At 60.3% G+C, this 223571-nt stretch carries 216 protein-coding genes, 1 other RNA gene, 1 pseudogene and 1 riboswitch (2 of these 219 only partly in view); of the genes and pseudogenes, 119 read left to right on the plus strand and 99 right to left on the minus strand.

Features of this window, described 5'->3' with window-relative positions:
- A protein-coding gene (locus AC1DQM_RS10370; protein ID WP_477746130.1) for an AlgP family protein crosses the window boundary here: on the plus strand, positions 1-75 show its 3' portion. Its footprint begins 1101 nt before the window's first position; only the last 75 of its 1176 coding nucleotides appear in the window; the start codon falls outside the window, past its left edge; the stop codon is at positions 73-75.
- Here AC1DQM_RS10370 and AC1DQM_RS10375 read toward each other — a convergent pair.
- Positions 72-536 carry a TIGR02444 family protein gene (locus tag AC1DQM_RS10375; protein ID WP_477746131.1) on the minus strand — a complete coding sequence of 155 codons (465 nt, stop codon included), beginning with the start codon at positions 534-536 and terminating at the stop codon, positions 72-74. The two genes, AC1DQM_RS10370 and AC1DQM_RS10375, sit on opposite strands and share 4 nt — an antisense overlap.
- Before the next feature lie 50 nt (positions 537-586).
- Here AC1DQM_RS10375 and AC1DQM_RS10380 point away from each other — a divergent pair, with 50 nt between their 5' ends.
- The 3 genes from AC1DQM_RS10380 to AC1DQM_RS10390 all read left to right on the plus strand — a co-directional run bounded on the left by AC1DQM_RS10380 (position 587) and on the right by AC1DQM_RS10390 (position 3837).
- Positions 587-2497, plus strand: a complete 1911-nt coding sequence (locus AC1DQM_RS10380; protein ID WP_064621055.1) for an ATP-binding cassette domain-containing protein — start codon at positions 587-589, stop codon at positions 2495-2497.
- Positions 2497-3087 carry a mechanosensitive ion channel family protein gene (locus AC1DQM_RS10385; RefSeq protein ID WP_019650132.1) on the plus strand — a complete coding sequence of 197 codons (591 nt, stop codon included), beginning with the start codon at positions 2497-2499 and terminating at the stop codon, positions 3085-3087. Before AC1DQM_RS10380 ends, AC1DQM_RS10385 begins: the two co-directional genes overlap by 1 nt.
- 117 nt (positions 3088-3204) lie before the next feature.
- On the plus strand, positions 3205-3837 hold the full coding sequence (locus AC1DQM_RS10390; RefSeq protein WP_018927553.1) for a LysE family transporter: 633 nt from the start codon (positions 3205-3207) through the stop codon (positions 3835-3837).
- Between the two features lie 70 nt (positions 3838-3907).
- Here the strand turns inward: AC1DQM_RS10390 and AC1DQM_RS10395 are convergent, their stop codons facing one another.
- The 5 genes from AC1DQM_RS10395 to AC1DQM_RS10415 form a co-directional block, all read right to left on the minus strand.
- Positions 3908-4651 (minus strand): penicillin-binding protein activator LpoB, encoded by a 744-nt coding sequence (locus AC1DQM_RS10395; protein ID WP_477746132.1) that lies wholly within the window; start codon positions 4649-4651, stop codon positions 3908-3910.
- A gap of 3 nt (positions 4652-4654) precedes the next feature.
- Positions 4655-5242 (minus strand): penicillin-binding protein activator LpoB, encoded by a 588-nt coding sequence (gene lpoB, locus AC1DQM_RS10400; RefSeq protein ID WP_007941608.1) that lies wholly within the window; start codon positions 5240-5242, stop codon positions 4655-4657.
- Positions 5243-5280: 38 nt separating this feature from the next.
- Positions 5281-5652 (minus strand): YcfL family putative periplasmic lipoprotein, encoded by a 372-nt coding sequence (locus tag AC1DQM_RS10405; RefSeq protein WP_018927555.1) that lies wholly within the window; start codon positions 5650-5652, stop codon positions 5281-5283.
- A gap of 15 nt (positions 5653-5667) precedes the next feature.
- Positions 5668-7062 carry a COG3014 family protein gene (locus AC1DQM_RS10410; protein ID WP_086944362.1) on the minus strand — a complete coding sequence of 465 codons (1395 nt, stop codon included), beginning with the start codon at positions 7060-7062 and terminating at the stop codon, positions 5668-5670.
- A gap of 207 nt (positions 7063-7269) precedes the next feature.
- A complete protein-coding gene (locus AC1DQM_RS10415) occupies positions 7270-8667 on the minus strand; it encodes a COG3014 family protein (RefSeq protein ID WP_064621051.1) in 1398 nt (465 codons plus the stop codon).
- 153 nt (positions 8668-8820) lie between these two features.
- Here AC1DQM_RS10415 and AC1DQM_RS10420 point away from each other — a divergent pair, with 153 nt between their 5' ends.
- The gene (locus tag AC1DQM_RS10420; protein ID WP_477746133.1) at positions 8821-10719 is read left to right on the plus strand and encodes an FTR1 family protein; all 1899 of its coding nucleotides are present in this window, start codon (positions 8821-8823) and stop codon (positions 10717-10719) included.
- Between the two features lie 106 nt (positions 10720-10825).
- Positions 10826-11281, plus strand: a complete 456-nt coding sequence (locus AC1DQM_RS10425; RefSeq protein ID WP_064621049.1) for a YaiI/YqxD family protein — start codon at positions 10826-10828, stop codon at positions 11279-11281.
- Between the two features lie 49 nt (positions 11282-11330).
- On the opposite strand, the gene elbB is transcribed toward AC1DQM_RS10425, so the two are convergent.
- Entirely contained in the window at positions 11331-11999 is a 669-nt protein-coding gene (gene elbB, locus AC1DQM_RS10430; RefSeq protein ID WP_064621048.1) for an isoprenoid biosynthesis glyoxalase ElbB, read from the minus strand.
- A 114-nt stretch (positions 12000-12113) separates the two neighbouring features.
- On the opposite strand from elbB, the gene AC1DQM_RS10435 reads away from it, so the two are divergent.
- Positions 12114-13349: a sterol desaturase family protein gene (locus AC1DQM_RS10435; protein ID WP_477746134.1), complete on the plus strand. Its 1236-nt coding sequence runs from the start codon at positions 12114-12116 to the stop codon at positions 13347-13349.
- Here AC1DQM_RS10435 and AC1DQM_RS10440 read toward each other — a convergent pair.
- Complete coding sequence (locus AC1DQM_RS10440; RefSeq protein WP_064621046.1) at positions 13330-13962, minus strand: DedA family protein; 633 nt, start codon at positions 13960-13962, stop codon at positions 13330-13332. The genes AC1DQM_RS10435 and AC1DQM_RS10440 overlap by 20 nt on opposite strands.
- 208 nt (positions 13963-14170) lie before the next feature.
- Between AC1DQM_RS10440 and hemB the strand changes: the two genes are divergently transcribed.
- Together hemB and ppk1 are read left to right on the plus strand one after the other, a co-directional pair.
- Positions 14171-15184, plus strand: coding sequence for a porphobilinogen synthase (gene hemB, locus AC1DQM_RS10445; RefSeq protein ID WP_019580521.1), 1014 nt, complete (start codon positions 14171-14173; stop codon positions 15182-15184).
- A gap of 18 nt (positions 15185-15202) precedes the next feature.
- Positions 15203-17425: a polyphosphate kinase 1 gene (ppk1, locus tag AC1DQM_RS10450; RefSeq protein ID WP_018927564.1), complete on the plus strand. Its 2223-nt coding sequence runs from the start codon at positions 15203-15205 to the stop codon at positions 17423-17425.
- A gap of 181 nt (positions 17426-17606) precedes the next feature.
- Here ppk1 and ppx read toward each other — a convergent pair whose 3' ends face one another.
- The 5 genes from ppx to AC1DQM_RS10475 all read right to left on the minus strand — a co-directional run bounded on the left by ppx (position 17607) and on the right by AC1DQM_RS10475 (position 22195).
- A complete protein-coding gene (gene ppx / locus AC1DQM_RS10455) occupies positions 17607-19109 on the minus strand; it encodes an exopolyphosphatase (protein WP_258612826.1) in 1503 nt (500 codons plus the stop codon).
- Positions 19110-19335: 226 nt separating this feature from the next.
- Positions 19336-20073, minus strand: coding sequence for an amino acid ABC transporter ATP-binding protein (locus tag AC1DQM_RS10460; protein WP_018927566.1), 738 nt, complete (start codon positions 20071-20073; stop codon positions 19336-19338).
- Positions 20060-20710: an amino acid ABC transporter permease gene (locus tag AC1DQM_RS10465; protein WP_007899375.1), complete on the minus strand. Its 651-nt coding sequence runs from the start codon at positions 20708-20710 to the stop codon at positions 20060-20062. Before AC1DQM_RS10465 ends, AC1DQM_RS10460 begins: the two co-directional genes overlap by 14 nt.
- Positions 20707-21387, minus strand: a complete 681-nt coding sequence (locus AC1DQM_RS10470; protein ID WP_019580523.1) for an amino acid ABC transporter permease — start codon at positions 21385-21387, stop codon at positions 20707-20709. Before AC1DQM_RS10470 ends, AC1DQM_RS10465 begins: the two co-directional genes overlap by 4 nt.
- A 22-nt stretch (positions 21388-21409) precedes the next feature.
- A complete protein-coding gene (locus AC1DQM_RS10475; RefSeq protein WP_028939126.1) occupies positions 21410-22195 on the minus strand; it encodes a transporter substrate-binding domain-containing protein in 786 nt (261 codons plus the stop codon).
- A gap of 257 nt (positions 22196-22452) precedes the next feature.
- On the opposite strand from AC1DQM_RS10475, the gene AC1DQM_RS10480 reads away from it, so the two are divergent.
- From AC1DQM_RS10480 to AC1DQM_RS10500, 5 genes are all read left to right on the plus strand, one after another.
- A complete protein-coding gene (locus AC1DQM_RS10480) occupies positions 22453-23160 on the plus strand; it encodes a FadR/GntR family transcriptional regulator (RefSeq protein ID WP_018927569.1) in 708 nt (235 codons plus the stop codon).
- Between the two features lie 120 nt (positions 23161-23280).
- The gene (gene trxA / locus AC1DQM_RS10485; RefSeq protein ID WP_003206727.1) at positions 23281-23610 is read left to right on the plus strand and encodes a thioredoxin TrxA; all 330 of its coding nucleotides are present in this window, start codon (positions 23281-23283) and stop codon (positions 23608-23610) included.
- A gap of 247 nt (positions 23611-23857) precedes the next feature.
- Positions 23858-25117, plus strand: a complete 1260-nt coding sequence (gene rho / locus AC1DQM_RS10490) for a transcription termination factor Rho (protein ID WP_007899384.1) — start codon at positions 23858-23860, stop codon at positions 25115-25117.
- Between the two features lie 138 nt (positions 25118-25255).
- Entirely contained in the window at positions 25256-26722 is a 1467-nt protein-coding gene (ubiD, locus tag AC1DQM_RS10495; RefSeq protein WP_477746135.1) for a 4-hydroxy-3-polyprenylbenzoate decarboxylase, read from the plus strand.
- Positions 26722-27690 carry a CDP-6-deoxy-delta-3,4-glucoseen reductase gene (locus tag AC1DQM_RS10500; RefSeq protein WP_018927572.1) on the plus strand — a complete coding sequence of 323 codons (969 nt, stop codon included), beginning with the start codon at positions 26722-26724 and terminating at the stop codon, positions 27688-27690. Before ubiD ends, AC1DQM_RS10500 begins: the two co-directional genes overlap by 1 nt.
- Positions 27691-27704: 14 nt before the next feature.
- Here AC1DQM_RS10500 and AC1DQM_RS10505 read toward each other — a convergent pair whose 3' ends face one another.
- Positions 27705-28148 (minus strand): hypothetical protein, encoded by a 444-nt coding sequence (locus AC1DQM_RS10505; RefSeq protein ID WP_019580529.1) that lies wholly within the window; start codon positions 28146-28148, stop codon positions 27705-27707.
- A gap of 385 nt (positions 28149-28533) precedes the next feature.
- Here AC1DQM_RS10505 and AC1DQM_RS10510 point away from each other — a divergent pair, with 385 nt between their 5' ends.
- Positions 28534-29202, plus strand: coding sequence for a gamma-glutamylcyclotransferase (locus AC1DQM_RS10510; protein WP_477746136.1), 669 nt, complete (start codon positions 28534-28536; stop codon positions 29200-29202).
- Here AC1DQM_RS10510 and glpT read toward each other — a convergent pair.
- Together glpT and AC1DQM_RS10520 are read right to left on the minus strand one after the other, a co-directional pair.
- Entirely contained in the window at positions 29178-30527 is a 1350-nt protein-coding gene (gene glpT / locus AC1DQM_RS10515) for a glycerol-3-phosphate transporter (protein ID WP_018927575.1), read from the minus strand. The two genes, AC1DQM_RS10510 and glpT, sit on opposite strands and share 25 nt — an antisense overlap.
- 203 nt (positions 30528-30730) lie before the next feature.
- Entirely contained in the window at positions 30731-31708 is a 978-nt protein-coding gene (locus AC1DQM_RS10520; RefSeq protein ID WP_018927576.1) for an NADPH:quinone oxidoreductase family protein, read from the minus strand.
- Between the two features lie 150 nt (positions 31709-31858).
- Here AC1DQM_RS10520 and AC1DQM_RS10525 point away from each other — a divergent pair, with 150 nt between their 5' ends.
- Positions 31859-32266 carry a flagellar basal body-associated protein FliL gene (locus AC1DQM_RS10525; RefSeq protein WP_477746137.1) on the plus strand — a complete coding sequence of 136 codons (408 nt, stop codon included), beginning with the start codon at positions 31859-31861 and terminating at the stop codon, positions 32264-32266.
- A 60-nt stretch (positions 32267-32326) separates the two neighbouring features.
- Here AC1DQM_RS10525 and AC1DQM_RS10530 read toward each other — a convergent pair whose 3' ends face one another.
- From AC1DQM_RS10530 to AC1DQM_RS10545, 4 genes are all read right to left on the minus strand, one after another.
- Positions 32327-33445, minus strand: coding sequence for an ABC transporter permease (locus AC1DQM_RS10530; protein WP_018927578.1), 1119 nt, complete (start codon positions 33443-33445; stop codon positions 32327-32329).
- Positions 33445-36168 (minus strand): ribosome-associated ATPase/putative transporter RbbA, encoded by a 2724-nt coding sequence (rbbA, locus tag AC1DQM_RS10535; protein WP_477746138.1) that lies wholly within the window; start codon positions 36166-36168, stop codon positions 33445-33447. Before rbbA ends, AC1DQM_RS10530 begins: the two co-directional genes overlap by 1 nt.
- Positions 36165-37130, minus strand: coding sequence for an HlyD family secretion protein (locus AC1DQM_RS10540; protein ID WP_477746139.1), 966 nt, complete (start codon positions 37128-37130; stop codon positions 36165-36167). Before AC1DQM_RS10540 ends, rbbA begins: the two co-directional genes overlap by 4 nt.
- Positions 37131-37259: 129 nt before the next feature.
- A complete protein-coding gene (locus tag AC1DQM_RS10545) occupies positions 37260-37709 on the minus strand; it encodes an EVE domain-containing protein (RefSeq protein WP_064621039.1) in 450 nt (149 codons plus the stop codon).
- Between the two features lie 200 nt (positions 37710-37909).
- On the opposite strand from AC1DQM_RS10545, the gene AC1DQM_RS10550 reads away from it, so the two are divergent.
- Complete coding sequence (locus tag AC1DQM_RS10550) at positions 37910-38059, plus strand: hypothetical protein (RefSeq protein WP_018927582.1); 150 nt, start codon at positions 37910-37912, stop codon at positions 38057-38059.
- A gap of 35 nt (positions 38060-38094) precedes the next feature.
- Here AC1DQM_RS10550 and AC1DQM_RS10555 read toward each other — a convergent pair whose 3' ends face one another.
- The 4 genes from AC1DQM_RS10555 to AC1DQM_RS10570 form a co-directional block, all read right to left on the minus strand.
- Positions 38095-38700, minus strand: coding sequence for a 5-formyltetrahydrofolate cyclo-ligase (locus AC1DQM_RS10555; RefSeq protein ID WP_477746140.1), 606 nt, complete (start codon positions 38698-38700; stop codon positions 38095-38097).
- A gap of 87 nt (positions 38701-38787) precedes the next feature.
- Positions 38788-38966, minus strand: a non-coding RNA gene (gene ssrS, locus AC1DQM_RS10560) — 6S RNA.
- A gap of 30 nt (positions 38967-38996) precedes the next feature.
- The gene (locus AC1DQM_RS10565) at positions 38997-39314 is read right to left on the minus strand and encodes a cell division protein ZapA (protein ID WP_018927584.1); all 318 of its coding nucleotides are present in this window, start codon (positions 39312-39314) and stop codon (positions 38997-38999) included.
- Positions 39311-39520: a TIGR02449 family protein gene (locus tag AC1DQM_RS10570; RefSeq protein ID WP_007940359.1), complete on the minus strand. Its 210-nt coding sequence runs from the start codon at positions 39518-39520 to the stop codon at positions 39311-39313. Before AC1DQM_RS10570 ends, AC1DQM_RS10565 begins: the two co-directional genes overlap by 4 nt.
- Before the next feature lie 125 nt (positions 39521-39645).
- Here AC1DQM_RS10570 and AC1DQM_RS10575 point away from each other — a divergent pair, with 125 nt between their 5' ends.
- From AC1DQM_RS10575 to gcvH, 8 genes are all read left to right on the plus strand, one after another.
- Positions 39646-40200, plus strand: coding sequence for a YecA/YgfB family protein (locus AC1DQM_RS10575; protein WP_007940361.1), 555 nt, complete (start codon positions 39646-39648; stop codon positions 40198-40200).
- Positions 40201-40227: 27 nt separating this feature from the next.
- A complete protein-coding gene (gene pepP / locus AC1DQM_RS10580; protein WP_477746141.1) occupies positions 40228-41562 on the plus strand; it encodes a Xaa-Pro aminopeptidase in 1335 nt (444 codons plus the stop codon).
- A complete protein-coding gene (gene ubiH / locus AC1DQM_RS10585) occupies positions 41559-42746 on the plus strand; it encodes a 2-octaprenyl-6-methoxyphenyl hydroxylase (RefSeq protein ID WP_477746142.1) in 1188 nt (395 codons plus the stop codon). Before pepP ends, ubiH begins: the two co-directional genes overlap by 4 nt.
- Before the next feature lie 115 nt (positions 42747-42861).
- Complete coding sequence (locus AC1DQM_RS10590) at positions 42862-44079, plus strand: 2-octaprenyl-3-methyl-6-methoxy-1,4-benzoquinol hydroxylase (RefSeq protein ID WP_173861167.1); 1218 nt, start codon at positions 42862-42864, stop codon at positions 44077-44079.
- Positions 44080-44210: 131 nt separating this feature from the next.
- A complete protein-coding gene (locus AC1DQM_RS10595; RefSeq protein ID WP_096479394.1) occupies positions 44211-45215 on the plus strand; it encodes an extracellular solute-binding protein in 1005 nt (334 codons plus the stop codon).
- 140 nt (positions 45216-45355) lie between these two features.
- A complete protein-coding gene (locus AC1DQM_RS10600) occupies positions 45356-46972 on the plus strand; it encodes an ABC transporter permease (protein WP_477746143.1) in 1617 nt (538 codons plus the stop codon).
- A gap of 156 nt (positions 46973-47128) precedes the next feature.
- Complete coding sequence (gene gcvT / locus AC1DQM_RS10605; RefSeq protein WP_413697668.1) at positions 47129-48211, plus strand: glycine cleavage system aminomethyltransferase GcvT; 1083 nt, start codon at positions 47129-47131, stop codon at positions 48209-48211.
- Positions 48212-48261: 50 nt separating this feature from the next.
- Entirely contained in the window at positions 48262-48645 is a 384-nt protein-coding gene (gcvH, locus tag AC1DQM_RS10610) for a glycine cleavage system protein GcvH (RefSeq protein WP_138866476.1), read from the plus strand.
- Between the two features lie 47 nt (positions 48646-48692).
- Here gcvH and AC1DQM_RS10615 read toward each other — a convergent pair whose 3' ends face one another.
- The gene (locus tag AC1DQM_RS10615; RefSeq protein WP_477746144.1) at positions 48693-49832 is read right to left on the minus strand and encodes a DegT/DnrJ/EryC1/StrS family aminotransferase; all 1140 of its coding nucleotides are present in this window, start codon (positions 49830-49832) and stop codon (positions 48693-48695) included.
- 153 nt (positions 49833-49985) lie between these two features.
- Here AC1DQM_RS10615 and gcvP point away from each other — a divergent pair, with 153 nt between their 5' ends.
- A complete protein-coding gene (gcvP, locus tag AC1DQM_RS10620; protein WP_477746145.1) occupies positions 49986-52859 on the plus strand; it encodes an aminomethyl-transferring glycine dehydrogenase in 2874 nt (957 codons plus the stop codon).
- A 76-nt stretch (positions 52860-52935) separates the two neighbouring features.
- Here the strand turns inward: gcvP and AC1DQM_RS10625 are convergent, their stop codons facing one another.
- The 5 genes from AC1DQM_RS10625 to AC1DQM_RS10645 form a co-directional block, all read right to left on the minus strand.
- Positions 52936-53256, minus strand: coding sequence for a DUF2388 domain-containing protein (locus AC1DQM_RS10625; protein WP_018927594.1), 321 nt, complete (start codon positions 53254-53256; stop codon positions 52936-52938).
- Positions 53257-53324: 68 nt separating this feature from the next.
- Positions 53325-53762 (minus strand): NfeD family protein, encoded by a 438-nt coding sequence (locus AC1DQM_RS10630; protein WP_477746146.1) that lies wholly within the window; start codon positions 53760-53762, stop codon positions 53325-53327.
- 11 nt (positions 53763-53773) lie between these two features.
- Positions 53774-54688 (minus strand): SPFH domain-containing protein, encoded by a 915-nt coding sequence (locus tag AC1DQM_RS10635; protein WP_007940374.1) that lies wholly within the window; start codon positions 54686-54688, stop codon positions 53774-53776.
- Positions 54689-54787: 99 nt separating this feature from the next.
- Positions 54788-56572, minus strand: coding sequence for a type IV pilus assembly ATPase TfpB (gene tfpB, locus AC1DQM_RS10640; RefSeq protein WP_028939117.1), 1785 nt, complete (start codon positions 56570-56572; stop codon positions 54788-54790).
- A gap of 103 nt (positions 56573-56675) precedes the next feature.
- Complete coding sequence (locus AC1DQM_RS10645) at positions 56676-57014, minus strand: hypothetical protein (RefSeq protein WP_477746147.1); 339 nt, start codon at positions 57012-57014, stop codon at positions 56676-56678.
- 126 nt (positions 57015-57140) lie between these two features.
- On the opposite strand from AC1DQM_RS10645, the gene AC1DQM_RS10650 reads away from it, so the two are divergent.
- Positions 57141-57611 carry an Lrp/AsnC family transcriptional regulator gene (locus tag AC1DQM_RS10650; RefSeq protein ID WP_018927598.1) on the plus strand — a complete coding sequence of 157 codons (471 nt, stop codon included), beginning with the start codon at positions 57141-57143 and terminating at the stop codon, positions 57609-57611.
- 120 nt (positions 57612-57731) lie between these two features.
- Here the strand turns inward: AC1DQM_RS10650 and AC1DQM_RS10655 are convergent, their stop codons facing one another.
- Positions 57732-59099, minus strand: coding sequence for a CYTH domain-containing protein (locus tag AC1DQM_RS10655; protein WP_138866473.1), 1368 nt, complete (start codon positions 59097-59099; stop codon positions 57732-57734).
- 177 nt (positions 59100-59276) lie between these two features.
- Here AC1DQM_RS10655 and argE point away from each other — a divergent pair, with 177 nt between their 5' ends.
- Positions 59277-60434: an acetylornithine deacetylase gene (gene argE, locus AC1DQM_RS10660; RefSeq protein WP_064621029.1), complete on the plus strand. Its 1158-nt coding sequence runs from the start codon at positions 59277-59279 to the stop codon at positions 60432-60434.
- Between the two features lie 135 nt (positions 60435-60569).
- On the plus strand, positions 60570-61868 hold the full coding sequence (gene argA, locus AC1DQM_RS10665; protein ID WP_019580550.1) for an amino-acid N-acetyltransferase: 1299 nt from the start codon (positions 60570-60572) through the stop codon (positions 61866-61868).
- 275 nt (positions 61869-62143) lie between these two features.
- Here the strand turns inward: argA and AC1DQM_RS10670 are convergent, their stop codons facing one another.
- Positions 62144-62449, minus strand: a complete 306-nt coding sequence (locus tag AC1DQM_RS10670; protein ID WP_477746148.1) for a hypothetical protein — start codon at positions 62447-62449, stop codon at positions 62144-62146.
- Between the two features lie 188 nt (positions 62450-62637).
- Here AC1DQM_RS10670 and AC1DQM_RS10675 point away from each other — a divergent pair, with 188 nt between their 5' ends.
- The 9 genes from AC1DQM_RS10675 (at position 62638) to AC1DQM_RS10715 (ending at position 71606) form a co-directional block, all read left to right on the plus strand.
- Positions 62638-63978 (plus strand): OprD family outer membrane porin, encoded by a 1341-nt coding sequence (locus AC1DQM_RS10675; RefSeq protein WP_477746149.1) that lies wholly within the window; start codon positions 62638-62640, stop codon positions 63976-63978.
- 396 nt (positions 63979-64374) lie between these two features.
- Complete coding sequence (locus AC1DQM_RS10680) at positions 64375-65757, plus strand: OprD family porin (protein ID WP_064621027.1); 1383 nt, start codon at positions 64375-64377, stop codon at positions 65755-65757.
- 291 nt (positions 65758-66048) lie between these two features.
- Positions 66049-66687: a peroxiredoxin gene (locus AC1DQM_RS10685; RefSeq protein WP_018928623.1), complete on the plus strand. Its 639-nt coding sequence runs from the start codon at positions 66049-66051 to the stop codon at positions 66685-66687.
- Between the two features lie 239 nt (positions 66688-66926).
- Positions 66927-67520, plus strand: coding sequence for an NADPH-dependent FMN reductase (ssuE, locus tag AC1DQM_RS10690; protein ID WP_018928624.1), 594 nt, complete (start codon positions 66927-66929; stop codon positions 67518-67520).
- A 101-nt stretch (positions 67521-67621) separates the two neighbouring features.
- On the plus strand, positions 67622-68587 hold the full coding sequence (locus tag AC1DQM_RS10695) for a sulfonate ABC transporter substrate-binding protein (protein WP_138866471.1): 966 nt from the start codon (positions 67622-67624) through the stop codon (positions 68585-68587).
- Positions 68588-68612: 25 nt separating this feature from the next.
- A complete protein-coding gene (ssuD, locus tag AC1DQM_RS10700; protein WP_018928626.1) occupies positions 68613-69761 on the plus strand; it encodes an FMNH2-dependent alkanesulfonate monooxygenase in 1149 nt (382 codons plus the stop codon).
- Between the two features lie 9 nt (positions 69762-69770).
- On the plus strand, positions 69771-70553 hold the full coding sequence (gene ssuC, locus AC1DQM_RS10705; RefSeq protein WP_428635441.1) for an aliphatic sulfonate ABC transporter permease SsuC: 783 nt from the start codon (positions 69771-69773) through the stop codon (positions 70551-70553).
- A complete protein-coding gene (gene ssuB / locus AC1DQM_RS10710; RefSeq protein ID WP_138866470.1) occupies positions 70550-71356 on the plus strand; it encodes an aliphatic sulfonates ABC transporter ATP-binding protein in 807 nt (268 codons plus the stop codon). Before ssuC ends, ssuB begins: the two co-directional genes overlap by 4 nt.
- Positions 71357-71390: 34 nt before the next feature.
- The gene (locus AC1DQM_RS10715; RefSeq protein ID WP_003229256.1) at positions 71391-71606 is read left to right on the plus strand and encodes a TOBE domain-containing protein; all 216 of its coding nucleotides are present in this window, start codon (positions 71391-71393) and stop codon (positions 71604-71606) included.
- A gap of 95 nt (positions 71607-71701) precedes the next feature.
- Here AC1DQM_RS10715 and AC1DQM_RS10720 read toward each other — a convergent pair whose 3' ends face one another.
- Together AC1DQM_RS10720 and AC1DQM_RS10725 are read right to left on the minus strand one after the other, a co-directional pair.
- A complete protein-coding gene (locus AC1DQM_RS10720) occupies positions 71702-72337 on the minus strand; it encodes a TetR/AcrR family transcriptional regulator (protein WP_064621024.1) in 636 nt (211 codons plus the stop codon).
- A 259-nt stretch (positions 72338-72596) separates the two neighbouring features.
- The gene (locus AC1DQM_RS10725; protein WP_018928630.1) at positions 72597-73973 is read right to left on the minus strand and encodes a glutamine synthetase family protein; all 1377 of its coding nucleotides are present in this window, start codon (positions 73971-73973) and stop codon (positions 72597-72599) included.
- A gap of 278 nt (positions 73974-74251) precedes the next feature.
- Between AC1DQM_RS10725 and AC1DQM_RS10730 the strand changes: the two genes are divergently transcribed.
- The 8 genes from AC1DQM_RS10730 (at position 74252) to AC1DQM_RS10765 (ending at position 83483) form a co-directional block, all read left to right on the plus strand.
- A complete protein-coding gene (locus AC1DQM_RS10730) occupies positions 74252-75028 on the plus strand; it encodes a gamma-glutamyl-gamma-aminobutyrate hydrolase family protein (protein WP_064621023.1) in 777 nt (258 codons plus the stop codon).
- 38 nt (positions 75029-75066) lie between these two features.
- Entirely contained in the window at positions 75067-76425 is a 1359-nt protein-coding gene (locus AC1DQM_RS10735) for a glutamine synthetase family protein (RefSeq protein ID WP_138866469.1), read from the plus strand.
- A gap of 72 nt (positions 76426-76497) precedes the next feature.
- Positions 76498-77862: an aspartate aminotransferase family protein gene (locus tag AC1DQM_RS10740; RefSeq protein WP_018928633.1), complete on the plus strand. Its 1365-nt coding sequence runs from the start codon at positions 76498-76500 to the stop codon at positions 77860-77862.
- Positions 77863-78044: 182 nt separating this feature from the next.
- Positions 78045-79139: a polyamine ABC transporter substrate-binding protein gene (locus AC1DQM_RS10745; RefSeq protein WP_018928634.1), complete on the plus strand. Its 1095-nt coding sequence runs from the start codon at positions 78045-78047 to the stop codon at positions 79137-79139.
- A gap of 238 nt (positions 79140-79377) precedes the next feature.
- Positions 79378-80475: a polyamine ABC transporter substrate-binding protein gene (locus AC1DQM_RS10750; protein WP_477746150.1), complete on the plus strand. Its 1098-nt coding sequence runs from the start codon at positions 79378-79380 to the stop codon at positions 80473-80475.
- Between the two features lie 61 nt (positions 80476-80536).
- A complete protein-coding gene (locus AC1DQM_RS10755; protein ID WP_018928636.1) occupies positions 80537-81679 on the plus strand; it encodes an ABC transporter ATP-binding protein in 1143 nt (380 codons plus the stop codon).
- Positions 81676-82596, plus strand: coding sequence for an ABC transporter permease subunit (locus AC1DQM_RS10760; RefSeq protein ID WP_018928637.1), 921 nt, complete (start codon positions 81676-81678; stop codon positions 82594-82596). The genes AC1DQM_RS10755 and AC1DQM_RS10760 overlap by 4 nt, the downstream gene beginning before the upstream one ends.
- On the plus strand, positions 82593-83483 hold the full coding sequence (locus AC1DQM_RS10765) for an ABC transporter permease subunit (protein ID WP_018928638.1): 891 nt from the start codon (positions 82593-82595) through the stop codon (positions 83481-83483). Before AC1DQM_RS10760 ends, AC1DQM_RS10765 begins: the two co-directional genes overlap by 4 nt.
- Positions 83484-83625: 142 nt before the next feature.
- Here the strand turns inward: AC1DQM_RS10765 and AC1DQM_RS10770 are convergent, their stop codons facing one another.
- Entirely contained in the window at positions 83626-86028 is a 2403-nt protein-coding gene (locus AC1DQM_RS10770; protein WP_477746151.1) for a penicillin acylase family protein, read from the minus strand.
- A gap of 104 nt (positions 86029-86132) precedes the next feature.
- Entirely contained in the window at positions 86133-86711 is a 579-nt protein-coding gene (locus AC1DQM_RS10775) for a DUF6436 domain-containing protein (protein WP_064621018.1), read from the minus strand.
- 97 nt (positions 86712-86808) lie between these two features.
- Here AC1DQM_RS10775 and bipL point away from each other — a divergent pair, with 97 nt between their 5' ends.
- The gene (gene bipL, locus AC1DQM_RS10780) at positions 86809-87756 is read left to right on the plus strand and encodes a phospholipase BipL (protein ID WP_477746152.1); all 948 of its coding nucleotides are present in this window, start codon (positions 86809-86811) and stop codon (positions 87754-87756) included.
- A 42-nt stretch (positions 87757-87798) separates the two neighbouring features.
- Here bipL and AC1DQM_RS10785 read toward each other — a convergent pair whose 3' ends face one another.
- Positions 87799-88551, minus strand: a complete 753-nt coding sequence (locus AC1DQM_RS10785; protein ID WP_018928642.1) for a DUF2059 domain-containing protein — start codon at positions 88549-88551, stop codon at positions 87799-87801.
- Between the two features lie 133 nt (positions 88552-88684).
- Between AC1DQM_RS10785 and AC1DQM_RS10790 the strand changes: the two genes are divergently transcribed.
- Both AC1DQM_RS10790 and AC1DQM_RS10795 read left to right on the plus strand, forming a co-directional pair.
- Positions 88685-89317 (plus strand): 2OG-Fe(II) oxygenase, encoded by a 633-nt coding sequence (locus AC1DQM_RS10790; protein ID WP_018928643.1) that lies wholly within the window; start codon positions 88685-88687, stop codon positions 89315-89317.
- A 2-nt stretch (positions 89318-89319) separates the two neighbouring features.
- Positions 89320-89805 carry a 2-thiouracil desulfurase family protein gene (locus AC1DQM_RS10795; RefSeq protein ID WP_018928644.1) on the plus strand — a complete coding sequence of 162 codons (486 nt, stop codon included), beginning with the start codon at positions 89320-89322 and terminating at the stop codon, positions 89803-89805.
- A gap of 29 nt (positions 89806-89834) precedes the next feature.
- Here the strand turns inward: AC1DQM_RS10795 and AC1DQM_RS10800 are convergent, their stop codons facing one another.
- Positions 89835-90419, minus strand: a complete 585-nt coding sequence (locus AC1DQM_RS10800) for a transporter substrate-binding domain-containing protein (RefSeq protein ID WP_064621014.1) — start codon at positions 90417-90419, stop codon at positions 89835-89837.
- Between the two features lie 140 nt (positions 90420-90559).
- On the opposite strand from AC1DQM_RS10800, the gene AC1DQM_RS10805 reads away from it, so the two are divergent.
- Complete coding sequence (locus tag AC1DQM_RS10805; protein ID WP_064621012.1) at positions 90560-90985, plus strand: DUF4399 domain-containing protein; 426 nt, start codon at positions 90560-90562, stop codon at positions 90983-90985.
- Positions 90986-91062: 77 nt separating this feature from the next.
- Here AC1DQM_RS10805 and serA read toward each other — a convergent pair whose 3' ends face one another.
- Positions 91063-92292, minus strand: a complete 1230-nt coding sequence (gene serA, locus AC1DQM_RS10810) for a phosphoglycerate dehydrogenase (RefSeq protein ID WP_018928647.1) — start codon at positions 92290-92292, stop codon at positions 91063-91065.
- A 204-nt stretch (positions 92293-92496) separates the two neighbouring features.
- Here serA and AC1DQM_RS10815 point away from each other — a divergent pair, with 204 nt between their 5' ends.
- The 4 genes from AC1DQM_RS10815 (at position 92497) to AC1DQM_RS10830 (ending at position 96690) form a co-directional block, all read left to right on the plus strand.
- Positions 92497-93891 carry an FAD-binding oxidoreductase gene (locus tag AC1DQM_RS10815; RefSeq protein WP_018928648.1) on the plus strand — a complete coding sequence of 465 codons (1395 nt, stop codon included), beginning with the start codon at positions 92497-92499 and terminating at the stop codon, positions 93889-93891.
- Positions 93892-93914: 23 nt separating this feature from the next.
- Positions 93915-94580, plus strand: coding sequence for a fumarylacetoacetate hydrolase family protein (locus tag AC1DQM_RS10820; RefSeq protein ID WP_477746153.1), 666 nt, complete (start codon positions 93915-93917; stop codon positions 94578-94580).
- A gap of 181 nt (positions 94581-94761) precedes the next feature.
- Positions 94762-95697 carry an SdiA-regulated domain-containing protein gene (locus AC1DQM_RS10825; protein WP_018928650.1) on the plus strand — a complete coding sequence of 312 codons (936 nt, stop codon included), beginning with the start codon at positions 94762-94764 and terminating at the stop codon, positions 95695-95697.
- An 87-nt stretch (positions 95698-95784) separates the two neighbouring features.
- Positions 95785-96690 carry an SdiA-regulated domain-containing protein gene (locus tag AC1DQM_RS10830; protein WP_477746154.1) on the plus strand — a complete coding sequence of 302 codons (906 nt, stop codon included), beginning with the start codon at positions 95785-95787 and terminating at the stop codon, positions 96688-96690.
- Positions 96691-96752: 62 nt separating this feature from the next.
- Here AC1DQM_RS10830 and rpiA read toward each other — a convergent pair whose 3' ends face one another.
- Positions 96753-97424 carry a ribose-5-phosphate isomerase RpiA gene (gene rpiA, locus AC1DQM_RS10835; protein WP_018928652.1) on the minus strand — a complete coding sequence of 224 codons (672 nt, stop codon included), beginning with the start codon at positions 97422-97424 and terminating at the stop codon, positions 96753-96755.
- 311 nt (positions 97425-97735) lie between these two features.
- Between rpiA and ilvA the strand changes: the two genes are divergently transcribed.
- Both ilvA and AC1DQM_RS10845 read left to right on the plus strand, forming a co-directional pair.
- Positions 97736-99250, plus strand: coding sequence for a threonine ammonia-lyase, biosynthetic (gene ilvA / locus AC1DQM_RS10840; protein ID WP_028939103.1), 1515 nt, complete (start codon positions 97736-97738; stop codon positions 99248-99250).
- Between the two features lie 39 nt (positions 99251-99289).
- Positions 99290-99718 (plus strand): DUF2269 domain-containing protein, encoded by a 429-nt coding sequence (locus tag AC1DQM_RS10845; protein ID WP_018928654.1) that lies wholly within the window; start codon positions 99290-99292, stop codon positions 99716-99718.
- A 117-nt stretch (positions 99719-99835) separates the two neighbouring features.
- Here AC1DQM_RS10845 and AC1DQM_RS10850 read toward each other — a convergent pair whose 3' ends face one another.
- Positions 99836-100492 (minus strand): histidinol-phosphatase, encoded by a 657-nt coding sequence (locus AC1DQM_RS10850; RefSeq protein WP_477746155.1) that lies wholly within the window; start codon positions 100490-100492, stop codon positions 99836-99838.
- 143 nt (positions 100493-100635) lie between these two features.
- Here AC1DQM_RS10850 and AC1DQM_RS10855 point away from each other — a divergent pair, with 143 nt between their 5' ends.
- Both AC1DQM_RS10855 and ptsP read left to right on the plus strand, forming a co-directional pair.
- The gene (locus AC1DQM_RS10855) at positions 100636-101115 is read left to right on the plus strand and encodes an RNA pyrophosphohydrolase (protein ID WP_007897732.1); all 480 of its coding nucleotides are present in this window, start codon (positions 100636-100638) and stop codon (positions 101113-101115) included.
- 22 nt (positions 101116-101137) lie between these two features.
- Positions 101138-103417, plus strand: coding sequence for a phosphoenolpyruvate--protein phosphotransferase (gene ptsP, locus AC1DQM_RS10860; protein WP_018928656.1), 2280 nt, complete (start codon positions 101138-101140; stop codon positions 103415-103417).
- Between the two features lie 161 nt (positions 103418-103578).
- Here ptsP and AC1DQM_RS10865 read toward each other — a convergent pair whose 3' ends face one another.
- Positions 103579-104325: an NRDE family protein gene (locus AC1DQM_RS10865; protein ID WP_477746156.1), complete on the minus strand. Its 747-nt coding sequence runs from the start codon at positions 104323-104325 to the stop codon at positions 103579-103581.
- 134 nt (positions 104326-104459) lie between these two features.
- Here AC1DQM_RS10865 and AC1DQM_RS10870 point away from each other — a divergent pair, with 134 nt between their 5' ends.
- From AC1DQM_RS10870 to AC1DQM_RS10880, 3 genes are all read left to right on the plus strand, one after another.
- Positions 104460-105242: a sulfite exporter TauE/SafE family protein gene (locus AC1DQM_RS10870; protein ID WP_105340765.1), complete on the plus strand. Its 783-nt coding sequence runs from the start codon at positions 104460-104462 to the stop codon at positions 105240-105242.
- 83 nt (positions 105243-105325) lie between these two features.
- On the plus strand, positions 105326-106138 hold the full coding sequence (lgt, locus tag AC1DQM_RS10875; protein ID WP_064621002.1) for a prolipoprotein diacylglyceryl transferase: 813 nt from the start codon (positions 105326-105328) through the stop codon (positions 106136-106138).
- 64 nt (positions 106139-106202) lie between these two features.
- A complete protein-coding gene (locus AC1DQM_RS10880) occupies positions 106203-107174 on the plus strand; it encodes a thymidylate synthase (RefSeq protein ID WP_064621000.1) in 972 nt (323 codons plus the stop codon).
- 63 nt (positions 107175-107237) lie between these two features.
- On the opposite strand, the gene cadR is transcribed toward AC1DQM_RS10880, so the two are convergent.
- Positions 107238-107687 (minus strand): Cd(II)/Pb(II)-responsive transcriptional regulator, encoded by a 450-nt coding sequence (gene cadR / locus AC1DQM_RS10885; protein ID WP_007897786.1) that lies wholly within the window; start codon positions 107685-107687, stop codon positions 107238-107240.
- 84 nt (positions 107688-107771) lie between these two features.
- Here cadR and AC1DQM_RS10890 point away from each other — a divergent pair, with 84 nt between their 5' ends.
- The 8 genes from AC1DQM_RS10890 to AC1DQM_RS10925 all read left to right on the plus strand — a co-directional run bounded on the left by AC1DQM_RS10890 (position 107772) and on the right by AC1DQM_RS10925 (position 117392).
- Positions 107772-110075, plus strand: coding sequence for a heavy metal translocating P-type ATPase (locus tag AC1DQM_RS10890; RefSeq protein ID WP_477746157.1), 2304 nt, complete (start codon positions 107772-107774; stop codon positions 110073-110075).
- A 16-nt stretch (positions 110076-110091) separates the two neighbouring features.
- Positions 110092-110955, plus strand: coding sequence for a LysR family transcriptional regulator (locus AC1DQM_RS10895; protein WP_477746158.1), 864 nt, complete (start codon positions 110092-110094; stop codon positions 110953-110955).
- Positions 110956-111182: 227 nt separating this feature from the next.
- Positions 111183-112259 (plus strand): putative 2-aminoethylphosphonate ABC transporter ATP-binding protein, encoded by a 1077-nt coding sequence (locus tag AC1DQM_RS10900; RefSeq protein ID WP_477746159.1) that lies wholly within the window; start codon positions 111183-111185, stop codon positions 112257-112259.
- Positions 112259-113983 (plus strand): putative 2-aminoethylphosphonate ABC transporter permease subunit, encoded by a 1725-nt coding sequence (locus AC1DQM_RS10905; protein WP_018928664.1) that lies wholly within the window; start codon positions 112259-112261, stop codon positions 113981-113983. Before AC1DQM_RS10900 ends, AC1DQM_RS10905 begins: the two co-directional genes overlap by 1 nt.
- A gap of 32 nt (positions 113984-114015) precedes the next feature.
- A complete protein-coding gene (locus AC1DQM_RS10910; RefSeq protein ID WP_086944388.1) occupies positions 114016-115041 on the plus strand; it encodes a putative 2-aminoethylphosphonate ABC transporter substrate-binding protein in 1026 nt (341 codons plus the stop codon).
- Between the two features lie 140 nt (positions 115042-115181).
- Positions 115182-116315 carry a TIGR03364 family FAD-dependent oxidoreductase gene (locus tag AC1DQM_RS10915; protein ID WP_477746160.1) on the plus strand — a complete coding sequence of 378 codons (1134 nt, stop codon included), beginning with the start codon at positions 115182-115184 and terminating at the stop codon, positions 116313-116315.
- Positions 116315-116881 (plus strand): phosphonate degradation HD-domain oxygenase, encoded by a 567-nt coding sequence (locus AC1DQM_RS10920; RefSeq protein WP_477746161.1) that lies wholly within the window; start codon positions 116315-116317, stop codon positions 116879-116881. The genes AC1DQM_RS10915 and AC1DQM_RS10920 overlap by 1 nt, the downstream gene beginning before the upstream one ends.
- A gap of 85 nt (positions 116882-116966) precedes the next feature.
- Positions 116967-117392, plus strand: coding sequence for a hypothetical protein (locus AC1DQM_RS10925; RefSeq protein WP_477746162.1), 426 nt, complete (start codon positions 116967-116969; stop codon positions 117390-117392).
- 10 nt (positions 117393-117402) lie between these two features.
- Here the strand turns inward: AC1DQM_RS10925 and AC1DQM_RS10930 are convergent, their stop codons facing one another.
- Positions 117403-118779, minus strand: coding sequence for a GTPase/DUF3482 domain-containing protein (locus AC1DQM_RS10930; RefSeq protein WP_477746163.1), 1377 nt, complete (start codon positions 118777-118779; stop codon positions 117403-117405).
- Complete coding sequence (locus AC1DQM_RS10935; RefSeq protein ID WP_477746164.1) at positions 118772-120151, minus strand: DUF2868 domain-containing protein; 1380 nt, start codon at positions 120149-120151, stop codon at positions 118772-118774. The genes AC1DQM_RS10930 and AC1DQM_RS10935 overlap by 8 nt, the downstream gene beginning before the upstream one ends.
- An 85-nt stretch (positions 120152-120236) precedes the next feature.
- On the opposite strand from AC1DQM_RS10935, the gene AC1DQM_RS10940 reads away from it, so the two are divergent.
- The gene (locus tag AC1DQM_RS10940) at positions 120237-120749 is read left to right on the plus strand and encodes a dihydrofolate reductase (protein WP_064620984.1); all 513 of its coding nucleotides are present in this window, start codon (positions 120237-120239) and stop codon (positions 120747-120749) included.
- A 44-nt stretch (positions 120750-120793) separates the two neighbouring features.
- Here the strand turns inward: AC1DQM_RS10940 and AC1DQM_RS10945 are convergent, their stop codons facing one another.
- Positions 120794-122185, minus strand: a complete 1392-nt coding sequence (locus AC1DQM_RS10945; RefSeq protein ID WP_192350804.1) for an L-cystine transporter — start codon at positions 122183-122185, stop codon at positions 120794-120796.
- A 238-nt stretch (positions 122186-122423) separates the two neighbouring features.
- Here AC1DQM_RS10945 and AC1DQM_RS10950 point away from each other — a divergent pair, with 238 nt between their 5' ends.
- Positions 122424-123491 (plus strand): HAD family hydrolase, encoded by a 1068-nt coding sequence (locus tag AC1DQM_RS10950; RefSeq protein ID WP_018928673.1) that lies wholly within the window; start codon positions 122424-122426, stop codon positions 123489-123491.
- Positions 123492-123582: 91 nt separating this feature from the next.
- On the opposite strand, the gene ilvD is transcribed toward AC1DQM_RS10950, so the two are convergent.
- From ilvD to AC1DQM_RS10975, 5 genes are all read right to left on the minus strand, one after another.
- Positions 123583-125424, minus strand: coding sequence for a dihydroxy-acid dehydratase (gene ilvD / locus AC1DQM_RS10955; RefSeq protein ID WP_018928674.1), 1842 nt, complete (start codon positions 125422-125424; stop codon positions 123583-123585).
- 257 nt (positions 125425-125681) lie between these two features.
- Entirely contained in the window at positions 125682-126902 is a 1221-nt protein-coding gene (locus AC1DQM_RS10960; protein WP_477746165.1) for a multidrug effflux MFS transporter, read from the minus strand.
- Positions 126895-127872 (minus strand): diiron oxygenase, encoded by a 978-nt coding sequence (locus AC1DQM_RS10965; RefSeq protein WP_086944396.1) that lies wholly within the window; start codon positions 127870-127872, stop codon positions 126895-126897. Before AC1DQM_RS10965 ends, AC1DQM_RS10960 begins: the two co-directional genes overlap by 8 nt.
- Positions 127869-128948 (minus strand): SagB family peptide dehydrogenase, encoded by a 1080-nt coding sequence (locus AC1DQM_RS10970; RefSeq protein WP_026331822.1) that lies wholly within the window; start codon positions 128946-128948, stop codon positions 127869-127871. Before AC1DQM_RS10970 ends, AC1DQM_RS10965 begins: the two co-directional genes overlap by 4 nt.
- A gap of 440 nt (positions 128949-129388) precedes the next feature.
- Complete coding sequence (locus AC1DQM_RS10975; protein WP_017341306.1) at positions 129389-130585, minus strand: class I SAM-dependent rRNA methyltransferase; 1197 nt, start codon at positions 130583-130585, stop codon at positions 129389-129391.
- A gap of 232 nt (positions 130586-130817) precedes the next feature.
- Between AC1DQM_RS10975 and AC1DQM_RS10980 the strand changes: the two genes are divergently transcribed.
- From AC1DQM_RS10980 to AC1DQM_RS10990, 3 genes are read left to right on the plus strand one after another with little or no spacing between them, the layout of a single operon-like run.
- Positions 130818-131630, plus strand: a complete 813-nt coding sequence (locus AC1DQM_RS10980) for an HDOD domain-containing protein (RefSeq protein ID WP_177343118.1) — start codon at positions 130818-130820, stop codon at positions 131628-131630.
- Positions 131631-131660: 30 nt separating this feature from the next.
- Complete coding sequence (mutM, locus tag AC1DQM_RS10985) at positions 131661-132473, plus strand: bifunctional DNA-formamidopyrimidine glycosylase/DNA-(apurinic or apyrimidinic site) lyase (protein ID WP_018928680.1); 813 nt, start codon at positions 131661-131663, stop codon at positions 132471-132473.
- 54 nt (positions 132474-132527) lie between these two features.
- On the plus strand, positions 132528-132851 hold the full coding sequence (locus AC1DQM_RS10990) for a hypothetical protein (RefSeq protein WP_064620976.1): 324 nt from the start codon (positions 132528-132530) through the stop codon (positions 132849-132851).
- Between the two features lie 57 nt (positions 132852-132908).
- On the opposite strand, the gene AC1DQM_RS10995 is transcribed toward AC1DQM_RS10990, so the two are convergent.
- The 5 genes from AC1DQM_RS10995 to AC1DQM_RS11015 form a co-directional block, all read right to left on the minus strand.
- A complete protein-coding gene (locus AC1DQM_RS10995) occupies positions 132909-133160 on the minus strand; it encodes a YfhL family 4Fe-4S dicluster ferredoxin (protein WP_003195146.1) in 252 nt (83 codons plus the stop codon).
- 123 nt (positions 133161-133283) lie between these two features.
- Positions 133284-133763, minus strand: coding sequence for a pantetheine-phosphate adenylyltransferase (gene coaD / locus AC1DQM_RS11000; RefSeq protein ID WP_007939322.1), 480 nt, complete (start codon positions 133761-133763; stop codon positions 133284-133286).
- A gap of 115 nt (positions 133764-133878) precedes the next feature.
- Positions 133879-135474, minus strand: a complete 1596-nt coding sequence (locus tag AC1DQM_RS11005) for a GMC family oxidoreductase (protein ID WP_477746166.1) — start codon at positions 135472-135474, stop codon at positions 133879-133881.
- Positions 135475-135547: 73 nt separating this feature from the next.
- Positions 135548-136093 (minus strand): twin-arginine translocation pathway signal protein, encoded by a 546-nt coding sequence (locus AC1DQM_RS11010; RefSeq protein WP_477746167.1) that lies wholly within the window; start codon positions 136091-136093, stop codon positions 135548-135550.
- Between the two features lie 28 nt (positions 136094-136121).
- Complete coding sequence (locus AC1DQM_RS11015) at positions 136122-137552, minus strand: coniferyl aldehyde dehydrogenase (RefSeq protein ID WP_477746168.1); 1431 nt, start codon at positions 137550-137552, stop codon at positions 136122-136124.
- Positions 137553-137698: 146 nt separating this feature from the next.
- On the opposite strand from AC1DQM_RS11015, the gene AC1DQM_RS11020 reads away from it, so the two are divergent.
- Entirely contained in the window at positions 137699-138370 is a 672-nt protein-coding gene (locus AC1DQM_RS11020) for a TetR/AcrR family transcriptional regulator (RefSeq protein ID WP_018928685.1), read from the plus strand.
- Between the two features lie 33 nt (positions 138371-138403).
- The gene (locus AC1DQM_RS11025) at positions 138404-139258 is read left to right on the plus strand and encodes a sulfurtransferase (protein WP_086944402.1); all 855 of its coding nucleotides are present in this window, start codon (positions 138404-138406) and stop codon (positions 139256-139258) included.
- A 54-nt stretch (positions 139259-139312) separates the two neighbouring features.
- Here the strand turns inward: AC1DQM_RS11025 and AC1DQM_RS11030 are convergent, their stop codons facing one another.
- From AC1DQM_RS11030 to AC1DQM_RS11050, 5 genes are all read right to left on the minus strand, one after another.
- Positions 139313-140149 (minus strand): AraC family transcriptional regulator, encoded by an 837-nt coding sequence (locus tag AC1DQM_RS11030; RefSeq protein WP_064620962.1) that lies wholly within the window; start codon positions 140147-140149, stop codon positions 139313-139315.
- A gap of 3 nt (positions 140150-140152) precedes the next feature.
- A complete protein-coding gene (locus tag AC1DQM_RS11035) occupies positions 140153-141163 on the minus strand; it encodes a hydrolase (RefSeq protein ID WP_018928688.1) in 1011 nt (336 codons plus the stop codon).
- A gap of 73 nt (positions 141164-141236) precedes the next feature.
- A complete protein-coding gene (rsmD, locus tag AC1DQM_RS11040) occupies positions 141237-141848 on the minus strand; it encodes a 16S rRNA (guanine(966)-N(2))-methyltransferase RsmD (RefSeq protein WP_018928689.1) in 612 nt (203 codons plus the stop codon).
- Positions 141848-143338, minus strand: coding sequence for a M16 family metallopeptidase (locus tag AC1DQM_RS11045; protein WP_477746169.1), 1491 nt, complete (start codon positions 143336-143338; stop codon positions 141848-141850). Before AC1DQM_RS11045 ends, rsmD begins: the two co-directional genes overlap by 1 nt.
- On the minus strand, positions 143331-144686 hold the full coding sequence (locus tag AC1DQM_RS11050; RefSeq protein ID WP_018928691.1) for a M16 family metallopeptidase: 1356 nt from the start codon (positions 144684-144686) through the stop codon (positions 143331-143333). The genes AC1DQM_RS11045 and AC1DQM_RS11050 overlap by 8 nt, the downstream gene beginning before the upstream one ends.
- A gap of 345 nt (positions 144687-145031) precedes the next feature.
- Here AC1DQM_RS11050 and ftsY point away from each other — a divergent pair, with 345 nt between their 5' ends.
- The 4 genes from ftsY (at position 145032) to rpoH (ending at position 149211) form a co-directional block, all read left to right on the plus strand.
- Complete coding sequence (gene ftsY / locus AC1DQM_RS11055; RefSeq protein WP_477746170.1) at positions 145032-146552, plus strand: signal recognition particle-docking protein FtsY; 1521 nt, start codon at positions 145032-145034, stop codon at positions 146550-146552.
- Entirely contained in the window at positions 146549-147220 is a 672-nt protein-coding gene (gene ftsE, locus AC1DQM_RS11060) for a cell division ATP-binding protein FtsE (protein WP_018928694.1), read from the plus strand. Before ftsY ends, ftsE begins: the two co-directional genes overlap by 4 nt.
- Positions 147217-148242 carry a permease-like cell division protein FtsX gene (gene ftsX / locus AC1DQM_RS11065; RefSeq protein WP_018928695.1) on the plus strand — a complete coding sequence of 342 codons (1026 nt, stop codon included), beginning with the start codon at positions 147217-147219 and terminating at the stop codon, positions 148240-148242. The genes ftsE and ftsX overlap by 4 nt, the downstream gene beginning before the upstream one ends.
- Positions 148243-148356: 114 nt before the next feature.
- A complete protein-coding gene (gene rpoH / locus AC1DQM_RS11070; RefSeq protein WP_477746171.1) occupies positions 148357-149211 on the plus strand; it encodes an RNA polymerase sigma factor RpoH in 855 nt (284 codons plus the stop codon).
- A 99-nt stretch (positions 149212-149310) separates the two neighbouring features.
- On the opposite strand, the gene mtgA is transcribed toward rpoH, so the two are convergent.
- The gene (mtgA, locus tag AC1DQM_RS11075) at positions 149311-150033 is read right to left on the minus strand and encodes a monofunctional biosynthetic peptidoglycan transglycosylase (protein WP_111452979.1); all 723 of its coding nucleotides are present in this window, start codon (positions 150031-150033) and stop codon (positions 149311-149313) included.
- 74 nt (positions 150034-150107) lie between these two features.
- On the opposite strand from mtgA, the gene AC1DQM_RS11080 reads away from it, so the two are divergent.
- The 4 genes from AC1DQM_RS11080 (at position 150108) to trmB (ending at position 152363) form a co-directional block, all read left to right on the plus strand.
- Positions 150108-150479 (plus strand): DUF423 domain-containing protein, encoded by a 372-nt coding sequence (locus AC1DQM_RS11080; RefSeq protein WP_111452978.1) that lies wholly within the window; start codon positions 150108-150110, stop codon positions 150477-150479.
- A 90-nt stretch (positions 150480-150569) separates the two neighbouring features.
- Positions 150570-150770: a sulfur carrier protein ThiS gene (gene thiS / locus AC1DQM_RS11085; RefSeq protein ID WP_007897898.1), complete on the plus strand. Its 201-nt coding sequence runs from the start codon at positions 150570-150572 to the stop codon at positions 150768-150770.
- 63 nt (positions 150771-150833) lie between these two features.
- Entirely contained in the window at positions 150834-151628 is a 795-nt protein-coding gene (locus AC1DQM_RS11090; RefSeq protein WP_007939343.1) for a thiazole synthase, read from the plus strand.
- A 9-nt stretch (positions 151629-151637) separates the two neighbouring features.
- Positions 151638-152363, plus strand: coding sequence for a tRNA (guanosine(46)-N7)-methyltransferase TrmB (trmB, locus tag AC1DQM_RS11095; protein ID WP_105340803.1), 726 nt, complete (start codon positions 151638-151640; stop codon positions 152361-152363).
- Positions 152364-152493: 130 nt separating this feature from the next.
- On the opposite strand, the gene AC1DQM_RS11100 is transcribed toward trmB, so the two are convergent.
- From AC1DQM_RS11100 to AC1DQM_RS11145, 10 genes are all read right to left on the minus strand, one after another.
- Positions 152494-152817, minus strand: a complete 324-nt coding sequence (locus AC1DQM_RS11100; protein ID WP_018928699.1) for a DUF3392 domain-containing protein — start codon at positions 152815-152817, stop codon at positions 152494-152496.
- A gap of 9 nt (positions 152818-152826) precedes the next feature.
- Positions 152827-154029, minus strand: coding sequence for a radical SAM family heme chaperone HemW (hemW, locus tag AC1DQM_RS11105; protein WP_258612793.1), 1203 nt, complete (start codon positions 154027-154029; stop codon positions 152827-152829).
- A complete protein-coding gene (gene rdgB, locus AC1DQM_RS11110; protein ID WP_007939349.1) occupies positions 154026-154622 on the minus strand; it encodes an RdgB/HAM1 family non-canonical purine NTP pyrophosphatase in 597 nt (198 codons plus the stop codon). Before rdgB ends, hemW begins: the two co-directional genes overlap by 4 nt.
- On the minus strand, positions 154619-155053 hold the full coding sequence (locus AC1DQM_RS11115; protein ID WP_018928701.1) for a DUF4426 domain-containing protein: 435 nt from the start codon (positions 155051-155053) through the stop codon (positions 154619-154621). Before AC1DQM_RS11115 ends, rdgB begins: the two co-directional genes overlap by 4 nt.
- 26 nt (positions 155054-155079) lie before the next feature.
- Entirely contained in the window at positions 155080-155700 is a 621-nt protein-coding gene (gene metW, locus AC1DQM_RS11120; protein ID WP_007939351.1) for a methionine biosynthesis protein MetW, read from the minus strand.
- A gap of 7 nt (positions 155701-155707) precedes the next feature.
- On the minus strand, positions 155708-156847 hold the full coding sequence (gene metX, locus AC1DQM_RS11125; protein WP_018928702.1) for a homoserine O-succinyltransferase MetX: 1140 nt from the start codon (positions 156845-156847) through the stop codon (positions 155708-155710).
- Positions 156848-156943: 96 nt separating this feature from the next.
- Positions 156944-157237, minus strand: a complete 294-nt coding sequence (locus tag AC1DQM_RS11130) for a DUF167 domain-containing protein (protein WP_477746172.1) — start codon at positions 157235-157237, stop codon at positions 156944-156946.
- Between the two features lie 4 nt (positions 157238-157241).
- Entirely contained in the window at positions 157242-157832 is a 591-nt protein-coding gene (locus tag AC1DQM_RS11135; protein WP_019580613.1) for a YggT family protein, read from the minus strand.
- Positions 157833-157842: 10 nt separating this feature from the next.
- Complete coding sequence (gene proC / locus AC1DQM_RS11140) at positions 157843-158661, minus strand: pyrroline-5-carboxylate reductase (RefSeq protein WP_477746173.1); 819 nt, start codon at positions 158659-158661, stop codon at positions 157843-157845.
- A 34-nt stretch (positions 158662-158695) separates the two neighbouring features.
- Positions 158696-159382, minus strand: coding sequence for a YggS family pyridoxal phosphate-dependent enzyme (locus tag AC1DQM_RS11145; RefSeq protein ID WP_018928706.1), 687 nt, complete (start codon positions 159380-159382; stop codon positions 158696-158698).
- Positions 159383-159438: 56 nt separating this feature from the next.
- Between AC1DQM_RS11145 and AC1DQM_RS11150 the strand changes: the two genes are divergently transcribed.
- The gene (locus AC1DQM_RS11150) at positions 159439-160473 is read left to right on the plus strand and encodes a type IV pilus twitching motility protein PilT (RefSeq protein WP_018928707.1); all 1035 of its coding nucleotides are present in this window, start codon (positions 159439-159441) and stop codon (positions 160471-160473) included.
- A 155-nt stretch (positions 160474-160628) separates the two neighbouring features.
- On the opposite strand, the gene AC1DQM_RS11155 is transcribed toward AC1DQM_RS11150, so the two are convergent.
- A complete protein-coding gene (locus AC1DQM_RS11155) occupies positions 160629-161249 on the minus strand; it encodes a C40 family peptidase (protein WP_477746174.1) in 621 nt (206 codons plus the stop codon).
- A gap of 250 nt (positions 161250-161499) precedes the next feature.
- Between AC1DQM_RS11155 and AC1DQM_RS11160 the strand changes: the two genes are divergently transcribed.
- Entirely contained in the window at positions 161500-161931 is a 432-nt protein-coding gene (locus AC1DQM_RS11160) for an NINE protein (RefSeq protein ID WP_019580618.1), read from the plus strand.
- A gap of 37 nt (positions 161932-161968) precedes the next feature.
- On the opposite strand, the gene AC1DQM_RS11165 is transcribed toward AC1DQM_RS11160, so the two are convergent.
- From AC1DQM_RS11165 to gshB, 7 genes are all read right to left on the minus strand, one after another.
- Entirely contained in the window at positions 161969-163240 is a 1272-nt protein-coding gene (locus AC1DQM_RS11165) for a dihydroorotase (RefSeq protein WP_018928710.1), read from the minus strand.
- Complete coding sequence (locus AC1DQM_RS11170) at positions 163237-164241, minus strand: aspartate carbamoyltransferase catalytic subunit (protein WP_007939362.1); 1005 nt, start codon at positions 164239-164241, stop codon at positions 163237-163239. Before AC1DQM_RS11170 ends, AC1DQM_RS11165 begins: the two co-directional genes overlap by 4 nt.
- A gap of 27 nt (positions 164242-164268) precedes the next feature.
- On the minus strand, positions 164269-164772 hold the full coding sequence (gene pyrR / locus AC1DQM_RS11175) for a bifunctional pyr operon transcriptional regulator/uracil phosphoribosyltransferase PyrR (protein ID WP_018928711.1): 504 nt from the start codon (positions 164770-164772) through the stop codon (positions 164269-164271).
- A 99-nt stretch (positions 164773-164871) separates the two neighbouring features.
- Entirely contained in the window at positions 164872-165318 is a 447-nt protein-coding gene (gene ruvX / locus AC1DQM_RS11180) for a Holliday junction resolvase RuvX (protein ID WP_018928712.1), read from the minus strand.
- On the minus strand, positions 165318-165890 hold the full coding sequence (locus tag AC1DQM_RS11185) for a YqgE/AlgH family protein (protein WP_019650230.1): 573 nt from the start codon (positions 165888-165890) through the stop codon (positions 165318-165320). The genes ruvX and AC1DQM_RS11185 overlap by 1 nt, the downstream gene beginning before the upstream one ends.
- 127 nt (positions 165891-166017) lie before the next feature.
- Positions 166018-166917: an energy transducer TonB gene (locus AC1DQM_RS11190; RefSeq protein ID WP_477746175.1), complete on the minus strand. Its 900-nt coding sequence runs from the start codon at positions 166915-166917 to the stop codon at positions 166018-166020.
- A 77-nt stretch (positions 166918-166994) separates the two neighbouring features.
- Complete coding sequence (gshB, locus tag AC1DQM_RS11195) at positions 166995-167948, minus strand: glutathione synthase (RefSeq protein WP_018928715.1); 954 nt, start codon at positions 167946-167948, stop codon at positions 166995-166997.
- Between the two features lie 222 nt (positions 167949-168170).
- Between gshB and pilG the strand changes: the two genes are divergently transcribed.
- The 6 genes from pilG to AC1DQM_RS11225 are packed head-to-tail and all read left to right on the plus strand — an operon-like array spanning position 168171 to position 178049.
- The gene (gene pilG / locus AC1DQM_RS11200) at positions 168171-168575 is read left to right on the plus strand and encodes a twitching motility response regulator PilG (RefSeq protein WP_007897954.1); all 405 of its coding nucleotides are present in this window, start codon (positions 168171-168173) and stop codon (positions 168573-168575) included.
- 57 nt (positions 168576-168632) lie between these two features.
- Positions 168633-168998: a twitching motility response regulator PilH gene (gene pilH, locus AC1DQM_RS11205; RefSeq protein WP_007897961.1), complete on the plus strand. Its 366-nt coding sequence runs from the start codon at positions 168633-168635 to the stop codon at positions 168996-168998.
- A gap of 10 nt (positions 168999-169008) precedes the next feature.
- On the plus strand, positions 169009-169563 hold the full coding sequence (locus AC1DQM_RS11210) for a chemotaxis protein CheW (protein WP_018928716.1): 555 nt from the start codon (positions 169009-169011) through the stop codon (positions 169561-169563).
- 40 nt (positions 169564-169603) lie between these two features.
- Entirely contained in the window at positions 169604-171661 is a 2058-nt protein-coding gene (locus AC1DQM_RS11215; RefSeq protein WP_018928717.1) for a methyl-accepting chemotaxis protein, read from the plus strand.
- Between the two features lie 36 nt (positions 171662-171697).
- Entirely contained in the window at positions 171698-177601 is a 5904-nt protein-coding gene (locus AC1DQM_RS11220; RefSeq protein ID WP_477746176.1) for an Hpt domain-containing protein, read from the plus strand.
- A complete protein-coding gene (locus AC1DQM_RS11225) occupies positions 177594-178049 on the plus strand; it encodes a chemotaxis protein CheW (protein ID WP_138866440.1) in 456 nt (151 codons plus the stop codon). Before AC1DQM_RS11220 ends, AC1DQM_RS11225 begins: the two co-directional genes overlap by 8 nt.
- Positions 178050-178203: 154 nt before the next feature.
- Here the strand turns inward: AC1DQM_RS11225 and AC1DQM_RS11230 are convergent, their stop codons facing one another.
- Positions 178204-178581, minus strand: coding sequence for a DUF6124 family protein (locus tag AC1DQM_RS11230; RefSeq protein ID WP_477746177.1), 378 nt, complete (start codon positions 178579-178581; stop codon positions 178204-178206).
- A 589-nt stretch (positions 178582-179170) separates the two neighbouring features.
- Between AC1DQM_RS11230 and AC1DQM_RS11235 the strand changes: the two genes are divergently transcribed.
- From AC1DQM_RS11235 to madM, 11 genes and pseudogenes are all read left to right on the plus strand, one after another.
- The gene (locus AC1DQM_RS11235; protein WP_477746178.1) at positions 179171-179800 is read left to right on the plus strand and encodes a nucleotidyltransferase domain-containing protein; all 630 of its coding nucleotides are present in this window, start codon (positions 179171-179173) and stop codon (positions 179798-179800) included.
- Positions 179763-180193, plus strand: a pseudogene (locus AC1DQM_RS11240) (hypothetical protein); the annotation flags it as partial. The gene AC1DQM_RS11235 and the pseudogene AC1DQM_RS11240, both read left to right, overlap by 38 nt.
- Before the next feature lie 252 nt (positions 180194-180445).
- Positions 180446-182116, plus strand: a complete 1671-nt coding sequence (mdcA, locus tag AC1DQM_RS11245; RefSeq protein WP_019580630.1) for a malonate decarboxylase subunit alpha — start codon at positions 180446-180448, stop codon at positions 182114-182116.
- On the plus strand, positions 182116-182991 hold the full coding sequence (locus AC1DQM_RS11250) for a triphosphoribosyl-dephospho-CoA synthase (protein WP_477746179.1): 876 nt from the start codon (positions 182116-182118) through the stop codon (positions 182989-182991). Before mdcA ends, AC1DQM_RS11250 begins: the two co-directional genes overlap by 1 nt.
- Complete coding sequence (locus AC1DQM_RS11255; protein WP_007941972.1) at positions 182991-183290, plus strand: malonate decarboxylase subunit delta; 300 nt, start codon at positions 182991-182993, stop codon at positions 183288-183290. The genes AC1DQM_RS11250 and AC1DQM_RS11255 overlap by 1 nt, the downstream gene beginning before the upstream one ends.
- On the plus strand, positions 183283-184134 hold the full coding sequence (locus tag AC1DQM_RS11260) for a biotin-independent malonate decarboxylase subunit beta (RefSeq protein WP_477746180.1): 852 nt from the start codon (positions 183283-183285) through the stop codon (positions 184132-184134). The genes AC1DQM_RS11255 and AC1DQM_RS11260 overlap by 8 nt, the downstream gene beginning before the upstream one ends.
- Entirely contained in the window at positions 184131-184934 is an 804-nt protein-coding gene (mdcE, locus tag AC1DQM_RS11265) for a biotin-independent malonate decarboxylase subunit gamma (protein ID WP_477746181.1), read from the plus strand. Before AC1DQM_RS11260 ends, mdcE begins: the two co-directional genes overlap by 4 nt.
- Positions 184928-185548: a malonate decarboxylase holo-ACP synthase gene (locus tag AC1DQM_RS11270; RefSeq protein WP_477746182.1), complete on the plus strand. Its 621-nt coding sequence runs from the start codon at positions 184928-184930 to the stop codon at positions 185546-185548. The genes mdcE and AC1DQM_RS11270 overlap by 7 nt, the downstream gene beginning before the upstream one ends.
- Positions 185545-186456 carry a malonate decarboxylase subunit epsilon gene (gene mdcH, locus AC1DQM_RS11275; protein ID WP_477746183.1) on the plus strand — a complete coding sequence of 304 codons (912 nt, stop codon included), beginning with the start codon at positions 185545-185547 and terminating at the stop codon, positions 186454-186456. Before AC1DQM_RS11270 ends, mdcH begins: the two co-directional genes overlap by 4 nt.
- Positions 186457-186522: 66 nt before the next feature.
- The gene (madL, locus tag AC1DQM_RS11280; protein WP_018928727.1) at positions 186523-186939 is read left to right on the plus strand and encodes a malonate transporter subunit MadL; all 417 of its coding nucleotides are present in this window, start codon (positions 186523-186525) and stop codon (positions 186937-186939) included.
- Position 186940: 1 nt separating this feature from the next.
- A complete protein-coding gene (gene madM / locus AC1DQM_RS11285) occupies positions 186941-187705 on the plus strand; it encodes a malonate transporter subunit MadM (protein ID WP_018928728.1) in 765 nt (254 codons plus the stop codon).
- A gap of 153 nt (positions 187706-187858) precedes the next feature.
- Here the strand turns inward: madM and AC1DQM_RS11290 are convergent, their stop codons facing one another.
- Positions 187859-188773, minus strand: a complete 915-nt coding sequence (locus AC1DQM_RS11290; protein ID WP_477746184.1) for a LysR family transcriptional regulator — start codon at positions 188771-188773, stop codon at positions 187859-187861.
- 158 nt (positions 188774-188931) lie between these two features.
- Between AC1DQM_RS11290 and trhA the strand changes: the two genes are divergently transcribed.
- A complete protein-coding gene (trhA, locus tag AC1DQM_RS11295; RefSeq protein ID WP_018928730.1) occupies positions 188932-189549 on the plus strand; it encodes a PAQR family membrane homeostasis protein TrhA in 618 nt (205 codons plus the stop codon).
- 158 nt (positions 189550-189707) lie between these two features.
- On the opposite strand, the gene AC1DQM_RS11300 is transcribed toward trhA, so the two are convergent.
- Together AC1DQM_RS11300 and AC1DQM_RS11305 are read right to left on the minus strand one after the other, a co-directional pair.
- Positions 189708-190427: a 16S rRNA (uracil(1498)-N(3))-methyltransferase gene (locus tag AC1DQM_RS11300; RefSeq protein WP_018928731.1), complete on the minus strand. Its 720-nt coding sequence runs from the start codon at positions 190425-190427 to the stop codon at positions 189708-189710.
- A gap of 210 nt (positions 190428-190637) precedes the next feature.
- Positions 190638-192044 (minus strand): adenosylmethionine--8-amino-7-oxononanoate transaminase, encoded by a 1407-nt coding sequence (locus tag AC1DQM_RS11305; protein WP_018928732.1) that lies wholly within the window; start codon positions 192042-192044, stop codon positions 190638-190640.
- 222 nt (positions 192045-192266) lie between these two features.
- Here AC1DQM_RS11305 and AC1DQM_RS11310 point away from each other — a divergent pair, with 222 nt between their 5' ends.
- Positions 192267-194135 (plus strand): flavin monoamine oxidase family protein, encoded by a 1869-nt coding sequence (locus AC1DQM_RS11310; RefSeq protein WP_477746185.1) that lies wholly within the window; start codon positions 192267-192269, stop codon positions 194133-194135.
- A gap of 87 nt (positions 194136-194222) precedes the next feature.
- On the opposite strand, the gene AC1DQM_RS11315 is transcribed toward AC1DQM_RS11310, so the two are convergent.
- A complete protein-coding gene (locus AC1DQM_RS11315; RefSeq protein WP_477746186.1) occupies positions 194223-195071 on the minus strand; it encodes a YncE family protein in 849 nt (282 codons plus the stop codon).
- 363 nt (positions 195072-195434) lie between these two features.
- Here AC1DQM_RS11315 and AC1DQM_RS11320 point away from each other — a divergent pair, with 363 nt between their 5' ends.
- Entirely contained in the window at positions 195435-195986 is a 552-nt protein-coding gene (locus AC1DQM_RS11320) for a cytochrome b (RefSeq protein ID WP_018928735.1), read from the plus strand.
- Positions 195987-196018: 32 nt separating this feature from the next.
- Positions 196019-196612, plus strand: coding sequence for a YceI family protein (locus AC1DQM_RS11325; RefSeq protein WP_018928736.1), 594 nt, complete (start codon positions 196019-196021; stop codon positions 196610-196612).
- Positions 196613-196754: 142 nt separating this feature from the next.
- Here AC1DQM_RS11325 and AC1DQM_RS11330 read toward each other — a convergent pair whose 3' ends face one another.
- The 4 genes from AC1DQM_RS11330 to ahcY all read right to left on the minus strand — a co-directional run bounded on the left by AC1DQM_RS11330 (position 196755) and on the right by ahcY (position 202200).
- Positions 196755-198611, minus strand: a complete 1857-nt coding sequence (locus AC1DQM_RS11330; RefSeq protein ID WP_018928737.1) for an RNA helicase RhlE2 — start codon at positions 198609-198611, stop codon at positions 196755-196757.
- 222 nt (positions 198612-198833) lie between these two features.
- The gene (locus AC1DQM_RS11335; protein ID WP_477746187.1) at positions 198834-199649 is read right to left on the minus strand and encodes a substrate-binding periplasmic protein; all 816 of its coding nucleotides are present in this window, start codon (positions 199647-199649) and stop codon (positions 198834-198836) included.
- Between the two features lie 168 nt (positions 199650-199817).
- Positions 199818-200663: a methylenetetrahydrofolate reductase [NAD(P)H] gene (metF, locus tag AC1DQM_RS11340; protein WP_086944417.1), complete on the minus strand. Its 846-nt coding sequence runs from the start codon at positions 200661-200663 to the stop codon at positions 199818-199820.
- A 127-nt stretch (positions 200664-200790) separates the two neighbouring features.
- Complete coding sequence (gene ahcY / locus AC1DQM_RS11345; protein WP_018928740.1) at positions 200791-202200, minus strand: adenosylhomocysteinase; 1410 nt, start codon at positions 202198-202200, stop codon at positions 200791-200793.
- A gap of 23 nt (positions 202201-202223) precedes the next feature.
- A riboswitch (S-adenosyl-L-homocysteine riboswitch) is annotated at positions 202224-202322 on the minus strand.
- A gap of 198 nt (positions 202323-202520) precedes the next feature.
- Between ahcY and AC1DQM_RS11350 the strand changes: the two genes are divergently transcribed.
- Positions 202521-202925, plus strand: a complete 405-nt coding sequence (locus AC1DQM_RS11350; RefSeq protein WP_018928741.1) for an acyl-CoA thioesterase — start codon at positions 202521-202523, stop codon at positions 202923-202925.
- A 245-nt stretch (positions 202926-203170) separates the two neighbouring features.
- On the plus strand, positions 203171-204058 hold the full coding sequence (locus tag AC1DQM_RS11355) for a formate/nitrite transporter family protein (RefSeq protein ID WP_477746188.1): 888 nt from the start codon (positions 203171-203173) through the stop codon (positions 204056-204058).
- 6 nt (positions 204059-204064) lie between these two features.
- On the opposite strand, the gene AC1DQM_RS11360 is transcribed toward AC1DQM_RS11355, so the two are convergent.
- Complete coding sequence (locus AC1DQM_RS11360; RefSeq protein WP_477746189.1) at positions 204065-205234, minus strand: MFS transporter; 1170 nt, start codon at positions 205232-205234, stop codon at positions 204065-204067.
- A gap of 210 nt (positions 205235-205444) precedes the next feature.
- Here AC1DQM_RS11360 and AC1DQM_RS11365 point away from each other — a divergent pair, with 210 nt between their 5' ends.
- Positions 205445-206278 (plus strand): EamA family transporter, encoded by an 834-nt coding sequence (locus AC1DQM_RS11365; protein ID WP_018928744.1) that lies wholly within the window; start codon positions 205445-205447, stop codon positions 206276-206278.
- 50 nt (positions 206279-206328) lie between these two features.
- Positions 206329-206715, plus strand: a complete 387-nt coding sequence (locus AC1DQM_RS11370; protein ID WP_018928745.1) for an MAPEG family protein — start codon at positions 206329-206331, stop codon at positions 206713-206715.
- Positions 206716-206831: 116 nt separating this feature from the next.
- On the opposite strand, the gene mltA is transcribed toward AC1DQM_RS11370, so the two are convergent.
- Positions 206832-208004, minus strand: a complete 1173-nt coding sequence (mltA, locus tag AC1DQM_RS11375; RefSeq protein WP_086944419.1) for a murein transglycosylase A — start codon at positions 208002-208004, stop codon at positions 206832-206834.
- A 128-nt stretch (positions 208005-208132) separates the two neighbouring features.
- On the opposite strand from mltA, the gene AC1DQM_RS11380 reads away from it, so the two are divergent.
- The gene (locus AC1DQM_RS11380) at positions 208133-208582 is read left to right on the plus strand and encodes a c-type cytochrome (RefSeq protein WP_026286618.1); all 450 of its coding nucleotides are present in this window, start codon (positions 208133-208135) and stop codon (positions 208580-208582) included.
- Positions 208583-208602: 20 nt separating this feature from the next.
- Here the strand turns inward: AC1DQM_RS11380 and AC1DQM_RS11385 are convergent, their stop codons facing one another.
- From AC1DQM_RS11385 to AC1DQM_RS11400, 4 genes are all read right to left on the minus strand, one after another.
- Positions 208603-208998, minus strand: coding sequence for a DUF1090 domain-containing protein (locus tag AC1DQM_RS11385; RefSeq protein ID WP_018928748.1), 396 nt, complete (start codon positions 208996-208998; stop codon positions 208603-208605).
- A gap of 91 nt (positions 208999-209089) precedes the next feature.
- Positions 209090-210769, minus strand: coding sequence for an NAD-dependent DNA ligase LigB (gene ligB, locus AC1DQM_RS11390; protein WP_477746190.1), 1680 nt, complete (start codon positions 210767-210769; stop codon positions 209090-209092).
- 157 nt (positions 210770-210926) lie between these two features.
- Complete coding sequence (metK, locus tag AC1DQM_RS11395; protein ID WP_007937912.1) at positions 210927-212117, minus strand: methionine adenosyltransferase; 1191 nt, start codon at positions 212115-212117, stop codon at positions 210927-210929.
- Positions 212118-212135: 18 nt separating this feature from the next.
- Entirely contained in the window at positions 212136-213131 is a 996-nt protein-coding gene (locus AC1DQM_RS11400; RefSeq protein WP_111452956.1) for an ArsR/SmtB family transcription factor, read from the minus strand.
- 273 nt (positions 213132-213404) lie between these two features.
- On the opposite strand from AC1DQM_RS11400, the gene tkt reads away from it, so the two are divergent.
- From tkt to fba, 6 genes are all read left to right on the plus strand, one after another.
- The gene (tkt, locus tag AC1DQM_RS11405; protein WP_477746191.1) at positions 213405-215402 is read left to right on the plus strand and encodes a transketolase; all 1998 of its coding nucleotides are present in this window, start codon (positions 213405-213407) and stop codon (positions 215400-215402) included.
- Between the two features lie 163 nt (positions 215403-215565).
- On the plus strand, positions 215566-216633 hold the full coding sequence (gene epd / locus AC1DQM_RS11410; protein WP_477746192.1) for an erythrose-4-phosphate dehydrogenase: 1068 nt from the start codon (positions 215566-215568) through the stop codon (positions 216631-216633).
- 17 nt (positions 216634-216650) lie between these two features.
- Positions 216651-217814, plus strand: a complete 1164-nt coding sequence (locus AC1DQM_RS11415) for a phosphoglycerate kinase (protein ID WP_007937921.1) — start codon at positions 216651-216653, stop codon at positions 217812-217814.
- Positions 217815-217848: 34 nt separating this feature from the next.
- The gene (locus AC1DQM_RS11420) at positions 217849-218070 is read left to right on the plus strand and encodes a hypothetical protein (protein WP_064620894.1); all 222 of its coding nucleotides are present in this window, start codon (positions 217849-217851) and stop codon (positions 218068-218070) included.
- 56 nt (positions 218071-218126) lie between these two features.
- Positions 218127-218459 (plus strand): MliC family protein, encoded by a 333-nt coding sequence (locus AC1DQM_RS11425; RefSeq protein WP_019650258.1) that lies wholly within the window; start codon positions 218127-218129, stop codon positions 218457-218459.
- Between the two features lie 306 nt (positions 218460-218765).
- Positions 218766-219830 carry a class II fructose-bisphosphate aldolase gene (gene fba / locus AC1DQM_RS11430; protein ID WP_064620888.1) on the plus strand — a complete coding sequence of 355 codons (1065 nt, stop codon included), beginning with the start codon at positions 218766-218768 and terminating at the stop codon, positions 219828-219830.
- A gap of 79 nt (positions 219831-219909) precedes the next feature.
- Here fba and AC1DQM_RS11435 read toward each other — a convergent pair whose 3' ends face one another.
- The 4 genes from AC1DQM_RS11435 to AC1DQM_RS11450 all read right to left on the minus strand — a co-directional run bounded on the left by AC1DQM_RS11435 (position 219910) and on the right by AC1DQM_RS11450 (position 223146).
- Entirely contained in the window at positions 219910-221109 is a 1200-nt protein-coding gene (locus AC1DQM_RS11435; RefSeq protein WP_477746193.1) for a type II toxin-antitoxin system HipA family toxin, read from the minus strand.
- The gene (locus tag AC1DQM_RS11440; protein WP_064620880.1) at positions 221106-221357 is read right to left on the minus strand and encodes a helix-turn-helix domain-containing protein; all 252 of its coding nucleotides are present in this window, start codon (positions 221355-221357) and stop codon (positions 221106-221108) included. Before AC1DQM_RS11440 ends, AC1DQM_RS11435 begins: the two co-directional genes overlap by 4 nt.
- A 203-nt stretch (positions 221358-221560) precedes the next feature.
- Positions 221561-221923 carry a DUF6124 family protein gene (locus tag AC1DQM_RS11445; protein WP_019650259.1) on the minus strand — a complete coding sequence of 121 codons (363 nt, stop codon included), beginning with the start codon at positions 221921-221923 and terminating at the stop codon, positions 221561-221563.
- A gap of 554 nt (positions 221924-222477) precedes the next feature.
- Positions 222478-223146, minus strand: coding sequence for a polysaccharide lyase family 7 protein (locus AC1DQM_RS11450; RefSeq protein ID WP_477746194.1), 669 nt, complete (start codon positions 223144-223146; stop codon positions 222478-222480).
- Between the two features lie 320 nt (positions 223147-223466).
- Between AC1DQM_RS11450 and AC1DQM_RS11455 the strand changes: the two genes are divergently transcribed.
- Positions 223467-223571, plus strand: partial view of a putative bifunctional diguanylate cyclase/phosphodiesterase gene (locus AC1DQM_RS11455; protein WP_477746195.1) — the 5' end (the start) only. 2019 nt of this gene lie beyond the right edge of the window; the window shows 105 of its 2124 coding nt (coding positions 1-105); the start codon lies at positions 223467-223469; its stop codon lies beyond the right edge, outside the window.

Genomic DNA, 223571 nt, shown 5'->3' on the forward strand with positions numbered 1-223571 from the left:
GCCACTACCTCGACAGCTTCGCCTGCGCCAGCGGCATCGTCGAGCACCAGCACTACCCCAACCAGCGCTTCCTAAGTGCCGGTTACCGCGACGCGCAGCTGATGCAGCGCGTCGCGGCTCAGGTTGGCGGCGCCTGCTGCCATACCTTCCAGCCAGGCCGTTGGATCGGTCGCTCCACACTGCGGCCAACTCTGCGCCAAACGCTCCAGTCGCAGCAACAAATGCCTTTCGGCTTCCATCTCCAGTGTCTTCACTTTTTCGCGCAAATCATCCAGACCGGCATCCTCGCTGGCAGCGGCTTTCCATTGCTGGCGCAAGGTGCGTAACGGTTGCACGACATCCACGTCCCAAGGCCCGGCTACATCGCGTAGCAGCTGCAAGCGTTGTTCGTTGCAGGCGACTCCACGTTGCCCCAGCCACAATCCACAGAGCAGCAGGCACACATTCACACCCGCTGCCTGCAATTGCAGGCAGGCGTGTTCAACGCCGGGACGGGCGTAAGTGTCGAGGGAAAAGCTCCACAGGTCAGAGGACATAGTGCTACTCGCGCCAGTTGCGAGCGAAGCTGGTAGACTCCGCCGCCATTATGATTCGACTTCAGAACCTGACTTTACAGCGTGGCCCGCAACGTCTGCTAGAAGACGCCGAGCTGACCCTGCACGCCGGCCACAAAGCCGGCCTCATCGGTGCCAACGGCGCCGGCAAATCGAGCCTGTTCGCCTTGCTTCGGGGCGAACTGCACCCGGACTCGGGTGACTGCTTCCTGCCGGCCGACTGGCGCATCGCCCACATGCGCCAGGAGGTCGACACCCTCGAGCGCCTGGCGGTCGACTACGTGCTCGATGGCGACCTGCGCCTGCGTCAGGTGCAACGCGACCTGGCGGCGGCCGAAGCGGCCCATGACGGTGCCGCTCAGGCCCGCCTGCACTCGGAGCTCGACAGCGCCGATGGGTACACCGCCGATGCCCGGGCTCGCAAGCTATTGGCGGGCCTTGGGTTCACCAACGAGCAAATGGACCGGCAAGTAGGAGATTTCTCCGGTGGCTGGCGGATGCGTCTGAATCTGGCGCAGGCTTTGATGTGCCCCTCGGACCTGTTGCTGCTCGACGAACCGACCAACCACTTGGACCTCGACGCCATCATCTGGCTCGAAGAGTGGCTCAAAAGCTACCCTGGCACTTTATTGCTGATTTCCCACGACCGGGACTTCCTCGATGCCGTGGTCGATCACGTAGCTCACGTCGATCAACGCAAGATCACCCTGTATCGCGGCGGTTACACCGCGTTTGAACGGGCCCGTGCCGAACGTCTGGCACAGCAACAGCAGGCGTACGAGAAGCAACAGGCGCAACGTGCGCACATGGAAAGCTACATTGCCCGCTTCAAGGCCCAGGCCACCAAGGCCCGTCAGGCCCAGAGCCGGATCAAGGCGCTGGAGCGGATGGAAGAGCTGTCCGCCGCGCACGTCGATTCGCCGTTCGATTTCGTCTTTCGCGAATCGCAGAAAATCTCCAGCCCGCTGATCGATCTATCGGACGCTCGCTTGGGTTATGGCGAAAAAACCGTGCTGGAGAAGGTCAAGCTGCAACTGACCCCTGGCGCGCGGATCGGTTTGCTCGGCCCCAACGGTGCCGGTAAATCGACCCTGATCAAGAACCTCTCCGGTGAGCTCGAGCCATTGGCGGGCCGACTGACCCGGGGCGAGAACACCGTGGTCGGTTACTTCGCCCAGCATCAACTGGATTCCCTCGATTCCAAGGCCAGCCCGTTGCTGCACTTGCAGCGCCTGGCGCCAACCGAACGTGAGCAGACCCTGCGTGACTTCCTCGGTGGTTTCGACTTCCGGGGTGCACGTATCGATGAGCCGGTGTTGAATTTCTCCGGTGGCGAAAAGGCGCGACTGGCCCTGGCGCTGATCGCCTGGGGCCGACCGAACCTGTTGCTGCTCGACGAACCGACCAACCACCTGGACCTGGAAATGCGCCTGGCGCTGACCATGGCGTTGCAGGAATTCAGTGGCGCGGTTCTGGTGGTCTCCCACGATCGTCATTTGCTTAAAAGCACCACCGACAATTTCTATCTGGTGGCAGACGGCAAGGTCGAGGAGTTCGACGGCGACCTGGAAGACTACACCCGTTGGCTGGTGGAGTACCGTCAGCGCAACGTGCCGGTCAGCAATACCCCGGTCAACCCGGACAAGACCGACAAGAAAGCCCAGCGCCAGGCCGCCGCCGCGTTGCGTCAGCAACTGGCACCGCACAAGCGCGAGGCCGACAAGCTCGAAGCCGAGTTGGGCAAGCTGCACGAGAAACTGGCGAAGATCGACGCCAGCCTCGGCGACAGCGATATTTACGAGCCGGCACGCAAGAACGAATTGCGTGATCTGCTGGCCGAGCAGGCCCGGCTGAAGGTGCGTGAAGCCGAGCTGGAAGAAGCCTGGATGGAAGCGCTCGAATTGCTCGAAAGCATGCAGGCGGAGCTGGAGGCGCTGTCTTGATGGAGGCCTTCAAGCTGCCGTTGCCGGCGATGTGGGTCGAGCCGCTCTGGCTGGTCGTGCAAATCCTGCTGATCCTGCTGGCCGGCTATGTCGCTCAGCGCGTCGTCGCTAAAGGCCTGACTCGCCTGGGCGAGCGTTACCCGTTCCCGCCGCAGTTCTTGATGCCGCTGCGCGGTGGTTTGCGTTGGCTGATCATGGGTAGCGCGCTGATCTTCGTGCTGGAGCGTCTTGGGGTGTCGGCCACGGTGCTCTGGACCGCGTTGTCCGGCTTCGTGGCGGTGGCTGCCGTGGCGTTTTTCGCCATGTGGAGCGTGCTGTCCAATCTGTTGTGCGCGATCCTGATCTTCACCGTCGGACCATTCCGAATCGGCGATGTGGTCGAGTTGGTGGACACCACCGACAAGCCGGGCGTCAAGGGTCGGGTGGTGGCGATTAATCTGCTCTACACCACGCTGATCGAAGCCGAAGAGCTCGGTACCGGCAGTGCCATGGTGCAAGTGCCCAACAGCCTGTTCTTCCAGCGCTCGGTTCGACGCTGGCGCGGTACTGATGTATTTCCTTCAAACGGGTTCGAAAAGCAGGCTCGATAGGACGCTACCGCCGTCAACGCTGGTCGGCAGTCACTCTGTCCTGCAAAAAATCGGTAGTCATTGATCGTAAGGCGCATTAGCTTAGACGTTTGTCACGAGTCTGAGTCGAGGTGTGCAATGCTGCTTCAAACATGGCTGGCATTTTTTGCCGCCTGCTGGGTGATCAGTCTTTCCCCCGGTGCCGGCGCCATTGCGTCGATGTCCAGCGGCCTGCGCTACGGTTTCTGGCGCGGTTACTGGAACGCCCTGGGTCTGCAACTGGGCCTGGCGTTGCAAATTGCGATTGTCGCTGCCGGTGTCGGTGCGATCCTCGCGGCCTCCGCCACTGCCTTTTATGCGATCAAATGGTTCGGCGTGGCTTACCTGGTCTACCTCGCGGTCAAGCAATGGCGCGCGCTGCCCAATGAGATGAGCGACGACGCTGCCATTCGGCAGATCGGCAAGCCGATGGCGCTGGTGTTCCGCGGTTTTCTAGTGAACGTCAGCAACCCCAAGGCTTTGGTGTTCATGCTCGCGGTGCTGCCGCAATTCATCGATCCCCATGCGCCGCTAGTGGCCCAGTACCTGATCCTCGGCGTGACCATGATCTGTGTCGACCTGATCGTCATGGCCGGCTACACCGGGCTGGCGGCCAAGGTCCTGCGTTTGTTGCGCACGCCCAGGCAGCAGAAACGCATGAACCGCACTTTTGCCGGGCTGTTCATCGGCGCGGCGGCATTCATGGCGACTTTGCGCAAAGCAGCGACATAAAGCTTCAGGCACAAAAAAGGCGACCTATTGAGGTCGCCTTTTTCATTACTACAGAGTAGCCAGTCTGAGATCAGTGCAGAATCACCGGCGCCGTATCTCGCGGCAGGTTATTACGCAGCGGTGCCTGCCCCGGCTGCTCGTAACCGCCACCACCGAGCTGTTGGCTCAGTTGTGAAGCCACGTCTTCACCCAACGCCTTGGACACGTCACGCACCACCCGTGGGCGGTTCAGGGAAACCCGGATGTCCCGGCCATTCACCAGTTTGGTGTCCTGACCTTCGCCCATCGCCGTGAAGGCCGAGGTGATCTCGAAGGTCTTGGTGTTGATCAGGCTGAAGTCCGCCACCAGCGTCAACGCCAGCACCGCCGAGTAACTGTCGGTGTTGGCCAGCTCATTCATGTCGCGGGTGAAGTCGATGTCTGACACGGTGCCGAACAGCACATAGTCGGCACCCTTGAAGCTACCGGCCTTGATGCGCTTGATCACGTCATACACGTCGCCTTTGGACGATGCCGTGTAAGGCGTGCCCTGCACCAGCTGGAACATGCCGGTGCGCAGGATCTCGCCCTTGATGTCGCCGGTGAATTTGCGCAACTCGCCTTGCTCGATGTAGCTGCTGGTGGCTTCGTACTCTTCGTAACTGGATGAACCACTGGCGCCGTAATAGCTCTGGCTATGGTTACTCTGTGCCGAAACAGTGTGGACGTATTGCTCCACGCGCTCCTGGTACGCCAGATCCGCTACTGCAACTTTCGGGGCCGCTTGCACGCTGAATGCGCAAGCCAGGGCCATCATGCCAATCCATGTGCGCATCGATTAACGCTCCGTGGTTTTGCGGATCTCTTTTTCGTCCATCCACTCGGCCAGACCGCTTTCAACGTCGATCAATTGCAGGCTGAATTTGTAGAAGACGTCCTTGTAGTCGCTGCTGCGCTTGACGATCGAGCTGATCGAACCTTCAAGACGGTATTGGGCGGCAATCATGTTGCCGGTCTTGGCCACGGTGCTCTTCTTGTACAGGCCGCTCTGGTTTTGCAGCTTGAGCTGGTCGACCTGGCTCTGCATTGCGGTGTTGTCGCTGGCGAAACGGGCGACGCCGGACTTCATCAGCTGGGTCTTGATGCTGGTAGTGATTTCGCGGGTATCGATGTACTCGCTGGTCTTGTTCTTCACGTCGTAGACCTGAACCACCGGACGGCCTTGCAGGATGCCGGACTGTGCCAGGGAGCGGGTCATGGATTCGGCGATCATCTGCAGGTCGGTGGAGCCGAACTCGTTGGTCACGGTTTCAACCGCTTTGGTGTCGCCGTAGCTGATGTTTTTGCTGCCCAGCGTCGGTGAAGTGTTGGCGCAACCGCTGGCCAGGAGGGCGATGACGGCGATGAACGAAAAGCGTGCAAACATGGGAATGCTCTCTAGAACTGAACGAATAGGTGTCGGGCTTAAGGCGTTTTGATTTCGAGACGGAAATCCACGGCTTTGGCGGTTGGCGCAATGGCCTGGATGAAACTGGTCTGCTCGCCGTACATCATCTGGCTTTTCCAGGTTTCCTCTTCGGCAACCGGGAAGCCTTCAGGGCCGAGCCAGGCAAAGCGGTAGTAGAAGGTCTTGTTGTTGTAGCTGGTGTTGCTCAGCTGTGCGTTGACGGTCATGAAGCCGTTTTCCCGCGCCACGCGCATGGCGCCGACCACGATGTTCTTGAGCTTGCCCATGGCCACGACCTTGCTGGCAGCGCTGCCTGGCTCCGGTGGTGGCGGGGTGGCGCAGCCGGCCAGCAAGGCCAGGGCGACGACAGTGATGAGTTTGAAGCGCATGCAAAGACTCCGTTCTTAAGGTTGTTTGAGGCTGGCCACGGTGGTCGGGTTGGCGCTCGGGATCACATGAGCGGCCTGGCCGCTGGCGAATACCTGATTGCCCACGGCGCGCAGGCTGATGACCTGATAGCGCTGATCCACAGTGATCTTGACCACCGAACCGCCCACGGCGCTCGGCAGGGTGACTTGGTGCTCGCCTTTCTTCAAGCGTAGACGCACGACTTGAGTGGTGTCTGGCAGGGTACGCCATGTACGGGTATCGGCACCTTCGAGCACCGCTGAAGAGATCCCGACCGCAAGACCCGCCAGTGGGTTGGTTTCGTTGATCTTCTTCTGAGCCACGCCTTTGGTCACGGCACGGACGGTGGTGCGCAGGATGATGCCCGGCATGTCATCACGCAGCGCGCGGCGGGACATGGCGGTGGTGCTGTTGAGTTGCGTCAGGTTCACCTGCTGACCGTCTACGCCGATCTGGGCGAAGGGAGCGGTCGAGGTGTCCGGCTTGATGACCGGGAACGACAGCGGTGTGATCACCACCTGGTTGCTGATCGGCAATGGCAACGGAATGCGGATCGAGTCGCGGGACGGCGCCAGGCCGCTTTGCACGACGATCAGGATGTCGCTGTCCTCGTCCTTGGCGGGTTTGTCGAGATTCACCAGCGCCTGTTCCAGCAGCGGGGTGTTCGGGCGCAATTCGGCGGCCTTGCGATAGCCCGGTGCAGCCAGGTCTTTCTCGCCCAGGGCTTCATAGACGAAACCGGCCAGGTAATGGCTGAACGCACTCTGGTAGCTGTTTTTCAGGCTGACCACTTCTGGCGCGTCGAGGCTGGCCACCGGATAACCCTGGAGATCCTTGTACTGGGTTTTGACGCCTTCCTTCTCGGCCTGCTCTTCGCTCTTGAGGTATTCCTTGTCGCGCAGGTCGGCGATCACCGCTTCACGTTCGTGAGTTTTCTTGATCGCGGTGCGCGCGCCGTCGAAGTCGTTCACCGCCAGCAGGTTGAGGGCCATCTGCGTGGTCAGCATGACTTTCTCGTAGTCGTAGCCTTCGTAGCGACGGACTTTGTCATTGACCAGGAAGCTGCCGAACTGAGCCAGGTACTTTTCGGTGTCGAGCTTGACCGAGTCTTCCCACTTGCCCACCACCTGATCGGCGCTGCTCCAGGCATTCTGGCTGCCGGACAAGTCGCCCTTGGCGCGCAGCAGTTCACCCTTCTCGAAGTAATAGAGCAGGTCTTTGTCGGCGCCGGTGTTGTTCTTTTCCAACAAGGTCAAGGCGCCGTCGACGTTGCCGGCAGCCAGTTGCTGGTTGGTTTGTGCCAGTTCGGAATCGTAGTTGCGAAAAGCCGAACAGCCGGAGAGCAAGGTGACAGCGCTGAGCGCGATCGAGGTAAGGGCGCGAGAGGCCATAGGGGGTACTTCTTCCCTGAGTATAAGCAGCCGCGCGTGCTGGTCGGGCTGTTGGGACCCATCGGCAGGGAGACTGGCGCCCTGCCAATTCCTCATAAAAAGAGGAGCTTAAATGCCGTATCGCGATAACGACGGCGCGGCATTATAAACAGGGATGCTGGCTATGTAATGGCTTTTTAATTGTGTGTTTTCACAACGTGCCATTACTTATTTCTGGCCTGATACCGGCGCTGGCGAGGTTTGCACATAAGTCTTTCCGACGACGAATGCCACGGTGTTTATTGTGCGCAGGTTGATGACTTGAAAGTCGCGGTCGATGCGCAGGGTTACCGGCGGGGTGCCGGGCGCGTTCGGCGCGCTGAACAGGTGTTCACCTTTTTTCAGCCGCAGACGCGCGACCAGGGTTTTGTCCGGCAAGGTACGCCATGTGCGGGTGTCGGCCTCCTCGAATGGGTCTTCGCGCGTGACCACCAGCGATGCTTTGGCCGGGTTGCGTTGGTTTTCCTCAGCCTGGCCGATAGCCGCCATGTTGGCGCGGAACATGGCCCGCGAGATGATGGCGGGCATGTCATCACGCAAGGTGCGCAAGGCCATGTCGGTGACGCTGTTGAGTGCGGTCAGCGGCCGTTTTCGACCATCGACGATGATGTGGTCGAATGCTGGCGTGATGGTGTCCGGGATCATCACCGGGAAAGAAATCGGGGCAACGATCACCAGGTTTTCGTTGAGCCGTACCGGAATCGGCACGCGCACCGAGCTGCGTGCCGGTGCCAGGCCGCTTTGGACAATGATTAACACATCACTTTCATCGGCTTTTGCCGGCGGTTTGTCGAGATTGCGCAACGCCTGCTCGAGAAACGGCAGGTTCGGGCGCAATTCAATTGCCTGGCGATAGCCCGGCGCGGCGAGATCGCGTTCGCCGAGGGCTTCATAGGTGAAGCCAGCCAGGTAATGACTGAAGGCACTCTGATAGCCGTTTTTCAATTCGATGACGGCTGGCGCATCGAGGGTGGTCACCGGGTAGCCTTGCAGATCCTTGTAACGCACCGAAATGCCCTGGGCCTTGGCCTGCTCTTCGAGCTCTTCGTATTGCCGCTCGCGCTGGCGGGCAATCAGTGCTTCGCGTTCGTGGGTTTTCTTGATGTCGGCGCGGGCGCCGTCGAAGTCATTCGCAGCCAATTGGTTGAGAGCCATTTGCGTGGTCAGCATGACTTTTTCGTAATCGTAACCTTCGTAGCGACGCAGTTTGTCGTTGACCAGCATGGTGCCCATTTCATTGCCAAACCGTGTGAGCAGTTTCATGGCCCCGGAGGGCACCGCTTCTTCGCGCTGGAATACCATCTGGTCAGCGCTGCGCCAGGCTTTCTGGCTCTCCGGCAGCGCATTGGCGACACTAAGGATGGCGCCTTTCTCGAAGTAATAGAGCAGATCCTTGTCTTCCCAGGGATTGTGCAGCTCCACTAGGTCCAACGCACCCTGGAGGTTGCCCACCAATAGTTGGTCATTGGTCTGTTGCATCTCCTGATCATAATTTCGGTACGCGGCACAGCCACTCAGTTGTAGGGCGAAACTCAGCAGCAAAGAGAACAACAGGCAGGAGCGCATGGACGATGATTCTTCCCTGATCGGATACCGCGAGGAGATAGCAGTTTGCCGCCCAATGTACACGCCGTTATGCGGGAAATACCAACAAAGCTTGAGCGAAACTCATTGGAAGTGAACAATGTGTTACTTCGTATTTCCATTTGAGATTTATTCATGACTGGCTCCTCTCGTTTTCTGGCGTGGCTCGTGCTGCCGATGATCGCGTTCTGCAGCTTCAATGCGCTGGCCGAAACCGCGGAGGGTGCGCCCAAGGCCTTGCATTTGCTCGATTACATTGCCGCCGATTACCCGACGGCGGTCGAGGGAGGCAAGGTTATTGATGAGGCTGAGTATCTCGAACAGCAGACATTCCTGGGGGAGCTGCAAGGGTTGATCGCCGATTTGCCGGCCAAACCCCAGCGTGCCGAACTGGAGCAGGGCGTCAACGGTCTGCGCACCGCGATCGCCGCTCGCAAGGCCGGCGCGGACGTCACCCGTCAGGCGCGGCAACTGGGGGCAAAACTGGCGGTGACCTATGAAGTCAGCCAGGCTCCGGTCATTACCCCGGACCCGACCCGCGGCGCGCCGCTGTATGCCCAGCAATGCTCGGTGTGCCATGGCGATACGGGCATCGGTGACGGCCCGGCAGGTGTCGGCATGACGCCACCGCCGACCAATCTGCGCGATGCCGCGCGACTGGACCGTCTGAGCCTCTACGCGCTTTACAACACGCTGGGTATGGGCGTCGAAGGTACTGACATGCCGGCCTTCGCCGATCAGCTGGATGATCGTCAGCGTTGGGACCTGGCGACCTACATCGCCGGCTTCAGCGCCGATCCGGCCGCGGCAAAATCCGAAAAAACCTATAACATCGCCGACCTGGCGCGTCAGACGCCAGCCGAAGTGCAGGCCGTCGAAGGTCCGCAAGCGGCCGCGACCTTCCGCGCGCAACGAGCGCAACCGCCGCAGGTCAAGCGTGGCCCGGGGCAATTGCTTGAATACACGGCGGCCACGCTGGACAAGAGTATCGCCGCCTATCGCGCTGGCGAGCACGATCAGGCCTACGACCTGTCGGTGGCGGCGTACCTGGAAGGCTTCGAACTGGTTGAAAGCTCTCTGGACAACGTCGACGCCAACGTACGCAAAGACACTGAAAAGTCCCTGATGGCTTACCGTCAGTCGTTGCAGGACGGCTTGCCAGTGGCCCAGGTCGAGCAACGTCTGGAAGTGGCCAAGGCCAAGCTGAAAGAATCCGCTGGCCTGCTCGGTAGCGACGGCTTGAGCTGGTCGCTGAGCTACATTTCCGGTCTGTTGATTCTGTTGCGAGAAGGTCTGGAAGCCATTCTGGTGCTCGCGGCGGTCCTCGCGTTCCTGCGCAATACCGGCCAGCAATCGGCGGTGCGCAGCGTCAACATCGGTTGGGGCCTGGCGCTGTTGGCCGGGCTGGCGACCTGGGCGGTGGCGGCGTATGTGATTGACGTCAGCGGGGCCCAGCGTGAGCTGCTGGAAGGGGCCACTGCGCTGTTTGCCAGTGTCATGGTGCTCTGGCTCGGTGTATGGATGCACGACCGTCGCCACGCAGCGGCCTGGCAGGATTACATCAAGAGCAGCCTGGTGAGCGGCGGTGGGCGTTTCGGGTTTGCGATCCTGGCGTTCTTCTCGGTGTATCGCGAACTGTTCGAAGTGATCCTGTTTTACGAAACCTTGTGGTTGCAGGCGGGGCCTGCGGGGCATAACGCCGTAATGGCTGGCGGCGCGACGGCGCTGGTTATGCTGGTCGGTCTGGCCTGGGTGATTCTGCGCGGCTCGGCAAAGCTGCCGCTGGCACTGTTCTTCGGCATCAATGCCGGATTGCTGTGCGCGTTGTCGGTGGTGTTTGCCGGCCATGGCGTGAAGGCGTTGCAGGAAGCCGGGGTCTTCGGCACGCGGCCGGTACCGTTCTTTGACTTCGACTGGTTGGGGATCCACGCTGACGCGTATTCGCTGAGTGCCCAGGCTGTGGCGATCATTGCGATCATCGTGCTGTACAGTCGCAGCCGGATGGCCGAGAAGCGGCAGTTGCCGGCTTCTTAAAAGCATTCGCTGCGCTCATATTCGCGGGCAAGCCCGCTCCCACAGGTTCAGCGCTAACCTTATGGGAGCGGGCTTGCCCGCGATGCTTTTCAATAGAGGAAATCCAATGCGCGTATGGATCGATGCCGACGCCTGCCCTCGGGCAGCCAAGGATCTAGTGGTGAAGTTCGCCCTCAAGCGCCAGTTCGAAGTGGTACTGGTGGCCGGTCAGCCGCAGATCAAGCCGGGCCTTGCGCTGGTGAAACTGATCGTGGTGCCCAGCGGCCCGGATGCCGCCGACGATTACCTGGTGGAACACGCGGTGCCGGGGGAGTTGGTGATTTGCAGCGATGTGCCGCTGGCGGATCGGCTGGTGAAGAACGGCGTTGCGGCGCTGGATCCGCGGGGTAAGGAGTTCGATGCGCAGAACATGGGCGATCGACTCGCGGTGCGTAACCTGTTCACCGACTTGCGCGAGCAGGGGCAGATGAGCGGCGGCCCGGCGCCGTTCGGCGAGCGCGAGAAACAGGCGTTCGCCAATGCGCTGGACCGGATATTGACCCGGTTGTCGCGTAAAGCTTGAGCAAGACGGTAATGATCGTTCCCACGCGGAGTGGGAACAATCACGAGTGTTACTCGTCGTTTTCGTGGGTCAGTTCCAGTACGCGGTCGACCAATTTGTTGATGCCGGAAGCGGCTTCGCTGATCGATTGCGCGAGCATGTACGCCGGCGTGCTCACCAGCTTGCGCGCCTTGTCTTCGACAATGTCGGTCACTGCGCACTCGGCGTGGGTGGCGCCCATCTTGTTCATCGCGGCGGCGGTATCGGCATCGTTGCCGATGGTGCAGGTCACGCCCGGGCCGTAGATTTTTGCCGCCAGGGCCGGCGAGATGCAGATCAGCCCCACCGGTTTGCCAGCCTCGGCGAACGCTTCGGTCAAGGCGAGGACGTCAGGTTGAACGCTGCAGCCGGCACCTTCGACGGCAAAGTTCGACAGGTTCTTGGCCGCCCCGAAACCGCCGGGAACGATCAGCGCGTCGAAGTCTTCGACGTCCGCTTCACGGATATCCTTGATGTTGCCCCGGGCGATACGCGCCGATTCCACCAGCACGTTGCGCGATTCGGGCATTTCTTCGCCAGTCAGGTGGTTGATCACATGCAACTGCGCGATGTTGGGGGCGAAGCACTGCACCTGGGCACCGCGCTGGTCCAGCCGCAGCAGGGTGATCACGCTTTCGTGGATCTCGGCGCCGTCGTACACGCCACAGCCGGAAAGGATCACTGCAATTTTTTTGCTCATGGGCTTTTCTCCAGATTCATGGCGTTAAATGTCCACTAATTTGTCACTCGTTGCCATAGGGTTAATTCGCGGCTACACCTAATCTCTGCTGAACGATTCCGATCAGGTCGCGTCATGAACTTCATTCTGTATGCGGTGCCGTTTTTCTTTGTGCTGATTGCGGTCGAGTTGTTGGCCGACCGTTGGCGCGGGGTGAGCAATTACCGCGTGGCAGACGCGATCAACAGCCTCAGCACCGGCGTATTGTCGACTACCACGGGCCTGTTGACCAAAGGTGTCGGCCTGGTCACTTATGCCTTCGCCCTGGAACATCTGGCCTTGATCGAGCTGTCGGCCGACAGTGTCTGGGTCTGGGTGTTTGCATTCGTCTTCTACGACTTCTGCTACTACTGGCTGCACCGGATGGGCCATGAGCGCAACATCCTCTGGGCCGCGCATTCGGTGCATCACCAGAGCGAGGACTACAACCTCTCCACGGCCCTGCGCCAGACCAGCACCGGGTTTCTGTTGAGCTGGATTTTCTACCTGCCCCTGGCCGTGCTCGGCGTGCCGCTGCTGGTGTTCGTCAGCGTTGCGGCGTTGAACCTGCTGTACCAGTTCTGGGTGCATACCCGGCATATTCCCAAGCTTGGCTGGTTCGAGTGGTTCTTCGTCACGCCGTCCAATCATCGGGCTCACCATGCACAGAACGCTCGCTACATGGATCGCAACTACGGCGGGGTGTTCATTATTTGGGACCGTCTGTTCGGCTCGTTCCAGGAAGAGGACGATAACGAGCCGGTGATATTCGGCGTGACCACGCCGCTGGCGAGCTGGAATCCGTTGTGGGCGAACGTGCAGTTTTACGCGCAGTTGTGGGATGACGCCCGGCGCGCCGAGCGCTGGTGGGACAAGCTGCGGATCTGGTTCATGCGCACCGGTTGGCGGCCGGCGGACGTGGCGGCCAAATACCCGATGAACAAGCCGGACCTGGCTCAGTTCCGCAAATTCGAGGTGCCGCTGGAGGGACGTCAGCAGTGGTATGTGGCGCTGCAGTTCTGCGTCTACATCGCCTTGGGCAGTTACTTGATGAATTTGGAGCAGAGCCTGCCGACCGCAGCCCTGGTATTGGGTTGGGGCGCCGTGGCGTTGGGGTTGTTCGTGTTGGGCGCAGCCCTGGAGAATCGCCCGCAGGCGTTGAAGCTGGAGCTGTTGCGGCTGGTGTCGAACCTGCCGCTGGTGTGGCTGGCACCGATGGTCGGGCTATGGTCGGGCAGCGCGGTGGGCTGGGTGGTGCTGCTCAGTTACAGCCTGCTCAGCGGCATCGGTCTCTACTGCTGTAGAAACCGCGTCACTCGATGGGCGTCGTAGGTTCGTTGGACTTGGCCTGTTCGGCTTTCAGTGCCTGCTCATCGGCGTAGATCTTTTTCGCCAAGCGGGCATTCTTGAAGCGTCGCCGCAGCCACAGGACAAAGCCCAGGACCAGCAGGGCGCCCAGCACCCACAGCTCGTACTTCTTGACACTGCCCAGCATACCTTCGAGCACCGCGCCGAAGTGATACGCAGCCGCTGCCAGCGCCGCAGCCCAGATGGCCGCGCCAATCCCGTTGAGCAGCAGATAGCGTCCCGGCGGATAGCCCGACAGACCGATCGCCACCGGCATCACGGTGCGCAAACCATAGACAAAACGGAAGCTCAGCACCCAGATGTCCGGGTGCTTGCGGATATGTTCCAGTGCCCGATCGCCCATCAATTGCCAGCGCGGTTTGCGCGCCAGCAATTTGCGCCCGTGCTTGCGCCCCAGGAAGTACCACAGCTGATCGCCGGCATAACTGCCGAAGAACGCCACGACCACCACCAGGTTGATGTCCATGTACCCACGGAACGCGAGGAAGCCTGCGAGTACCAGAATGGTTTCGCCTTCGAAAAACGTGCCGAGGAACAGGGCAAAGTAGCCGAAGTCATGTAGGAATTGTTGGAGCATTGTCTGGGTGCTGGCGAAATGAACGCGCAGCCTAACCCTTCGTGCACATTCATGAAAGTGTCCAAATGTGTCTCGACGTGAACATTTCCTACAAGGACAATGGAATGCGGCTACCTGTCACAGGGGTGCACACAACTGTCATACGTTGGTCATAATGGCCGCTTATAACTGTCACGCTCGCCCGCCAGCGCGGGCTCAGGAGTCTGCCGTGAGCTTTACCCCCGCCAACCGTTTGTTTCCTGCAACCCGCCTGCGTCGCAACCGTCGTGATGATTTTTCGCGTCGTCTGGTCCGTGAAAACGTACTGACCGTCGATGACCTGATCCTGCCGGTATTCGTGCTGGACGGTGAAAACCGTCGCGAAGCAGTGGCATCGATGCCGGGCGTCGAACGCCTGACCATCGATCTGTTGCTGGAAGAGGCTGCCAAATGGGTCGAGCTGGGAATTCCGGCGCTGGCACTGTTCCCGGTGACGCCACCGGAACTCAAGTCACTGGATGCCGCCGAAGCCTGGAACCCCAACGGCATCGCCCAGCGCGCTACCCGCGCTCTGCGTGCGCAGTTCCCGGAGCTGGGTGTGATCACCGACGTCGCCCTGGACCCGTTCACCACTCATGGGCAAGACGGCATCCTCGACGAAGAAGGCTACGTGCAGAACGACATTACCGTCGACGCACTGGTTAAGCAGGCTTTGTCCCACGCCGAAGCCGGCGCTCAAGTGGTGGCTCCGTCAGACATGATGGACGGCCGCATTCAGGCGATCCGCGAAGCGCTGGAGCTGGCGGGGCACGTTAATGTGCGGATCATGGCCTACTCGGCCAAGTACGCCAGTGCCTACTACGGCCCGTTCCGCGATGCGGTGGGTTCGGCGTTGAACCTGGGCAAGGCCAACAAGGCCTCCTATCAGATGGACCCGGCCAACAGCAACGAAGCCCTGCACGAAGTGGCGGCCGACTTGTCAGAAGGCGCAGACATGGTCATGGTCAAGCCAGGCATGCCGTATCTGGATATTCTTTATCGGGTCAAGGAAGCGTTCAAAGTGCCGACCTTTGTGTATCAGGTCAGCGGCGAATACGCCATGCACATGGCGGCGATCCAGAATGGCTGGTTGAGCGAAGGGGTTATCCTCGAATCCCTGACCGCTTTTAAACGTGCAGGCGCAGATGGCATCCTGACTTACTTTGCCGTCCGTGCTGCTCAATTGTTACGAGAGCAAAAATAGCCCTCCCAGGAACATTCGATGAATACCGAAGGACTCACTGAAGTTGCCGTAAAAGACGCTCAACCTGTGGTGGAGCAAATCGCTGAAACTCCGCCGGAGCTGGAGCCCGCTCCACCTGCGGTGGTGGCCGAGCCCGTTGTGGCGGCGCCAGCGATTGCCATTCCCGGTCTGGATGACAGCAGCCTGTACATCCATCGCGAGCTCTCGCAACTGCAGTTCAACATCCGCGTGCTGGAACAGGCGCTGGATGAGTCCTACCCATTGCTGGAGCGGCTGAAGTTTCTGCTGATCTTCTCCAGCAACCTGGACGAGTTCTTCGAGATTCGTGTGGCCGGCCTGAAGAAGCAGATCACCTTCGCCCGTGAACAGGCTGGCGCCGATGGCCTGCAACCGCATCAGGCCCTGGCTCGCATCAGCGAATTGGTGCACGGTCACGTCGACCGCCAATACGCGATTCTCAACGACATTCTGTTACCGGAACTGGAAAAACATCAGGTCCGCTTCATCCGTCGTCGTTACTGGACTACCAAGCTCAAGACTTGGGTCCGCCGTTATTTCCGCGACGAGATCGCGCCGATCATCACCCCGATCGGCCTCGACCCGACGCACCCGTTCCCGTTGCTGGTGAACAAGAGCCTGAACTTCATCGTCGAGCTCGAAGGCATCGACGCCTTCGGTCGCGATTCCGGCCTGGCGATCATCCCGGCGCCGCGTCTGCTGCCGCGGATCATCAAGGTGCCGGAAGAAGTCGGCGGCCCGGGTGACAACTATGTATTCCTGTCGTCGATGATCCACGCGCACGCCGACGACCTGTTCCAGGGCATGAAGGTCAAGGGCTGCTACCAGTTCCGCCTGACCCGGAACGCCGACCTCGCGGTCGATACCGAAGACGTGGAAGACCTGGCCCGCGCCCTGCGCGGCGAGTTGTTCTCCCGTCGCTATGGTGATGCGGTGCGGCTGGAAGTGGCCGACACCTGCCCGAAACACCTGTCCGATTACCTGCTCAAGCAGTTCAACCTGCAGGAGACCGAGCTGTATCAGGTCAATGGTCCGGTCAACCTGACCCGGCTGTTCAGCATCACCGGCCTGGACAGTCATCCGGAGCTGCAATACACGCCGTTCACCCCGCAGATCCCGAAACTGCTGCAGAACAGCGAGAACATTTTCAGCGTGATCAGCAAGCAGGACATCTTGCTTCTGCACCCGTTCGAGTCCTTCACCCCGGTGGTCGACTTGCTGCGTCAGGCGGCCAAGGATCCACACGTGTTGGCGGTTCGCCAGACGTTGTATCGCAGCGGCGCCAACTCGGAGATCGTCGATGCGCTGGTGGATGCGGCGCGTAACGGCAAGGAAGTGACGGCGGTGATCGAATTGCGCGCGCGGTTCGATGAAGAATCCAACCTGCAGCTGGCCAGCCGTCTGCAGGCGGCCGGCGCCGTGGTGATTTACGGCGTGGTCGGCTTCAAGACCCACGCCAAGATGATGCTGATTCTGCGTCGCGAAGCCGGCGAGATTGTTCGCTACGCTCACTTGGGTACCGGCAACTACCACGCGGCCAACGCCCGTCTGTACACCGACTACAGCCTGCTGACCTCCGACGATGCCTTGTGCGAAGACGTCGGCAAACTGTTCAGCCAGTTGATCGGCATGGGTAAAACCCTGCGCATGAAAAAACTGCTGCACGCGCCGTTCACGTTGAAGAAGGGCATGCTCGACATGATTGCCCGGGAGACGCAATTCGCCCTCGACGGCAAACCGGCGCACATCATCGCCAAGTTCAACTCGCTGACCGATCCAAAGGTCATCCGCGCGTTGTACAAGGCCAGCCAGTCCGGGGTACGCATCGATCTGGTGGTGCGCGGCATGTGCTGCCTGCGACCGGGCATCGCCGGGGTATCGCACAACATCCACGTACGTTCGATCATCGGTCGTTTCCTGGAACACACCCGGGTCTTCTACTTCCTCAATGGCGGTGAAGAGCAGATGTTCCTGTCCAGTGCCGACTGGATGGAACGCAACCTCGACAAGCGCGTCGAGACTTGCTTCCCGGTCGAGGGCAAGAAGCTGATTTTGCGGGTCAAGAAAGAGCTGGAGCTTTATCTTACCGACAACACCCACAGCTGGAGCCTGCAGTCGGACGGTCGCTACGTCCGTAATACACCGACCGGCAACCAGAACCCGCGCAGCGCCCAGGCCACCTTGCTGGAGCGTTTGGGCAGCCCGATTCTGGCGGTGCGTTAACGCAAACCTTGAGCGATAAGAAATGGCGATCCATGTGGATCGCCATTTTCATTTCCACCACCGTCCCTTGTAGGAGCTGGCTTGCCAGCGAATGGCTTTCAAGTCATGCATCCATTTCAAGGACGCCTTCGCCAGCAAGCCGGCTCCTACAGGACCGTGTTCGGCGACCATTTTCGGTTTTTTAGCGAACGTTCAGCACGAAGCTGACGCGGGTCAGCCATTCGGCTTCCAGGGCGAAGTCGGCCTGGGTCAACTGGTTGTCATCCAGCCAATGTTCCGGGAATAACACATCCAGGCTGTCGCCGTTGGCGTGCAGCACGACCTGTGGCATTTCCTGGGTGCCACGGATGTGGTGGAACAGAATCGCGAAGCGCAGCAGCACGCACAGGCGAATCAGCTTGATGCCGTCGTCGCCAAAATCGGCAAACCTGTCCTTGGGAATATTGCGACGGTGGCCACGCACCAGTAGCGCGAGCATCAGTTGGTCTTCGCGGGAGAATCCGGCCAGGTCCGAGTGCTCGATCAGATAGGCGCCGTGTTTGTGGTACTGATAGTGCGCGATGTCCAGGCCCACTTCGTGGACCTTGGCCGCCCAGCTCAGCAGTTCGCGCCAGACACCGTCGTCCAGGTCCCAGTCCGCGGCCACTTGATCGAAGGCATGCAGCGCCTTGCGTTCGACCCGCGCGGCTTGCTCCAGGTCGACGTGGTAGCGCTCCATCAGCGAGCTGAGCGTGCGCTCACGGACATCTTCGTGATGATGACGGCCCAGCAGGTCATAGAGCACGCCTTCGCGCAGGGCGCCTTCACAGTGGTCCATGCGTTGCAGTTCGAGGGCATCGAAGATCGCTTCGAGAATCGCCAGCCCGGCGGGAAAGATCGCCCGGCGGTCGGGCTTGATGCCTTCGAAGTCGATTTTCTCGACATCACCGAGCTTGATCAGCTTGCGCTTGAGCCAGGCCAAGCCTTCGGCGTTCACCTCGCCAGTGCCATGTCCGCCGGCCTTCAGTGCCAGGCCAATGGCGCGAATGGTGCCCGAGGAGCCGATGGCTTCATCCCAGGTCAGGCGGTGCAGGGCGTGTTCGATGCTCATGATCTCCAGCCGCGCCGCGGTGTACGCCTGGGCGTAGCGGGCCGGGGTGATCTTGCCGTCCTTGAAATAGCGTTGGGTGTAGCTGACGCAACCCATTTGCAGGCTTTCGCGCAACAATGGCTCGAATCTCTGCCCGATGATGAATTCGGTACTGCCGCCGCCGATGTCGGCCACCAGGCGTTTGCCCGGGGTGTCGGCGAGGGTGTGGGAGACGCCGAGGTAAATCAGGCGCGCTTCTTCACGGCCGGAGATGACTTCTACCGGATGGCCGAGGATTTCTTCAGCCCGATGGATGAACTCTCCGCGGTTACGGGCTTCGCGCAGGGCGTTGGTGCCGACGATCCGCACGGTGCCGGGCGGCATACCGCTGATCAGTTGGGCGAAGCGCTTCAGGCAATCGAGCCCGCGTTGCATTGATTCTTCGCTGAGTTGACGCTCTTCGTCGATGCCGGCGGCCAGCTGAACCTTCTCCCCGAGACGCTCGAGAATCCGGATTTCGCCGTTCTGGGCCTTGGCCACGACCATGTGAAAGCTGTTGGAGCCCAGGTCGATTGCGGCGATCAGGGACAGATTCTTGACTTGGGATAGCGGCATGGTCAGGGGGTCTCGGTCGATAACCTCGACATCCTGCCACGATCAAACGCTCGCGCCAACGCGCAGAGTTGAAAGCCTTGATCCAACCCTGTGGCGAGGGGGCTTGCCCCCGTTCGGCTGCGCAGCAGTCGTAAAACCTGCATGCGCGGTCTATTTGGAGTTGATGTGAAAGGTTTTGGGGCTACTTCGTAGCCCAACGGGGGCAAGCCCCCTCGCCACAGGGGTGTCAGCCCGCCGCCTCCACGGTCCCAATGAAGTTCGCCAGCTCCGCCGTCTGCGGATTGGCAAACAACACCTTCGGATCTCCCACCTCATGCACCTTGCCCTGGTGCATGAACACCAATTTGTCGCCCACCTCCCGGGCAAAACGCATCTCATGGGTGACCATGATCAATGTCATACCTTCCCTGGCCAGTTGCCGGACCACGCTCAACACTTCATTGACCAGTTCCGGGTCCAAGGCCGAGGTGATTTCGTCGCACAGCAAGACTTTCGGCGACATGGCCAGCGCCCGGGCGATCGCCACCCGCTGTTGCTGGCCGCCAGAGAGTCGATCCGGGAAGGCGTCGAATTTCTCGCCCAGCCCGACCCGTTCCAGCATCTGTCGCGCCAGCTCGGTGGCTTTGGCTTTCGGCACTTTCTGCACCACTTGTGGCGCAAGCATGACGTTTTCGCCGACGGTCAGGTGCGGGAACAGGTTGAACTGCTGGAACACCATCCCGACTTTCTGCCGCAGGCTGCGCAGGTCGGCGCGGGCGGCGTCGAGGTATTCGCCGTCGACTTCGATCACGCCGTCATTGATCGATTCCAGACCATTGAGGGTGCGCAGCAAGGTGGACTTGCCCGAGCCGCTGCGACCGATGATCGCCACCACCTGGCCTTCCTCGATACTCAGATCGATGCCTTTGAGTACATGGTGGTCGCCGTAATATTTATGCAGGGCGGAAATTCTAAGCAGAGGCATGCAGTCTCCTTTCCAGGTAGCGCGCACTGAGGGACAAGGGGTAGCAGAGCAGGAAGTAACCGAGGGCGACGAGGCCGTAGACCATGAAGGGTTCGAAGGTCGCGTTGGCGAGCATGCCGCCGGTCTTGGTCAGTTCGGTGAAGCCGATGATCGAGGTGACGGCGGTGCCCTTGACCACTTGCACCGAGAAGCCCACGGTCGGCGCCACGGCGATGCGCAGTGCTTGTGGCAGGATCACGTAACGCAATTGCTCCAGCGGGTTGAGCGCCAGGCTCGATGAGGCTTCCCACTGGCCATTGGGGATCGAGTCGACGCAACCGCGCCAGATCTCCGCCAGGTAGGCGCTGGTGAACAGTGTCAAGGCAATCGCCGCCGCCATCCACGGTGAAATTTCCACACCGGCCAAGGCCACACCGAAGAACACCAGAAACAGCTGCATCAACAGCGGCGTGCCCTGGAACAATTCGATGTAGGTGCGGGCGAAGTGGCTGGGCAGGGATTTCTTAGAAATCCGCATCACCATGATCAGCAAACCGATCAGCCCGCCACCGATAAACGCCACCAGCGACAATGCCAGCGTCCATTGCAGGCCCGTGAGCAGGTTGCGCAGGATGTCCCAGAAGGTGAAATCGCTCATTGGCTGCTCCTTGCACTGCTTTTGGACAGGTAGCGGCGGCCGATCCAGTTCAGCAATTGGCGGATCAGCAGCGCCATGCACAGGTAGAGCAGCGTGGTCAGGGCGTAGGTTTCAAAGGCGCGAAAGTTGCGCGACTGAATGAAGTTGGCGGCGAAACTCAGCTCTTCGGTGGCGATCTGCGAACAGACCGCCGAGCCGAGCATGACGATGATGATCTGGCTGCTCAGGGCCGGCCAGACCTTGCCCAGTGCCGGCAGCAGAACCACGTGGCGGAAGGCTTCGAAACGCGACATTGCCAGGGCGGCTGCGGCTTCCAGTTGCCCGCGGGGGATCGCTTGAATGCCGGCGCGGATGATCTCGGTCGAATAGGCGCCCAGGTTGATCACCATCGCCAGCACCGCCGCCTGCCATTCGGAAATCTGCAGGCCCAGCGACGGCAAACCGAAGAAGATGAAAAACAACTGCACCAGAAAGGGTGTGTTGCGGATCAATTCGACGTAGACCCCGAAAATGCCGGCGAACGGGCGGATGTTCCACGCCCGCACCAGTGCGCCGATGATGCCCAGAGCGACCCCGAACACTGCGCCAACGGCCGTCAGCTCAAGGGTGAACAACGCACCGCGCAGCAGCAGGTCGGTGTTTTCCACCACCGGCAAGAAATCGAACTGATAAGCCATAAGTCGTCTCCCGAGCGAACGATCAGAGATCGGCCGGCAGCGGTTCTTTCAACCAGGTTTGCGAGTTCTTTTCCAGCGCACCGTCAGCCTTGGCGGTGGTGAGGATCTGATTGACCTTGTCCAGCAACGCCGGCTCGTTCTTGTTCACACCGACGTACACCGGCGAGTCCTTGAGCTTCACTTTCAGGGCCGGTACGCGTTTCGGGCTTTTCTCGCTGATGGCCACCATCACCACGTTGCCGCTGGCGATCAGGTCGACCTGGCCCGCGAGGTAGGCGGCGATGGTCGAGTTGTTGTCTTCGAAGCGTTTGATGGTCACGCCTTCCGGGGCGACTTTGGTCAGCTCAATGTCTTCGATGGCGCCACGGGTGACGCTGATGGTTTTGCCCTTGAGATCGTCCAAACCCTTGATGGCGGCGTCTGGCGGACCGAACACGGCGAGGTAGAACGGCGCGTAGGCACGGGAGAAATCGATGACTTTCTCGCGTTCAGGGTTCTTGCCGAGGCTGGAAATCACCAGGTCGACCTTGCCGGTGGTCAGGAACGGGATGCGGTTGGTGCTGTTGACCGGGGTCAGTTCGAGTTTGACCTTGAGTTGGTCGGCCAGCAGTTTGGCGGTGTCGATGTCGAGGCCGCGCGGTTTCATGTCCGGGCCGACCGAACCGAACGGCGGGAAGTCCTGGGGCACGGCGACTTTGAGGGTGCCGCGTTTGACCACATCCTCCAGACCGTCGGCGTGGGCAGGTGCCTGGCTCAGCATCAGGCTGGCAAACAGGGCGGCGAGGAGGGCGCTGTAACGCTGGGTCATGGCAAATCTCCGGATCGGCGGGAAGTGATTTCTGCGGATCGACAGAGCACGGGCCATGCCAAGATTCGGTTTCAGGGGTTGCAGGCCACGGTTTTGCTGGTGTTTCTCGGTCTTACTGGTCTGAACAGTTGGATGGCATTTCGCACCTTGATGGCGCAATCGTGAAAACTCCCGAACCCCCATGGGGCACGACTTGCCGGACGTCGCGAATAGCTTTACAACTAGCCGCTCATTGGCCTGGTTCGTCTGAAGAAACCATGAACTCGATCTCCCGCGCAGTACCTGAAGTGGCGCTGCAAGCCATCCGCAAACTGATCACCGAGCAAGGTTTCGGGCCGGGTGATGCCTTGCCCTCGCAACGGGACCTGGCGGTGCAATTGGGGGTCAGCCGGGCGTCGTTGCGCGAGGCGTTGTCGTCCCTGAGTGCGCTGGGCGTGATCAGCATCCAGCCTGGCAAGGGCGTGTTCGTGCAGTCACCGGTCGATCTGCCCCGGGGCGAGGCGGTGCCGGGCTGGCCATTCGCGGCCCAGGCATCGCCGCTGGACATCTTCCAGTTGCGCTATGCGCTGGAGGGTTTTGCCTCGGGTTTGGCGGCCGTGACCCTGAGCACCGAGGATCTCGATGCCCTGGAAGACAACGTCGCCGCCATGCGTAACGAACTGCGTGCCGCCAACTTCGATGCAGCGGCGCGACTGGACTTCGAGTTTCACCGGCGCATCCTCCTGGCCAGCGGCAATCAGGCGATGCTGAGCATCCTGACAGCCAGCGCCGACATCTTTCTGGAGAGCCAGAAGCTACCGTTCATCCGGGCCGAACGGGCCATGGAAACCTGGCAGGAACACCGTAAAATCCTCCGTGCACTGGCGCGCCGATCGTCCGGCGCCGCACAGAAGGCTATGCAGGAGCATGTGCGCAACGCCGCCCTGCGCACCGGGATTGCCTTCGTCGCTCCCGCCACCTCGTGACTTGAGCTATACCCAAATTCATGGGCCACCATAGCGAGACTCAATCATCTGCGGCTTCCTGAATGGGGGAAGGGCAGCTATGATGGGCCACGTTTTTTTGCTTACAACCTGGAGACTTCCATGAGCAGCGATCTTATCAAACACGTTAGCGACGCTAGCTTCGAGGCCGACGTACTCAAGGCCGAAGGCGCTGTACTGGTCGACTACTGGGCTGAGTGGTGCGGCCCTTGCAAAATGATCGCTCCTGTCCTGGACGAAATTGCCGAGACCTACAAAGGCAAGCTGACCGTTGCCAAACTGAACATCGACGAGAACCAGGAAACCCCGGCCAAGCATGGCGTGCGTGGTATCCCGACGCTGATGCTGTTCAAGAACGGCAACGTCGAAGCCACCAAGGTCGGTGCGCTTTCGAAGTCGCAATTGGCCGCTTTCCTCGACGCCAACATCTAAGCGTTGTTATAAAGCGTCATGAAAAGGCCCCGCATTATGCGGGGCCTTTTCGTTATTGAGGGCTAGACGCTCCGAAACTCAGGTGGTACATTCGGCCCCGCACTGGTTTCTCCACTGCCCCCTGCTAGCCGTCGCCGACGCACTCCTTTTCGAATAAGTACGCGATCCTGTCGCCTTCTCTGCGGCGCGGCCTCATTAAGCCAAAAGCTTAATTTCCCCCCTCCATAAATGATTACGTCATTCCTATATGAATCTGACTGAACTCAAGCAAAAGCCGATTACCGAACTGCTCGAATTGGCCGAACAGATGGGCATAGAAAATATGGCCCGTTCGCGCAAGCAGGACGTGATTTTCTCCCTGCTCAAAAAGCACGCTAAAAGCGGCGAGGAAATCTCCGGTGATGGCGTGCTGGAGATTCTCCAGGACGGCTTCGGCTTCCTGCGCTCCGCTGACGCTTCCTATCTCGCCGGCCCGGACGATATCTACGTCTCGCCGAGCCAGATCCGTCGCTTCAACTTGCGCACCGGTGACACCATCGTTGGCAAGATCCGTCCTCCGAAGGAAGGCGAGCGGTATTTCGCGCTGCTCAAGGTCGACACGATCAACTACGATCGTCCCGAGAACGCGAAAAACAAGATTCTCTTCGAGAACCTGACCCCGCTGTTCCCGACCGTGCGCATGAAGATGGAAGCCGGTAACGGTTCCACCGAAGACTTGACCGGTCGTGTCATCGACCTGTGCGCCCCGATCGGCAAAGGCCAGCGCGGCCTGATCGTTGCTCCGCCGAAAGCCGGTAAAACGATCATGCTGCAGAACATCGCGGCAAACATCGCGCGTAACAATCCTGAAGTTCACCTGATCGTGCTGTTGATCGACGAGCGTCCGGAAGAAGTGACCGAAATGCAGCGCACCGTGCGCGGCGAAGTGGTTGCCTCGACGTTCGACGAGCCGCCAACCCGCCACGTGCAGGTTGCTGAAATGGTGATCGAGAAGGCCAAGCGTCTGGTCGAGCACAAGAAGGACGTGGTGATTCTGCTCGACTCCATCACCCGTCTGGCGCGTGCCTACAACACCGTGATCCCGAGCTCCGGCAAGGTGCTGACCGGTGGTGTCGATGCCCACGCCCTGGAGAAACCGAAACGTTTCTTCGGTGCTGCACGGAACATCGAAGAAGGCGGCTCGTTGACCATTATCGCTACCGCGCTGGTTGAAACCGGTTCGAAGATGGACGAAGTGATCTACGAAGAATTCAAAGGCACCGGCAACATGGAACTGCCTCTGGATCGCAAGATCGCCGAAAAGCGTGTGTTCCCGGCCATCAACATCAACCGCTCCGGTACTCGCCGCGAAGAGTTGCTGACAGCCGACGACGAACTGCAGCGTATGTGGATCCTGCGCAAACTGCTGCACCCGATGGATGAAGTCTCTGCCATCGAGTTCCTGGTCGACAAGCTGAAACAGACCAAGACCAACGACGAGTTCTTCCTGTCGATGAAGCGCAAGTAAATCGAACAGGCCAAAAAGCCGGGGAAACCCGGCTTTTTGCTATCTGATTTTTGATCAACGGCAGTTCGTGGTTCTGAACTGAGGGGTTCGGCGCTAAACTGCCACCCCCGAACGCCACGGCCAAAACGAGGCTCACGCATGCAGTATCGCGACTTGCGCGACTTTATCAGCGGCCTGGAACAGCGCGGCGAACTCAAGCGCATCCAGGTTCCGGTGTCCCCAGTGCTCGAAATGACCGAGGTCTGCGACCGCACATTGCGCGCCAAAGGCCCGGCCCTGCTTTTCGAAAAGCCCACGGGTTATGACATCCCTGTGCTCGGCAATCTGTTCGGTACGCCTGAGCGCGTGGCGCTGGGCATGGGCGCAGAGGCGGTGAGCGAGTTGCGCGAAATCGGCAAGTTGCTGGCGTTCCTCAAGGAACCCGAGCCGCCGAAAGGTTTGAAGGACGCCTGGTCCAAGCTGCCGATCTTTCGCAAGATCATCTCGATGGCGCCGAAAGTCGTCAAAGACGCGGTGTGCCAGGAAGTGGTCATCGAAGGCGACGATGTCGACCTCGCGATGTTGCCGGTGCAGACCTGCTGGCCAGGCGATGTCGGCCCGCTGATCACCTGGGGCCTGACTGTCACCAAAGGTCCGAACAAGGATCGCCAGAACCTCGGCATTTACCGTCAACAGGTGATCGGTCGCAACAAGGTGATCATGCGCTGGTTGAGCCACCGTGGCGGCGCGCTGGATTACCGCGAATGGTGCGAAAAACACCCCGGCCAGCCGTTCCCGGTGTCCGTGGCGCTGGGCGCCGACCCGGCCACCATTCTTGGCGCCGTGACGCCGGTGCCGGACAGCCTCTCCGAATACGCTTTCGCCGGTCTGCTGCGGGGCAATCGCACCGAACTGGTGAAATGCCGCGGCAACGACCTGCAAGTACCGGCCACTGCCGAAATCGTCCTCGAAGGCGTGATCCATCCGGGCGAAATGGCCGATGAAGGTCCGTACGGCGACCACACCGGCTACTACAACGAAGTCGACAGCTTCCCGGTGTTCACCGTCGAGCGCATCACCCATCGGATCAAGCCGATCTACCACAGCACCTACACCGGCCGTCCGCCGGATGAGCCGGCGATTCTCGGTGTGGCGCTGAACGAAGTGTTCGTACCGATCCTGCAGAAGCAATTCCCGGAGATCACTGACTTCTACTTGCCGCCCGAAGGCTGCTCGTACCGCATGGCCATCGTGACCATGAAGAAGTCGTATCCCGGCCACGCCAAGCGGGTAATGCTCGGTGTCTGGTCGTTTTTGCGACAGTTCATGTACACCAAGTTCGTTATCGTCACCGACGACGATATCAACGCACGGGACTGGAACGACGTGATCTGGGCCATTACCACGCGCATGGACCCCAAGCGCGACACGGTGATGATCGATAACACGCCGATCGACTACCTGGACTTCGCCTCGCCGGTCTCCGGCCTGGGTTCGAAGATGGGGCTCGATGCCACGCATAAATGGCCAGGCGAAACCACCCGTGAGTGGGGCCGGGTCATCGTCAAGGATGAAGCCGTTACCCAACGGATCGATGCCATCTGGAATCAGTTAGGAATAGATTGATGCGTGTAACCTTGCAGCCCTCCGGAGCAGTGCTTGAGATTCTGCCCGGCGAGCGGATTCTTGATGGCGCGCGGCGCCTGGGCTATGAATGCCCGCAAAGCTGTCGTAACGGCAATTGCCATGTGTGCGGCGCATTGCTGGTGGAAGGGCGGGTCGAACAGGCTGGCGATGTGCGCGACCATGGCGAGTTCTACACTTGCATTGCAGAGCCGCTGGAAGACTGCATCGTGTTGTGGGATGGCGTGCTCGCGCTGGGAGAACTGCCGGTGCGCAGCGTGTCGTGTCAGGTCATTGAATGCAGGGACGTCGGTGGCGATACCTGGCGCGTGCGTCTGCGTGCGCCAGCGGGCAAGCCGCCGCGCTATCACGCCGGCCAGTACCTGATGATCGAGCGTGAGAGTGGCGAGAAATCCGCTTTTTCCCTGGCCTCTGCACCGCATTCCGGCCGCGACCTCGAAATTCATGTGCTGGCGCGCGAAAGCAGCGCGCTGAGCCTGATCGAACAGCTCCAGCGCAACCCGATGGTGCGGATCGAGATGCCGTTCGGCGACACCCATCTGGCGGAACTGCCGAACGGTCCTCTCGTACTGATTGCTGCCGGTACCGGCATGGGCCAGATTCACAGCCTGATCGAACATTGCCGCGCCACGGGCTTCAAGCATCCGGTGCACCTGTATTGGGGCGTACGTCGTCCCGAAGACTTTTATGAGATCGAACATTGGGATGAATGGCTGAAGCTGCCCAATCTGTTCCTGCATAAAGTCGTCAGCGATCAATGCGGCTGGCAGGGGCGTTGCGGCATGTTGCATGAGGCGGTGTGTGAAGATTTCCCTGATCTGAAAGCACTGCACGTCTATGCCAGCGGCTCTCCAGCCATGGTCTATGGCACGCTCGATGCTTTGGTCGAAGCGGGGATGGATGCCCATCAAATGCGTGCCGATGTATTTGCTTACGCCCCGCGATCGTAGGTGCGTGAACCGTTCTAGAAGCGCACCCCGGTTGTCACCATGGCGGCATTGAAGCCGAGCAACACCAGCTCGGCTGCCAATGGTCCGTAGTGTGCCCCGACTGAAGGAATGATCACCGGCGCGACCCCGAAGTGATTCAGAGGGATCTTGTCCTGAGACTTGCCGCTGTAACCTTGCAACAGACCACCGGTAAGTTTTATGTACACGGGATAGTCAGCGCTCTCGTAGCGTTTGCCCGCATACGCATAATATGAACGCTGGCTGAACGAGTTGCGAAAAGTTGCGCCACCAAACAACCAACCGGACGCTTGCTCGCGCTCAAGACCGATAAGGTCCTGATTGTTATTGTGGTCGGAGTCGGGGGAGAAGTGTCTGGTATAGACGCTGGCCTGCAAATACCAGGAGCCGGTGTCTTTCGCAGAGGTGTCCTCGGCCAGCGAGTGCTGCGCCGTGAGCATTAGAAGTAACCCGTAAATCCATGGTGTTTTCATTGTTCAGGCCTTTGAGGCAGTTTGGTTTGCGTCTTTGGGTGGCCGTTATACGCGACGTAAAGCTGCAATGGGTAGGCGGTAAATCCGAAGGGTTTGTAGGCATTTTCTCCTAGGTGAGCTTTATCCTAGACGCGCCGAATGCTTATGTATATTTCGTTCTGGTATTTAAGAATTCTCTTAAATGATATTAGGGTATATCGCCAAGCCCTCCAGCTTCAGTATTGGATTTTTTATAGGGGGCGCAAGGTCATAGGACGCTTAGTACTTTTCGTTTTAGTATTACTGCTATATGTTCTATGAAGTGAAAGTTGTTTATATTTTGTAATAATTGCTGGGCCAAAATTTTATTGCCATGAGCGCCATTGAATCTGCTTTTTTGAATCTGGCTTACCCTCCGCGGCTCGATCTGGGGCCGCAGCTTACACACGAACAATTGCTCTGCTCGATGCAGTCGACCATGGCGCGCCACAAGGGTGGGCCGGTCTGGTTATTCGCGTATGGTTCGCTGATCTGGCGGCCTGAATGTGCGGCGGTTGAGCGGGTGCGCGGCCGGGTGCATGGCTACCATCGCGGTTTGTACCTGTGGTCCCACGAGCATCGCGGCACGCCGGAAGTGCCGGGGCTGGTATTTGGCCTGGATCGCGGTGGTTCGTGCAGCGGGTTCGCCTATCGTTTGCCCGAAGAGCAACTCGAGGCTTCACTTTATGCACTCTGGCAGCGCGAGATGCCATTCCCTTCCTATCGTCCACACTGGCTCAACTGCCGTCTTGAAAACGGAAACCAGGTTCAGGCATTGGGATTTGTATTGGAGCGGCACCTGCCCAGCTATGCCGGCAACTTGCCGGATCACGTGCTGAGCCAAGTATTCGAGAACGCTTGCGGGCGCTATGGCACTACTCGCGAGTATGTCGAGCAGACCGCCCACGCCCTGCGTAGCCACGCCATGCCAGACCGGAATCTGGAGGCGCGGCTCAAGCGCTGTAAATCAAAGGCAGATCAGGCGAGCGCTTCGCGGCCCTGACTGGCGACGTTTTTGTGGCCCAGGGTGGGTGCCAGGAACGCCATCGCCAGCAGGCAGGCAACGACCAACAGAATGAAGCCGCCATTCCAGCCGAAATAGTCCACGGTGTAGCCCATCATGGCACTGGCCGCGACGGAACCACCCAAGTAACCGAACAGGCCGGTAAAGCCTGCGGCCGTACCCGCGGCCTTCTTCGGCACCAGTTCCAGCGCCTGCAGGCCGACCAGCATCACCGGGCCGTAGATCAGGAAGCCGATGGCGAACAGCGAGATCATGTCGATCATCGGATTGCCCGGTGGATTCAGCCAATACACGATTGTCGCAACGGTCACCAACGCCATGAACACCATGCCGGTCAGGCCACGGTTGCCACGGAAGATCTTGTCCGACATCCAGCCGCACAGCAGCGTGCCGGGAATGCCCGCCCACTCGTACAGGAAGTAAGCCCACGAGGTCTTGTCGAAGTCGAAGTGCTTGACCTCTTTGAGGTAGGTCGGCGCCCAGTCCAGAATGCCGTAGCGCAGCAGGTAGACGAAAACGTTAGCCAGTGCGATGAACCAGAGCATTTTGTTGCGCAGCACGTATTTGACGAAGATGTCCTTGGCGCTGAATTCCTCTTCGTGACTGGCGTCGTAGCCTTCCGGGTAATCGTTTTTGTACTTCTCAATCGGCGGCAGGCCCGTCGACTGCGGAGTATCGCGCATCACGATGAAGGCAAACACGGCGACCAACAGCGCCACGGCAGCCGGTACGTAGAACTTGCTGTGCCAGTCGTTGAACCAGCCCATGCCGAGAATCGCCAGCGGGCCGATCAAGCCACCGCCAACGTTATGCGCGGTGTTCCAGACCGAAACCACGCCGCCACGCTCTTTCTGTGACCACCAATGCACCATGGTTCGCCCGCTCGGCGGCCAGCCCATGCCTTGCGCCCAGCCGTTGATGAACAGCAGGATGAACATCATGGTCACGCTGGAGGTGGCCCAAGGTGCGAAACCGAAAACGAACATCACCGCGGCGGACACCACCAGGCCAAAGGGCAGGAAGTAACGCGGGTTGGAGCGGTCGGACACGATGCCCATCAGAAACTTGGACAGGCCGTAGGCGATTGCAATCGCCGACATCGCCACACCCAGTTGGCCTTTTGTATAGCCTTGGGCGATCAGGTCCGGGAACGCCAGGGTGAAGTTCTTGCGCAGCAGGTAGTAACCGGCATAGCCAATGAAAATCCCGGCGAAGATCTGCCAGCGAAGGCGTCGGTAGGTGCTGTCTATTTTTTCTTCAGGCAATGGAGCCTGATGTGCGGCAGGACGAAAGAAAGCAAACATTCAAGAGCTCCAGATTTCTTGTTTTGACTGCGGATGCGAATGTTACAGTTTCGTTACCGAAAATAGCACCGGTTCGCATCGGCAAAACAGCGGAAATGTTGGAGATTGCATGTTCCTTTATGAACATGTCGCTCAGGTATAAATGAGAGTCGGTACGGGGATGACGGAGCCAGGTCGCAGGCTGCGACCTGGCTTGAAAACGATCAACGAACCTGCACGACCACCTTTCCGACCGCCTTGCGCTGGCCAAGATCGTTGATCGCCTGCGCCGCATTGCTCAGTGGATACACCTGTGACACCAGCGGTTTCAACTTGCCTTCGGCGAACCAGTGAAACAACTGCTGGAAGTTCGCCGCGTTGTCCTGTGGTTGGCGCTGGGCAAACGAGCCCCAGAACACGCCGACCACTGCAGCACCTTTGAGCAGTGCCAGGTTCACTGGCAGTTCGGGGATGCGTCCACTGGCGAAACCGACCACCAGAAGACGACCGTTCCAGGCGATGGCGCGGATGGCCTGGTCGAACAGGTCGCCACCCACCGGGTCGTAGATCACGTCGGCGCCCTGGCCGTCGGTCAGGCGTTTGATTTCGTCCTTGAGGCTGGTTTCGCTGTAGTTGATCAGCTCATCGGCGCCGGCGGCTTTGGCCACCGCGAGTTTTTCCGCACTGCTCGCGGCGGCGATCACCCGGGCGCCCATGGCTTTGCCGATTTCCACGGCGGCGAGGCCGACGCCGCCGGACGCGCCGAGCACCAGCAAGGTTTCGCCGGGTTGCAGGTTGCCTCGTTGCTTGAGGGCGTGCATCGAAGTGCCGTAGGTCATGCTGAAAGCGGCGGCAGTATTGAAGTCCATCGATGGCGGGATCGGCAGCACGTTGTAGCCTGGCACCGCGACCTGCTCGGCGAAACTGCCCCAGCCAGTCAGGGCCATGACCCGGTCACCGACCTTGAGGTGGCTGACCTTTTCCCCCACCGCGCTGACCACGCCAGCTGCTTCGCCACCCGGTGAAAACGGGAAGGGCGGTTTGAACTGGTATTTGCCCTCGATGATCAGCGTGTCCGGGAAATTCACCCCGGCCGCGTGCACGTCCAGCAGGATTTCGTTCTTCTTCGCAACAGGACTGGCGACGTCTTCCAGCACCAGCGATTCGGCAGGGCCGAAGGCTTTGCACAGCACGGCTTTCATCAGGGCTATTCCTTTGGGAGTGATGGCCGATAAGTGTAGGTGTGTGAGTTAACGGGTCAACGAGCATGCCCGACCCTGATAGTCAGCCATAAGCTTGTGCTTGAGCGGCGGGTCGTTATGCTAGGCCGCAAACTGGATAAGGAGCGAATTGTGAAAGCGTGGATCATGTTGATGCTGGCCCTGTCTCTGCCTGTGGCGGCGATGGCCGAAGAAGCCAAAGAAGGTGAAGCCCCGAAGGTCAACTACATCACCCTGAGCCCGCCGTTCGTGGGCAACTATGGGTTGGATGGCACGCCGAAGCTCAAGGTTTACAAGGCCGATGTGGCGCTACGGGTGACTGGTGACGAGGCGACCAAGGCGGTGAAGGCCAATGAGCCGTTGATCCGCAATCAGCTGGTGGCGTTGTTTACCCAGCAGACCACTGAAACCATGAACAACGTCGAAGCCAAGGAAAAGCTGCGTCAGGAAGCCTTGAAGCAGACCCAGCAAGTGATGAACGACGAAACCGGCAAGCCGGTGGTTGAGGATCTGTTGTTCAACAACCTCATTATCCAGTAAGGCTTTTGTTGTCTGGGGCGGCCCCTTCGCGGACTTGCCCGCGAAGGGCGACTCGGCCCTTCAGGACGCCAGGCTCTTGCGAAACCGCAGCAGCGCAATGGTAAAGAACAGCAGGCCGATGGCGCTTAATGCCAGCAAGTCCGGCCAGACCACGCCAATGCCGGCGTCGCGAAACAGTATCGCGGCGCTGAGGCTGACGAAGTGCGTCGATGGCGAGCCCTGCATCACCCATTGCAGCCATTGCGGCATGCTGTCGAGGGGCGTACTGCCCCCGGAAAGCAGCAACATCGGGATAATCACCGGAATTGCCAACAAGCCGAACTGCGGTGTCGAGCGGGCGAGGGTCGCGAGGAATATCCCCAGCGCCGTGCTGGCGAACAGATAAACCGCCGTTACCAGCAAGAAAAAGCTCATGGAGCCAGCCAGCGGCACGCCAAGGGCGCCTTTGACAATGACTTCCAGCGACACCCAGGTGCACAGCACCACCACCAGCATGTTGCTCCAGACTTTCGCCAGCATGATTTCCAGTGCCGTCAGCGGCAGCACCAGCAAATGGTCGAGAGTGCCGTGTTCGCGTTCACGCAGCAGCGCCGTGCCCGTCAGGATGATGGCCAGGATCGTGATGTTGTTGACGATCTGAATCACCGCCAGGAACCAGCCACCCTCCAGATTGGTATTGAACAGCGCTCGTGTTGTCAGCCGCACGGGTGTCTGGCTCGCCGCATCGCCCTGGCCACTGTAGGTCAACAGCTCGCGCTGGAAAATCCGCCCGATATAGCCTGCCCCCATGAACGCCTGGCTCATGGCCGTGGCGTCGACGTTGACCTGCACCGCCGGCTGGTGGCCGCCCAGCAGATCGGCCTGAAAATTGGCTGGAACATTGATCACGAAGGTGTACCGCCCGTTGTCCAGCACCTCGTCCAGCTGACCATAAGGCAGCGGCACCGGTGGTTGAAATTCCGGCGGCCGCAGAATCTGGGCCAGTTGGCGTGACATGGGGCTGTGATCTTCATCGACCATGGCCACACTGGCGTTGTGCACACCGATCACTGAGCCCGCGGCCGGCATGTAGATCGCCACTGTAAAGGCGTAGAACAGGAACAGCAGCAATACACTGTCATGTCGCAGGCTGGTGAGTTCCTTGAGGCCAAGACGCAGGATGTGCGCGAGCTTATGCATCAGACCTCCTGCTTTTTCAGCATGGCCAGGCTGAGCCCGGTGAACCCGAGAAAGAACCCGAACAGCGCCAGGCATTGTGGCCACAACTGCCGGATATCCAGCGCCTTGGTAAAGGTGCCAACAGCGATATCGAGAAAATAGCCTGCCGGAAACAGCATCCCCATGACCGCGGCGGCGCCATCAAGGGACGACCGTGGCACGATCAGACCGGAAAACTGGATGGTCGGCAGACTGGTGATGATCATGGTGCCGAGAATGGCGGCGATCTGGGTTCGGGTGAACGCCGAAATCAACAGGCCCATGCTGGTGGTCGCCAGCACGTAGAGCAATCCGCCGAAGGCCAGGGTCAATGCGCTGCCCTTGAAAGGGACGCCGAACAGCCAGCGGTTCATGGCTGTCAGCACGGCGAGATTGATCAGACTGACGGCCAGATACGGCACCTGTTTACCTAACAGAAACTCCAGGCGGGTCAGCGGTGTGGCGTAGAAGTTGGTGATCGAGCCCAGTTCCTTCTCCCGCACAATGCCCAGCGCAGTCAGCATGGCCGGGATGAACGCCAGGATCAGCGCCATCACTCCAGGGCCGATGGCGTTGACGCTGACGACATCCTGGTTGTAGCGGAAACGGGTTTCCAGTTTGGCTGGCGCTTGCCGGGATGGTGCGGGACTGGACTGATCCGCCAGTTGCTCCAGGTTGGCCTGGTGTACCGCTTCCACATAGTTGCGGCTGGTTTCAGCGCGAAACGGCATACCGCCGTCGAGCCAGGCCGCCACCGTAGGCTGGCGACCGGCGAACAGATCCCGACCGAATCCGGGGGGAATCTCCAGCGCCAGTTTGATTTCCGAGCGTTGCAGTCGTCGATGCAACTGCGCCGGATCGCTTATCGGGGGTTGTTCGTCGAAGTAACGGGAGCCGCGGAAGGCCTCCAGATAAGCCCGGCTTTGCGGGGTCTGGTCCTGGTCGTAGACCGCGAAGGCGAGTTTCTCCACGTCCAGGGAAATGCCATAGCCGAAAATCACCATCATGAGCATCGCCCCGAGCAGCGCGAAGGCCAGGCGTACCCTATCGCGCAGCAGTTCCTTGCCTTCACGGCTCGCCAATGCCCGCAGTCGCCCAAAGCTGAAGCGACGGTCTTTCATCGATGGGGTGGGTGCGAGCGTTGTGTCGATGGGCGTTGGTGGCGTCTCTGTTGCGACCGGGCTCTGGGCCTGTTCCAGACAGGTGACGAACGCGGCCTCAAGTGTCTGGCCGTTGAACTGCTGTTGCAGTGCTGCCGGGGTGTCGCAGGCCAAAACCTTGCCTGCGTGCATCAATGAGATGCGGTCGCAACGCTGGGCTTCGTTCATGAAATGGGTGGACAGGAAGATCGTCACGTCCTGTTCACGGGACAGTTCGATCAGCAGTCGCCAGAAATCGTCCCGCGCCGCCGGGTCGACGCCGGAGGTAGGTTCGTCGAGGATCAGCACTTCCGGGCGATGCAGCACCGCCACCGCCAGGGATAATCGTTGGCGCAGACCCAGCGGCAATGCACCGGACGGCTGATGGGCGACGCTGGCCAGGCTGAAGCGCTGGATCAGTTCGTCGATGCGCTGAGTGCTGTCGGCCTGGGGCAGATCGAACAGTCGCGCATGCAGGTCCAGGTTCTGCCGAACGCTGAGTTCGCCATAGAGCGAGAAGCTCTGAGACATGAAGCCGACGCGCTTGCGGGTGGCCAGATCCTTGGCGTTCACCGGGTTGCCCAGCAGCGTGGCACTGCCTTCGCTGGCCGGGATCAGCCCGGTGAGCACTTTCATGGTGGTGGTTTTGCCGCAACCGTTGGAGCCCAGAAACCCGAAGATCTCGCCGCGGCCGATGGCGAAGCTGACTTTATCCACAGCGGTGAAATCGCCGAAGCGCAGGGTCAGGTCATGGGCTTGGATAGCGATGTCGGCCGTAGCATTGGTTCGGGGAGGGATCACTAGCGGCTGGTTGTCGTGGCCGGTGTCGCCCTGAAAGTGGGTGAAGGCTTCATCGAGCTTGCCGCTGGGGGTTACCGCCGCCAGATCGCGGCTCAAACCGGCGGCGATCAGCTTGCCGTCATCGAGCATCAGGCAATGCTCGAACTGCTCGGCCTCTTCCATGTACGCGGTGGCGACCAGTAGCGTCAGTTGCGGGCGTTGGCGCCGAACATCATCGATCAACTCCCAGAAATGCCGTCGGGACAAAGGGTCGACGCCAGTGGTCGGCTCATCGAGGATCAACAAATCCGGCTCATGGATCAGTGCGCAACAGAGTCCGAGCTTCTGTTTCATTCCGCCCGACAGCTTGCCGGCCGGGCGCTCGGCAAACCGCAGTAGATCGGTGGCCAGCAGCAGGCTGTGCATGCGCTGATCGCTTTCGGCCCTGGACAGCCCGAACAGTGTGGCGAAGAAGTGAATGTTCTCGCGGATCGACAGATCAGGGTACAGGTTGCCGCCCAGGCCTTGAGGCATGAACGCGATGCGCGAGTAGAGGCTGTTGCGGTGGCGCCGGTCCTGGATCGAGCCGCCGAGTACTTCCAGTTGGCCCTCCTGTAGCGTCTTCACGCCGGCGATCAATCCCAGCAGGCTGGATTTGCCGGCGCCATCCGGGCCAATCAACCCACACCGGGTACCAGTGGGCAGACTGAGCGTGATGTCGGTCAGTGCATGCCGTTCGCCATAGCGGTGCTGAAGGCGAGTGGCATGCAGTGCCAGGCCGGTCATTGAAGATTGGCCGGCCAGCCAATGGGAGCGGTGCGCACGTAACCATTGCCGGGCATCCCCGGTTTGGCCTGGGGCACTGCGCTGGGACGGGTCAGGCGTAGCTTGACCCGAAACACCAGTTTCTGACGTTCGTCGCGAGTCTCGACTTCTTTGGGCGTGAACTGCGATTTGGCTGCCACGAAGCTGATTTTTGCCGGCAGTGGTTGGTCGGGCAGGGCGTCCAGCAGGATCCGCGCTTCATCGCCGACCGCCAGGCGTCCGGCGACGGATGCTGCAAGATAGAGATTCATGTATTGATCGTTCGGGTCAATCAGCAGCAACACTCGCCCACCGGCGCCGAGCACTTCTCCGGGTTCGGCCATGCGAAGCTGAATCACCCCGTCGATAGGGGCCCGCAAGCTGCTGTCGTCGATTTCGCTGGTTAACTGAGCCACTTGTGCCTGCGCCGCGCCAATGGCTGCGCCGACGGCGGACACCTGGGCGCGGGCCGCAGTAACAGCTGCGTTGGCGGTGTCGAAGCGTGACTGCTGTTGGTCGATGATCTGGCCGCTGGCGAAACCGCGATTGAACAACGCCTGGGAGCGCTTGAGCTCTTGCTGGGCTAGCAGTTGCTCGCTCTGGCGCAGTTTCACATTGGCCTGGGCCGCGGAAAGATTTTCCCGGGCGCGTATCACTTCGGCTTCAGCCTGGTTGCGCTGTGCTTCGAGGGTACGGGTGTCCATGCGGGCCAACAGTTGCCCCTGGGTTACCTTGTCGCCTTCGTCCACCAGCACTTCAGCCAATCGACCGGGTGTTTTGCTGGCGATCTGCACTTCAGTGGCTTCAAGTCGACCATTGCCGACAGACAACCCTTGGGGCAGTCGGTTAACGGTCGACCGCCAATAACCAAACCCTCCGGCGGCCAGCAATACAGCCCCCAGCAAAAAAACGAAGAAAAGCGAAGAGCGGCTGTGCGTCGACATGTCTGCATCCTGCGTCTATTGCGTCCCAGTCTGACAGGAAAGTGCTAGGGCGACTTGATGTCAGTCAACTGAGGGGTAAGCCTGACCGTTTGGCAAGGTAAGCCAGAGTCACAGGCTGTAGCGCAGTATTTAGCGCAGATTAAGCACCACTGCCCATTGCTCGGCTGTCACCGGCATTACCGACAGGCGCGAGCCTTTCTGCACCAGTGGCATCTCGGCGAGTGCCGTTTGCTGCTTCAGATAATCGAGTTTAAGCACCTTGGAAAACGTCTCGACGTGAGCGACATCGATCGCGCTCCAGGCGTTTTTCTCGGCAGTGGCCTTCGGATCGAAGTAATGACTCTCGGGCTCCAGCGCCGTCGGGTCCGGATACGCCGCCTCGACGATCTTTCCGACCCCGGCAATCCCTGGCTCAGGGCAGCTGGAGTGATAGAAGAAAAACTCGTCGCCGACTGCCATGGCCCGTAAAAAGTTGCGCGCCTGGTAGTTGCGAACCCCGTCCCAGCGCGCTCGCCCAAGCTTCTCCAGGTCTTTGATGGAGAGTTCGTCGGGCTCGGATTTCATCAGCCAATAAGCCATGGTTTTGCTCCTTGCGAGGTAGGTGGGCAAGTGGTCAGGCAATTTTATGACAAACCGACAGTCGGTTGACGCCAGCGTTTGCGTGTCGGTTCACGTTGTCGCAAAATGCCGGCCTTCTTAGCTTGACGCTGCTGCACGGCCTACACCTACAACGGAAACCGCTGCTGTCATCGTGTTGATGTGCCTTTGGGGGGCAGTCGATGAAACGCAAACCGGATTTACTATGGATTTTGGTTATTTTATTCGGCCTTGGTGTCGTGACCACCGGCTATGCCCAAAGCCTGTGGAACAACAAACCCGATGCTCCCGTCGAGATCGCGCAGCAACAGCCGTCGGCGTTCAAGCGCTGAACCTGTCGCCTGGACGCCGCTGAGATCAGTGGCGTCTAGCCCGCGAAATACCACGCCTTGTCAGTGACCGTGCCCTGCAACGGTACATCCCAGCTCGCCTGAGCCAATCGTTGAACCTTCTGACATTCATGGGCCAGGCCCAGCAGCGTCGGCTTGCGCCAATTCTTGCGACGCGCCAAGTACGCCAGGCTTCGGTCGTAGAAGCCGCCGCCCATCCCCAGGCGTCCGCCGACATCGTCAAACCCCACCAGCGGCAACAACACCAGATCCAGCGCCCAGACCTTGCGTTGCCGGGCGAGGTTGTGCCGTGGTTCGGGAATGCGGAAGCGGTTGGGTTTGAGCTTTTCTCCGGGACGAATCCGCTGGAACACCATTTTGGTTCGCGGCCAGGCGCTGAGTACCGGCAGGTACGTCGCCTTGCCCCGACGTTGCGCGGCACGCATCAACAGGCGCGGGTCGATTTCACCGTCGGTGGGCAGGTACAGGGAGATGTGTTTTGCGCGGCGGAACAGTGGGTGCTGGGCCAATTGCTTATACAGCCCGCGAGCGGCCTCGCGCTGCTGACTGGGGGTCAGTGCGCGGCGGGCCTTGCGCAGCATGCGTCGAAGTTGCGGTCGGGGCAGCAGCGCAGGTTCGGTCATGGATTCAGGCTTCAGAAAGTGCGAGTACTAAAAGCGTACCCGTAAACATGCCGATGCCGGTATGAAAACCGGCATCGGATTGAAATCAGGCTCCCCGGATGAACCGCTGCTGACTTAGCCCTTGAACCCGAAAGTTCAAGGTGGAAGATGCAGTAGGCTTTAAGGCTTTCCGTCTAGCGGACATGCACACCAGCCCAACGTGCAACCTCCAGGGTAGTGCGAATCGGCTCAGGGACGTGGTCAACTGGCAAGCACCCCAGGGAGTGATGCGAGTATAACTCAAGCGGCCTGGCGAATCAGCCCTTGGTGACATCCGGATCGGTCGACAGCGCCAGGTCGACGCGGTCCAGCAGGTCGCGAACCTGTTCGCGGGTCGAACCGCTGGCCTGCACATCCGGACGTTCTTCCTTGTGCAGAAGGTCGTGCGTGATGTTCAGCGCAGCCATCACGGCAATGCGGTCGGCGCCGATGACTTTGCCGCTGCTGCGGATTTCGCGCATCTTGCCGTCCAGGTAACGGGCGGCGCTGATCAAGTTGCTGCGCTCTTCCTGGGGGCAGATGATCGAATATTCTTTGTCGAGGATCTGCACGGTAACGCTATTGCTTGAACTCATGAGTCTTGCTCCAGGGCCTTGAGGCGCGAAATCATCGATTCGACCTTACGCCGGGCGATTTCATTTTTTTCAATGAGGTGCGCGCGTTCCTCGCGCCAGGTCTTTTCTTGAGCTAGTAAGAGTGCGTTTTGACTCTTTAGTTGCTCGACTCGGGTAATCAGCAGCTCGAGTCTGGCCATCAGCGCTTGCAGGTCGGTGTCTTCCATTGTGTCCACGTGTTCGTCTGATGGGAGGTAGCTGGCGGACAGCCTTTAATAGTCTTGGCGAGTCTGTCGATGTAGGATACAAGGCCTTCATTCTAGACATAGCGCCGTCTGGCGCCTAGCTACCCATGCCCATTCAGAATTCTCCGTACCAAGCCTTCGCCACCCTGCTGAGTACCAGCGGCCATCCCGTCTCGCCTGCCGAGTTGCACGGCCTGCTGCTCGGCCGTAGCTGCGCCGGTGCCGGTTTCGATGCCGACAGCTGGCTGGCAGACGCCGCCGAGCTGCTCGAAGGCGAGCCGCAAGACAACGTTCGCAACGCCTTGATCGGCCTGCAAGAGATGGTCAAGGGCGAGCTTACCAGCGACGACATGACCGTTGTTCTGCTGCTGCCGAGCGACGACGCGCCGCTCACCGAGCGCGCAGCCGCGCTGGGCCAGTGGTGCCAGGGCTTCCTCACTGGCTTCGGCCTGACCCGTCGCGAATATGCCCTCAGCGCTGAAGCGACTGAAGTGCTGCAGGATCTGGCCGCCATTTCTCAGGTGCAAGACGCCCTGGAAGAGTCCGACGACGGCGAAAGCGACTACATGGAAGTCATGGAGTACCTGCGCGTCGCACCGTTGCTGCTGTTCACTGAAACCAAGAAAACCGACGAAGCAGCCGCCAAACCGTCGTTGCATTAATCGCGAGCCAGGAAAAGCCATCTGCCCATGATTCATATCCCGAAATCGGAATACAGCCGTCGCCGCAAGGCCCTGATGGCGCAGATGGAACCCAACAGCATCGCCATCCTGCCCGCCGCCGCGGTTGCCATTCGCAACCGTGACGTCGAGCACGTTTACCGTCAGGACAGCGACTTCCAGTACCTCAGCGGCTTTCCCGAGCCTCAGGCCGTTATCGTTTTGATTCCCGGTCGCGAACATGGCGAGTACATCCTGTTCTGCCGTGAACGCAATGCCGAGCGTGAGCTGTGGGACGGCCTGCGCGCCGGCCAGGAAGGCGCGATCCGCGACTTCGGCGCCGACGACGCTTTTCCCATCACCGACATCGACGACATCCTGCCGGGCCTGATCGAAGGCCGCGACCGGGTGTATTCGGCCATGGGCAGCAACCCGGAATTCGATCGACATCTGATGGACTGGATCAACGTGATCCGCTCCAAGGCGAATCTCGGTGCCCAGCCGCCGAACGAATTCGTTGCCCTGGATCATCTGCTGCACGACATGCGCCTGTATAAATCGGCGGCAGAAGTGAAGGTGATGCGCGAAGCCGCGCGGATTTCCGCCCAGGCGCATATCCGGGCGATGCAGGCCAGCCGTGCCGGTTTGCATGAGTTCAGCCTCGAAGCCGAGCTCGATTACGAGTTCCGCAAGGGCGGGGCGAAGATGCCGGCCTATGGTTCGATCGTCGCCGCCGGGCGCAACAGCTGCATCCTGCATTACCAGCAGAATGACGCGGTGCTCAAAGATGGCGATCTGGTGCTGATCGACGCCGGTTGCGAGATCGACTGCTATGCCAGCGACATCACCCGCACCTGGCCGGTCAACGGCAAGTATTCACCGGAACAGAAGGCGATCTACGAGCTGGTGCTGGCTTCCCAGGAAGCGGCGTTTGCCGAAATCGCACCGAACAAACACTGGAATCAGGCGCACGAAGCCACGGTTCGAGTCATTACCACGGGCCTTGTGAAGTTGGGCCTGTTGCAGGGCGACGTCGATGAACTGATCGCCAGCGAAGCCTACAAGGCGTTTTACATGCACCGCGCCGGCCACTGGCTGGGCATGGATGTGCATGATGTCGGCGAGTACAAGGTCGGCGGCGAATGGCGCGTGCTGGAAGTCGGCATGGCGCTGACGGTCGAGCCGGGCATCTACATTGCCCCGGACAACCAGAACGTGGCGAAGAAATGGCGCGGCATTGGCGTGCGCATCGAGGACGACGTGGTGGTCACCAAAACCGGTTGTGAAATCCTGACGAACGGCGTGCCGAAAACGGTCGCCGAAATCGAGGCCCTGATGGCCGCCGCACGGACACAAGCGGCATGAGTCGAGTCAATCTGGCAATCATCGGCGGCGGCCTGGTTGGCGCCAGCCTGGCGTTGGCGTTGCAGGCCGGGGCCAAGGCCCGTGGCTGGAAGATCGTGCTGATCGAACCCTTTGCCCCCGGCGATACGTACCAACCGAGCTATGACGCTCGCTCTTCAGCGTTGTCGTTCGGCGCCCGGCAGATTTATCAACGGCTGGGCGTGTGGCAGGAAATTTCCCGCCGCGCCGAGCCGATCAAGCAGATTCATGTCTCCGACCGTGGGCGTTTTTCCACGGCGCGGTTGTCGGCGATGGAAGAGGGCGTTCCAGCACTGGGTTATGTGGTGGAAAACGCCTGGCTCGGCCAATGCCTCTGGCACAGCCTGGACAAGGACGTGATCAGTTGGCGTTGCCCGGCGGAAGTCACCGCCATGGAGCCGCTGACCGACGGCTATCGCCTGACGCTCAACGATGAAACCCTGGTGGAATGCGACCTCGCGGTGTTGGCCGATGGCGGCCGTTCGGGCCTGCGTGAACAGCTGGGGATCGGCATCAAGAAGCGCCCGTACAACCAGAGCGCGCTGATCGCCAACATCACTCCGAGCGAAGCGCACAACGGCATGGCCTTCGAACGCTTCACTGACGACGGCCCAATGGCTTTGTTGCCGCTGCCGGAAAACCGCTGCGCCCTGGTCTGGACCCGTCTGGGCATGGACGCGCAACGGTTGGCGGCCCTTGATGACCGCAGCTTTCTCAACGAGTTGCAGGGCGTGTTCGGTTATCGCCTCGGCACGCTGAAACAGGTTGGCGCCCGCAATTTGTATCCGCTGTCGCTGATCGAAGCCGAGGAGCAAGTCCGCCCACATCTGGCGATCCTCGGCAACGCCGCGCACAGCCTGCACCCGATTGCCGGACAAGGCTTCAACCTGTCCCTGCGCGATGCCCAGGCTTTGGCTGACACCTTATTGAGCAGCGAGACCGCGCTCGGCGACTTTGCGACCTTGCAGGCTTATCGCGAGCGTCAGCGTCTGGACCAGAACCTGACCGTGGGCTTCTCCGATCAGGTCACCCGGTTGTTTGGCAGCACCCAGCCGCTGGTTTCCCTGGGGCGCAACATCGGCCTGCTCGGTCTCGATCTGCTGCCGCCGGCCAAGCGCTGGTTCGCCCGGCAGGCCATGGGCCTGGGTACACGTCCCGATGTTTAAGCGGGCGCACCTGCACATCAATATTCATGACGACGCGAGCACTTCGGTGACGCGCGTCGAGAGAACCCTTTACCTGCGGCTCAAGCCGCAAGAGAGACAGGCCTAAAGCATGGAAATGCGTGCAGATCTGCTGATTGTCGGGGCCGGAATGGTCGGCAGTGCCCTGGCGCTGGCGTTACAAAACAGCGGGCTTGAAGTCCTGCTGCTGGACGGCAGCCCTTTGAGCGTCAAACCCTTCGATGGCCAAGCGCCGTTCGAGCCGCGGGTGAGCGCCCTGTCGGCGGCCAGCCAACGAATACTCGAACGCCTGGGCGTGTGGGACGGCATCGCCAACCGGCGCAGCAGTCCTTACACCGACATGCACGTCTGGGATGGCAGCGGCACCGGGAAGATCCATTTCTCGGCGACCAGCGTACATGCCGACGTACTCGGGCATATCGTCGAGAACCGTGTGGTTCAGGACGCCTTGCTCGACCGGCTGCACGACTGCGACCTCGGGATGCTGGCCAATGCGCGTCTGGAGCAGATGCGCCGTTCCGGTGACGATTGGCTGCTGACCCTGGCCGATGGCCGCACCTTGCGGGCACCGTTGGTGATCGCGGCGGATGGCGCCAACTCGGCGGTGCGGCGCCTGACCGGCGTTGCGACCCGCGAATGGGATTACATGCACCACGCGATCGTCACCAGTGTGCACTGTTCCAAACCGCATCAAATGACCGCGTGGCAGCGTTTCACCGACAACGGCCCGCTGGCGTTTCTACCGCTGGAACGTGACGGTCAGCAGGATTGGTGCTCGATTGTCTGGTCGACCACGCCGAGCGAAGCCGAACGCCTGATGGCGCTGGACGACGAAAGCTTCTGCAAGGAGCTGGAGCGGGCCTTTGAAGGCTGCCTCGGCACGGTGCTCAGCGCCGACCCGCGTCTTTGCGTGCCGCTGCGTCAGCGTCATGCCAAGCGTTACGTGGCAGAAGGTCTGGCGCTGATCGGCGACGCGGCCCACACCATCCATCCGCTGGCCGGACAGGGCGTGAACCTCGGTTTCCTCGATGCCGCAGTGCTGGCCGAAGTGCTGCTGCAAGCGGCCGCGCGCGGTGAGCGATTGGCGGATGTGAAAGTGCTCAGTCGCTATGAGCGTCGGCGCATGCCCCACAACCTGGCGTTGATGGCGGCGATGGAAGGGTTCGAACGGCTGTTCCAGGCCGATCCGTTGCCGGTGCGCTGGTTGCGCAATACCGGATTGAAGATGGTCGACCAGATGCCCGAGGCCAAGGCGTTGTTCGTGCGCGAAGCGCTTGGGTTGATTGGGGATTTGCCGGCGTTGGCCAAGGCCTGAAGCCCACTCGCCACATTGTGATTCATTCGATTGTGCAACATCTGGTAACTCCTCCGCCCAGTGTTCGATTGAGAAGCGAAATGTGAGTCCTTATCATTTGGCCTCACTTCCCATTTCGAGAGACCGCTTCCATGTTGGCACCCAAGCGTCTACTGACCGCACTGGCCCTGACCCTGATAGGCAGCACCGCCGCCCAGGCTGCCGACGCGGTGGTGGTTTACTCCTCGCGTATCGATGAGCTGATCAAACCGGTCTTCGATGCCTACACCCAGAAAACCGGCGTACAGGTGAAGTTCATCACCGACAAGGAAGCGCCGTTGATGCAGCGGATCAAGGCCGAGGGCGAAAACGCCACTGCCGACCTGCTGCTGACCGTCGATGCCGGCAACCTTTGGCAGGCCGAGCAGATGGGCATCCTCCAGCCGTTCACCTCCAAGGTGATCGACGCCAACATCCCGCTGCAATACCGTGCATCCTCCCATGCCTGGACTGGCCTGAGCCTGCGGGCGCGGACCATCGCCTACTCCACCGACCGGGTGAAACCCGGTGAGCTGACCACCTACGAGGCGCTGGCCGATAAACAGTGGGAAGGCCGCCTGTGCCTGCGCACGGCGAAGAAGGTCTACAACCAGTCCCTGACCGCCACCATGATCGAAGTCCATGGCGCCGAGAAAACCGAGAAGATCCTCAAAGGCTGGGTCAACAACCTGTCCACCGACGTGTTCTCCGACGACATCGCCGTGCTGGAAGCGATCAATGCCGGTCAGTGCGATGTCGGCATCGTCAACACTTACTACTATGGCCGTCTGCACAAGCAGAAGCCGGACCTGCCGGTGAAACTGTTCTGGCCGAATCAGGGCGACCGTGGCGTGCACGTCAACCTGTCGGGTATCGGCCTGACCAAACATGCACCGCACCCGGAAGCCGCCAAGGCGCTGGTGGAGTGGATGACCACGCCTGAAGCGCAGAAGATTTTCGCTGACGTGAACCAGGAGTTCCCGGCCAACCCTGCCGTTCAGCCTTCGGCTGAAGTCGCGAGCTGGGGCAAGTTCGTGGCCGATACCTTGCCAGTGGAAATCGCCGGCAAGCGTCAGGCTGAAGCGATTCGGATGATGGATCGGGTCGGATGGAACTGAGTCTGCTGTTTTAAAGATCAAAAGATCGCAGCCTGCGGCAGCTCCTACCGGGTAAATACCATCCCGACGTAGGAGCTCCCGTAGGCTGCGATCTTTTTGCGGTTTGCATACACTTCGTTGATTTACCCGAGAGCTTTTCCTTGGCCCACCCCGCCCAACGCCGCTGGTATCCCCTGGTCTTCGCCATCGCTGCGCTGGTCCTGCTGCCCCTGAGCGTCCTGCTTCTTTCCTGGCAAACCATCGATCAGCAGATCTGGTCCCACCTGTGGGACACGCAGATGCCGCGGCTGCTGGGCAATACCCTCACGCTGGTCGTCGGCGTTGGCATCGGCGTGACGCTGTTGGGCGTCAGCCTCGCCTGGCTCACCAGCCTCTGTGAGTTCCCGGGGCGGCGGTGGCTGGACTGGGCGTTGATGCTGCCGTTCGCGATTCCTGCCTACGTGCTGGCCTTTGTCTTTGTAGGCCTGCTGGATTTCGCCGGGCCGGTGCAAACCCTGTTGCGCGAATGGTTCGGCAGTGGTCTGAGGCTGCCGCGAGTGCGTTCCACCGGTGGCGTGATTCTGGTGCTGGTGCTGGTTTTCTATCCCTACGTTTACCTGTTGGCGCGCACTGCATTTCTGGCTCAGGGCAAAGGCCTGATGGAAGCGGCGCGAGTCCTTGGGCAATCCCCATGGCAGGCGTTCTGGCGAGTGGCGTTGCCCATGGCTCGTCCGGCGATCGGCGCGGGGGTGGCGTTGGCGCTGATGGAAACCCTGGCGGATTTCGGTGCGGTGTCGGTGTTCAACTTCGATACCTTTACTACCGCTATCTACAAGACCTGGTACGGCTTTTTCAGTCTCTCCACCGCCGCGCAACTGGCCAGCCTGCTGCTGTTAGTGGTGATGGTGGTGTTATATGGCGAGCGCCGGGCTCGGGGAGCCAACCGGGCGGGCAACGAACGGCCGCGGGTCAAGGCGTTGTATCACCTGCATGGGGTCAAGGCGCTGGCGGCGATGAGCTGGTGTGGTCTGGTGTTCGCCTGCGCCTTCGTCATTCCCATGCTGCAACTGCTGGTGTGGTTCTGGCAACGCGGGCGCTTTGATCTGGACGAACGTTATGCCGGGTTGATCGTACACACCCTGTACCTGGGCGGCATGGCGGCGTTGATTACTGTCAGCGTCGCGCTGCTGCTGGCGTTTGCCCGTCGATTGGCACCGACCCGGGTGATCCGTTCCGGCATCAGTCTGGCCAACCTCGGCTATGCACTGCCGGGCTCGGTGTTGGCGGTGTCGATCATGCTGGCGTTCAGTTATCTGGATCGCGAACTGGTGATTCCGCTGTCGGGCTGGCTTGGCGGCGCGGGCAAACCGTTGCTGCTGGGCAGTCTGTCGGCGTTGTTGCTGGCCTATCTGGTGCGATTCATCGCCGTGGCTTACGGGCCGCTGGAAAGCAGCCTGGCGCGTATACGGCCCTCTTTGCCCGAAGCAGCACGTAGCCTTGGCGTCAGTGGGCCACGACTGTTTTTCAAAGTGTATCTGCCGCTGCTGCTTCCGGGCACGTTGAGCGCTGCGTTGCTGGTGTTCGTCGACGTGCTCAAGGAAATGCCCGCGACCCTGCTGATGCGCCCGTTCGGCTGGGACACGCTGGCGGTGCGGATCTTTGAAATGACCAGCGAAGGCGAGTGGGCGAGGGCCTCGTTGCCGGCAATGACCCTGGTTCTGGTCGGGCTGTTGCCGGTCATCGGATTAATCAGAAGGTCGGCGCATCGAAACGGCTAGGTGTCAGTCCTACACCTTGCGGCTACAATGCGCGGCATTCGGTGCGGTCCGTCTTTCAGACCGGGTTGCTGAAATCGGCTGAAAGCCTTTATTTCAAGGCATTTCACCCCGTACAGCGGCTGTCCGCACCTTCGCCACGCCCGGAAGGAGAAACCCATGGGACAGCGCACGCCTCTGTATGACCTTCATCTCGCCCTCGGCGCGAAGATGGTCGATTTTGGCGGTTGGGATATGCCTCTGCATTACGGCTCGCAGGTCGAGGAACACCATCAGGTGCGCCGCGATTGCGGGGTTTTCGATGTATCCCATATGACCGTGATCGATGTCGACGGCCCCCAGGCCAAGGCCTGGCTGCAATACTTACTGGCCAACGACGTCGAGCGCCTGCACAGCCCCGGCCGTGCCTTGTACAGCGCCATGCTCAACGAGCACGGCGGTATCGTCGATGACATGATCGTCTATCGCCTCGATGACGGATATCGGCTGGTGGTCAACGCCTCCACCCGCAATCAGGACCTGGCCTGGATGCAGGCTCATCTCGGCGACTTCGATGTGCGGCTCAACGAGCGCTCCGAACTGGCGATGCTGGCCATTCAAGGGCCTCACGCCCGGCACAAGATTGCCGAACTGGTGACCCAGTCCCGCGCTACGTTGATCCAGCAGCTCAAACCTTTCGAAGGTCAGGCCGACGGTGACTGGTTCATCGCCCGCACCGGTTACACCGGTGAGGACGGTCTGGAAATCGTGCTGCCGGCCGATCAGGCGCCGGGGTTTTTCAACGATCTGGTGGGCGCAGGAATTTCCCCGATCGGCCTCGGGGCGCGCGATACCTTGCGGGTCGAAGCCGGCATGAACCTGTACGGTCAGGATATTCATCAAGACGTTTCGCCATTGGCTTCCAACATGGCCTGGAGCATTGCCTGGGAACCGGCCACGCGCCAGTTCCTTGGCCGTACCGCCCTGGAGGCCGAGCAGGCCGCTGGCGTGCAGCACAAACTGGTCGGTCTGGTCCTTGAAGAACGTGGCGTTCTGCGGGCTCATCAGGTGGTTCGCATCGCCGATGTTGGCGAAGGGGAGATCACCAGTGGTAGTTTCTCTCCTACGCTTAGCAAGTCGATTGCACTGGCGCGCGTGCCGGCGGCTACCGCCGACCGCGCTGAAGTGGAAATCCGTGGCAAGTGGTACCCGGTTCGAGTGGTCAAGCCGACCTTCGTACGCCATGGCAAAACCTTGATCTAACCTTTTTTGGCGGTCAATGACTGCCGACATTTTTCTTGAGGACACAGAACATGAGCGAAATTCCTGTCGACCTGCGTTTTGCCGAAAGTCACGAATGGGCCCGTCTAGACCATGATGGCGGCGTGAAAGTGGGTATTTCAGACCATGCTCAGGAAGCCTTGGGTGATGTGGTGTTCGTCGAGCTGCCGGAAATCGGCAAAGTGTTCGCTGCCGGTGAGGCTGCGGGTGTCGTCGAGTCGGTCAAGGCTGCGTCGGATATCTACTCGCCGGTCTCCGGCACAGTCATTGCCGTCAACGAAGAGTTGGCCAACAGCCCGGAACTGGTCAACAGCGCGCCTTATGACAGCTGGTTCTTCAAACTGGAGCCAAGCGATACCTCTGAGCTGGACAAGCTGCTCGACCCGATGGGCTACAAGGCCGCCATCGGCGAGTAATACCCGCTTTGCAGGAGCTGTCTTCGGCAGCTCCTGCAAAGGCCGAATCAAGTCCGCAACACGGCTTTCACCGCAGCCACCGAACGCTCGACATCCGCTTTATCCATGGCCGTGAACATCGGCAGCGAGACGATCAGTCGTCCGACCCGTTCGGCGACCGGGAACATGCCTTCCTTGAACCCGCGTTCGCGGTAAAGACTCAGCAGGTGGATCGGCGGGTAGTGATAGCCGATACCCACTCCCAGTGCCTGCATCTGCTCCATGAAAGTGGCCCGTGCCGGTTTGCCATCCTGGCGTTCCGGGAGCACCAGTTGGAACAAATGCCAATTGCTGTTCTCGAAATCCGCCGGGGGCAGTTGAGCACCGTACTGCGCTTCGAAGTCCTCGCCGAAGCAAGCGAAGTAATGTTTGGCCAGCTCACGACGATGAGCGGTGATCGCTTCGATGTGGGCAAACTGCCCCAGGCCAATGGCTGCCGCGACATCGGTCATGTTGAACTTGCCGCCCAGCACATCAACCTCCAGCCCGTCGAAACCGCTGCGGGTGACGCCCTGCAAGCGGTACTTTTCCGCCAGCCGCGCTTCCTCGGCGTTGTTCAGTACCAGGCAACCGCCTTCTGAACAGGTGACGTTCTTGTTCGCCTGGAAACTGAAGGACACGAAATCGCCAGTCGCACCGATTCGCTGGCCGTTCCAGCTCGAACCCAATGCTTGGGCGGCATCTTCCACCACTCGCAAACCATGCTTTTTTGCAATCGCGTAAAGGCGCGTCATGTCCATGGGCAGTCCCGCGAGAAACACCGGGATGATGGCTTTGGTGCGTGGGGTAATCGCTGCTTCAAGCTGCGTCAGGTCTATATTGCGGGTGACTGGGTCGATGTCGGCAAACACCGGCGTGGCGCCAACTTCCAGAATCACGTTGGCGGTGGCCACCCAGGAAATCGGCGTGGTGATCACTTCATCACCCGGTCCGACGCCGGCAATTCGCAATGCGATCTCCATGGTGCAGGTGCCGGAATTGAACGTACGCACTGGGCGCCCGCCGAAATATTCCGAGAGTTGCGCTTCAAAAGCCTGCACCTTGGGGCCGCTGGTAATCCAGCCCGAGCGCAGCACATCGCCGACAGCGGCAATCGTGGCTTCATCGATGGTGGGTTTGGAGAAGGGCAGGAAAGACAGTTGGCTCATAAATGTGGATACCCGATCAGCGAACGTTTGTAGGCGCCGAGCATAATGATCCGGATTGACCGACAGCGCCACGCCATCCGTGCCGGTATCGACTGCTATGCTGCTTTGACCGAGTTGCATCGACGCTGAGCGCCAGTCATGAGAGAGCCCGTCATGTCCCAGTTGCCGTCCCTGAGCCAGTTACGCGACCCCAATACCTTCCTGCGCCGCCACCTCGGGCCCGATGCCGCCGAGCAGCAGGCGATGCTCGACAGCCTGGGCCTTGGCAGCCGCGTCGAGTTGATCGAGCAGACGGTGCCGCCGGGAATCCGCCTGAACCGACCGCTGGACCTGCCGCCGGCCCTCGATGAGGTAGCCGCACTGGCCAAACTGCGCGGCTACGCCGAACAGAACCAGGTCTGGACCAGCCTGATCGGCATGGGGTATCACGGCACCCTCACGCCAGCCGTCATCCTGCGCAACGTGCTGGAAAATCCCGGTTGGTACACCGCTTACACGCCTTACCAACCGGAGATTGCCCAAGGCCGGCTCGAAGCGCTGTTGAATTTCCAACAGCTGACCATCGACCTGACCGGCCTGGAACTGGCCAACGCCTCGCTGCTGGATGAAGCCACGGCGGCCGCCGAGGCCATGGCGCTGGCCAAGCGTGTCGCCAAGTCCAGAAGCAATCTGTTCTTCGTCGACGAAAACTGTCACCCGCAGACGATTTCCGTGGTGCAGACCCGGGCCGAAGGGTTCGGTTTCGACCTGGTCATCGACGCTGTGGATAACTTGAAGCAGCATCAAGTGTTCGGCGCGTTGCTGCAATATCCCGACACCCATGGCGAAATTCGCGACCTGCGTCCGCTGATCGATCATCTGCATGCCCAGCAAGCCTTGGCCTGCGTCGCCACCGACCTGCTCAGCCTGTTGTTGCTGACTCCGCCGGGAGAGTTGGGCGCCGATGTGGTGTTCGGTTCATCCCAGCGCTTCGGCGTGCCCATGGGGTACGGCGGCCCGCACGCGGCGTTTTTTGCCAGCCGCGACGAGTACAAACGCGCGATTCCCGGGCGGATCATCGGCGTGTCGAAAGATGCTCGCGGCAATGTCGCCCTGCGCATGGCCCTGCAAACCCGCGAGCAACACATTCGCCGGGAGAAGGCCAACTCGAATATCTGCACCGCCCAGGTGCTGCTGGCCAATATCGCCAGTTTCTATGCGGTCTACCATGGCCCGGAAGGGCTCAAAAATATTGCCCAGCGTGTCCATCGGCTGACCTGCATCCTCGCCGCCGGTCTGGAACGCCATGGCGTTACACGTGTGAACCAACAGTTCTTCGACACCCTGACCCTGGAGGTCGGTGGCACTCAGACCGCGATCATCGAAAGTGCCCAAGCGGCGCAGATCAACTTGCGCATTCTCGGTCGCGGGCGGTTGGGCCTGAGCCTCGATGAAACCTGTGACGAAGGCACCGTGGCGAAGCTGTTCGATGTATTTCTCGGTGCCGACCATGGGCTCAACGTCGAGGAACTGGATGCTGAGACCCTGGCGTCCGGCATTCCTGCAGGATTGCAGCGCAGTACGCCTTATCTGCGTCATCCGGTGTTCAACGCCCATCACAGCGAAACCGAAATGCTGCGTTACTTGAAGCAGCTGGAAAACAAAGACCTGGCGCTCAATCAGTCGATGATCCCGCTGGGATCCTGCACCATGAAGCTCAATGCCACCAGCGAGATGATCCCGATCACCTGGCCGCAGTTCGCCAACCTGCACCCGTTCGTGCCGAAAGAGCAGGTGGTGGGTTATTCCTTGATGATCGAGGAACTGGAACGCTGGCTCTGCGCAATCACCGGTTTCGATGCGATCTGCATGCAGCCCAACTCGGGCGCCCAGGGCGAATACGCCGGGTTGCTGGCGATCCGTAAATATCACGAGAGTCGTCATCAGGGCGCGCGGGATATCTGCCTGATCCCGTCTTCGGCCCACGGCACCAACCCGGCCTCGGCGCAAATGGCCGGGATGCGGGTAGTGATCGTCGAGTGCGACGAGGCGGGTAATGTCGATCTGGAAGACCTGAAAGAAAAGGCCATCGAGGCGGGGGACAAACTCGCCTGCCTGATGGCGACTTATCCTTCGACCCATGGGGTCTACGAGGAAGGCATCAGCGAGATCTGTGAAGTTATCCACCGCCATGGCGGTCAGGTATACATGGATGGCGCCAACCTCAACGCGCAAGTCGGGTTGGCGCGGCCGGCAGACATCGGCGCCGACGTGTCGCACATGAACCTGCACAAGACGTTCTGTATTCCCCACGGCGGTGGGGGGCCGGGGATGGGCCCGATTGGTGTCCGGGCGCACTTGGCGCCGTTTGTCGCCAATCACCCGGTGGTGCCGATCGATGGCCCGCTGCCGGGGAATGGTGCGGTAAGCGCAGCCCCTTGGGGCAGTGCAAGCATTCTGCCGATCAGCTGGATGTACATCGCGATGATGGGGCCGCAACTGGCGGATGCGAGTGAGGTGGCGATCCTCGCCGCGAATTACCTGGCGCAGCATTTGTCCGGGGCGTTCCCGGTGCTTTACACCGGGCGCAACGAGCGCGTGGCCCACGAATGTATCCTCGACTTGCGTCCGCTCAAGGTGCTGACCGGGATCAGCGAAGAAGACGTTGCCAAACGCCTGATGGACTACGGCTTCCATGCGCCGACCATGTCATTCCCGGTGCCGGGGACGTTGATGGTCGAACCGACCGAGAGTGAATCGAAGGCGGAACTGGACCGTTTTATCGATGCGATGCTGAGCATTCGCGCGGAAATCAACGAGGTGCAGAACGGCAACTGGCCGGCGGAGGACAACCCGCTGAAGCGTTCGCCGCATACCCTGGCCGACATCACCGGTGTCTGGGAGCGGCCGTACAGCATCGAGCAGGCGGTGACGCCGGATGCACACACCAAGGCCCATAAGTACTGGCCGGTGGTGAACCGTGTGGACAATGTCTACGGCGATCGCAACCTGTTTTGCGCGTGTGTGCCGGTGGATGAATACCGCTGAAGTCACTCGCCCCGACAAATCAGGGGTGAAAAAATGCCGCTCATTTAGAGCGGCATTTTTTGTTCAGCAACGAACCTTACTTCGAGGCGATGGCATTCTTCGCCAGGATGGCGTTCGCCAGTTCCATGTCCGTGGCTTGCAGGCCAGGGTTTTCAGCGCGGACTTTCTGCATGGCGGCTTCCAGATAGGGGCCGCGAATAGCGCCGTCACTGGCGACAAAGCTACCGGCGTCGTCCTGGGCGGCGACGATCAGCTTGTGATCCCTGGAGGTCAGGTAGGACGTACCGGTGGTGGCACCGGAAGTAAGGACGTTACGCAAAAAGCTGTCATCAGCCATCGCCGAACCGACTTGAAGGGACAACACGGCGACGGTAGCGACAGCAAGTTTGAGACGCATAAAAGGTGACTCCACTGGGTTTTAACTGCGGCCTTTGATTGCCAATAACCCAATCGAGTTCCGTGACGTTAGTCGGCCCGCTCCACCAGTAAAATCGCCCCTTGTTGCCCGATCACCCGAACACGGCTGCCGGACGCGGCTTCAGGCCCTCGGGCCATCCACACACCGTCGGCGACCTTGATCTTGCCGCGGCCATCGACAATCGCTTCAGTGACCACGAACACCTTGCCGATCAGCTCTTGCCCTCGCAGGTTCAGGTTCGGCTGATCGCTGGCCCGCACCACACTGCGCTGACGTCTCCACCAGTACAGGGCGGTGAGGATCGAAAAAACGGCAAACAACAGCACCTGCCATTCCCAGGGTAAACCCGGTATCAGGAACTTCAGCACGCCGACGGCGGCGGCTGCCATGCCGATCCACAGCAGATAACCGCCGGCACCGAACACCTCGAGGATCAGCAACAGCGCACCGAGGGCCAGCCAGCTCCAGAACGAGAACAGTTCCATGGGCGGCGACCTCAGCCTTTCTTGCCGTCGAAGGTGGCCTTGACGATTTCGCCGATGCCGCCGACTGCACCAATCATCGAACCGGCTTCGAGCGGCATCAGGATCACTTTGCTGTTGTTGGCCGAGGCCAGTTTGCCCAAGGCATCAATGTACTTCTGTGCGACGAAGTAGTTGACCGCCTGCACGTTACCGCCGGCGATGGCTTCGGACACCACTTTGGTGGCCTGGGCTTCGGCCTGGGCCTGACGTTCCCGGGCCTCGGCTTCGAGGAACGCCGCCTGACGACTGCCCTCGGCTTCGAGAATCTGCGCCTGCTTCTTGCCTTCGGCGGTGAGGATCGCCGAAGCGCGCAAACCTTCGGCTTCCAGAATCTGTGCGCGCTTGATCCGCTCGGCTTTCATCTGGCCGGACATGGCGGCCATCAGGTCGGCGGGAGGGCTGATGTCCTTGATCTCGATCCGGGTGATCTTGATGCCCCACGGCGCCGTGGCTTCGTCGACGGTGCGCAGCAGTTTTTCGTTGATGTTGTCGCGCTGGCTGAGCATCGCGTCCAGCTCCATGGACCCGAGCACGGTGCGGATATTGGTTTGCAGCAAATTGCGCACGGCATGTTCGAGGTTGTTCACCTCGTAGGCGGCCTGGGCAGTATTGACCACCTGGAAGAAGCACACAGCGTCGATCTGCACGGTGGCGTTGTCGGCGGTGATGACTTCCTGGGGCGGAATGTCCAGCACGCTTTCCATCACGTTGATCTTGCGGCCGATGCGGTCCATCACCGGAATGATGATGCTCAGGCCTGGCTTGAGGGTGTTGGTGTAACGGCCGAAGCGTTCGACCGTCCATTCAAACCCTTGGGGCACCACTTTGAAACCCATGAAAAGAATGGCCACGACCAGCGCGACGAAGAGAATCAGTGCAATGCTCATAACGGTCCCTGTCCAGTCTGGATTGAGTTGCGATGACCAGAGTGTAGGGCAAAAGGTTTGGATGCGACTTGGGGGAAGTATCCGAGCGCAATCTGTAACCTATTTCTGCTCACTCTGCGGTGTCACCCGCAACACCTCTTCAATCGTGGTCAACCCCGCCGCCACTTTCTGCGCCCCCGACAACCGCAAACTGCGCATGCCTTCCTTGAACGCCTGACGCCGGACCGCCAGCAAGTCGGTGTCGGGGTTGATCAGCGCTTTGATGCCATCCGTAAGCTGCATGATTTCGTAAACCCCGGCGCGACCGCGATAGCCGGTTTCGCGGCATTCCAGGCAACCGATGGCGCGCTGGGCATTGGTCGGCAGTGGCGCTTGCCAAGGCCGGGTCAGGGTTTGCCAGTCGTCTTCGCCCAACGTCAAGGGGGCCTTGCAGTGAGGGCATAACGTACGCACCAGGCGCTGGGCCATGACCCCGAGCACCGTGGCCTTGATCAGGTAATGCGGCACGCCGAGTTCCAGCAGGCGGCTGATGGCACTCGGGGCATCGTTGGTGTGCAATGTCGACAGCACCAGGTGCCCGGTGAGTGCCGCCTGAATTGCCATCTCGGCGGTTTCGAGGTCGCGGATCTCGCCGATCATGATGATGTCCGGGTCTTGTCGCATCAGCGCGCGCACGCCGGCGGCAAAGGTCAGGTCGATGTTGTGCTGGACCTGCATCTGGTTGAACGCCGGTTCGACCATTTCGATCGGGTCTTCAATGGTGCAGAGGTTGACCTCCGGCGTCGCCAGTTTTTTGAGGGTGGTGTACAGCGTGGTGGTCTTGCCCGAACCGGTTGGCCCGGTCACCAGAATGATGCCATTGGGCTGGCGGATCATGTCTTGCCAGCGGCGCAGGTCCTCGGCGGAAAAACCCAGTTGATCGAAGTCCTTGAGCAGCACTTCCGGGTCGAAGATCCGCATCACCATCTTCTCGCCGAACGCTGTCGGTAATGTCGACAACCGCAGCTCGACTTCGCCGCCGTCCGGGGTCTTGGTCTTGACCCGGCCGTCCTGGGGTTTGCGTTTTTCCGCAACGTTCATCCGCCCCAGGCTTTTCAGGCGGCTGACGATGGCCATGGTCACCTGCGGCGGGAATTGATAGACGTTGTGCAGCACGCCGTCGATGCGAAAGCGCACCGTGCCTTGCTCGCGCCGGGGTTCGATGTGGATATCGCTGGCCCGCTGCTGGAACGCGTATTGGAACAGCCAATCGACGATGTTGACGATGTGTGCATCGTTGGCGTCCGGCTCCTGGTCGCTGGCGCCGAGGTTGAGCAATTGTTCGAAGTTGCCCAGGTTGCTTGTCTTCTGATCGGCGTTGGTGGCGCCGGTGACCGATTTAGCCAGGCGGAAAAACTCCACGCTGAAGCGCTGGATATCCACCGGGTTGGCCACCACGCGCTTGATCGGCAGTTTCAATACGTGGGTCAGGTCGACTTCCCAGCCGCTGACGAAGGGCTGGGCGCTGGCCACGGTGACGGCATCGCGGTCGATGGCCACCGCCAGAATCTTGTGGCGCTGGGCGAAGGCATAGGACATCAGCGGCGTAATGGCGGCGACGTTGATTTTCAGTGGGTCGATGCGCAAGTAAGGCTGGCCGGCCTGCTGGGACAGCCACAGCGTCAGGCTTTCCAGATCGAGGTGTTTACCGGGACGGCTGAGGTCGTCCAGGTGTTGGCTGGCGATGAACTCCAGCGGATGTTGCTGAGCATTGGTGGCATGACGGCGGCGGGCGTTGAGTGCGTGTTCGGCCGAGTCCTGGCTGACAAAGCCCTGGGCGACCAGTTCACGCAGCAAATCGTTAAGGTCCAGCCAGCGGTCCTGAGTGGCAAGTTGAACGGACATGCGGGCTCCTTATGAACAACCGTTCGCAAAGGATAGCTGGGCACCCGCAGACCGTTGGGCCACTACCCGACCAACACGTGTCGGGTTTTTTCAGGGGAGGGGGTCAGCCCACTGCCTGCGCCGGCTCCTGCCACGCCGAATCGGCCGCTTGCAGATTCACCGAGCAGACGCTGATCAGGTTACGCAGCTTTTCCGCGATCACCTGGGCTCGGTGCCAGCTCAGGCCGTCCATGACGATGTCGATCGATAGCAGATCGTCCAGGCGCTGCACGTTGACCTGCTGCGGCGTCAGAAACTGCAAGGCGAACAGATTGAGCGCGCGGCACAGCAGATCCGGCTCGGCCTCGGCCAGCAGTTGGTATTGAACGCGGCAGTGGGTGTTGCTGACGTTCCAGACATCGGCGCGGGCGGGCGCGGTGTTCACGGCTTCGAGGGGCGGCATGGTCAGGCTCCAAAATCATTGGAGGAATTTTTACATTCGGTGTGGGGTATTTCTTATCTATGATTGGGCTTGTTGACGATTTATCGAATAGATCAATTCAAGATCATATTAATTTCAGGTTTTTCTATGCATAGCGAGCTGGATGGCTACGACCGCAAGATTCTCGCGTTGCTGCAAGAGGACGCTTCGCTCTCCAGCGCGCAGATCGCCGAACAGGTGGGACTCTCGCAGTCGCCCTGCTGGCGGCGGATTCAGCGGATGAAGGAGGAGGGGATCATTCGCGGTCAGGTGACGTTGCTTGACCGAAAGAAAATCGGCCTCAACACGCAAATCTTCGCCGAGATCAAACTCAACGCCCACGGGCGCTCGAACTTCACTGAGTTCACCGAAGCGATTCGCGGTTTTCCCGAAGTGCTGGAATGTTATGTGCTGATGGGATCGGTGGATTTCTTGTTGCGGATCGTCACGGCAGACATCGAGGCTTATGAGCGTTTCTTCTTCGAGAAACTGTCGATGGTGCCGGGGATACAGGAGGTCAACTCGATCGTGGCTTTGTCGGAAATCAAATCCACGACGAGTTTGCCGGTGTTACGTTGATTGTTGCGGTAGAGGTTTTTTGTGGCGAGGGGGCTTGCCCCCGTTGGGTCGCGAAGCGGCCCCAAAAGCTTTGCGACTGCTTCGCAGCCGAACGGGGGCAAGCCCCCTCGCCACAGGGTGTTACAGACGCAGCAGGGTCTTCCAGGCACGATTCTGATACACCGCAATCGCCTGCTGCTTACGCGCATCCAGCGACTCATCGGTGATCGGCTCGTTAGCTAGCAGGGCAAGCTGTTTCAGCTCACCGTACAGGCGATCCATTTCCGGGATGTCCAGCACGCTACGGGCGTGGTGCAGCCAGGCCTGGATACGCTCGATGCGCGGCAGTTGTTCGGCCAGGTCTTCCGGCTGTTGCTGGTAACGCTGCAGTTGCAGCGAGTTGGCTTCTTCGCCCAGAAGGCGTGGCAGCCAGCTGCCCAGTTGCGCGGCGCCCTGGCGATTGCCACGGGTGTTGCGATCGGCAGCCCAGGTACGGGCCAGCAACCAGCGCGAAGTGTTCAGCGAGAACAGGCCCCAACGCGGATCTTCCAGCTCTTCGAGGAACTGCTCCGGCGCGGCTTTGCGCACGTCTTCGTCGTCCAGGCCGGCCTGTACCAGCGGGCGCCAGTCTTCCAGCAAGGCATCCAGCGCGACCCGCAGATCGTGAGTCGACTGACGCGGCGCGGCTTGACCGAGGCTACTGATCAGCGCGCGCATTTCAGCGAGGTTTTCGACCCAGTCCTGCAGCAGGCGCCAGTGGCCATTAAAGCGATATTGCTCGGCCAGGCGCTGGCTGCTGCCAAGCAAATGCCAGCACAAGGCGGCGAACGCATCGTCCAGTGGCATTTCGGCGGTGATCTGCGGCGCCGGCAAGCTCAGCGAGTAGCTGTTGGCGTCGAACAGGCGATAACCGCGTTCGGCCTTGCTGATGTCGCATGGCATCAGCGGCAGGGTCGCGGCCAGTTCGGCGGCCAGTTCCAGCAGTGCGGCCGGCTCGCCTTCGCGCAGTTCCAGTTCCAGCTCGCAGATTTCTTCTTTCTGCTTGCCGACCACCACGTGGCCCAGGTCCAGCGCGGCTTCGATGACCACTTTGGTCTTGCCACGGCCCCAGGCGATTTCCGCGCGTTCACGCACGAAATCGGTGGTGAAGATGGCTTTCAGGGTTTTCTTGTCCAGTTCGGCCAACTGCTCGGGCCAGCATTCGCCGTCGAGCTTCTTCACGTCGAGTTTGGCTTTGGGCAGGTGCCAGTCGTACTCGTGACGTTCGGACAGACCGGCGACGCTCTGGCCACGGGTCTTGAGGGTCTGAATCACTTCTTCGCCATCGCGGCGCAGGCGCAGGGCAACCTTGGCGCGGGCCAGGTCGCGCTCGGGCGTGTCGAAGTACTGGTTCATCAACTCACGGCGTTCCCAGCCACTTTTGTTGCGTTTCTTCAGTAACGGGTGCTCGCGCAGGGCGGCGAGGGTTTCGCGGCTGACGCGGAGTTTGATTTCGGTTTCTTTCTGCATGGCCGGAAAATCCAGGATCGGGAGCGCAGCCGGGGAAATGTGTGGCTGCCAAGGTCGTGCAGTGTACAGGACTCAAGGGTTGTAGGGTCTGTTGACGCTTGGTGACGGCCGCGACGGTTTATTCCTGTCGCCGGATGGCTCTATGATGGACTTCAATTCGGGAGTTGGGAGTCAGCGATGCCTTTGCCGTCCATGAAAGATCAGTTCGCTGCGCTGATCGCCGCGCCGTCCGTCAGCTGTACCCAACCGAATCTGGATCAAACCAATCGGCCGGTCATCGACTTGTTGGCGACATGGCTCGGGGAGCTGGGTTTTGCCTGCGACATCCAGCAGGTCAGCCCCGGCAAGTTCAACCTGCTGGCCAGTTTCGGTTCCGGTCCCGGCGGCCTGGTGCTGGCCGGTCATAGCGATACGGTGCCGTACGACGCGGCGTTGTGGCAGACCGACCCGCTGAAACTGACGGAAGTGGACGGCCGTTGGGTCGGCCTGGGCAGTTGCGACATGAAGGGCTTTTTTGCCCTGGCCATCGAAGCCGTCAAACCCTTGCTCGACCAACCATTCAAGCAACCCTTGCTGATTCTTGCGACCTGCGATGAAGAAAGCTCGATGTCGGGTGCGCGTGCCTTGGCCGAAGCCGGGCGACCACTAGGTCGTGCGGCGGTGATTGGCGAGCCGACGGGGTTGAAACCGATCCGTCTGCACAAAGGCGTGATGATGGAGCGCATCGATATCCTCGGTCAGAGCGGTCACTCCTCGGACCCGAGCCTGGGCCATAGCGCCCTTGAAGCCATGCACGATGCCATCGGCGAACTGCGCGGCTTGCGTCTGGCGTGGCAGCGGGAATTTCGTAATCCGCAGTTCAGTGTGCCGCAGCCGACGATGAATTTCGGCTGCATTCACGGTGGCGATAACCCCAACCGCATCTGCGGCCAGTGCTCGCTGGAATTTGACTTGCGTCCGCTGCCGGGCATGGACCCCAGTGCCCTGCGCGCGGCGATTTTGCAGAAGCTCAACCCTATTGCCGCACGGCACCAGGTGAAGATCGATTACGCGCCATTGTTCCCCGAAGTGCCGCCATTCGAGCAGGCCGAAGACTCGGAATTGGTGAGGGTCGCCGAAAAGCTCACCGGCCATCGCGCCGAAGCAGTGGCGTTCGGCACAGAAGCGCCTTATCTTCAGCGCCTTGGCTGTGAAACACTGGTCTTGGGCCCCGGCGATATCGCCTGCGCCCACCAACCGGGGGAATACCTCGAAATGTCACGTTTGCAGCCTACCGTGCATCTATTACGTCAACTGATCGAACATTACTGCCTGACGCCGGCGTCGCTCGTATAAATTGCCAGTGTCACTACCCGTACTTATGAGGAGAGCGCGCGTGTCGCCAAGCCTGTTCCGACGATAACCATCAGCCCGCTGTGCGTTTACTGCGTTACTCTTTTTTCGGCTGCTATTTATTACAGGCCCAGGTTCATGCCCGAATACGTCAATTGGCTTCGTCACGCTTCGCCTTACATCAACGCCCACCGCGATTGCACCTTCGTCGTCATGCTGCCCGGCGACGGTGTGGAGCACCCGAACTTCGGCAATATCGTCCACGACCTGGTGCTGCTGCACAGCCTGGGCGTGCGACTGGTGCTGGTTCACGGTTCGCGTCCGCAAATTGAAACCCGCCTCGCTGCTCGCGGCCTGACCCCGCACTACCACCACGGCATGCGCATCACCGATGCGGCGACGCTGGAGTGCGTGATCGATGCGGTCGGCCAACTGCGCATTGCCATCGAAGCGCGGTTGTCCATGGACATGGCCTCGTCGCCGATGCAGGGCTCGCGCCTGCGGGTGGCCAGCGGCAATCTGGTCACTGCGCGGCCGATCGGCGTGCTCGAAGGTGTCGATTATCACCACACCGGCGAAGTGCGCCGGGTCGACCGCAAGGGCATCAATCGCCTGCTGGACGAACGCTCCATCGTGCTGTTGTCGCCGTTGGGTTACTCGCCGACCGGCGAAATCTTCAACCTCGCCTGCGAAGACGTCGCGACCCGCGCGGCCATCGACCTGGGCGCAGACAAGTTGCTGCTGTTCGGCGCCGAGCTCGGTCTGCTGGATGAACAGGGTCGTCTGGTTCGCGAGTTGCGTCCGCAACAAGTGCCGGCACACCTGCAACGCCTGGGCAGCAACTATCAGGCCGAGCTGCTGGATGCGGCCGCTGAGGCATGTCGGGGCGGTGTGGCGCGCAGTCATATCGTCAGCTACGCCGAAGACGGCGCGCTGCTGACCGAACTGTTCACCCGTGACGGTGGCGGTACGCTGGTGGCCCAGGAGCAATTCGAGGTGGTGCGCGAGGCGGCCATCGAGGACGTCGGCGGTTTGCTGGACTTGATCAGCCCGCTGGAAGAGCAGGGCATTCTGGTACGCCGTTCCCGCGAGGTGCTGGAGCGTGAGATCGAGCAGTTCAGTGTGGTCGAGCGTGAAGGCATGATTATCGCCTGCGCGGCGCTGTATCAGATTGCCGATTCGGATGCGGGGGAGCTGGCGTGCCTGGCGGTGAACCCGGAATACCGCCATGGTGGTCGCGGTGATGAATTGCTGGAGCGCATCGAAACCCGCGCCCGGGCTCAGGGCCTGAAAACCCTGTTCGTGCTCACCACCCGGACCGCCCACTGGTTCCGTGAGCGAGGTTTCGTGCCGAGCAGCGTCGATCGCCTGCCGTCGGCGCGGGCGTCGCTGTACAACTATCAGCGTAATTCGAAGATCTTCGAAAAAGCCCTCTGACTGAGTGGCTGTGATCGTTCCCACGCTCCGCGTGGGAATGCAACCCGGGACGCTCCGCGTTCCATCGAGAGCCGAACGCAGAGCGTCCGAAGAGGCATTCCCACGCAGAGCGTGGGAACGATCATCACTCAGTGACGTATTTGGCGCTGACATACGGCGAATAATCCGGCAGCACCGTTTCTACCCTCCCTTGCTCCCGCAAGAACTTCGCCATCTCTCCAATCGTCTTCGTCGTGCCGCCAACGCACCGCGGTCTGCTGCGCGGCGCTGACCACTTACGAACCGCGATTGAAACGACGCCAATCGACTTTATGGCCTATGGTTTCTCGAATCGCCGTCGGCTCGAAGGCCTGCGGTGGGGGGGGGACGCCGGTTTGATAGCCGAACGCGAGCGTCGTCGCCTGAGTGGAAAGAGAAAATATTAGCGATACACAAACTGTAACAAATTGACTAGATAGTGCGCGTTTAGCCATGATGGCGTCGCCTTTTCGATAGGGATTGACGCGTACGGGATGTGCCAAAGCCAATGGGAATAAAAAAAAGGCTGGTAAATACCCTTTAGGAATTAGCTTTTGGGCCAATGCCGTTATATCCGGTTCGATGAGCCGCCGGCAGGGACTCAATATTCGACGTTAGACCTTGGTCGTAGACATACATGGTTACGATTGACTTGGCAGTCACGGTCTGGCGCTAATCGCGCATCTGTGGATCCAGGGCTCTCGACCCAAGACCAAAGAACACAAAAATTAGAAAACGAGAGGAGCGAAACATGAATAAGTCCACCTTAGCCCTGGCTGTGGCCGTGGGGGTTTTGGCGCAGCAGGCAGGCGCAGCGGGTTTCCTGGAAGATAGCAAGGCTTCCGTCAGTTCCCGGACCATGTATTACGACGCCGATGTCCGTGAAGGCGACAATAGAGCTGCAAACCGTCAGCGAGAAACCGCTGAGGGTCTCAAGTTCGATTACCTGTCCGGGTTCACCCAGGGTACCGTTGGTTTCGGTATCGACGCCCAGGCACTGGTCGGCATCCATCTGGATGGCGGCAGGGGACATCACCCGCTCGGTAACAGCAACTCCTTCTTCCCGAGCGACGGCGACAGGTCCGCCGACGAGTGGAGTCGTCTGGATGGCAACGTCAAGGCGCGCTTCTCGAAGACCGAGGCCCACTTGGGTGGCGCTTTGGCACCTAACTTGCCGATCCTGATCGCGAACGACAGCCGTGTGCTGCCGCAGACCTTTGATGGTGGCACCATCACCTCGAAGGAAATTGACAATGTGACCTTCAACTTGGGTCAACTGGAGCACGCGTCGGGTCGCGCCTCCTCCAACAGAACTGGCCTGGCAGTGGCTGGCGGTACTCAGGACAGCAACCAGTTCCGTTACGCCGGTGCTGACTGGAAAGTCACCAAAGACCTCACGCTGCAGTACTACTACGCGAACCTGGAAGACTACTACAAGCAGAACTTCCTCGGCCTGGTGCACGTCTACCCGATCGCCCCGAACCAGTCGTTCAAGACTGATATTCGTTATTTCGACAGCAGCTCCGATGGCAAGAACGGCGACGTCGGCTACCGCTTCAACAACAACAATGGCTACGCCAAGAATCCAGGCGAGGTCGATAACAAGACCTGGAGCGCGACGTTCACCTACACCCTGGGTGGCAGCGCGTTCCTGCTTGGTCATCAGCGTGTCAGCGATGACGGCGGCTTTGTCTTCTTGAACCAGGGCAGCCTGATCGATAGCAAAGGTCGTCAAGAAGGTGCCGGTGGCGCCAGCTTCTATTCGTTCACCGACGCCACCGTGGGCAGCTTCATCCGTGCCGGTGAAAACACCACGTACGGTCAGTACTCCTATGACTTCGCCTCACTGGGCGTGCCAGGTTTGAAAGCTTCGATTGCTTACCTCGATGGCCGAGACATCAAGGCAACCAACGGCGTGGGTAAAGACCTGAATGAGCACGAGACCGACGCGCGTGTGGACTACGTGATTCAAACGGGCCCACTCAAAGGGTTTGGCACGACTCTGCGTCACGGTACTTACAGCGGTAATACCAGCACCGCTGACCAAGACCAGACCCGTCTGATCTTCAACTACACCTACAGCTTCCTGTAATAACCCTCAAAAAAAAGCCTCGCCTGTTGGCGAGGTTTTTTTTGGTGTGTTTTTTTATATTCCAAAAAAATAGCTTAAGTTGATTATTTATTCTTTTTTGTTTTTTACCCAAGTCTATAAAATGAATCCATCAGGTACTCATTGGCAGCGACACGAGTATCGGATTCAGCACCCCCCGATTTTGAAGATCAAGGAATTGGTTCATGAGCCGATACCTTATGTCCCGGCATGGATATATATGCCTAAATGGCATTAAAAAATACTGCAATAAATCTTTTGGTTTGTCATGTCGGCAAAAACAAGGGGGCTGACCACCCGGCGCTCATTGCGCATCTTTGGATCCGGGCACTCGACCAGGACCAGGAACCCAGAATTAGAAATGAGAGGAGCGAAACAATGAACAAGTCCACCTTGGCCCTGGCTGTGGCCGTAGGGGTTTTGGCGCAGCAGGCAGGCGCCGCCGGTTTCATCGAAGACAGCAAGGCTACATTGGGGCTGCGTAACTTCTACATCAACACCGATAACCGCGATTCCGACGCGGGTACCGCCAAGGTCAAGGCCAACGGCGTTCAAAGCAAGAACGAAGAATGGGGCCAAGGTTTCGATCTGCGCTTCACTTCCGGCTACACCCAAGGCACTGTCGGCTTCGGTATCGATGCCATCGGCCTGTTGGGCGTGCGTCTGGACACCGGTGGCGGTACTAACGGCGCCACTTCGACTTCTTACGGCGGCACTGTTTTCCCAAGTGAGTCCAACGGCAAAGCGGTTGATAACTTCTCCAGCCTGGGCCTGACTGCCAAAGCCAAGATTTCCCAAACCGAATTGAAGTTGGGTACCCTGCAGCCAAAACTGCCGGTGATCGTGACCAACGACGGTCGTCTGCTGCCGCAAACCTTCCAGGGCGGTCAGATCACCTCGAACGAAATCAAAGACCTGACACTGGTCGGCGGTCAGATCGAGCACGCCAAGGGGCGTAACTCCAGCAACAACGAAGAGTTGTCGATCGCTGGTGCCAACGCTCACACTGCTGCCGGTCGTGACAGCAACAAGTTCATCTATGGCGGTGGCGACTACAAAATCACCAAGGACCTGACCGCCCAGTACTACTACGGCAACCTGGAAGATTTCTACAAGCAGCACTTCCTGGGTCTGGTTCACAACTGGTCGATTGGTCCAGGTGTACTGAAGTCTGACTTCCGTTACTTCAACAGCCGTAACGATGGCGCCAACGGCCATGACTCTGCCTATTTCACTACAGGTGACTACGGAACCGGCATTACCAAAGGTAAAGTCGACAATAACCTGTATAGCGGTCTTTTCCTGTACTCGGTTGCCGGTCACACCTTCGGCGGCGGTTACCAGGTCAGCAATGGTAATAGCGACTTCCCTTGGCTGAACCAGGGTGATGGCTCGTCGGCTTACCTGACTACCGACAGCCAGATCGCCAAGTTTGCCCGTGCTGGCGAACGTACCTGGCAAGCTCGCTACGCGTTCGATTTTGCCAAAGTCGGCGTCCCAGGCCTGACTGCGGGCATGGTTTATCTGCGTGGCGATAACATCGACACAACCGGTAAAGTGGGGGCAGCTCAGACTAGCGTCAACGCAACTGGCCGTTCCGAGTGGGAACGCGACCTGACCCTGGCGTACGTAGTACAAGAAGGCCCGTTGAAAAACCTGGGCCTCACCTGGAAAAACGCTATGTGGCGCAACGACATCCCAGGTCAGCGCGACCAGGACGAAAACCGTCTGATCGTCAGCTACTCGATCCCGCTGTTGTAATAGCGCTCGCATAACCGACGAAAAAAAGCCCCGCCCGGCATCACGCCGGGCGGGGCTTTTGTGTTTTCAAGGCGGGCTCACCCCCGTAAACCCTCCTTGAAGTTCCCTTTTTGCAACAACTCAAGGCCTTCTCGAACCTTGGGATCGATGTTCGTCTCGATGGCGGATCAGGTCCAGTGAACAGATCTTTAATATTTCTTTATGATCTAAATAAATTGATATTTATTCTTTTTAATTAAGTTGGAACGCAGGCACAGTTGAGCTCAACAAGCACTCACCAGGAGCAGCACCATGAGCCTCAGACTTGGCGATATCGCCCCCGATTTCGAACAGGATTCCAGCGCCGGCACCCTCCGTTTCCACGAATGGCTGGGCGATAGCTGGGGCGTGCTGTTTTCCCATCCGGCAGACTTTACGCCGGTGTGCACCACCGAGCTGGGCTTCACCGCCAGGCTCAAGGATGAATTCGCCCAGCGCGGCGTCAAAGCCATTGCCCTGTCCGTGGACCCGGTGGATTCGCATCACAAGTGGATCGAGGACATCAACGAAACCCAGAACGCCATCGTCAATTTCCCGATCCTCGCCGATGCGGACCGCAAAGTGTCCGACCTGTACGACCTGATCCATCCGAATGCCAACGACACCTTGACCGTGCGCTCGTTGTTCGTGATCGATCCGAACAAGAAGATCCGGCTGACCATCACTTACCCGGCGAGTACCGGCCGTAACTTCAATGAGATTCTGCGGGTAATCGATTCGCTGCAGCTCACCGACAACTACAAGGTGGCCACACCGGCCAATTGGCAGGACGGTGATGAGGTGGTGATCGTGCCGTCGCTCAAGGACGAAGATGAAATCCAGCGACGTTTTCCCAAGGGTTATCGCGCGGTGAAACCGTACCTGCGCCTGACGCCGCAGCCGAATCGTTAACGTCAAAAGATCGCTCCCACGCAGAGCGTGGGAACGATCATGTCTACCAAGGCAGGGGATTTTCAGGCCGTTTCGACGGCCTGTTTTTTTGTCCGGAAAAAGACAAACAGCATATTCACTTAAGATATAACCAAATGAATAAATATGATTTATGGATATATAAATCACCTGTTAAGGTCATTCCATCGACGCGAGATCGCAAGCTGCGAATCGCCAACACCGCTCAAGGAATTGTCTGAATGCTGGTCGTCTCACTCGGTGGCAGCCCCAGCCCACGCTCCCGTTCCGGGGTGTTGCTGGAGCGCTCCAAACGCTGGTTGCAAGAGCAAGGTGTGGAAGTGGTGAGTTACCAGGTACGGGACTTCCCGGCTGAAGATTTACTGCATGCCCGCTTTGACAGCCCGAAGGTGATCGATCTGTTGCAACAGATTGATAACGCCGACGGCCTGCTCATCGCCACACCGGTTTACAAAGCGTCGTTCTCCGGCGCGTTGAAAACCGTACTGGATTTGCTGCCCGAACGCGCCCTGGCCCACAAAGTGGTTCTGCCAATGGCGACCGGCGGTAGCATCGCCCATATGCTGGCGGTGGATTACGCGCTCAAGCCAGTGCTGTCGGCGTTGAAGGCCCAGGAAATGCTCCACGGGATTTTCGCCGTAGACAGTCAGATCGCTTACGGCGAAGGCAGCGCCCAGGCGCAGTTGGCTCCCGAGCTTGCACAACGACTGAATGAATCGCTGGAGCTGTTCTACAGCGCCATGGCTCGCCGGCCCAAGCCGCTCGATCCGAACCTGTTGAACGAACGTTTGTTGAGTGCTCGCTGGAGCATTTAAGCCAGCCCTCAAGCAACATCTGAATTTGAAGTACTCACCTTACTGGCCCGCCAACGGGCAAGCAGGTGCAGCCAAAACCCAACTGCAAAAAGGAGAGCGCCATGCGCCCTGTCATTTTGCGTCGTGGTCTGGTCGCTCTGTTTGCTGCGGCTGTGTCCTTCGGCGTCATTACTCAAGCCCAAGCCGAGACTTTGCGAATCGGCTATCAGAAATACGGCACCCTGGTGCTGCTCAAAGCCAAAGGCACTTTGGAAAAACGCCTCGCCGCCCAAGGTGTGGACGTGCAATGGACGGAGTTCCCCGGCGGCCCGCAACTGCTTGAAGGCCTGAACGTCGGCTCCATCGACTTCGGCGTCACCGGCGAAACGCCTCCGGTTTTCGCTCAGGCCGCGGGCGCCGATCTGCTCTACGTCGCTTATGAACCGCCAGCGCCCCACAGCGAAGCGATCCTGGTGCCGAAGGGCTCGCCGATCAAATCGGTGCAGGAACTCAAGGGCAAGAAAGTCGTGCTCAACAAAGGCTCGAACGTGCACTACCTGCTGGTGCGTGCGCTGGAAGACGCCGGCCTCAAATACACCGATATCCAGACCGTGTTCCTGCCGCCCGCCGATGCCCGCGCCGCATTCGAGCGCGGCAGCGTCGATGCCTGGGTGATCTGGGACCCGTACCAGGCTGCCGCCGAACAGCAACTGCAAGCGCGCACCTTGCGCGATGGCAAAGGCATCGTCGACAACCATCAGTTCTATCTGGCGACCAAGCCTTATGCGCAGAAAAATCCTGAAGTGATCAAAACCCTGGTGGAAGAAGTGCGCGCGGTCGGTGAATGGTCCCGGGCCAATCCCGAGGACGTAACCCGACAGGTTTCGCCACTGCTCGGCCTGCCGGCGGACATCACCCTGACTTCGGTGAAGCGCCAGGGCTACGGCGCGCTGTTCCTGACCCCTGAGGTGGTCGCCGCCCAACAGAAAATCGCCGACAGCTTCTACCAGCTCAAGCTGATTCCCAAGCCCTTGAGTATCAAGGACGTGATCTGGACGCCACCGGCAGCCGTCGCCAAAGCGCCGTAATTCGATTCCCCAAGGAGACCACTCCATGAGCCTCAATATCTTCTGGTTCCTGCCTACCCACGGCGACGGCCATTACCTTGGTACCGCCGAAGGCGCTCGCGCCGTCGACCACGGTTACTTGCAACAAGTCGCGCAAGCGGCGGATCGTCTGGGTTTCGGCGGGGTGCTGATTCCCACCGGTCGCTCCTGCGAAGATTCGTGGCTGGTGGCCGCCTCGCTGATCCCGGTGACCCAGCGGTTGAAATTCCTCGTCGCCCTGCGCCCCGGGATCATTTCCCCGACGGTGGCGGCGCGTCAGGCCGCGACCCTGGATCGTCTGTCCGGCGGTCGTGCGCTGTTCAACCTGGTCACCGGTGGTGATCCGGAAGAACTGGCCGGCGACGGTCTGTTCCTCAGTCACGAAGAGCGCTATCAGGCCTCGGTGGAATTCACCCGCATCTGGCGCCGGGTACTGGAAGGCGAAACCGTCGATTACGACGGTCAGCACATCAGCGTGAAGGGCGCCAAGTTACTCTATCCGCCGATCCAGCAACCGCGTCCGCCGCTGTATTTCGGCGGCTCTTCGGAAGCGGCGCAGGATCTGGCGGCGGAGCAGGTCGAAATGGTCCTGACCTGGGGTGAGCCACCGGCCGCCGTTGCCGAGAAAATCGCACAGGTTCGCGCCAAAGCCGCGAAGCTCGGACGCACCGTGCGCTTCGGTATTCGCCTGCATGTAATCGTTCGCGAAACCAACGCCGAGGCGTGGCAAGCGGCGGATCGACTGATCTCTCATCTGGACGATGACACCATTGCCCGCGCCCAGGCTTCTCTGGCGCGTTTCGATTCGGTCGGCCAGCAACGCATGGCCGCTTTGCATGGCGGCAGTCGCGACAACCTGGAAGTCAGTCCCAACCTCTGGGCCGGTGTCGGTCTGGTGCGCGGCGGGGCCGGTACGGCGCTGGTCGGCGATGGTCCGACCGTGGCCGCTCGGGTGAAGGAATACGCCGATCTGGGCATCGATACGTTCATCTTCTCCGGTTATCCACACCTGGAAGAATCCTATCGGGTGGCCGAGTTGCTGTTCCCGCACCTGGACATCGAGCGCCCGGAACTGCCGAAAAGCGCCGGTTACGTCAGCCCGTTCGGCGAGATGGTGGCCAACGACATTCTTCCCAAAGCCGCGTCCCAGAGCTGAGGCGTGGCCATGAAGAAAACTATCCACAGCCTCGCACCCTGGGTGTTGCCGATTCTGTTGCTGGCGGTATGGCAGTTGTCGGTGTCGGCGGGCTGGTTGTCGACGCGGATTCTGCCGGCACCGATCGCGGTGATCGAAGCCGGTGTGAGCCTGTTCCGCAGCGGTGAAATCTGGACTCACCTGGCTATCAGCGGCTGGCGCGCGGCACTCGGGTTCGCCATCGGCGGCGGCATTGGCCTGGCGCTGGGCTTTATCACCGGCCTGTCGAAGTGGGGCGAGCGCCTACTCGACAGTTCGGTGCAGATGATCCGCAACATACCGCACCTGGCGCTGATCCCGCTGGTGATCCTGTGGTTCGGCATCGATGAGTCGGCGAAGATTTTCCTGGTGGCGTTGGGCACGTTGTTCCCGATCTACCTCAACACGTACCACGGCATCCGCAACGTCGATCCGGCGCTGGTGGAAATGTCCCGCAGTTATGGCCTGTCCGGTTTCAGCCTGTTCCGTCAGGTGATCCTGCCGGGTGCGCTGCCTTCGATTCTGGTCGGCGTGCGTTTTGCCCTGGGCTTCATGTGGCTGACCCTGATCGTCGCCGAAACCATCTCTGCCAACGCCGGCATCGGTTACCTGGCAATGAATGCCCGGGAGTTCTTGCAGACCGACGTAGTGGTGCTGGCGATTCTTTTGTATGCCGTGCTCGGCAAACTCGCTGATCTCGCGGCCCGTGGACTTGAACGCGTGTGGCTGCGCTGGCATCCGGCCTATCAGGTTGCCAAGGGAGGTGCCGCATGACGGCTCAACAACCTCCACGCCTGCTGCGCGGAATCCCGCTGGCAGTGCGCAAGCTGCAAAAGACCTTCGGTTCGCGGCAAGTGCTGCGTGAAATCGACCTGCACATTCCTGCCGGGCAGTTTGTGGCGGTGGTCGGGCGCAGCGGTTGTGGCAAAAGCACCTTGTTGCGCTTGCTCGCCGGTCTCGACAAACCTACGGCTGGCGAGTTGTTTGCTGGCTCCGCGCCGCTGAGTGATGCCCGGGGAGACACCCGGCTGATGTTTCAGGAAGCGCGGTTGCTGCCGTGGAAGAAGGTCATCGACAACGTCGGGCTCGGGCTCAAGGGCAACTGGCGGCCGCAAGCACTGGAAGCGTTGGAGTCGGTCGGCCTGGCGGATCGCGCCCACGAATGGCCGGCGGCGCTGTCCGGTGGCCAGAAGCAACGCGTAGCCCTGGCCCGCGCGCTGATCCATCAACCGCGCCTGCTGTTGCTCGACGAACCGCTGGGGGCACTGGATGCCCTGACCCGTATTGAAATGCAGCAACTGATTGAACGGCTCTGGCAGAAGCACGGTTTCACCGTGTTGCTGGTGACCCACGACGTCAGTGAGGCGGTGGCGATTGCCGATCGGGTGATTCTGATTGAAGAGGGCGAAGTCGGCCTCGACCTGGCAGTGGAATTGCCGCGCCCTCGGGTTCGCGGCTCCCATCGGCTGGCGGCGCTGGAAACCGAAGTGCTCAACCGCGTGCTGTCGGTACCCGGCCAACCGCCGGAACCGGAACCTGTTTCACCATTGCCCACGCAATTGCGCTGGGCTCAATAACGTAAAAACTCATCCAACGACAGGAATCAACATCATGACTATCAAAGCCATCAACGTTCGTAACCAGTTCAAAGGCTCGATCAAGGAAATCGTGCTCGGCGACGTCCTCTCGGAAATCGACGTGCAGACTGCCTCCGGCATCGTCACTTCGGTGATTACCACTCGTTCGGTGAAAGAGCTGGAACTGGTGGTCGGCAGCGAAGTGATCGCGTTTGTGAAATCCACCGAGGTGTCGATCGCCAAGTTGTAAGTGCGTGCGCCAACAACAACCCCGGAGGGTGTGAGCCCTTCGGGGTTTTTTATGCGTGCAGTGGTAGTGGTGGTGTATTCGAAGGCCGCGATCTTTTAAAGCGCTACGCGCTTGGGCAGGTACGGCGGCAAATACAGCCCGAGGTAGGCATCAAACACCCGCATCCCTTCTTCAGCCATGCGCGGCGTGATCTGCCCATGTTGCTGCACCGAGCGCGCATACACTCGATCTCCCAGCTCCATGGCCAGGGCAAACACATCGACATCTGTCGGCAGCTTTGGCAGCTCGAAGTGATGGTCGAACAGTTTGTGCATCAGGTCGCCGAGTTCGATGTCGTGCTGGCGGTCAGCCTGGGTGACTTCGGTCAGGCCGTGCTGGGCGAGGATGAGTTGGCGGGCAGCGGCGTCTTCGTCGTAGATGTCGAGCATGCGTTGCTCCACCAGTCGCGACAGATCGCGCCAGCCGTTGAGGGCGTGGTGGTCGATGGGCGCTTGCAGGCAAGCACGGAACGCGGCGTGGACGTCGGCGGTCAGGGCTTCGAGCAGGGCCGGCACGCTGGCGAAAAAGTGGTAGACGGAGGAGGGCGGGATCTCTGCGCGTTCAGCGACGCTGTAGATCGACAGACTGGCCACGCCCTCGGCGGCCAGCAGCGTGCGGGCGGCATCGAGTATCGAGTCGATCCGGGCCTGGCTGCGTGCGCGGGGTTTGCGTGGGGTGGCGAGTCGGGTCATTGAAGTCTCCTGCAGGGCAGCAGGCATTGTACGCAGAGCACAGAGATGATCCATACCCCGTGGTGAGGGGGCTTGCCCCCGTTGGAGTGCAGCAGTCCCCAATCCAGCTAACGCGGTATCCCTGATACAACGAGATTGCCCCCGTTGGGCTGCTACGCAGCCCAACGGGGGCAAGCCCCCTCGCCACAATGTTTAGTGGTTGGCCATAAAAAAACGCCGCAGGCGGTAAGGCCGGCGGCGTTGTTTTTACGGCAACCGTTTACACGGTATGCAGGTACCAGTTGTATTCGAGGTCGGAGATGGAGTGTTCGAACTCCTCCAGCTCGCTCTCTTTACAGGCGACGAAGATATCGATGTATTTCGGATCGATGTACTTGGCCATGACTTCGCTGTCGTCCAGCTCGCGCAGTGCATCGCGCAGGTTGTTCGGCAGGCTTTGCTCGTTCTGCTCGTAGCTGTTGCCTTCCACGGGCGCGCCCGGCTCGATCTTGTTGACCAGGCCGTGGTGCACGCCGGCCAGGACCGAGGCCATCAGCAGGTACGGGTTGGCATCGGCGCCAGCCACACGGTGTTCAATGCGCACGGCATCGGAGGAGCCGGTCGGTACGCGAATCGCCACGGTGCGGTTGTCCAGGCCCCAGCACGGCGAGTTCGGCACGTAGAACTGCGCGCCGAAACGACGGTAGGAGTTGACGTTCGGGCAGAGGAAAGCCATCTGCGCCGGCAGGGTCTCGAGCACACCGCCGATCGCGTGACGCAGTGCGGCGTTCTGCTCGGGATCCTCGCTGGCAAAAATGTTTTTGCCATCTTTATCAAGAATCGAGATGTGGACGTGCAGACCATTACCCGCCTGGCCTGGATAAGGCTTGGCCATGAAGGTGGTGTCCATCTCATGGTCGTAGGCGATGTTTTTGATCAGACGCTTGAGCAGCACCGCGTAGTCGCAGGCCTTTATAGGGTCGGCCACGTGGTGCAGGTTCACTTCGAACTGCGCCGGGGCGCTTTCCTTGACGATCGCGTCGGCAGGGATGCCTTGCTCTTTCGCACCTTCCAGAATGTCCTGGAGGCAGTCGACATATTCATCCAGATCGTCGATCAGGTAGACCTGGGTCGAGTGCGGACGTTTGCCGGAGATCGGCGAGCGTGGCGGTTGCGGGCGACCGTTCACGTTTTCCTGGTCGATCAGGTAGAACTCCAGTTCGAACGCGGCGCAGATGGTCAGGCCCATCTCATCGAACTTGGTCACCACTTGACGCAGGACTTCGCGCGGGTCGGCGAAGAAAGGTTCACCTTCGAGTTCGTGCATGGTCATCAGCAGTTGCGCAGTCGGGCGCTTCTGCCAGGGCTCATTGCACAGGGTGTCGGGGATTGGATAGCAGATTCGGTCAGCATCGCCGATGTCCAGGCCCAGGCCGGTGCTTTCCACCGTCGAGCCATTGATATCCAGAGCAAATAGAGAGGCCGGCAGGTTGATGCCTTTCTCGTAAACCTTGTGGAGGCTGGTGCGTTCGATGCGCTTGCCGCGCACCACACCATTCATATCCGCAATCAGAAGGTCAACGTACAGAACCTCAGGATGTTCCTTAAGGAACGCGTTCGCTTCGTTAAGCTGAACGGCACGCGGGGGTACCGACATGATGCAACACCTTTGTTGTTAAAAATATCAATCATTGATCTTTTCAGATTCCAGTCAACCCGAACGGCATGCCGAAGTCAAGCGAGGCCTTTTTTGCCCTAAAAAAGCGCTCGCAAGGCTTTTTTGAGGCACTTTGGGGCGTATTTTTGTCTTCTGACGTCTTGGCTCCCGCGGGCTTGAGCGGGCCGTGTTGTATTTTTTACGGGGGTGTTGTGTAAAAAAATGAACAAGGCTAAGCTCGATTCAAACCCATAACAGCAATAATACCGGGGTGCTTCATGTCTCGCCTGCCGTTAATCGGCGTCACCGCCTGCTCAAAGCAGATCGGTCTGCATGCTTATCACATCAGTGGCGACAAATACGTACGCGCCGTGGCTTCAGCTGCCAAAGGCCTGCCGTTGATTCTTCCATCCCTGGCAGATCGACTGGCGCCGTCCGATATTCTGGACGCTCTGGACGGCATTCTTTTTACAGGCTCTCCTTCTAATATAGAACCGTTTCACTACAACGGCCCGGCCAGCGCGCCGGGTACTGCTCATGATTCTGCACGCGATGCCACCACTCTCCCGCTGATCCGCGCCGCTGTCGAGGCTGGCGTTCCCGTGCTCGGTATCTGCCGCGGCTTCCAGGAAATGAATGTGGCATTCGGTGGCAGCCTGCATCAGAAGGTCCACGAGGCCGGTCCCTTCATGGACCACCGTGAAGACGACAGCCTGCCGCTCGAAGGGCAGTACGCCCCCAGTCACCCGGTGCACGTCCAGCCGGGTGGTGTACTTGCGGGGCTGGGCCTGGCGAGCGACATTCAAGTCAACTCGATTCATGGTCAGGGCGTCGAGCGGCTGGCGCCGGGCCTTCGTGTGGAAGCTGTGGCGCCCGATGGGCTGATCGAAGCGGTCTCTGTGATCGAAGGCAAAGCTTTTGCTTTAGGCGTGCAATGGCATCCCGAATGGCAGGTAAGCTTGAATCCTGACTACCTTGCGATTTTCCAGGCATTTGGCGATGCCTGCCGCAAGCGCGCATTACAACGCGACGCCGATGCGTCAAACAACGCCTGACTTATAAAAGTCAGGAAACTCAAGCCTAAGAGGCATTTATGAGTAACAACCTCGACCAGCTCACCGATTGGTTGAAAGACCACAAGATCACAGAAGTCGAATGCATGATTGGCGACCTGACCGGCATCACCCGGGGCAAGATCTCGCCGACCAATAAGTTCATCGCCGAAAAAGGCATGCGCCTGCCCGAAAGCGTTCTGTTACAGACCGTGACCGGCGACTATGTCGAAGACGACATCTATTACGAGCTGCTCGACCCGGCCGACATCGACATGGTCTGCCGCCCCGACCAGAACGCCGTGTTCCTGGTGCCCTGGGCCATCGAACCCACCGCCATCGTGATCCACGACACCTACGACAAGCAGGGCAACCCGATCGAGCTGTCGCCGCGCAACGTGCTCAAGAAGGTACTGAAACTCTACGCCGACCACGGCTGGCAGCCGATCGTGGCGCCGGAAATGGAGTTCTACCTCACTAAGCGCAGCGATGACCCGGACTACCCGTTGCAACCGCCGATTGGCCGTTCCGGTCGTCCGGAAACCGGTCGCCAGTCGTTCTCCATTGAAGCGGCGAACGAATTCGACCCGTTGTTCGAAGACGTCTACGACTGGTGCGAATTGCAGGAGCTGGACCTCGACACGTTGATCCACGAGGACGGCACTGCGCAGATGGAAATCAACTTCCGTCACGGCGATGCCCTGTCCCTGGCCGACCAGATTCTGGTGTTCAAACGCACCATGCGAGAAGCCGCACTCAAGCACAACGTGGCGGCGACCTTCATGGCCAAGCCCATGACTGGCGAGCCGGGCAGTGCCATGCATTTGCACCAGAGCATCATCGACATCGAGACCGGCAAAAACGTCTTCTCCAATGAAGACGGGACCATGAGCCAGCTGTTCCTCCATCACATCGGCGGTTTGCAGAAATTCATCCCTGAGTTGCTGCCGCTGTTCGCGCCCAACGTCAATTCGTTCCGCCGCTTCCTGCCGGATACCTCGGCACCGGTGAACGTGGAGTGGGGCGAAGAGAACCGCACCGTGGGCCTGCGGGTTCCGGATGCCGGGCCGCAGAACCGTCGGGTGGAAAACCGTCTGCCGGGTGCCGACGCCAACCCTTACCTGGCCATCGCCGCCAGCCTGTTGTGCGGCCTGATCGGGATGCTCGAAGGGCATAACCCGAGTGCCCCGGTGGTGGGGCGTGGTTACGAGCGGCGCAATCTGCGCCTGCCGTTAACCATCGAAGACGCGCTGGATCGTATGGAAAACAGCAAGACCATCGAAAAGTATCTGAGCAAGAAATTCATCACAGGCTACGTCGCGGTCAAGCGGGCCGAGCATGAAAACTTCAAGCGCGTGATCAGTTCGTGGGAGCGGGAGTTCCTGCTCTTCGCCGTCTGATGCGCCGGGAGCGACAAGGGGCGTGATTGCCCTCTGACGTCGCGCCGTCACTGCAATCCAAGGAGAATTCGCATGACCAGCAACAACCCGCAAACCCGTGCATGGCAAACCCTGAGCAATGATCACCACCTGGCCCCGTTCAGCGACTTCAAGCAGCTGAAAGAGAAAGGCCCGCGGATCATCACCAATGCCAAGGGTGTTTACCTCTGGGACAGCGAAGGCAACAAGATCCTCGACGGCATGGCCGGTCTGTGGTGCGTCGCGATCGGCTATGGTCGCGATGAACTGGCCGATGCCGCCGCCAAGCAAATGCGCGAACTGCCTTATTACAACCTGTTCTTCCAGACCGCTCACCCGCCGGTGCTGGAGCTGGCCAAGGTCATCGCTGAAATCGCGCCTGAAGGCATGAATCATGTGTTCTTCACCGGTTCCGGTTCTGAAGGCAACGACACCATGCTGCGGATGGTTCGCCACTACTGGGCGATCAAGGGCCAGCCGAAGAAGAAAGTCATCATCAGTCGCAAGAACGGCTATCACGGCTCCACCGTGGCCGGCGCGAGCCTGGGTGGCATGACGTACATGCACGAACAGGGCGATTTGCCGATCCCGGGCATCGTCCACATCGCCCAACCGTATTGGTTCGGTGAAGGCGGTGACATGACGCCACAAGAGTTCGGTATCTGGGCGGCCAATCAGCTGGAAGAGAAGATTCTGGAAATCGGCGTCGACAACGTCGGTGCCTTTATTGCCGAGCCGATCCAGGGCGCCGGCGGCGTGATCATTCCGCCAGACAGCTACTGGCCGCGCATCAAGGAAATCCTCGCCAAGTACGACATCCTGTTCGTGGCCGACGAGGTGATCTGCGGTTTCGGTCGTACCGGTGAGTGGTTCGGTACCGATTTCTACGACCTCAAGCCCCACATGATGACCATCGCCAAAGGTCTGACGTCCGGCTACATCCCGATGGGTGGCCTGATCGTGCATGACGATGTGGTCGAGGTGCTCAACGAAGGTGGTGATTTCAACCACGGTTTCACCTATTCCGGGCACCCGGTGGCCGCGGCGGTGGCGCTGGAAAACATCCGCATCCTGCGCGATGAGAAAATTGTCGAGCATGTGCGGGCAGAAACGGCACCTTATTTGCAAAAGCGTCTACGGGAACTGAACGATCACCCGTTGGTGGGGGAAGTGCGTGGGGTCGGTCTGTTGGGGGCTATCGAGCTGGTTCAGGACAAGGCCACTCGCAAACGTTACGAAGGCAAGGGCGTCGGCATGATCTGCCGGCAGTTCTGCTTCGACAACGGCCTGATCATGCGCGCCGTTGGCGACACCATGATCATTGCTCCGCCACTGGTGATTACACCGGCTGAAATCGACGAGTTGGTGACCAAGGCGCGCAAGTGCCTGGACCTGACCCTGAGTGCGTTGCAGGGCTAAGTGCTAGGCTCTGAGCGAGGTGCATTGTCTGCACTTCGCTCAGTGCAAACAAAGGATGGGGCTTTCCTTGAAAGCCTGCCTTGGATCTTGCCAGACTAACGGTTGTTCGGATGCCCTGTAACAGGCCGCTGAGCACGTGGTTAAAAAGAAAAACTGGAGCATTACCCATGAAGGCATTAGGTATGAAGATAACTGGCAAGACCCTCCTCGCCATGTCCCTGATGGGCGTGATGGCGGGCGCCGTTCAGGCCGACGATAAAGTGCTGCACGTGTACAACTGGTCCGATTACATCGCACCGGACACCATCGCGAACTTCGAAAAAGAGTCCGGGATCAAGGTGGTGTACGACGTATTCGACAGCAACGAAACCCTGGAAGCCAAGTTGCTGGCAGGCAAGTCCGGTTACGACGTTGTCGTACCGTCGAACAACTTCCTCGCCAAGCAAATCAAGGCCGGTGTTTACCGGGAGCTGGACAAGTCCAAGCTGTCCAACTACGGCAACCTGAACAAATCACTGCTTAAAGCGGTTTCCGTCAGTGACCCGGACAACAAACACGCCTTCCCTTACATGTGGGGCTCGATCGGGATCGGTTACAACCCCGAGAAAGTCAAGGCAGCACTGGGCGTCGACACGATCGATTCCTGGGACACCCTGCTCAAGCCTGAAAACATTGCCAAGCTCAAGGGCTGCGGTGTGAGCTTCCTGGATTCGCCTACCGAAATGCTGCCGGTCGCCCTGCATTACCTGGGTCTGCCAACCGACAGCCAGAAGAAAGAAGACATCAAGAAAGCCGAGGAGCTGTTCCTCAAGATTCGTCCTTCGATCACCTACTTCCACTCCTCGAAGTACATCTCGGACCTGGCCAACGGCAACATCTGCGTAGCCGTCGGCTATTCGGGTGACGTCCAGCAAGCCAAGTCCCGTGCTGCCGAAGCCGGTGACAAGGTGAAAGTCAGCTACGCCATTCCAAAAGAAGGCGCTGGCAGCTTCTACGACATGGTCGCAATCCCCAAGGATGCGGAAAACGTCGAGGGGGCCTACAAGTTCATGAACTACCTGCTGCAACCGAAAGTAATGGCTGACATCACCAACGCTGTGCGTTTCCCTAACGGTAATGCTGAAGCCACCCAGTATGTGAGCAAGGACATCACTTCGGATCCGGGCATCTATCCGACTCCTGAAGTACAGGCCAAGCTGTATGCGATCGCTGATTTGCCAGCCGCAACCCAGCGTGAACTGACCCGCAGCTGGACCAAGATCAAATCCGGTAAATAAGTAATAAACCCTGTAGCAGCTGCCGAAGGCTGCGTTGAGGTCCGAAGGACCTCCGCTTTTCGACAGCACAACTGCTTCGCAGTTGAACGCAGCCTGCGGCCGCTGCTACAGGATCTTCATAAAGTTTGCTGGAACGGTTTTTCGAGGGTAAGTTGCGCGCCGGTTTTGTTGTCAGGCAGCCATGGCTGTCATGTAGCGCGGGGCAACTTGGGCCCAACTAATTTTAGAGGACCTCCACTTGCCTGTTTTTTCTTTGTTGCGCAATGCCCTGCTGGTCGGCGCCGGGCTGACGCTTGCCGTCAGTGCCCAGGCCACCGGCACGGTGCATATTTATAACTGGTCGGACTACATTGGTGAGACCACCCTGGCCGACTTCCAGAAAGACGCCGGTATCAAGCCGATTTACGACGTATTCGATTCCAACGAAACCCTGGAAGGTAAATTGCTGGCCGGGCGTACCGGTTACGACGTGGTCGTGCCGTCCAACCATTTCCTTGGCAAGCAGATCAAGGCCGGCGCTTTCCAGAAGCTCGACAAGTCTAAGCTAGGCAACTATTCCAACCTCGATCCGGTGTTGCTCAAGCGCCTGGAGCAGAACGATCCGGGTAACCAATATGCCGTGCCATATCTGTGGGGCACCAACGGCATCGGTTACAACGTCGACAAGATCAAGGCTGTGCAGGGGCTCGACAAGATCGATTCCTGGGATGTGGTGTTCGAGCCGCAAAACATCAAGAAGCTGCACAGTTGCGGCGTCGCGTTCCTCGACTCCGCCGATGAAATGATGCCCACGGTCCTTAACTACATGGGCCTGAACGCCAATAGCACCAACCCCGAAGACTACAAAAAGGCCGAGGCTAAATTGCTGGCGGTGCGGCCTTATGTGACGTACTTCCACTCATCCAAATACATCGCGGACCTGGCCAACGGCGATATCTGCGTTGCGATCGGTTTTTCCGGCGACATTTTCCAGGCCAAGGCACGCGCGGCTGAAGCCGGTAAAGGCATGAACATCGCCTACTCGATTCCAAAAGAGGGCGGCGCGCTCTGGTTCGATATGCTGGCGATCCCCAAGGATGCGGCCAACGTCAAGGAAGCCCACGCCTTCATCAACTATTTGCTCAAGCCTGAGGTAATCGCCAAGGTCAGCGATGCCGTGGGCTACGCCAACCCAAACCCTGGGTCGGACAAACTGATGGAACAATCCATACGCACTGACGCGTCGGTTTATCCGCCGCAAGCGGTCCTCGACAAGATGTACGTGTCCATCGAGTTACCGCCGAACATTCAACGTTTGATGACGCGCAGCTGGACCAAGGTCAAGTCGGGCAAATAGCGTCAAACTATCCAGGTTCGCCACATTGAGCGAACTGCAAATTCTGTTGGGAGTTTCGTAAATGGCAGTTGCCTCCGGCGCCTATAAGAAAGCCCTCGAGGGCGACCAATCACCTAAACAGGTGTTGGTCAAAATCGACCGGGTCACCAAAAAGTTCGACGAGACGATTGCCGTGGACGACGTGTCCCTGGAAATCAAGAAAGGCGAAATCTTCGCCTTGCTCGGCGGCTCGGGTTCGGGCAAATCCACCTTGCTGCGGATGCTGGCAGGTTTCGAACGGCCCACGGAGGGGCGCATTTTCCTCGATGGCGTAGACATCACTGACATGCCGCCGTACGAGCGGCCGATCAACATGATGTTCCAGTCCTACGCCTTGTTCCCGCACATGACCGTGGCGCAGAACATCGCTTTCGGCCTCAAGCAGGACAAGATCCCGACGGCCGAGGTCGATGCCCGCGTGGCCGAGATGCTCAAGCTGGTGCAGATGAGCGAGTACGCCAAGCGCAAACCGCATCAGTTGTCCGGTGGTCAGCGTCAGCGCGTGGCCCTGGCGCGTTCGTTGGCCAAGCGGCCGAAGCTGTTGTTGCTCGACGAACCGATGGGCGCGCTGGACAAGAAACTGCGTTCGCAAATGCAGCTGGAACTGGTCGAGATCATCGAACGCGTCGGCGTAACCTGCGTCATGGTGACCCACGACCAGGAAGAGGCCATGACCATGGCCGAGCGCATCGCGATCATGCACCTGGGCTGGATCGCCCAGATCGGCAGCCCGATCGACATCTACGAAACCCCGACCAGCCGACTGGTCTGCGAATTCATCGGCAACGTCAACATCTTCGAAGGTGAAGTGGTGGACGACGCCGAGGGCCATGCACTGATCACCTGCAAGGATCTGGACCGCAACATTTACGTGGGTCACGGCATCAGCACCTCGGTGCAGGACAAGTCCGTTACCTATGCGATCCGTCCGGAAAAACTGCTGGTGACGGCCGAAATGCCGACCTGCGAACACAACTGGTCCAGCGGCAAGGTGCACGACATCGCCTACCTCGGCGGCCATTCGGTGTTCTACGTCGAACTGCCGAGCGGCAAGCTGGTGCAGTCCTTCGTCGCCAACGCCGAGCGCCGTGGCCAGCGCCCGACCTGGGGTGACCAGGTTTACGTGTGGTGGGAAGACGACAGCGGCGTGGTACTTCGCTCATGAACATGCGCAAACTCAAACGCCGGCTCAATCGAATACTTCCCGGTGGCCGTCAGCTGGTCATCGGGGTTCCGTTCATCTGGCTGTTCATGTTCTTCATGCTGCCGTTCTTCATCGTCCTGAAGATCAGCTTCGCTGAAGCCGACGTGGCCATTCCGCCGTACACCGAGATCTACACCTTCGTTGACCAGAAACTGCAGGTGCTGCTCAACCTGGCCAACTACGCGATGCTGGGCGATGACGAGTTGTACATCGCCGCTTACCTAGGCTCGCTGAAGATGGCGCTGTTCAGCACCATCCTCTGTCTGCTGATCGGCTACCCGATGGCCTATGGCATTGCCACCGCCCGCAAAGAGCTGCAAACGGTGCTGGTGCTGCTGATCATGATGCCGACCTGGACCGCGATCCTGATCCGCGTGTACGCGTGGATGGGCATCCTCAGCAACAACGGGCTGCTCAATGGTTTTCTGATGAGCATGGGCTGGATCGACGAGCCGTTGCAGATCCTCAATACCAACCTGGCGGTTTATATCGGGGTTGTTTACTCCTATCTGCCGTTCATGATCCTGCCGCTCTACGCCAACCTGGTGAAACACGATCACAGCCTGCTGGAAGCCGCATCGGACCTCGGTTCGAGCAACTTCAACAGCTTCTGGAAGATCACCGTGCCGCTGTCGAAAAACGGCATTATCGCCGGCTGCATGCTGGTGTTCATCCCGGTGGTGGGGGAGTTCGTGATCCCGGAACTGCTCGGTGGTCCGGAAACCCTGATGATCGGTAAAGTGCTCTGGCAAGAGTTCTTCAACAACCGCGACTGGCCGGTGGCGTCTGCCCTGGCGGTGGTGATGCTGGCAATCCTGATTGTGCCGATCATCCTGTTCAACCGCAGTCAGGCCAAGGAAATGGAGGGTAAAGAATGAAGCGCTTCCGTTTCTCGAACCTGATGCTGGTGCTGGGTCTGCTGTTCATCTACGCACCGATGCTGATCCTGGTGATCTACTCGTTCAACGCCTCGAAACTGGTAACGGTGTGGGGCGGCTGGTCGGTGAAGTGGTACGTCGGCCTGCTCGACAACACGCAACTGATGGGCTCAGTGGTGCGCTCGCTGGAAATCGCTTGCTACACGGCGATAGCGGCGGTGGCATTGGGGACGCTGGCGGCGTTCGTGCTGACCCGCATCACCCGCTTCAAGGGCCGCACACTGTTTGGCGGCCTGGTCACCGCACCGCTGGTGATGCCGGAAGTGATCACCGGTCTGTCGCTGTTGCTGCTGTTCGTGGCCATGGCGCAGATGATCGGCTGGCCGCAGGAGCGCGGCATCGTCACCATCTGGATCGCTCACACCACATTCTGTGCAGCCTATGTGGCGGTGGTGGTGTCGGCGCGCTTGCGTGAATTGGATTTGTCCATCGAAGAAGCCGCCATGGACCTCGGTGCGCGGCCATGGAAAGTGTTCTTCCTGATCACCATCCCGATGATCGCGCCGTCACTGGCGGCCGGCGGCATGATGTCGTTTGCCTTGTCGCTGGATGATTTGGTGTTGGCGAGCTTCGTGTCCGGGCCAGGCTCCACGACCCTGCCGATGGAAGTGTTCTCGGCGGTGCGCCTGGGCGTGAAGCCTGAGATCAACGCCGTGGCCAGCCTGATTCTGCTGGCGGTGTCGCTGGTGACCTTCCTGGTCTGGTTCTTCAGCCGTCGCGCCGAAGAAAGCCGCAAACGTGCGATCCAGCAAGCCATCGAGGAAGCCGCTGCCGACTCCTGGAAACAACCGGACGTACGTCGGGCGCAGGCACCGGAAGCGGCTTAAAACTGCTGCCGATCAAAAGATCGCAACCTGCGGCAGCTCCTACAGTGGAATGTGAATCCCGTAAGAGTTGCCGCAGGCTGCGATCTTTTGACTTTATGGCCCAGAGTTTTGCGGCGAAGGCGTCAGCCCGGCCAGAAAAAATCTACCGCGCCGGCAACAGCTTCAAGGTGCTGCGGGTATTGGCCATCACTTCTTCCTCGTTGAAATTCGCCTGGTAATAAACCCCTTCGATATACGCCTCGGCCTGGTCGGCATAATGGCTGTCGAACGGCACGCCGCTCTGGCCCACCGGGTTGATGGTCAGGCTGTGGGCCGGGTCGGCGAAGTCGATCAGCCGCCGGGTCGACGGGCCGTAGGTCACGGGCCACGGCGCCGGGCCGATCTTGGCCGAGAGGTTGTTCGGTACTTCGTGGGTGCCGGGTGCCGCGAATGGGCCAACGTTGAAAATCTGGTCCAGGGGCTTTTGCATCCCCAGCGGATGGCCGTGGGTCAGGGTGTGCGCCTTGCCCCACTGCCATTGCGCGGAATCGGCGCCAAGGGTGGCTTTGAGATGAGCCATGCTCGCTTGCCAGGCCACCTTGACCGTATCGGCGCGGGTTTCCTTGCCGGGGGTGTTGCGGTTGTCCCACCACGGCGAGTCGGCGGAGGCCGCCAGGCGCGGCAGCGCGGCATCGATCACCCGGGTCGGGAGCAGCGTTTCGAAGAAGTCATTGCCCAGTTCATCGCGCAGCGCCGCGTCGGCGAGGTTGAACAGGAACTGGTTGAACAGGGTGGCGCTGATGGAGTCCAGCGGGTAATCGCCGCTCCACTGCGCCAGTTGCTCCACCAGTTTGAGTTCGGCCGGATCGCTCACCACTTCACGCAGTACCGGCAGCAAAGGCGCCAGCAAGCGCGGCCCGTAGGCGGTGGTCGTACCCAGTTGCAGCTTCTGGTTGGCCGCGTTGTCCCACTTCACGTTCTTGTCGCTGAGCTGGCGATTGAGCTGCTGCCCGCGATCGGCGAGGTTGTAGTAGCCGGGAATTTCCATGCCGGTCGGCGACACCGGTTGGAAGTTGGCCGAGACGATGTAGCCCCGCGCCGGGTTCTCTTCCTGCGGGTTGGCACTGAACGGGTAAAAACCTTCCTTGTCCGCCTGAGGGGTGCTGCCGTCGAGGATGAAACCGGGCTTCACCCCGGCCGGACGCTTGGGCAGCAACGCCGAGGCCCACCAGCCGATGTCGCCCTTGGCGTTGGCGTAGACGATGTTCAACCCTGGAGCCTGAACCTTGGCGGCCGCGGCGCGGGCCTTGGCCAGGGTGTCGGCGCGATTGAGCTGGTAGAAGCCGTCGAGGATCGGATTCGGGGTTTCGAGGAACGCCCACCACATGGCAACCGGCGTCTTGCCGGCGGCAGTGCCAAGCGCATCGTTGACGATCGGGCCATGGGGCGACTGGCGCAGCGTCAATGTGACCGGTGACTGGCCTTTCACGGCGATCTGTTGTTCGGTGGTGACCATGTCCACCCACTTGCCGCGATACCAGACCTGGTTCGGGTTGTCCGGGTTGACCTTCTCGGCGATCAGGTCCAGATCGTCGTTCTGGAACATCGTCAGGCTCCAGCCGAAGTCCAGGTTGTGGCCGAGAAATGCAAACGGCACCAGCGCCTGATGGTAGCCATACAGCTCGAAGCCTGGCGCCGACAGGTGCGCCTCGTACCACACTGACGGTACCGAGAAGCGTATGTGCGGATCACCGGCCAGCAGCGGCTTACCGCTTTTGCTGCGGTTGCCGGAAATCACCCAGGCGTTGCTGCCTTCGAATTGCGGCAGGCCGTGGTCGGCCAGCGCCTGTTCGCTCAGGCGGGCGAGGGCGTTCAGATCCTTCCAGTCACTGGCGGCGAGCGTCGGCGCAGGGCTGGCGTGACCTTTGACCAGCACGCCCTTGGGCTGCCAGTCGAGGTCGAAGATGTTCAGGTAATCGGCGCCCAGTTGATCACGCACGTAAGTCAGCAAGGGTTCGGTGCGAAACGCCGCGGCAAAGCTGTAGGCCATGTAGCCGGCGATGCTGATGCTGTCTTCGGCGGTGAAAGGGCGCTTGGGGATTCCCAGCACGTCGAACTCTACTGGCGCGGCGTGGCTGTCCTGATATTGATTGATGCCGTCCAGATAGGCTTGCAGGGCCTTCCACGCCGGCGACTCACGATCCAGCGCGGCCACGTAACTGTCAGCACGTTCGCGGATGCGCAGGCTGCGAAACAGTTTGTCGGTGTCGAGCAGTTTCGGGCCGAGGACTTCGGCCAGCTCACCACGGGCCAGGCGCCGCACGGCTTCCATCTGGAATAGTCGGTCCTGGGCCTGCACGTAGCCGAGGGCGCGGTAGAGGTCGGTTTCGTTTTCGGCGCGGATATGCGGCACGCCGCGCTCGTCGTAGCGCACGGTCACTGAGCCTTGCAGATGCTGCAACGCCACCTGGCCCTGGCGCGTCGGTTGTTTGCTGTACACATACCAGCCGCCCCCGGCGGCGAGCGCGACGATCAGCAAGGCAAGTACGGTCAGGACGCGTTTCATGGTGACTCCTTGTTCTTTCAGGGGTTGCCACCCGTGCGGGCTGCAAACGTGTAGCACAGACCTCCTGTGCCGGGCATCGCGGTCCTGGAAAAGTCAGGAATGCCTTACTTCGCCACCGCGGGCCACGGGCAGTAGCAACCCACCGCCATCGTATGGGTGGCGTTCACCGCCCTGCCTGCGTTCAGCGCCTGCAGGATAGGCTCGATAAAACTGTTGCTCGAATTGCAGGTCAGGCCTTCGCTGTACGGGCCGAAATATGCCAGCTTGCCGTCGCGGTCCCATATCGCCACTGCCGGACTGGCGGGAATCTGTTCGGAGCCAGGCAGGGCAGCGAGGGTTTTCAGGCGGCTCAAGGTGCCGGGCAACTGGCCGTGACTGCCGGGCTTTTGTACCGTATAGAACTCGACGCCCTGCGGTACATATTGCTCAACCAGTTCAGTCAGGTGTTGTTGGTTGCCGACATTGCATGGGCAGGCCGGGTCCCAGAAGTGCACCAGGCGAATGGCGCCGGGGCCGGCGAGTTCGTCGGGCAGGCGCAACGGGTCGCCGGAGAACACGGCGGTGTGCGAACTGAAGGCTCGCAGGTAGCGTCCCTGAAACCAGTCGTAAGCGGCCCACAGCACACTGGCACACACAAGGGCGAGCAGGCTGGCAAGCAGTGTGGTGCGATAGGCCGGGCGCATGGGTTTCAATCCTCGAAGGTCGGCTAGCTTGCCATGCTTGCTGCGACAGATGAATATCGCAGGCCGATAAAGTCCGTTTAGCGCTCTGGAATAGCCCATGTCTGCCACTTTCGACCCCGATCATTTGCGTGCCAGCCTGCGGCCGTTGGCCGAGTGGCGGCCGCTGTCGACGGAGGCCATGGCCTATCAGCGTTTTTACGGGCTGGATTTTCCACAGCGGACCCTGCGCCGTGGCTTGGGGCGTTTCGAGATCGATGGTTATGAAGTGGTCAGCCAGCTCTGGTGGCCCGAGCGGGCGAAGGCGACGCTGTTTCTATTTCACGGCTTCTACGATCACACCGGGCTCTACCGGCATGTGATCGAGTGGGCGCTGGACCAAGGGTTTTCGGTAATCGCCTGCGACCTGCCGGGGCATGGCTTGTCCAGTGGCGAACGGGCGAGTATCAAGGACTTCGCCGAGTACCAGAGCGCCCTGCAAGGCCTGCTGGCCGAGGCGCAGTCGTTGGGACTTCCGCAGCCCTGGCACTTGTGCGGGCAAAGCACCGGCGGGGCGATTGTGATCGACCATGTACTCAATCAAGGTGCGAGCAGCCCGGCCCAGGGGCAAGTGATTCTGCTGTCGCCCTTGGTGCGGCCGCGAGCCTGGGGTTGGTCGCGGCTCAGTTATTACCTGCTCAAGCCGTTTGTCAAAGGCATCGCCCGGCGCTTCAGCGAGAATTCCAACGACCCTGACTTCCTCGCGTTCCTGCAGGCCGATCCGCTGCAACCGCTGCGTCTGCCAACGGCCTGGGTCGGTGCGCTGGGACGGTGGATCAAGCGTATCGAAGCGGCACCGAGCAGCCCGCGGCGGCCGCTGATCGTGCAGGGGCAGGCGGACATGACCGTGGATTGGGAGCACAACCTTGAAGTGCTGCGAGGCAAGTTCGATCGGCCCCAGGTGTTGATGCTGCCTGAGGCGCGGCATCATCTGGCGAATGAGTCGCCGGGGCTGCGGCGGGAGTATTTCGGGTTTTTGACCAAGCGCATGAGTCGGGATCGGCGGTGACATTTCGATAGTCTTCGCGGGCCATTTCACGGACGCCAAAAATTACTGGGTCAGGCTCGACGTACTTTGCCCCACTGCCAACCCTGCCCGAATCGCCGCCAATGCCGCTTGGTAATAAGCCTTGCCTTCAGAGGACTCGGCAAAGGTCGAAAACTCTTCCAGTTCGTCATCCGACAGGTCGCGATAGACATACAGCAGCGTGTTGTTCAGGTCGGCGCCGATCTGCTCCATCAGGCGCTGGCGCTGACCGTTCAACATGCCTTGAGCCTGACCGTTGCCGAGCAAGCCAGGGATCATCGAACTCAGGCTGTCGGCCGCGACGCCTGCGATCGCCAGGCTGACTTCAGCGCCGGCCTCGCGGGCGGGCAGGGCCTGGGCCAGGTGGCCGATGATCAGTTGACGGGTATCGCTGGCCTGCATCTTCGGCAAGCCCTTGGCGTTTTTCGCCAATTGATCGCGACGGGTCGCCAGCAGTTCGGCGGCGACGATTTTCTTGCCCAGGGGCGATTGAAAGAAGGTCAGCGCAGGTTTCGGGTCGGCGAGCTTCTTGCGCAGTTGCGCTTCGGCGCGCTGGTCCATGGCCTTGGGGGCGAACCGTAGATTGCTGTTGTCGACCAGGGCCTGGAACACTGCCGGTGGCAAGCTGTTCTGATAGCGCTGCTGAGCGGCCGAGAGAGCATCGTTGAAATGCGCGCGTTGTTCTGGCCAACCGGCGACCTTGTACAACTGGTCGTGGCCGTCCGCCCAGGCGGGCAAAACGCAGAACATCAACAGTGAGAAAAGCAAGCGACGCATAGGGACTCCTGTCAGCAGGCGACTATTCTCCGTGCGGCATTCGTACTTGTCGAGAATTCGTATCAGGTTGAGTACCTTATCCGACCAATCCTCCGCTGCGTGGCTCTGTCGGATTTGCGGGCACAGGAATACTATGCGCGCCATGCACATACCCTCTGATCATCCACTGCTGTTACGTATCGTCGACGACCTGGCCGAACACGGCTGGTCGCAGCAGAATATTTTCCTGCCCCTGGACCTGACCCGGGCGCTGGCCGCCGAATGTCGTAAACGTGCCGCCGAGGGTGAGCTTGCCCCGGCCGCCGTGGGGCGCGGGGCGTTTTCGGAGATTCGCGAGGGCATTCGCGGCGACCATATCCAGTGGCTCGAACCCGGCCAGGCCGAGTCCTGCGACAGCTACCTGGGGTTGATGGACAGCCTGCGTGAGGCGATGAATCGTGGTTTGTTCCTGGGCCTGGAAGATTTCGAAAGCCATTTCGCCCTGTACCCCCCCGGCGCTTTCTACCTCAAGCATGTCGACCGTTTCCGTGACGACGACCGGCGCATGGTCTCGGCGGTGATCTACCTCAACGACGCCTGGCTGCCCGAGCATGGCGGTCAGTTGCGCATGTACCTGGACGAAGGCGTCGAACACGATGTGGTGCCCACCGGCGGATGCCTGGTGGTGTTCCTGTCGGGCGACGTGCCCCACGAAGTCCTGCCAGCGACCCGAGAACGCCTGTCGTTGACGGGCTGGTTCCGCCGTCGTGGCAACGAGCCGTTCTGATCATGCAAAAAATTCTGGTAAGCCGCTGTTTGCTCGGTCACCGCGTCCGTTACGACGGCGGGGCCAGCGGGCCGTTCGATCTGTTGGAACAGTGGATTGCCGAGGGCCGGGTGGTGCCGTTGTGTCCGGAAGTCGCCGGCGGGTTGCCGACACCCAGGGCTGCGGCGGAAATTCCCGGCGGGCAGGGCGGTGAAGTGCTTGATGGCCTTGCATCGGTCATCACCACCGAGGGCGAGGACGTCAGTGCCGAGTTTCTATCGGGGGCTTCTCAGGCGCTGGAGCTGGTGCAACAGCACGGCATCCGGATTGCCGTGCTCAAGGCCAACAGCCCGTCTTGCGGGAATCTGCTGACCTATGACGGGACGTTCAGTGGAGTGAAGGTCAGCGGTGAGGGCGTGACCGCCGCGCTGCTCAAGCGCCATGGTGTGCAAGTCTTCAGCGAGCTGGAGTTGCCGCAAGCGGCGCAGGCCCTGGCAACCCTGAAGTAACAGCCCGCAGGGTTACTCATTCGCCCGAATCAAGGTTTCGGCGCCACACCCGCATCTGCCCCAAACCACTTTTGCTCCAGCGCCTCCAGCCGGCCATCGGCCTTGATCCGCTGCATTGCATTCTCAAGGCTGGCATGAAACGCCGGATTACCCTTCTGAAACGGAATCGCCAGGCTCACAGGGGTGGCCTTCGGTTTTTGTTCCGTCAGCGACTGCACCAACAGGATTGATCGCGGTTGCTCTTCTTTCTGCGCGATCAATTGTGCGTTGGTATGAATGTAAGGTTCGCTGAAGTCGAAACGATCCTTCAGGTCCGGGGTCAGTGCTATGTGATTGATGGCAACGTCGTATTTGCCGCTTTCGACGCCGGTCATCAGATCGTCGGAATCGGTGACGACGAAGTCAGCCCGTACATCCAGCTCATTGGCCAGCAGTTGACCCAACTCGACCTCGAACCCGGTCAGTTTGCCGTCATCCTTGAAATTGAAGGGCGGTGTATTAGCCTCAAGAGCAATGCGCAATTCGCCGCGGTCGTTTACATCGTCCATCAGTTCGGCATGAGCCAAAGGGCTCAAAAGGGGTAGCAGGCAGATCAGGCCAGGCAAAAAGCGCATGGTCACTCCTTTGAATTCATTTATCTATCGCGACGCGCTGTTCAGGCTCGCTTTGCTATGGTTATTGAGTGCCTTCGACAACGAATGGCCGTTAAGTTGTTCACGGTCGAGCGAATTTTACGGAAAAACTGGAGAAGAGAATGAAAAGCTTTATGTCACGAGCAGCATTGGCTGGTGTGCTGATGGGTGTTTCGGTGCTGGCCGGTGCCGCCACCCCGGCTCCGAAGGGGGCAGAAGTGTTCATCGTATCTCCTGCGGACGGAGCCACGGTCGCGCAAACCTTTACAGTGAATTTCGGCGTCAAGGAAATCGCACTGGCACCAGCGGGCGACACCACCAAAAACACTGGGCACCACCATCTGCTGATCGATGTCGACAAACTACCGGCTGCCGGCGCTCCGATTCCAAACGATGCCAATCACATGCACTTTGGCAAAGCGCAGACTCACGCTGAAATCAAACTGGCACCGGGCAAGCACACCTTGCAGCTCGAGCTGGGCGACAGCGGTCACATGCCGTTCGATCCGCCGATCGTGTCGAAGAAAATCACCGTGAATGTGCAGTGACTTTTCCGCTGCCATGAAAAAGCAGCCGTAAAAAAGGGAGCTCCGAGGAGCTCCCTTTTTTGTCGCTCAAGTCGCGATCAGAACAACACGCGGCAACGAATGGTGCCGTTGATGTGCTGCAGCTTCTCTTGCGCCATTTCCGAGTAATCGGCATCGACGTCGATCACGACGTAGCCGACTTTCTCGTTGGTCTGCAGGAACTGACCGGAAATGTTGATGCCGTTTTCGGCGAAGACCTTGTTGATCTCGCTCATCACACCCGGAATGTTTTCGTGGATGTGCAGCAGACGGTGCTTGCCAGGGTGAGCCGGCAGGGCCACTTCCGGGAAGTTCACGGACGATACCGACGTACCGTTGTCGCTGTACTTGACCAGTTTTTCCGCCACTTCCAGGCCGATGTTGGCCTGCGCTTCAGCGGTAGAACCACCGATGTGCGGGGTCAGGATCACGTTGTCCAGGCCACGCAGCGGGCTTTCGAACTCTTCTTCGTTGGAGCGTGGCTCCACCGGGAATACGTCGATGGCCGCGCCGATCAGGTGCTTGTCCTTGATCGCGTCCGCCAGGGCGTCCAGTTCGACCACGGTGCCGCGCGCGGCGTTGATCAGGATGCCGCCCTTCTTGATGGCGCGGATTTCCTTCTCGCCGATCATCCACTGGGTGGCAGCGGTTTCCGGAACGTGCAGGGTGACGATGTCGGACATGCCCAACAGCTCGTGCAGGTTGCCGACCTGGGTGGCGTTGCCCAATGGCAGCTTGGTCACGGTGTCGTAGAAGTAAACCTGCATGCCCAGGCCTTCCGCCAGGACCGACAGTTGAGTGCCGATCGAGCCGTAACCGACGATACCCAGCTTTTTACCGCGGATTTCGAAGGAGTTGGCTGCGCTTTTGATCCAGCCGCCACGGTGGCAGGAAGCGTTCTTCTCAGGGATGCCGCGCAGCAACAGGATCGCCTCGGCCAGCACCAGCTCGGCAACGGAGCGAGTGTTGGAGTACGGCGCGTTGAATACCGCGATACCGCGTTCGCGAGCCGCGTTGAGGTCGACCTGGTTGGTGCCGATGCAGAAACAGCCGACAGCCACCAGTTTCTTCGCGTGATCGAAGATCTCTTCGGTCAGTTGAGTGCGGGAGCGAATGCCGATGAAGTGAGCATCAGCGATCTTTTCCTTCAGCTGGGCGTCCGGCAGAGAACCTGTGAGGTACTCGATGCTGGTGTAGCCCGCCGCCTTGAGGACGTCGACAGCCGATTGGTGGACGCCTTCGAGAAGAAGGAACTTGATCTTGCTCTTATCGAGAGAAGTCTTGCTCATCTGCGTAAACCTGTGTCCCGGAGAAAAAATGGCAGGGAAGGGAGCAGCCAGAGCTGACCCGGACGGCAGGAAAGCCGTCGCCGCAGAACAGCCTTTGGGCACTATCCTGCGGGGTCGGTATGCTAGCATATGCGACCTGCTAACACTCATTCTGCGACGTGAAGCGTACTCAGGATGACCATGAATTGTTCGAGAGTTCTGTCGATGACCAATCCTGCGCTGATTGATGAGCTGAAGACCCTGGTTGAGCCTGGCAAGGTGCTGACCGACGCCGACTCCCTGAACGCTTACGGCAAGGATTGGACCAAACATTTCGCCCCGGCCCCGACGGCCATTGTGTTCCCCAAGACCATCGAGCAGGTCCAGGCCATTGTCCGTTGGGCCAATGAACACAAGGTTGCGCTGGTGCCGTCCGGCGGTCGTACCGGGCTTTCTGCCGCAGCAGTGGCGGCCAATGGCGAAGTGGTCGTGTCCTTCGACTACATGAACCAGATTCTCGACGTGAACCTCACCGATCGCACCGTTGTTTGTCAGCCGGGCGTGGTTACCGAACAATTACAGAACAAGGCTGAAGAGCACGGTTTGTACTATCCGGTGGACTTCGCTTCGGCAGGTTCCAGCCAGATTGGTGGCAATATCGGCACCAATGCCGGCGGGATCAAGGTAATTCGCTACGGCATGACCCGTAACTGGGTGGCCGGCATGAAAGTCGTCACCGGCAAGGGCGATCTGCTGGAACTGAACAAAGACCTGATCAAGAACGCCACCGGCTACGACCTGCGTCAGCTGTTCATCGGCGCTGAAGGCACCCTGGGTTTTGTCGTCGAAGCCACCATGCGTCTGGACCGTGCGCCGAAAAACCTCACCGCGATGGTGCTCGGTACCGCCGATTTCGATTCGATCATGCCGGTATTGCACGCGTTCCAGAGCAAACTTGACCTGACTGCCTTCGAATTCTTTTCCGACAAAGCCCTGGCCAAGGTCATGGCACGCGGCGATGTGCCGGCGCCATTCGAATCCGACTGCCCGTTCTATGCGCTGCTGGAATTCGAAGCGACCACCGATGAAGTAGCCAACCACGCCCTGGAAACCTTCGAGCACTGCGTCGAGCAGGGCTGGGTGCTGGACGGCGTGATGAGCCAGAGCGAAACCCAGTTGCAGAACCTCTGGAAGCTGCGCGAGTACATCTCCGAAACCATTTCCCACTGGACGCCGTACAAAAACGACATTTCGGTCACTGTGTCGAAAGTCCCGGGGTTCCTGAAGGAAATCGACGCGATCGTCGGCGAACACTACCCGGACTTCGAAATCGTCTGGTTCGGCCACATCGGCGACGGCAACCTGCACTTGAACATCCTCAAGCCGGATAACCTGAGCAAGGATGAGTTCTTCGCCAAGTGCGCCACCGTCAACAAGTGGGTGTTCGAAACCGTTGAGAAGTACAACGGTTCGATTTCCGCCGAACACGGCGTGGGCATGACCAAGCGTGATTACTTGACCTATAGCCGCTCACCGGTTGAGATCGAGTACATGAAAGCCGTCAAGGCGGTGTTCGACCCGAATGGCATCATGAACCCAGGCAAGATTTTCGCTGTTTGAATCAACAAGGCAGGAGTCGGTCAATGAGCTATCAGCACCAGTATGTCGACGGAACGCGTATTCATTTTCCGCTGGGGAAAGTGGTGTGCATCGGCCGCAACTACGCCGAACACGCCAAGGAACTGGACAACCCGGTGCCCACCGAACCACTGCTGTTCATCAAGCCCGGCAGCTGCGTGGTGCCACTGGAAGGCAGCTTCAGCATTCCGACCGAGCGCGGTTCGGTGCATTACGAAGCAGAAATAGCGGTGCTGATCGGCAAGCCATTGTCGACCAAGCCGAGCCGCGAAGAAGTGCTGGATGCCATCTCCGGCTTCGCCCCGGCCCTGGACCTGACCCTGCGCGACAAGCAGGCCGAGCTTAAAGCCAAGGGCCTGCCGTGGGAAATCGCCAAGTGCTTCGACGGTGCGGCGGTGATTGCGCCATTCGTGGCTGGCAGCACGTTTACCGACCTGACCGACATCGGCATCCGCCTGACCATCAATGGCGAAGTCCGCCAGGATGGCAACAGCAAGGACATGCTCAATCCGATCGTGCCGATGATCCAGTACATGGCCGGCTGCTTCTCGCTGCAGGCCGGGGACGTGATCCTCACTGGCACGCCGGTGGGCGTTGGCCCGCTGAATGTCGGTGACGAACTGGTGCTCGAATTGCCGGGTGTCAGCCGCTTTACCAGTAGCGTTCTCTAAAAAGCAAAAGATCGCAGCCTGCCGCAGGCTGCGATCTTTTGATCTTGGCTGCCCACACAGGGCAATCCGGCCATTTCCCGTTTTTTTCACATTTTGTCTGGATAATTCCGGGGCTTATGGCATCTGAGCCTGTCCCAATGTGCTATTACCCATAGCCTGAATTTCTGGAACGCATCCCTGAATGGCCATCGAATCGCTGCCCAAGCTGAAAACTGCCCGCCGCTCGCGCTTTGTCATGCGTTGGTATTTCTGGCTTTTACTGGTGGCGGTCGCCGCTTATGGCCTTGCGTTTGCGATGCATTGGGATGATCGCGGTGTGCTCTGGGTGAAGGAACGCTTCGAAAGCCCTGCCGAACGAAAAGAGAGTGTCTGGCTGCCGGACTATCGGGCGGTGATCGACGCCAAACTGCTGCCGGGCATGGAGAAGGACGAAGCGTCGGACGTGTCTTACGACCCGCAGACCAAAACCCTGTTCTCCGTGATGGGCAAGAACCCGTTCCTGGTCGAGCTGACGTTGCAAGGCGACGTGTTGCGCAAAATGCCGCTGGTGGGGTGGAGCAACCCGGAAGGGGTGACGGTAATGGGCAATGGTTTGCTGGCGATTACCGATGAGCGCGAACACCTGCTCTCGATCGTCAAGGTCGATGCCGATACGCGCGAGCTGAACATCGCCAATTTCCCGAAGTACGATCTCGGTCCCTCGAAAAACCAGAATAAAGGCTTCGAAGCCGTCGTCTGGGATGCCCGTCGCCAGCAACTGCTGCTGGGTGAAGAGCGTCCACCAGCGCTGTTCAGCTGGAAAAGCGATGGCAGCCAGATCCTGAAGGGGGACAAGCAGAAACTCTCCAGCGACGCACTGGATGTCCGTAACCTGTCGGCCCTGGCCATCGATCCGCGCACCGGTCACACCCTGGTGCTGTCCGCCGACTCTCACTTGTTGCTGGAACTGGACGAGAAGGGCGAGCAGGTCAGTTTCATGACCTTGCTCGGAGGGTTCAATGGCCTGAAGAAAACCATTCCCCGTGCCGAAGGCGTCACCATGGACGAAGCGGGCACGCTGTACATGGTGAGCGAGCCGAACCTGTTCTACCGCTTCGAAAAGCAACAGGTTCGGTAGTTGCGGTAGAAGGTCGCGGGCCATTAGGGTTTTAATTCAGGCAGCCGTGGTGTTTCATCCGCCCGTCCTGTTTCCGAGTTTGCCTGAATGCGTCGACTTGTCCGCCCCAAACCCCTGATGCTGATCCTGTCGGTCATTGCCCTGATCGTGTTGGTTGCTGTCGGCCAGTACCAGCGCCTGTTCGAGCGCAGCGGGTTCAATGTGCAGGCGCTATGGCAGCCGATGAATGCCCAGCCCATTGGCCTGGACCAGTATCAGGTGGCGATCGAGGCGCGAGTCATTGACGGTCTGGACGACGATGTTTCCGCGCTGACCTTCGATCCCGTGCGCAAAAACCTGTTCACGGTCACCCACAAAAACGCCGAGCTGATCGAGTTGTCCCTGGAAGGCAAAATCCTGCGGCGTGTGGCGCTGGTCGGATTCGGCGACCCGGAAGCAGTGGAGTTCATTAGCGCTGACACTTACGTGATCACCGATGAGCGTGAGCAACGGCTGATCAAGATTCATCTGCGCAAGGGCACGACGTTCCTCGATGCCGCGGACGCCGAGCAGATGACCCTCGGCGTGCACATGAGCGGCAACAAGGGATTCGAGGGGTTGGCCTATGACTCGGTGGGCAAGCGCTTGTTCGTCGCCAAGGAGCGCGACCCGATGCTGATCTACGAAGTGCAGGGCTTTCCCCATTACAACCCGGAGAAGTCCTACGCGGTGCACGTGGTGAACAATCCCAAGCGCGATGGCGGAATGTTCGTGCGAGACCTGTCGAGCCTGCAATATGACGAGCGCAGCGGCCATTTGCTGGCACTGTCCGATGAGTCGCGGTTGATTCTTGAACTGGATGTGGACGGGCGACCGCTGAGCACGCTGTCACTGAGCAAGGGCCGTCAGGGATTGCACAAGCCGGAAGGCATTGCCATGGATGACGACGGCACCCTGTACCTCGTCAGCGAGCCGAACCTGTTCTATGTCTTCAAAAAACCGTCGCAACCCTGACCAACATCCCAAAACTAAATTGTAGGAGCGAGCAAGCTTCGCTCCTACAAATGGGTGTGGCATCAGGCCTTGAGGGTTTTCACGCCTTCGCTCGTGCCCAACAGCAGCAAGTCCGCCGGGCGCGCCGCGAACAAACCGTTGGTGACCACGCCGACGATGGCGTTGATCTGTGCTTCCAGCTCCACCGGGTTGGTGATCTGCATGTTGTGCACGTCAAGGATGATGTTGCCGTTATCGGTCAGCACGCCTTCACGGTAAACCGGGTCGCCGCCCAGCTTCACCAGTTCGCGGGCCACGTGGCTGCGAGCCATCGGGATCACTTCCACCGGCAATGGGAACGCACCGAGCACCGGCACCAGTTTGCTGGCGTCGGCGATGCAGATGAAGGTCTTGGCCACGGCCGCCACGATCTTCTCGCGGGTCAGGGCTGCACCGCCGCCTTTAATCAGGTGCAGGTGCTCGTCGCTTTCATCGGCGCCGTCGACGTAGAACTCCAGATCGCTGACGGTATTGAGCTCATACACCGGAATCCCGTGGCCCTTGAGGCGCGCGGCGGTGGCTTCGGAACTGGCCACTGCGCCGTCAAACGCGCCTTTGTGCTTGGCCAGGGCGTCGATGAAGCAATTGGCGGTAGAGCCGGTGCCGACCCCGACGATGCTCTTGTCATCGAGTTTCGGGAGGATGAAGTCGACGGCGGCCTGAGCCACTGCCTGTTTGAGTTGATCCTGGGTCATGCGGGCTCCGAGGTGCCGAAGAGGGGGACGAAAGGCCGGCATTATAGGCCTCGCGATAGTGCAGGGGGAAACACTCCTGTGGCGAGGGGGCTTGCCCCCGTTGGAGTGCGCAGCGCTCCCCTGGCATTCTTTCAGACGTACCGCATAAACAGATTTTACGACTGCTTCGCAGCCGAACGGGGGAAAGCCCCCTCGCCACAATGGATCCGCGATGTCTGCAAAGGCTAAAACCTCTTGATTCGTGTGGTCGCCCGCCCGAAAGCCGGGTTAGACTCCTTGGCCCTGCCCAACCCGTTCAGTGATGCTTTCCGATGCTCGAACAGTACGTCAAAAAGATCCTCACCTCGCGCGTTTATGACGTTGCCGTAGAAACCCCATTGCAGACTGCTCGCCAGCTCTCCGAGCGGCTGGGCAACGAGATTTGGCTCAAGCGTGAAGACTTGCAGCCGGTGTTCTCGTTCAAGATTCGCGGCGCTTACAACAAGCTGACGCAACTGAGCGATGAAGAGCGCGCCCGTGGCGTGGTCACCGCTTCGGCGGGCAACCATGCGCAAGGCCTGGCCCTGGCAGCCAAAGTGCTGGGCGTGAAAGCGACCATCGTGATGCCCAAGACCACCCCGGAGATCAAGGTCGAAGGCGTGCGTTCGCGCGGCGGCAAAGTGGTACTGCACGGCGATTCGTTCCCGGAAGCCCTGGCCTACTCGCTGAAACTGGTCGACGAAAAAGGCTACGTCTACATTCACCCCTACGACGATCCCCACACCATTGCCGGGCAGGGCACGGTGGCCATGGAGATTCTGCGCCAGCACCCGGGGCGTCTGGATGCGATCTTCGTTCCGGTGGGCGGTGGCGGATTGATCGCCGGGATTGCGGCGTACGTGAAATACCTGCGTCCGGACATCAAGATCATCGGCGTCGAACCGGATGACTCCAACTGCCTGCAAGCCGCCATGGCGGCCGGTGAGCGCGTGGTGTTGCCGACCGTGGGCCTGTTTGCCGATGGCGTCGCGGTGGCGCAGATCGGCCAGCACACCTTCGATATCTGCAAAGACTACGTTGATGAAGTGATCACCGTCAGCACCGATGAAATCTGTGCGGCGATCAAGGATATCTACGACGATACCCGCTCGATCACTGAACCTGCCGGCGCCTTGGGCGTGGCCGGGATCAAGAAATACGTCGAGCAACGTGGCGTCACCGGCCAGACCTTCGTGGCCATCGATTCCGGCGCCAACGTCAACTTCGACCGCTTGCGACACGTCGCCGAGCGTGCCGAGCTGGGCGAGGGCCGCGAAGCCATCATCGCCGTGACCATCCCCGAGAAACCGGGCAGCTTCAAGGCGTTCTGCGAAGCCATCGGCAAGCGCCAGATCACCGAATTCAACTACCGCTACAACACCGGTAGCGAAGCGCACATCTTTGTCGGCGTGCAGACCCATCCGGAAAACGACCCGCGCAGTGCGCTGCTCGCCAGCCTGACCGAGCAGGGTTTCCCGGTACTCGACCTGACCGACAACGAACTGGCCAAATTGCACATTCGCCATATGGTTGGCGGGCGTGCCGCCCAGGTGGTCGATGAGGTGGTGCTGCGCTTCGAGTTCCCGGAGCGTCCGGGTGCGTTGTTCAACTTCCTCAACAAGCTCGGTGGGCGCTGGAATATTTCGATGTTCCACTACCGCAACCACGGCGCGGCGGATGGCCGTGTGGTCGCGGGCCTGCAAGTGCCCCACGACGAGCGTCATCTGGTACCGGCGGCGCTGGAAGAAATCGGCTACCCGTACTGGGACGAAAGCGACAACCCGGCCTATCAGCTGTTTCTCGGCTGAGCGGCTACGCTGATGGGCAGCCTATAAGGAAATCGAACAATGGAAACGCTAACCGCCCTCAAAGTCGCGCATGGCGTGGCGACGGTGCTGCTGTTGATCAGCGCACTGGGGCTGGCAATCTGGGTCTGGCGCACTCGTCGTAACGGTGATGCGACGGCGCCTGCGCGTACCTTGCAGCGACCGCAGGTGTTCATCTGGCTGTTGATGGGCCTGGCGCTGTTGAGCATGCCGTTTACTGGCTGGTGGATGGTGCATCTGGTGGGCTGGCCGTTGGGGCAGACCTGGTTGCTGGCGTCCAGTGTGCTGTACACCGTGGCGGCGCTGGGCTGGTTCTGGCTGCTGGTGCGGCTCAATCGGCTGCGCAAGGCGCCAGCGGCGGGGAATGGGAAGTTTACGTTGGCGTTGGCGTTGTTCAGTTTTGTCTGCTTGATCGCCATTGCGGGGTTGATGGGGGCCAAGCCGGTATAGCGCGGAATCTGTAGCAGCTGCCGAGGCACGAGACCGCGATGGGCTGCGAAGCGGGCCCAAGGGCGGTCCTGCGGACCGCAACGCAGCCTCGTACCTCGGCAGCTGCTACAGGCTTAATCAGTCGCGCAGACTGATCACCGGCCAACCCCGCTTCTCGGCTTCGGCCCGCAGGTTCGGATCCGGATCGACCGCAATCGGGTTGGTCACTATCTCCAGCAATGCCAAGTCGTTCATCGAGTCGCTGTAGAAATAGCTGTTTTCCAGGCTGTGGCCGGTCTCTTCCAGCCAACGAGTCAACCGGGTCACCTTGCCTTCACGGAAGCACGGGATATCGGTGCTGCGCCCGCTGTACCGGCCGTCGATCATTTCGCATTCGGTGGCGATCAGGGTTTCAACGCCTAAACGCGTGGCAATCGGCCCGGTCACAAAGCGGTTGGTGGCGGTGATGATGACCAGCTTGTCGCCGGCTTCACGGTGTTGGGCCAACAGTTCGAGGCCCTTGGGCAGCACGAGCGGTTCGATGCAGTCGCGCATGTAATCCAGGTGCCATTGATCCAGTGTCGCCATTTCGGTGCGGCCGAGGACTTCCAGGCAGAAGTTCAGGTAGGCGGCCTGATCCAGCTTGCCGGCCAGGTAGTCCTGATAGAACTCGTCGTTGCGTGCCTTGTAGGCGACGGCGTCGAGGAAACCGCGTTCGCACAGATAATCGCCCCAGGCGTGGTCACTGTCGCCGCCCAGAAGCGTGTTGTCCAAGTCGAATAAAGCCAGCCGCATTGCAGTTACTCGCTGAAAAGTCTGTAGAAAGGTCTCCAGAATACGGACTTTTCACAAGAGTGCACATAAGGTAGGTCGGCTCGTTGCTGCTTTCACAACCTTTGTGGAACAATGCGGCGACATGCGTTTGCGAGGTTGTTGCCGTGATCGACCCCGATGGTTTCCGCCCCAATGTCGGGATCATTCTGACGAATGATGCTGGCCAGGTGCTATGGGCTCGCCGAATCAATCAAGATGCCTGGCAGTTTCCACAGGGCGGGATCAACCCCCAGGAGACGCCGGAAGACGCCTTGTACCGCGAGTTGAACGAAGAAGTGGGCCTGGAGCGCGAAGATGTTGAAATTCTCGCCTGCACCCGGGGCTGGTTGCGTTATCGTTTGCCGCAACGTCTGGTCAGAACGCACAGCCAACCGCTGTGCATCGGCCAGAAGCAGAAATGGTTTCTCCTGCGCCTGATCTCCAACGAGCAGCGGGTGCGGATGGATTTGACCGGTAAACCGGAATTCGATGGCTGGCGCTGGGTCAGCTATTGGTATCCGTTGGGCCAGGTGGTGACATTCAAGCGCGAGGTGTATCGACGCGCTCTCAAAGAGCTTGCCCCGCGCCTTTTAGCGCGCGACTGACGACGGAGTTCGACCCCGAGCCATGCTCAATACGCTGCGCAAGATCGTCCAGGAAGTTAACTCCGCCAAGGATCTCAAGGCGGCGTTGGGGATTATTGTGTTGCGCGTCAAAGAGGCCATGGGCAGCCAGGTCTGCTCGGTCTACCTGCTTGATCCAGAGACCAACCGCTTCGTGCTGATGGCCACCGAGGGCTTGAACAAGCGCTCGATCGGCAAAGTCAGCATGGCACCCAACGAAGGTCTGGTCGGCCTGGTCGGCACGCGTGAAGAACCCCTGAACCTCGAAAACGCCGCGGATCACCCGCGCTACCGTTACTTCGCCGAGACCGGTGAAGAGCGCTACGCGTCGTTCCTCGGGGCGCCGATCATTCACCACCGCCGCGTCGTCGGCGTGTTGGTCATTCAACAAAAGGAACGCCGCCAGTTCGATGAGGGTGAAGAAGCCTTCCTCGTGACCATGAGCGCGCAGCTCGCCGGCGTTATCGCCCATGCCGAGGCCACCGGTTCGATCCGTGGCCTGGGCCGTCAGGGCAAAGGTATCCAGGAAGCAAAGTTCGTCGGCGTACCGGGTTCGCCGGGCGCGGCGGTCGGCACCGCAGTCGTCATGCTGCCGCCGGCCGATCTGGATGTGGTGCCGGACAAGACCATCACCGACATCGATGCAGAACTTGGGCTGTTCAAGACGGCCATCGAAGGCGTGCGCGCCGACATGCGTGCCTTGTCCGCCAAGCTGGCAACCCAGCTGCGACCTGAAGAGCGGGCGCTGTTCGACGTCTACTTGATGATGCTCGACGATGCTTCGCTCGGCAGCGAAGTCACCACCGTGATCAAGACCGGTCAGTGGGCCCAGGGCGCGCTGCGTCAGGTGGTTACCGATCACGTCAACCGTTTCGAACTGATGGACGACGCCTACCTGCGTGAGCGGGCCTCGGACGTCAAGGACCTCGGCCGCCGTTTGCTCGCCTACTTGCAGGAAGAGCGGCAGCAGACGCTGGTCTACCCCGACAACACCATTCTGGTCAGCGAAGAACTGACGCCGGCGATGCTCGGCGAGGTGCCGGAAGGCAAGCTGGTGGGCCTGGTGTCGGTACTCGGTTCCGGCAACTCCCACGTTGCGATCCTGGCGCGTGCCATGGGTATTCCGACGGTGATGGGGCTGGTCGACCTGCCGTATTCCAAGGTCGACGGCATCCAGATGATCGTCGACGGCTACCACGGCGAGGTTTACACCAACCCGAGTGACGTGCTGCGCAAGCAGTTCGCCGACGTGGTCGAGGAAGAGAAACAGCTGGCCCTCGGGCTGGATGCATTGCGCGACCTGCCGTGCGTAACGGTCGACGGTCACCGCATGCCGTTGTGGGTCAATACCGGCCTGCTGGCGGACGTGGCACGGGCGCAGAAGCGTGGTGCCGAGGGCGTGGGTCTGTACCGCACCGAAGTGCCGTTCATGATCAACCAGCGTTTCCCGAGCGAAAAGGAACAACTGGCGATCTATCGCGAGCAACTTGCCGCGTTCCATCCACAACCAGTGACCATGCGTAGCCTGGACATTGGCGGTGACAAGGCGCTGTCGTACTTCCCGATCAAGGAAGACAACCCGTTCCTCGGCTGGCGCGGGATTCGCGTGACCCTCGACCACCCGGAAATCTTCCTGGTGCAGACCCGCGCCATGCTCAAGGCCAGCGAAGGCCTGAACAACCTGCGTATTCTGCTGCCGATGATTTCCGGCACCCATGAACTGGAAGAAGCCTTGCACCTGATCCACCGGGCCTGGGGCGAAGTCCGCGACGAAGGCACCGACGTGCCGATGCCGCCGGTTGGCGTGATGATCGAGATTCCGGCAGCGGTGTATCAGACCAAGGAACTGGCGCGGCAGGTGGACTTCCTGTCGGTCGGCTCCAACGACCTGACCCAGTACCTGCTGGCCGTGGACCGAAACAACCCACGGGTGGCCGACCTCTACGACTACCTGCACCCGGCGGTGCTGCAAGCCCTGCAGAGCGTGGTGCGCGATGCGCATGCCGAAGGCAAACCGGTGAGTATCTGCGGCGAAATGGCCGGTGACCCGGCGGCGGCGGTGCTGTTGATGGCAATGGGCTTCGACAGCCTATCGATGAACGCCACCAACTTGCCGAAAGTGAAGTGGATGCTGCGTCAGATCAACCTGAGCAAGGCCAAGGAGTTGCTGGCGGAGCTGATGACCATCGACAACCCGCAAGTTATCCACAGCTCGCTGCAACTGGCGCTGAAAAACCTTGGGTTGGCACGGATGATCAATCCGGCTTCGGTCAAGACCCTCTAGGTCAGCGGCGGCCCTGTGGCGAGGGAGCTTGCTCCCGTTCGGCTGCGAAGCAGTCGTGATCCAGCCGATGCGATCTCTATGAAAGAACGCATCGGCCGGATCGGGAGCGCTTTGCACTCTAGCGGGAGCAAGCTCCCTCGCCACAGTTTATTGCCCGACCTTCAAACCCTGATTTCCACTTCCCCTAGATGCCCCCCATACGGCCCGAAACTCCGCTCGACCATATGCCGCATCCCATTCGCCTGAACAATCAACGCCGTGCTCGCCCGCGTCCCATAAGCCTGGCTCTTGATAAACACGCTCGACAACAACGTCTCGGTGGCTTGCCCCACGCCAGTGTCCGGCAGCTCGGCAAGCGGCGCCGTCTGTGGATCGCAGAGCAAGGCCAATAGCGCCTGCGGCTGCGGGTCGTCCAGCACTTCGCTCAAGGCTGCCTTGGCCTTGAGCACTTTTGGCCACGGCGTATCCAGCCCCGCGTTCGATAACCCATAAATCCCTGGTTCGAGCCTGACCGCCGCGGTTTCCCGAGCGTTGAAGTGCCAGAGCTCTTTGGCATTGCCGGCCAGCAGATTGAACCCGGCATATTCAGCCGAACGTGCGATAACGTCGCTTAAATAGTCTTCAATGGGCGTTTCCCCGCTGAGAAACTGCGCCACCAGTTCGCCTCGCGACTTGGCGGCCGGCGGTTGAAGGGGATTACGGATGTTGGTCAGTGCGGCGAAGCGCCCATTGGCGCCGACACCGAGCCACGTACCGCCGGCCTCGAGGTCACGCCCGGCGTAGACATGCGGGGCGTGCGGCCATTGCGCCAGGGGCAGGCTGGGCCGGGCATAGAATTCGTCGCGGTTGGCCGCCACGATCAGCGGCTGGGCATGACCCGGCCGCCAGGCAAAGACAATCAGGCACATAAGGTGGTCCTTGTGTGTTTTTTGCTCACTCTACGCAGACATCGCTCATCGATCCATCGCCATCCGCAGTGGAGCCCGAGGCCATGCATCCGTTACCATGCCGCTCCTGTTTCGGGATGCTTGGGGATGTGGCCATGGAATTTCTGCTCTATCTGGCGCTGGGCGCCTGTGCGGGCGTGCTGGCCGGGCTGTTTGGGGTAGGCGGCGGGATTATCATCGTCCCGGTGCTGGTGTTCAGCTTCACCTTGCAGGGATTTGATCCGTCGATCCTGACGCATCTTGCAGTCGGCACTTCCCTGGCGACGATCATTTTTACGTCGGTCAATGCGGTTCGCGAACATCATCGCCGTGGCGCCGTGCGTTGGCCGATTTTTGCCTGGATGACCCTCGGCATTCTGATCGGTGCCGGTTTCGGCGCGCTGACCGCCGAAGCGATCTCCGGGCCGAATCTGCAGAAGATCATCGGCGTATTCGCGTTGATCATCGCTGTTCAACTCGCCTTGGACTTCAAACCCAAGGCCAGCCGAACGGTGCCCGGTAAAGTCGGTCTGACCGTGGCCGGCAGTGTGATTGGCTGGGCTTCGGCGATTTTCGGGATCGGCGGCGGCTCGCTGACCGTGCCATTCCTGACCTGGCGCAGCGTACCGATGCAGCAAGCGGTGGCCACTTCGTCGGCCTGTGGCTTGCCCATCGCTTTGGCAAGTGCATTAAGTTTCATGATTCTGGGCTGGCACGATCCACTGTTGCCGGCCCATAGTCTCGGTTTTGTTTATTTGCCGGCGCTGTTGGGCATCGCGCTCACCAGCATGGTCTTCGCCCGCCTCGGTGCACGACTGGCCCACAGGCTGTCGCCACGCTTGCTGAAAAGACTGTTTGCCGCTTTGCTGTTTTGCGTCGGCTTGAACTTCCTGCTCTGACACGTAACGCAATCCTGGCTTAATCCTGGCGTGACAGCGTCGCCCGGGAATTTTGAAGGTTTCAACTCTAACGAGGAGTCGCAATGCTGCCTTACCCGCAGATCGACCCGGTGGCCCTGGCCATCGGTCCGCTGAAAATCCACTGGTACGGCCTGATGTATCTGGTCGGCATCGGCGGCGCGTGGCTGCTGGCGTCCCGTCGGCTGAACCGCTTCGACCCGACCTGGACCAAGGAGAAACTCTCCGACATGGTGTTCTGGATGTCGATGGGCGTCATCGTCGGTGGCCGCTTGGGTTATGTGCTGTTTTATGATCTGAGCGCTTACCTGGCCAACCCGATGTTGATCTTCGAAGTGTGGAAGGGCGGCATGTCGTTCCACGGTGGCTTCATCGGTGTGATGCTCGCAGCGTTGTGGTTTGGTAAAAAGAACAACAAGTCGTTCTTCCAGCTGATGGACTTCGTTGCGCCGATGGTGCCGATCGGTCTGGGTGCCGGGCGCATCGGCAACTTCATCAACGCCGAGTTGTGGGGCAAGCCGACCGACGTGCCGTGGGCGATGATCTTCCCGCCGTTCAGCGACCCGGCGCAGTTGCCGCGTCACCCGTCGCAGCTGTACCAGTTTGCGCTGGAAGGTGTGGCGCTGTTCCTGATCCTCTGGCTGTTCTCGCGCAAGCCACGGCCGACCATGGCGGTGTCCGGGATGTTTGCGCTGTTCTATGGCATTTTCCGTTTCATCGTCGAGTTCGTCCGCGTTCCGGATGCGCAACTGGGCTATCTGGCGTGGAATTGGCTGACTATGGGCCAGGTGTTGTGCGTACCGATGATCGTCGGCGGTCTATTCCTGATCTGGCTAGCTTATCGACGCGCCCCGGCGGCCCCCGCAGCGGCTGTATAAGCAGCTGGCGCAAAAAATTCGAACCCCGGGGCGACGGCTCCGGGTTCAAGGACACAGGTAATTCATGAAGCAATATCTCGATCTGGTCGCCCACGTCATCAAGAACGGCACCAAACAGGCCAACCGCACCGGCGTGAACACCATCAGCTTTCCGGGTGCGATGCTGCGCTTCGATTTGCAGGAAGGTTTCCCGGCGATCACCACCCGCAAGATGGCATTCAAGTCGGCCATCGGCGAGATGTGCGGTTTTCTGCGCGGGGTGAACAACGCCGCTGAATTCCGTGCGCTGGGTTGCAAGGTCTGGGACCAGAACGCCAACGAAAACGCCCAGTGGCTGGCCAACCCGTTCCGTCAGGGCGAAGACGACCTCGGCGAGATCTACGGCGTGCAATGGCGCAAATGGCCGGCGTACAAGCAAATCCCGGTCAGCAACCAGGCCGCCATCGAGCAGACCCTGAGCCAGGGTTATCGGCAGATCGCCGAAGGCGAAGAAGACGGCCAGGCTTATGTGGTGCTGTACAAGGCGATCGACCAGATCCGCCAGTGCGTCGACACCATCATCAAGGACCCGGGCAGCCGACGCATCCTGTTCCACGGCTGGAACGTTGCGCAGCTCGATGAGATGGCCCTGCCGCCGTGCCACTTGCTGTACCAATTCCACCCGAATGTCGAGACCAGGGAAATCTCCCTGACCCTCTACATCCGCTCCAACGACCTGGGCCTGGGCACGCCGTTCAACCTCACCGAAGGCGCTGCGCTGCTGAGCCTGATCGGCCGCCTGACCGGTTACACGCCGCGCTGGTTCACCTATTTCATTGGCGATGCCCACGTCTACGAAAACCACCTGGACATGCTCAACGAACAGCTCAAGCGCGAGCCATTCGCTATGCCGAAGCTGAAGATCTCCGATCGCGTGCCGGAGTTCGCCAAGACCGGTGTGTACCAGCCGGAGTGGCTGGAGCTGATCGAGCCAAGTGATTTCTCGCTCGAAGGCTACGAGCACCACGCGCCGATGACGGCGCCGATGGCGGTTTAAGCCTTAACGCCGACCAAATGAGGGAGCGAGCAAGCCTGCTCCCTCATTGTTTTAGTGGTGTTTTTAGTGGCCATGACTTCTCCCGACATGGGAATGTTCAACCTCCGTCGCGACAACCCCGCCACTCACCTCCAGCCGCTGCAAAATCCCGCACTGATCGATATCCGGCCCTTCGCTGCAGCGTTGGCGCAGGTCGAGCAGTTGTGTCTGCAAGGCCAGCAAGCCGTCGATTCGTGCCTTCACATGATGGATATGCTCGTCAATCAACGCGTTGACGTTTTCGCATTGATCCTGCGGGCTGTCGCGCAGGGCCAGCAGGCTGCGGATTTCCTCCAGGGTCATGTCGAGGGTGCGGCAATTGCGGATGAAGGTAAGGCGTTCGGCGTGGGCCTGGGTGTAGACGCGGTAATTGCCGTCGCTGCGGGCCGGTTCCGGCAGCAGGTTTTCGCGCTCGTAGTAGCGGATGGTTTCTACGGCGCAGTCGGTGAGTTTCGCCAGTTCTCCTATTTTCATCGCGTCAATCTCCAAAAGGGTGCTTGACCCTATAGTGGCTACAGGGTCTTTACTTGGCAACAGGCACCTTCATGGACGCGACCAATGAGCGATTCTCTTCACACCCACAAACCCGAGGCTGATCACGATCACGATCACGATCACGATCACGATCACAGCCACAAGCTGCAGCCTGCGTCCCAGCATGCCCATGGTAGCCATGATCATGGCGGCCACGGCGATTCCTGCTGTTCCTCCAAAGCCGCGGCGCCATCGCTGATCAAGTTGAGCGAGACACCGACCGCCGGCGCGCGGCTGAGCAGCTTCCGCATCGAGGCCATGGACTGCCCGACCGAGCAGACGCTGATCCAGAACAAACTCGGCAAGCTTGCGGGCGTGCAGCAACTGGAGTTCAACCTGATCAACCGGGTGTTGGGCGTGACCCATGACCTGCCAGGCACTGCGCCGATCATCGAGGCGATCAAGTCCCTCGGCATGCACGCCGAGCCGCTGGAGCAAGGCGTCGAAGCGCCAATACCTGTGCCAGAGAAAAAACCTTGGTGGCCATTGGCGCTGTCCGGCGTTGGTGCGTTGGCGGCTGAAGTGATCCACTTCACTAACGCGGCGCCCACTTGGGTGGTGGCGGTGATTGCGCTGATCTCAATCCTCAGTGGCGGCCTGGGTACCTATAAAAAGGGCTGGATCGCCCTGAAAAACCTCAACCTGAACATCAACGCGCTGATGAGCATCGCGGTGACCGGTGCGGTCCTGATCGGCCAGTGGCCGGAAGCGGCGATGGTGATGTTCCTGTTCACCGTCGCCGAGTTGATCGAAGCCAGGTCCCTGGACCGGGCGCGCAACGCCATCGGCGGACTGATGCAGATGGCGCCCGAGCAAGCCACGGTGCAGCAAGCCGACGGCAGTTGGGTCGTACAACCAGTGAAAAGCATCGTACTGGGCGCACGGGTGCGGGTGCGTCCCGGTGAGCGGATCGGTCTGGACGGTGAAGTGTTGTCTGGCAGCTCGACCATCAACCAGGCGCCGATCACCGGTGAAAGCCTGCCGGTCGAAAAAACCATCGGCGACAAAGTGTTCGCCGGCACCATCAACCAGTCCGGTTCACTGGAATACACCGTGACCGCAGCGGCCGATCACTCGACCCTCGCGCGGATCATCCACGCCGTCGAACAGGCCCAGGGCGCGCGGGCGCCGACCCAGCGTTTCGTCGACAGCTTTTCGAAAATCTACACACCGGCGGTGTTCATCCTGGCCCTCGCCGTGGCGGTGATCCCGCCGCTGTTCATGGATGCGCTGTGGTTCGACTGGATCTATCGGGCGCTGGTGTTGCTGGTGGTCGCCTGCCCATGCGCCTTGGTGATTTCCACCCCGGTGACCATCGTCAGCGGCCTCGCGGCAGCGGCGCGCAAAGGGATTCTGGTCAAGGGCGGCGTCTACCTGGAGCACGGCTACAAACTCGACTACCTGGCCCTCGACAAGACCGGCACCCTCACGCATGGCAAACCGGTGCAGACCGACTATTTGTCCCTCGACCCGACCGCCGATCAAACAGCCCCGGCCCTTGCGGCGGCGCTGGCTGGTCGCTCGGATCACCCGGTGTCGCTGGCCATCGCCAACGCGGCAGTTGTGGATAACCAGCGCGCGCCGCTGACTGTGGATAACTTCCACGCCCTGGAGGGGCGAGGCGTGCGCGGCGAGATCAATGGTGAGCTCTACCACTTGGGCAATCACCGTCTGGTGGAAGATCTGGGCCTGTGTTCTCCAGCGCTGGAAGAGCAGCTGTTTGCGCTGGAGAAACAGGGCAAGTCGGTGGTGCTGTTGCTCGACAAGTCGGGTCCGCTGGCCTTGTTTGCCGTCGCGGACACTGTGAAAGCGACCAGTCGCGAAGCGATCCAGCAGTTGCATGAACTGGGCATCAAAACCCTGATGCTGACCGGTGACAACGTTCACACCGCCGAGGTCATCGCCGCCCATGTGGGCATCGATCAGGCGCAAGGCGATCTGTTGCCGAGCGAGAAGCTGCAGGCCATCGAAACGCTGTATGCCCAGGGCTATCGCGTGGGGATGGTCGGCGACGGCATCAACGACGCTCCTGCACTGGCGCGGGCCGAGATCGGTTTCGCCATGGCGGCCGCCGGGACCGACACCGCCATCGAAACCGCCGATGTCGCCCTGATGGACGATGATCTGCGCAAGATCCCGGCCTTCATCAGCCTGTCGCGGCAGACCTCCAATATCCTCAAACAGAACATTGCCCTGGCATTGGTCATCAAAGCGATCTTTCTTGGGGTAACCTTCGCCGGGATCGCCACCATGTGGATGGCGGTGTTCGCCGACATGGGCGTGAGCCTGTTGGTGGTGTTCAACGGTTTGCGCCTGTTGCGCAAATAGACGATGAGGGACGGGTGTGCTGAGTGCCGAGCTGAAGGCGTTTTACATGGCGGCCCGGCTGGGCAGCATTACCCTGGCGGCGAAAAAGCTCGGCCTGAGCCAACCGACGGTGACGACCCAGATCCGGCATCTGGAAAGCCAGTATTCGGTTGAGCTGTTCTACCGTGGCGGCCGCCGCCTCAGCGTCAGCGACGAAGGTGCGCGGCTGTTGCCGATGGTCAAGGCACTGCTGCAGCAGGAAGCCGATATCGAGTTCTTCCTGCGTAACAGTGGTCAGGTCCAGGGCACGTTGCGCATCGCCGCCACGGCGCCGTATTACATCCTCGATCTGGTGAAGACCTTTCGCGAGCGCTTGCCGCAGGTGGAGGTGTCGGTGGAAATCGGCAACTCCCAGCAGGTGCTCGAAGCGCTGGAGGATTACCGGGTCGATGTCGCCGCGTCCTCACAGTTGCTCGACGATGCGCGGCTGATCCGCCGGGTGCTCGGCAGTGATCCACTGGTGTTGGCGGTGCATCGCGATCATCCGCTGGCGGTGCATGACCATGTGCCGCTCAGTGCGTTGGCGGGGCATACCTTGTTGATGCGCGAGTCGGGCTCGACCACCCGGCGCTTGACCGAAGAGTTGCTGGCCAGTGCCGGGGTGAGTTTCGGGCCGCTGCTGGAGATTGGCAGCCGCGAGTCGATTCGTGAAGCGGTTTTGCGCAACATCGGCATCAGCATCATTGCCCGGCAGGAAGTGCCACACGACCCGCAATTGCGGGTGCTGACCCTCGAGAATGCGCCGCAGATTCCCGAGTACCTGTACTGCCTCAAGGAGCGAAAAGGCGCCCGGCTGCCGGCGGCGTTTCTCGGATTGGCGCAGGAAATGGCCCCGGCGTAGATCCCTGTGGCGAGGGAGCTTGCTCCCGCTGGACTGCGCAGCAGGCCCATTTTCTGGGGCCGCTTCGCAACCCAGCGGGAGCAAGCTCCCTCGCCACAGGTTATTCACTGTTCGCTCCATCCAACTAAAATCCCCGAATACCACTATCAGCCGTTTTTGCCTCGTTGCCACATGACGGACGCATTGCAAACCTAGGATGGCCCTCATCTGCTTGATGAGGCCTGTCCATGAACCACTCGATCGCAACTGCCCTGACCAACCCCGGCGCGCCGATGAAAGTGCGCGGCGTGCAGAAGCGCTTCGGTGCGTTCACCGCGCTGGATAACGTTTCCCTCGACGTGGCAGCCGGTGAACTGGTGTGTCTGCTGGGGCCGTCGGGTTGCGGCAAGACCACCTTGCTGCGTTGCATCGCCGGCCTTGAGCGCCAGGACAGCGGCGAGTTATACCTCGGTGATCGCGACGTTTCCCACCTGGCGCCTCAGGCCCGGGACTACGGCATTCTCTTCCAGTCCTACGCGCTGTTTCCCAATCTCACCGTCGAAGCGAACATCGCCTACGGCCTCTCTAGCAGCAGTCGCGATGAAGTGCGCCAGCGCGTCGGTCAGATGCTGGAGCTGGTTGGCCTCACCGGCAGCGAGAAAAAATACCCCGGCCAGTTGTCCGGCGGTCAGCAGCAACGCGTAGCGCTGGCCCGGGCTCTGGCGCCGGCCCCTTCCTTGTTGCTGCTGGACGAACCGATGTCGGCGCTCGATGCCCGGGTCCGCGAGCATCTGTGCACCGAGTTGCGCCAATTGCAGCGCAATCTCGGCATCACCACCCTGATGGTCACCCACAATCAGGACGAAGCCATGCTGATGGCCGATCGCATCGCCGTGATGAACAACGGCAGGGTCGAGCAGTACGCCACGCCGCAGGACATCTACGACCGCCCGGCCACGCCGTTTGTGGCGGAGTTCGTCGGTCAGGGCAACTGGCTGCCGTTTCGCCGTAGCAGCGACAGTCATGCCCAGGTCGGCGGGATGCACATACGCTTGGCCGAAGGCAGTGCGAAAACCTCGTCGGGCCGGTTGTTCTGCCGCCCCGAAGCGATCAACGTCAACCCGCTGGTGTACGAAGAAAACCTGTTCCCGGCCAAGGTTCGCGAAATCACTTTCCTCGGCAATCGTTGCCGCATGAGCTTCGAACTCGATCAACTGCCGGGTCATGCATTGCTGGCGGAACTGGCGCCGGAAGCGATGCCGCGTCTCGGTGCGCAGCAGATCATGGTCGCCTTGCCGCCGCGTAGCCTGCAGGTGTTCGCCTGATGAGCGCGAACGTCGCGCTGCCGATACCGCACAAGCAGCTTCGGCAGGCCTCCCGTGCCGAGATCGGCGACCGGCTGTTCGTGGTCGGCGGCAAGCTGCTGTTGTTGGTGTTGCTCTGTGTGGCAGTGTTGATGCCGTTACTGGCGATCTTCTGGCGCGGGTTCAGTTCGCAGGCCGGGCAGGGCGGTGGTCTGGTGGCTGCCGGTGAATTGCTGACCAGCGCGAATTTCCATTGGTTGCTCGGTAACAGCCTGAAGGTTTCCCTCAGCGTGGCGGCGATGGTCGTACCGTTGGCCTACCTGTTTGCCTACGCCCTGCAACGCACGTTGATTCCTGGCAAAGGTATCTGGCGCGGCATGTCGCTGCTGCCGTTGATGGCGCCGTCGATGTTGCCGGGGATTGCGCTGGTTTATCTGTTCGGCAATCAGGGCCTGTTGCGCGGTCTGTTTTCGGACAACATCTACGGCTTCTGGGGCATTGTGCTCGGCGAGGTCATCTACACCTTCCCGCACGCCTTGATGATTTTGCTGTCAGCGCTGTCCCTGGCGGATGCGCGACTGTTCGATGCCGCCTCCAGCATGGGCGCGAGCCCGGCGAAAGCCTTTCGCAGCATCACTTGGCCGGCGACGCGTCAGGCGGTGTTCGCAGCGTTCTGTCTGGTGTTCACCCTGACCATCACCGACTTCGGTGTGCCCGTGGTGGTCGGTGGCGACTATCAGGTATTGGCGCTGGAAGCCTACAAAGCGGTGGTCGGCCAGCAACAATTCGGTCGCGGCGCACTGATCGGCATGGTTCTGCTGCTGCCGGCGCTGTTCAGCTTTGGTGTCGACGCCTGGCTGCGTCGGCGTCATGGCGATTCCATGAGTGGTCGGGCGCAAGTCTTTCAGCCAATGCCGTCGAGGCTGCGCGACGGTTGTTATCTGGCCATCGTGCTGCTGATCTGCGCGGTGTTGCTGCTGGTGTTCGGCATGGCGGTGTACTCGTCGCTGGTGAAATTCTGGCCGTACAACCTGTCGCTGTCGCTCAACCATTACCAGTTCAACGATACCGCGGGCGGCGGCTGGCTGGCCTACGGCAACAGCGTGAAGATGGCGTTGTGCACGGCGTTGATCGGCAGCGTGCTGATCTTCACCGGCGCCTACCTGATGGAGAAAACCCGTGGCCAGCGCGGGCTGAATCTGACACTGCGCATGCTCAGTTTCGTACCGATGGCGGTGCCGGGTCTGGTGCTGGGCCTGGGTTACGTCTTCTTCTTCAACCTCAGCGGCAATCCGCTGCATGTGCTCTACGGCAGCATGACGCTGCTGGTGGTTTGCACCATTGCTCACTATTTGACCACTGCGCAAATGACCGCGACCACCGCGCTGCGCCAGCTCGACGCCGAGTTCGAAGCCGCCGCGCTGTCGCTCAAGGCGCCGCTGTATCGGCATTACCTGCGAGTCACCGTGCCGATCTGCCTGCCGGCGTTGCTGGACATCGTGCGCTACCTGTTCGTCTCGGCCATGACCACCGTTTCGGCGGCAATCTTCCTCTACAGCCCTGACACCATCCTCGCGGCGGTGGCGGTGCTGAACATGGACGACGCCGGCAACGTCGGCGGTGCGGCGGCGATGTCGACCCTGATTCTGTTCACCTCGGCGGGCGTGTCCCTGCTGCTGGCCTGGGCCTCGCGCGGTTTATTGCGCCGCTCCCAGGCCTGGCGGCAGACCGCGCCCGGTCTTTGATTCACATCTTCAACTCACACAGGAATTGCACCATGTTCAAGCCCTTGGCCCTGGCCGCTGCTGTCCTCACCGCTTTCAGCCTGAACGCCTTCGCTGCGAAAACCGAGTTGACGGTGTACACCGCCCTCGAAGCCGAACAACTGAAGACCTACAAAGAAGCCTTCGAGAAGGCCAACCCGGACGTCGAGATCAAGTGGGTGCGCGATTCCACCGGCATCATCACCGCCAAGCTGCTGGCCGAAAAAGCTCGCCCGCAAGCCGACGCGGTGTGGGGTCTGGCGGCATCGAGCCTGGCGATCCTCGATCAGCAAGGCATGCTGCAAAGCTACGCGCCGAAGGACCTGGGCAAGATCGGCGGTAACTACCGTGATGTTGCCAACCCACCGGCCTGGGTCGGCATGGACGTGTGGGCGGCGACCATTTGCTTCAACACCGTCGAAGCCGAAAAGCAGGGCCTGAGCAAACCCGTGAGCTGGCAGGACCTGACCAAGCCTGAGTACAAAGGCAAGATCGTCATGCCTAACCCCGCGTCGTCGGGAACCGGTTTCCTCGACGTCAGCGCCTGGCTGCAAACCTTCGGCGAGAAGCAGGGCTGGCAGTACATGGATGATCTGCACCAGAACATCGGCCAGTACGTTCACTCCGGTTCCAAGCCGTGCAAGCTCGCCGCTGCCGGTGAATTCCCGATCGGTATTTCCTTCGAATACCCGGCTGTTCAGCTGAAACGCCAGGGCGCGCCGCTGGACATCATCCTGCCGAAAGAAGGCTTGGGCTGGGAGATCGAAGCGACTGCCGTGATCAAAGGCACCGCGCATGAAGAAGCAGCGAAGAAACTGGCCGACTTCTCTGCAAGCCCGGCGGCGATGGAGCTTTATAAAGAGAACTTCGCGGTGCTCGCACAACCGGGTATCGCCAAGCCACAGACCGAATTGCCGGCGGACTATGAGCAGCGCCTGATCAAGAACGACTTTGCCTGGGCCTCGAAGAATCGCGACGAGATCCTGACTGAATGGCGCAAGCGCTATGACGGCAAGTCCGAGAAAGTGGCTGCCAAGTAACTGACTCACACCTTGTGGCGAGGGAGCTTGCTCCCGTTGGACTGCGCAGCAGGCCCCTTCTTTTCAGATAGAGAGGGGGGGGGCCGCTACGCGCCCCAGCGGGAGCAAGCTCCCTCGCCACAAAAAGCGGGATTATCTTCATGACACACCACAGCGACATGCTGATCGTCGGCGCCGGCATTCTCGGCCTGTCCCACGCCTATGCCGCCGCCAGGCGCGGCCTCAAGGTCAAAGTCTTCGAACGCAGCGCCACACCATTGGGCGCATCTGTACGCAACTTCGGCCAGGCACTGGTCACCGGCCAACCGCCGGGACCAATGCTGGAACTGGCCAAGGCCAGCCGCGACATCTGGGGCCAATGGGCAGAACTTGCCGGCCTGCCCCTCAAGCGCAACGGCTCGTACCTGTTCGCGCGTACCGAAGCGGAAGAACACCTGCTGGAAGCCTTCTGCGCCGGGCGTGCCGTGGAGCACGGTTACCGTGTCGAGCTGTTGCGCGGCAACCCATTGCGGGATTTATACGGCGGTCAATTCAGCCATCACCGCGCCGCGTTGCACGGCATGGAAGATCAACAGCTGTATTCCCGCGAGGCGATGCCGGCATTGATCGACTACCTGCGCCGTGAGTGGGGTGTCGAGTTTCACTTCTCCACCCTGGTGCGCGACATCGAGCCGGGCCGCTTGCACAGCACAGCTGGCACCTTCAGCGCCGAGCAGATCATCGTTTGCTCCGGCCACGATTATCAAACTTTGCTGGCCGAGCCGATTGCCGAACTCAACCCGCAAGTCTGCCGTCTGCAAATGCTCCGTGCCCGGCCGCAGATCAACCTCAACCTGCAACACGTACTGCTCACCGGTCTGAGTTGCGTGCACTACGGCGCCTTCGCCGATCTGCCGGAAGCCGCGGCGGTACAGGCGCAGATTTTGCGCGACACACCTCATCTGTATGAAAACGGCATTCACCTGCTGATCAGCCCGACACCGTACGGTGAGTTGATCATCGGCGACTCTCACCATTACGGCAGCGATCCGTCACCGTTCAATGCCGAACAAGTGGACGACTGGATGCTCGAACTGGCCGAGCAGACGTTGGGCTGCAAAGTGCAAGTGGTCGAGCGCTGGCAGGGTGTTTACGGTTCACGCGGCCCCGGCCCGTTTTCTTTTCTGCGTCCGATGCCGGGTGTGAGCGTGGCGCTGATGCACTCCGGTGTCGGCATGAGCGTCGGGCCGGCGTTGGCGGAACGTAATGTCGCCAGCTTATTGGGAGACAGTTGATGGACCACCATCAGCAAGTGATCGCCGAGGTGTTCGGTCTGTACGAACGGTTTGGCGATAACGACTACATCGGTGAACCGGTGTCGCAGATCGAGCACATGTCGCAAGCGGCCGAACTGGCGATGGCCGAGGGTTTCGATGATGAAGTGGTGCTGGCGGCGTTCTTTCACGACATCGGGCATCTCTGTGCCGAGGGGGCCGAGAGCATGGGTGGCTTCGGGGTGGTCAGCCATGAGCGTTTGGGCGCTGATTATTTGCGTCGGGCCGGTTTCAGCGAACGCATGGCGCGGCTGGTGGAATATCACGTGCAGGCCAAGCGTTATCTGACGCTCAGAGAGCCTGGGTACTACGAGCGTTTGAGTGAAGCCAGTCGGCGGACGCTGGAGTATCAGGGCGGGGTGATGAGCGCTGAAGAGGCTGAGGCTTTTGAGCGCGATCCATTGTGCGATGTCAGTCTGCGGATGCGTCAGTGGGATGAGCGCGCCAAGGACATGGACGTGCCGGTGATGGACCTCGACATCTTGAAACGCAAGGCTGCGGGCCTGTTGTCCGGCGTTCTGCGCTGAGTTGTCTGACACACGATAGGGAATCGGTTTATGGATCAACGCGCGTCGAAGCATCAATCTGGCCTTTTCGCAAAGGAGCGCACGGATGCATTTTCTGAAAGTGATTGCACAAGATCGAGGCGGGAAGGGCTCGGCAGATACCGTCGTTTTCCAGTTCTTTGAAGGTGAACAGTTGCAGCGCGAGGCGACGGACGCGGATCGTCAACAGCTCAAGTCGTTTGGCAAAACGTACTTGAAATGCGCCTGGTATAACGCGGATGAAGCTGAGGAGCGGCACTTGCGCATCTTCTCGCAGAATCCATCCGCTGACGGTACGCCTGAGACGGTACGACTGCATTTTCATGACGGACCGAGGATTGCCTACAAGGCTGCGGTCCGCGATCTGGATAACGATGGGGTTTTTGAGTGGGTGTTGAGCTCGGATGTGGACAATGACGGGCGAGCGAACAGGACCGATCGTAGCCGTGTGAAGGCATTGGCCAAAGAGTTTCTGAAACTGGATTGGCGCTGACGATCTTTGGTTAGAGCTGCTGCGCCAACACCTCAACCTGCTCCTGCCGCTCCGCCTGATTCACCTTCGAATGAGGATTGAGCGACGACCACAGCGGATGTGCCCGCGCCTTGTTCAGCGCTTCCGGCAGTTTGCCTTCGCGCCAGGTTTTGTCCTGTGGTGTGGCGACCTGAATGCTGTCCAGCGCCGCGTGCCCGCGCTGGTTCAGGGCTTGCAACAGTTGTCGCTGACGCAGGGCCAACAACCGCAGCACGCTGTCGTCGACAGTCAGTTCTCGCTGGCCCTTGATCTTGCCCAGCAGGCGGCTGCCGTAACTGCGGGCGGTTTGCAGGGCGCCGCCGGCAATCGCTCCGGCCAGTGCCGCCGCGCCGAGGGTCAGGCCGCCCACCAGCAAATCGACGCCGGCCCCGGCCGCCGCGCCAGCCGCGATGCCACCGCCGACCCGTACACCGAGCTGCTTCAGGGTTTCCGGGTTGAACAGGTCATCGCCCCAGCGGCCATCGAGCAGCGGCAGGTCACTGGCCGCCGCGTCCTGTGGGCGGAAGGCGTAGAGCTTGAGCAAGGCTTCGACGCAACGTTGTTCACGCTGACGCACCGCTTTGCGCAGTTCGCTGATCGCTTGCTGTTCCTGCTCCGCCTCGCTGGCGACACTGCGGCGGCAGGCGGCGCAATCGATCAATAAATCGGCAATCAACTGCGCTGCACTCTGCTGACGGGCCAGGCGTTGGGCCTGCTGATCGGCGATCAGGCGTTCCAGTTGTTCGCGGGAGTTTTCCAGCAGCAGCGCGAGGCTTTCATACAGTCGGCGTTCGCCATCTTCCGGCGGCGCGACGCTGTCGAACCGCACCAAGGCATGCAAGCCCAACCGCGCCAGGGCTTCACGCCAATCCGGTTCGCGCTGCTGGGCGCTGCTGACAAAGTTCAGCACCGGCAGCAGCGGTTTGCCGCAACTGGCCAGCACTTGCAGTTCGTCGCGGTACTTGGCCAGCACTGGCTCCCGAGCGTCGATCACATAGAGGCCGGCGTCGGAGGCGAGCAATTGTCGCAACACCTTGGCTTCCTGTTCGAAGCGCTGCCGGGCTTCGCTGCCCTCAAGGAAGCGCGCCAGCCGCGCCGGGCCGTCGAGGCGTTCGCCGGGCCGTTCCAGGCGCTCGAGGTAGTCGAGCAGGGCGATGGCGTCTTCCAGGCCCGGCGTGTCGAACAGATCGAGCAGAGGCTCGCCGTCCACCGACAATCGCGCGCCCTCGACGTGGCGCGTGGTGCTGGGGCGATGGGACACTTCGCCGAAGCCGACATCCCGCGTCAGCGTGCGCAGCAACGAGGTTTTGCCGACGTTGGTGTGGCCGACCACGGCGAGCTTCAAGGGCTGTTTCCAGGTATCAGTCATGACCCGTCTCCAGCCAGTTCAATGGCGCGCAATCGGCGAATGGCAAGTCCAGTTGTTGCAGCGCAACGTGCCAGTCGCCCAGGCGTTCGGCATCCAGCGCTTCGCCGGGCGGCGCTTGCAGCAGCCACACGCGGGTAGCCGTAGCACTGCGAGCCAGTTCGGCAATCAGTGCCAGGCTGCCACGGTCCGGCGAACGCCGTGGATCGCAGGCGATGGCCAGGCGGGCCGGGGGAAAGCGACTCAGTTGTTCAAGCAGTTTGTGCCGGGATTCGCGGCTGTCGAGGATGCCGGCGTCGTTGACGCTTTTCGGCAGCTGCGGTGGCCAGGGGCGTTGATCGTCCAGCTCGATGGCCACCAACAGTGCGCCATCGCTTTGCAGATCGCTGGCCGCGTTTTCAACCCGGTGAAGTTGCTCAGGCGCGGCATCGCTAATACCCAGGCGTTCGCTGGTGGGCATCAGCCGTTCGCGCAGTTGGGCGTAGCCGGGCAGGTTCAAGTCCAGATGCAAGGCTGCCTGGCCGGTTTTCCAGCGCCACCGGCAGAACAATGCGAGCAGCAAACGCGGTAACACGCCGTACACCAGCAGCACGCCCACCAGCCACGCCGCCCAGGTCTGGCGGGCGCTTTCGATGTTCAGCGCGGCATCGCCGCTGGCGCGGATCATCTCCACGCTGGGCACACTGAAACCGAGCAAGGCCGGCAGGGCGCCGAGGGCCTGGGTCATGGCGACGAAGGTGTCGGCGCCGAGAATGGTGGTCTCCCAGACGAAGCCATAGCGCCGGGTCGCCATCAGCGTCAGCAGCATCACCAAGGCACTGAGCATCGCCAACAACCACAAGCCGTTGACCAGCACACCCAGCGCCCACCGATTGAGTTTCTGCCGTTGCAGTAACAGCAGCAGGGCTGGCGCCAGTTGCGCGGCGTTGGCATCGCGGGCGAGTTTTTCACTGAGCCACAACCACAAGCGTCCGAGGGCGGCGCTCTGTTCGCCGGCGAACACCAGGCCCAGGGCCCAGCTCAATAGCAGAATCAGGTTCAGCCCCAGCAGGCTGCCCAAGGCCCAGAACACATTGACCGGGGACTGGCCGTCGCCCAGCGCGGCAAACGCCAGGCCGGCGCCACTGATCACGGCCAGCACGGCGAGCACGATCAACGCCAGTCGCGCGCCTTGCAGCCAGTGTTTGAGGGCGCGGGTCTGCCCGTCGCGCTCGGCCAGCCACCGGGCGCGGCATTGAATACGCGTCGGCAGGTCGCCGCCGGCGCTACGGGCGACTCGGTTGGCTTCCAGATCATCCAGGGGGCCGGCGTGTTCTTCACGCAGGCGTATGGTTTCGCTCAGCCAGAGGTTTTGCAGGGGAGTCAGTTCAGTCACGCGGCATCCCGTCGCTTCATTGAGCGATGAGCATAACCGCTGTGACGCTTATCGGGGTAAGGGAGGCTCTGGTATCCTCGCCGGCATGACTAAATCACTCCCCCTCAGCCTGATCGCAGCCCTCGGTGAAAACCGTGTGATCGGCGTCGACAACAGCATGCCCTGGCACTTGCCGGGGGACTTCAAATACTTCAAGGCCACCACCCTCGGCAAGCCGATCATCATGGGGCGCAAGACCTGGGATTCCCTCGGTCGTCCGCTGCCGGGCCGGTTGAACATCGTGGTCAGTCGCCAGGTGGATTTGCAGCTGGAAGGCGCGGAGGTTTATCCGTCACTGGAGGCGGCCGTGGTTCGCGCCGAGGAATGGGCGCTGGAGCAGGGTGCCAATGAGTTGATGTTAATTGGTGGTGCGCAGTTGTATGCGCAAGGTCTGGAGCAGGCCGATCGGCTATACCTGACGCGCGTGGCGCTGAGCCCGGAAGGGGATGCGTGGTTTCCGGAGTTTGATGTGAACCAGTGGAAGCTGGTGTCGAATGTTCCGAATCCGGCAGAAGGCGACAAACCGGCGTATAGCTTTGAGGTTTGGGAGAAGGCCTGAGCGCATCGCGGGCAAGCCCGCGATAGCGATCCATCAGGCGCCAATCAAGCCTGAGCCAACGCCCCATGCTCATCTGCGTCCAACAGCGCTTTATCCGTCTGCTGCATGATCTGGCTGGTGATCGCCCCAGCGGTGATCGAGCCACTGACGTTCAACGCCGTGCGACCCATGTCGATCAGCGGTTCAACGGAAATCAGCAACGCCACCAGTGACACCGGCAAACCCATGGCCGGCAACACGATCAGCGCGGCGAAGGTTGCACCGCCACCAACCCCGGCCACCCCGGCCGAACTCAGCGTCACAATCGCCACCAACGTCGCGATCCACAAAGGGTCCAGCGGGTTGATGCCCACGGTTGGCGCAACCATCACCGCCAGCATTGCCGGGTACAGACCGGCACAGCCGTTCTGGCCAATGGTCGCGCCAAACGAGGCAGCGAAACTGGCGATGGACTGTGGAATACCCAAACGGCTGGTCTGGGCTTCGATGCTCAGCGGAATGGTGGCGGCGCTGGAGCGGCTGGTGAAGGCGAACGTCAGCACTGGCCAGATCTTGCGGAAGAAGCGCAACGGGTTGATCCCGGCGGCCGACACCAGCACGCCATGGATCACAAACATCAGGCCCAGGCCGATGTACGACACCACCACGAAACTGCCGAGCTTGATGATGTCTTGCAGGTTGGAGCCGGCGACCACTTTGGTCATCAGCGCCAACACGCCGTATGGGGTCAGCTTCATCACCAGGCGCACCAGACGCATCACCCAGGCTTGCAGGGTGTCGATGGCGTTGATCACTTTCTGACCTTTCTCGACATCATCCTTGAGCAGTTGCAGCGCCGCGACCCCAAGGAATGCGGCGAAGATCACCACACTGATGATCGACGTCGGTTTGGCGCGAGCGAGGTCGGCGAACGGGTTCTGCGGGATGAACGACAACAACAGTTGCGGCACATTCAGGTCGGCGACCTTGCCCGCATAGTCGGTCTGGATGGTTTGCAGACGAGCCATTTCCTGGGTGCCGGCGACCAGACCTTCGGCGGTGAGGCCGAACAGGTTGGTCAGGCCGATACCGATCAGCGCCGCGATGGCGGTGGTGAACAGCAGCGTGCCGATGGTCAGGAAGCTGATCTTGCCCAGCGACGAAGCGTTGTGCAGACGGGCCACGGCACTGAGGATCGAGGCGAACACCAGCGGGATCACGATCATCTGCAGCAACTGTACGTAACCGTTGCCCACCAGATCGAACCAACCGATCGAAGCTTTCAACACCGGGTTGCCCGCACCATAAATCGTGTGCAGGGCGATACCGAATACCACGCCCAGCACCAGAGCCAGCAGCACCTTTTTCGCCAGGCTCCAGGTGGTGTGACGGGTTTGCGCCAGGCCAAAGAGCAAGGCGAGGAACACCAGCAGATTGAGAATCAGCGGCAGATTCATAGAGGCTCCATAGACTTGTGCCAGCCACCTTCGTGTGTGACTGCGAACCGGTGAGCCTAACAGCTTGATATGTAATGATTTAATATCAAAAACAGCGGTCAACTGTCGTTTTTGGAATAAGCCAATGCCGCTATAAGGAATGCCGCTGACGGAATCAGGATGCAAGCGGTCGCGGGCAGGCGAGGACTGTCACACTTATTTGTTAGCGTCGATTTCTTTGAACCGGGGAGAAACGCCGATGAAGCTTGCACCGAAATTTCTTGCTGCTGCACTTGGATTGGGTTTGAGTCTTGGCCTTGCCGGCCAGGCGTTCGCTACCGACCTGAAGCACTGGCCAGCGGATCAGGCCAAGGCGCTGGACGCGATGATCGCGGCCAATGCCAACAAGGGTAACTTCGCGGTGTTCGACATGGACAACACCAGTTACCGCTACGACCTCGAAGAGTCATTGTTGCCGTTCATGGAAAACAAGGGCCTGATCACCCGCGAGAGCCTCGACCCCTCGCTGAAACTGATCCCGTTCAAAGACACCGCCGACCACAAGGAGAGCCTGTTCAGCTACTACTATCGTCTCTGCGAAATCGACGACATGGTCTGCTATCCATGGGTCGCCCAAGTGTTTTCCGGCTTCACGCTTCAAGAGCTCAAGGGCTACGTCGATGAGCTGATGGCGTCTGGCAAACCGGTGCCGAGCACTTATTACGACGGCGATGTGGTCAAGACCATCGACGTCCAGCCGCCGAAAGTCTTCACCGGCCAGGCCGAGCTCTACAACAAGCTGATGGAAAATGGCATTGAGGTCTACGTGATGACCGCTGCCTCCGAAGAATTGGTGCGCATGGTCGCTGCCGATCCGAAGTACGGCTACAACGTCAAACCGCAGAACGTGATCGGTGTGACCACGATGCTCAAGGACCGCAAGACTGGTGAACTGACCACGGCGCGTAAGCAGATCACTGCGGGCAAGTATGACGAGAAGGCCAACCTTGGCCTCGAGTTGACCCCGTACCTGTGGACTCCGGCAACCTGGATGGCCGGCAAGCAAGCGGCGATCCTGACCTACATCGATGAATGGAAAAAACCGGTCCTGGTGGGTGGTGATACGCCGAGCAGCGACGGTTACATGCTGTTCCACAGCGTCGACGTGTCCAAGGGCGGCATCCATTTGTGGGTCAACCGCAAAGACAAGTACATGACCCAGATTAACGGCATGATGGCCAAGCACGCAGCGGCCCAGGCGAAAGAAGGGTTGGCGGTGACGGCGGACAAGAACTGGGTGATCGTCAAACCGGAAGAGATTCAATAAGCGCTGTGATCTCGTTCCCACGCTCTGCGTGGGAACGATCAAAAAAATGCCCCGCACTTGGCGGGGCATTTTTTTGTTCGACGGTTAAGTATTACAGCCCGTCGAGCATCGCTTTGTTACGCACGGCACCCTTGTCGGCGCTGGTCGCCAACAGGGCATAGGCTTTCAGAGCGGTGGTCACTTTACGTGGACGCTTTTCCACCGGCTTCCAGCCTTTCTTGTCCTGCTCGACCCGGCGCGCGGCCAGTTCTTCGTCGCTGACCAACAGGTTGATCGAGCGGTTCGGAATGTCGATCAGGACCTTGTCGCCGTCCTGCACCAGACCGATCGCGCCACCGGCAGCGGCTTCTGGCGAAGCGTGGCCGATGGACAGGCCCGAAGTGCCGCCGGAGAAACGGCCGTCGGTCAGCAGGGCGCAGGCTTTGCCCAGGCCTTTGGATTTCAGGTAAGAGGTCGGGTAGAGCATTTCCTGCATGCCCGGGCCGCCTTTCGGGCCTTCGTAACGAATGATCACGATGTCGCCAGCCTTCACTTCGTCGGCGAGGATGCCGCGTACGGCGCTGTCCTGGCTTTCGAAGATCTTCGCGTTGCCTTCGAAGACGTGGATCGACTCGTCGACACCGGCGGTTTTCACCACGCAACCGTCCAGCGCGATGTTGCCGTACAGAACGGCCAGGCCGCCTTCTTTCGAGTAAGCGTGTTCGACACTGCGGATGCAGCCGTTTTCACGGTCGTCGTCCAGGGTTTCCCAGCGGGTCGACTGGCTGAACGCGGTTTGCGTCGGGATGCCCGCCGGGCCAGCCTTGAAGAAGTGATGCACCGCTTCGTCGTTGGTCTGGGTGATGTCCCACTTGGCGATGCCTTCGGCCATGGTCTTGCTGTGTACGGTCGGCAGGTCGGTGTGCAACAAGCCGCCACGGGCCAGGGAGCCGAGGATGCTGAAGATCCCGCCGGCACGGTGCACGTCTTCCATGTGGTATTTCTGGATGTTCGGCGCGACCTTGCACAGTTGCGGTACATGGCGGGAGAGGCGGTCGATGTCGCGCAGGTCGAAATCGATCTCGGCTTCTTGGGCCGCGGCCAGCAAGTGCAGGATGGTGTTGGTGGAACCGCCCATGGCGATGTCCAGGGTCATGGCGTTTTCGAACGCCTTGAAGTTGGCGATGTTGCGCGGCAACACCGACTCGTCGTTCTCGCCGTAGTAACGCTTGCACAGCTCGACGATGGTGCGGCCGGCTTGCAGGAACAGCTGTTCGCGGTCGCTGTGGGTGGCCAGGGTCGAACCGTTGCCCGGCAATGCGAGACCCAGGGCTTCGGTCAGGCAGTTCATCGAGTTGGCGGTGAACATGCCGGAGCAGGAGCCACAAGTAGGGCAGGCGCTACGCTCGTACTCGGCGACCTTCTCGTCAGAGGCGCTGGAGTCGGCGGCGATCACCATGGCGTCGACCAGGTCGAGACCGTGGCTGGCCAGTTTGGTCTTGCCGGCTTCCATCGGGCCGCCGGACACGAAGATTACCGGGATGTTCAGGCGCAAGGCGGCCATCAGCATGCCAGGGGTGATCTTGTCGCAGTTGGAAATGCAGACAATGGCGTCGGCGCAGTGGGCGTTGACCATGTATTCGACGGAGTCGGCGATGATCTCGCGGCTCGGCAGCGAATAGAGCATGCCGTCGTGGCCCATGGCAATGCCGTCATCCACGGCGATGGTGTTGAATTCTTTGGCTACACCGCCGGCCCGTTCGATTTCACGTGCGACCAGTTGACCCAGATCCTTCAGGTGCACATGGCCCGGTACGAATTGGGTAAAGGAGTTGGCAATAGCGATGATCGGCTTCTTGAAGTCGTCATCTTTCATCCCCGTGGCGCGCCACAGTGCGCGAGCACCGGCCATGTTGCGACCGTGGGTGGATGTTTTCGAGCGGTAATCAGGCATGGAGCACTCCGGGCGGCAAATCAGGTATCAAAAGGGAAGTGAGCTTCTATTGACGTCTGGAACACTCAGAAATGGCCGTGTGTCCGGAAGTTGCCGATAACTTTGCGGGATCGCCGCGCGCTTCAGCTTGAGCTCATAAACCCGCCGGGGGATGACTGGCGATGAATCTCGCGATTCTACACCGCTGGCGTCAGGAGGGAATGCCGGAAAACGTTGATCAAGTGCTGACGGGGCGTGTGGGATGACGACTGGCAGGATTATTCGACGCTTGGGCTGGCTCCCGGGCTCTTGGCTCGGCTATGGATACGACTGTTGAGTACCAGCGCCACGCTGCTCAGGATGATAAAGCTGTATCCCAGCGTGGATTGCAGGTTGGCCGGGCTCAGGCTGATGAGCGCACTGATCAACCCGCCACAGATGAAAATCACCGTACTGCCGGCCGACGCCGAAGTTCCCGCATTTTCAGGGAACAGGCTCATGGCTTTGGACGTGGCGGCCGGTCGGGCGATGGTAGTGCCGGCAGTACAGATGAGCATCGGTACCAGGACGGTAAACGGGGATAGCGTAAAGTGGCTTGAGAGGTAAAGCATGATCAGGCCGGACAGCAGGATCAGGCATAGCCCGCTGATGACTTGATGACCGGGACTGATACGTTTACCCAGCAGCGTCGCAACCGTGCCGCCGACAATGTAGGCGCCGCCATAGACCAGCAGAATCAGCGAGAAGTCATAGGCCGACAGCTGGAGTTGATCCATGAAAATCAGCGGCGAAATCACTATGAAGGAAAAATGGCAGGCGAAAGCAAAGGCGGAAATCAGCCAGTAGGACAGAAAGTCGACATCGCACAAGACCCGGCGGTAGGGCTGGAAGATATTCGATAGCGCCCCGGTTGCCGCAGGCCGAGTGCTTTCGAGAAAAAAACAGGCCTTGAGCAGTACTATTCCAGCCAGTGCGATAAACACCACAAAGCTGCCCTGCCAGCCCAGCGTGGCTTGCAGGAACGTGCCGGCCAACGGTGAGACCGAGATGAAAACGCCGGTGGCAGTCACCATCAGGATCCGCAACCGGTCACGCTCCTCGCCCTCGAACAGGTCCTGGATCAATGCTTGTGACAGCACGAAACACCCGCAGCCGAGTGCCTGAATCACACGGAACAACAGGAAGTGAACATAGTCCGTGGTCAGCATGCAGCCCACTGCACCCAGCATCGAGATGGTTATTCCAGCGAGCAACAGTCCTTTGCGCCCGATCACATCCGACAGCGGCCCGATCAGCAGTTGAGAGGCCGCTATGCCGACGGCAAACAGACTGATCGACAGCGTAATATCGGCGGGCGTACTGCGAAAGTGTTCGGCGAGCGCCGGGAAAGAGGGTAGCAGGACATCCAGCGGGAACACGCCAAGCAGCACCATGGCCAACAACAGGCTGACCGCCCCCCGACGTTGTTTGACGGTCGCCGCGGATTGTCCTTCACCCATCGATAAGCCCTGCCTTCATGAACAGTTGCTGGTTGGAGGGCAGGTCGAAGAAACCAGCCTTTTTTAACGCCTGAAGTGTTGCGCCAGCACCGGATCGCGCCCGTTGATGGGTGGCTTGGGGGCTGGTCAGTCCGCCAAGAATTTCCGTGATGGAGGTCTCGCCAAGACCCGCGCTGAGCAGGCTTTCGCGCATCCATCGCTCATCGGCTTCGAAGAACATCCGGATGATGTCCAGCAGCGCTTTGGCGACAAACGTGCGTTGAGGGCTGTTCAGCGTCAGCCACAGGTAATGGAACACTTCAGAGAAATAGCGACTATGGCGCGCCTCGTCCGCCAGATGATCCCTGAGCATTGCCTGGACGCTGGAAACCAGGTCGTTACGGCAGACATCGAGCAGTTCCTTGGCAATGATCGTCTCCGACACGAACCCGACGAGGAACCAGGCCAGCGCCCTGTATCTTTCCGGGGCGCCGTCAAGCAGGGCGTTCAATCGCATGATGCGGTGGGGCATGACCGGACGTCGGCTGATCCCGTAGAAACTGGCTACTTGCTCGGCAAGGCTGTTGGAAAACAGGGCGTGATAACCCTCGTCGGTATAAAGCTGAAGCGCGGCGGTCTTCATTCGTGCGGGAATGTGGACGTTCAGTTCATCATGGATGATGGTTTCCACGGAGCGGTTGACGATGCGGTGCTCAAGCAAGGTGGTGTAGTCGAGGAAGTACACCAGATGACTGGCCGACAACCGATGGATGACGGTTTGACCTGCCGCCTGGATGGCCGGGTGAGTCAGGTAAGCCAGGAAGCCTGGAGGAAACCAGTGGCGCGTTTCCAGTTGCTGTTCCAGGTCTGGTGGTAATAGATAGTCGTGTTCGCTGGTGCGCACTGACGCACGGGTATTCCAGTCGCCCAGGGTGTAACGATGAGCCCAGGACACGGGCTGCTCCAACGGGGCAATGATGGGAGTGGTCATTGTTGCGGCTCCCGACTGCTCAGAAGATCTTTCAATTCCTTGCACATCACTTGTCCGTCGCTGTAGCCACAGCCGACAAAAAACAAAGGTTGTTCCGCGCTGTTCTCGATCCCCAGCAAGACCTCGACCTGATCATCGGCCAGCGCCCCCGTCAGCCAGGTGTTCAACCCCAGTGCAGTGGCCACCAGTTGGAATGTTTGCGAGATATGCCCTGCTTCCACGAAGGCCATTCGGTAGGCTCGCGAGTGTTCATATTTCCACCACAGCTTGTCGAACCGACTGGTGATGAACAGGCCCACGGGCAGGTTGTTGATGAAGTGCTGTCCACACAGCAACTGCCCCAGTGGTGAGTCAGGTGTCGGGTTGACGAAACTCAAGGCGTGGTCGGTGGGGTGATAGGCGTAGAGCCCGGGTTTCAGGCCGCTGACGTTGTGTACATGAAGAAAGCCTTCGCAGGCATTCAGCCCGCCACCGGATGGGCTGCTGCGCCGGGCATCGAGACCTTCGACAAGGGTTTCGTCGACATCGTTTTCGCGCTCATGCAAGTAGCCAAGGGACAGGTAAAGCAGCGTGCCGATAGCTTCCAGTGAAACTGCTGCGTCCGTGAAGGTGCGGCAGGTTTTTCGGCCGATCAGGACGTTGGCAAGAGACCCTTCCGGCAGGCAGGAAGGCTTTGGCAGGCCAATCAGCTCCCGCGCCTGGCGTTCTGTGGGCCGGTTGCTCGGCGCAGGAGCGGCCAGCACTTCGGTGCAGTGGTCCAGGTAGTGTCTGGACCATTCATGAATATCCTGAGGGACATGTTCGCAGGGGATGTTTTTGGTACCGATATGGAATATCTTCGACAGTTCATCCCAGCCCCATTCAACAGTACCTTGTATTGATGTTGTCAGTATTCCTGCGTTCAGGAGTTGAGTGTCAACTATGTTGCTGTCGTTATAAAGTTCGGGGTTGTTGATTAGTTGCGTAAGTCTGCTTGAGTACTCAAGGCTTAGTTCAAATTGTTTGTGATTTTTGTAATCCCAGACTATTTGGCCGGGAGTGCGAGGAAGTATGAATAAATATGGGTTTATCTGCATGGTGGGGCGGTTCGCTCTGGACGGGTGCCATAGAACACGCTGGGTAGCCGGCACTCCCCAGCGTCTCATTTACTTAGCGGGCTTTTGGTGCAACCAGAAAAGCCAGGTTGGCGATTTTGTTAGCTTCCAGAGTAATTGCTTTCATGTTGTTGACTCCTTGTCATTTGATAGTGAGTGTCACTTCGAGGTGACAACTCAATCATAGGCTTTAATAGGCTCTTATCAAGGGGGGATTAAGTAGGAATATTCCAGTAATTTTGTCGGAGCGGTCTTGGGGTTGGAGAAAGTTTGTAAGTTATATTCTTTCAAATCAAATGTGCAGGGAAACGTCCTGCAAGTTTGTAGGACTGCAAGAGTAAGACGATGGGGCGGGAGAGGAGATGTCGCGGCGTCAGAATGGCTGACGGAGAGCCTGTCGGCTCCCCGTCAAACCGGCGTACTCAGCTGTTTGGCAGCAGACGGCAGGTAATGCTCTTGATGTAGCGGGTTTCGGCAATGGCTGGGTGAACCGGGTGATCCGGGCCTTGTCCGCCGCGCTCCAGCATCTGGATGTTGCGGTCCAGGTGACGGGCGCTGGTCAGCAGGATGTTCTGCAAATCGTCTTCCGGCAGGTGCATCGAGCACGATGCGCTGACCAGGATGCCGTCCTTGCTGAGCAGGCGCATGGCTTGTTCGTTCAGGCGACGGTAGGCACCTTCACCGTTTTTCATGTCTTTCTTGCGTTTGATGAATGCAGGAGGGTCGGCCACGATGACGTCGAAACGTTCTTCGCTGGCTTTCAGCTCTTTGAGGGCTTCGAACACGTCGCCTTCAATGCAGGTCATTTTTTCGGCGAAACCGTTCAGTGCGGCGTTGCGCTCGACGCCGTCGAGGGCGAAGGCCGACGCATCGACGCAGAACACTTCACTGGCGCCGAAGGCGGCCGCTTGCACGCCCCAGCCGCCGATGTAGCTGTACAAGTCCAGCACGCGTTTGCCTTTGGCATAAGGTGCCAGACGCGCGCGGTTCATGCGGTGGTCATAGAACCAGCCGGTTTTCTGGCCCTGGATGACCGGCGCTTCGAACTTCACGCCGTTTTCTTCCAGCGCCACCCACTCCGGCACCAGGCCGAACACGGTTTCGACGTAACGGTTGAGGCCTTCGGCGTCACGGGCTGCGGAGTCGTTCTTGAACAGGATGCCGCTTGGCTTGAGCACTTGGGTCAGGGCCGCGATCACGTCATCTTTGTGAGCTTCCATGGTCGCCGAAGCGATCTGGACCACCAGGATGTCGCCGAAACGGTCGACCACCAGGCCTGGCAGCAGGTCGGAGTCGCCGTAGACCAGACGATAGAACGGCTTGTCGAACAGGCGGTCGCGCAGCGACAGGGCGACGTTCAGGCGATGCACCAGCAGCGATTTGTCCAGCGGCAACTTGATGTCGCGCGACAGCAGGCGGGCGCAGATCAGATTGTTCGGGCTCATGGCAACGATGCCCAGCGGCTTGCCGCCGGCGGCTTCGAGGATCGCCTGATCGCCAGCCTTGAAGCCGTGCAATGGGGTGGCGGCTACATCGATTTCGTTGCTGTAGACCCACAGGTGACCGTTGCGCAGGCGTCGGTCGGCGTTGGCTTTGAGGCGCAGGCTAGGCAGGGACATGACGTCGCTCCGGAAAAAAGAGCGGGAGTATAGCGTGTTGAGGGAGTGGCGGGTTTGACGGACGATGAAACGCGCATGGCGCCATCGCGGGCCCGCACACATATGGATTGAGTTTGACTGGCTGTCGGATCGATCTTTTTAAGGGTTAGAATCCCCGCCTGACCCGGAGTGCGTACTTATGTCCCAAGAGCTGTCTTCTGAACAGATTCAACAGTCCCTGCAAGGCATCAGTGTGCCGGCCCAGCCGCAGATCATGGTGGATCTGCAGATGGAGCAATATATGCCCGACCCGGACCTGGAGGTGATCGCCAAACTGATCTCCCAGGACCCAGGCCTTTCGGGCGCTTTGTTGAAAATCGTCAATTCGCCGTACTACGGCTTGAGTAACAAGATCACCGCGATCCAGCGTGCAGTAAACCTGTTGGGCAGTCGTTCGATCATCAACCTGATCAACGCGCAGTCGATCAAGGGCGAGCTGAACGACGAGACCATCGTCACCCTCAACCGTTTCTGGGACACGGCGCAGGACGTGGCGATGACCTGCCTGAGCCTGGCCAAGCGCGTCGGTGTCCAGGCTGGCGATGAAGCTTATGCGCTGGGCCTGTTCCACGATTGCGGCATTCCGCTGATGCTCAAGAAATTCCCCGATTACATGAAAGTGCTGGAGCAGGCCTATGCCAACGCCAGCGTCGAATGCCGCGTGGTGGATACCGAGAACAAGCACTACAACACCAACCACGCCGTGGTCGGGTATTACACCGCCAAGTCCTGGCGTCTGCCGGAACATGTCACCCAGGCCATTGCCAACCATCACAATGCCCTGGCCATTTTCAGCGATGAGTCGTGCCGCAATACGCCGCTGAAGAACCTGCTGGCAATCCTGAAGATGGCCGAGCACATTTGTGCTTCCTATCGGGTGCTGGGCAACCAGTCTGAAGACCACGAATGGAACAATGTCGGGCATCTGGTGCTCGATTACATCGGTCTATCGGAATACGATTTCGAAACCCAGAAACAAGAAATTCGCGACCTCGCCACACGTTGAGTGTCGAACCTCGCCTGATTCGAGAGCCCCATGCCAGAACTGCCGGAAGTCGAAACCACCCGCCGCGGAATTGCACCGCACCTGGAAGGCCAGCGCGTCAGCCGGGTGATCGTGCGTGAGCGCCGTCTGCGCTGGCCGATCCCCGAAGACCTGGATGTGCGGCTGTCGGGCCAGCGCATCGTGCTGGTGGAACGGCGGGCCAAGTATTTACTGATCAATGCCGAAGTCGGCACGTTGATCAGCCATTTGGGCATGTCGGGGAATCTGCGGCTGGTGGAAGCCGGCTTGCCGGCGGCCAAGCATGAGCATGTGGACATCGAGCTGGAATCGGGCCTGGCCCTGCGTTACACAGACCCGCGTCGGTTCGGGGCGATGCTCTGGAGTCTGGACCCGCTGAATCACGAACTGCTGGTTCGCCTGGGGCCGGAGCCGTTGACCGATCTGTTCGATGGCGAACGTCTGTTCCAGCTGTCCCGCGGGCGATCCATGGCGGTCAAGCCGTTCATCATGGACAACGCGGTGGTGGTTGGCGTCGGCAATATCTACGCGACCGAAGCGCTGTTTGCTGCCGGCATCGACCCGCGCCGCGAGGCCAAGAGCATTTCCCGGGGGCGTTATTTGAAGCTGGCGATCGAGATCAAGCGCATCCTGGCGCTCGCCATCGAACGGGGCGGCACCACGTTGCGGGACTTTATCGGCGGCGACGGCCAGCCGGGGTACTTCCAGCAGGAGCTGTTCGTATACGGCCGTGGCGGTGAACACTGCAAGGTCTGTGGCACGGGGCTGCGGGAAGTCAAACTCGGGCAGCGCGCCAGCGTCTTTTGTCCGCGCTGTCAGAGCTGATATCGGCTACGGTCTATAGTCAGTGTTCTCACTGCCTAGCCGAAGGACCGTGCCATGAATCTGTTTCGAACCCTTGTCGTCACGCTGCTGCTGAGCATCGCTGCGCCCACGCTGGCTACTGAGAACGGCAGCGGCGACCCGCGTTACACCATCCAGAATCCACCGGCCTACGCCATGCTTGGCGATCTGCTGATTGCCCGACCGTTGCTGGTGGTGGCGACAGTGATCGGTGCTGGGGCGTTTGTGGTGTCGCTGCCATTTACCGCGTTGGGCGGCGGCATTGGCGATGCAGGGCAGGCGCTGGTGGTCGACCCGGCGAAAGCGGCGTTTGTGCGGTGTCTGGGGTGCGTCGGGGAAGGGTTTGAGCAGCGGGAGTGAGGCATAAAAAAGATCGTCCGAAGGTTCGGGCCGCCTTCGGACGATCTTTCCAGGCTTTCAAGCCTTACCGGTAATCTTCCGGTACTTCTCCATCAACTGTTCTTCAGTTTCCGGATGGGCCTCGTCCAGTGGAATGCAATCCACAGGGCAGACCTGCTGGCACTGCGGTTCGTCGTAGTGGCCGACACATTGCGTGCACAGGTTCGGGTCGATCACGTAGATCTCTTCGCCCTGGGAAATAGCGGCGTTCGGGCACTCGGGTTCGCAGACGTCGCAGTTGATGCAATCGTCGGTGATGATCAGGGACATGCTAACTCCAGCCGGGGCGGCAGGCCCTGGCGCAATAAACCAATGCGCACAATTGTGCCGCATTGGCGCCCGCAGTGCACGCGGGCGCGATCAAGTGCAGCAGATCGCAGCCTTCGGCAGCGCCTACTTTTTGAAGCGTTCGGTGAGGGCATCGGCCACCACCGGGTGGACGAACTTGGTGATATCGCCGCCCAGGGCCGCGATTTCACGGACCAGTGTCGAGGAAATGAACGAATAACGCTCGGACGGGGTAAGAAACAGGCTTTCCACATCCGGTGCCAGTTGGCGGTTCATATTGGCCAGCTGGAATTCATATTCGAAGTCCGACACCGCGCGCAAACCACGCAGGAACACATTGGCGTTCTGCTCTTTGGCGAAATGCGCGAGCAGCGTCGAGAAGCCGACGACTTCAACGTTCGGCAAATGTTTGGTGACCTCGCGGGCCAGCTCCACACGTTGTTCCAAGGGAAACAGCGGGTTTTTCTTCGGGCTGGCGGCGACGGCGATGATCACGTGATCGAACAGGCGCGAGGCGCGTTCGACCAGATCGCCATGGCCCTTGGTAATAGGGTCGAAGGTACCTGGGTACAACACTCGGTTCATCGCGTCGTCCTGGCGGGAGTCCGTTGGGGAGTCGGATGGTATCGCAGCCTTCCCGGTCGGCCAAGTCGCCTGTTGGGTAAGAAAGCACTATAGACGATGGGAATATTCCTCGTTTTCATGGGTTTTTCAAACGCTGGGCCAGTGAATTCGCCAGTTGTGCCGTCAGTCCGTAGACCGACAATTGTGGGTTTGCACCAATGCTGGTGGGGAATAGCGAGCCGTCGTGAATCGATAGATTGTGCAGTTGGTGATGTCGGCCGAGGCTATCGGTCACGGCGTTTTTCGGGTCTTCACCCATGGCACAACCGCCCATTACATGAGCACTGCCCAGGCGCGTGCGATACAGCTCAAGGCTCAATCCATCGATCAAGGCACGCGCTTCGGTGAGGGTTCTGACGTAACGGGCGTCGGCATGCATCGGCATCACGGCGTTGGCGCCACCGGCGAACTGGATCTCGGCCATGCTATGGAACGCCCGACGCAACCCGTCCCAGGCATACGATGAAACCTGATAGTCGAGCACCGGCGTGCCGTCACTGCGCAATTCGACATTGCCGCCGGGGCTGTCCGGGTGAAAACCGTCTCGCAGCAACGCCAGCATGGCGTGGGTATGTGGCAGATTCTCCATGTGCCGGGCGTTTTCCGTGCCGAAGCCACCGAGCAGGGTAGTGGCCAGCGCCGGGTGCAGCGGTGGGACCTCCAATTTGTAGGACATCTTGCCGGTGATGCCGTCCTGCCACTGGAAATGGTCGGAATAAATCGACTGCGGCGCGCCGTAGAACGGGTTGATTACCTCGTCGAACAGCCCGGCGGACATGTTGACCAAATGCAGGAACGTCCGTTTTCCCAGTCGCTCATGGGGATCCGGCGCCTCTGAACGTAATAGCAGCGCCGGGCTGTTGATCCCGCCGCCGGCCAGCACGTAATGCCGTGCCTTGACCGTGATTGTGCGTCCGGTAGAGGCAACGCAACGCTCATCCATCGCCACACAGTGCAGACCCGTGACCCTGTCATCCTTGATCGACAGCTTTTCAGCGCGAGCCAGATAGAGCAGCTCGCCACCTTTTTCCAGGGTCGCCGGGATGGTCGTGACCAGCATCGATTGTTTGGCGTTGGTCGGGCAACCCATGCCGCAGTAGCCGATGTTCCAGCAGCCGCGCACGTTGCGCGGGATCACATGCCAGGCGTAGCCGAGTTTTTCGCAGCCTTTGCGGATGACGTCGTTGTTGGCGTTGGGCGGCACTAGCCACGGGGCGACGCCCAGGCGTTGTTCCATTTTCTCGAACCAGGGCGCCATCTCGGCCGGTGCGTGGCCTACGACGTCATGTTCTTTGGCCCAGTGTTCGAGCGTCTGATCCGGGGTGCGAAAGCTCGAAGTCCAGTTGATCAGCGTGGTACCGCCCACCGCCCGGCCCTGGAGGATGGTGATCGCACCGTCCTTGCTCATGCGCCCGATGCCTTCCTGATAGAGGCTGGTGTAGGCCTGATCTTCGAGCATCTTGAAGTCGCTGCTGGTCTTGAGTGGGCCTTCTTCGATGAGCAAGACCTTGTAGCCTGCGGCGCTGAGGATTTCGGCGGTGGTTCCGCCGCCGGCACCGCTGCCGATGATCGCCACATCCGCTTCGAGGGTCAGGTCCTGGGGCAATTGCGAACCGTTATAGGTTTTCCAGCCACGGGCCAGGCCTTCGCGAAACGGATCGGGTACGGGCATGTTCGGGGTCTCTTGTTGTTATGTTTTGGGTGCGATGGTGAGGCGGCTTGCCCGCGAAAGGGACGCCACGGTTTCAGACCGTAGGCGGCCCCGGATACCCACAATGCACCCAAGATTCCGCTCGGCTGTACCACGCCATCATCACTATTTGCAGCAACGAGCTATGGCCCATGCGCAGCAAGCTCAGCGAGCTGTTTTCCCAGCGATCGAGAAAGTGCCGGATATCCTCGCCGCTGGCGTTTTCCCAGCTGCCCCAGATCCCGGTCAGTGGGCCGCGGGTGACGCTCATCCCCAGCACATCGAACAATTGCCGGGTCAGCTTGAGCATTTCCGCAGACAGGTGATCGAGGCTGTAATCCAGGCTCTTGAGGGTGCCTTCGACGGCGGCCGGCATTTTCTCGACGATCACGGCACCGTCGAGCATTACCGGGATCAGTGCCCGCAGAAACAACAGGTCACCGCTGCGCAGAGTCGCGAAACCGCTGGCCGCCGTGCTCGACGAGCAGCCGCTGAGGCTCGCGCCTAATCCTGCCGTGGCCAGAAAAGCGCTGGCGCCCAGGCTGAATTTAAGCAGGCCGCGCCGTGACAGCGCGGGTGTGTCGGACAGGCTTGGGCTCATTATTGTTATTACCCGGCGGTGTTGATCGTTAGCGAATAAACAGCTTCTGGATCAGTTTCTGAATGGCTTTGCCATACGGTGGATAGATCAGCTTCGCCGCGTTGAAGCGCTGTTTGATCAGCACACCCTTGGCCTTGCTGAAGGTCAGAAAACCTTCGTGGCCGTGGTAGTGGCCCATGCCCGAGGCACCGATGCCGCCGAACGGCATGTCGTCCTGGGCAACGTGCAGCAAGGTGTCATTGAGGCATACGCCGCCGGAATGGGTTTCGTGGAGAACGCGGTTTTGCTCGCGCTTGTCGTAGCCGAAGTAATACAGCGCCAGCGGACGAGGCCGTTGGTTGATGTAGGCAAATGCTTCATCGAGATCCTTGTAGGGGACGATCGGCAACAGCGGGCCGAAAATTTCGTCCTGCATCACCGTCATGTCGTCGCTGACGTTGAGCAGCAGGCTATGACCCATGCGTCGGCCCTGGCCCTGATCGAACAGCGGAATCAGCAGCGCGCCCTTGCTGGTAGCGTCGCTGAGGTAACCGTTGAGCCGCGCCAGTTGTCGGTCATTGATGATGGCGGTGTAGTCCGGATTGTCGGCCAGGGTCGGATAAAACCCGCGAATTGCCTGGCGATAGGCTTCGACGAAGGAGCCGACGCGGTCTTCCGGCACCAGCACGTAGTCCGGGGCGACACAGGTTTGCCCGGCGTTGAGGGTCTTGCCGAAAGCGATGCGTTCGGCGGCATCCTTGAGCGGCACATCGCGGGAAACGATGGCCGGGGACTTGCCGCCCAGTTCGAGGGTCACTGGAGTCAGGTTCTCGGCGGCGGCGCGCATCACGTGTTTGCCGATGCTGGTGGCGCCGGTGAACAGCAGGTGATCGAAGCGCAACCGGGAGAACGCCACGCCGATGTCGGCCTCGCCGAGCACCACGCAAACCAGGTCTTGAGGGAATATCCGCCCCAGCAATTCCTTGAGCAGCAAACCGGTGGCGGGGGTCGATTCGCTGAGTTTGAGCATCACCCGGTTACCCGCCGACAGCGCCCCCACCAGTGGCCCGATGGCCAGATACAGCGGGTAGTTCCACGGCACGATCACCCCGACTACGCCCAGCGGTTGATAAACGACTTTGGCCGAGGCGGGTTGAAAGGCGATGCCGACTTTACGCCGCGAGGCCTTCATCCAGCCTTTGAGGTGTTGGCTGGCGTAGTGAATACCATGCAGACTGGGCATCAATTCGGCGAGCAAGGTTTCGTCGGCGCTGCGGTGGCTGAAATCCTGGCTGATGGCGTCGATCAAGGCCTGGCGCTCATTGCTCAACAGGTCCCGCAATACCTTTAGCCATTGCTGGCGCTGAGCCGCGGGTGGCATCGGGTTGCCTGCATACGCGGCGCGTTGAGCATCGAACAGGGTTTGGAGCTCGTCCAGAGGCTGCTGCAAGTTCTTCAGGTAGGCGATGTCAGCAGGCATGGTCGGCTCCGGATTTATTGTAATGAGGGGGTTTTTAGAGTCCACGCTCTAAAAAGTCAAATGACATCCTGACGCAGCTTTGTTTTATCCACCCACGGATAGGTCGTAAGATGCCCGTCACCGCACTCTGAATTAAAGCTCAAGCCATGGCCCCTCGGATCAAAACCAGCGAGCGCATCGTGCAGAACAGCCTGGAGCTGTTCAATCAGCAGGGCGAGCGCAGCATCAGCACCAACCACATTGCTGCCCACATGGAGATTTCTCCGGGCAACCTGTACTACCACTTCCCCAACAAGCAGGCGATCATCGCTGTGCTGTTCAGTGAGTACGAAAGCCTGGTGGACAGCTTCCTGCGCCCACCCCAGGGCCGCGCCGCGACGGTCGAAGACAAGCGCTTCTACCTCAAGGAATTGCTCGCCGCCATGTGGCGCTACCGGTTTTTGCATCGCGACCTCGAGCACTTGCTAGACAGCGATCCCGAGCTGGCCGCCCGTTACCGGCGCTTTTCCCAGCGCTGCCTGATCCAGGGCACCGCCATTTACGAAGGGTTCGTCGCCGCTGGCATCCTGAACATGGATAAGGTTCAGATCGAGTCCCTGACGCTGAACGCCTGGATCATCCTCACGTCGTGGGTGCGGTTTCTGTGCACCACGCGGGAAAACTCCAACCACTTGAGCGAACAGGCTATTAAGCGCGGCGTGTATCAGGTGTTGGTGCTTGAGGCCGGGTTCGTCACCGATCAATCGCGCGACGCGGTAAATGCGCTGTTCGACGAATTTTACGTGCCACTGGCCCAGGCGCTGGAAGAAGTGCATTAGGATTCAAGATCGACAACATCACAGGAGCCCGTTATGCCCATTGCGCAACTGATCAGCCCGCAAGCGTTGGACCTGAAAAAGGAGACCCCGGGGCTGGTGATTCTGGATTGTCGTTTTGCCCTCGAAGACCCGGATTATGGTCAGCGCAGTTATGCCGAAGGGCATATTGCCGGGTCGAGTTTTGCCGATCTCGAGCGTGATCTGAGCGGGGCGGTGGTCAAGGGGGTTACCGGGCGTCATCCGTTGCCTGAACCCGAAAAGCTGATCGAGCGCCTGCAAGCCTGGGGCATCAATGCCGACAGCGAAGTGGTTTTGTACGATGACGGTCCTGGCGCCTACGCGGCGCGGGCCTGGTGGTTGCTGGCCTGGCTGGGCAAGCGCGACGGTGTGTTCATTCTCGATGGCGGGCTGAAAGCCTGGCATGCCGCCGGATTACCCCTGAGTCTTGATCCGCCGTCGATCAATCGCGGCACCTTCACCGGGACGCCGGATGCTTCGCTGGTGCTCAGCGCCAAACAGCTCCAGAAACGTCTCGGCCAGCCCGCGTTGACCTTGCTCGACGCCCGCGCCCTGCCGCGCTTCAAGGGCGAAGTGGAACCGATCGATCCGATTGCCGGGCACATCCCCGGCGCACAATGCGCAGCGTTCACCGAAAACCTGGGCAGCGACGGACGTTTTCTGCCCGCCGATCAGCTCAAGCAGCGGTTTGCCGCGAAGCTCGGTGATCGTTCGCCGACGGAGCTGGTCGCGTATTGCGGTTCCGGCGTGACGGCCTGCCACAACCTGTTCGCCCTGTGCCTGGCGGGTTATCCGTTGGGGGCGTTGTATGCCGGTTCGTGGAGCGAGTGGATCAACGACCCCGCGCGAGGCGTCGCCACCGGCGAGTAAGCGCAGAGCCAATGTGGGGGCTGGCTGGCTCTCACATTTGGATCTTTGGTGTCATCAACCGGGTAACTGCCGCGCGCTGCGATACGCCCCCGGTCCAACGCCATAAACCTGCTTGAATTGCCGGCTCAGATGGCTCTGGTCGGCAAAACCCAGTTGCGTCGCGACTTCCAGCGGCAGGCAGCCGTCCTGTAACAACGCCCGTGCCCGAGCGATACGCTGCTGCATCAGCCAAGAGTGCGGCGGCATGCCGGTGGCGCGGCGGAACACCCGGGCGAAGTGGAAGGGGGACAGGTTCACCGTCGCCGCCAGTTCTTCCAGCGAGGGCGGCGCCGCCAATTGCGATTGCAGCCGTTCTTTGGCCAAGGTCACCGCGCGGTGTTCCTTGCCGGGTTTGCCGACGATCGGGACGGCTGCGTGGCGTTGCAACAGCGACAACATCATTTCCCGCCAGACCGTTTGCTGCTGCAGGGCCGTGGACGGACTTTCCAGCAGTCGATGCAGTTGGCAGAACCCCCTCACCAGATCCGGGTCGCGGTACAGCGTGGCGCCAAACACCGGCAAGGTGTCGCTCGGCAGTTCAAGCTCTTCCAGCAGCGAGAGAATTTGCCCGCTGTCGGGATAAAACGCCCGGTACAACCAACCGTCTTCCGTACCTTTGTGGCCGGTGTGCAGTTCGTCCGGATTGATCAGCACCAGCGTGCCGCTGCCCGCCAGATGCTCGGCACCGCGATAGCGATAACGCTGGGCGCCGGCCATGATCATGCCGATCACATAGCCGTCATGCACATGCGGGGCGAAACGGTGTTCAATGTAGCGCGCAGACAACAACTCGACCCCGGCCAGCGGTGCCGTTTGCCAGAAGTGGATCGACTCGCCCTGATCGACTTCCACTGTTTACTTGCGCCCTGTGGCGGCCAGCCATTGGGGAATGCGCCGTTCAAGGTAGTAACCCGGTTGCCTGAACGAGCCCTCGACGAAACCGACATGCCCGCCCTTGGCCTGCAGCTCGAATTGAGTGCTGGCGGACAATTCGTCGGCTTGCGGCAGGCTATGCGGAAACACAAACGGATCGTCAGCCGCCTGGATAATCAGGGTCGGCGTGCGAATCTCTCCAAGGAAATAACGACTCGAAGCGCGACGATAGTAATCCGCGGCATCGGCGAAACCATTGAGCGGTGCGGTGACCCGGCCGTCGAAATCCCAGAAGGTACGCAAGTTCTCCAAAGAGCCCAGCGCCTCCAATGCCGCCAGGCCATCCTCATGTCCCTCGTGCTGGAATCTGCGTTGCTTGTTCTTGATGTAGGCGACCATCTCTCGCATGAAATGCGCTTGGTAGAACTGGGAAAAACCCTGGCTGATACGATCGGCACAGTGATCGAGGCGAAACGGCACCGACACTGCCACCGCACCGAGTACACCGCTGTTGCTGCCGGTTTCACCCAGATGCTTGAGCAACACGTTACCGCCCATGGAATAACCGACCGCATACAGCGGCGCGAGGGGGCGTTGGGTGCGCAGGTGCCTGATGGTTTCGGCCAAGTCTTCACTGGCCCCGGAATGGTAGCTGCGCGGCAACAGATTGGGCTCGCCGGAGCAGCCTCGCCAGTTCAACGCGACGCTGGCCCAACCCTGGGCACCCAACGCTTTCTGCATGCCGGCCACATAAGGCGAATTCGACGAGCCGGTCAGGCCGTGCAATACCAGCACCAACGGTGCATTCGCGCTGTGTGGGCCGTGCCAGTCCAGGTCAAGGAAATCGCCATCTTCAAGCCACAATCGCTCGCGCTCACGCTCGATATGTGTGGTTTTGCGCCATAGCGGTCCCCACAAGGTTTGTAAGTGCGGATTACCCAGGCCGTAGGCGGGCGTGAAGGCAGGGGTGAAACGTTCTGGCAGATGGGACACGATTGCTCTCGATGCTGCGGCGCGTACCCGCAGCGTTAGCTGACTGAGCTTCGCACCGTTTTCTCAGGCCGGACTAGCCGGCGATCCCTGCCATACGTTGCCACAACGCGTAGTACACACGTCCCGATTTTTGCTCCCGATGCAGGCGCCAATTTTCTGGCAAACCCAATATCGACGGTGCGCTTTCGCTTTCAGTGTAGACCCACGCATCGTCGGCCAGCCAATGACGTTCTTCGAGCAGAGTGCAAACCACAGGCAACAGATTCTGATTGAACGGCGGGTCGAGGAATACCAGGTCGAACGCCGTGGCCGGTTGGGTTTCCAGATAGCGCAGGGCGTCGGCAGTCTGTACCTGGCCGTTGGTGCAGCGCAGGGTGCCCAGATGTTCTTTCAGGCTGGACACCGCGATGTTGCTGGCGTCCAGCGCCTGGCCCATGGCCGCGCCACGGGACAAGGCTTCCAGGAACAGCGCGCCGCTGCCGGCAAACGGATCGAGCACCTTGGCCCCGGCGACGTAAGGCGCGAGCCAGTTGAACAGGGTTTCCCGCACCCGGTCCGGCGTCGGGCGCAGGCCTGGGGCATCCGGGAAGCTCAGCTTTCGGCTGCGCCATTCGCCACCGATGATGCGCAGTTGGTTCACACCGTTATGCACGTTGTGGACAGGTTTTTTTGGGCGAGTGGCCATTAATGCTCCGGAACCCCGAGCGGCTGCTCGGCAGGTTTGTCAGTAGGGGCCGGCAACGGCTTTTGTGGCACGGTCGGGCCAGCGCTGACGATGACCAGTTTATCCGTGCTCAGGTGTTTGTTCAGTGCGGCTTTGACTTGCTCGACGGTCAGGCTCTGGGACTGTTGCATGAAGTCTTCCAGGTAGCTCAGCGGCAAGTTGTAAAAGCCCATGGCGCCGAGCTGACCGACGATATCGGCGTTGCTGGCGGTGGACAGCGGGAAGCTGCCGGCCAGTTCACGCTTGGCGTCGTCGAGTTCTTTCTCGGTGGGGCCGGTCTTAAGGTAGTCGGCGAGCACATCCTGCACCAGTTTCAGGGTGCCTTCGCTCATTTCGGCGCGGGTTTGCAGGTTGATCATGAACGGGCCGCGAGCCTGCATCGGGCTGAAACCCGAATACACGCCATACGACAAGCCACGCTTCTCGCGCACTTCGCTCATCAGCCGGGTGCCGAAACCGCCGCCGCCAAGAATCTGGTTGCCCATGGACAGCGCTGCGTAATCCGGATCGTCACGGTCGATACCCAGTTGCGCGATCATCAGGTTGGTCTGTTTGGACGGAAACTCGATGTGGCCGATGCTGGGCTTGGGGTCGGTCGGTTGTTCGATTTTCGCCAGGGCCGGGCCTTTGGGCAGGTCGGCGGACACTTGTGCGGCAACTGCCTCTGCCTCGGCGCGCGACAGGTCGCCTACCAGCGCAATCACCACGTTGCCGGCGGCGTAGGCTTTCTGATGGAAGGCTCGCAACTGCGCCAGGGTAATCGGGGGAATACTCTTGGCTGTGCCGTCGCTGGAGTGTGCGTACGGATGATCGCCGTACAAACGGTTCATCAGCTCCAGGCTGGCGAGTTTGCCGGGGTTCTGTTTCTGGTATTCGAAGCCGGCGAGCATCTGGTTCTTGATGCGCGCAAACGAGTCGGCGGGGAAGGTCGGCTTGCCGACGACTTCAGCGAACAGCTTCAAGGCAGGCTCGCGTTTGTCCACGGCACTGAGGCTGCGCAGGGAGGCAAGCGCCATGTCCTTGTACGCGCCGTTGCTGAAGTCGGCGCCCAATCCTTCGAAGCCCTGAGCGATGGCGCCGACATCTTTGCCGGCCACACCTTCGTTGAGCATGGCGTTGGTCAGCAATGCCAGGCCGGGTGCATCACCGTCCTGGCTGCTGCCGGCGGCGAAGATCAGGCGCATGTCGAACATCGGCAGTTCACGGGCTTCAACGAACAATACCTTGGCGCCTTCGGCGGTATTCCAGGTCTGCACGTTCAGCGAGCGATGGCTTGGGGCCTTGCCGTCGAGTTCGGCCAGCGATTGCAGCTTTTGGCTGGACTTGGCCTTGTCGAGGGCTTCGCTGGCGTTGGACTCGTCGGGTTTTGACAGATAGAAGGCGCCAGACCCGATCAGTGCAACAGCGATCAGGCCGATCAGGGCCAGACGCGACTTTTTACGCTCACTCATGAGTCGTCTCCTGTGGCAGTACATGGGCGACGCTGAGACGTTCGCGGGTGAAATACAGCTTGGCGGCCTTTTGGATATCTTGCGGGGTCACGCTTTCCAGGTCGGCGAGTTCGGTGTCCATCAGTTTCCAGGACAGGCCGACGGTTTCCAACTGACCGATGGCGGTGGCCTGGCTGGTGATCGAGTCACGCTCAAAAACCAGGCCGGCAATGACCTGCGCTCGTACCCGCTCCAGTTCTTCAGCGGATGGCGCGGTGGTTTTCAGTTGTTCGAGCAGTTTCCACAGGCCGGCTTCGGCCTGGGCCATGGTTTTATTTTTCTGGGTGTTCGGCGAAGCCGACAAGGTGAACAGGCTGTCGCCACGGGTATAGGCGTCGTAGCTCGACGACCCGCCGGACACCAGCTCTTCGCCGCGTTCCAGTTGCGTCGGGATGCGGCCGCTGTAGCCGCCGTCAAGCAGGGCGGAAATCAAGCGCAGGGCGTTCACCGAGCGTTTGTCTTCGGCGGTGGCAATGCTCGGCACGTTGAAGGCCAGCATCAGGCTCGGCAATTGGGTCTGCACATGCAGGGTGATCTTGCGTTCGCCGGGCTCAGCCAGCTCCAGCGGGATTTTCGCCGGTGGCACGTCGCGCTTGGCGATCGGGCCGAAGTAACGCTGGGCCAGGGTTTTGACTTCGTCCGGGGTCACATCGCCGACCACCACCAGAGTGGCGTTGTTCGGCACATACCAGGACTGGTACCAATGGCGCAGTTCTTCGACTTTCATGCGGTCGAGGTCGGCCATCCAGCCGATGGTCGGCGTGTGGTAACCGCTGGCGGGGTAGGCCATGGCCATGAAACGTTCGTAGGCCTTGGACATCGGCTTGTCGTCGGTGCGCAGGCGACGCTCTTCTTTGATCACCTCGATTTCGCGGGTGAACTCGTCGGCCGGCAGGCGCAGGTTGGCCATGCGGTCGGCTTCCAGTTCGAAGGCCACGCCCAGACGGTCGCGGGCCAGCACCTGGTAATACGCGGTGAAGTCGTCGCTGGTGAAGGCGTTCTCCTCGGCGCCGAGGTCACGCAGGATCAGCGAGGCTTCGCCGGGGCCGACTTTCTCGCTGCCCTTGAACATCATGTGTTCCAGTGCGTGGGACAACCCGGTCTGGCCCGGGGTCTCGTAGCTGGAGCCGACCTTGTACCAGATCTGGGAAACGACGACCGGCGCACGATGGTCTTCGCGCACGACAACCTTCAGGCCGTTGTCGAGGGTGAATTCGTGGGTCGGTTGTGGATCGGCAGCCAGGGCCGAGAGGGGCAGACAAACTGTGCTGAGCAGCAGGCCTGCAGCGCGGCGGGCTAGAGCATTCATTCGTTTTTAAACCTGTTGGGCTGCCCGCTTGGTCTTAGCGTCGGCGGGCGAGAGGGTGCTAGGATACTGATCCGTTTTACTGGCGGCCACGCCTATCAAGCCTTTGATCGGCTTGCAGGTTGTATGGGTTACCGGCAGAAGCTTTGAGTTTGTCAGCTAAACTCTGCGTTTTCGCCGACGATGCCGTTCCAGTCCTTCGTATTAGTCGACCTTTGAGGCGCCGTTGGCTCCTCGACAAAATGTTGCGCGTGAACAAGCTGGATGAATCGCAGTCTGTTCAGCATCGAATTATTTATTTGCCGAGGCGCCTTTTGGCGCGTCGCTACCGTGAGATAGCCGTCCTCCATGTTTGGTTCCAACGACGACAAGAAGACCCCAGCTGCGGCTGGTGAGAAGAAAAGCCTGTTCGGATGGCTGCGCAAAAAGCCGCAGGAACCCGTTGTCGAACAGCCACAGCCACTTTCTGAGCCAACCCCGGCACCGGTTATAGAGCAAAAGCCTGCGCCGATTGCCGAGCCGGTGCTGCAACCTGCGGCCGCGCTCGTACCTGAAACCGAAGTCGCGGCCCCATTGCCGCTGACGCCAGTTGCCACGCCGTGGCTGACTTTGCCGGTAGCGGAAGAGCCGGTGGCGCTGGTTGAAGATGAGCAAGCGCCGCACATCACGCCACCGATTCCGGCCCCGACTGCGTTTGCTCCGGAGCCGGTTCGGGCGCCAGTGGTTGAGCCGGCAGTCGTTGCACCGGCAGCCGTTGCACCCGTGTTCGTGGCCGAACCTGCTCCAGTGGTTCCAGAGCCTGTAGTGCCAGCATTTGTTGCTCCGGTTGCTCCGGTTGCTCCAGCGCCTGCGCCTGCACCCGTCATCGCTCCTGTTGCCGCCACACCGGTTGCGCCCCTCGAAACTCCAGTCGAGCCTGTGCGTACCGAAGAGACCAAAGCCGGTTTCTTCGCCCGTCTCAAGCAAGGCCTGTCCAAGACCAGCGCCAGCATTGGCGAGGGCATGGCCAGCCTGTTCCTCGGCAAGAAAACCATTGATGACGAACTGCTCGAAGACATCGAAACCCGTCTGCTGACCGCCGATGTCGGCGTCGAAGCGACGTCGGTGATCATTCAGCGCCTGACTCAGAAAGTCGCCCGCAAGGAGCTGGCCGATGCCGACGCGCTGTACAAATCCCTGCAAGCCGAATTGGCAGCGATGCTCAAACCGGTCGAGCAGCCGCTGAAAATCACCTCGCAGAACAAGCCGTTCGTGATTCTGGTGGTCGGCGTCAACGGTGCCGGCAAAACCACCACCATCGGCAAGCTGGCGAAGAAGCTGCAACTGGAAGGCAAGAAAGTCATGCTCGCCGCCGGTGACACCTTCCGCGCCGCAGCGGTCGAGCAACTGCAGGTCTGGGGCGAGCGCAACAAGATCCCGGTGATCGCCCAGCACACCGGCGCCGACTCGGCTTCGGTAATTTTCGACGCTGTGCAGGCCGCCAAGGCCCGTGGCATTGATGTGTTGATCGCCGACACCGCCGGTCGCCTGCACACCAAAGACAATTTGATGGAAGAGTTGAAGAAGGTTCGCCGGGTGATCGGCAAGCTCGATGCCGACGCGCCTCATGAGGTGCTGTTGGTGCTCGACGCCGGTACCGGCCAGAACGCCATCAACCAGGCCAAGCAATTCAACCAGACCGTCGAATTGACCGGCCTGGCGCTGACCAAACTCGACGGCACCGCCAAGGGTGGGGTGATTTTCGCCCTGGCCAAGCAGTTTGGCTTGCCGATCCGTTACATCGGCGTTGGTGAAGGCATCGACGATTTGCGTACTTTTGAAGCAGAACCCTTTGTCCAGGCATTGTTTGCCGAGCGGGAGCGTTCATGATTCGTTTCGAACAGGTCGGTAAACGCTACCCGAACGGTCACGTCGGCTTGCATGAGCTGAGCTTTCGAGTCCGTCGGGGCGAATTCTTGTTTGTCACCGGCCATTCCGGCGCCGGTAAAAGCACCTTGTTGCGGCTGTTGCTGGCCATGGAGCGTCCGACCACCGGCAAATTGCTGCTGGCCGGGCAAGACCTGAGCACCATCAGCAATGCGCAGATTCCGTTCCTGCGCCGGCAGATCGGCGTGGTGTTCCAGAACCACCAGTTGCTGTTCGATCGCACGGTGTTCAATAACGTCGCGTTGCCGTTGCAGATCCTTGGCCTGTCCAAGGCCGAGGTCGTCAAGCGCGTGGACTCGGCCCTGGAGCGCGTGGCGCTCTCGGACAAAACCGATCTCTACCCTGGCGACCTGTCTACCGGCCAGCAGCAGCGCGTCGGCATCGCTCGCGCCATCGTTCACCGCCCGGCCTTGCTGCTGGCGGATGAACCGACCGGTAACCTCGACCCGCGTCTGGCGGCAGAAATCATGGGCGTGTTCGAAGATATCAACCGTCTGGGCACCAGCGTGCTGATCGCCAGTCACGACCTGGCGCTGATTGCCCGCATGCGTCATCGCATGCTGACCCTGCAGCGTGGCCGATTGATCGGCGACGGGGAGGCCGGCGTATGAGTGCGACACGTAGCCCCAAGGTTTCCGAGCGTGTGGCCCCGAAGGCCGCCGATCCGCAACCACAGCAGAAGAAAAAACGCGACGATGACGATGGCCCGGATTTCGCCACGCTGTTCCGCGCCTGGATCGAAAGTCATCGTGCCAGTTTGCTGGACAGCTTGCGTCGCTTGGGCAAGCACCCGATCGGCAGCTTTTTTACCTGCATGGTGATGGCGGTGGCCCTGAGCTTGCCGATGGGGCTGTCACTTTTGCTGAATAACGTCGAGCGTCTCGGTGGCTCCTGGCAGCGTGCGGCGCAGATTTCCCTGTACCTGCAACTTGAGGCCAGCCCTGCCGAGGGTGAGTCGTTGCGTGAGCAGATCAAAGGCATGCCGGGCGTAGCGGATGCCGAATACGTGGGTCGCGATCAGGCGCTGGAAGAGTTCCAGCAGCAGTCCGGTCTGGGCGAAGCCCTTAAGGAACTGCCGGAAAACCCGCTGCCGGGCGTGGTCCTGGTGACTCCGAAAGAGGTCGACAAGCCTGCGCTTGAAGCATTACGACAAAAACTTTCCGAGTTGCCGAAGGTACAACAGGCGCAACTTGATCTAGTCTGGGTCGAGCGTCTGGCGGCCATCCTCAAGCTGGGCGACCGTTTTGTCTTCGGTCTGACCGTGCTTTTGGTTTCTGCATTACTTTTGGTGATAGGCAATACCATTCGTCTTCATATTGAAAACCGCCGCACAGAGATAGAAGTGATTAAACTCGTCGGCGGCACGGACAGTTATGTGCGCAGGCCCTTTCTGTACATGGGCGCGCTTTATGGCTTCGGTGCGGGGATTCTTTCCTGGGGCGTATTGGCGTTCGGCCTGAACTGGCTGAACGACGCGGTGGTTGGACTGGCCGGTTTGTACGGCAGTGATTTTGCGCTGGCCGGAGTGCCAGTTGCCGACGGTCTGTCGCTCTTGCTTGGCGCGGTGCTGTTGGGGTATATCGGTGCATGGATTGCAGTCGCACGCCACCTGCGGGAGCTTGCGCCAAAGTAATATCATTTTGCTCGTATTGACCTTTCAGCGTTTATGGGAACTTGTTTTTTGGTTTCCGGTCAATTTTCAGCAGTGCTGAACTGCACGAGTTATGTAAGTCGGAGGTTTTTTCGTATGACCAATTCTTTGCAGCCTGCATATGCTCTGGTCCCGGGTGCGAACCTGGAGGCCTATGTGCACACGGTGAACAGCATTCCATTGCTGACGCCGGAGCAGGAGCGTGAACTGGCCGAGAGTCTCTATTATGAGCAGGATTTGGGGGCGGCTCGGCAGATGGTGCTCGCCCACCTGCGTTTTGTCGTACACATTGCCCGTAGCTATTCCGGTTACGGCCTGGCCCAGGCTGACCTGATCCAGGAAGGCAACGTCGGCCTGATGAAAGCGGTCAAGCGTTTCAACCCGGAAATGGGTGTGCGCCTGGTGTCCTTTGCGGTGCACTGGATCAAGGCGGAAATCCACGAGTTCATCCTGCGCAACTGGCGGATCGTCAAAGTCGCGACCACCAAGGCTCAGCGCAAGCTGTTCTTCAACCTGCGCAGCCAGAAGAAACGTCTGGCCTGGCTGAACAACGAGGAAGTCCACCGTGTGGCGGAAAGCCTCGGCGTAGAGCCGCGGGAAGTGCGCGAGATGGAAAGTCGCCTGACCGGCCATGACATGGCCTTCGACCCGGCCGCGGAAGCGGACGACGACAGTGCCTTCCAATCGCCGGCCAACTACCTGGAAGACCACCGGTACGACCCGGCCCGTCAACTGGAAGATGCCGACTGGAGCGACAACTCCAACCACAACCTGCACGAAGCGCTTGAAGTGCTGGACGACCGCAGCCGCGATATCCTCTACCAGCGCTGGCTGGCAGAAGAAAAAGCCACGCTGCACGACCTGGCGCAGAAGTACAAGGTGTCGGCCGAGCGTATTCGTCAGCTCGAGAAGAGCGCGATGAACAAGCTCAAGTTGTCGATCGCTGCGTAACTGCGGCAACGGCAATAAAAAACGCCCCGATCATTGATCGGGGCGTTTTTGTTTCTGCCCAATTTCCGGTTTAGCGTCGACCTTGTGGGATCTTCGGTGTCATTGAGCCCATGGCGCCCGGCGGGAATCGTTGAGGCCGACCAGATAGCTGTCACCGCCCAACTGATTCATCTGCTGGCGAATCCACCCCGCCCGCCTTGCAACGTAAGAAGTCGGATGGCTGGCACTCCACACCCGCGGGTTCGGCAGTACCGCGGCCAGCAAACTTGCCTGCTGCCGGGACAGCGAACCAGCGCCCACGCCAAAGTGATGTCGGGCCGCCGCTTCGGCGCCGAACACACCTTCATCCCACTCGACGCTATTGAGGTATACCTCAAGAATCCGCTGCTTGGGCCAGAACACTTCGATCAGCCCGGTAAACCAGGCTTCCAGGCCTTTACGCAGCCAGCTGCGGCCAGACCACAGAAACAGGTTTTTCGACACTTGCTGGCTCAGGGTGCTGGCGCCGCGAATCGAGCCGCCGCGCTCGTTATGTGCAAACGCCGCCTGAATCGCACTGAAATCAAAGCCCCAATGCTCGGCAAACTTCTGGTCTTCACCGGCAATCACCGCGACTTTCAGGTCGTCGGAGATTTCATCCCAGGGTTTCCAGGTGCGTTGCAGATCGATGGGCTCGCCGTCGATCCAGGATTCGATCTTGCGCTCGACCATCAACGCCGTTCCTGGTGGCGGCACCACCCGAAACAGCAGAACCAGCAAAACACTGCCGGCCGCGAACCAGAGCAGGGCCTTTGTGAAACGACGGAAAATTAACTGCAGCATAGAGATGGCTTGGCCGAACCCGTTGAGCCGGCCATTATACAGACCCTGCTGATCGAGTCTGACTGGAGTTCTTCATGCTGCGTAGCTTTCTGATGCTAGCCGCTTTCTTCGGTTTCACCGGCGTTGCCTTGGGCGCATTCGCCGCCCACGGCCTGAAAAACCGCCTGACGCCTGAGTATTTGGCGATTTTCCACACGGGCGTCACTTATCAACTGGTGCATACCCTGGCGTTGCTGGGTGTTGCATTGCTGGCCACGCAGATTCCCGGTCGTCTGATTACCTGGGCCGGCGCCTCGTTTGCCATTGGCATTGTGTTGTTTTCCGGCAGCCTGTATTTGTTGACGATGACTGGCGTCAGCAAGCTTGGGATCGTTACACCGTTCGGCGGTCTCGCGTTTCTGGTCGGCTGGGTTTGCCTGGGGCTAGCCGCCTGGCGGCTGAGCTGACCACGCAGTCCATTTCGTGACGAATGGCTTGGGTCGCCAAGTCTGATCGGGCTAGAATGCCAGCCCCTAAAAATGATGGCGGCATTCGGCATGCGCATTCAGTTGAACGGCGAATCCCTTGAACTGCCCGACGGTGAAACCGTTGCGGCCCTGCTGACCCGTCTGGAACTGACCGGGCGCCGGGTGGCGGTCGAGCTCAATCTGGATATCGTCCCGCGCAGCCAGCACGCTGAAACCACGCTGAACGACGGCGACTCTGTCGAAGTGGTGCACGCCATCGGCGGCGGCTAGCCGTCTGGCCCGAGCGGCCACAGAATCATTGTGCAAGAACCTCACCCCAACAGAGGATTTCCCATGAGCATCGTTCGTAGCGACAAGCCCTTCGTCCTGGCCGGTCGTACTTACCAGTCGCGTTTGCTGGTAGGCACCGGCAAGTACCGTGACATGGAAGAAACCCGCCTGGCCATCGAGGCTTCGGGTGCCGAGATCGTCACCTTCGCCGTGCGCCGGACCAACCTCGGCCAGAACCCGGGCGAACCGAACCTGCTCGAAGTCCTGTCGCCGGATCGCTACACCTTCCTGCCGAACACTGCCGGTTGCTACGACGCCATTGAAGCCGTGCGCACCTGCCGCCTGGCCCGTGAGCTGCTCGACGGCCACAACCTGGTGAAGCTGGAAGTGCTGGCGGATCAGAAAACCCTGTTCCCCAACGTGATCGAAACCCTCAAGGCCGCCGAAGTGCTGGTCAAGGAAGGTTTCGACGTGATGGTGTACACCAGCGATGATCCGATCATTGCCCGTCAACTGGCGGAAATCGGTTGTATCGCGGTCATGCCGCTGGCTGGTCTGATCGGCTCGGGCCTGGGGATCTGCAACCCGTACAACCTGCAGATCATCCTCGAAGAGGCGAAAATTCCGGTGCTGGTGGATGCCGGTGTCGGTACTGCCTCCGACGCCACCATCGCCATGGAGCTGGGCTGTGAAGCGGTGCTGATGAACTCGGCCATCGCCCATGCCCAGCAGCCGATCATGATGGCTGAAGCCATGAAACACGCCATCGTGGCAGGTCGTCTGGCCTACCTCGCGGGCCGCATGCCGAAAAAACTCTATGCCAGCGCCTCCTCGCCGCTGGATGGTCTGATCAAGTAAGAGCCATTGATGACTGAATCAAACGACACGCCTATCCAGCAGGAAGAAGGCGAAGAGCGCCAACACCGCCGCATCAAGAGTTTCGTGATGCGCGCCGGGCGCATGACCGAAGGCCAGCAACGCGGCCTGGAGCAGGGCGCTCCGCTGTTCGTGCTGCCTCTGGCCGATGCGCCGGTGGATTTCGACCAGGTGTTCGGCCGTTCGGCGCCGCGCTCGCTGGAAATCGGTTTCGGCATGGGCCATTCGCTGTTGGAAATGGCCGCGGCCTCGCCGGAGCAGGATTTCATTGGCGTTGAAGTTCACCGTCCGGGTGTTGGCGCGCTGCTCAATGGCGTGCTGACTCAGGGCCTGACCAACCTGCGTGTCTACGATTGCGATGCGATCGAAGTGCTCAACCGTTGCATCGCCGACAACAGCCTCGACCGCCTGATGCTGTTTTTCCCGGATCCGTGGCACAAGAGCCGTCACCACAAGCGTCGTATCGTTCAGGCATCGTTCGCTGAGCTGGTGCGCAGCAAGTTGAAGGTCGGCGGTGTGTTGCACATGGCCACCGACTGGGAGCCGTACGCCGAGTACATGCTGGAAGTGATGAACGTCGCTCCGGGCTATCGCAACCTCGCCGAAGACGGCAAGTGCGTCCCGCGCCCGGCCGAACGCCCGATCACCAAGTTCGAACGCCGCGGCGAACGTCTTGGGCATGGTGTATGGGATTTGAAGTTCGAAAAACTGGCTTAAGTACGGCGCTGTAAAAACTGTGGGAGCGGGCTTGCCCGCGATAGCGGTCTAACAATCAACGCAGAGGTTGAATGTTATGGCCTCATCGCGGGCAAGCCCGCTCCCACATTGTTTTGTGTGTTATTCGACGTCAGCGGCGGTCTGCCACAACCCCGATCAACACCAGCACCACCAACAACACCGGCGCCAGGCTGTAGTTGTTGAACTGGCTCAAGCCTTTGATGATCCATGGCGTGGCATAGATCAGCGCTACGCCGCTGCCGACCATGCACAGCAGGGCCATCAGCGGGATGCGCAAGGCGCCAGCGATGCTGCCCAGGCGTTGGTCGACCCAGCCCTTGAGGTCGGCGCCAAACAGCACGAGCAGGCAGCCCACCAGCGCCAGAGAGATTTCCGACAGGTTGCTACGGCTCCAGCGGGACACGGTGGCGAGCAGGTCGAGTACCAGATCCATTCGATTTCCTTATGTCAGAAAAGTCTGCAGCAAGTCATTGAGAAAGAGTTGTCCGCGCATCGTGGCTGCCAGACGTGACGGTTCGACCTGCAACAAGCCACTTTGTTCGGCCTCGCGGCGGCCTTCGGCAAGGCTTTCCAGGGGCAGCCCGGTGCGCTCCGTATACAACCGCGCTTCGACACCCTCGGTCAGGCGCAAGGCGTTCATCAGGAACTCGAACGGCAGTTCTTCGTTGGTCAGCGCTTTCTCGCCAGCCTTGAAGCTTTTGGCCGGATTGAGGTAATCCTTCGGCAGGCGAGTCTTCCAGGTGCGTACGATGCGCCCGTCCGGATGGCTGAGCTTGCCGTGGGCACCGGCGCCGATGCCGATGAAGTCGCCGAAACTCCAGTAATTGAGGTTATGCCGCGCTGGCCGGCCGGGCTGGGCATAGGCCGAGACTTCGTACTGCGCGTAACCGTGTTCGGCCAACAGCGCCTGGCCGGCCTCTTGAATATCCCACAGGGCGTCATCTTCCGGCAGCGTCGGCGGCTGGTTCCAGAACACCGTGTTCGGCTCCAGGGTCAGCTGATACCAGGACAGGTGCGTCGGCTTCAGGGCGATGGCCTGGCGCAGGTCGCTCAGGGCATCGTCCAGCGTCTGATCGGGCAAACCGTGCATCAGGTCCAGATTGAAGTTGTCGAAGCCAGCCTGGCGCGCCATGTCGGCGGCACGCACGGCTTCATCGCCGTTGTGGATCCGCCCCAGCGCCTTGAGTTTTTCTTCCTGAAAGCTCTGGATACCGATCGACAGGCGATTGATACCCAGCGCCCGGTAGGCGCGGAATTTCTCCTGCTCGAACGTTCCTGGGTTGGCTTCCAGGGTGATTTCTATGTCGCTGGCAAACGGAATACGTTGCTCGACACCCTTGAGCAAACGGCCCAACGCCTCGGCGCTGAACAGGCTCGGCGTACCGCCACCAAAGAAGATCGAGCTCAGTTCGCGGCCATAGACCGCATGCAGGTCCTGATCGAGGTCGGAGAGCAGGGCGTCCACATACTCTTGTTCCGGCAGCACCGGGCTGGCGGTGTGGGAGTTGAAGTCGCAATAAGGGCATTTGCGTACACACCACGGGATGTGGATGTACAGCGCCAAGGGCGGCAGCACAGGCAAAGCGGCCCGAGGCGATTGCGCGCCGCCGAAGATCAGCGGCGACGCGGACGATTCAATGGTCATTTCAAGCCCAGACGCTGGCGCAGCAGATCCATTGCACGGGCGCGGTGACTGATCTGGTTCTTGTCGCTGGGCTTAAGCTCGGCGCTGGAGCACTCGCGCTCCGGCACCCAGAACAGCGGATCGTAGCCAAAACCGTGCTCACCGCTGGCCTGGGTCAGGATGCGCCCATGCCACAGGCCTTCGCAAAGGATTGGCAACGGATCGTCGGCATGACGCACCAGCGCCAACACGCAGACGAATTGCGCGCCGCGCTCGGCTTGCGGCACGTCTTTCATGACGTCGAGCAGTTTGGCGTTATTCGCCGCATCGCCCTTGCCGTCGGCATAACGGGCCGAATAGATACCCGGCGCTCCGCCGAGGAAATCCACCGCCAGCCCCGAATCGTCGGCCAAGGCCGGCAGGCCGGAAATACGCGAGGCATTGCGGGCCTTGAGAATGGCGTTTTCGACGAACGACAGGCCGGTTTCTTCAGGCTCGACGCTGCTGAACTCGCCGATCGAGCGCAAGTGCACCGATTCGCCCAGCATGGCCTGGAGTTCCTTGAGTTTGCCGGCGTTATGGCTGGCCAGTACGAGTTGCGTGAAATTGATCATTCGCCGGGGAAGAGCTCTTGGTTGAAATTGATGGTGTTGATTTTGTCACCGGTCTGCACCTTGATTTCAAAGGTGCGGATTTCCTGCTGTGGCACCGGATACTGGGCGATGTAGTAGACCGCGCCGGTTTCGGTGATCTGTTTGAACTGCAATGGGACGCTTTGGCTGGTCAGGTCTTTGACCGTCCCGCTGACTTGTGCGGTTTGCGGTTTGCCGTCCTTGATCACCGAGACGTTGATCACGCCCTGGTTCTTGCTGCGGATCAGCTCGGCAGCCTTGGCGATGTCCGGTGTCAGATAAGTCGAGTTGAAGGTGTTGTAGTGCACTGTCACATCGCCAAATGTTTCCTGGCGTTCGCTTTTGATGACGTCGGCGGCCATGGCGGTGACGCTCAGGCAGGCAGTAAGTACAAACAGCGCTAGACGACCCATGATCGTTCTCCTCGAAGTGTCGTGATTCAGACCGCGACCTTGTGGTCCGGCAGACCGGGGCTGCTGACGCGATAGATACCGATCTCACCTAACAGATTAGGCCATAGCTTACTGGCCCACCCGTGTCGATGCTGTTGATCCACGGCAAGTCGATCAATGACCTTGGCTTCACGTTCGCGACACAGCGCTTCAAAGTCTTCGAAGGTGCAGAAGTGAATGTTTGGCGTGTTGTACCAGGTGTACGGCAGAAACTCCGAAACCGGCATCCGGCCCTTGCTCGCCAGGTACCAGCGGCAGCGCCAGTGGCCGAAGTTGGGGAAGGTGATGATGCACTGGCGACCGACCCGCAGCATTTCGTCGAGGATCTTGTCCGGGTAATGCACGGCTTGCAGGGCCTGGGTCATGACCACGATGTCGAAACTGTTGCTGGCAAAGTTGCCCAGGCCCTTGTCCAGGTCCTGCTCGATGACGTTGATGCCTTTGGCGACGCACTCGGCAATGTTGTCCGGGTCGTTTTCCAGGCCATAGCCGGTGACCTGCTTGTGGTCACGCAGCCAGGTCAGCAGCTCGCCGTCACCGCAGCCGAGGTCGAGCACGCGGCTGCCGGCGGGGATCCATTCCTGGATGATTTCCAGATCGGCTCTCATGTCTTCCTCAAAGCGATATGCGGTTCATGTAATTGCTGAAGGCCTGCAAGTAACGCGGGATCGGAATCAGGAAGGCATCATGGCCTTGCGGAGCATCGATCTCCAGATAGCAGACGTCTTTCCTGGCCGCCATCAGCGCGTCCACCAGCTCCCGCGAGCGGGCAGGGGAGAAACGCCAGTCGGTGGTGAAGGACATCACGCAGAACTTGGCTTTCGCGCCTTCGAAGGTTTTCGCCAGGTCATCGTCGAAGTTCGCCGCAGGGTCGAAGTAGTCCAGCGCCTTGGTCATCAGCAGATAGGTGTTGGCGTCGAAACGCCCGGAAAACTCTTCACCCTGATAGCGCAGGTAGCTTTCGACCTGGAACTCGACACTGTGGAAGTCGTAGTTGAGCTTTTCGCTCTTCAGACCGCGGCCGAATTTTTCGCCCATGGAGTCATCGGACAGGTACGTGATGTGCCCGACCATTCGCGCCAGCATCAGCCCGCGCTTGGGGATCACCCCGTATTCCTGGAATGAACCGCCGTGGAACTCCGGGTCGGTAAGAATCGCCTGGCGTGCGACTTCGTTGAACGCGATGTTCTGCGCCGACAGTTTCGGTGCCGAGGCGATCGCCAGGCAGTGCCGCACGCGATCCGGGTAGGTGATGGTCCACTGCAAGGCCTGCATGCCGCCCAGGCTGCCGCCGATCACCGCCGCCCATTGGCCGATACCGAGCAGGTCGGCCAGGCGTGCCTGGCTGTGCACCCAGTCTTCCACGGTCAGTACCGGGAAGTCGGCGCCGAACGGCTTGCCGGTTTCCGGATTGACGCTGCTGGGGCCGGTGGAGCCGTTGCAACCGCCGAGGTTGTTCAGGCTGACCACGAAGAATTTGCGGGTGTCGATCGGTTTGCCGGGGCCGATGCAGCTGTCCCACCAACCGGGTTTGCGGTCGTCGGGGCTGTGGAAGCCGGCGGCGTGATGGTGACCGGACAAGGCATGGCAGATCAGCACGGCATTGCTCGCCGTGGCGTTCAGCGTGCCATAGGTTTCATAGATCAGGTCATAAGCGGGCAGCGAACGACCGCAGGCCAGGGCCAGGGGTTCACTGAAGTGCGCCACTTGCGGCGTCACCAGACCAACAGAATCGGGGGGGAAGGCAGCTGGCATCGACCCTGCTCTCATTGAAATGAGGCGTAAGTCTAAAGACCGCTGTGGCTAGCGGCAAGCAAAGGCCGGGCCTGATTTTCCCTCGCCACATTGAGGTCAGGCCGGGCGCACCAGATCCAGCAAATCCGGCAGCTTCTTCGGCGAACAGATCCGCACCCGCTTCTGCCGGTTCAACTCGCCGCTGATCAGGCTGACCTGGCTCTTGGAAACCCCGAACGCCTTGGCCAGAAACGCCATCAGGTACGCATTGGCCTTGCCCTCGACCGGCGGCGCCGTCAGACGGATCTTCAGGCGATCACCGTGCAGTCCGCAGAAATCATCGCTGCGGGCCGCAGGTTGCAGGTGACATTCCAGAATCAGGTCATCACCGTCCCAGCGAAAGTAGCTCACCGGATCAGATCAGCAAGCGCAGGATCTGCGGCATCATGGTCAAGGCTGCGAGGTTGTTGATCACCAGCATGTCGATCAGCTTGAGCACCATGAACGCCAGGATCGGCGAGATATCCAGGCCGCCGAGGTTTGGCAGAATCTTGCGGAACGGCGCCAGGGCCGGCTCGCAGATCTGGTTCACCAGCTCGGCGCCGGGGTTGTGGCTGCCCGGCGCGACCCAGGACAGGATCACGCTGATGATCAGGGCATAGAAGAAGATATTCAGGAACAGCGCCGTTACGCCGATCAGCGACCAGATCAGCAATTGCAGCGGGTTACCGGTGGTGCCGAAGGTCAGCAGCAGGGTCAGGGCCATCAACGCCAGTTGCACGAGGATTGCCAACACCAGCGAGGACATGTCCAGGCCGAACAGGCTCGGGATGATCCGGCGCAGTGGCTTGAGCAGTGGCTGGGTGGCTTTCACGGCGAACTGGCACAGCGGGTTGTAGAAGTTTGCGCGCACCAGTTGCAGCACGAAACGCAGCAGCACGATCAGCAGGTACAGACTGCCGAGGGTTTGCAGCACGTAAATCGCCGCAGTGTTCAATCCAATCATGTAAGGCTCCTTATTTGCCCAGTTGTTCGGCCATCTCGGCCGAGCGGTGCGCGGCGGCGCCGAGTGCTTTTTCCACCAGGGCTTCGAAGCCGCCGGCCTGGAACGATTTGATCGCCGCTTCGGTGGTGCCCGCAGGCGAGGTCACGCGGCGACGCAGTTCAGCGGCGTCGACATCGCTGGCGACTGCCATGTGTGCAGCGCCCAGCGCGGTTTGCACGGTCAGTTGTGCAGCGATTTCGGGTGGCAGGCCGAGCTTCACGCCAGCGGCGGTCATGGCTTCGATCAGCAGGAAGAAATACGCAGGGCCAGAGCCGGAAACGGCGGTGACCGCGTCCAGTTGCTGTTCTTCGTCCAGCCACAAAGCGATGCCGACTGCCGACAGCAGCTCTTGCGCCTGCTGGCGTTGCTCGGCGCTCACTTGGGCCGTGGCGTACAAACCGCTCACGCCCTGGCGCACCAGCGCCGGGGTGTTGGGCATGCAGCGCACGATGGGCTGGGCACCCAGCCAATTGTTCATGCTGGCGCAGGTGATGCCGGCCGCAATCGACACCAGCAGCTGGTTCGGCTTAAGGCTTGGGCGAATGGCTTCGCAAACGGCTTTCATCGCCTGTGGCTTGACCGCCAGCACGACCACGTCCACGCCCTCAATGGCTTGGGCGTTGTCGGCAAACACTTCGATGCCGTGTTCGGCTTTCACGCGGGCACGGGTTTCTTCGCCCGGATCGCTGGCGCGGATCTGCGCGGCGTCCAGACCTTTGGCGCGCAGGCCGCCGATCAGGCTGGCGGCCATGTTGCCGGCTCCGATAAAGGCAATACGAGTCTTGCTCATGTCAGGTCCTTATAGAGAGGTGAGTCAGCCATGTTCATGGTCGACTGTAATCGCGGGCGCCAAACAGGGCCGTACCGATGCGGACCCAAGTGGCACCCTGGGCGATGGCCGACTCGAGGTCGTGGCTCATGCCCATGGAAAGTGTGTCGAGTGGCAGGTTCAGGCTGGCTTGCAGGCTCTGCACGGCAGCAAAGGCGGCGTCCTGGGCGGCGCGATCTTCAGTCGGCTCGGGAATCGCCATCAGTCCGCGCAATTTCAAACGCGGCAGCGCACTGATGGCATCGGCCAGGGCGGGCAGGTCGGCCGGGGTGCAGCCGGATTTGCTGGCTTCACCACTGACGTTGACCTGGATGCAGATGTTCAAGGGCGGCAAATCGGCAGGGCGCTGTTCGGACAGGCGTTGTGCGATTTTCAAACGATCCACGGAGTGCACCCAGTCGAAGTGCTCGGCGATAGCGCGAGTCTTGTTCGATTGAATGGGGCCGATGAAGTGCCAGATCAAGGGCAGGTCGGCCAATTCGAGCTGTTTGCCCAAGGCTTCCTGCAGGTAGTTTTCGCCAAAGTCGCGGATCCCGGCGGCATAGGCTTCACGCAGGGCCTCGGCGGGCTTGGTTTTGCTCACGGCCAATAGCTGGATGCTGTTCTCATCGCGGTGGGCGGCTTTGGCTGCTGCCTGGATGCGTGAACTAACCTGAAGAGTGTTGTCTGCTATCGTGGACATCAAGAGGCGCCAGCGGTCTGAAGGTTCGCGGCATTCTACTGGAATTGAGGAGCGCTATGGATATCACTGAGCTGCTGGCTTTCAGCGCCAAACAAGGCGCGTCCGACCTGCACCTGTCCGCCGGCCTGCCACCGATGATCCGTGTCGATGGCGATGTGCGACGCATCAACTTGCCGGCCCTGGACCACAAGGAAGTGCATGACCTGATCTACGACATCATGAACGACCTCCAGCGGGTGGACTTCGAGAAGCATCTTGAAACCGACTTTTCCTTCGAAGTGCCCGGCGTGGCGCGTTTCCGGGTCAATGCCTTCAACCAGAATCGTGGCGCGGGCGCGGTGTTCCGGACCATTCCGTCGAAGGTCCTGAGCATGGACGATCTGGGCATGGGGGACGTGTTTCGCAAGATTACCGAAGCGCCCCGGGGCCTGGTGCTGGTGACCGGCCCGACCGGCTCCGGCAAGTCCACCACGCTGGCGGCGATGATCGATTACCTGAACAACCATCGCCATCACCACATCCTCACCATCGAAGACCCCATCGAGTTCGTCCACGAATCGCGCAAATGCCTGATCAATCAGCGTGAAGTCCATCGCGATACCCGCAGCTTCGCCACGGCCCTGCGCTCGGCCCTGCGTGAAGACCCGGACGTGATTCTGGTGGGGGAAATGCGTGACCTGGAGACTATTCGGCTGGCATTGACCGCCGCCGAGACCGGCCACCTGGTATTCGGCACGCTACACACCACCTCGGCGGCGAAAACCATCGACCGGGTGGTGGACGTGTTTCCGGGTGACGAGAAATCGATGGTGCGCTCGATGCTCTCCGAGTCGTTGCTGGCGGTGGTGTCCCAGACACTGATCAAGAAAATCGGCGGCGGGCGGATTGCCGCCCACGAAATCATGCTCGGCACCTCGGCGATCCGTAACCTGATCCGTGAAGACAAGGTGGCGCAGATGTACTCGTCGATTCAGACCGGTGGGTCGCTGGGGATGCAGACGCTGGATATGTGCCTGAAGGATCTGGTGACCAAGGGTGTGATCAGTCGCGAGCATGCGCGGGAGAAGGCGCGGTCGCCGGATAATTTTTGAGGGTTGGAGCGCGACCTGTGGCGAGGGGGCTTGCCCCCGTTCGGCTGCGAAGCAGTCGCAAACTCGGGCGACGCGGTCTTTCTAGTAACGCTTGGTGGCAGGTTTTGGGGCCGCTCCGCGGCCCAACGGGGGCAAGCCCCCTCGCCACAATCGGATCAGCGCTGTACGACGCGCAGTTGATTCGGTTCTTTCGGCAGAACCCGCTTGGCAACCACATAGTGGTTATCCCAATACGGCTTCTTCAGGGTGTCGATGCTTACCGACTTGCCACGGCGTGGTGCGTGGATGAAGCGGTCGTTGCCCAGGTAGATGGCCACATGGTTGACCCGGCGGCTCTTGATGTTGAAGAAAATCAGGTCGCCTGGCTTCAGTTCGTTGCGATCGACTTTCTCACCGTGGCCGCTGGCCATGGCATTGGAGGTGCGTGGCAGGTCGAAGGTGGCGTCGTTGAACGCGTATTTCACCAGGCCGCTGCAATCGAACCCTTTACTTGGGCTGCTGCCACCCCAACGATAAGGTGTGCCGAGCACGTTTACCGCGCGGCTCAACACGTTGCTGCTTTCCTTGGTCGCCATCGGCTGAACCAGCTTGCCGTTGGCGCGGCTCAGTTGGGTAGAGCGTTTTACCGTCTGTTGGTTTTTGCTCGAAGGAGCAGAAACATGGGATTTTGGGGTGTAACCATTAACGTTCGGAAGACGTTGCTCACGATTGGTGGCGTGGGCGGCCAGGGGCAATAATAGGCAAATGGTTAGCCATGTCTTGAAAAATGGACGCATTAGGCAAGGCTCGTATGGGTTAGCGCGCAACTTTATAACAGCTTTTTTGTCCCTTCCGAGGCCGTTGGTCGATTCAACCTTGGGGTCAACGGAACCAAATAAGCGGAAAAAGGACGCAATTGTCTGACACAAGTCAGGCGGTACAGGGCTTTGATGGAAGTGAAGGTAGCATTTGCCGTATGTCGGCTGCCTGTAAAAAAGTCACAAAGAATTCAAGAATATTTCTCTATCGCGTGAATCGAGGTCATCCATGAACACCTATCGACAACCCGTTTCACAACAAGACACGCACAGCAAAGTGATCGGTTACCTGCTGTGGATTTTCGGTTTTACCGGGGCTCACCGCTTCTATTACGGCAGACCAGTGACCGGGACGATCTGGTTTTTGACCTTGGGCTTGCTGGGTATTGGCTGGTTGATCGACGTGTTCCTGATTCCGGCCATGGATCGTGAAGCAGACCTGCGCTTTACCGCCGGCCCCATCGAATACAACGTCGCGTGGATTCTGCTGACGTTCCTTGGGGTATTCGGCGTACACCGGATGTATCAGGGGAAGTGGATCAGCGGGTTGCTGTACCTTGTCACGGGTGGGTTGTTCTTTCTGGGGGTGTTGTATGACTTCTGGACGCTGAACGATCAGATTTCAATTCGTAACGCGCAGAACAGAGGCGCCTTCCAGTAAGTTGTGGTGAGGGAGCAAGCTCCCTCACCACAGGGTTCTACGCCTGGTGGCTGATCCGCCCATCCACCAGGGTGTAACGCACTACGCCCGGCAGGCTGTGGCCAATGAACGGGCAGTTTTCGCCCTTGGACAGCCAGGTTTCACCGGCCACGGTCGAGGCCGTCGGGTCAAACAGCACGATGTCTGCCGCGCCACCTACTGCCAATTTCCCTGCCGGCAGGCGCAACGCCTCGGCAGGGCCGGCACTCAGGCGTGCCAACAGCGTCGGCAGGTCGAGCAAACCGTCTTCCACCAAGGTCATCGCCAGCGGCAGCAGCAGTTCAACGCTGCTGATGCCCGGTTCGGTCGCACCGAATGGGGCCAGCTTGGCGTCGCGCTCATGGGGCTGGTGATGGCTGGAGATGGCGGATACCACACCGGACTTCACCGCTGCCCGCAGGCCGTCGCGGTCGGCGCGGGTGCGCAGCGGCGGCTGGACGTGATAGAGGCTGCTGAAGTCGATCAGCGCTTCGTCGGTGAGGATCAGTTGATACAACGCCACATCCGCCGTGACCTTCAGCCCGCGAGCCTGGGCCTGAGCGATCAGCGCTACGCCGCGCGCGCTGGTGAGCTGGCTGAAGTGCGCACGTACGCCGCTTTGCTCGACCAGCAGCAGATCCCGGGCCAGGGCCACGGTTTCGGCGGTTTCCGGAATGCCCGGCAGACCGAGGAAGCTTGCGGTCGGGCCTTCATGGGCCAGGCCACCTTCGGCCAAGTCGTGATCCTGCGAGTTGAAAATCACCGTCAGGTCGAACGTCGCCGCGTACTCCAGCGCCCGGCACAGGGTGCGGGTGTTGCGGAAGCTCTCCAGGCCATTGCCGAAAGCCACGCAGCCGGCATCGCGCAAGGCGACCAGTTCGGCCAGCTGCTCGCCGTCCAGGCCTTTGCTCAGGGCGCCGATCGGGAAGACTTTGGTGTTGCCGGCCTCACGAGCACGGTCGAGGATCAATTCGGCCACGGCCGAGGTGTCCAGCACCGGTTTGGTTTTCGGCGGGCAGCACAGGCTGGTCACGCCGCCGGCGGCAGCTGCGCGGGTTTCGCTGGCGATCGAGCCTTTGCGGCTGTAGCCCGGCTCGCGCAGGGCAACGTTCAGGTCAACCAGGCCCGGGGCGGCCACCAGGCCCTTGGCGTCGATGGTGTCGACGGCAACAAAACCGGCCGGAGCGGCGCCAAGGGCGACGATCTTGCAGGCTTCAACATGGATGTCAGTCACTTGATCCAGGCCGCTGGCCGGATCGATAACGCGTGCGCCGAGAATGCTGAGCTTCACTGGGCGTTCTCCTGCTCGAATTGGCGCTGGGCTGTTTGCCCGCTCATGGCCATGGACAGCACGGCCATACGAATCGCGATGCCGTAGGTCACCTGGTTGAGGATCACCGAGTGCGGACCGTCGGCCACCGCCGACTCAATTTCCACCCCACGGTTGATCGGCCCAGGGTGCATCACGATGGCATCGGGTTTGGCACCGGCCAGGCGCGCGGTGGTCAGGCCGAACAGGCGGTAGAACTCGCCTTCGCTCGGCAGCAGGCCGCCGGTCATGCGCTCACGCTGCAAGCGCAGCATGATCACCACGTCGACGTCTTTCAGGCCTTCGGTCATGTCTGTGTAGACCTTCACACCGTATTGCTCGATGCCGATCGGCAGCAGGGTTTTCGGCGCGATCACGCGGATGTCCGGGCAGCCGAGGGTTTTCAGGGCCAGCATGTTCGAGCGCGCCACCCGCGAGTGCAGGATGTCGCCGACGATGGCCACTGAGAGGTTTTCGAAGCCACCCTTGTGCCGACGAATGGTGAGCATGTCGAGCATGCCCTGGGTCGGGTGCGCGTGACGGCCGTCGCCACCGTTGATGATCGCCACTTGCGGGCAGACATGTTCGGCAATGAAGTGCGCCGCGCCAGAATCACCGTGACGCACGACGAACATGTCGGCGGCCATGGCTTCGAGGTTGCGCAGGGTGTCGAGCAGGGTTTCGCCCTTGCTCGCCGATGACGTGGACACGTTCAGGGTGATCACGTCGGCCGACAGCCGCTGGGCCGCCAGTTCGAAGGTGGTGCGGGTGCGGGTGGAGTTCTCGAAGAACACATTGCACACGGTCTTGCCGCGCAACAACGGGACTTTCTTCACCGCCCGGGCGCCGACTTCGAGGAACGAGTCGGCGGTGTCGAGGATTTCCGTCAGCAGCTCGCGGCGCAAACCGTCGAGCGAGAGGAAGTGGCGTAGCTGGCCCTGATCATTGAGCTGCAGCGGGCGCTTGGTTTCTAGAGGCGTCATCGCGAGGGGGACTCTCAATAGGGCGAATTAAAGGGCGAGGTCTTGCAGTTCGAGCTTGAGTTCCGGACCGGACAACTTCACCCGTTCGTGGGCCGCCAGTGACAGGGTCGCTCCGACTATATTCGGGCGGATCGGCAGCTCAGCGGCGTCCAGGTCCAGCAGGCACACCAGCGTCACGCTGGCCGGGCGGCCGTAGTCGAACAGTTCGTTCATCGCGGCGCGGATGGTCCGACCACTCATCAGTACGTCGTCGATCAGCACCAGATGCTGGCCTTCGATCTCGAAGGGCAGCGCCGAAGGGCGTACTTGCGGGTGCAGGCCGCTCTGGCTGAAGTCGTCGCGGTAGAAGGACACATCAAGGGTGCCCAGCGGCGCGTCGCTGCCCAACTCCTTGAGCAACGCCTGAGCGACCCAGATGCCACCGGTCCGAATACCGATATAACGCGGTTCGCTGATGCCACGGTTTTCCAGGTAAGCCTTGAGACGGATCGCCATCTGGCTGATCAGTTCGGCGGGATTAGGCAGGCTCATGGTTTGCTCCTTCTTGGTCCCGAGCCCTGCTTTTGGGGTAGAGCGCCTGGGTGGGGGCTCGGGTTGTAGCTAAAAGAGACGCGCAGCGACTCGTCAGGATCAGGTGCTTGAGGATTCGAACAGTGCGGTGTTTTCGTCGAGCCAGCCTTGCAGTAGCAGGGCGGCGGCGATGGCATCGACCGGGTTGTCGCGGTAACTGCCCTTCTGGCCGCCACGGACCAGGCGTTCGCCTTTGGCCTCGAAGGTGGTCAGGCGTTCGTCGTGAGTATAGAAGGGCAGGTTGTAGCGGCCGTTCAGGCGCCGGGCGAATTTTTCGGCCCGCAGGCACATGTCGCTGGGCGTGCCGTCCATGTTCAACGGCAGGCCGACCACCACGGCGTCGGGTTTCCACTCTTTGATCAGGGCTTCGACCTGATTCCAGTCGGGAATGCCATTTTGTGCCTTCAAGGTGCACAGCTCGCGGGCCTGGCCGGTAATCACCTGGCCGACCGCAACGCCGATCTGCTTGGTGCCGTAGTCGAAACCCAGAATCAGCCGCAGGGCCATCAGGCGTGCCCCGCCTGGCTGGTGAGCAGGCTGAGGTTGATACCCAGGTGCTTGGCCGCCGCTTCGAGACGTAACTCGCTGCTGGTGTTGAACAGGATGTCGGCATGGAACGGGCAAGTCAGCCAGGCGTTGTCGGCCAGTTCGGCTTCCAGTTGCCCGGCTTCCCAACCGGCATAGCCGAGGGTGATCACACTTTTCGCGGGGCCGACGCCATCGGCGATGGCGAACAGCACGTCCTGGGAGGTCGACAGCGACAACTCGCCATCCAGATCAACGGTAGCCTGATAGGTTTTTCCCGACGGGTGCAGGACAAAGCCGCGATCGGTTTGCACCGGGCCGCCGATAAAAATCGGCACGTGCTGGCAGAGCACTGGCGGTTCGATATCGGGGCGCAATTGCTCGAGGATATCGGCCAGGTTCAGGTCCTGCGGACGGTTGACCACCAGCCCCATGGCACCATTGGCCGTGTGCTCGACGATGTAGGTCAAGGTGTGCGCAAAGTTCGGGTCGGCCATGTGGGGCATGGCGATCAGGAAGTGATGCTTGAGGTAGCTGGGGCTGACGTTCTTCATGAGCGCTAGTGTGGCGTTGGAGGGGCGAACTGACAAGCTGAGGATGCACAGGAAATGCCTGTGCAGGTGTCTTTTTGATCCGGGCTTGCCCGCGAAGGCATTGGCTCGATCACTGCAAATCTTCCGGCTAATTACTGGACAACCGGTCCCCGCGCGCAAACCTCCAGGTGCGGATGATTTCCAGGCGGTCGATGTCCGACAGATCCCCGGTAAACGGTGCGAACGGCGCGGCCAGCCGCACGATGCGCTGCGCCGCCTGATCCAGCAGCGGTTGGCCGGACGATTCCAGCACCAACACTTCATACAGCGAGCCGTCGCGGTTGATCGAGACCATCAGGCGCAAATTGCCATAAATCTGTTTGCGTCGGGCCTCGTCGGGGTAGTTGAGGTTGCCGATGCGCTCGACCTTCTTGCGCCATTCATCCTTGTACCAGGCACCCTTGTCGCGCATGGTCGACGCGGCGCTCAAGCGGTGGATGCGCGGGCGCTTGGCGTACAGCTGTTGCTCGTTGGCCAGTTCCGCTTCCAGGCTGGCGATGTCGCTGGACAACTGTGAGCTGTCGAAGGTCGGTGCTTCGACCTTGGGCTTGGTCTCGGTCTTGACGTCTTCCTGCTTGGTCGCGGCTTTTTTCGGCTTCGGCGCGACCGTCGTCACGGCGGCCTTGGGCGCGGCTTCCTGCACTTGGGGTTTGGCGGTTGGCGGCGGAGTGACCGTCTGCACCTTGTTGTCCTGGAAGGGCGCGACCTCGGTGGTCTTTGGAATGGCCTTTTTATCCAGGGTGCCGCTGCCTTGCTGACTCTCTTGAGCGAGGAAATCGGCTTTTTTCGGCTTGGTTTCGCTTTTGAAGGTGGCGAGGGTGATTTCCAGGGTTTTGCTGATTTGCTTGGGTTCGACCATGGTGAACCCGACGCCCAACAGCAAGGCCAGGTGAATCAGCGCCGCGAGAAACAGGGTAAAACCGAGGCGATCGGCCGGGCGCACGCCACGATGGGCGAGTTCAGGGGGCAGATCGGACGGGAGTGTCATGACAAGAAAACCAACATCGCGTTTTTTACAGGCCGGCGATGATAACGCAATGTTGGTTGTCTCTTGGCTGTTCTCGATCAACGAGCCTTGAGCTTCTGATCGATGGCATCCATCAACTGGCCGCCGATGTCGGTGCCGAACGCGTTATCGATCTCGCGAATGCAGGTCGGGCTGGTGACGTTGATTTCGGTCAGGTGCTCACCGATCACGTCGAGACCGACGAACAGCAAGCCCTTCTCGCGCAGGGTCGGGCCGACTTGCGCGGCGATCCAGCGATCTTTCTCGGTCAGCGGTCGGGCTTCGCCACGGCCACCGGCGGCGAGGTTGCCACGGGTTTCGCCTGCTGCCGGAATCCGCGCCAGGCAATAATCCACAGGCTCGCCGTCGATCATCAGGATGCGCTTGTCGCCATCAACGATCGCCGGCAGGTAGCCCTGGATCATGATCTGCTGCTTGCCATGCAGGGTCAGGGTTTCGAGGATCACCGACAGGTTCGGGTGGCCCGCGGTGTGACGGAAGATCGACGAACCGCCCATGCCGTCCAGCGGCTTGAGGATCACGTCACCGTGATGGTCGGCGAATTCACGCAACACGTCCGGGCGACGGCTGACGATGGTCGGCGGCGTGCACTGCGGGAACAGCGTGGCGAACAGTTTCTCGTTGCAGTCACGCAGGCTTTGCGGCTTGTTGACCACCAGCACGCCGGCGTTCTCGGCTTGCTCCAGCAGGTAAGTGGAGTAGACGAACTCCATGTCGAACGGCGGATCTTTGCGCATCAGGATCACGTCCAGGTCACTCAGCAGTGCGTCGGATTCGGCGCCCAGCTCGAACCACTTGTGCGGGTCGGCGAAGACTTTCAGCGGACGCATCCGCGCGCGCGCCTGGCCCTCGGCCTGATACAAATCGCGCTGTTCCATATAGAACAGTTCCCAGCCACGCTTTTGCGCGGCCAACAGCATGGCCAGCGAGCTATCCTTTTTATAGGAGATGCTGGCGATAGGATCCATGACAATCCCGACGCGAACGCTCATGGGGTTTTCCTCGAAATTGGGGTGGAAAGTGCGATGAAAAAGTGGCGTCAGAGTGGCGCTGAGTGGGTTCCCGGTCAAGGAAAAACCACCGCACAGGTCACCCGATAGATTGGACGGGGAGACTGTGCTAAAAAGGCTGCCATGCCGTCTTGGCCCTTGAGTATCAAGGGTTTCGGGCCGCAAACGGACAAATTGATTCACAAAGGCGACGGTAGAGCCCCTATGGAACAGCATTCCAGCGCCTTGAAGGTCATGGTGATCGATGATTCGAAAACGATTCGTCGCACCGCCGAAACGCTGTTGAAAAACGTGGGCTGTGAAGTCATCACCGCAATCGATGGTTTCGATGCCCTGGCCAAGATTGCCGACAATCACCCAGGCATCATCTTTGTCGACATCATGATGCCGCGTCTGGATGGCTATCAGACCTGCGCGTTGATCAAGAACAACAGTGCGTTCAAGTCCACGCCAGTGATTATGCTGTCGTCCAGGGACGGGTTGTTCGACAAGGCCAAGGGGCGGATCGTCGGCTCCGACCAGTTTTTGACCAAGCCTTTCAGCAAGGAAGAACTGCTGAACGCGATTCAGGCCCACGTACCGGGCTTTGCTGTCGTTTCGCCGCAGTAGGACACGCACAGTGACGCTCGGCCATGGGGCCTGGTGTCGACAAGAATGGGGAAGACCATGGCACGTATTCTGATCGTCGATGATTCGCCGACCGAAATGTACAAACTGACCGGCATGCTCGAAAAGCACGGTCATGAAGTGTTGAAAGCCGAAAACGGCGCCGACGGCGTGGCCCTGGCCCGTCAGGAAAAACCCGACGCGGTACTGATGGACATCGTCATGCCCGGCCTCAATGGTTTCCAGGCGACCCGTCAGCTGACCAAAGACCCGGAAACCGGGCACATCCCGGTGATCATCATCACCACCAAGGATCAGGAAACCGACAAAGTCTGGGGCACGCGCCAGGGCGCCAAGGACTACCTGACCAAACCGGTCGATGAAGACACCCTGATCAAGACGCTGAACAACGTGCTGGCCGGTTGATCGTCCGGCCATGACCGAGTCGCTGACGGCCTTCGAACTGCTGCTGCAGATTGATCAGCGTTGTCGTCTGCTGGCGGCGGACCTGCCGTCCCAGCCGACTCGACAGGACAGCTGGAGCGGCATCGGTTTTCGCTTGGGCGAGCACGGGTACGTCGCGCCCATGGGCGAAGTCAGCGAAGTTCTGCACGAACCGCGCGTTACCCAAATGCCGGGGGTCAAGCCCTGGGTCAAGGGCGTAGCGAACCTGCGTGGGCGGCTGCTGCCGATCATGGATGTGTACGGCTTCTTTTACGGTTATGAGGCCGGCCATGAACTGTCGGCCCTGCGCAAGCAGCGGCGGATACTGGTGGTGGAGCACAACGACGTGTTCGCCGGGTTGCTGGTCGATGAGGTCTTCGGTTTGCAGCACTTTGCCCAGGACAGCCTGGAGCCGGTGCCCATGGACGAGCTGCAGGGGCCGATCGCGCCGTTCGTCAAAGGCCGCTTTCAGCGTGAGCAGAATTGGCAGGTGTTCAGCCCGTTTGCGTTGGCGCAGTCGCAAGGTTTCATGAATGTAGCGCTGTAGCCGGGGAGTAGGTTGAATTGGGCAGGACAGGCGAGGACCGATGATTAAAGCAAACGCAGGTACGCCGGAAGGGTCGCGCAGCCGGTCGCAGATCATCGTGCTGTTCATCGCGCTGATCATCTTCATCATGCTGCTGTTCGCCAACTTCGCGTACCTCAACACCCAGGCGAATTACGACAAGCAGTACATCGGCCACGCCGGTGAGCTGCGGGTGCTGTCGCAACGCATCGCCAAGAACGCCACCGAAGCCGCCGCTGGCAAGGCCGCGGCGTTCAAGTTGCTCAGCGATGCGCGCAACGACTTCGCCCTGCGTTGGGGCTATCTGAAGAAAGGCGATCCCTCCACCGGCCTGCCGCCGGCACCGTCCACCGTGCGCCCGGAAATGCGCGCGGTACAGCTGGATTGGGAGCGGCTGCTGAAAAACACCGACGCCATTCTCTCCAGCGAACAGACCGTGTTGTCATTGCATCAAGTCGCCGCGACGCTGGCCGAAACCGTGCCGCAATTGCAGGTCGAGTACGAAAAGGTCGTCGAAACCCTCCTGCAACGTGGCGCCCCGGCCGCTCAGGTGGCGATGGCCCAGCGTCAGTCGCTGCTGGCCGAGCGGATTCTCGGTGCAGTGAACACCGTGCTGTCCGGCGACGAAAACTCGCAGCAGGCCGCCGACGCCTTCGGTCGCGATGCGGCGCGTTTTGGCCAGGTGCTCAACGGCATGCTTCAGGGCAATGCGGCGCTGAAAATCAGCCAGGTCGAAGACCGCGATGCCCGTGCCCGGTTGACCGAGATTTCCGAACTGTTCGAATTCGTCTCGGGTTCGGTGGACGAAATCCTCGAAACCTCGCCGGAGCTGTTCAAGGTCCGCGAATCGGCCAGCAACATTTTTACCCTGTCGCAAACCCTGCTCGATGAAGCTTCGCACTTGGCCAGCCGTTTCGAAAACCTCGCCGGCGGGCGCAACACCGATACCATCGGCGGCTACGTGCTGGGTTTGCTCGCGTTGATGTCGATCATTCTCATTGGCCTGGTGATGGTGCGCGAAACCAACCGTCAGTTGCGTGAAACCGCTGAGAAGAACGAGCGCAATCAGAGCGCGATCATGCGCCTGCTGGACGAAATTGAAGACCTGGCCGACGGTGACCTGACCGTGACCGCCTCGGTGACCGAAGACTTCACCGGGACCATCGCCGACTCGATCAACTATTCCGTCGACCAGTTGCGCGATCTGGTGGCGACCATCAACCTCACCGCCGGCCAGGTCGCCGCCGCCGTGCAGGAAACCCAGGCCACCGCGATGCACCTGGCCCAGGCCTCGGAGCATCAGGCGCAGCAGATTTCCGAAGCCTCCATGGCGATCAACGACATGGCCGAGTCCATCGATCAGGTCTCGGCCAATGCCGCCGAATCCTCAGCGGTGGCCGAGCGCTCGGTGGAAATTGCCAACAAGGGCAACGAAGTGGTGCACAACACCATCCACGGCATGGACAATATTCGCGAGCAGATCCAGGACACCGCCAAGCGCATCAAGCGCCTCGGTGAGTCTTCTCAGGAAATCGGCGACATTGTCAGCCTGATCGATGACATTGCCGATCAGACCAACATCCTCGCCCTCAACGCGGCCATTCAGGCGTCCATGGCCGGTGACGCCGGGCGCGGTTTTGCGGTGGTGGCCGACGAAGTACAGCGGCTGGCCGAGCGCTCGTCCGCGGCGACCCGGCAGATCGAAACGCTGGTGCGGGCAATTCAGACCGACACCAACGAAGCGGTGATTTCCATGGAGCAGACCACCACCGAAGTGGTGCGCGGCGCGCGTCTGGCGCAGGATGCCGGAGTGGCCCTGGAAGAAATCGAAGGCGTATCGAAGACCCTCGCGGCATTGATCCAGAGTATTTCCAACGCCGCGCAGCAACAGACGTCTTCGGCCGGCCAGATTTCCCTGACGATGAACGTGATCCAGCAGATCACCACGCAGACCTCGTCCGGCTCCACCGCCACTGCCGAGAGCATTGGCAACCTGGCGAAAATGGCCAGCCAGCTGCGGCGTTCGGTGTCCGGTTTCACCTTGCCGGCCAAGCCTGCACAAGCTGCGGACAACGCTTGAACCGCCTCAGGGCGTATGCATTTGATTGGAGTAGTTATGGGTGATCGGCACGACTATGTGGCCCTCGAATGGGTCAAGGGCGAGATTGCCGAAACGCTGAAGCAGGCTCATCGGGCGATCGAAACCCTGATCGACGACCCGCAGGCGACGCACGCGCTGAGTGAGTGCCTGGCCTGTGTCCATCAGGTGCACGGCAGTTTGCAGATGGTCGAGTTCTACGGCGCGGCGCTGCTCGCCGAAGAGATCGAGCAACTGACCAGCGCCTTGCAGCAGAACCGCATCAGCCATCGCGACGAGGCCATTCGTTTGCTGCTGCATGCCCTGGGACAATTGCCGACTTACCTCGACCGGGTGCAGGGCGCCCGGCGTGACTTGCCGCTGGTGGTGTTGCCGCTGATCAACGATCTGCGCAGTGCCCGTGGCGAAAGCCTGTTGTCGGAAACCAGCCTGTTCAGCCCGCAACTCCCGGAACTGCCGCCCCTGAGCGAAGAGGCCCTGGCGCTGCTGGAGCCGTCCGACTTGCCGAATGTGCTGCGCAAGTTGCGGCAAATGTTGCAGATGGCGCTGGTCGGCTTGCTGCGCGAGCAGGATGACGAAACCCACTTGGCTTACCTGGCCAGGGTTTTTGCACGCCTTGAAGGGCTGTGCGGCAATGCGCCGCTGAGCCCGTTATGGCACGTCGCTTCGGCGCTGGTCGAAGGCATGCGCAATGGCTCGATCGCCAACAGCCCCGCGTTGCGCAGCCTGTTCAAGGAGGCCGACAAAGAGCTCAAGCGTCTGCTCGAGCAAGGCATGCCCGCGATCAATCAACCGGCACCGCCAGAGCTGCTCAAGAGTTTGTTGTTCTATATTGCCAAGGCCGAACACCCCACCGGGCAGATGCTGACCATGAAAGATCGCTACTCACTGGACGACGCGCTACCCGACAGTGCGATGGTCGATGAAGAACGGGCGAGGCTGGCCGGCCCTGATCGCGATGCCATGCGTTCGGTATTGGCGGCGTTGTGCGAAGAGCTGGTGCGGGTCAAGGAGCGCCTGGACCTGTTCGTGCGCAGCGACCGCCAGCGCACCTCGGACCTCGAAAGCCTGCTGGCGCCGCTGCGGCAAATCGCCGACACCCTGGCGGTGCTCGGTTTCGGCCAGCCGCGCAAGGTCATCATCGATCAACTGGCGGTGGTGCTGAGCCTCGCCCAGGGCCAGCGCGAACCTAACGACGCGACCCTCATGGACGTCGCCGGGGCCTTGCTCTACGTCGAAGCGACCCTGGCCGGAATGGTCGGCACCGTGGAGCCGGAAAGCCAGGAAGACAGCCGTCTGCCGACCACCGACCTGACGCAGATCCACCAGATCGTGATCAAGGAAGCGCGCATCTGCCTGCAGCAGGCCAAGGACATGATCGTCGACTACATCGATGCCGACTGGGACCGTCAGCATTTGCAGCCGTTGCCGGCATTGCTGACCCAAGTGCGCGGTGCGCTGGCGATGATTCCGTTGGCCCGCGCGGCGAGCCTGGTCGAGGCCTGTAACGGTTTCATCCGCGAGCATCTATTGGTGGATCCGGGGCAGCCCGGCTGGCAGCAACTGGACAGCCTGGCTGACGTCATCACCAGCATCGAGTATTACCTGGAGCGCCTCAGCGACGACCCCGAAGCGCCCGGTGAACAACTGCTCGACGTTGCGGAAAAAGGCCTGGCCGCACTCGGCTGTTTCCCCAGCGAACAGCACGTGCCGAAGCTTGAGGATGTGCTCAGCCCCAGTGAAGCCCTGGTTATGCAGGACATGCAGGAGCTGGACGACCCCGAAACCGTCCAGTCGTTGGCCGATGTACTGGCCAGCCCGGTGTCGTCCGTCAACCCGCCGGCACTGACGATGCCCGGTAGTCTGTTGCCGCCGCCCGCCGATGAACAACCGGTGGACGATGAACTGCGGGAAGTCTTCCTCGAAGAAACCGACGAGGTTCTGGAAATCCTCCAGGAGTACCTGCCGCGCTGGTCGGCCAATCCCGACAGCACATCGGTTTTGAGTGAATTACGCCGCGCCTTCCACACCCTCAAGGGCAGTGGCCGGATGGTCCGCGCGTTGGTGCTGGGCGAGCTGGCCTGGGCGGTGGAAAACCTGCTCAACCGCGTGCTTGAACACAGCGTTGCACCTTTGCCTGCAGTGCAGCAACTGGTGGGCGACGCGCTGAAGTTGCTGCCGGAACTGGTGGCCGAGTTCGCCGCCAACGCCCAGCGCCAGCGCAACGATGTCGATCAATTGGCCGCCCGCGCCCATGCCCTCGCCAAGGGTTATGAACCGCTGTCCGATGAGGACGCGCAGGATGTCGCGGCGCTCGATCCGCTGTTGCTGGAGATCTTCCGCAACGAAGCCGAAACCCATTTGCACAGCCTCAATCGCTTCCTCGATCAGGCCGCCGAGCACGTACCGCTGCAGGCCAGCGACGAGTTGCAGCGAGCCTTGCACACCCTCAAGGGCAGCGCGTCGATGGCCGGCGTGCTGCCGATTGCCGAGCTGGCGGCGTCGCTGGATCAACTGGCCCGGGAGTACAAGGCGCACCGGATTGCCCTCGACCTGGACGAAGTCGAGTTGCTGCTGGAAGCCGAAGGCTTGTTCCGCCTGGGGCTGCGACAGCTCAAGAGCGACCCGCTGGCCGAAATCCCCGGCGCCCGTTCGTTGATTGAACGCACCCGGACATTGCTGGCCGAACATCTGCACAGTCTGTCGAGCGCGCCCGGCACGGGGCTGCGGATCAAACGCGACCCGCAACTGATCAACAACTTCCTCGCCCAGGGCATGGACATCCTGCTGGACGCCGAAAGCCTGTTGCAGCGCTGGCAGCAGCATCCCGGCGAGCGCCAGGAACTCAGCGCACTGCTGGACGAATTGACGACACTCGGCGAAGGCGCGCACCTGGCCGACCTGCATCCGGTGGATGAACTCTGTGAAGCCTTGCTCGATCTCTATGGCGCTGTGGAAGAAAGCAGCCTGGCGGTCAGCGACAGGTTTTTCCACGAAGCACAAAGTGCCCACGAAGCGCTGATCAACATGCTCGATGAACTGGCTGCCGGCCAGGAAGTCACTGCGCAACCGCAGCGGGTGCGGGCCTTGCGCGACTTGCTGGATGAGAGTCTCGACCCATCCGCCATGGGCCTGATTCGCAGTGATGGCAGCCGCACCCTGAGTATTCGAGAACTGGGCGGCGCCACGGCCGAGCTGGAGCAGGCCGCGACTGAGGTGGATCTGGACGACGAAATCGTTTCGATCTTTCTTGAGGAAGCGGTGGATATCCTTGAAAGCGCCGGCCAGGCCTTGCAACGCTGGTTGAGCGACCCGGAAAACGCCGCGCCGCTACTGTCTTTACAGCGCGATTTGCACACCCTCAAGGGCGGTGCGCGGATGGCCGAGGTCGAGCCGGTCGGCGATCTGGCCCATGAGCTGGAAAGCCTTTATGAAGGCCTGGTGGACCGCCGTTACTGCCACAGCGAAGCGCTGGCGCAGTTGCTGCAACAGAGCCATGACCGACTGGCCGTGTTCCTCGAACAGTTGCAGCACAACCGTCCGTTGGGCGATCCGGGCGAATTAATCGAGGCCATTCGTGAGTTTCGTCTGGGTAATGCCGGCAGTGCCGAGGTGATCGAACCGGCGGCCAGCAACGACTCGCCGGGGCATGATCCCGAACTTCTGGAAATCTTCCTCGAAGAAGGTTTCGACATCATCGAAAACTCCGGCGCGGCGCTGTTGCGCTGGCAGGCCGAGCCTTCGAATCGTCAGGAAGTGGAAACCCTGCTGCGCGACCTGCATACCCTCAAGGGTGGCGCGCGAATGGTGGAAATCGCGCCGATCGGCGACCTGGCCCATGAGCTGGAATTCCTCTACGAAGGCTTGTCCGCTGGCGCGCTGCAACCGACCGCGGCGCTGTTCACGCTGTTGCAAAGCAGCCATGACCGACTGGCGCAGATGCTCGACGCCACCCGCGCCGGTCAGCCACTTCCACCGGCCGATCAGCTGATCGAGGCGATCAAGAATTTCAGCCACCCGGCGGTGCCCGAAACACCGACACCGGTGGCGATGCCCGCAGCGCCCAAAGCCGAGCCAGCCGCGTTGCAACCCGAAGGCGCCGACACGGTCAAAGTCTCGGCGGAGTTGCTCGACGACCTGGTCAACCTGGCCGGGGAGACTTCGATCTTCCGTGGCCGTATCGAACAACAGGTCAACGATGCGCGGGTGGCCCTGAGCGAAATGGAAACCACCATCGAGCGCATGCGCGACCAGTTGCGCCGCCTCGATACCGAAACCCAGGGACGGATTCTCAGCCGTCAGCAAGTCGAGGCCGAGCGCCTGGGTTATGAAGAGTTCGACCCGCTGGAGATGGACCGTCACTCGCAGTTGCAACAGCTGTCGCGGGCATTGTTCGAGTCCGCCTCCGACCTGCTCGACCTCAAGGAAACCCTCGATCGGCGCAATCAGGATGCGGAAAACCTGCTGCAACAGCAGGGCCGCATCAACACCGAATTGCAGGAAGGCCTGATGCGCACGCGCATGGTGCCGTTCGAACGAATGCTGCCGCGTTTGAAACGCATCGTGCGTCAGGTTTCCAGCGAACTGGGCAAGGATGTGGAGTTCATCGTTGGCAACGCCGAAGGCGAGATGGACCGCAACGTCCTCGAGCGCATGGCCGCGCCGCTGGAGCACATGCTGCGCAACGCCGTCGACCATGGGCTGGAATCGGCCGAGGTGCGGATCGCGGCCGGTAAACCGGCCCAGGGCAAGATCACCCTCGACTTGTCGCGAGAGGGTGGCGACATCATTTTCGACATCTGCGACGACGGCGCCGGCGTGCCGCTGGACGCCGTGCGGCGCAAGGCGATCAAGCGCGGGCTGCTCGCCCCGGACAGCGACATCAGCGACCGCGACGTGCTGCAATTCATCCTGCAACCGGGGTTCTCCACCGCCGAGAAAATCACCCAGATCTCCGGGCGTGGCGTCGGCATGGACGTGGTTCACGAAGAAGTCCGGCAGCTCGGCGGGACCATGAGCATCGACTCGACGTCGGGGCAGGGCGTGCATTTCCGGATTCGCCTGCCGTTCACCGTGTCGGTCAACCGCGCGCTGATGGTGCAATGCGGGGAGGATCAATACGCGATCCCTTTGAACACCATCGACGGCATCGTTCGCGTGCTGCCCAACGAACTCGAAGGGCACTACCGGCTCGATCCACCGAGCTACGAATACGCCGGGCAACGCTATGAGCTGTGCTACCTCGGCGATCTGCTGAAAACCAGTACCCGCCCGAAACTGCTGGGCCAGAGCCTGCCGTTGCCGGTGTTGCTGGTGCAGTGCAACGAACGGCACGTTGCGGTGCAGGTGGACGCCATGGCCGGCACCCGGGAAATCGTGGTCAAAAGCCTCGGCCCGCAATTTGCCGCAGTGCAGGGTTTGTCCGGTGCGACGATTCTCGGCGATGGTCGGGTGGTGCTGATTCTCGACTTGCTGGCGCCGATCCGCGCGATGCAAGCGCAGGTGCCGCAACGACCGGTGACACAGGACGTCGAGCCCGAGGCGCAACGGCCGTTGCTGGTGCTGGTGGTCGATGATTCGGTCACTGTGCGCAAGGTCACCAGCCGTCTGCTGGAGCGCCACGGCATGAACGTACTGACCGCCAAGGACGGTGTCGACGCCATGCTACTGCTGGAAGAACACATGCCCGACCTGATGCTGCTGGACATCGAAATGCCACGCATGGACGGCTTCGAAGTGGCGACCCAAGTGCGCGCCGACGAACGCTTGCAGCATCTGCCGATCATCATGATCACCTCCCGCACGGGTCAAAAACACCGCGACCGCGCCATGGCCATCGGCGTCAACGACTACCTCGGCAAGCCGTATCAGGAATCGGTGCTGCTCGATAGCATCGCCCGCTGGAGCAAAACCCATGCATGAGCACCGCTCCAGCAACCTCACCGGTTTGCTGCTGCCCCTGGCCGACCGCAACCTGATCCTGCCCAACGTCGCCATCGCCGAACTCATCGATTACCAACCCGGCGCCTTCGACCTCGACACCCCTGCGTGGTACTTGGGGCGGGTGACGTGGCGGGAACGGCAGATTCCGTTACTCAGTTTTGAGTCGGCATGTGGCAGCAAAGTGGTGATCGGGGAACGGGCGCGGATCGTCATCCTCAACGCCCTCGGCGGGCGGCCTGAGTTGAAGTTCATTGCGCTGCTGGTGCAGGGGATTCCGCGCTCTTACAAACTCGACAGCCAGTTGAGCTATGTGGATGTGCCGTTGTGTTCGCTGGAGAAGGCGGCGGTGCAGGTGGGGGAGCAAGTGGCCAAGGTGCCTGACTTGCTCGCGCTGGAAGACCTGCTTGTGAATGCGGGTCTGGTCTGACCGGATCCCTGTGGCGAGGGGGCTTGCCCCCGTTCGGCTGCGCAGCAGTCGTAAAACCATTGTTCTCGGTTTACCTGATACAGCTCGGTTGCAGGTTTTGGGGCTGCTTCGCAACCCAATGGGGGCAAGCCCCCTCGCCACAGGGGGTGGTGCGTTAAACCCCGGCCCGAGCCTTCATCTGCAACGACTCATGATGATCCAGCACCCGCTCCACCAACAACTGCACGCCATCGGCCAAACGGCTGAGCGCCAAGGCTACAGAGCGGCGTGAGCCTTCCACATCGTCCGCGAGGTCAGCAGCAATGGCGCTGATAGACAGCAGGTCTTCGGATGCGTTGGCCAGAAGGGCTTCGGTGTCGATGTCGGGGGAGACGCTGAAGAGCCGGGACTTACGGCGTTTGGCCGGTATGTCGTGGGGTGACGGGAAGTAATGGGAGAAGGCGCGGTCGGCGGCTTCCTTGAGTTTCTCGGCTTCGAGGGAGGCTTGGGAATCGACGCCGGTTTCCGGGGGATTGGGAGTAGCTTTGAACATAGTGAATCACCGTATAGGGTTGGAGCTGGCCCATTCGGTTTCCAAGACGAAGGGGTGACAGCTGTACGCAGGCTGGAAACCCGGGGTACGGCAACCCGGTCGACCCGAAGGTCTCCCGCGCACAGCCGCCATAACGGAGTGCACACTTTGAAAGGTGCGCAAGCATACGTTATGAAGGGCGCTTTGGCGCCAGTAACTCATCGGGGTTTCCAGTCCCGGTCGCTGAATTGGCAGCGACACACAAACGATAAAGATCAGCTCAAAAGCGCACCAGTCAGTGGCTTCCGGCATTGCTGTAGGCAGCGACGCACGACTGTGTAGCCTCACACCGTTCCTGCTGACATACCTTTAAACACAAAACCCCAAGTGGTCGGACCTTTCTGTGGCGAGGGAGCTTGCTCCCGCTGGGTTGCGAAGCAGCCCCAATACCTGCAATCGAGGTGTATCAGGTACACCGAGAACAATGGTTTTACGACTGCTTCGCAGCCGAACGGGGGCAAGCCCCCTCGCCACAAAGGTTTCTGCATTAGGTTGAAGATTCCCAAAAAGGGACCTATCGTTCCTTTTTTGGGACTTATCGGTCGTTGCCGTGAAAAACCTGTCATTGAGCGAAGCCTTGTTCACCACCACCCAGCAAAAAGTGCTCGGCCTGCTGTTTGGTAAACCCGACCGAAGTTTTTACGCCAACGAGATCGCCCGCTGGGCTCAAGTGGGTAAAGGCAGCCTCATGCGCGAGCTGGATCGGTTGCAGCGGGCAGGCGTGCTGACCATGACCCGTCAGGGCAACCAGACCCACTATCAAGCCAATCCCGACTGCCCGATCTATGCCGAACTGCTGGGCATTGCCCGCAAAACCTTTGGTATTACCGAGCCTCTGAGTCAGGCGCTTCAACCCTTTGCCGAACAGATCACCTGGGCATTTGTGTACGGCTCTATCGCCAAGGATCAGGCAAACGCATCCAGTGACATTGATCTCATGCTGATCGGCGAGGGCCTGCACTACAGTGAAGTGATGGAGCGGCTTATACCAATGGAGGAGCAGTTGGGCCGCGTCCTCAACCCGACGCTCTACACCCCCGACGACTGGGCCGCAAAACTGGCGGCTGAAAATAGTTTTGTCGTGCGGGTAGCGCAGCAGGACAAGATCAATCTGATGGGGGGAAACCCTTTGGAGTCCAAGGATGGGCAGCAACGAGAACCTGGAAAACCTGTTACGTAGTAGTGGACTGAAAGCTGAGCCGCCGGATCGCAAGGAATGCGAAGGGCTGATGCGTTCGGCTGTGGATCGATTGAAGGACGCCCAAACGTCTTCACTTTCCTTCGCGAGTCGTTTCGACCTGGCATACAACGCTGCCCATGCCCATGCCCATGCCCATGCCCTTGCACTGACGGCTCTTCGTTTGTGCGGCTACCGTTCAGACAAACGCTATCTGGTGTTTCAGTGCCTGGTTCATACCGCTGATATTGGCAAAGTACAGGTTCGCTATTCGCCCTGTGTCATGAGCGACGAAACCTGGCGGAGTACGAAGGCTATATGGATGAAGATCCGGCGCTGTTGGCGCAGTTGTTGGAAAGTGCTGAACAGCTTCTGATTCGAGTGCAGGAACAGATGGCGTCCTTCAGTTCATCGCGGACCCGATCGTTCCCACGCGCAGCAAAGGAATGCCTCAAGGGACGCTCCGCGTTCCAGCTCTCGAATGGGACGCGGAGCGTCCCGGGCTGCATTCCTTTGCTGCGCGTGGGAACGATCGGGGCGGTGTTCGATCATTACGGTCAGCGTAATGATCCGTCTCTCTGCTTGATTGATGCCCCCCACCCAACACTCCTAAGGTGACTCCCACGACAGCGAACCCGTGGAGTGGTCATGACAACAACAATATCCCCCGACTCGCGATGGACGCGGCGACGCAGCGAAAAGCAGCGGCGTCTCGAATTGGTGAAGGGGCTTGCCGATGGTGTGGTGTTGCCCACCGACAAGATCGTGGCGGCGCTGGAGGCGTTGATCTTGCCCGGCGACCGTGTGGTGCTGGAGGGCAATAACCAGAAGCAGGCGGATTTCCTTTCCCGCTCCCTGGCCAAGGCCGATCCGGGCAAGCTGCATGACTTGCACATGATCATGCCCAGTGTCGGGCGTTCCGAGCACCTGGACCTGTTCGAGCGCGGCATTGCGCGCAAGCTCGATTTCTCGTTCGCTGGCACCCAAAGCCTGCGCATCAGCCAGTTGCTTGAAGACGGTTTGCTGGAAATCGGCGCAATCCACACCTACATCGAGCTCTATGCGCGGCTGGTGGTCGACCTGATTCCCAACGTCGTGCTCTCGGCCGGTTTCATGGCCGACCGCGCCGGTAACATCTACACCGGCCCGAGCACCGAAGACACGCCCGCGTTGATCGAACCGGCGGCCTTCAGCGACGGCATCGTCATCGTCCAGGTCAACCAATTGGTGGACGATGTCAGCGACTTGCCTCGCGTGGATATCCCCGCGTCCTGGGTCGATTTCGTGGTGGTGGCGGACAAGCCGTTCTACATCGAGCCGCTGTTCACCCGCGACCCACGGCACATCAAGCCTGTGCATGTGTTGATGGCGATGATGGCGATCCGCGGGATCTACGAAAAACACAACGTTCAGTCGCTCAACCACGGTATCGGCTTCAACACCGCCGCCATCGAACTGATCCTGCCGACCTACGGCGAATCCCTCGGTTTGAAGGGCAAGATCTGCCGCAACTGGACGCTCAACCCGCACCCGACCCTGATCCCGGCCATCGAAAGCGGCTGGGTCGAAAGCGTGCATTGCTTCGGCACTGAACTGGGCATGGAAAACTACATCGCCGCCCGGCCTGACGTGTTCTTCACCGGTCGCGACGGCTCCCTCCGCTCCAACCGGATGTTCAGTCAGCTCGCCGGGCAATACGCGGTGGACCTGTTCATCGGCGCGACCCTGCAAGTCGATGGCGACGGTCATTCCTCCACCGTGACTCGCGGCCGCCTGGCCGGTTTCGGTGGCGCGCCGAACATGGGCCACGACCCGCGTGGTCGCCGTCACGGCACACCCGCCTGGCTCGACATGCGCCACACCGACGTGGCCGAGCCGATGCTCGAACGCGGCAAGAAACTCGTGGTGCAGATGGTCGAGACCTTCCAGGAGGGCGGTAAACCGACCTTCGTCGAAACCCTCGACGCGGTGGAGGTGGCGAAGAAAAGCGGCATGCCGCTGGCGCCGATCATGATCTATGGCGACGACGTCACCCACCTGCTCACCGAAGAAGGCATCGCCTACTTGTACAAGGCCCGTTCCCTCGAAGAGCGCCAGGCGATGATCGCTGCTGTCGCCGGGGTGACCGCCATCGGCTTGCGCCACAACCCCAAAGACACCGCGCGCATGCGCCGCGAAGGCCTGATCGCCTTGCCCGAAGACCTCGGCATCCGCCGCACCGACGCCACTCGCGAGTTGCTCGCAGCGAAAAGCGTGGCCGATCTGGTGGAGTGGTCCGGTGGCCTCTACAACCCGCCCGCCAAGTTCAGGAGCTGGTAATGCACGCATTCAACCTGCAACCGAAAACCCTCACCCTGGCTGAACGGCTGGCGGATCTGGCGGTGGACGCGCTGATCGACGAAGCCGACCTGTCGCCGAAACCGGCGCTGGTGGACCGTCGCGGCAATGGCGCGCACACCGATTTGCACCTCGGGCTGATGCACGCTTCGGCGTTGTCCCTGTGGCCGGCGTTCAAGGCAATGGCGGACGCGGCCATCGAGTTCGGTGAAGTCGGCCTGACCCTGCGTGAAGCTGTCGGGTGCATTGGTCGTGAAGGCGAGCAAGTGATGCTCGCTACCACGGGCGGTGTGAACACCCATCGTGGGGCGATCTGGGCCTTGGGGCTTCTGGTCACGGCCGTCGCGCTGGAGCCTGAGTCCAGTGCCGCAAACTCAATCGCTTTGCGCGCTGCACGCCTGGCCTTGCTCGACGACCGTTACTCGCCACGTCCTTTAAGCCACGGTGCCCAGGTCGCCCAACGCTACGGCGTTCGCGGTGCCCGTGAAGAGGCGCAGCTTGGTTTCCCGGCGGTGCTGCACCGTGGTTTGCCGCAACTAAAACGCAGCCGTGCTGCAGGCCATGGCGAACAGAACGCCCGGCTCGATGCTCTGCTGGCGATCATGACGACACTGGCCGACACCTGCGTCCTTTACCGCGCAGGCGAACAAGGCCTGCACACCATGCAACTCGGCGCTCAAGCCGTGCTCGATGCCGGCGGCAGCGCCAGCCTCGCCGGTCGCCGTCGTTTGCATGAGCTGGACCAACAATTAATCGCATTGAATGCCTCGCCCGGTGGCGCTGCGGACTTGCTCGCAGCCTGCCTGTTCATCGACCGCATTGAGTCGTGCGACGGCATCTTCCAGGGAGCGTTTTGATGGAAACCTTATCCTTTGAATTCCCCGCCGGGCAGCCGCCACGGGGCAGGGCGCTGGTGGGCTGCGTGGGCTCGGGCGATCTGGAAGTGCTGATCGAACCAGGGTTGGCGGGCAAGCTGACGATCCAGGTGCAGACCTCGGTCAATGGCAGTGAACAACGCTGGCAGCATCTGTTCGCACGGATGTTCGATGGCCAGACACCGCCCGCGATGGCGATCGATATCCACGATTTCGGCGCCACCCCCGGCGTAGTGCGCTTGCGTCTGGAACAGGGCTTTGAGGAGATCGGTCATGACTGACAGCGCAGCGCTTCTCAACAAACATAGCTTCGTCGAACTCGGTGCCCGGCAACGGGCAAAAGCGCTGCTCGATGCCGGCACCTTCCGCGAATTGCTCGACCCGTTTCAGCGCGTCATGTCGCCATGGCTGTCGCGCCAGGGCGTGGTGCCGCAAGCCGATGACGGCGTGGTGATCGCCAAGGGCAGCATCGGCGGTTTGCCGGTGGTGATCGCGGCCATCGAAGGCGCGTTTCAGGGCGGCAGCCTGGGTGAAGTCGGCGGGGCGAAGATTGCCGGTGCGCTGGAGCTGGCCGCCGAGGACAACCGCAAAGGCATTGCCACTCGCGCCGTATTACTGCTGGAAACCGGTGGTGTGCGTTTGCAGGAAGCCAATCTCGGGCTGGCGGCGATTGCCGATATTCATGCGGCGATCGTCGATCTGCGTCAGTACCAACCGGTAATCGGCGTGGTCGCCGGCAGCGTCGGCTGTTTTGGCGGGATGTCGATTGCTGCCGGGTTGTGCAGCTATTTACTGGTCACCCAGGAAGCACGCCTTGGCCTCAACGGCCCGCAGGTGATCGAGCAGGAAGCCGGGCTCGAGGAATACGACTCCCGTGATCGCCCGTTTATCTGGAGCCTGACCGGCGGCGAGCAACGGTTCGCCAGCGGCTTGGTGGATCGCTATGTCGAGGACGACGTGGCGCAGATTCAGCAGCAGGTCGGCGAATTGCTCAAGCAAGGTTTGCCGGACCAACAACGTAGCTGTCAGGCCGAATGGTTCCTGCAACGGCTGGCCCGTCTGGACGCCGAACCGCAAATCGAGCCGGCGACGGTTCGCGATCTGTATCAAGGAGAGCGTTCATGAGTTCGTATTCCCTGAGGGGCCTGAACTGGTTCAACGCCTTGAGCGCTGGCGCGAAATCGGTCGAAGGTTTGCCGGCTTCGTTGAACGTCGCCGACGGTGTACTGGGCGATCAGCCCGTGCGGTTTATTGCGGTGGTGGCCGACCCCGACAACCGCTTCGTCCGCGCCCGCAATGGCGAGGTGGGTCTGCTGGAAGGTTGGGGCCTGGCCAAAGCGGTGGATGAGGTGATCGAAGCCGATCGGGATACACCGCACAAACGGGCGTTGATCGCCATCGTCGATGTGCCGAGCCAGGCTTACGGTCGGCGCGAAGAAGCCCTTGGCATTCATCAGGCCTTGGCCGGTGCGGCGGACAGTTATGCCCGCGCCCGACTGGCCGGCCATGCGGTGATCGGTTTGCTGGTGGGCAAGGCGATGTCCGGGGCGTTTCTCGCCCATGGGTATCAGGCCAACCGGTTGATCGCGTTGCGCGATCCGGGTGTGATGGTGCATGCGATGGGCAAAGCGTCGGCGGCGCGGGTGACGTTGCGCAGTGTCGAAGAACTGGAGGCGTTGGCCGCCAGCGTGCCACCGATGGCCTATGACATCGACAGCTATGCCAGCCTGGGCTTGCTCTGGGAAACCTTGTCGGTGGAGCAGATCGAGCAGCCGACGACGGCGGATCTGGCGCGCGTGACGGAGTGCCTGAGCCAGGCGATTGGCGATGTCGCTGCCAACGGTCGCGATCTGAGCCGCCGCCTGGGTGCGAGTAACCGCGCCGCGTCGAGCAAGGTTCGCCAGTTGCTGAGAGCGCAGTGGTGAACACGTTTCTGGCCCACGACCTGCTTTGGGGGATGACCCCGGAGCAGTTGCCGGCGGATGCGCCTGGGTGGGTGGTCGAGTCGATCAGCGCGGGTCAGCCGGTGGTAGTCCGGCGCGCGATCACCGCGCCGGATCAGATCGCGGTCGGGGTGCGTGGGCGCTTGCGCGAGCAGCGTTATGCAACGTCGATGGCGATTGCTGCGATTTCGCATCAGGTACGGCCGGAAGACCTCTGTCATGTCGAGAGCACTCGCAAGCTGCCGACCCTGCGAGCGCTGGCGCAACTGCGTCCGATGCTCGACGCCTGCGGTTGGGTGTGGGGTGTCAGCGGCAGCGCCGGGTTCGAATTGGCCAGCGGTTTTACGGCGCTCCATGAGCGCAGCGACCTCGACTTGATCCTGCGTACACCGCAGCCGTTGAGCCGTACTCAAGCGCGGGCATTGATGATGCTTCTCGGCAGTGCCGAGTGTTTGGTGGACATGCAATTGCAGGCGCCGAATGGCGCTGTCGCCCTGCGCGAATGGGCTAGCCCGTCGCAACGGGTTCTACTCAAGAACGCCCATCAAGCGTGTTTGGTCAACGATCCCTGGAACCCGCAGGAGCAAGCAGCGTGAGCAGCTTGCTGGTGTTCCCCGGCCAGGGCGCGCAGCAGCCGGGCATGCTCCATCGTTGGCCTCGGGAAGCGCTGGTTGAGGCGAGCGAGGTGCTGGGTGAAGACGTCTTGCTGCTTGATTCTGCCGAGGCGTTGCAGTCGACGAGGGCGGTTCAGCTGTGCCTGCTGATTGCCGGCGTCGCCGCTGCACGCCAGTTATCCATGGCGCCGGATTACGTGGCCGGATTGTCCATCGGTGCCTATCCGGCGGCGGTGGTTGCGGGTGCCTTGAGTTTCAGTGATGCGCTGCATCTGGTCAGCCTGCGCGGTGAGCTGATGCAGCAGGCATATCCTCAAGGCTACGGCATGACCGCGATCATCGGTCTGGAATTGGCGACGGTGGAAGGGTTGCTGGCGCAGGTTCACAGCGTCGACACGCCGGTTTATCTGGCCAACATTAACGCCGATAACCAGGTGGTGATTGCTGGCAGTGATTCGGCGATGAAAGCAGTTGCCGACCTGGCGCGCAGCCGTGGCGCCGGTCTGGCCAAGCGTCTGGCGGTCAGCGTGCCGTCCCATTGCCCGCTGCTGGAAACACCGGCGAAAACTCTGGCCGAAGCCTTCGCCAAGGTGCAATTGAAAACGCCGACCCTGGGTTACCTGAGCGGCAGTCGAGCCCGGCCCGTCATCAACACGGATGCCTTGCGCGACGACCTGGCGTTCAACATGTGCCGCGTCGTCGATTGGCGCGGTACGGTGCAAAGCGCTTACGAGCGCGGCGTGCGTTTACAGATCGAACTGCCGCCCGGTGCGGTGTTGACCGGGCTGGCGCGCCGGGTGTTCGAGCAGGGCACCGTGATTGCCTACGACGGTGCACGGCTCGATACCTTGCAGGCGCTGTTGCGTGAGGAGGGAAGCCGCCAACCCTAGATCACCGACTCAGGTTGCGAACTACAAAAACAACAATTCCGACGATGCACTTTGAGGACTACAACAATGATTATTTACGGTGTGGCGCTGTTGGCGATCTGTACGCTGGCAGGGGTGATCATGGGTGACATGCTCGGCGTGTTGCTGGGGGTGAAATCCAACGTCGGCGGGGTCGGGATCGCGATGATCCTGCTGATTTGCGCGCGGTTGTGGATGCAAAAACGCGGCGGCATGACCAAGGATTGCGAGATGGGCGTCGGCTTCTGGGGCGCCATGTACATTCCGGTGGTGGTTGCCATGGCGGCGCAACAGAACGTGGTCACCGCCCTGCACGGCGGCCCGGTGGCGGTGCTGGCGGCGATCGGTTCGGTGGTGCTCTGCGGCTGCACCATTGCGTTGATCAGCCGAACCCACAAAGGCGAACCCTTGCCCGATGAACCGGTGGACATAACACCGGTCGGCACGCCAGTAGGAGGTCGCTGATATGTGGGAACTCATTGAGAAAGGCCTGGTAAATAACAGTCTGGTCACGGCATTCGCGTTTGTTGGCGTAATCATGTGGGTGTCGGTGATTCTGTCCAAGCGCCTGACTTTCGGGCGGATTCATGGCTCGGCGATTGCCATCGTCATCGGCCTGGTGCTGGCCTGGGTTGGCGGCACCATGACCGGCGGGCAAAAAGGCCTGGCGGATCTGTCACTGTTTTCCGGCATCGGCTTGATGGGCGGCGCCATGTTGCGTGACTTCGCCATCGTTGCCACGGCGTTCGAGGTGCAGGCCACCGAAGCGAAAAAGGCCGGGATGATTGGCGTCATCGCGCTGCTGCTGGGCACGATTCTGCCGTTCATTGTCGGGGCGAGCATTGCCTGGGTGTTCGGTTATCGCGATGCGATCAGCATGACCACCATTGGCGCGGGTGCGGTGACGTACATCGTCGGGCCGGTGACGGGTGCTGCGATTGGGGCCTCATCCGATGTGATGGCGCTGTCGATTGCCACCGGGTTGATCAAGGCGATTCTGGTGATGGTCGGCACGCCGGTGGCGGCGCGCTGGATGGGCCTGGATAACCCGCGCTCGGCCATGGTGTTTGGCGGCTTGGCCGGGACGGTGAGTGGAGTGACGGCCGGGTTGGCGGCGACGGATCGGCGGTTGGTGCCATATGGCGCGCTGACGGCGACGTTCCATACCGGGCTTGGATGCTTGCTTGGGCCTTCGTTGCTGTACTTCGTTGTTCGCGGGATTGTTGGTTAACGGATGACTGCTTCTTGTGGCGAGGGAGCTTGCTCCCGCTGGGCTGCGCAGTAGCCCCAACTTCTACCACCGAGGTGTATCAGGTAAATCCGGTGGCCTGATTTTGCGGGCGCTCAGCACTCGAGCGGGAGCAAGCGCCCTCGCCACAAGGTCTCAAGCCTGGCGATTGGCATACATCCGGCATTCCGCCAACAGCGCCAGCAGATTCGGGTCACGTTCCTTGGCCTTGAGAAATACCACGCCAATGTGCTGCTGCAACCGGTACTTTTCCTGCAATGGAATCAGCTTCACCCGGTTCTCATACACCGCCGCAATCCGCCCCGGCAGCAACGCATAACCCACCCCCGAGCTGACCATGCTCAGCAGGGTGAAGATGTCGTTGACCTGCATCGCCACCTTCGGCTCGAACCCCGCCTGCTTGAACACTCGAATGCCGTCCTGGTGCGTGGCGAAGCCTTGGGTCAAGGTGATGAACGTTTCGTCGCGCACCTCGGCCAGGTCGACTTCGGTCCGCTGGGCAAAGGGCGAATCAGCCGGGGTGGCGAGGAAGATGTCATCGGAAAACAGCGGGATCTGCTCGCAGTCCGGGTCGTTGACGCTGTCGTCCAGAGACACCAGGATCGCGTCGACTTCCATGTTCTTGAGCTTGTACAGCAGGTCGATGTTCGAGCCCAGGATCAGGTCGATATTGAGTTCGCTGCGGCGGATTTTCAGGCCCATGATCAGCTGCGGCACAGTCTTCACCGTCAGCGAATACAGCGAGCCGAGCTTGAAGCGTTCGGCGGAGAACCCGGCGGCTTCGCGGGTCAGGCGCACGGTTTCGAGCACGTCCTGAATCAGCTTCTGCGCCCGCTCTTCCAGCACATAAGCACTTTCCAACGGGGTCAGGTTGCGCCCTTCGTGCTTGAATAGCGGGCAACGCAGGGCGCTTTCCAGGGAGTGGATGGCGCGGTGCACGCTGACGTTGCTGGTCTGCAACTCGACGGCGGCGCGGGCCAGGTTGCCGGTGCGCATGAAGGCCAGGAACACTTCGAGTTTTTTCAGGGTCAACTCTTCATCGATCAACATGGGCCAGACTCTTATTCGAATGTCTCGATTGTGCCCAATTGGCTAACGTTTGGCTCGATGGCTTTCGTAGGGGGGCATTGTGTTCTGAAACATTGCGCTTTTAACCTTGAGGCCTGAGCCTTGCGCGCGGCGGTAATGAACGTAGAGGTGAGCAACACATGTATCACGGGGAAAGATTGAACGCCTGGACGCATTTGGTTGGGGCGGTGGCGGCATTGGTCGGGGGCGTGTGGCTGCTGGTGATCGCCAGTATGGATGGCAGTCCGTGGAAGATCGTCAGTGTGGCGATTTACGCGTTTACCTTGCTGGTGCTCTACAGCGCCTCGACCGTGTACCACAGCGTGCGTGGGCGCAAGAAAGCGATCATGCAGAAGGTCGATCATTTTTCGATCTACTTGCTGATTGCCGGCAGTTACACGCCGTTCTGCCTGGTGACCCTGCGCGGGCCATGGGGCTGGACGTTGTTCGGGATTGTCTGGGGGCTGGCGCTGATCGGTATCCTGCAAGAGATCAAACCGCGCTCGGAAGCACGGATTCTGTCGGTCGTGATTTACGCGGTGATGGGCTGGATCGTGCTGGTGGCGGTCAAGCCGTTACTGGCGGCACTGGGCCCTGTCGGCTTTACCTTGCTGGCGTCGGGCGGGGTGTTGTACACCGTGGGGATTATCTTTTTTGCCCTCGACCATCGTCTGCGCCACGCCCATGGGATCTGGCATCTGTTCGTGATAGCCGGGAGTTTGCTGCACTTTGTGGCGATTTGGTTCTACGTCTTGTGACCGCTTTTGTGGCGAGGGGGCTTGCCCCCGTTGGGCTGCGAAGCGGCCCCAGTCTTGCAACGAGTCTTCTCAGATACAACGCATAAACCGGATTTACGACTGCTTCGCAGCCGAACGGGGCGGTGCGGCGTTCCGACAAGCCCCCTCGCCACAAGGCCCTAGAAGTCACCCCAGAGTTGTTGGGCCACCGCCAATGCCACCACCGGCGCGGTTTCGGTGCGCAGCACGCGCGGGCCGAGGCGGGCGGCGTGGAAACCGCCAGCCTTGGCCTGTTCGACTTCGACGTCCGACAAGCCGCCCTCCGGACCGATCAGGAACGCCAGGCTTGCAGGTTTGGCGTGGCTCACCAGCGGCTCGGCCACCGGATGCAGCACCAGTTTCAATTCGGCCGCGGTCTGCTTCAACCAGTCAGCCAACAGCAATGGCGGATGAATCACCGGCACCCGTGAGCGCCCACACTGCTCGCAGGCGCTGATCGCCACCTGACGCCAGTGCATCAGGCGTTTGTCGGCGCGTTCGTCCTTGAGGCGGACCTCGCAGCGGTCGGTGAAAATCGGGGTGATTTCGGTGACGCCCAGTTCGGTGGCTTTTTGAATCGCCCAGTCCATCCGCTCGCCACGGGACAAACCCTGGCCGAGATGGACCGCCAGCGACGACTCGACCTGACCGGTAAAGCTTTCATCGATTTGCACCACCACGCGCTTCTTGCCGACTTCCACCAGCGTGCCGCGAAACTCGTGGCCCGAGCCGTCGAACAATTGCACCGCATCACCCTCGGCCATGCGCAGCACACGGCTGATGTAATGCGCCTGGGCTTCGGGCAACTCGTGTTCGCCGGTGCTCAAAGGGGCGTCGATAAAGAAGCGGGACAGTCTCATCTTGGGTCTCTACTGAATCAGAAATTTGGATCGAGTCGCTTTTGTGGCGAGGGGGCTTGCCCCCATTGGGCCGCGAAGCGACCCCAAAACCTGCAACTGCGCTATTCCAGTGAAAACGTATCAACCGGATTTACGACTGCTTCGCAGCCGAACGGGGGCAAGCCCCCTCGCCACAGTTAAGCTCTTTCACACAGGGATCTGGGCAAGGCTTCAACCCGGATCGCGATAGCCCGGATGAAAGTCCTTCGGTACCGCCACGCTGACACTGTCACGGGTGGCGATGTCGATGCCTTCGCTGGCCACTTCGGCCAGAAAATCGATCTGCTCCGGGGTAATCACGTAAGGCGGCAGGAAATACACCACGCTGCCCAACGGCCTCAGTAAAGCACCTCGTTGCAGTGCATGCTGGAACACGGTCAAACCGCGACGTTCCTGCCACGGGTAAGCGGTCTTGCTGGCCTTGTCCTTGACCATCTCGATCGCCAGCACCATGCCGGTCTGGCGCACTTCAGAGACGTTCGGGTGATCGGCCAGGTGCGCGGTGGAGGAGGCCATGCGCTGGGCCAGGGCCTTGTTGTTCTCGATGACGTTGTCTTCTTCGAAGATATCCAGCGTCGCCAATGCCGCCGCGCAGGCCAGTGGATTGCCGGTATAGCTGTGGGAATGCAGGAAGGCGCGCAGGGTCGGGTAGTCGTCGTAGAACGCGCTGTAGACCTCATCGGTGGTCAGGCAGGCCGCCAACGGCAGGTAACCGCCAGTCAGGGCCTTGGACAGGCAGAGGAAGTCCGGGCGGATACCGGCCTGTTCGCAGGCGAACATTGTGCCGGTACGACCGAAGCCGACGGCGATTTCATCGTGGATCAGGTGCACGCCATAACGATCACAGGCGTCGCGCAGCAGCTTGAGGTACACCGGGTGATACATGCGCATGCCGCCGGCGCCCTGAATCAGCGGCTCCAGAATCACGGCGGCCACGGTATCGTGGTTGTCGGCCAGGGTCTGCTCCATGGCGGCGAACATGTTGCGCGAGTGTTCTTCCCAGCTCATGCCCTCGGGGCGCAGGTAGCAATCGGGGCTCGGCACCTTGATGGTGTCCATCAGCAGGGCTTTGTAGGTTTCGGTAAACAGCGGCACGTCGCCCACTGCCATCGCCGCCATGGTCTCGCCGTGGTAGCCGTTGGTGAGGGTGACGAAGCGTTTCTTGTTCGGCTGGCCGCGGTTGAGCCAGTAGTGGAAGCTCATTTTCAGCGCGACTTCGATGCACGATGAACCGTTATCGGCGTAGAAACACCGGGTCAGGCCTTCGGGCGTCATCTTCACCAGACGCTCGGACAGCTCGATCACCGGCTGATGGCTGAAACCGGCGAGGATCACGTGTTCCAGCTGATCGACCTGATCCTTGATGCGCTGGTTGATCCGCGGGTTGGCGTGGCCGAACACATTGACCCACCAGGAGCTGACGGCGTCGAGGTAGCGTTTGCCTTCGAAGTCTTCCAGCCACACGCCTTCACCGCGCTTGATCGGGATCAGCGGCAGCTGTTCGTGGTCTTTCATCTGGGTGCAGGGATGCCATAACACGGCGAGATCGCGTTCCATCCACTGTTTATTCAGGCCCATTTTCTGTCTCCTCGAGGCTACCCGTGACGTAGGCGGGTAAACAATCGCGCAAGCCTATGCAATGCGCGTCACGGGGACAACCCATTGTGTCGATTGAGCTACTTTGTATAGGACGATAGACGTCGCTGGCGGCGTTTTGATGGCTGACGTATTCTTCGCGGCTCTTTGAGTCGTCTGACTCGTAAAACCGCTATTTCCTCGTGTATTTCCGGAGTTCTCTGAATGTCTGCTGGTTGGCTGCGCGCCTGTGCGCTGGTGATGTTAGGACTGTTCAGCGTTTCGGCGCTGGCCAAGGATAAAACAGCGATCGTGGTCGGCGGCGGGCTTTCGGGCCTCACCGCGGCGTACGAACTGCAGAGCAAAGGCTGGCAGGTCACCCTGCTGGAAGCCAAACCGACCCTGGGCGGTCGTTCCGGCATGGCCACCAGCGAGTGGATCGGCAACGACAAGACCCAACCGGTTTTGAACAAGTACATCTCGACGTTCAAGCTGAGCACCACGCCAGCCCCCGAGTTCGTGCGGACCCCGGGTTACCTGATCGACGGTGAATACTTCAGCGCCGCCGATCTGGCGACTAAACAGCCGGCCACCAGCGACGCGCTGAAACGCTACGAAAAGACCCTGGATGACCTGGCGCGCTCGATCGAAGACCCGCAAAACCCGGCCGCCAACAGCACGCTGTTCGCCCTGGACCAGATCAACGTGGCCAACTGGCTCGATCGCCTGAATCTGCCAGCCACTGCGCGTCAGTTGGTGAATCAGGAGATTCGTACCCGTTACGACGAACCTTCGCGCCTGTCGCTGCTGTATTTTGCCCAACAAAGCCGCGTCTACCGTGGCATTGCTGACCGTGATCTGCGCGCCTCGCGCCTGCCCGGCGGCAGTCCGGTGTTGGCCCAGGCCTTCGTCAAGCAACTGAAAACCATCAAGACCAGTTCCCCGGTTTCGTCCATTACCCAGGACAAGGACGGCGTGAGCGTCAAGGTCGGCAGCGTTGGCTATCAGGCGGACTACGTTGTGCTGGCCGTGCCGTTGCGTGCACTGAGCAAGATCCAGATGACTCCCGCGCTGGACGCCCAGCACATGGGCGCTATCAAGGGCACCAACTACGGCTGGCGTGACCAGATCATGCTGAAGTTCAAGACGCCAGTGTGGGAAAGCAAGGCGCGCATGTCTGGCGAGATCTACAGCAACGCCGGTCTGGGCATGTTGTGGATCGAGCCGGCCTTGAAGGGCGGCGCCAACGTGGTGATCAACATTTCCGGCGACAACGCGCGGGTGATGCAGGCCTTTGGCGACAAGCAAATGGCCGATCAGGTGCTGATTCGTCTGCACGCCTTTTATCCACAGGCACGCGGTTCGTTCACCGGTTATGAAATCCGCCGCTACAGCACCGACCCATCGATGGGCGGCGCTTACCTGGCCTTCGGTCCGGGGCAGATCAGCAAATACTGGCGCCTGTGGGAGCGTCCGCTGCAACGTGTAGCCTTTGCCGGCGAACACACTGACACCTTGTACCCAGGCACCCTGGAAGGCGCCTTGCGCACCGGTCAGCGTGCAGCCAGTCAGCTGGAGGACCTGGCAGCGGGCAAATCGTTTGAACCGGCGAAAGTTGTGCCGGCAGCGACCGCTGCGGCGGCAGGCGCGGCAGTGGCGAAGAAAGGCAATTTCTTCAGCAACATGTTCGGTGGTTCGTCCGATAAAGCGGCCGACAAGGCAGAACCTGCCAAGGTTGAAGCGAAAGCTGAAGAAACCAAGCCTGGCTTCTTCTCGCGGATGTTTGGTGGTGGCTCCGACAAAGCACCGGCCAAGGCGCCAGAACCTGCGGCGCCTGTTGCTCCAGTCCCCGCTCCAGTCGCTGCGCCGGCCCCGGCACCTGCACCGGTCGAGGCACCGAAGCCAGTGGTGCCGGCGCAAGCCGAGCCGGTGAAGAAAGCACCGGCCAAAGCGCCAGTGAAAAAGCCTGCTGCCAAAACCGGGGCCAAAAAGGCTCCGGCCAAGGCAACGGCGAAAAAGGCTGAGCCAGTGAAGAAACCAGTGGCGAGTACCGCTGCGAAGGCACCGGTGGCGACTGAAACCAAGACACAGTAAGTCTTGGGATCAAAAAAAAGCGCGGCAGAGATGCCGCGCTTTTTTTATGTCTTTGCACCCTCGTAGAGGCCGGCTGATTCTTTGGTACTAAGGCAGATCGACGATATGGACTTCGTCGCCTTGGTAGTCGCTGATATAGGCGCAGTTATGATGATCAAGAACCATATGATGCGGGTCGATAGCCCCAGGGATGGGAAACCTGCGAACAATCTTATGGGTGGCGGTATTCACTTCCACGACCTCTTTTTCGGTGTGATCAACGGCGTAAGCGTTCTTTTTGCTAAACACTATTTCCCCTTCGCAAGCCACAAAATCGAAATGCTGGGTGGTCAGTGACCGGGTGTCCAACACGGTCAGTCTTCGAGCGTCCAGACCCACGACATACACTTTTCTACCGTCGGGACTGACAGTAACGGCTGACGGATATTTTTCGGTTTTGATGATGTTGATGACTTCGAACGTCTTGCTGCTGATGACCGTGAGCGCGTCCTGAAAAGGGCGACCAGGGGAATCGGTACTGGAAATATAGAGACGCGAATCGTCCTGGCTGATGTCCACACTTATGGACGGTGAAGGTAACCCTCGGACTCTGCTCACCACATAAGTGCGAGCGTCAATTATTGCCAGCCACTCTTTATCCTGCCGTACGGTGACGTAAACATGCCTCCCGTCCCGGCTCGCGACGACTCCCCAAGGGTGTCTACCCACCGTGATATTACCCACCGCGTATGTTTCGGTATCAATAACCGAAACCGAACTTGAACCGTAGTTGGTCACGTAAGCTCTTTTTCCCTCATGGCCAAGGGCAATGCTTCGGGGATACTGCTCTACGGCGATGGTACGGATTACCTTTTTGATTCGGGTGTCGATGACGGACACATTGTCCGACATGTAATTGCAAACAAATACGCGTGATCCATCGTTGCTGATGGCCATCCCTCGCGGTCCTTCCCCTACGGGTATCGAATTGGATTGATTGCGTGTTATCACGGGGGATGAACTCGAATTGTGACTCATGGTAGAACTCCTGTTCAGACGCTTGGACTGACGTCCAAGTTCAAGTTCATCAATGACCAGCAATGAAAGCCACTGTTAAATGTGACAGTTCTGACGAGTGGTATCGGCTCATAAATGAATATAAGGAGGGTGCGTGAAGGTTTTTTCCTTCGGTTAACACTCTCTTAACCTCCCGGCCCCAAGGTCTTGATCGTATTTCTCGATATTTCAGAGCGAAATTTTCCGCTTTAAATCGATAGATAACTCGATAGTCTTGGGCGCAGTTCTTACAGGATTTGGGCAATGCAGCTACGTAACTCTTCTTCCCGCTACGGTTGGGTCAGCATCTTTATGCACTGGGGTGTGGCGTTGGCCGTCTTCGGCCTGTTTGCGTTGGGGTTGTGGATGGTCGGTCTCGATTACTACAGCACCTGGCGTAAAGACGCGCCGGATCTGCACAAGAGCATTGGTCTGGTGTTATTTGCCGTGATGTTGCTGCGGGTAGTGTGGCGCTTCATCAGCCCACCGCCGCCGCTCTTGCCAAGCTATAGCCGCATGACCCGCCTTGGCGCCAAGTTCGGCCATTCGTTCCTTTATCTCAGTCTGTTCGCTGTGATGATCGCCGGTTACCTGATTTCCACCGCAGACGGTGTCGGGATTCCGGTGTTTGGCCTGTTTGAAATTCCTGCACTGGTTTCCGGACTACCGGACCAGGCAGACACCGCGGGTGTGATTCATTTGTACCTGGCCTGGCTGCTGGTAATTTTTTCCGGTTTCCATGCGTTGGCTGCATTGAAGCACCACTTTATCGATCGTGATGCGACCCTGACGCGAATGCTGGGGCGCAAAGCCTGATGTTCTACCTCGACTCCAAAGGAATAGAAAGCATGTTGAAAAAGACGCTCGCCGCTCTGGCAATCGGTTCTGCTCTGCTGTCGGCTAACGTGATGGCGGCCGACTATGTGGTCGACAAAGAAGGCCAGCACGCCTTTGTTGACTTCAAGATCAGCCACTTGGGCTACAGCTACATCATCGGTACCTTCAAGGATATCGACGGCAAGTTCAGCTTCGACGCTGCCAAGCCTGAAGACAGCAAGATAGAGTTCAATGTGCGCACCGCCAGCGTGTTCACCAACCACGCCGAACGCGACAAGCACATCGCCAGCGGTGACTTCCTGAACGTGGGCAAATTCGCCGACGCCAAGTTCGTCTCCACCAGTGTCAAACCTACCGGTAAAAACGCCGCAGGCAAAGACACTGCCGACGTGACCGGCAACCTGACCCTGCTGGGCGTGACCAAGCCAATCGTAGTCAAAGCCACGTTCCTGGGTGAAGGCAAGGATCCATGGGGCGGCTACCGTGCCGGCTTCGAAGGCACCACCAGCATCAAGCGTTCCGATTTCGGCAAGCAGAAAGACCTGGGCCCAGCGTCCGACGCAGTCGATCTGTACGTGACGTTTGAAGGTGTCAAAGCGAAATAATCTTCGCACCTGACACAAAAACGCCCCCGATCTCACGATCGCGGGCGTTTTTTATGGTCGGAGAAAATCTGCAGGGATGTTCTCAACTGAAATGAAAATGCCCCGATCGCAAGATCAGGGCATTTTTTATAACGGTGCTAACTCAGCGGTTGCGGGTCAGCAATGCTGGTTTTTCGCCGCGCGGACGGCCTGGCAGTTGATCCAGTTGCTCAGGGGTCGGGAAGCGATCGCTTTTCGACTCCTTGTGAATGATCTTCGGTGCCGGGCTCCGCGGGTTCTGCACGGCCGGTTCCGAACGAGACTGGTCGTCACGGGCCGGACGGCGGTTGCGTGACTCTTCGCGACGGGCCTGGCCGTCACGTGGAGCGCCGTTGCGCGGGCCACTGCGCTTGGCCGGTGGGGTGCCGGTGGTTGCGCCGCTGCTGTTGCGCGGACCGTTCTGGCGACCTTGTGGCTGACCGGCGCGCGGAGCGCCAGCGCCTTGTGCCGGTGCGCCCGGACGGCGGCCACGGCCCTGAGCCGGTTTGGCTTGAGGCACGTAGTCGACGCGGTTACCGAAGTTATCGATATCGTCGTCCAGGAACTCGTCCGGAGCACGGTCGGCGGCAGCGCGAGGGGCCGGGCGCTGTTGCTCGCGGGCCGGAGTGCCTTCGCGTGGCTTGTGTTCACGGGCCGGGCGCTCGCCACGGCCAGCGGCAGGCTTTTCCTTGCCGCCCTTGTCCTTGCCTTTGTCTTTACGACCGCCACCACCACCGCTGCCGTTCGGGCCGTCGCCGCGTGGGCCACGTGGGGCGCGTGGGTTACGCACATCCGGACGCTCGCGGACTTCCGGTTTCTCGGCTTCCACAGCGCTGGAGTCGAAGCCCATCAGGTCGCCGTCGGCGATTTTCTGCTTGGTCATGCGCTCGATGCTTTTCAGCAGTTTTTCTTCGTCCGGAGCGACCAGCGAGATCGCCTCGCCCGAACGACCGGCACGGCCGGTACGACCGATACGGTGCACGTAATCTTCGTCGACGTTTGGCAGTTCGAAGTTGACCACATGAGGCAACTGGTCGATGTCGAGGCCACGAGCAGCGATGTCGGTGGCGACCAGGATGCGCACTTCACCGGCCTTGAAGTCGGCCAGGGCCTTGGTGCGGGCGTTCTGGCTCTTGTTGCCGTGGATCGCGACGGCGGTGAGGCCGTGTTTGTCCAGGTACTCGGCCAGGCGGTTGGCGCCGTGCTTGGTGCGAGTGAATACCAGCACCTGTTCCCAGGCGCCGGCAGTAATCAGGTGTGCCAGCAACGAACGCTTGTGGCTGGCGGCCAGACGGAATACGCGTTGTTCGATCCGCTCGACCGTGGTGTTCGGTGGCGTGACTTCGATGCGTTCCGGGTTGTGCAGCAGCTTGCCGGCGAGGTCGGTGATGTCTTTGGAGAACGTCGCCGAGAACAACAGGTTCTGCCGTTTGGCCGGGAGCCGGGCGAGGACCTTTTTCACGTCATGGACAAAGCCCATGTCGAGCATGCGGTCGGCTTCGTCCAGCACCAGGATTTCCACGTGGGACAAATCGACACTGCCTTGGCCGGCGAGGTCGAGCAGGCGACCTGGGCAGGCCACCAGCACGTCGACACCACGGGACATGGCTTGAACCTGCGGGTTCATGCCGACGCCACCGAAGATGCAGGCGCTGACGAACTTCAGGTCACGGGCATAGACCTTGAAGCTCTCGTGCACCTGAGCCGCGAGTTCGCGGGTTGGGGTCAGGACCAGTACGCGTGGTTGGCGCGGGCCGTGACGCTGGGATTTGTCCGGGTGACCGTTGGGAAACAACCGCTCCAGAATCGGAAGGGCGAAGCCACCGGTTTTACCAGTACCTGTCTGAGCCGCAACCATCAGGTCGCGACCTTGCAACACGGCGGGAATGGCCCGCTGTTGCACCGGAGTAGGCTCGGTATAGCCCGCTGCCTCGATGGCGCGGACTAAAGCCTCGGAGAGACCGAGGGAAGCAAAGGACATGAGTAATCCTGTTTTAGTTAGGGCTTGGCCCAATGGGAGTCTTGCCTGGCGCGAATGGCGTTTAAGAGGACGCAATCCCGTCCGGTCCTGCTGGGCCTCGAAGGCTCGTCTGGAGCGCTCGCGCGGGCTGAAAAGCTGCGCTGTAGCGGGATCGAGATGCCTTGAACAAGTCCGAGCGTCCGGGCGTGAGCCTGGCGGGAAGGCCGGAGTATAACAGAGCAATCACTGTGCGCCGCTTTCCTGCTGCTCAACGGTTTTTCCGCTGGTTGCGGTGGCGTTGGTGGCCCGGGCTTCGGTAGCCGGACCGGCACCATAGCGGGCGCTCAGTTCAGCATAGGCCGGTTCGCGCTTGAAGCGCTTGAGCTCGGCGCCGAAACGCTGCACCAACAAATCCATCCCGGCATTGCGGCGCACCGCCAGATACTGGCTCTGCTGGCTGATGACAGTCGGGTTCTCGGTGATCTTGTCGCGGATGTCCAGTTGATCGAGCAAGTGCTGGCCGACCCGGCGATCGGTGATCAACAGGTCGATCCGCCCGCGCACCAGTTTGCCGAAGTTGGCTTCATGGGTAGGCGCCGGTTCCCGGGTAAACAACGTCGATTCGCTGAAATCCTTGCTGTACAGGTAGCCCGGCGAGGTGCCGATGGTCAGGCCTTTCAGGTCGTCCAGGGTGCGAAACGGGAACGGCCGTTCATTGGCGTAGAACATCACGAATTCGACTTGCGAGAGCGGTTCGCTGGGGTAGAGCAGGGTCGCTTCGCGTTCATCGCTGTGGAAAATATCCAGCACACCGTCCGCCTGGCCTTGCTCAAGCATCGACAGGCAGCGTTTCCACGGCAAGAACTGCCATTCCACGTCAATCCCCAGGCGTTTGAAGACGATGGCCGTGGTTTCGTAGTCGAGTCCGAGGTTCTTGCCACCTTCTTCATAGACGTAGGGCGCCCAGGGTTCGGTGACAATACGCAGCTTCTCGCCGCGAGCGGTGAAGCTCAGGCAAGTGAATAGAAGCACGGTCAGTAACTGGGTGATCAGGGGCATGGCTTGAGATTACGACGAGAAATCATAAAGAGCCAGAAACCGGATCCAGAAGCTCTGGATCGGGCATTAAAAGCAAAAGATCGCAGCCTTCGGCGGCGCCTGCAGAGGTACATATTCCCCTGGAGGCGCTGCCAAAGACTGCGATCTCTTGATTTGCGTTAACGGCTATTAGCGCGGCAACTTCAGGTTATTCCACACCGCCAGGCTCGGTTCAGCCTGGTTCAGTGTGTAGAAGTGCAGCCCCGGTGCGCCACCTTGCAACAGGCGTTCGCACATCTCGGTGACGACTTGCTCACCAAAGCTTTGAATGCTCTGGGTGTCGTCGCCGTAGGCTTCCAGTTGCTTGCGGATCCAGCGCGGGATTTCCGCGCCGCAAGCGTCGGAGAAGCGCGCCAGCTTGCTGTAGTTGGTGATCGGCATGATCCCTGGCACGATCGGGATGTTCACACCCTTCGCCTGTACACGCTCGACGAAGTAGAAATAACTGTCGGCGTTGAAGAAGTACTGGGTGATCGCACTGTTGGCACCGGCGTTGGCCTTGCGCACGAAGTTGTTGAGGTCGTCTTCGAAATTGCGCGCTTGCGGATGCATTTCCGGGTAAGCGGCGATTTCGATGTGGAAATGATCGCCAGTCTCTTCACGAATGAATTCAACCAGGTCATTGGCGTGACGCAACTCGCCGCTGGCCATGCCCATGCCCGAGGGCAGGTCACCGCGAAGCGCGACGATTCGCTGGATGCCGGCTGCCTTGTACTGGGTCAGCAGGCCGCGCAGATCGTTCTTGCTGTCACCCACGCAAGACAGATGCGGAGCGGCAGGGACTTTGACTTCACTTTCCAGCTGCAACACGGTGTTGAGGGTGCGATCACGAGTCGAACCGCCAGCGCCGTAGGTGCAGGAGAAGAAGTCGGGATTGTAGGTCGCGAGCTGACGGGCAGTGGCGATCAGTTTTTCATGCCCAGCATCGGTCTTCGTCGGGAAGAATTCGAAGCTGTAGCGACGTTCTTGGGACATGGTCATATCCTTGGAAACACGTAAGCCGGACGCTGGCCCCCCGTAGGAGCTGTCTTAGGCTGCGATCTTTTAAGATCAAAAGATCGCAGGCTTCGCCAGCTCCTGCGCAGAGCGGTCAATCAGCGTATCAGTAGCGGTAAGCGTGCGGCTTGAACGGGCCTTCGACGGTAACGCCGATGTAGTCAGCCTGTTGCTTGGTCAGTTGAGTGACCACGCCGCCGAAACCGCGGACCATTTCCAGGGCCACTTCTTCGTCGAGTTTCTTCGGCAGTACTTCAACGGTCAGGCGCTCGGCTTTCTGGGCTGGCGACAGGTCGGCGTACTTCTGGCCGAACAGGAAGATCTGCGCCAGAACCTGGTTGGCGAACGAACCGTCCATGATGCGGCTTGGGTGACCAGTGGCGTTACCCAGGTTAACCAGACGGCCTTCGGCCAGCAGGATCAGGTAGTCGTCGTTCTGAGCGTCGAAAGCGCCTGGACCGGTGCGGTGAACCTTGTGAACCTGCGGCTTCACTTCTTCCCATGCCCAGTTCTTGCGCATGAAAGCGGTGTCGATTTCGTTGTCGAAGTGACCGATGTTGCAGACCACTGCGCGTTTCTTCAGGGCTTTGAGCATGTTTGCGTCGCAAACATTGACGTTGCCGGTGGTGGTCACGATCAGGTCGATCTTGCCCAGCAGCGCTTTGTCGATGCTCGCTTCGGTACCGTTGTTGATACCGTCGATGAACGGCGAAACCAGTTCGAAACCGTCCATGCAGGCTTGCATGGCGCAGATCGGGTCGACTTCGGAGACTTTAACGATCATGCCTTCCTGACGCAGGGACTGGGCCGAGCCCTTGCCCACGTCGCCGTAACCGATGACCAGCGCTTGCTTGCCGGACAGCAGGTGGTCGGTGCCGCGCTTGATCGCGTCGTTCAGGCTGTGACGGCAGCCGTACTTGTTGTCGTTCTTGCTCTTGGTCACCGAGTCGTTGACGTTGATGGCCGGGATTTTCAGCTCGCCCTTGGCCAGCATGTCCAGCAGACGGTGAACGCCGGTTGTGGTTTCTTCGGTGACGCCGTGAACGCGGTCCAGTACTTGTGGGTACTTCTTGTGCAGCAGCTCGGTCAGGTCGCCGCCGTCGTCGAGGATCATGTTGGCATCCCAAGGCTGGCCATCCTTGAGGATGGTTTGCTCCAGGCACCACTCGTACTCTTCTTCAGTCTCGCCTTTCCAGGCGAACACCGGGATGCCGGCAGCGGCGATCGAAGCGGCGGCCTGATCCTGAGTCGAGAAAATGTTGCAGGACGACCAGCGTACTTCGGCACCCAGGGCAACCAGGGTTTCGATCAGCACGGCAGTCTGAATAGTCATGTGGATGCAGCCGAGAATCTTCGCGCCCTTGAGCGGTTGCTCGACGGAGTACTTGCGGCGCAGACCCATCAGGGCCGGCATTTCGGATTCGGCGATGATGGTTTCGCGACGGCCCCAGGCAGCCAGGGACATGTCGGCAACTTTGTAATCGTTAAAATCTGCAGGCGTGATAACAGCGCTCATGAAGAGCCTCCATTCGTAATGTATGCGAATGGGCGCCGTTGTGCGTTTAGTGTCTGGCCGTGGCCAGTCAACGCCCCATCCGAGCCTGACAGGTTGAACCTGCTGCAGCGCCCCTCGGACAGGTGGCGGGAAAACGGTATCAATCAAACATGACCGTTTTGAAACGGGGGCGATTATAGCGGGCTATGCTGATCTTCCAAAGCGTTTCTGTTGGTCAATGTCCGAACGGTAATCGAGACCATAGTCGATGCTTGATAGAGCTCTAGTCCGGGCTCTGCCATGATGGCCGGCATCAATCGGCAAGACGGTCAGGAGTGAGTATGAATTTCCACACCCGCAAATGGGTAAAACCCGAAGACCTCAACCCCAACGGCACGCTGTTCGGCGGCAGCCTGCTGCGCTGGATCGACGAAGAAGCGGCGATCTACGCCATCGTCCAGTTGGGTAATCAGCGCGTGGTCACCAAGTACATTTCCGAAATCAACTTCGTCAGCGCCTCGCGTCAGGGCGACATCATCGAGCTGGGCATCACCGCCACCGAGTTCGGTCGCACCTCGATCACTCTGACCTGCGAAGTGCGCAACAAGATCACTCGCAAGAGCATTTTGACGGTAGAGAAGATGGTGTTCGTGAACCTGGGCGAAGACGGCCTGCCCATGCCGCACGGCCGGACCGAGATCAGGTACGTCAAAGACCAGTTCAAGGATGACGAGATCGGCGGGTGATTGTTGTTTCTGTGGCGAGGGAGCTTGCTCCCGTTGGGCCGGGCTGGCGCTCCAGCGCGAAGCGGCCCTGAAATCTGTCATTGGGTTCTTTCAGGCAGGCTTCACGTCAGCTTACGACTGCTTCGCAGCCGAGCGGGAGCAAGCTCCCTCGCCACAGGGTTTGCTGCGTTCCCCCCGGGTAGTGAACAGCTCCGAACCCCGCGTGTCGTACGTAAACGACACGCCACCGGTTCAGGAGCAGCCTTATGGACACGCCCAACGACGGCAAGACCCCGGACCTCTCAGCACAGGAACAGCGCGAGGTCGACAAGAACCAGCCCCCGCGTGCGGCGGTGTTGCACGAAATCATTCGCACCCAAGGCGATCAGGAGCTCGAGCGTAGCGTTGCGGCGCTGTGGTGGTCGGCCTTGGCTGCCGGCCTGACCATGGGCCTGTCACTGATGGGCATGGGATTGCTCAACTCGCGCCTGCCGGACGGCGAAGGCTACAAGGTGATCGCCAGCTTCGGTTATTGCGCCGGTTTTCTCGCGGTGATTCTCGCCCGTCAGCAACTCTTCACCGAAAACACCCTGACCGCCGTGCTGCCGATCATGAGCAAGCCAACGTTGGGTAATGTCGGTCGGTTGCTGCGGCTGTGGACGGTGGTGCTGGTGGGCAACCTCTGCGGCACCTTGCTGGTGGCATATGTGATGCTGCACCTGCCGATATTCGACAGCAAGACCGATCTGGCCTTCCTTGAGATCGGGCGCAAGGTCATGGAGAACGATGCCGGCAAGATGCTCGCCAAAGGCATCATCTCCGGCTGGATGATCGCCACCATGGTCTGGATGATCCCGTCCATGGAAAGCGCCAAGATGTGGATCATCATCCTCATCACCTATTTCATGGCGCTGGGCGATTTCACCCACATCGTGGTCGGATCGGTCGAGGTTTCTTACCTGGTGTTTGCCGGCGAGTTGCCGTGGAAGGATTTCTGGTGGGTGTTCGCAGGTCCCACGCTGGTGGGGAATATTATTGGCGGCAGTTTTATCTTCGCGCTGATCAGTCACGCGCAGATTCGCAGTGAAAGCGGGCCGCCGAAGACCTCTGCGGAGCGGGCTCAGGAATCCGAACCGCAGAAGATCAAAGAATGATCAATGTCAGCCAGAGACGTTGATTGCGGCAGCACTGCGACGTTGCAGGTAGATGAAGAACAGCGCCGTCAGCAGCGTGAATACGCTGACCAGTGCGCCGGTCCACGGCAAGTCCGCCAGGTCCGCGCCACTGGCCACCACCAGCCCGCCAATCCACGCCCCGGCGGCGTTGCCGAGATTGAATGCACTTTGATTCAAGGTCGACCCGAGGTTTGGCGCCTCATGGGCCTGATCGATGATCAGCAATTGCAGGATCGGACACAGCGCAAACGCGAAGATGCCCCACAACACCAGCGTGATCGCCGCCGGTATCACTGAATGGCTGGTTTGGCTGAAGGTGGCCAGCACGATGGTCACGGCCAATGTCATCCCCACCAGCGAAGGCAGCAAGCGACTGTCCGCCAATCGGCCGCCGAGCATGCTGCCCCCGGTCAAGCCGACCCCGAACAACAGCAACATGATGGTTACGCCATGCGGACTGACGCCGGTGATGTCCTGCAGGATCGGCGCAATGTAAGTGAACACGCTGAACAGGCTGGTGGACGCCAGCACGCTCATGCCCAGCGCCAGCAGCACATTGACCTTGCCCAGCACTTTGAATTCGCTGGCCAGGTTGGCTTTGTCCATGGGGATTTCCTTGGGCAGCCAGACCCACTGGGCAATGGCTGCAATCACGCCAATCACCGACACTGCCCAGAAGGTCGAGCGCCAGCCGGCGTATTGCCCCAGCGCAGTGCCCAATGGCACGCCCAGCACGTTGGCCAAGGTCAGGCCGGTGAACATCATGGCAATTGCCTGGGCTCGTTTGTTCGGTGCCACCAGACTGGCAGCGACCACTGAGCCGATGCCGAAAAACGCGCCGTGGCACAGCGCGGTGATCACTCGTGCGGCCATCAAGGTGGCGTAGTTCGGCGCCAGGGCGCAGAGGATGTTGCCGAGAATGAACATCAGCGTCATGCCCAACAGTGTGGCTTTGCGCGGCATGTTGGCGGTGCCGACCGCGAGAATCGGCGCACCGAACACCACGCCCAGGGCATAACCGGTGATGAGCAGGCCAGCATGAGGAATGCTCACGGCGAGGTCGCGGGCGACATCGGGCAGCAAGCCCATGATGACGAACTCAGTGGTGCCGATGCCGAAAGCGGCAACGGCCAGTGCAAGCAAGGCGAGTGGCATGCGCAAGGTCTCTGTCGGTAGTCTTGACGCTTTGATCAGGCATACGCAGGCCGACGACCGTTCTCGATGAGAGCGGGCAGAGGCAGGAATTATTGGAATTAGTCTGTGCGCAACTGAGTGCGGCGTGGTCGCTTGCAGTATAAACAGCTGCGGACATATGGCGAATCAAATCTCTGTCCCGCGATGTAGGGGCAATACAAGGAGTGTGCTGTGCTTGCGACGATTCTGGTGTTGGTGGCGGCGCTGTTGCACGCGGCGTGGAATACCCTGATCAAGTTCAGCGCGGAGCGGCTGTTGGTGGTGGCCTGCATGGACAGCGTGGCGTTGCTGTTTGTCGCGCTGATGCTGCCCTTCGTGGCGCTGCCGCCACTGGATATGTGGCCGTGGATTCTTGCGTCGGCGGCATTCGAGTTGCTCTATCGCTACCTGTTGATCCAGGCCTATCGGGTCGGCGATCTCGGCCTGGTCTATCCGTTGATGCGTGGCCTGTCACCGTTGGTGGTGCTGGCGCTGACGCTGATCTTCGCCGGTGAAGTGCTGACGGCTCAGCAGATCTTCGGGATTCTGCTCATCCCGTTCGGCATGGTGTGCCTGCTCTGGCAGGGCGGTGGCGGGGTGCGCCTGCCGTGGTCGATGCTGCCGGTGGTGGCGCTGATCGGCTTGTGCATCGGCTGCTACACCTTCATCGATGGCCAGGCCTTGCGGCGCTGGTCCCATCCGCTGGACTACCTGGTTTGGGTCACCGTGCTCAGTGCCTGGCCGTTCCCATTGCTGGCGCTGGTGCGCAAACGCCCGGCGTTCATGCTGTTCTGGCGTGAGCAGTGGCGGTTGGGGTTGGCGGTCGGGTTCTGCGTATTGTTCAGCTACGCTCTGGTGCTGTGGGCCATGCAGCTCGGATCGATTGCCGAGGCAGCGGCGCTGCGCGAGATCAGCGTGATTCTGGTGGTGCTGTTCGGTATGCGCTACCTCAAAGAACCTTTTGGCAGGCCACGGCTCTTAGCCTGTGGACTGGTATTGATCGGCATGTTGGTGATGAAGTTTTAGTCGCCGCTGATGGAATTCGATTCTCTACAACTTGAAGAAGGGACTGCGTCATGACAGTTGCTCTGTGGTGCATTTTGATTGCGATCTGCTTGCCTTATCTGTGCACAGGCGTCGCCAAGTTCAGCAATGGCAAGTTCGGGCTGAAACAGAATCACGACCCAAGGGCGTTTCTGGATTCACTCGAAGGCGTGGCCAGGCGTGCGCATTCGGCGCAGTTGAACAGCTTCGAAGTGACCCCGGCGTTTGCCGCGGCGGTGATCGTGGCGCATCTGGCCGGCAATGCCGAACTGGTGACGATCAATGTGCTGTCGGTGCTGTTCATCACCAGTCGGCTGCTGTACATCATTTGCTATCTGGCGGACTGGGCGATTCTGCGGTCGCTGGTGTGGGCCATTGGCATGGGGCTGATTGTCAGTTTCTTTGTGGTGTCTGTTTAACGGCAAGATCAAAGGATCGCAGGCTGCGCCATTCCCTGCAGGGATCGATGTTCATTCGCGATATTGCGACGAACGCTCTCGATGTTGAAGCTGGCGCAGCCTGCGATCTTTTGCTTCTAAAGTTTGTCAGCCACCTGCGGCACCTGAGGCAACGCCGCCCCTTTAGGCCAGAGCATCCAGATCTGCCCCTGCTGTTTCATGTCGCCGGCCAATTGCCCGGCCGCCTCGCCCGTGCCCCAGAACAGGTCCGCGCGGACCTCGCCGGCAATCGCGCCGCCGGTATCTTGAGCGGCCACCGGACGCACCAGTGCGCTGCCGTCCGGTCGCGTCGTCGACAACCACAACAGGCTACCGAGCGGAATCACCTTGCGATCCACTGCCGCGCTATAACCTGCGGTCAATGGCACATTCAGCGAACCGCGCGGCCCTTCGTTGCTGTCCGGGTTGCGATTGAAGAACACGTAGCTGGGGTTGCTGCCGAGCAGTTCGGGAATGCGCGTCGGATTGGCCTTGGCCCAGTTATCGATGGCGCTCATGGTTACCTCTTCTTTCTTCAGCTCGCCCTGATCCACCAGCCAGCGGCCGATAGGTCGATAGGGGTGGCCGTTCTGGTCGGCATAACCAATGCGCAATTGACGGCCATCATCGAGCTGGATGCGCCCCGAACCCTGGATTTGCAGGAACTGCAGGTTCATCGGGTCGGTCAGCCAGGCAATCACTGGCGCCTTCACGCCATTGGTTTCAATGGTTGCCGCATCGTCATAAGGCTTAAGCACGCGACCTTCGAGTCGTCCGCGCAGGCGTTTGCCTTTGAGTTCCGGGTAAATGCTGTCCAGCGAGACGATGATCATGTCCTCGGGCACGCCGTACACCGGGATGTTCGCTTGCTCGGTCTGGGTCAGGCTGCCGGGATACACCGGTTCGTAGTAACCGGTGATCAGGCCGTTGGGGTTGTCATTGGCGGCGCGCAAGCCGTAAACATCGAGGTTTTGCTTGAGGAAGCCGCGGATTTCGCTGGCGGTTGGCTGAACATTGGCGGAAGCGGCGCAGGTGCCACCCCAGACCGGGTCGGCCTTGAGTCGGGTGCAGGCGCTGCGCCACGAGCCAAAACCGGCGACGAGGTCATTGTCGGACACCGCTGGAAGGGCTTCCCAGGTAGCGCTGGAGTAGGTCGCCAGTGCGTGGGTTTTCGGTTTGCTACTGTCGCCACCGGTGCAGCCAGCAAGTATGGCCACCATCGGAAGGGTCCAGGCCAGGTTGTGACGCCACGCCTTGAAACGGCTGTTCATGGAGTAATTCCTTTGCCGGTTGCCTGAGTGCTCCATGCGCTCAAACAACCCGTATTGATAATAGGGCTATTGGTCTTTGCCGGTGACGCGAGGATACTGGCTGCCGTTTCCAGTGATCTGAAGCCACCATGACTCTTAAAAGACTCTCTGTTGTATTGCTGGCCTGCCTGACCTTGTCCGCCTGCGGCGGTGTCGACCCGAACTCGCCTCTGGGCCAGCGCAAGGCGATCTTCAAGCAAATGCTCAAGACCGGCGAAGACCTGGGTGGCATGTTGCGTGGGCGTATTCCGTTCGATGGCCCGAAATTCGCCGACGGTGCCGTGAAGCTCGATGCGTTGTCCCATGAGCCGTGGAAACATTTCCCGCAGGTGCGCGAAGAAGATCACACCAGCGCCAAGGACGATGTCTGGCAGAAGCAGGCACGCTTCCAGGAAATGGCTCGCACCCTTGAAGGCGCCACCGGTGAACTGGTGATCGCCAGCCAGGTTCAACCCTACAAGGCCAGCAATCTGGGGCCGGCAGTACAGAAAGTCGAAGACGCCTGTAGTGCCTGCCATAAAGAGTTTCGGGATCATTGAGGCGGCGTGTTCAAACCGGATTACTTATCCAGCTCGTCGAGCGCGTCCTGTAAATCCTTGCGCGATTGAGCCAGTTTGTCTTTGCGCTTGTTGATCTTCTCGGCGTCGCCTTTTTTCATCGCCTTGTCGAGGTCGGCCTGACGCCGGCTGACTTCGTGCTTGGCGTCGAGCACCTTGTTTTCCCGTTCCTTCTTCAAGGAAGCGTCGGTGCAATGGGCGGTGACCTCGCTCAGGGCGGTTTCCAGGCCAGCCTGTTGATCGGCGTTGCCGTGAGACTTGGCCAGTTCAATCTGGTTGATGATGCCTTGTTTTTTTGCGGCGCAGCCGGTCAGGCCCGGGGCGTCTTCGTCGGCCATTAATGGAGCGGCCATCACGCTGCACAGGGTCAACAAGGCGAGCGGTGAAAGAAGTTTCATAAAGGCTCCAGGTGAAAAAATCGATGTAGCGATGGGCTGTTTGAGCGCATCGGTACCTATGGGTTCCCAGGCTGACGAGCGTCGCCGGCTGCTAAAAACCGTCAATCCCGGCAACACGTAATGTCTCGCTCAAGGCCAGGACCTGCGGGTCGCGGAAAAATGCGCTCAGTTGCGCCGCGCGTCCCGGGCCGATGCCGGTTTCGGCCTGCCATTGTTCGGTGTTTCGTTGCGCCAGCACCTGCCATGAATCGGCGAGCTGTGCCTGGCCGGTCGGCGGCAAGCCCAGGGCTTTGAGCCAGCGAGCGAACGGTCGTTGCCGGGCGCTGTTGAAACTGTTCAAAAGACGAGCACTGCTGCGTTCGCCGAAGCCGTCAATGTTAGCAAGCTCTTGCTCATCGAGGGTCAACCAATCGAGCAGGTTGTCGAGACGTTCGGCCTTGAGCAGTTTCTCCCAGGTGCCCGGCCCGACATGCGGCAAGGCCAGCCCCTGTTTGCCGCTGAGCCAGGCCAGCCGTGCGAGAAACTGGCTTTCGCATCCGGGTGTCGGCTGCCAGCAACTCAACGGATGAAAATCTGCTGCCAGCGGTGCGTTCAATTCAGGACGTTCGGTGCTGCGCAATACCACACCGTCGAGCCTGGGGATGGTCAGCCCGGCCAGGCTGATGGCGACCTGATCGCCGGGACGAATGTCCAGCGCTTCCCAGCGCTGCAGGGAGCTGACGCTGACACGCTTGATCTGCCGGTCATCGAGCATCACCGGTGCCAGATCCAGCACCGGTGTGATCCGGCCGGTCCGTCCAATCTTGAAGTGGACCTTGCGCACCTCGGCCAACGCCTGGGCGAAGGGGTACTTCCAGGCGACACTCCAGAAAGGCGTTTTCGCCTGCCAGCGCTCGGCGGGTGGGCGCTGGTTCTGTCGTAAAACGACGCCGTCGCTGGCAAAGGGCAGGGGCGAGCGATACCAGTAATCGCGCCAGCGTTCGGCATCGGCGAATGCCTCGATCGGCTGGCTGTAGGGCGCGGTGCTCGGGAATCCCAGCTCATCCAGAGCCGCCACGCGGGCGGGCAGGCTTTTCGGGCCTTGTGGCCAGTCCCAGACGAACACGCCGATACCGGCGGCTTGCTCGGGGTTCAGCGTCTTGCGTGCCATTAACCCGGCCACCGTGGCGCGGGCATTGAGGCTGCCGGCCTCGGCTTGCACGTGTTCGGTCAGGCGCCAATAGAGTTCGCCTTGCAACAGCAGGTCGAGCGGTTGTGGAAGTTTTTGAGGGATGGCGGCGATCTGGCGCGCTGAGGCAGTCCAGTCGTGGCCGGTTATCCCGTCACCACGACTGATCGCCTGGTGCAGCCAGCCGTTGCGATAGATCAACGTCACAGCCACACCGTCGACCTTGGGTTGAATCCAGACCTCATCCCGATTTTTCAGCCAGGCTTCGACGGCGCGCCCATCGCGCAGTTTTTCCAGGCCGGTGTGGACGATGGGGTGAGCAATCGTGCCACCGGCAGTGCGCAACGGTTCGGCTGAAGGGCCTGAGTCAAAACACTCGCGCCATTCGCTTAGTCGTATGCGGGATTGATCATAGAGTTCATCGGCGACCAAAGAGCGTCCTTCGCGATGATAGCTGTCGTCCCAGAGGTCGATTCGCTTTTGCAGTGCGTTGATTTCGTCCAGAGCGCGGGCCGGCGGCCAATCGGGGCAGTCGGCGGCATTGGCGGTCAGGCAGGTGAGGGTCAGCAGGAAACCGAAAAACAGGCGCAGGTTGGGCAGCATCGAGAGCGTCCTTGCTCGTTGGGATGCTTTCAAGGCTAGTCAGGTTTCGAGTGTGGAGTGCAGAGGTGTAATTCTGCGTGTTTCGAGGTGGGATCTTCTTCATGAAAAAGCCCCGCACGGCGAACCGTGCGGGGCTTTTTGTACAACCGGAGAAGTCTTACAGGCCGGCAGCAGAACGCAGAGCGTCGGCGCGGTCGGTTTTTTCCCAGGTGAACGTGGTGAACGTATCGTCGCCCACGGTTTTGGTTTCCGGGGTGCGACCGAAGTGGCCGTACGCAGCGGTGTCCTGGTACATCGGGTGCAGCAGGTCGAGCATGGTGGTGATCGCGTATGGACGCAGGTCGAACACTTCGCGGACCAGTTTGACGATCTTGTCGTCGCTGATCTTGCCGGTGCCGAAGGTGTTCAACGAAATCGAAGTCGGTTGAGCGACGCCGATTGCGTAGGAAACCTGAATCTCGCAACGCTCGGCCAGGCCGGCAGCCACGATGTTCTTGGCCACATAACGACCGGCGTAGGCCGCCGAACGGTCAACCTTCGATGGATCTTTACCGGAGAACGCGCCGCCGCCGTGACGGGCCATGCCGCCGTAGCTGTCAACGATGATCTTGCGACCGGTCAGGCCGCAGTCGCCCACCGGGCCGCCGATGATGAACTGGCCAGTCGGGTTGATGTGGAACTGGGTGTCCTTGGACAGCAGTTCGGCAGGCAGCACGTGCTTGACGATCAGTTCCATCACGCCTTCGCGCAGGTCTTTGTAGGACACTTCCGGGTTGTGCTGGGTCGACAGTACAACGGCGTCGATACCGACAACCTTGCCGTTTTCGTAGCGGCAGGTCACTTGCGACTTGGCGTCTGGACGCAACCAAGGCAGCAGGCCGGACTTGCGGGCTTCGGCCTGGCGCTGAACCAGTTGGTGCGAGAAGGTGATCGGTGCTGGCATCAGCACGTCGGTTTCGTTGCTGGCATAGCCGAACATCAGGCCCTGGTCGCCGGCGCCCTGATCTTCAGGCTTGGCACGGTCAACACCCTGGTTGATGTCGGGGGACTGCTTGCCGATGATGTTCATCACGCCGCAGGTTGCACCGTCGAAGCCGACATTGGAGCTGTTGTAGCCGATGTCGAGAATCACGTTACGGACGATGTCTTCCAGATCGACCCAGGCCGACGTGGTGACTTCACCTGCGATGATTGCCACGCCGGTTTTCACCAGAGTCTCGCACGCCACGCGGGCGAACTTGTCTTCAGCAATGATGGCGTCCAGCACCGCATCGGAAATCTGGTCGGCGATTTTGTCCGGATGCCCTTCAGACACGGACTCGGAGGTGAAGAGGGAGTATTCGCTCATCTCGATTTTTTCCTGAATTTACCGATGGTGAGTGTCGCCAGCCGGTCGCTGAAAATGGCGGACCTGTATCTGGAAACCATTACGTAAGCCTACATAGAGGCTTTCCCCGGGAACGAGTCCCGCAGCGGTGGCCCAACGGGCCAGATCGTCCTGTTCAAACCCCAACCAGAGATCACCGCAGGCCTCCCTGGCCCAACTCTGGTTGTGGCTACATAACTCTGTCACTAACAGGCTACCGCCTGGTTGCAGCAAACCGGCCATGTGCTTGAGCGCTTCGGCCGGCGCGGCAAAATGGTGCAGCACCATGTTCAATACAACGCAGTCGGCCTGAAGGTTTACACCGTTCAATGCATCGGCCAATTGCAGGCTGACGTTAGCCAGCGTTTCACGTTCGCAGACCTGGCGGGCCAGTTCGAGCATCGCCGGGCTGTTGTCCAGCGCCGTGACCTGAGTGAAGCGACGCGCCAGCTCCGGCAGAAAGGCACCATCGCCGGGGCCTACTTCGATGGCCGTGGCGCCGGGGCCGAAACTCAGCTTGTCGAGCAGGGCCACCACGCTTTCGCGGTATTGCGGCAGGCCGGCGATCAAGTCTTGCTGGGCGCGAAACTTCTCCGCGACCCGTGAGAAAAAGTCCTGGCTGGCCGCCTCGCGTTGCCCGTGGACCTGAGCGATCCGCGCCTGGACGTCAGTCGGCAGGGTCAGGTTGTCCACTTCTTCGAGCAGCGCGGCATGCAGCTTGCCGCCCAACAGGTCGGTGTGGGGCAGGGCGCGACGGTAGAAAATCGCATTGCCTTCACGGCGGGTCGCTACCAGGTCGGCCTGGGCCAATACCTTGAGGTGATGACTCATGCCGGACTGACCGATGCCGAAGATCTGCGCCAGTTCCAGTACGCCGAACGAATCGTTGGCCAGCGCGCGCAATACATTCAGCCGCAGAGGATCACCGCCGGCCTTGCACAGGGCCGCCAGCTCATCGCAATCGTCATGTTGAATGGAAGGCACGCGCAGATTCATAAGGCCAGCAGTCTAGTGACGGTAAGAAAACACCGCAAGAGCAATATCAAAAAGTTTTGATATTGGTCGATAGATGGCACTTCTTAACGTTAGTTTCAGTCCACAAACCAACAGCGGAAAGGTTTCATCAGTCGAATACGCCGTTATCCGTTGGAAAAACGCCTTCGGATGACTATCTGTCATTGCCCCGAGGCGGGTCGGTGAGGGAAAATGCTCGCCTTTTTTCCGTTTCGTTTTATTCACTCTCGATTCAATATCCGCAGGAGATCAGCGATGCCCAGCCGTCGTGAGCGCGCCAACGCCATTCGTGCCCTCAGCATGGATGCCGTGCAAAAAGCCAACAGCGGCCATCCCGGTGCCCCTATGGGTATGGCGGATATCGCCGAAGTACTTTGGCGTGACTACCTGAAGCACAACCCGAGCAATCCATCGTTCGCCGACCGTGACCGCTTCGTGCTGTCCAACGGTCACGGCTCGATGTTGATCTACTCGCTGCTGCACCTGACCGGCTACGACCTGTCGATCGATGACCTGAAAAACTTCCGCCAGTTGCACAGCCGTACCCCGGGTCACCCGGAATATGGCTACACCCCGGGCGTTGAAACCACCACCGGCCCACTGGGCCAAGGCCTGGCCAACGCAGTCGGTTTCGCCCTGGCGGAAAAAGTCCTGGCGGCGCAGTTCAATCGTCCTGGCCATAACGTCGTCGATCACCACACCTACGTATTCCTGGGTGATGGCTGCATGATGGAAGGCATTTCCCACGAAGTCAGTTCCCTGGCCGGTACGCTGGGCCTGGGCAAACTGATCGCCTTCTACGATGACAACGGCATCTCCATCGACGGCGAAGTCGAAGGCTGGTTCACCGACGACACGCCGAAGCGTTTCGAATCCTATAACTGGCAAGTGATCCGCAATGTCGACGGTCACGACCCGGAAGAAATCAAGATCGCGATCGAAACCGCGCGCAAAAGCGCACAACCGACGCTGATCTGCTGCAAGACCACCATCGGCTTCGGTTCGCCGAACAAGCAAGGCAAGGAAGATTGCCACGGCGCCCCGTTGGGTGACGCGGAAATCGCCCTGACCCGTGAAGCGCTGAAGTGGAACCACGGCCCGTTCGAAATTCCGGCTGATATCTATGCCGAGTGGGACGCCAAGGAAGCCGGTCGCGCTGCCGAAGCCGAGTGGGACCAGCGTTTCGCTGCTTACTCTGCTGAATTCCCTGAGCTGGCCAATGAACTGGTTCGTCGCCTGAGCGGTGATCTGCCGACCGATTTCGCCGAGAAGGCCCAGGCCTACATCGCTGAAGTCGCGGCCAAAGGCGAATCCATCGCCAGCCGTAAAGCCAGCCAGAACGCCCTGAACGCCTTCGGCCCGCTGCTGCCTGAACTGCTCGGTGGTTCGGCTGACCTGGCCGGCTCCAACCTGACCCTGTGGAAAGGTTGCAAAGGCGTCACCGCCGAAGACGCCAGCGGCAACTACATGTACTACGGCGTTCGCGAGTTCGGCATGAGCGCGATCATGAACGGCGTGGCCCTGCACGGCGGCCTGGTGCCTTACGGCGCGACCTTCCTGATGTTCATGGAATACGCCCGCAACGCAGTGCGCATGTCGGCGCTGATGAAAAAACGCATCGTCTACGTGTTCACCCACGACTCTATCGGTCTGGGCGAAGACGGCCCGACTCACCAGCCGATCGAGCAACTGGCCAGCCTGCGCTGCACGCCGAACCTCGACACCTGGCGTCCGGCCGATGCCGTTGAATCGGCGGTGGCCTGGAAGTTCGCCCTGGAGCGTGACGACGGTCCTTCGGCACTGATCTTCTCCCGTCAGAACCTGCAACACCAAACCCGCAACGCGATCCAGATCGAAGAGATCGCCCGTGGCGGTTACGTGTTGAAGGACTGCGCAGGCGAGCCTGAGCTGATCCTGATCGCCACCGGTTCGGAAGTCGGCCTGGCCGTTCAAGCCTTCGACAAACTGACTGAGCAAGGCCGCAAGGTTCGTGTGGTGTCGATGCCATGCACCAGCGTCTTCGAAGCCCAGGACGCCGGCTACAAGCAATCGGTTCTGCCATTGCAGGTCAGCGCGCGTATTGCCATCGAAGCCGCCCACGCGGACTACTGGTACAAGTACGTGGGCCTGGAAGGTCGCGTGATCGGCATGACCACCTACGGCGAGTCGGCGCCTGCGCCGGCCTTGTTCGAAGAGTTCGGCTTCACCCTGGAAAACATCCTGGGTCAGGCTGAAGAGCTGCTGGAAGACTAAGGCACGCCGCGGTGGTTTTATGGCCACCGCGTTCCCTGTGCAGGAGCTGCCGCAGGCTGCGATCTTTTGATCTTAAAAGATCGCAGCCTCGTTTCACTCGACAGCTCCTACAGGGATTTGTGTTGTTAGCAAGAATTCGTCTGCCGCGACTATCGAGAACCCCATGCCTCAACCGCGTCCTTACAAAGTTGCACTCAACGGCTACGGCCGGATTGGTCGTTGTGTCTTGCGTGCGTTGTTTGAGCGAGGCTCGACGGCTGGGTTTGAAATTGTCGCGATCAACGATCTGGCCGACATGGCCAGCATCGAATACCTGACACGCTTCGACTCCACTCACGGGCGGTTTCCCGGTGAAGTGAGGGTTGAGGGCGATTGTCTGCATATTAAGGGCGACTGCGTGAAGGTCCTGCGCAGTGCCACCCCCGAAGGCATCGATTGGGCGTCGTTGGGCGTCGATCTGGTGCTGGAGTGCTCCGGCGCTTATCACACCCGTCAGGATGGCCAGCGTTTTCTCGACGCCGGTGCGCCACGGGTGCTGTTTTCCCAGCCGATGGCCAGCGAGGCGGATGTCGACGCCACCATCGTCTACGGCGTGAACCAGGATTGCCTGACCGGCGAAGAACTGCTGGTGTCCAACGCGTCTTGCACCACCAACTGCGGCGTGCCGCTGTTGCGCCTGCTGGATCAGGCCATTGGTCTGGAATACGTGTCGATCACCACCATCCACTCGGCGATGAACGATCAGCCGGTGATCGACGCCTATCACCACGAAGACCTGCGCCGCACCCGTTCGGCGTTCCAGTCGGTGATTCCGGTGTCCACTGGTCTGGCGCGAGGCATTGAACGCTTGCTGCCGGAACTTGCCGGGCGAATTCAGGCCAAAGCCGTGCGGGTGCCGACGGTTAACGTGTCCTGCCTCGATATTACGATGCAGACCGTAAGCGATACCGACGCCACCGAGGTCAACCGGATCCTGCGCGAGGCCGCCACCCATGGCCCGCTCAAAGGCCTTCTGGCCTACACCGAGTTGCCTCACGCCAGTTGTGATTTCAATCATGACCCCCATTCGGCCATCGTCGATGCCAGTCAGACCCGCGTTTCCGGCCCACGGCTGGTGAACATCCTGGCCTGGTTCGACAACGAATGGGGTTTTGCCAATCGAATGCTGGACGTTGCAGAGCACTATTTGCAAGCCGCTACTACTCCACAATCTGTCTTTCAAAAACAGTAACCCAGGAATTGCGACCCATGACCGTGTTGAAGATGACCGACCTCGATCTGCAAGGTAAGCGCGTACTGATCCGCGAAGACCTCAACGTCCCAGTCAAGGACGGTGTTGTCACCAGCGATGCGCGTATCCTGGCTTCGCTGCCGACCATCAAGCTGGCCCTGGAAAAAGGCGCGGCAGTGATGGTCTGCTCGCACCTTGGCCGTCCGACCGAAGGCGAGTTCTCGGCCGAGAACAGCCTCAAGCCAGTGGCTGACTACCTGAGCAAGGCCCTGGGCCGTGAAGTGCCGCTGGTGTCCGATTACCTGGGCGGCGTCGACGTGAAAGCCGGCGACATCGTGTTGTTCGAAAACGTGCGCTTCAACAAGGGCGAGAAAAAGAACGCCGACGAACTGGCCAAGCAATACGCCGCCCTGTGCGACGTGTTCGTAATGGACGCTTTCGGCACCGCTCACCGTGCCGAGGGCTCGACCCATGGCGTGGCCAAATTCGCCAAAGTCGCCGCTGCTGGCCCGTTGCTCGCCGCCGAACTGGACGCACTGGGCAAGGCCCTGGGCTCCCCGGCCCAGCCAATGGCCGCCATTGTTGCCGGCTCCAAAGTGTCGACCAAACTCGACGTGCTCAACAGCCTGAGCCAGATCTGCAACCAGCTGATCGTTGGTGGCGGCATCGCCAACACCTTCCTGGCCGCTGCCGGTCACCCGGTTGGCAAATCGCTGTACGAGCCGGACCTGCTGGACACTGCCCGTGAAATCGCGGCGAAAGTCAGCGTGCCATTGCCGGTGGACGTGGTGGTCGCCAAGGAGTTCGCTGAAAGCGCGACCGCGACTGTCAAGCTGATCGCCGACGTGGCTGCAGACGACATGATCCTGGACATCGGCCCACAGACCGCGGCGAATTTCGCCGAGCTGCTGAAGTCGTCCAAGACCATCCTGTGGAACGGCCCGGTGGGCGTGTTCGAATTCGACCAGTTCGGTAACGGCACCAAAGTGCTGGCCCAGGCCATCGCGGAAAGCTCGGCGTTCTCCATTGCCGGCGGTGGCGACACTCTGGCGGCCATCGATAAATATGGCGTTGCCGAGCAAATCTCCTACATTTCTACCGGCGGCGGCGCGTTCCTCGAATTCGTCGAAGGCAAAGTGCTGCCGGCCGTTGAAGTCCTGGAAAGCCGGGCCAAGGCCTGAGGCCGCTCATTTGACCAGGCAAAGGAGTGTTCAGATGGTCAGGACATTAATGCTGTTGATCGCCGCGGGTATGCTGGCGGCTTGCGGGAGTAACCCGAAAGCCACGCCGGAGCCCGCGCCATCCGCGTCGGATAAAGGCTGCTACCAGGCTGACTGGCAAGCGGAAACCAACCCGGTGATCAACAAGCGGTCCGGGCCCGATGGCCTGGACAAATACGAGACACAGACCCCGACCAAGGAACATGGCTGCCCTTGACGGGTCTGACTCTTTACTCAGGGCTGGCGGCATGCGCCGTCAGTCGAGGAGCATGGATGAAAGGTTTTATCGCCGTTTCGGCGCTGGTATTGCTGGCAGGTTGTTCGAATTTCGACCTGTTCAAGCCTGCCGAATCAACGGACAACTGGACCACCTGGACCTGCGACAGTCAGGCCAAAGTGCTCTGGCGCTACACTGACGTGAGCCGCAAGGCAGTCGACGTTCGTTTGGGCGGCGCCGATCAGGTCTACCGCCTGAAGCTTGAACCGGGCGCCGAAGGCTCGCTGTACAGCAACGACATGCTGGCGTTTCACGTAAAAGGTGAGGAAGGCCTGGTGTACTGGGTCGCCACCAATGATTTGATCGGCCGCGGTTGTAAAGCGCAGTAATTGACACGCCACGGACCTAATGTGGGTGCGGGCTTTTGTGGCGAGGGGGCTTGCCCCCGTTGGAGTGCGAAGCACTCCCGAAGCCAGCGGATGCAGTGCTTCAGTTAGACCACGTCGTCCGATTTGCGACTGCTGCGCAGCCGAACGGGGGCAAGCCCCCTCGCCACAAGGCTTCAGCGATACAAGAGTGTTGTTGTACCGAATTCGCAGCCCGGGCCAACCCCCGATCTGCAATAACTTGAATAGCCGCCGCCGCTACGGCAGGCTGGCATGATTAACGACCCTCAACCGGGAGAGACACACACAATGGCACTTATCAGCATGCGCCAGATGCTGGACCACGCAGCCGAGTTCGGCTACGGCGTTCCAGCCTTCAACGTCAACAACCTTGAGCAGATGCGCGCCATTATGGAAGCCGCTGACAAGACTGACTCCCCGGTGATCGTCCAGGCTTCGGCCGGTGCTCGCAAATATGCTGGCGCCCCGTTCCTGCGTCACCTGATCCTGGCGGCCATCGAAGAGTTCCCGCACATCCCGGTGTGCATGCACCAGGACCACGGCACCAGCCCTGACGTCTGCCAGCGTTCCATTCAACTGGGCTTCAGCTCGGTGATGATGGACGGTTCCCTGGGCGAAGACGGCAAGACCCCGACCGACTACGACTACAACGTTCGCGTTACCCAACAAACCGTGGCCATGGCTCACGCCTGCGGCGTCTCGGTGGAAGGCGAGCTGGGCTGCCTGGGTTCGCTGGAAACCGGCATGGCCGGTGAAGAAGACGGCATCGGCGCCGAAGGCGTTCTGGATCACAGCCAAATGCTGACCGACCCGGAAGAAGCCGCGGACTTCGTCAAGAAGACCCAGGTCGACGCCCTGGCCATCGCCATCGGAACCAGCCACGGCGCCTACAAGTTCACCAAGCCACCTACCGGCGACGTGCTGGCCATCGACCGCATCAAGGAAATCCACAAACGCATCCCGAACACCCACCTGGTGATGCACGGTTCGTCTTCGGTTCCGCAAGAGTGGCTGGCGATCATCAACCAGTACGGCGGCGACATCAAAGAAACCTACGGCGTACCGGTTGAAGAAATCGTCGAAGGCATCAAGCACGGCGTGCGCAAGGTCAACATCGACACCGACCTGCGTTTGGCGTCCACTGGCGCGATGCGTCGCCTGATGGCCACCAACCCGAGCGAGTTCGACCCGCGTAAATTCTTCGGCGCGACTGTTACTGCGATGCGTGACGTGTGTATTGCGCGTTATGAGCAGTTTGGTACTGCCGGTAATGCTTCGAAGATCAAGCCGATTTCGTTGGAAGCGATGTTCCAGCGTTACCTGAAAGGCGAGTTGAACGCTAAGGTTAACTAAACCTTAGAATTTGACCCGTTTTGTGAAGAACCCGCCGAGAGGCGGGTTTTTTCTGGGCAGGGATTTTTGCGCGCAATAACTACCCAAAAGTCAGAGAAAATGGCGCTGCCGCTTGCTCAATGGCACTGACCACATGAGGCGCCTGTTCCCGATACTCAGGATAGCGTTCAAGTACTGCTTCAACCGAGGCAAGCAATTGCTGAATGCGCTCCTGAGGTCGCTCGATCTCACAGGTGTGCGCAAACTCAAGCAGTCCTTGCCGTGAGGCAAACATTGACTTGTTGCCCGCCAGATCCAAAGCCAAAACATCTTCCGGAATATAGGCCGTGGTGTTAACGATGTCGTAGGCCGGCGCCAGGCGTGCATCGCGTTGCGTAGGATCGGAATAGAGCAATCCGAAGTTTTTCAAATGAGCGTCGCCATTCCCGACAATACAGCTCAGGGCAACGCTATCGAAGAGTTGATCAAGGGAGGTGCGTAAATGTTTAGTCGGGCAGAACACGCGAATAGCCTTGGCGATTGCCGCATAACTTTTGCTGTACTTCTGGTTAGCCGATAGCCCCATCAACACCGCCATGTCTTCAAATCCAATTGGGTTGAGCTGGTCGTCGCGATCAAAGCGACGCATGACAAACAGCTTGGCATTATCGGAAAGGTAAAACGGCGGAACGGGAATACCGGCCTCCTTCGCAATGGACATGCAAAGGAACTCGTTGATTGCCAGACCGGGAAATTCGTCTCGGCCACTTTTGATAATCAGGTCCGAGGTTTTCGATGTCACCCGTGGTAATCCGGTTTCCAGGCGTTCCGGTACCAACACTTTGGGTTGAACGCCGGAAATGCCGGCACGCAGGATGTAGCGATCAAGAATGTCAGCGAAGATATCTTCCGTGCCGTCCCATGTCAGAATCTCTTCGAGTTTCTCCCCCGGAAATTGTTGCTCCTCCAGCAAGGCGTCAACCGTTTCAGACCGCACTTGCACCCTGCCAATGGGCGAAGTGCTGCCGGAAAGCGCCAGCAAAAGCATCGGATCGACATTCACGGTCTTGGCCAATCGATTGCGCAGTTGCTCCAATACATAGCCTTCCGGCAGATTCATCTGAAAAACAGGATGGAGTTCGCGCCGACGAAACTCGTCATGCCTTACTGGCATCGACAAGCTGATAGCCATTTCTGGCGATGCATCTTCGTGATAACGGAATGTGAAGTCTTCGGCATCGCTGAAAAGCCTGCCGCTACGCCCCTCGGGCGTGCTGACTTTGAGAGAGGACATCTTCATTCGAATAAATCCCCAAGCTCTTCAAGGGTCGGCATAGCAGCTGGAACGACAGCAAGCTCACAATCCAGAGCGCCAAGGACGCGCGCATAGGCGATCATGCCGACAGACAGAGTACCTTTCTCTACTGCGATGACTTTGTATCGTGTCAGCCCCGCGAGGTCGGCAAGCTGTGCTTGCGTCAGACCGCGATTTATACGTTTTTCGCGTATTTGGTTGCCAAGACGGCTGATCAACAGAAAATAATCCATGTTCCGCTTCCGTAACATTTATAGCTAAATGTAGCGTATACGAAACATTTTATCTACGTCGTATTTAAGTCCATGGCCATCGGCGACACAGGGATCGAGGTTAACTAAGCCCGAGCGTTAAGCTGCGCTGAATAAGAAACCCGCCGAGAGGCGGGTTTTTTATTGGAAGAAAGTTTGCTCGCCTTGCACCAACCGAGCCGCAATTACTCCTTCGGTTCGACGTGATCCAGCGCCTGATTCACCGCCAGTTCACCGAGCATGACCACTTGGGCAATGCCCAGCAGGGTCTTGCGATGTGAGGTTTCCAGCAGCGCGGCGAAATTATTGAGCATGAGGGTGGCCGAGCCGAGTGTTTCGCTGGCGTTGGCCAGCAGGGCTTCGGTGTTGTACTTCGGATTGGCGAGGTACATGGGCTCGGGTTCGTGGGTGGTGGCCATGATTTTGGCGGCCGGGTTGAGGTAATGGTCGAGGGCGCGCTCGGCGGCTTCGTGGAATTTCTTTGAATCGGGGGATTCGTAGGGGGATGCCGGGTCTGTGACCGGCGGATGCGGCGTTGATTTAGTCATTTGCTCGAAACCTGATTGGAGTGCCCCTCTCTGGCTACTAATCAAAGTGGAGGCAACTGTACGCAGGTTAGTAGACCGGGGTTTCGAGCAAGCCGGCGCACCCGAAGGTGCCCTGCGCACAGTTACCATCAAGCGCAGGAATCGAAATCCCTGACTGACAGATGCTTGTGCACCAAGCTCGAAACCACGGGCTACTAAACCCGATCACTGCGAATCAGTGACACGAATCAAGTTACCGATGGCCTCCCAGACGCACAAGCCGGCGGATTCTGGCGTACCTGTAGGCGGTGACGCAAGCCGTTGTAGGCCTCATGAAGTAACGCTGAGTGTCTTTAAACGTTGGCGTTTAAGTGGGGCTGTGGCGAGGGGGCTTGCCCCCGTTCGGCGGCGTAGCCGCCGTAAACTGGGTGGCGCGGTGCACCAGCGGGAATGGGGTGGCAGGGTTTGGGGCTGCTATCGCAGCCCAACGGGGGCAAGCCCCCTCGCCACAATGGGTGGATTCCTGCGGGTTCTGTGGATGCCCGGATTGTTCTGCTGTCCGAGTGGTCCTGGGATTACGTATTGTGATCGATATCCAGATGGCTGAACGTCACTTCCCCGCCTTCAGTGGTGTACCCGGTGTTGTCCTGCACATAAACCCCGGCCTTGAAATACAGCGGCTTATCACGCCACATCGTGCTGATGTCGGTGTCCCATTGGTACCCCGCTGCACTGATGCCTAATGCACCGCCCGGGCTGAGGTGGATGAGGTAGGAGAATTCCTGATTGAGTTTCACGTCGGTGGCGATGGTGATGACCCGGGCGGTGTCGTCGTCGGGGTGCATGCGGACTTTGGCGACGATGTTGCCGGTCGAGGTGGAGGTTTTGTATTGATACTCGACCTTCACCAAGGGCTTCTGGCTCTTATAGGCGTGAATCTGGCCAATGACGATCTTGCCCGAACTGGGCACCTGGCTGACCGAGAGGGTGGCACGCAGGGTGTTGTCCGCGTCAGGGTAGTACCAGTTTTTCAGCGTGCCGTTGCTGTAGGTTTCGCGCAGTTCGGTGCGCGGGTAGATCGCGTTTTCGGTTTTGGAACCGGTGACCGGGGACCAGAAAAATAAAGTGCCGGTGTCGGAGTGGAAGTATTGATCCTTGAAGCCGTCCACCAGCTTGGTGGTTTCGACAGTGTACGGCGGGCTGCCGACGGGAACGCTGAGGTTCCAGGTTGCGAGATCGATCATAATTCAAGCTTCCACTTTTTTTACTGCACGTGCGTGCCAGAAGCTCTAGCTCGCGCCTTCGGGTGGGTCTTTATAAGCGTAGAAGGCCTCTTTGTTAATGCCCTTCTGGCAGATGATTGGCGTCAACAACCTGTCGAAATGCCATCCTTCCCTGTTTATAAGGCCTGCAGGGCTGACCGTTAGTCGGCTATATGAAACTTTACCGAAGTGATGGGATACGAGCGGCTTCTGCTTTAAGGGATCCGGGTCTAGAGTGAAGTCGCAATAGGTGACCGGTTTTAACAAAAGGCCGGCCTGAGGCCCCGAAAAAGAGATGCAGCATGGAATGCGCACAATCTAAGCCAGCTGAAGGCAACTCAATCCTGTTAATTGTTGATGATTACCCTGAAAACCTGATCAGCATGCGCGCGTTGTTACAGCGCCAG

Source organism: Pseudomonas sp. 01L34, assembly GCF_056400265.1.

Excerpts from the sequence above, each read along its gene's own strand:
- AC1DQM_RS10375 (WP_477746131.1), bottom strand. The coding sequence starts at position 536 with ATGTCCTCTGACCTGTGGAGCTTTTCCCTCGACACTTACGCCCGTCCC.
- AC1DQM_RS10380 (WP_064621055.1), top strand. The coding sequence starts at position 587 with ATGATTCGACTTCAGAACCTGACTTTACAGCGTGGCCCGCAACGTCTG.
- AC1DQM_RS10385 (WP_019650132.1), top strand. The coding sequence starts at position 2,497 with ATGGAGGCCTTCAAGCTGCCGTTGCCGGCGATGTGGGTCGAGCCGCTC.
- AC1DQM_RS10390 (WP_018927553.1), top strand. The coding sequence starts at position 3,205 with ATGCTGCTTCAAACATGGCTGGCATTTTTTGCCGCCTGCTGGGTGATC.
- AC1DQM_RS10395 (WP_477746132.1), bottom strand. The coding sequence starts at position 4,651 with ATGCGCACATGGATTGGCATGATGGCCCTGGCTTGCGCATTCAGCGTG.
- lpoB (WP_007941608.1), bottom strand. The coding sequence starts at position 5,242 with ATGTTTGCACGCTTTTCGTTCATCGCCGTCATCGCCCTCCTGGCCAGC.
- AC1DQM_RS10405 (WP_018927555.1), bottom strand. The coding sequence starts at position 5,652 with ATGCGCTTCAAACTCATCACTGTCGTCGCCCTGGCCTTGCTGGCCGGC.
- AC1DQM_RS10410 (WP_086944362.1), bottom strand. The coding sequence starts at position 7,062 with ATGGCCTCTCGCGCCCTTACCTCGATCGCGCTCAGCGCTGTCACCTTG.
- AC1DQM_RS10415 (WP_064621051.1), bottom strand. The coding sequence starts at position 8,667 with ATGCGCTCCTGCCTGTTGTTCTCTTTGCTGCTGAGTTTCGCCCTACAA.
- AC1DQM_RS10420 (WP_477746133.1), top strand. The coding sequence starts at position 8,821 with ATGACTGGCTCCTCTCGTTTTCTGGCGTGGCTCGTGCTGCCGATGATC.
- AC1DQM_RS10425 (WP_064621049.1), top strand. The coding sequence starts at position 10,826 with ATGCGCGTATGGATCGATGCCGACGCCTGCCCTCGGGCAGCCAAGGAT.
- elbB (WP_064621048.1), bottom strand. The coding sequence starts at position 11,999 with ATGAGCAAAAAAATTGCAGTGATCCTTTCCGGCTGTGGCGTGTACGAC.
- AC1DQM_RS10435 (WP_477746134.1), top strand. The coding sequence starts at position 12,114 with ATGAACTTCATTCTGTATGCGGTGCCGTTTTTCTTTGTGCTGATTGCG.
- AC1DQM_RS10440 (WP_064621046.1), bottom strand. The coding sequence starts at position 13,962 with ATGCTCCAACAATTCCTACATGACTTCGGCTACTTTGCCCTGTTCCTC.
- ppk1 (WP_018927564.1), top strand. The coding sequence starts at position 15,203 with ATGAATACCGAAGGACTCACTGAAGTTGCCGTAAAAGACGCTCAACCT.
- ppx (WP_258612826.1), bottom strand. The coding sequence starts at position 19,109 with ATGCCGCTATCCCAAGTCAAGAATCTGTCCCTGATCGCCGCAATCGAC.
- AC1DQM_RS10460 (WP_018927566.1), bottom strand. The coding sequence starts at position 20,073 with ATGCCTCTGCTTAGAATTTCCGCCCTGCATAAATATTACGGCGACCAC.
- AC1DQM_RS10465 (WP_007899375.1), bottom strand. The coding sequence starts at position 20,710 with ATGAGCGATTTCACCTTCTGGGACATCCTGCGCAACCTGCTCACGGGC.
- AC1DQM_RS10470 (WP_019580523.1), bottom strand. The coding sequence starts at position 21,387 with ATGGCTTATCAGTTCGATTTCTTGCCGGTGGTGGAAAACACCGACCTG.
- AC1DQM_RS10475 (WP_028939126.1), bottom strand. The coding sequence starts at position 22,195 with ATGACCCAGCGTTACAGCGCCCTCCTCGCCGCCCTGTTTGCCAGCCTG.
- AC1DQM_RS10480 (WP_018927569.1), top strand. The coding sequence starts at position 22,453 with ATGAACTCGATCTCCCGCGCAGTACCTGAAGTGGCGCTGCAAGCCATC.
- trxA (WP_003206727.1), top strand. The coding sequence starts at position 23,281 with ATGAGCAGCGATCTTATCAAACACGTTAGCGACGCTAGCTTCGAGGCC.
- rho (WP_007899384.1), top strand. The coding sequence starts at position 23,858 with ATGAATCTGACTGAACTCAAGCAAAAGCCGATTACCGAACTGCTCGAA.
- ubiD (WP_477746135.1), top strand. The coding sequence starts at position 25,256 with ATGCAGTATCGCGACTTGCGCGACTTTATCAGCGGCCTGGAACAGCGC.
- AC1DQM_RS10500 (WP_018927572.1), top strand. The coding sequence starts at position 26,722 with ATGCGTGTAACCTTGCAGCCCTCCGGAGCAGTGCTTGAGATTCTGCCC.
- AC1DQM_RS10505 (WP_019580529.1), bottom strand. The coding sequence starts at position 28,148 with ATGCTCACGGCGCAGCACTCGCTGGCCGAGGACACCTCTGCGAAAGAC.
- AC1DQM_RS10510 (WP_477746136.1), top strand. The coding sequence starts at position 28,534 with ATGAGCGCCATTGAATCTGCTTTTTTGAATCTGGCTTACCCTCCGCGG.
- glpT (WP_018927575.1), bottom strand. The coding sequence starts at position 30,527 with ATGTTTGCTTTCTTTCGTCCTGCCGCACATCAGGCTCCATTGCCTGAA.
- AC1DQM_RS10520 (WP_018927576.1), bottom strand. The coding sequence starts at position 31,708 with ATGAAAGCCGTGCTGTGCAAAGCCTTCGGCCCTGCCGAATCGCTGGTG.
- AC1DQM_RS10530 (WP_018927578.1), bottom strand. The coding sequence starts at position 33,445 with ATGCATAAGCTCGCGCACATCCTGCGTCTTGGCCTCAAGGAACTCACC.
- rbbA (WP_477746138.1), bottom strand. The coding sequence starts at position 36,168 with ATGACCGGCCTGGCACTGCATGCCACTCGCCTTCAGCACCGCTATGGC.
- AC1DQM_RS10540 (WP_477746139.1), bottom strand. The coding sequence starts at position 37,130 with ATGTCGACGCACAGCCGCTCTTCGCTTTTCTTCGTTTTTTTGCTGGGG.
- AC1DQM_RS10545 (WP_064621039.1), bottom strand. The coding sequence starts at position 37,709 with ATGGCTTATTGGCTGATGAAATCCGAGCCCGACGAACTCTCCATCAAA.
- AC1DQM_RS10550 (WP_018927582.1), top strand. The coding sequence starts at position 37,910 with ATGAAACGCAAACCGGATTTACTATGGATTTTGGTTATTTTATTCGGC.
- AC1DQM_RS10555 (WP_477746140.1), bottom strand. The coding sequence starts at position 38,700 with ATGACCGAACCTGCGCTGCTGCCCCGACCGCAACTTCGACGCATGCTG.
- AC1DQM_RS10565 (WP_018927584.1), bottom strand. The coding sequence starts at position 39,314 with ATGAGTTCAAGCAATAGCGTTACCGTGCAGATCCTCGACAAAGAATAT.
- AC1DQM_RS10570 (WP_007940359.1), bottom strand. The coding sequence starts at position 39,520 with ATGGAAGACACCGACCTGCAAGCGCTGATGGCCAGACTCGAGCTGCTG.
- AC1DQM_RS10575 (WP_007940361.1), top strand. The coding sequence starts at position 39,646 with ATGCCCATTCAGAATTCTCCGTACCAAGCCTTCGCCACCCTGCTGAGT.
- pepP (WP_477746141.1), top strand. The coding sequence starts at position 40,228 with ATGATTCATATCCCGAAATCGGAATACAGCCGTCGCCGCAAGGCCCTG.
- ubiH (WP_477746142.1), top strand. The coding sequence starts at position 41,559 with ATGAGTCGAGTCAATCTGGCAATCATCGGCGGCGGCCTGGTTGGCGCC.
- AC1DQM_RS10590 (WP_173861167.1), top strand. The coding sequence starts at position 42,862 with ATGCGTGCAGATCTGCTGATTGTCGGGGCCGGAATGGTCGGCAGTGCC.
- AC1DQM_RS10595 (WP_096479394.1), top strand. The coding sequence starts at position 44,211 with ATGTTGGCACCCAAGCGTCTACTGACCGCACTGGCCCTGACCCTGATA.
- gcvT (WP_413697668.1), top strand. The coding sequence starts at position 47,129 with ATGGGACAGCGCACGCCTCTGTATGACCTTCATCTCGCCCTCGGCGCG.
- gcvH (WP_138866476.1), top strand. The coding sequence starts at position 48,262 with ATGAGCGAAATTCCTGTCGACCTGCGTTTTGCCGAAAGTCACGAATGG.
- AC1DQM_RS10615 (WP_477746144.1), bottom strand. The coding sequence starts at position 49,832 with ATGAGCCAACTGTCTTTCCTGCCCTTCTCCAAACCCACCATCGATGAA.
- gcvP (WP_477746145.1), top strand. The coding sequence starts at position 49,986 with ATGTCCCAGTTGCCGTCCCTGAGCCAGTTACGCGACCCCAATACCTTC.
- AC1DQM_RS10625 (WP_018927594.1), bottom strand. The coding sequence starts at position 53,256 with ATGCGTCTCAAACTTGCTGTCGCTACCGTCGCCGTGTTGTCCCTTCAA.
- AC1DQM_RS10630 (WP_477746146.1), bottom strand. The coding sequence starts at position 53,762 with ATGGAACTGTTCTCGTTCTGGAGCTGGCTGGCCCTCGGTGCGCTGTTG.
- AC1DQM_RS10635 (WP_007940374.1), bottom strand. The coding sequence starts at position 54,688 with ATGAGCATTGCACTGATTCTCTTCGTCGCGCTGGTCGTGGCCATTCTT.
- tfpB (WP_028939117.1), bottom strand. The coding sequence starts at position 56,572 with ATGTCCGTTCAACTTGCCACTCAGGACCGCTGGCTGGACCTTAACGAT.
- AC1DQM_RS10645 (WP_477746147.1), bottom strand. The coding sequence starts at position 57,014 with ATGCCGCCCCTCGAAGCCGTGAACACCGCGCCCGCCCGCGCCGATGTC.
- AC1DQM_RS10650 (WP_018927598.1), top strand. The coding sequence starts at position 57,141 with ATGCATAGCGAGCTGGATGGCTACGACCGCAAGATTCTCGCGTTGCTG.
- AC1DQM_RS10655 (WP_138866473.1), bottom strand. The coding sequence starts at position 59,099 with ATGCAGAAAGAAACCGAAATCAAACTCCGCGTCAGCCGCGAAACCCTC.
- argE (WP_064621029.1), top strand. The coding sequence starts at position 59,277 with ATGCCTTTGCCGTCCATGAAAGATCAGTTCGCTGCGCTGATCGCCGCG.
- argA (WP_019580550.1), top strand. The coding sequence starts at position 60,570 with ATGCCCGAATACGTCAATTGGCTTCGTCACGCTTCGCCTTACATCAAC.
- AC1DQM_RS10675 (WP_477746149.1), top strand. The coding sequence starts at position 62,638 with ATGAATAAGTCCACCTTAGCCCTGGCTGTGGCCGTGGGGGTTTTGGCG.
- AC1DQM_RS10680 (WP_064621027.1), top strand. The coding sequence starts at position 64,375 with ATGAACAAGTCCACCTTGGCCCTGGCTGTGGCCGTAGGGGTTTTGGCG.
- AC1DQM_RS10685 (WP_018928623.1), top strand. The coding sequence starts at position 66,049 with ATGAGCCTCAGACTTGGCGATATCGCCCCCGATTTCGAACAGGATTCC.
- ssuE (WP_018928624.1), top strand. The coding sequence starts at position 66,927 with ATGCTGGTCGTCTCACTCGGTGGCAGCCCCAGCCCACGCTCCCGTTCC.
- AC1DQM_RS10695 (WP_138866471.1), top strand. The coding sequence starts at position 67,622 with ATGCGCCCTGTCATTTTGCGTCGTGGTCTGGTCGCTCTGTTTGCTGCG.
- ssuD (WP_018928626.1), top strand. The coding sequence starts at position 68,613 with ATGAGCCTCAATATCTTCTGGTTCCTGCCTACCCACGGCGACGGCCAT.
- ssuC (WP_428635441.1), top strand. The coding sequence starts at position 69,771 with ATGAAGAAAACTATCCACAGCCTCGCACCCTGGGTGTTGCCGATTCTG.
- ssuB (WP_138866470.1), top strand. The coding sequence starts at position 70,550 with ATGACGGCTCAACAACCTCCACGCCTGCTGCGCGGAATCCCGCTGGCA.
- AC1DQM_RS10715 (WP_003229256.1), top strand. The coding sequence starts at position 71,391 with ATGACTATCAAAGCCATCAACGTTCGTAACCAGTTCAAAGGCTCGATC.
- AC1DQM_RS10720 (WP_064621024.1), bottom strand. The coding sequence starts at position 72,337 with ATGACCCGACTCGCCACCCCACGCAAACCCCGCGCACGCAGCCAGGCC.
- AC1DQM_RS10725 (WP_018928630.1), bottom strand. The coding sequence starts at position 73,973 with ATGTCGGTACCCCCGCGTGCCGTTCAGCTTAACGAAGCGAACGCGTTC.
- AC1DQM_RS10730 (WP_064621023.1), top strand. The coding sequence starts at position 74,252 with ATGTCTCGCCTGCCGTTAATCGGCGTCACCGCCTGCTCAAAGCAGATC.
- AC1DQM_RS10735 (WP_138866469.1), top strand. The coding sequence starts at position 75,067 with ATGAGTAACAACCTCGACCAGCTCACCGATTGGTTGAAAGACCACAAG.
- AC1DQM_RS10740 (WP_018928633.1), top strand. The coding sequence starts at position 76,498 with ATGACCAGCAACAACCCGCAAACCCGTGCATGGCAAACCCTGAGCAAT.
- AC1DQM_RS10745 (WP_018928634.1), top strand. The coding sequence starts at position 78,045 with ATGAAGATAACTGGCAAGACCCTCCTCGCCATGTCCCTGATGGGCGTG.
- AC1DQM_RS10755 (WP_018928636.1), top strand. The coding sequence starts at position 80,537 with ATGGCAGTTGCCTCCGGCGCCTATAAGAAAGCCCTCGAGGGCGACCAA.
- AC1DQM_RS10760 (WP_018928637.1), top strand. The coding sequence starts at position 81,676 with ATGAACATGCGCAAACTCAAACGCCGGCTCAATCGAATACTTCCCGGT.
- AC1DQM_RS10765 (WP_018928638.1), top strand. The coding sequence starts at position 82,593 with ATGAAGCGCTTCCGTTTCTCGAACCTGATGCTGGTGCTGGGTCTGCTG.
- AC1DQM_RS10770 (WP_477746151.1), bottom strand. The coding sequence starts at position 86,028 with ATGAAACGCGTCCTGACCGTACTTGCCTTGCTGATCGTCGCGCTCGCC.
- AC1DQM_RS10775 (WP_064621018.1), bottom strand. The coding sequence starts at position 86,711 with ATGCGCCCGGCCTATCGCACCACACTGCTTGCCAGCCTGCTCGCCCTT.
- bipL (WP_477746152.1), top strand. The coding sequence starts at position 86,809 with ATGTCTGCCACTTTCGACCCCGATCATTTGCGTGCCAGCCTGCGGCCG.
- AC1DQM_RS10785 (WP_018928642.1), bottom strand. The coding sequence starts at position 88,551 with ATGCGTCGCTTGCTTTTCTCACTGTTGATGTTCTGCGTTTTGCCCGCC.
- AC1DQM_RS10790 (WP_018928643.1), top strand. The coding sequence starts at position 88,685 with ATGCGCGCCATGCACATACCCTCTGATCATCCACTGCTGTTACGTATC.
- AC1DQM_RS10795 (WP_018928644.1), top strand. The coding sequence starts at position 89,320 with ATGCAAAAAATTCTGGTAAGCCGCTGTTTGCTCGGTCACCGCGTCCGT.
- AC1DQM_RS10800 (WP_064621014.1), bottom strand. The coding sequence starts at position 90,419 with ATGCGCTTTTTGCCTGGCCTGATCTGCCTGCTACCCCTTTTGAGCCCT.
- AC1DQM_RS10805 (WP_064621012.1), top strand. The coding sequence starts at position 90,560 with ATGAAAAGCTTTATGTCACGAGCAGCATTGGCTGGTGTGCTGATGGGT.
- serA (WP_018928647.1), bottom strand. The coding sequence starts at position 92,292 with ATGAGCAAGACTTCTCTCGATAAGAGCAAGATCAAGTTCCTTCTTCTC.
- AC1DQM_RS10815 (WP_018928648.1), top strand. The coding sequence starts at position 92,497 with ATGACCAATCCTGCGCTGATTGATGAGCTGAAGACCCTGGTTGAGCCT.
- AC1DQM_RS10820 (WP_477746153.1), top strand. The coding sequence starts at position 93,915 with ATGAGCTATCAGCACCAGTATGTCGACGGAACGCGTATTCATTTTCCG.
- AC1DQM_RS10825 (WP_018928650.1), top strand. The coding sequence starts at position 94,762 with ATGGCCATCGAATCGCTGCCCAAGCTGAAAACTGCCCGCCGCTCGCGC.
- AC1DQM_RS10830 (WP_477746154.1), top strand. The coding sequence starts at position 95,785 with ATGCGTCGACTTGTCCGCCCCAAACCCCTGATGCTGATCCTGTCGGTC.
- rpiA (WP_018928652.1), bottom strand. The coding sequence starts at position 97,424 with ATGACCCAGGATCAACTCAAACAGGCAGTGGCTCAGGCCGCCGTCGAC.
- ilvA (WP_028939103.1), top strand. The coding sequence starts at position 97,736 with ATGCTCGAACAGTACGTCAAAAAGATCCTCACCTCGCGCGTTTATGAC.
- AC1DQM_RS10845 (WP_018928654.1), top strand. The coding sequence starts at position 99,290 with ATGGAAACGCTAACCGCCCTCAAAGTCGCGCATGGCGTGGCGACGGTG.
- AC1DQM_RS10850 (WP_477746155.1), bottom strand. The coding sequence starts at position 100,492 with ATGCGGCTGGCTTTATTCGACTTGGACAACACGCTTCTGGGCGGCGAC.
- ptsP (WP_018928656.1), top strand. The coding sequence starts at position 101,138 with ATGCTCAATACGCTGCGCAAGATCGTCCAGGAAGTTAACTCCGCCAAG.
- AC1DQM_RS10865 (WP_477746156.1), bottom strand. The coding sequence starts at position 104,325 with ATGTGCCTGATTGTCTTTGCCTGGCGGCCGGGTCATGCCCAGCCGCTG.
- AC1DQM_RS10870 (WP_105340765.1), top strand. The coding sequence starts at position 104,460 with ATGGAATTTCTGCTCTATCTGGCGCTGGGCGCCTGTGCGGGCGTGCTG.
- lgt (WP_064621002.1), top strand. The coding sequence starts at position 105,326 with ATGCTGCCTTACCCGCAGATCGACCCGGTGGCCCTGGCCATCGGTCCG.
- AC1DQM_RS10880 (WP_064621000.1), top strand. The coding sequence starts at position 106,203 with ATGAAGCAATATCTCGATCTGGTCGCCCACGTCATCAAGAACGGCACC.
- cadR (WP_007897786.1), bottom strand. The coding sequence starts at position 107,687 with ATGAAAATAGGAGAACTGGCGAAACTCACCGACTGCGCCGTAGAAACC.
- AC1DQM_RS10890 (WP_477746157.1), top strand. The coding sequence starts at position 107,772 with ATGAGCGATTCTCTTCACACCCACAAACCCGAGGCTGATCACGATCAC.
- AC1DQM_RS10900 (WP_477746159.1), top strand. The coding sequence starts at position 111,183 with ATGAACCACTCGATCGCAACTGCCCTGACCAACCCCGGCGCGCCGATG.
- AC1DQM_RS10905 (WP_018928664.1), top strand. The coding sequence starts at position 112,259 with ATGAGCGCGAACGTCGCGCTGCCGATACCGCACAAGCAGCTTCGGCAG.
- AC1DQM_RS10910 (WP_086944388.1), top strand. The coding sequence starts at position 114,016 with ATGTTCAAGCCCTTGGCCCTGGCCGCTGCTGTCCTCACCGCTTTCAGC.
- AC1DQM_RS10915 (WP_477746160.1), top strand. The coding sequence starts at position 115,182 with ATGACACACCACAGCGACATGCTGATCGTCGGCGCCGGCATTCTCGGC.
- AC1DQM_RS10920 (WP_477746161.1), top strand. The coding sequence starts at position 116,315 with ATGGACCACCATCAGCAAGTGATCGCCGAGGTGTTCGGTCTGTACGAA.
- AC1DQM_RS10925 (WP_477746162.1), top strand. The coding sequence starts at position 116,967 with ATGCATTTTCTGAAAGTGATTGCACAAGATCGAGGCGGGAAGGGCTCG.
- AC1DQM_RS10930 (WP_477746163.1), bottom strand. The coding sequence starts at position 118,779 with ATGACTGATACCTGGAAACAGCCCTTGAAGCTCGCCGTGGTCGGCCAC.
- AC1DQM_RS10940 (WP_064620984.1), top strand. The coding sequence starts at position 120,237 with ATGACTAAATCACTCCCCCTCAGCCTGATCGCAGCCCTCGGTGAAAAC.
- AC1DQM_RS10945 (WP_192350804.1), bottom strand. The coding sequence starts at position 122,185 with ATGAATCTGCCGCTGATTCTCAATCTGCTGGTGTTCCTCGCCTTGCTC.
- AC1DQM_RS10950 (WP_018928673.1), top strand. The coding sequence starts at position 122,424 with ATGAAGCTTGCACCGAAATTTCTTGCTGCTGCACTTGGATTGGGTTTG.
- ilvD (WP_018928674.1), bottom strand. The coding sequence starts at position 125,424 with ATGCCTGATTACCGCTCGAAAACATCCACCCACGGTCGCAACATGGCC.
- AC1DQM_RS10960 (WP_477746165.1), bottom strand. The coding sequence starts at position 126,902 with ATGGGTGAAGGACAATCCGCGGCGACCGTCAAACAACGTCGGGGGGCG.
- AC1DQM_RS10965 (WP_086944396.1), bottom strand. The coding sequence starts at position 127,872 with ATGACCACTCCCATCATTGCCCCGTTGGAGCAGCCCGTGTCCTGGGCT.
- AC1DQM_RS10970 (WP_026331822.1), bottom strand. The coding sequence starts at position 128,948 with ATGCAGATAAACCCATATTTATTCATACTTCCTCGCACTCCCGGCCAA.
- AC1DQM_RS10975 (WP_017341306.1), bottom strand. The coding sequence starts at position 130,585 with ATGTCCCTGCCTAGCCTGCGCCTCAAAGCCAACGCCGACCGACGCCTG.
- mutM (WP_018928680.1), top strand. The coding sequence starts at position 131,661 with ATGCCAGAACTGCCGGAAGTCGAAACCACCCGCCGCGGAATTGCACCG.
- AC1DQM_RS10990 (WP_064620976.1), top strand. The coding sequence starts at position 132,528 with ATGAATCTGTTTCGAACCCTTGTCGTCACGCTGCTGCTGAGCATCGCT.
- AC1DQM_RS10995 (WP_003195146.1), bottom strand. The coding sequence starts at position 133,160 with ATGTCCCTGATCATCACCGACGATTGCATCAACTGCGACGTCTGCGAA.
- coaD (WP_007939322.1), bottom strand. The coding sequence starts at position 133,763 with ATGAACCGAGTGTTGTACCCAGGTACCTTCGACCCTATTACCAAGGGC.
- AC1DQM_RS11005 (WP_477746166.1), bottom strand. The coding sequence starts at position 135,474 with ATGCCCGTACCCGATCCGTTTCGCGAAGGCCTGGCCCGTGGCTGGAAA.
- AC1DQM_RS11010 (WP_477746167.1), bottom strand. The coding sequence starts at position 136,093 with ATGAGCCCAAGCCTGTCCGACACACCCGCGCTGTCACGGCGCGGCCTG.
- AC1DQM_RS11015 (WP_477746168.1), bottom strand. The coding sequence starts at position 137,552 with ATGCCTGCTGACATCGCCTACCTGAAGAACTTGCAGCAGCCTCTGGAC.
- AC1DQM_RS11020 (WP_018928685.1), top strand. The coding sequence starts at position 137,699 with ATGGCCCCTCGGATCAAAACCAGCGAGCGCATCGTGCAGAACAGCCTG.
- AC1DQM_RS11025 (WP_086944402.1), top strand. The coding sequence starts at position 138,404 with ATGCCCATTGCGCAACTGATCAGCCCGCAAGCGTTGGACCTGAAAAAG.
- rsmD (WP_018928689.1), bottom strand. The coding sequence starts at position 141,848 with ATGGCCACTCGCCCAAAAAAACCTGTCCACAACGTGCATAACGGTGTG.
- AC1DQM_RS11045 (WP_477746169.1), bottom strand. The coding sequence starts at position 143,338 with ATGAGTGAGCGTAAAAAGTCGCGTCTGGCCCTGATCGGCCTGATCGCT.
- AC1DQM_RS11050 (WP_018928691.1), bottom strand. The coding sequence starts at position 144,686 with ATGAATGCTCTAGCCCGCCGCGCTGCAGGCCTGCTGCTCAGCACAGTT.
- ftsY (WP_477746170.1), top strand. The coding sequence starts at position 145,032 with ATGTTTGGTTCCAACGACGACAAGAAGACCCCAGCTGCGGCTGGTGAG.
- ftsE (WP_018928694.1), top strand. The coding sequence starts at position 146,549 with ATGATTCGTTTCGAACAGGTCGGTAAACGCTACCCGAACGGTCACGTC.
- ftsX (WP_018928695.1), top strand. The coding sequence starts at position 147,217 with ATGAGTGCGACACGTAGCCCCAAGGTTTCCGAGCGTGTGGCCCCGAAG.
- rpoH (WP_477746171.1), top strand. The coding sequence starts at position 148,357 with ATGACCAATTCTTTGCAGCCTGCATATGCTCTGGTCCCGGGTGCGAAC.
- mtgA (WP_111452979.1), bottom strand. The coding sequence starts at position 150,033 with ATGCTGCAGTTAATTTTCCGTCGTTTCACAAAGGCCCTGCTCTGGTTC.
- AC1DQM_RS11080 (WP_111452978.1), top strand. The coding sequence starts at position 150,108 with ATGCTGCGTAGCTTTCTGATGCTAGCCGCTTTCTTCGGTTTCACCGGC.
- thiS (WP_007897898.1), top strand. The coding sequence starts at position 150,570 with ATGCGCATTCAGTTGAACGGCGAATCCCTTGAACTGCCCGACGGTGAA.
- AC1DQM_RS11090 (WP_007939343.1), top strand. The coding sequence starts at position 150,834 with ATGAGCATCGTTCGTAGCGACAAGCCCTTCGTCCTGGCCGGTCGTACT.
- trmB (WP_105340803.1), top strand. The coding sequence starts at position 151,638 with ATGACTGAATCAAACGACACGCCTATCCAGCAGGAAGAAGGCGAAGAG.
- AC1DQM_RS11100 (WP_018928699.1), bottom strand. The coding sequence starts at position 152,817 with ATGGATCTGGTACTCGACCTGCTCGCCACCGTGTCCCGCTGGAGCCGT.
- hemW (WP_258612793.1), bottom strand. The coding sequence starts at position 154,029 with ATGACCATTGAATCGTCCGCGTCGCCGCTGATCTTCGGCGGCGCGCAA.
- rdgB (WP_007939349.1), bottom strand. The coding sequence starts at position 154,622 with ATGATCAATTTCACGCAACTCGTACTGGCCAGCCATAACGCCGGCAAA.
- AC1DQM_RS11115 (WP_018928701.1), bottom strand. The coding sequence starts at position 155,053 with ATGGGTCGTCTAGCGCTGTTTGTACTTACTGCCTGCCTGAGCGTCACC.
- metW (WP_007939351.1), bottom strand. The coding sequence starts at position 155,700 with ATGAGAGCCGATCTGGAAATCATCCAGGAATGGATCCCCGCCGGCAGC.
- metX (WP_018928702.1), bottom strand. The coding sequence starts at position 156,847 with ATGCCAGCTGCCTTCCCCCCCGATTCTGTTGGTCTGGTGACGCCGCAA.
- AC1DQM_RS11135 (WP_019580613.1), bottom strand. The coding sequence starts at position 157,832 with ATGATTGGATTGAACACTGCGGCGATTTACGTGCTGCAAACCCTCGGC.
- proC (WP_477746173.1), bottom strand. The coding sequence starts at position 158,661 with ATGAGCAAGACTCGTATTGCCTTTATCGGAGCCGGCAACATGGCCGCC.
- AC1DQM_RS11145 (WP_018928706.1), bottom strand. The coding sequence starts at position 159,382 with ATGTCCACGATAGCAGACAACACTCTTCAGGTTAGTTCACGCATCCAG.
- AC1DQM_RS11150 (WP_018928707.1), top strand. The coding sequence starts at position 159,439 with ATGGATATCACTGAGCTGCTGGCTTTCAGCGCCAAACAAGGCGCGTCC.
- AC1DQM_RS11155 (WP_477746174.1), bottom strand. The coding sequence starts at position 161,249 with ATGCGTCCATTTTTCAAGACATGGCTAACCATTTGCCTATTATTGCCC.
- AC1DQM_RS11160 (WP_019580618.1), top strand. The coding sequence starts at position 161,500 with ATGAACACCTATCGACAACCCGTTTCACAACAAGACACGCACAGCAAA.
- AC1DQM_RS11170 (WP_007939362.1), bottom strand. The coding sequence starts at position 164,241 with ATGACGCCTCTAGAAACCAAGCGCCCGCTGCAGCTCAATGATCAGGGC.
- pyrR (WP_018928711.1), bottom strand. The coding sequence starts at position 164,772 with ATGAGCCTGCCTAATCCCGCCGAACTGATCAGCCAGATGGCGATCCGT.
- ruvX (WP_018928712.1), bottom strand. The coding sequence starts at position 165,318 with ATGGCCCTGCGGCTGATTCTGGGTTTCGACTACGGCACCAAGCAGATC.
- AC1DQM_RS11185 (WP_019650230.1), bottom strand. The coding sequence starts at position 165,890 with ATGAAGAACGTCAGCCCCAGCTACCTCAAGCATCACTTCCTGATCGCC.
- AC1DQM_RS11190 (WP_477746175.1), bottom strand. The coding sequence starts at position 166,917 with ATGACACTCCCGTCCGATCTGCCCCCTGAACTCGCCCATCGTGGCGTG.
- gshB (WP_018928715.1), bottom strand. The coding sequence starts at position 167,948 with ATGAGCGTTCGCGTCGGGATTGTCATGGATCCTATCGCCAGCATCTCC.
- pilG (WP_007897954.1), top strand. The coding sequence starts at position 168,171 with ATGGAACAGCATTCCAGCGCCTTGAAGGTCATGGTGATCGATGATTCG.
- pilH (WP_007897961.1), top strand. The coding sequence starts at position 168,633 with ATGGCACGTATTCTGATCGTCGATGATTCGCCGACCGAAATGTACAAA.
- AC1DQM_RS11210 (WP_018928716.1), top strand. The coding sequence starts at position 169,009 with ATGACCGAGTCGCTGACGGCCTTCGAACTGCTGCTGCAGATTGATCAG.
- AC1DQM_RS11215 (WP_018928717.1), top strand. The coding sequence starts at position 169,604 with ATGATTAAAGCAAACGCAGGTACGCCGGAAGGGTCGCGCAGCCGGTCG.
- AC1DQM_RS11220 (WP_477746176.1), top strand. The coding sequence starts at position 171,698 with ATGGGTGATCGGCACGACTATGTGGCCCTCGAATGGGTCAAGGGCGAG.
- AC1DQM_RS11225 (WP_138866440.1), top strand. The coding sequence starts at position 177,594 with ATGCATGAGCACCGCTCCAGCAACCTCACCGGTTTGCTGCTGCCCCTG.
- AC1DQM_RS11230 (WP_477746177.1), bottom strand. The coding sequence starts at position 178,581 with ATGTTCAAAGCTACTCCCAATCCCCCGGAAACCGGCGTCGATTCCCAA.
- mdcA (WP_019580630.1), top strand. The coding sequence starts at position 180,446 with ATGACAACAACAATATCCCCCGACTCGCGATGGACGCGGCGACGCAGC.
- AC1DQM_RS11250 (WP_477746179.1), top strand. The coding sequence starts at position 182,116 with ATGCACGCATTCAACCTGCAACCGAAAACCCTCACCCTGGCTGAACGG.
- AC1DQM_RS11255 (WP_007941972.1), top strand. The coding sequence starts at position 182,991 with ATGGAAACCTTATCCTTTGAATTCCCCGCCGGGCAGCCGCCACGGGGC.
- AC1DQM_RS11260 (WP_477746180.1), top strand. The coding sequence starts at position 183,283 with ATGACTGACAGCGCAGCGCTTCTCAACAAACATAGCTTCGTCGAACTC.
- mdcE (WP_477746181.1), top strand. The coding sequence starts at position 184,131 with ATGAGTTCGTATTCCCTGAGGGGCCTGAACTGGTTCAACGCCTTGAGC.
- madL (WP_018928727.1), top strand. The coding sequence starts at position 186,523 with ATGATTATTTACGGTGTGGCGCTGTTGGCGATCTGTACGCTGGCAGGG.
- madM (WP_018928728.1), top strand. The coding sequence starts at position 186,941 with ATGTGGGAACTCATTGAGAAAGGCCTGGTAAATAACAGTCTGGTCACG.
- AC1DQM_RS11290 (WP_477746184.1), bottom strand. The coding sequence starts at position 188,773 with ATGTTGATCGATGAAGAGTTGACCCTGAAAAAACTCGAAGTGTTCCTG.
- trhA (WP_018928730.1), top strand. The coding sequence starts at position 188,932 with ATGTATCACGGGGAAAGATTGAACGCCTGGACGCATTTGGTTGGGGCG.
- AC1DQM_RS11300 (WP_018928731.1), bottom strand. The coding sequence starts at position 190,427 with ATGAGACTGTCCCGCTTCTTTATCGACGCCCCTTTGAGCACCGGCGAA.
- AC1DQM_RS11305 (WP_018928732.1), bottom strand. The coding sequence starts at position 192,044 with ATGGGCCTGAATAAACAGTGGATGGAACGCGATCTCGCCGTGTTATGG.
- AC1DQM_RS11310 (WP_477746185.1), top strand. The coding sequence starts at position 192,267 with ATGTCTGCTGGTTGGCTGCGCGCCTGTGCGCTGGTGATGTTAGGACTG.
- AC1DQM_RS11315 (WP_477746186.1), bottom strand. The coding sequence starts at position 195,071 with ATGGCCATCAGCAACGATGGATCACGCGTATTTGTTTGCAATTACATG.
- AC1DQM_RS11320 (WP_018928735.1), top strand. The coding sequence starts at position 195,435 with ATGCAGCTACGTAACTCTTCTTCCCGCTACGGTTGGGTCAGCATCTTT.
- AC1DQM_RS11325 (WP_018928736.1), top strand. The coding sequence starts at position 196,019 with ATGTTGAAAAAGACGCTCGCCGCTCTGGCAATCGGTTCTGCTCTGCTG.
- AC1DQM_RS11330 (WP_018928737.1), bottom strand. The coding sequence starts at position 198,611 with ATGTCCTTTGCTTCCCTCGGTCTCTCCGAGGCTTTAGTCCGCGCCATC.
- AC1DQM_RS11335 (WP_477746187.1), bottom strand. The coding sequence starts at position 199,649 with ATGCCCCTGATCACCCAGTTACTGACCGTGCTTCTATTCACTTGCCTG.
- metF (WP_086944417.1), bottom strand. The coding sequence starts at position 200,663 with ATGTCCCAAGAACGTCGCTACAGCTTCGAATTCTTCCCGACGAAGACC.
- ahcY (WP_018928740.1), bottom strand. The coding sequence starts at position 202,200 with ATGAGCGCTGTTATCACGCCTGCAGATTTTAACGATTACAAAGTTGCC.
- AC1DQM_RS11350 (WP_018928741.1), top strand. The coding sequence starts at position 202,521 with ATGAATTTCCACACCCGCAAATGGGTAAAACCCGAAGACCTCAACCCC.
- AC1DQM_RS11355 (WP_477746188.1), top strand. The coding sequence starts at position 203,171 with ATGGACACGCCCAACGACGGCAAGACCCCGGACCTCTCAGCACAGGAA.
- AC1DQM_RS11360 (WP_477746189.1), bottom strand. The coding sequence starts at position 205,234 with ATGCCACTCGCCTTGCTTGCACTGGCCGTTGCCGCTTTCGGCATCGGC.
- AC1DQM_RS11370 (WP_018928745.1), top strand. The coding sequence starts at position 206,329 with ATGACAGTTGCTCTGTGGTGCATTTTGATTGCGATCTGCTTGCCTTAT.
- mltA (WP_086944419.1), bottom strand. The coding sequence starts at position 208,004 with ATGAACAGCCGTTTCAAGGCGTGGCGTCACAACCTGGCCTGGACCCTT.
- AC1DQM_RS11380 (WP_026286618.1), top strand. The coding sequence starts at position 208,133 with ATGACTCTTAAAAGACTCTCTGTTGTATTGCTGGCCTGCCTGACCTTG.
- AC1DQM_RS11385 (WP_018928748.1), bottom strand. The coding sequence starts at position 208,998 with ATGAAACTTCTTTCACCGCTCGCCTTGTTGACCCTGTGCAGCGTGATG.
- ligB (WP_477746190.1), bottom strand. The coding sequence starts at position 210,769 with ATGCTGCCCAACCTGCGCCTGTTTTTCGGTTTCCTGCTGACCCTCACC.
- metK (WP_007937912.1), bottom strand. The coding sequence starts at position 212,117 with ATGAGCGAATACTCCCTCTTCACCTCCGAGTCCGTGTCTGAAGGGCAT.
- AC1DQM_RS11400 (WP_111452956.1), bottom strand. The coding sequence starts at position 213,131 with ATGAATCTGCGCGTGCCTTCCATTCAACATGACGATTGCGATGAGCTG.
- tkt (WP_477746191.1), top strand. The coding sequence starts at position 213,405 with ATGCCCAGCCGTCGTGAGCGCGCCAACGCCATTCGTGCCCTCAGCATG.
- epd (WP_477746192.1), top strand. The coding sequence starts at position 215,566 with ATGCCTCAACCGCGTCCTTACAAAGTTGCACTCAACGGCTACGGCCGG.
- AC1DQM_RS11415 (WP_007937921.1), top strand. The coding sequence starts at position 216,651 with ATGACCGTGTTGAAGATGACCGACCTCGATCTGCAAGGTAAGCGCGTA.
- AC1DQM_RS11420 (WP_064620894.1), top strand. The coding sequence starts at position 217,849 with ATGGTCAGGACATTAATGCTGTTGATCGCCGCGGGTATGCTGGCGGCT.
- AC1DQM_RS11425 (WP_019650258.1), top strand. The coding sequence starts at position 218,127 with ATGAAAGGTTTTATCGCCGTTTCGGCGCTGGTATTGCTGGCAGGTTGT.
- fba (WP_064620888.1), top strand. The coding sequence starts at position 218,766 with ATGGCACTTATCAGCATGCGCCAGATGCTGGACCACGCAGCCGAGTTC.
- AC1DQM_RS11435 (WP_477746193.1), bottom strand. The coding sequence starts at position 221,109 with ATGAAGATGTCCTCTCTCAAAGTCAGCACGCCCGAGGGGCGTAGCGGC.
- AC1DQM_RS11440 (WP_064620880.1), bottom strand. The coding sequence starts at position 221,357 with ATGGATTATTTTCTGTTGATCAGCCGTCTTGGCAACCAAATACGCGAA.
- AC1DQM_RS11445 (WP_019650259.1), bottom strand. The coding sequence starts at position 221,923 with ATGACTAAATCAACGCCGCATCCGCCGGTCACAGACCCGGCATCCCCC.
- AC1DQM_RS11450 (WP_477746194.1), bottom strand. The coding sequence starts at position 223,146 with ATGATCGATCTCGCAACCTGGAACCTCAGCGTTCCCGTCGGCAGCCCG.